Origin of the sequence: Cytobacillus firmus, assembly GCF_023657595.1 — a bacterium.
Classification (GTDB): domain Bacteria; phylum Bacillota; class Bacilli; order Bacillales; family Cytobacillaceae; genus Cytobacillus; species Cytobacillus firmus_B.
In genome coordinates this window covers 107,501-338,186 of record NZ_CP098323.1, presented here as the reverse complement: position 1 = coordinate 338,186, position 230,686 = coordinate 107,501, and the positions used below count along the sequence as shown (strand labels likewise).

The 230,686-nt window shown below is 43.8% G+C and carries 214 protein-coding genes, 23 tRNA genes, 12 rRNA genes, 2 pseudogenes, 4 riboswitches and 3 other annotated features (2 of these 258 cut by a window edge); of the genes and pseudogenes, 26 read left to right on the top strand and 225 right to left on the bottom strand.

Annotation, left to right across the window (positions count from 1 at the left end):
- The 31 genes from purK to NAF01_RS01640 all read right to left on the bottom strand — a co-directional run.
- On the bottom strand, positions 1 to 141 hold the 5' portion of the coding sequence (gene purK / locus NAF01_RS01790) for a 5-(carboxyamino)imidazole ribonucleotide synthase (RefSeq protein ID WP_252220634.1). 1,014 nt of this gene lie to the left of the window's left edge; the window shows 141 of its 1,155 coding nt (coding positions 1-141); it begins with the start codon at positions 139 to 141; its stop codon lies beyond the left edge, outside the window.
- Positions 128 to 616 (bottom strand): 5-(carboxyamino)imidazole ribonucleotide mutase, encoded by a 489-nt coding sequence (purE, locus tag NAF01_RS01785; RefSeq protein ID WP_250801608.1) that lies wholly within the window; start codon positions 614 to 616, stop codon positions 128 to 130. Before purE ends, purK begins: the two co-directional genes overlap by 14 nt.
- A 139-nt stretch (positions 617 to 755) precedes the next feature.
- A riboswitch (purine riboswitch) is annotated at positions 756 to 857 on the bottom strand.
- Between the two features lie 88 nt (positions 858 to 945).
- Complete coding sequence (locus NAF01_RS01780) at positions 946 to 1,152, bottom strand: NETI motif-containing protein (RefSeq protein WP_250801607.1); 207 nt, start codon at positions 1,150 to 1,152, stop codon at positions 946 to 948.
- Entirely contained in the window at positions 1,149 to 1,691 is a 543-nt protein-coding gene (locus NAF01_RS01775; RefSeq protein WP_035333237.1) for a DUF2179 domain-containing protein, read from the bottom strand. Before NAF01_RS01775 ends, NAF01_RS01780 begins: the two co-directional genes overlap by 4 nt.
- Positions 1,692 to 2,198: 507 nt before the next feature.
- Positions 2,199 to 2,315, bottom strand: a 5S ribosomal RNA gene (rrf, locus tag NAF01_RS01770).
- 78 nt (positions 2,316 to 2,393) lie between these two features.
- Positions 2,394 to 5,329: ribosomal RNA gene (locus NAF01_RS01765) — 23S ribosomal RNA — on the bottom strand.
- A gap of 207 nt (positions 5,330 to 5,536) precedes the next feature.
- Positions 5,537 to 7,086 (bottom strand): 16S ribosomal RNA (locus NAF01_RS01760).
- Together the 16S, 23S and 5S rRNA genes form the textbook arrangement of a ribosomal RNA operon.
- A gap of 320 nt (positions 7,087 to 7,406) precedes the next feature.
- Positions 7,407 to 9,467 carry a glucose-specific PTS transporter subunit IIBC gene (gene ptsG, locus NAF01_RS01755; protein WP_163141768.1) on the bottom strand — a complete coding sequence of 687 codons (2,061 nt, stop codon included), beginning with the start codon at positions 9,465 to 9,467 and terminating at the stop codon, positions 7,407 to 7,409.
- Positions 9,468 to 9,683: 216 nt separating this feature from the next.
- Positions 9,684 to 10,526 carry a glucose PTS transporter transcription antiterminator GlcT gene (glcT, locus tag NAF01_RS01750; protein WP_250801606.1) on the bottom strand — a complete coding sequence of 281 codons (843 nt, stop codon included), beginning with the start codon at positions 10,524 to 10,526 and terminating at the stop codon, positions 9,684 to 9,686.
- A 347-nt stretch (positions 10,527 to 10,873) separates the two neighbouring features.
- Entirely contained in the window at positions 10,874 to 12,202 is a 1,329-nt protein-coding gene (locus tag NAF01_RS01745; protein WP_048010861.1) for an NCS2 family permease, read from the bottom strand.
- Positions 12,203 to 12,328: 126 nt separating this feature from the next.
- Positions 12,329 to 12,430, bottom strand: a riboswitch (purine riboswitch).
- A gap of 85 nt (positions 12,431 to 12,515) precedes the next feature.
- Positions 12,516 to 14,036 (bottom strand): glutamine-hydrolyzing GMP synthase, encoded by a 1,521-nt coding sequence (gene guaA, locus NAF01_RS01740; RefSeq protein ID WP_163141780.1) that lies wholly within the window; start codon positions 14,034 to 14,036, stop codon positions 12,516 to 12,518.
- Positions 14,037 to 14,252: 216 nt separating this feature from the next.
- Positions 14,253 to 14,354, bottom strand: a riboswitch (purine riboswitch).
- A 70-nt stretch (positions 14,355 to 14,424) separates the two neighbouring features.
- Positions 14,425 to 16,629: a transglutaminase TgpA family protein gene (locus NAF01_RS01735; RefSeq protein ID WP_250801605.1), complete on the bottom strand. Its 2,205-nt coding sequence runs from the start codon at positions 16,627 to 16,629 to the stop codon at positions 14,425 to 14,427.
- The gene (locus NAF01_RS01730; RefSeq protein WP_197245281.1) at positions 16,629 to 17,843 is read right to left on the bottom strand and encodes a DUF58 domain-containing protein; all 1,215 of its coding nucleotides are present in this window, start codon (positions 17,841 to 17,843) and stop codon (positions 16,629 to 16,631) included. The genes NAF01_RS01735 and NAF01_RS01730 overlap by 1 nt, the downstream gene beginning before the upstream one ends.
- Position 17,844: 1 nt before the next feature.
- The gene (locus NAF01_RS01725; protein ID WP_197245280.1) at positions 17,845 to 18,801 is read right to left on the bottom strand and encodes an AAA family ATPase; all 957 of its coding nucleotides are present in this window, start codon (positions 18,799 to 18,801) and stop codon (positions 17,845 to 17,847) included.
- Between the two features lie 183 nt (positions 18,802 to 18,984).
- Positions 18,985 to 20,442 carry an esterase/lipase family protein gene (locus NAF01_RS01720; RefSeq protein WP_250801604.1) on the bottom strand — a complete coding sequence of 486 codons (1,458 nt, stop codon included), beginning with the start codon at positions 20,440 to 20,442 and terminating at the stop codon, positions 18,985 to 18,987.
- 153 nt (positions 20,443 to 20,595) lie between these two features.
- On the bottom strand, positions 20,596 to 22,290 hold the full coding sequence (locus NAF01_RS01715) for a transglutaminase domain-containing protein (RefSeq protein WP_250801603.1): 1,695 nt from the start codon (positions 22,288 to 22,290) through the stop codon (positions 20,596 to 20,598).
- Between the two features lie 174 nt (positions 22,291 to 22,464).
- Positions 22,465 to 23,016: a DUF5381 family protein gene (locus tag NAF01_RS01710; RefSeq protein ID WP_250802409.1), complete on the bottom strand. Its 552-nt coding sequence runs from the start codon at positions 23,014 to 23,016 to the stop codon at positions 22,465 to 22,467.
- 58 nt (positions 23,017 to 23,074) lie between these two features.
- Positions 23,075 to 23,632 carry a DUF5381 family protein gene (locus tag NAF01_RS01705; RefSeq protein ID WP_250801602.1) on the bottom strand — a complete coding sequence of 186 codons (558 nt, stop codon included), beginning with the start codon at positions 23,630 to 23,632 and terminating at the stop codon, positions 23,075 to 23,077.
- 115 nt (positions 23,633 to 23,747) lie between these two features.
- Positions 23,748 to 24,767 carry a hypothetical protein gene (locus tag NAF01_RS01700; RefSeq protein ID WP_197245272.1) on the bottom strand — a complete coding sequence of 340 codons (1,020 nt, stop codon included), beginning with the start codon at positions 24,765 to 24,767 and terminating at the stop codon, positions 23,748 to 23,750.
- Between the two features lie 43 nt (positions 24,768 to 24,810).
- Positions 24,811 to 25,197, bottom strand: a complete 387-nt coding sequence (locus NAF01_RS01695; RefSeq protein ID WP_250801601.1) for a hypothetical protein — start codon at positions 25,195 to 25,197, stop codon at positions 24,811 to 24,813.
- 6 nt (positions 25,198 to 25,203) lie between these two features.
- Complete coding sequence (locus tag NAF01_RS01690; protein ID WP_250801600.1) at positions 25,204 to 25,995, bottom strand: hypothetical protein; 792 nt, start codon at positions 25,993 to 25,995, stop codon at positions 25,204 to 25,206.
- A gap of 25 nt (positions 25,996 to 26,020) precedes the next feature.
- Positions 26,021 to 27,592 carry an LXG domain-containing protein gene (locus NAF01_RS01685; protein ID WP_250801599.1) on the bottom strand — a complete coding sequence of 524 codons (1,572 nt, stop codon included), beginning with the start codon at positions 27,590 to 27,592 and terminating at the stop codon, positions 26,021 to 26,023.
- Between the two features lie 13 nt (positions 27,593 to 27,605).
- Positions 27,606 to 27,875 carry a DUF5344 family protein gene (locus tag NAF01_RS01680; protein WP_197245268.1) on the bottom strand — a complete coding sequence of 90 codons (270 nt, stop codon included), beginning with the start codon at positions 27,873 to 27,875 and terminating at the stop codon, positions 27,606 to 27,608.
- Between the two features lie 26 nt (positions 27,876 to 27,901).
- Positions 27,902 to 28,285, bottom strand: a complete 384-nt coding sequence (locus tag NAF01_RS01675) for a YwqH-like family protein (protein WP_197245267.1) — start codon at positions 28,283 to 28,285, stop codon at positions 27,902 to 27,904.
- 154 nt (positions 28,286 to 28,439) lie between these two features.
- The gene (gene essA / locus NAF01_RS01670; protein WP_250801598.1) at positions 28,440 to 28,919 is read right to left on the bottom strand and encodes a type VII secretion protein EssA; all 480 of its coding nucleotides are present in this window, start codon (positions 28,917 to 28,919) and stop codon (positions 28,440 to 28,442) included.
- A complete protein-coding gene (gene esaA / locus NAF01_RS01665; protein WP_250801597.1) occupies positions 28,909 to 31,743 on the bottom strand; it encodes a type VII secretion protein EsaA in 2,835 nt (944 codons plus the stop codon). The genes essA and esaA overlap by 11 nt, the downstream gene beginning before the upstream one ends.
- Positions 31,740 to 36,212: a type VII secretion protein EssC gene (gene essC, locus NAF01_RS01660; RefSeq protein WP_226620336.1), complete on the bottom strand. Its 4,473-nt coding sequence runs from the start codon at positions 36,210 to 36,212 to the stop codon at positions 31,740 to 31,742. The genes esaA and essC overlap by 4 nt, the downstream gene beginning before the upstream one ends.
- Before the next feature lie 20 nt (positions 36,213 to 36,232).
- Positions 36,233 to 37,576 carry a type VII secretion protein EssB gene (gene essB / locus NAF01_RS01655; RefSeq protein WP_250801596.1) on the bottom strand — a complete coding sequence of 448 codons (1,344 nt, stop codon included), beginning with the start codon at positions 37,574 to 37,576 and terminating at the stop codon, positions 36,233 to 36,235.
- A gap of 14 nt (positions 37,577 to 37,590) precedes the next feature.
- The gene (locus tag NAF01_RS01650; RefSeq protein WP_197245261.1) at positions 37,591 to 37,830 is read right to left on the bottom strand and encodes an ESX secretion system protein YukD; all 240 of its coding nucleotides are present in this window, start codon (positions 37,828 to 37,830) and stop codon (positions 37,591 to 37,593) included.
- 79 nt (positions 37,831 to 37,909) lie between these two features.
- Positions 37,910 to 38,203 (bottom strand): WXG100 family type VII secretion target, encoded by a 294-nt coding sequence (locus NAF01_RS01645; RefSeq protein WP_009336200.1) that lies wholly within the window; start codon positions 38,201 to 38,203, stop codon positions 37,910 to 37,912.
- Positions 38,204 to 38,692: 489 nt separating this feature from the next.
- Entirely contained in the window at positions 38,693 to 39,691 is a 999-nt protein-coding gene (locus NAF01_RS01640; protein ID WP_048010875.1) for an ABC transporter substrate-binding protein, read from the bottom strand.
- A 179-nt stretch (positions 39,692 to 39,870) separates the two neighbouring features.
- Between NAF01_RS01640 and NAF01_RS01635 the strand changes: the two genes are divergently transcribed.
- Positions 39,871 to 40,494: a DUF421 domain-containing protein gene (locus NAF01_RS01635; RefSeq protein WP_048010876.1), complete on the top strand. Its 624-nt coding sequence runs from the start codon at positions 39,871 to 39,873 to the stop codon at positions 40,492 to 40,494.
- Positions 40,495 to 40,536: 42 nt separating this feature from the next.
- On the opposite strand, the gene NAF01_RS01630 is transcribed toward NAF01_RS01635, so the two are convergent.
- The 4 genes from NAF01_RS01630 to NAF01_RS01615 all read right to left on the bottom strand — a co-directional run bounded on the left by NAF01_RS01630 (position 40,537) and on the right by NAF01_RS01615 (position 44,556).
- A complete protein-coding gene (locus NAF01_RS01630) occupies positions 40,537 to 41,727 on the bottom strand; it encodes a M14 family zinc carboxypeptidase (protein WP_197245259.1) in 1,191 nt (396 codons plus the stop codon).
- A gap of 291 nt (positions 41,728 to 42,018) precedes the next feature.
- Positions 42,019 to 42,219: a hypothetical protein gene (locus NAF01_RS01625; protein ID WP_076262170.1), complete on the bottom strand. Its 201-nt coding sequence runs from the start codon at positions 42,217 to 42,219 to the stop codon at positions 42,019 to 42,021.
- Between the two features lie 175 nt (positions 42,220 to 42,394).
- Positions 42,395 to 42,832 carry an SMI1/KNR4 family protein gene (locus NAF01_RS01620; protein ID WP_226620340.1) on the bottom strand — a complete coding sequence of 146 codons (438 nt, stop codon included), beginning with the start codon at positions 42,830 to 42,832 and terminating at the stop codon, positions 42,395 to 42,397.
- Between the two features lie 8 nt (positions 42,833 to 42,840).
- Positions 42,841 to 44,556 carry a ribonuclease YeeF family protein gene (locus NAF01_RS01615; RefSeq protein ID WP_284709492.1) on the bottom strand — a complete coding sequence of 572 codons (1,716 nt, stop codon included), beginning with the start codon at positions 44,554 to 44,556 and terminating at the stop codon, positions 42,841 to 42,843.
- 257 nt (positions 44,557 to 44,813) lie between these two features.
- Here NAF01_RS01615 and NAF01_RS01610 point away from each other — a divergent pair, with 257 nt between their 5' ends.
- The 3 genes from NAF01_RS01610 to NAF01_RS01600 all read left to right on the top strand — a co-directional run bounded on the left by NAF01_RS01610 (position 44,814) and on the right by NAF01_RS01600 (position 46,911).
- Positions 44,814 to 45,173 (top strand): YwqH-like family protein, encoded by a 360-nt coding sequence (locus tag NAF01_RS01610; RefSeq protein WP_250801594.1) that lies wholly within the window; start codon positions 44,814 to 44,816, stop codon positions 45,171 to 45,173.
- A 13-nt stretch (positions 45,174 to 45,186) separates the two neighbouring features.
- Positions 45,187 to 45,474 (top strand): YwqI/YxiC family protein, encoded by a 288-nt coding sequence (locus NAF01_RS01605; RefSeq protein ID WP_226620343.1) that lies wholly within the window; start codon positions 45,187 to 45,189, stop codon positions 45,472 to 45,474.
- A gap of 252 nt (positions 45,475 to 45,726) precedes the next feature.
- Complete coding sequence (locus tag NAF01_RS01600) at positions 45,727 to 46,911, top strand: DUF4317 domain-containing protein (protein WP_250801593.1); 1,185 nt, start codon at positions 45,727 to 45,729, stop codon at positions 46,909 to 46,911.
- A 156-nt stretch (positions 46,912 to 47,067) separates the two neighbouring features.
- Here the strand turns inward: NAF01_RS01600 and NAF01_RS01595 are convergent, their stop codons facing one another.
- Positions 47,068 to 47,415 carry a VOC family protein gene (locus NAF01_RS01595; RefSeq protein WP_250801592.1) on the bottom strand — a complete coding sequence of 116 codons (348 nt, stop codon included), beginning with the start codon at positions 47,413 to 47,415 and terminating at the stop codon, positions 47,068 to 47,070.
- A 632-nt stretch (positions 47,416 to 48,047) separates the two neighbouring features.
- Between NAF01_RS01595 and NAF01_RS01590 the strand changes: the two are divergent.
- Both NAF01_RS01590 and NAF01_RS01585 read left to right on the top strand, forming a co-directional pair.
- Positions 48,048 to 48,951, top strand: a pseudogene (locus NAF01_RS01590) (S8 family peptidase).
- Between the two features lie 265 nt (positions 48,952 to 49,216).
- The gene (locus NAF01_RS01585; RefSeq protein WP_250801591.1) at positions 49,217 to 51,565 is read left to right on the top strand and encodes a DUF8189 domain-containing protein; all 2,349 of its coding nucleotides are present in this window, start codon (positions 49,217 to 49,219) and stop codon (positions 51,563 to 51,565) included.
- A 549-nt stretch (positions 51,566 to 52,114) separates the two neighbouring features.
- On the opposite strand, the gene NAF01_RS01580 is transcribed toward NAF01_RS01585, so the two are convergent.
- The 5 genes from NAF01_RS01580 to groES all read right to left on the bottom strand — a co-directional run bounded on the left by NAF01_RS01580 (position 52,115) and on the right by groES (position 57,499).
- Entirely contained in the window at positions 52,115 to 52,699 is a 585-nt protein-coding gene (locus NAF01_RS01580; RefSeq protein WP_250801590.1) for a hypothetical protein, read from the bottom strand.
- Positions 52,689 to 53,960 (bottom strand): hypothetical protein, encoded by a 1,272-nt coding sequence (locus NAF01_RS01575; protein WP_250801589.1) that lies wholly within the window; start codon positions 53,958 to 53,960, stop codon positions 52,689 to 52,691. Before NAF01_RS01575 ends, NAF01_RS01580 begins: the two co-directional genes overlap by 11 nt.
- A gap of 1 nt (position 53,961) precedes the next feature.
- Entirely contained in the window at positions 53,962 to 54,768 is an 807-nt protein-coding gene (locus NAF01_RS01570) for a hypothetical protein (RefSeq protein ID WP_250801588.1), read from the bottom strand.
- Between the two features lie 754 nt (positions 54,769 to 55,522).
- Positions 55,523 to 57,154, bottom strand: a complete 1,632-nt coding sequence (groL, locus tag NAF01_RS01565) for a chaperonin GroEL (RefSeq protein ID WP_048010891.1) — start codon at positions 57,152 to 57,154, stop codon at positions 55,523 to 55,525.
- A 60-nt stretch (positions 57,155 to 57,214) separates the two neighbouring features.
- Complete coding sequence (groES, locus tag NAF01_RS01560) at positions 57,215 to 57,499, bottom strand: co-chaperone GroES (RefSeq protein ID WP_009336289.1); 285 nt, start codon at positions 57,497 to 57,499, stop codon at positions 57,215 to 57,217.
- A gap of 315 nt (positions 57,500 to 57,814) precedes the next feature.
- Here groES and NAF01_RS01555 point away from each other — a divergent pair, with 315 nt between their 5' ends.
- The gene (locus NAF01_RS01555) at positions 57,815 to 58,540 is read left to right on the top strand and encodes a CPBP family intramembrane glutamic endopeptidase (RefSeq protein WP_250801587.1); all 726 of its coding nucleotides are present in this window, start codon (positions 57,815 to 57,817) and stop codon (positions 58,538 to 58,540) included.
- Between the two features lie 43 nt (positions 58,541 to 58,583).
- Entirely contained in the window at positions 58,584 to 58,775 is a 192-nt protein-coding gene (locus NAF01_RS01550) for a YdiK family protein (protein WP_048010893.1), read from the top strand.
- A gap of 23 nt (positions 58,776 to 58,798) precedes the next feature.
- Here NAF01_RS01550 and NAF01_RS01545 read toward each other — a convergent pair whose 3' ends face one another.
- Positions 58,799 to 59,443, bottom strand: coding sequence for a redox-sensing transcriptional repressor Rex (locus NAF01_RS01545; RefSeq protein ID WP_048010894.1), 645 nt, complete (start codon positions 59,441 to 59,443; stop codon positions 58,799 to 58,801).
- Between the two features lie 27 nt (positions 59,444 to 59,470).
- A complete protein-coding gene (moaC, locus tag NAF01_RS01540) occupies positions 59,471 to 59,953 on the bottom strand; it encodes a cyclic pyranopterin monophosphate synthase MoaC (RefSeq protein WP_163141685.1) in 483 nt (160 codons plus the stop codon).
- Positions 59,954 to 60,144: 191 nt separating this feature from the next.
- Between moaC and NAF01_RS01535 the strand changes: the two genes are divergently transcribed.
- Entirely contained in the window at positions 60,145 to 62,070 is a 1,926-nt protein-coding gene (locus NAF01_RS01535) for an ABC transporter ATP-binding protein (RefSeq protein ID WP_250801586.1), read from the top strand.
- A 224-nt stretch (positions 62,071 to 62,294) separates the two neighbouring features.
- On the opposite strand, the gene tsaD is transcribed toward NAF01_RS01535, so the two are convergent.
- The 24 genes from tsaD to NAF01_RS01415 all read right to left on the bottom strand — a co-directional run bounded on the left by tsaD (position 62,295) and on the right by NAF01_RS01415 (position 77,289).
- Positions 62,295 to 63,323, bottom strand: coding sequence for a tRNA (adenosine(37)-N6)-threonylcarbamoyltransferase complex transferase subunit TsaD (gene tsaD, locus NAF01_RS01530; protein ID WP_163141679.1), 1,029 nt, complete (start codon positions 63,321 to 63,323; stop codon positions 62,295 to 62,297).
- A complete protein-coding gene (gene rimI, locus NAF01_RS01525) occupies positions 63,323 to 63,772 on the bottom strand; it encodes a ribosomal protein S18-alanine N-acetyltransferase (RefSeq protein WP_048010898.1) in 450 nt (149 codons plus the stop codon). Before rimI ends, tsaD begins: the two co-directional genes overlap by 1 nt.
- Before the next feature lie 16 nt (positions 63,773 to 63,788).
- Positions 63,789 to 64,493 carry a tRNA (adenosine(37)-N6)-threonylcarbamoyltransferase complex dimerization subunit type 1 TsaB gene (tsaB, locus tag NAF01_RS01520; protein ID WP_250801585.1) on the bottom strand — a complete coding sequence of 235 codons (705 nt, stop codon included), beginning with the start codon at positions 64,491 to 64,493 and terminating at the stop codon, positions 63,789 to 63,791.
- Entirely contained in the window at positions 64,490 to 64,945 is a 456-nt protein-coding gene (tsaE, locus tag NAF01_RS01515; protein ID WP_163141673.1) for a tRNA (adenosine(37)-N6)-threonylcarbamoyltransferase complex ATPase subunit type 1 TsaE, read from the bottom strand. The genes tsaB and tsaE overlap by 4 nt, the downstream gene beginning before the upstream one ends.
- Before the next feature lie 307 nt (positions 64,946 to 65,252).
- A tRNA-Asp gene (locus tag NAF01_RS01510) sits at positions 65,253 to 65,329 on the bottom strand.
- Positions 65,330 to 65,332: 3 nt separating this feature from the next.
- A tRNA-Met gene (locus NAF01_RS01505) sits at positions 65,333 to 65,406 on the bottom strand.
- A 40-nt stretch (positions 65,407 to 65,446) separates the two neighbouring features.
- Positions 65,447 to 65,563 (bottom strand): 5S ribosomal RNA (gene rrf, locus NAF01_RS01500).
- A 78-nt stretch (positions 65,564 to 65,641) separates the two neighbouring features.
- A 23S ribosomal RNA gene (locus NAF01_RS01495) occupies positions 65,642 to 68,577 on the bottom strand.
- A gap of 207 nt (positions 68,578 to 68,784) precedes the next feature.
- Positions 68,785 to 70,334 (bottom strand): 16S ribosomal RNA (locus NAF01_RS01490).
- Positions 70,335 to 70,588: 254 nt separating this feature from the next.
- Positions 70,589 to 70,705, bottom strand: a 5S ribosomal RNA gene (rrf, locus tag NAF01_RS01485).
- Positions 70,706 to 70,783: 78 nt separating this feature from the next.
- A 23S ribosomal RNA gene (locus NAF01_RS01480) occupies positions 70,784 to 73,719 on the bottom strand.
- A 207-nt stretch (positions 73,720 to 73,926) separates the two neighbouring features.
- Positions 73,927 to 75,476 (bottom strand): 16S ribosomal RNA (locus tag NAF01_RS01475).
- Between the two features lie 96 nt (positions 75,477 to 75,572).
- A tRNA-Gly gene (locus NAF01_RS01470) sits at positions 75,573 to 75,646 on the bottom strand.
- A 23-nt stretch (positions 75,647 to 75,669) separates the two neighbouring features.
- Positions 75,670 to 75,746, bottom strand: a tRNA-Pro gene (locus NAF01_RS01465).
- A gap of 5 nt (positions 75,747 to 75,751) precedes the next feature.
- Positions 75,752 to 75,828, bottom strand: a tRNA-Arg gene (locus tag NAF01_RS01460).
- Positions 75,829 to 75,887: 59 nt separating this feature from the next.
- Positions 75,888 to 75,973: transfer RNA gene (locus tag NAF01_RS01455), tRNA-Leu, on the bottom strand.
- Between the two features lie 59 nt (positions 75,974 to 76,032).
- Positions 76,033 to 76,117 (bottom strand) — tRNA-Leu (locus tag NAF01_RS01450).
- A 15-nt stretch (positions 76,118 to 76,132) separates the two neighbouring features.
- Positions 76,133 to 76,208 (bottom strand) — tRNA-Lys (locus NAF01_RS01445).
- A gap of 8 nt (positions 76,209 to 76,216) precedes the next feature.
- Positions 76,217 to 76,291 (bottom strand) — tRNA-Gln (locus tag NAF01_RS01440).
- 8 nt (positions 76,292 to 76,299) lie between these two features.
- Positions 76,300 to 76,375: transfer RNA gene (locus NAF01_RS01435), tRNA-Asp, on the bottom strand.
- Between the two features lie 30 nt (positions 76,376 to 76,405).
- Positions 76,406 to 76,477 (bottom strand) — tRNA-Glu (locus tag NAF01_RS01430).
- Between the two features lie 15 nt (positions 76,478 to 76,492).
- A tRNA-Ser gene (locus tag NAF01_RS01425) sits at positions 76,493 to 76,583 on the bottom strand.
- Positions 76,584 to 76,588: 5 nt separating this feature from the next.
- Positions 76,589 to 76,663 (bottom strand) — tRNA-Asn (locus tag NAF01_RS01420).
- A gap of 152 nt (positions 76,664 to 76,815) precedes the next feature.
- Positions 76,816 to 77,289: a SprT family protein gene (locus NAF01_RS01415; RefSeq protein ID WP_197212817.1), complete on the bottom strand. Its 474-nt coding sequence runs from the start codon at positions 77,287 to 77,289 to the stop codon at positions 76,816 to 76,818.
- Positions 77,290 to 77,422: 133 nt separating this feature from the next.
- On the opposite strand from NAF01_RS01415, the gene cmpA reads away from it, so the two are divergent.
- A complete protein-coding gene (gene cmpA, locus NAF01_RS01410) occupies positions 77,423 to 77,536 on the top strand; it encodes a cortex morphogenetic protein CmpA (protein ID WP_009336300.1) in 114 nt (37 codons plus the stop codon).
- A gap of 165 nt (positions 77,537 to 77,701) precedes the next feature.
- Here cmpA and NAF01_RS01405 read toward each other — a convergent pair whose 3' ends face one another.
- From NAF01_RS01405 to acpS, 14 genes are all read right to left on the bottom strand, one after another.
- On the bottom strand, positions 77,702 to 79,885 hold the full coding sequence (locus tag NAF01_RS01405; RefSeq protein WP_204260553.1) for a Tex family protein: 2,184 nt from the start codon (positions 79,883 to 79,885) through the stop codon (positions 77,702 to 77,704).
- Between the two features lie 62 nt (positions 79,886 to 79,947).
- Positions 79,948 to 80,544, bottom strand: a complete 597-nt coding sequence (locus tag NAF01_RS01400) for a PP2C family serine/threonine-protein phosphatase (protein ID WP_250801584.1) — start codon at positions 80,542 to 80,544, stop codon at positions 79,948 to 79,950.
- Entirely contained in the window at positions 80,541 to 81,335 is a 795-nt protein-coding gene (gene sigB / locus NAF01_RS01395; protein ID WP_048008774.1) for an RNA polymerase sigma factor SigB, read from the bottom strand. The genes NAF01_RS01400 and sigB overlap by 4 nt, the downstream gene beginning before the upstream one ends.
- Positions 81,313 to 81,786, bottom strand: a complete 474-nt coding sequence (rsbW, locus tag NAF01_RS01390) for an anti-sigma B factor RsbW (RefSeq protein ID WP_009336304.1) — start codon at positions 81,784 to 81,786, stop codon at positions 81,313 to 81,315. The genes sigB and rsbW overlap by 23 nt, the downstream gene beginning before the upstream one ends.
- On the bottom strand, positions 81,783 to 82,115 hold the full coding sequence (locus NAF01_RS01385; protein ID WP_035331808.1) for an anti-sigma factor antagonist: 333 nt from the start codon (positions 82,113 to 82,115) through the stop codon (positions 81,783 to 81,785). The genes rsbW and NAF01_RS01385 overlap by 4 nt, the downstream gene beginning before the upstream one ends.
- Positions 82,116 to 82,175: 60 nt before the next feature.
- Complete coding sequence (locus NAF01_RS01380) at positions 82,176 to 83,186, bottom strand: PP2C family protein-serine/threonine phosphatase (protein ID WP_048008773.1); 1,011 nt, start codon at positions 83,184 to 83,186, stop codon at positions 82,176 to 82,178.
- A gap of 11 nt (positions 83,187 to 83,197) precedes the next feature.
- Positions 83,198 to 83,599 (bottom strand): anti-sigma regulatory factor, encoded by a 402-nt coding sequence (locus NAF01_RS01375; protein WP_048008772.1) that lies wholly within the window; start codon positions 83,597 to 83,599, stop codon positions 83,198 to 83,200.
- 4 nt (positions 83,600 to 83,603) lie between these two features.
- Entirely contained in the window at positions 83,604 to 83,966 is a 363-nt protein-coding gene (locus tag NAF01_RS01370; protein ID WP_009336309.1) for an STAS domain-containing protein, read from the bottom strand.
- Positions 83,963 to 84,796: an RsbT co-antagonist protein RsbRA gene (locus NAF01_RS01365; protein WP_163144748.1), complete on the bottom strand. Its 834-nt coding sequence runs from the start codon at positions 84,794 to 84,796 to the stop codon at positions 83,963 to 83,965. Before NAF01_RS01365 ends, NAF01_RS01370 begins: the two co-directional genes overlap by 4 nt.
- Before the next feature lie 374 nt (positions 84,797 to 85,170).
- The gene (gene ndoA, locus NAF01_RS01360) at positions 85,171 to 85,521 is read right to left on the bottom strand and encodes a type II toxin-antitoxin system endoribonuclease NdoA (protein ID WP_009336311.1); all 351 of its coding nucleotides are present in this window, start codon (positions 85,519 to 85,521) and stop codon (positions 85,171 to 85,173) included.
- A gap of 4 nt (positions 85,522 to 85,525) precedes the next feature.
- Positions 85,526 to 85,807 (bottom strand): CopG family ribbon-helix-helix protein, encoded by a 282-nt coding sequence (locus NAF01_RS01355; RefSeq protein WP_035331931.1) that lies wholly within the window; start codon positions 85,805 to 85,807, stop codon positions 85,526 to 85,528.
- A 344-nt stretch (positions 85,808 to 86,151) separates the two neighbouring features.
- A complete protein-coding gene (gene alr / locus NAF01_RS01350; protein WP_226620280.1) occupies positions 86,152 to 87,306 on the bottom strand; it encodes an alanine racemase in 1,155 nt (384 codons plus the stop codon).
- A 537-nt stretch (positions 87,307 to 87,843) separates the two neighbouring features.
- Positions 87,844 to 88,857 (bottom strand): LolA family protein, encoded by a 1,014-nt coding sequence (locus NAF01_RS01345; RefSeq protein ID WP_197212719.1) that lies wholly within the window; start codon positions 88,855 to 88,857, stop codon positions 87,844 to 87,846.
- A gap of 144 nt (positions 88,858 to 89,001) precedes the next feature.
- On the bottom strand, positions 89,002 to 89,355 hold the full coding sequence (acpS, locus tag NAF01_RS01340; RefSeq protein ID WP_048008767.1) for a holo-ACP synthase: 354 nt from the start codon (positions 89,353 to 89,355) through the stop codon (positions 89,002 to 89,004).
- Between the two features lie 155 nt (positions 89,356 to 89,510).
- Here acpS and NAF01_RS01335 point away from each other — a divergent pair, with 155 nt between their 5' ends.
- Positions 89,511 to 90,236, top strand: a complete 726-nt coding sequence (locus tag NAF01_RS01335) for a rhomboid family intramembrane serine protease (RefSeq protein ID WP_250801583.1) — start codon at positions 89,511 to 89,513, stop codon at positions 90,234 to 90,236.
- 35 nt (positions 90,237 to 90,271) lie between these two features.
- On the opposite strand, the gene NAF01_RS01330 is transcribed toward NAF01_RS01335, so the two are convergent.
- The 7 genes from NAF01_RS01330 to NAF01_RS01300 all read right to left on the bottom strand — a co-directional run bounded on the left by NAF01_RS01330 (position 90,272) and on the right by NAF01_RS01300 (position 99,519).
- Positions 90,272 to 91,726, bottom strand: a complete 1,455-nt coding sequence (locus tag NAF01_RS01330) for a PH domain-containing protein (RefSeq protein WP_350457423.1) — start codon at positions 91,724 to 91,726, stop codon at positions 90,272 to 90,274.
- Positions 91,716 to 92,195: a PH domain-containing protein gene (locus tag NAF01_RS01325; RefSeq protein WP_048008765.1), complete on the bottom strand. Its 480-nt coding sequence runs from the start codon at positions 92,193 to 92,195 to the stop codon at positions 91,716 to 91,718. The genes NAF01_RS01330 and NAF01_RS01325 overlap by 11 nt, the downstream gene beginning before the upstream one ends.
- 119 nt (positions 92,196 to 92,314) lie before the next feature.
- Positions 92,315 to 93,277 (bottom strand): UV DNA damage repair endonuclease UvsE, encoded by a 963-nt coding sequence (uvsE, locus tag NAF01_RS01320; protein ID WP_250801582.1) that lies wholly within the window; start codon positions 93,275 to 93,277, stop codon positions 92,315 to 92,317.
- 385 nt (positions 93,278 to 93,662) lie between these two features.
- Complete coding sequence (locus NAF01_RS01315; RefSeq protein WP_048008763.1) at positions 93,663 to 95,141, bottom strand: degradosome RNA helicase CshA; 1,479 nt, start codon at positions 95,139 to 95,141, stop codon at positions 93,663 to 93,665.
- 483 nt (positions 95,142 to 95,624) lie between these two features.
- Positions 95,625 to 96,320: an alpha/beta hydrolase gene (locus tag NAF01_RS01310; protein WP_163144737.1), complete on the bottom strand. Its 696-nt coding sequence runs from the start codon at positions 96,318 to 96,320 to the stop codon at positions 95,625 to 95,627.
- A 631-nt stretch (positions 96,321 to 96,951) separates the two neighbouring features.
- Positions 96,952 to 98,325, bottom strand: coding sequence for a UDP-N-acetylmuramoyl-tripeptide--D-alanyl-D-alanine ligase (locus NAF01_RS01305; protein ID WP_250801581.1), 1,374 nt, complete (start codon positions 98,323 to 98,325; stop codon positions 96,952 to 96,954).
- A gap of 117 nt (positions 98,326 to 98,442) precedes the next feature.
- Positions 98,443 to 99,519: a D-alanine--D-alanine ligase gene (locus NAF01_RS01300; protein ID WP_250801580.1), complete on the bottom strand. Its 1,077-nt coding sequence runs from the start codon at positions 99,517 to 99,519 to the stop codon at positions 98,443 to 98,445.
- A gap of 417 nt (positions 99,520 to 99,936) precedes the next feature.
- Between NAF01_RS01300 and NAF01_RS01295 the strand changes: the two genes are divergently transcribed.
- On the top strand, positions 99,937 to 101,127 hold the full coding sequence (locus tag NAF01_RS01295) for a dicarboxylate/amino acid:cation symporter (protein ID WP_048008759.1): 1,191 nt from the start codon (positions 99,937 to 99,939) through the stop codon (positions 101,125 to 101,127).
- Positions 101,128 to 101,225: 98 nt separating this feature from the next.
- Here the strand turns inward: NAF01_RS01295 and NAF01_RS01290 are convergent, their stop codons facing one another.
- From NAF01_RS01290 to NAF01_RS01280, 3 genes are all read right to left on the bottom strand, one after another.
- Complete coding sequence (locus tag NAF01_RS01290) at positions 101,226 to 101,645, bottom strand: universal stress protein (RefSeq protein WP_197212724.1); 420 nt, start codon at positions 101,643 to 101,645, stop codon at positions 101,226 to 101,228.
- Between the two features lie 76 nt (positions 101,646 to 101,721).
- Positions 101,722 to 103,188 carry a SulP family inorganic anion transporter gene (locus NAF01_RS01285; RefSeq protein ID WP_250801579.1) on the bottom strand — a complete coding sequence of 489 codons (1,467 nt, stop codon included), beginning with the start codon at positions 103,186 to 103,188 and terminating at the stop codon, positions 101,722 to 101,724.
- Between the two features lie 210 nt (positions 103,189 to 103,398).
- Positions 103,399 to 103,782 carry a VOC family protein gene (locus tag NAF01_RS01280; RefSeq protein ID WP_250801578.1) on the bottom strand — a complete coding sequence of 128 codons (384 nt, stop codon included), beginning with the start codon at positions 103,780 to 103,782 and terminating at the stop codon, positions 103,399 to 103,401.
- A gap of 112 nt (positions 103,783 to 103,894) precedes the next feature.
- On the opposite strand from NAF01_RS01280, the gene NAF01_RS01275 reads away from it, so the two are divergent.
- Positions 103,895 to 104,386 carry an 8-oxo-dGTP diphosphatase gene (locus NAF01_RS01275; RefSeq protein WP_222501749.1) on the top strand — a complete coding sequence of 164 codons (492 nt, stop codon included), beginning with the start codon at positions 103,895 to 103,897 and terminating at the stop codon, positions 104,384 to 104,386.
- Positions 104,387 to 104,446: 60 nt separating this feature from the next.
- Here the strand turns inward: NAF01_RS01275 and NAF01_RS01270 are convergent, their stop codons facing one another.
- From NAF01_RS01270 to NAF01_RS01205, 14 genes are all read right to left on the bottom strand, one after another.
- Positions 104,447 to 105,166 (bottom strand): ATP-binding protein, encoded by a 720-nt coding sequence (locus NAF01_RS01270; RefSeq protein ID WP_250801577.1) that lies wholly within the window; start codon positions 105,164 to 105,166, stop codon positions 104,447 to 104,449.
- Positions 105,163 to 105,657 (bottom strand): ECF transporter S component, encoded by a 495-nt coding sequence (locus NAF01_RS01265; RefSeq protein WP_250801576.1) that lies wholly within the window; start codon positions 105,655 to 105,657, stop codon positions 105,163 to 105,165. Before NAF01_RS01265 ends, NAF01_RS01270 begins: the two co-directional genes overlap by 4 nt.
- Positions 105,657 to 106,241, bottom strand: coding sequence for a cob(I)yrinic acid a,c-diamide adenosyltransferase (locus tag NAF01_RS01260; protein ID WP_250801575.1), 585 nt, complete (start codon positions 106,239 to 106,241; stop codon positions 105,657 to 105,659). Before NAF01_RS01260 ends, NAF01_RS01265 begins: the two co-directional genes overlap by 1 nt.
- Before the next feature lie 15 nt (positions 106,242 to 106,256).
- Positions 106,257 to 106,682 (bottom strand): bifunctional adenosylcobinamide kinase/adenosylcobinamide-phosphate guanylyltransferase, encoded by a 426-nt coding sequence (locus tag NAF01_RS01255; protein WP_250801574.1) that lies wholly within the window; start codon positions 106,680 to 106,682, stop codon positions 106,257 to 106,259.
- Positions 106,634 to 107,251: a histidine phosphatase family protein gene (locus NAF01_RS01250; protein ID WP_250801573.1), complete on the bottom strand. Its 618-nt coding sequence runs from the start codon at positions 107,249 to 107,251 to the stop codon at positions 106,634 to 106,636. The genes NAF01_RS01255 and NAF01_RS01250 overlap by 49 nt, the downstream gene beginning before the upstream one ends.
- On the bottom strand, positions 107,209 to 108,000 hold the full coding sequence (cobS, locus tag NAF01_RS01245; RefSeq protein ID WP_250801572.1) for an adenosylcobinamide-GDP ribazoletransferase: 792 nt from the start codon (positions 107,998 to 108,000) through the stop codon (positions 107,209 to 107,211). The genes NAF01_RS01250 and cobS overlap by 43 nt, the downstream gene beginning before the upstream one ends.
- The gene (locus NAF01_RS01240; RefSeq protein WP_250801571.1) at positions 107,987 to 109,510 is read right to left on the bottom strand and encodes a cobyric acid synthase; all 1,524 of its coding nucleotides are present in this window, start codon (positions 109,508 to 109,510) and stop codon (positions 107,987 to 107,989) included. The genes cobS and NAF01_RS01240 overlap by 14 nt, the downstream gene beginning before the upstream one ends.
- Positions 109,507 to 110,082 carry a bifunctional adenosylcobinamide kinase/adenosylcobinamide-phosphate guanylyltransferase gene (locus NAF01_RS01235; protein ID WP_250801570.1) on the bottom strand — a complete coding sequence of 192 codons (576 nt, stop codon included), beginning with the start codon at positions 110,080 to 110,082 and terminating at the stop codon, positions 109,507 to 109,509. Before NAF01_RS01235 ends, NAF01_RS01240 begins: the two co-directional genes overlap by 4 nt.
- Complete coding sequence (gene cobD / locus NAF01_RS01230) at positions 110,064 to 111,140, bottom strand: threonine-phosphate decarboxylase CobD (RefSeq protein WP_250801569.1); 1,077 nt, start codon at positions 111,138 to 111,140, stop codon at positions 110,064 to 110,066. The genes NAF01_RS01235 and cobD overlap by 19 nt, the downstream gene beginning before the upstream one ends.
- Complete coding sequence (gene cbiB, locus NAF01_RS01225; protein ID WP_250801568.1) at positions 111,115 to 112,080, bottom strand: adenosylcobinamide-phosphate synthase CbiB; 966 nt, start codon at positions 112,078 to 112,080, stop codon at positions 111,115 to 111,117. The genes cobD and cbiB overlap by 26 nt, the downstream gene beginning before the upstream one ends.
- On the bottom strand, positions 112,077 to 113,549 hold the full coding sequence (locus tag NAF01_RS01220) for an adenosylcobinamide amidohydrolase (protein ID WP_250801567.1): 1,473 nt from the start codon (positions 113,547 to 113,549) through the stop codon (positions 112,077 to 112,079). Before NAF01_RS01220 ends, cbiB begins: the two co-directional genes overlap by 4 nt.
- A 48-nt stretch (positions 113,550 to 113,597) precedes the next feature.
- On the bottom strand, positions 113,598 to 114,650 hold the full coding sequence (locus NAF01_RS01215) for a FecCD family ABC transporter permease (RefSeq protein WP_250801566.1): 1,053 nt from the start codon (positions 114,648 to 114,650) through the stop codon (positions 113,598 to 113,600).
- The gene (locus tag NAF01_RS01210) at positions 114,616 to 115,575 is read right to left on the bottom strand and encodes an ABC transporter substrate-binding protein (protein WP_061792745.1); all 960 of its coding nucleotides are present in this window, start codon (positions 115,573 to 115,575) and stop codon (positions 114,616 to 114,618) included. The genes NAF01_RS01215 and NAF01_RS01210 overlap by 35 nt, the downstream gene beginning before the upstream one ends.
- Before the next feature lie 166 nt (positions 115,576 to 115,741).
- Positions 115,742 to 115,946: riboswitch (cobalamin riboswitch) on the bottom strand.
- An 81-nt stretch (positions 115,947 to 116,027) separates the two neighbouring features.
- Positions 116,028 to 116,804: a hypothetical protein gene (locus tag NAF01_RS01205; protein ID WP_250801565.1), complete on the bottom strand. Its 777-nt coding sequence runs from the start codon at positions 116,802 to 116,804 to the stop codon at positions 116,028 to 116,030.
- A gap of 276 nt (positions 116,805 to 117,080) precedes the next feature.
- Here NAF01_RS01205 and NAF01_RS01200 point away from each other — a divergent pair, with 276 nt between their 5' ends.
- Positions 117,081 to 118,265, top strand: a complete 1,185-nt coding sequence (locus tag NAF01_RS01200; protein ID WP_250801564.1) for an FtsW/RodA/SpoVE family cell cycle protein — start codon at positions 117,081 to 117,083, stop codon at positions 118,263 to 118,265.
- Between the two features lie 30 nt (positions 118,266 to 118,295).
- Positions 118,296 to 118,552, top strand: a binding site (T-box leader).
- A gap of 51 nt (positions 118,553 to 118,603) precedes the next feature.
- Positions 118,604 to 120,289, top strand: a complete 1,686-nt coding sequence (argS, locus tag NAF01_RS01195) for an arginine--tRNA ligase (protein WP_250802407.1) — start codon at positions 118,604 to 118,606, stop codon at positions 120,287 to 120,289.
- Between the two features lie 12 nt (positions 120,290 to 120,301).
- On the opposite strand, the gene NAF01_RS01190 is transcribed toward argS, so the two are convergent.
- On the bottom strand, positions 120,302 to 121,183 hold the full coding sequence (locus tag NAF01_RS01190; protein WP_250801563.1) for a sulfite exporter TauE/SafE family protein: 882 nt from the start codon (positions 121,181 to 121,183) through the stop codon (positions 120,302 to 120,304).
- Between the two features lie 166 nt (positions 121,184 to 121,349).
- On the opposite strand from NAF01_RS01190, the gene NAF01_RS01185 reads away from it, so the two are divergent.
- The 4 genes from NAF01_RS01185 to NAF01_RS01170 all read left to right on the top strand — a co-directional run bounded on the left by NAF01_RS01185 (position 121,350) and on the right by NAF01_RS01170 (position 125,241).
- Positions 121,350 to 121,787, top strand: a complete 438-nt coding sequence (locus NAF01_RS01185) for a Dps family protein (RefSeq protein WP_250802406.1) — start codon at positions 121,350 to 121,352, stop codon at positions 121,785 to 121,787.
- A gap of 139 nt (positions 121,788 to 121,926) precedes the next feature.
- Positions 121,927 to 122,820: an EamA family transporter gene (locus NAF01_RS01180; protein ID WP_250801562.1), complete on the top strand. Its 894-nt coding sequence runs from the start codon at positions 121,927 to 121,929 to the stop codon at positions 122,818 to 122,820.
- 1,169 nt (positions 122,821 to 123,989) lie between these two features.
- The gene (locus NAF01_RS01175; RefSeq protein WP_250801561.1) at positions 123,990 to 124,409 is read left to right on the top strand and encodes a DUF4395 domain-containing protein; all 420 of its coding nucleotides are present in this window, start codon (positions 123,990 to 123,992) and stop codon (positions 124,407 to 124,409) included.
- Positions 124,410 to 124,515: 106 nt separating this feature from the next.
- Positions 124,516 to 125,241, top strand: coding sequence for a YqcI/YcgG family protein (locus NAF01_RS01170; protein WP_048008734.1), 726 nt, complete (start codon positions 124,516 to 124,518; stop codon positions 125,239 to 125,241).
- A 63-nt stretch (positions 125,242 to 125,304) separates the two neighbouring features.
- On the opposite strand, the gene NAF01_RS01165 is transcribed toward NAF01_RS01170, so the two are convergent.
- From NAF01_RS01165 to NAF01_RS01110, 12 genes are all read right to left on the bottom strand, one after another.
- A complete protein-coding gene (locus NAF01_RS01165) occupies positions 125,305 to 126,090 on the bottom strand; it encodes a serine hydrolase (RefSeq protein ID WP_250801560.1) in 786 nt (261 codons plus the stop codon).
- Between the two features lies 1 nt (position 126,091).
- Positions 126,092 to 127,102, bottom strand: a complete 1,011-nt coding sequence (locus tag NAF01_RS01160; RefSeq protein ID WP_061793568.1) for an ABC transporter ATP-binding protein — start codon at positions 127,100 to 127,102, stop codon at positions 126,092 to 126,094.
- Between the two features lie 2 nt (positions 127,103 to 127,104).
- Positions 127,105 to 128,034 (bottom strand): C40 family peptidase, encoded by a 930-nt coding sequence (locus tag NAF01_RS01155; RefSeq protein ID WP_250801559.1) that lies wholly within the window; start codon positions 128,032 to 128,034, stop codon positions 127,105 to 127,107.
- Between the two features lie 25 nt (positions 128,035 to 128,059).
- Entirely contained in the window at positions 128,060 to 129,166 is a 1,107-nt protein-coding gene (locus tag NAF01_RS01150) for a dipeptide epimerase (protein ID WP_035331882.1), read from the bottom strand.
- A 13-nt stretch (positions 129,167 to 129,179) separates the two neighbouring features.
- Positions 129,180 to 130,100, bottom strand: coding sequence for a S66 peptidase family protein (locus tag NAF01_RS01145; RefSeq protein ID WP_250801558.1), 921 nt, complete (start codon positions 130,098 to 130,100; stop codon positions 129,180 to 129,182).
- 363 nt (positions 130,101 to 130,463) lie between these two features.
- Positions 130,464 to 132,092, bottom strand: coding sequence for a peptide ABC transporter substrate-binding protein (locus NAF01_RS01140; protein ID WP_048008729.1), 1,629 nt, complete (start codon positions 132,090 to 132,092; stop codon positions 130,464 to 130,466).
- A gap of 108 nt (positions 132,093 to 132,200) precedes the next feature.
- Complete coding sequence (locus NAF01_RS01135) at positions 132,201 to 133,199, bottom strand: ABC transporter ATP-binding protein (protein WP_250801557.1); 999 nt, start codon at positions 133,197 to 133,199, stop codon at positions 132,201 to 132,203.
- A gap of 4 nt (positions 133,200 to 133,203) precedes the next feature.
- Positions 133,204 to 134,160 carry an ABC transporter permease gene (locus tag NAF01_RS01130; protein WP_048008727.1) on the bottom strand — a complete coding sequence of 319 codons (957 nt, stop codon included), beginning with the start codon at positions 134,158 to 134,160 and terminating at the stop codon, positions 133,204 to 133,206.
- On the bottom strand, positions 134,160 to 135,092 hold the full coding sequence (locus NAF01_RS01125; protein ID WP_197249077.1) for an ABC transporter permease: 933 nt from the start codon (positions 135,090 to 135,092) through the stop codon (positions 134,160 to 134,162). The genes NAF01_RS01130 and NAF01_RS01125 overlap by 1 nt, the downstream gene beginning before the upstream one ends.
- A 13-nt stretch (positions 135,093 to 135,105) precedes the next feature.
- Positions 135,106 to 135,930 (bottom strand): M55 family metallopeptidase, encoded by an 825-nt coding sequence (locus NAF01_RS01120; RefSeq protein ID WP_048008725.1) that lies wholly within the window; start codon positions 135,928 to 135,930, stop codon positions 135,106 to 135,108.
- A gap of 340 nt (positions 135,931 to 136,270) precedes the next feature.
- Positions 136,271 to 136,588, bottom strand: a complete 318-nt coding sequence (locus NAF01_RS01115) for a DUF3870 domain-containing protein (RefSeq protein ID WP_048008723.1) — start codon at positions 136,586 to 136,588, stop codon at positions 136,271 to 136,273.
- Between the two features lie 178 nt (positions 136,589 to 136,766).
- Positions 136,767 to 137,957 (bottom strand): alanyl-tRNA editing protein, encoded by a 1,191-nt coding sequence (locus NAF01_RS01110; RefSeq protein WP_250801556.1) that lies wholly within the window; start codon positions 137,955 to 137,957, stop codon positions 136,767 to 136,769.
- A gap of 179 nt (positions 137,958 to 138,136) precedes the next feature.
- Between NAF01_RS01110 and NAF01_RS25100 the strand changes: the two genes are divergently transcribed.
- The gene (locus NAF01_RS25100) at positions 138,137 to 138,901 is read left to right on the top strand and encodes a general stress protein (RefSeq protein WP_163144686.1); all 765 of its coding nucleotides are present in this window, start codon (positions 138,137 to 138,139) and stop codon (positions 138,899 to 138,901) included.
- Positions 138,902 to 138,943: 42 nt separating this feature from the next.
- On the opposite strand, the gene NAF01_RS01100 is transcribed toward NAF01_RS25100, so the two are convergent.
- Together NAF01_RS01100 and NAF01_RS01095 are read right to left on the bottom strand one after the other, a co-directional pair.
- Positions 138,944 to 139,924 carry a zinc-binding dehydrogenase gene (locus NAF01_RS01100; protein WP_250801555.1) on the bottom strand — a complete coding sequence of 327 codons (981 nt, stop codon included), beginning with the start codon at positions 139,922 to 139,924 and terminating at the stop codon, positions 138,944 to 138,946.
- A 12-nt stretch (positions 139,925 to 139,936) separates the two neighbouring features.
- A complete protein-coding gene (locus NAF01_RS01095) occupies positions 139,937 to 140,434 on the bottom strand; it encodes a lactoylglutathione lyase family protein (RefSeq protein ID WP_197249080.1) in 498 nt (165 codons plus the stop codon).
- A gap of 197 nt (positions 140,435 to 140,631) precedes the next feature.
- Here NAF01_RS01095 and NAF01_RS01090 point away from each other — a divergent pair, with 197 nt between their 5' ends.
- Positions 140,632 to 141,327, top strand: a complete 696-nt coding sequence (locus NAF01_RS01090; protein WP_197249081.1) for a hypothetical protein — start codon at positions 140,632 to 140,634, stop codon at positions 141,325 to 141,327.
- Positions 141,328 to 141,377: 50 nt separating this feature from the next.
- Here the strand turns inward: NAF01_RS01090 and NAF01_RS01085 are convergent, their stop codons facing one another.
- Positions 141,378 to 141,512, bottom strand: coding sequence for a BA3454 family stress response protein (locus NAF01_RS01085; protein WP_115596637.1), 135 nt, complete (start codon positions 141,510 to 141,512; stop codon positions 141,378 to 141,380).
- 65 nt (positions 141,513 to 141,577) lie between these two features.
- Positions 141,578 to 142,141, bottom strand: a complete 564-nt coding sequence (locus tag NAF01_RS01080) for a hypothetical protein (RefSeq protein WP_250801554.1) — start codon at positions 142,139 to 142,141, stop codon at positions 141,578 to 141,580.
- 180 nt (positions 142,142 to 142,321) lie between these two features.
- Here NAF01_RS01080 and NAF01_RS01075 point away from each other — a divergent pair, with 180 nt between their 5' ends.
- A complete protein-coding gene (locus NAF01_RS01075) occupies positions 142,322 to 143,545 on the top strand; it encodes an MFS transporter (protein WP_250801553.1) in 1,224 nt (407 codons plus the stop codon).
- A gap of 252 nt (positions 143,546 to 143,797) precedes the next feature.
- Here NAF01_RS01075 and NAF01_RS01070 read toward each other — a convergent pair whose 3' ends face one another.
- The gene (locus tag NAF01_RS01070; protein WP_250801552.1) at positions 143,798 to 146,884 is read right to left on the bottom strand and encodes an efflux RND transporter permease subunit; all 3,087 of its coding nucleotides are present in this window, start codon (positions 146,882 to 146,884) and stop codon (positions 143,798 to 143,800) included.
- A gap of 94 nt (positions 146,885 to 146,978) precedes the next feature.
- Here NAF01_RS01070 and NAF01_RS01065 point away from each other — a divergent pair, with 94 nt between their 5' ends.
- Complete coding sequence (locus NAF01_RS01065; protein ID WP_248346546.1) at positions 146,979 to 147,815, top strand: TetR/AcrR family transcriptional regulator; 837 nt, start codon at positions 146,979 to 146,981, stop codon at positions 147,813 to 147,815.
- A gap of 53 nt (positions 147,816 to 147,868) precedes the next feature.
- Here the strand turns inward: NAF01_RS01065 and NAF01_RS01060 are convergent, their stop codons facing one another.
- The 14 genes from NAF01_RS01060 to sigW form a co-directional block, all read right to left on the bottom strand.
- On the bottom strand, positions 147,869 to 148,507 hold the full coding sequence (locus NAF01_RS01060) for an O-methyltransferase (RefSeq protein ID WP_250801551.1): 639 nt from the start codon (positions 148,505 to 148,507) through the stop codon (positions 147,869 to 147,871).
- A gap of 381 nt (positions 148,508 to 148,888) precedes the next feature.
- Positions 148,889 to 149,914: a siderophore ABC transporter substrate-binding protein gene (locus tag NAF01_RS01055; RefSeq protein ID WP_197212801.1), complete on the bottom strand. Its 1,026-nt coding sequence runs from the start codon at positions 149,912 to 149,914 to the stop codon at positions 148,889 to 148,891.
- 198 nt (positions 149,915 to 150,112) lie between these two features.
- Complete coding sequence (locus NAF01_RS01050; RefSeq protein WP_048008711.1) at positions 150,113 to 150,880, bottom strand: iron ABC transporter ATP-binding protein; 768 nt, start codon at positions 150,878 to 150,880, stop codon at positions 150,113 to 150,115.
- Entirely contained in the window at positions 150,877 to 151,830 is a 954-nt protein-coding gene (locus tag NAF01_RS01045; RefSeq protein ID WP_250801550.1) for an iron chelate uptake ABC transporter family permease subunit, read from the bottom strand. Before NAF01_RS01045 ends, NAF01_RS01050 begins: the two co-directional genes overlap by 4 nt.
- The gene (locus tag NAF01_RS01040; protein ID WP_095245830.1) at positions 151,820 to 152,773 is read right to left on the bottom strand and encodes an ABC transporter permease; all 954 of its coding nucleotides are present in this window, start codon (positions 152,771 to 152,773) and stop codon (positions 151,820 to 151,822) included. The genes NAF01_RS01045 and NAF01_RS01040 overlap by 11 nt, the downstream gene beginning before the upstream one ends.
- A 273-nt stretch (positions 152,774 to 153,046) precedes the next feature.
- Entirely contained in the window at positions 153,047 to 153,436 is a 390-nt protein-coding gene (locus NAF01_RS01035) for a ribbon-helix-helix protein, CopG family (RefSeq protein WP_048008708.1), read from the bottom strand.
- A 144-nt stretch (positions 153,437 to 153,580) separates the two neighbouring features.
- Positions 153,581 to 154,012, bottom strand: coding sequence for a DUF4275 family protein (locus tag NAF01_RS01030; RefSeq protein WP_434964682.1), 432 nt, complete (start codon positions 154,010 to 154,012; stop codon positions 153,581 to 153,583).
- A 220-nt stretch (positions 154,013 to 154,232) separates the two neighbouring features.
- Positions 154,233 to 156,035 carry a glutamine--fructose-6-phosphate transaminase (isomerizing) gene (gene glmS, locus NAF01_RS01025; protein ID WP_048008707.1) on the bottom strand — a complete coding sequence of 601 codons (1,803 nt, stop codon included), beginning with the start codon at positions 156,033 to 156,035 and terminating at the stop codon, positions 154,233 to 154,235.
- Positions 156,036 to 156,131: 96 nt separating this feature from the next.
- Entirely contained in the window at positions 156,132 to 156,257 is a 126-nt protein-coding gene (locus NAF01_RS24915) for a hypothetical protein (protein ID WP_258752018.1), read from the bottom strand.
- A gap of 258 nt (positions 156,258 to 156,515) precedes the next feature.
- Positions 156,516 to 157,865, bottom strand: a complete 1,350-nt coding sequence (gene glmM, locus NAF01_RS01020) for a phosphoglucosamine mutase (RefSeq protein WP_163144668.1) — start codon at positions 157,863 to 157,865, stop codon at positions 156,516 to 156,518.
- 34 nt (positions 157,866 to 157,899) lie between these two features.
- Positions 157,900 to 159,219 carry a CdaR family protein gene (locus NAF01_RS01015; RefSeq protein WP_197212813.1) on the bottom strand — a complete coding sequence of 440 codons (1,320 nt, stop codon included), beginning with the start codon at positions 159,217 to 159,219 and terminating at the stop codon, positions 157,900 to 157,902.
- Complete coding sequence (gene cdaA, locus NAF01_RS01010; protein WP_250801548.1) at positions 159,212 to 160,039, bottom strand: diadenylate cyclase CdaA; 828 nt, start codon at positions 160,037 to 160,039, stop codon at positions 159,212 to 159,214. The genes NAF01_RS01015 and cdaA overlap by 8 nt, the downstream gene beginning before the upstream one ends.
- Positions 160,040 to 160,225: 186 nt before the next feature.
- Positions 160,226 to 160,861, bottom strand: coding sequence for an anti-sigma factor family protein (locus NAF01_RS01005; RefSeq protein ID WP_197212815.1), 636 nt, complete (start codon positions 160,859 to 160,861; stop codon positions 160,226 to 160,228).
- A gap of 17 nt (positions 160,862 to 160,878) precedes the next feature.
- Entirely contained in the window at positions 160,879 to 161,442 is a 564-nt protein-coding gene (gene sigW, locus NAF01_RS01000; RefSeq protein ID WP_048008702.1) for an RNA polymerase sigma factor SigW, read from the bottom strand.
- A 175-nt stretch (positions 161,443 to 161,617) separates the two neighbouring features.
- On the opposite strand from sigW, the gene NAF01_RS24910 reads away from it, so the two are divergent.
- A complete protein-coding gene (locus NAF01_RS24910) occupies positions 161,618 to 161,776 on the top strand; it encodes an aspartyl-phosphate phosphatase Spo0E family protein (RefSeq protein ID WP_082138940.1) in 159 nt (52 codons plus the stop codon).
- A gap of 41 nt (positions 161,777 to 161,817) precedes the next feature.
- On the opposite strand, the gene rocF is transcribed toward NAF01_RS24910, so the two are convergent.
- The 15 genes from rocF to NAF01_RS00925 form a co-directional block, all read right to left on the bottom strand.
- A complete protein-coding gene (gene rocF, locus NAF01_RS00995) occupies positions 161,818 to 162,723 on the bottom strand; it encodes an arginase (RefSeq protein WP_048008701.1) in 906 nt (301 codons plus the stop codon).
- Between the two features lie 193 nt (positions 162,724 to 162,916).
- Positions 162,917 to 162,992, bottom strand: a tRNA-Ala gene (locus NAF01_RS00990).
- Between the two features lie 3 nt (positions 162,993 to 162,995).
- A tRNA-Gly gene (locus NAF01_RS00985) sits at positions 162,996 to 163,070 on the bottom strand.
- Positions 163,071 to 163,137: 67 nt separating this feature from the next.
- Positions 163,138 to 163,210: transfer RNA gene (locus NAF01_RS00980), tRNA-Lys, on the bottom strand.
- 306 nt (positions 163,211 to 163,516) lie between these two features.
- Positions 163,517 to 163,591 (bottom strand) — tRNA-Gln (locus tag NAF01_RS00975).
- A 64-nt stretch (positions 163,592 to 163,655) separates the two neighbouring features.
- Positions 163,656 to 163,739: transfer RNA gene (locus NAF01_RS00970), tRNA-Tyr, on the bottom strand.
- Between the two features lie 16 nt (positions 163,740 to 163,755).
- Positions 163,756 to 163,831: transfer RNA gene (locus NAF01_RS00965), tRNA-Thr, on the bottom strand.
- A 5-nt stretch (positions 163,832 to 163,836) separates the two neighbouring features.
- Positions 163,837 to 163,912, bottom strand: a tRNA-Val gene (locus NAF01_RS00960).
- Positions 163,913 to 163,916: 4 nt separating this feature from the next.
- Positions 163,917 to 163,991 (bottom strand) — tRNA-Glu (locus tag NAF01_RS00955).
- Positions 163,992 to 164,018: 27 nt separating this feature from the next.
- A tRNA-Thr gene (locus tag NAF01_RS00950) sits at positions 164,019 to 164,091 on the bottom strand.
- 36 nt (positions 164,092 to 164,127) lie between these two features.
- Positions 164,128 to 164,202, bottom strand: a tRNA-Asn gene (locus NAF01_RS00945).
- Between the two features lie 19 nt (positions 164,203 to 164,221).
- Positions 164,222 to 164,338 (bottom strand): 5S ribosomal RNA (rrf, locus tag NAF01_RS00940).
- 128 nt (positions 164,339 to 164,466) lie between these two features.
- Positions 164,467 to 167,402 (bottom strand): 23S ribosomal RNA (locus tag NAF01_RS00935).
- 207 nt (positions 167,403 to 167,609) lie between these two features.
- Positions 167,610 to 169,159, bottom strand: a 16S ribosomal RNA gene (locus NAF01_RS00930).
- A 259-nt stretch (positions 169,160 to 169,418) separates the two neighbouring features.
- Complete coding sequence (locus NAF01_RS00925; protein ID WP_048011491.1) at positions 169,419 to 169,649, bottom strand: hypothetical protein; 231 nt, start codon at positions 169,647 to 169,649, stop codon at positions 169,419 to 169,421.
- A gap of 147 nt (positions 169,650 to 169,796) precedes the next feature.
- Here NAF01_RS00925 and pdaB point away from each other — a divergent pair, with 147 nt between their 5' ends.
- The gene (gene pdaB / locus NAF01_RS00920) at positions 169,797 to 170,549 is read left to right on the top strand and encodes a polysaccharide deacetylase family sporulation protein PdaB (protein WP_197212357.1); all 753 of its coding nucleotides are present in this window, start codon (positions 169,797 to 169,799) and stop codon (positions 170,547 to 170,549) included.
- 15 nt (positions 170,550 to 170,564) lie between these two features.
- On the opposite strand, the gene NAF01_RS00915 is transcribed toward pdaB, so the two are convergent.
- A complete protein-coding gene (locus NAF01_RS00915) occupies positions 170,565 to 171,197 on the bottom strand; it encodes a KinB-signaling pathway activation protein (protein ID WP_250801547.1) in 633 nt (210 codons plus the stop codon).
- Positions 171,198 to 171,344: 147 nt separating this feature from the next.
- Between NAF01_RS00915 and gerD the strand changes: the two genes are divergently transcribed.
- Positions 171,345 to 171,989, top strand: coding sequence for a spore germination lipoprotein GerD (gene gerD / locus NAF01_RS00910; protein ID WP_048011494.1), 645 nt, complete (start codon positions 171,345 to 171,347; stop codon positions 171,987 to 171,989).
- A 47-nt stretch (positions 171,990 to 172,036) separates the two neighbouring features.
- Here the strand turns inward: gerD and NAF01_RS00905 are convergent, their stop codons facing one another.
- The 72 genes and pseudogenes from NAF01_RS00905 to NAF01_RS00550 all read right to left on the bottom strand — a co-directional run.
- A complete protein-coding gene (locus tag NAF01_RS00905; RefSeq protein WP_250801546.1) occupies positions 172,037 to 173,095 on the bottom strand; it encodes an Mrp/NBP35 family ATP-binding protein in 1,059 nt (352 codons plus the stop codon).
- A 122-nt stretch (positions 173,096 to 173,217) separates the two neighbouring features.
- Complete coding sequence (cwlD, locus tag NAF01_RS00900; RefSeq protein ID WP_135147989.1) at positions 173,218 to 173,940, bottom strand: N-acetylmuramoyl-L-alanine amidase CwlD; 723 nt, start codon at positions 173,938 to 173,940, stop codon at positions 173,218 to 173,220.
- 102 nt (positions 173,941 to 174,042) lie between these two features.
- On the bottom strand, positions 174,043 to 174,486 hold the full coding sequence (locus tag NAF01_RS00895; RefSeq protein WP_048011497.1) for a YbaK family protein: 444 nt from the start codon (positions 174,484 to 174,486) through the stop codon (positions 174,043 to 174,045).
- A 454-nt stretch (positions 174,487 to 174,940) separates the two neighbouring features.
- Positions 174,941 to 176,209 (bottom strand): glutamate-5-semialdehyde dehydrogenase, encoded by a 1,269-nt coding sequence (locus tag NAF01_RS00890; protein ID WP_250801545.1) that lies wholly within the window; start codon positions 176,207 to 176,209, stop codon positions 174,941 to 174,943.
- Positions 176,210 to 176,228: 19 nt separating this feature from the next.
- Entirely contained in the window at positions 176,229 to 177,347 is a 1,119-nt protein-coding gene (gene proB, locus NAF01_RS00885) for a glutamate 5-kinase (RefSeq protein ID WP_433997031.1), read from the bottom strand.
- A 35-nt stretch (positions 177,348 to 177,382) separates the two neighbouring features.
- Positions 177,383 to 178,225, bottom strand: a complete 843-nt coding sequence (gene proC / locus NAF01_RS00880; RefSeq protein ID WP_048011501.1) for a pyrroline-5-carboxylate reductase — start codon at positions 178,223 to 178,225, stop codon at positions 177,383 to 177,385.
- A 356-nt stretch (positions 178,226 to 178,581) separates the two neighbouring features.
- On the bottom strand, positions 178,582 to 178,974 hold the full coding sequence (gene rpsI, locus NAF01_RS00875; RefSeq protein WP_048011502.1) for a 30S ribosomal protein S9: 393 nt from the start codon (positions 178,972 to 178,974) through the stop codon (positions 178,582 to 178,584).
- A gap of 20 nt (positions 178,975 to 178,994) precedes the next feature.
- Positions 178,995 to 179,432 carry a 50S ribosomal protein L13 gene (gene rplM / locus NAF01_RS00870; protein WP_048011503.1) on the bottom strand — a complete coding sequence of 146 codons (438 nt, stop codon included), beginning with the start codon at positions 179,430 to 179,432 and terminating at the stop codon, positions 178,995 to 178,997.
- Positions 179,433 to 179,667: 235 nt separating this feature from the next.
- Positions 179,668 to 180,405: a tRNA pseudouridine(38-40) synthase TruA gene (gene truA / locus NAF01_RS00865; protein ID WP_197249117.1), complete on the bottom strand. Its 738-nt coding sequence runs from the start codon at positions 180,403 to 180,405 to the stop codon at positions 179,668 to 179,670.
- A 12-nt stretch (positions 180,406 to 180,417) separates the two neighbouring features.
- Positions 180,418 to 181,215: an energy-coupling factor transporter transmembrane component T family protein gene (locus NAF01_RS00860; protein WP_197249118.1), complete on the bottom strand. Its 798-nt coding sequence runs from the start codon at positions 181,213 to 181,215 to the stop codon at positions 180,418 to 180,420.
- Positions 181,212 to 182,081 (bottom strand): energy-coupling factor ABC transporter ATP-binding protein, encoded by an 870-nt coding sequence (locus NAF01_RS00855; protein ID WP_197204278.1) that lies wholly within the window; start codon positions 182,079 to 182,081, stop codon positions 181,212 to 181,214. The genes NAF01_RS00860 and NAF01_RS00855 overlap by 4 nt, the downstream gene beginning before the upstream one ends.
- Entirely contained in the window at positions 182,057 to 182,896 is an 840-nt protein-coding gene (locus NAF01_RS00850; protein WP_048011507.1) for an energy-coupling factor ABC transporter ATP-binding protein, read from the bottom strand. Before NAF01_RS00850 ends, NAF01_RS00855 begins: the two co-directional genes overlap by 25 nt.
- Positions 182,897 to 183,478: 582 nt before the next feature.
- Positions 183,479 to 183,841 carry a 50S ribosomal protein L17 gene (gene rplQ / locus NAF01_RS00845; RefSeq protein WP_009336608.1) on the bottom strand — a complete coding sequence of 121 codons (363 nt, stop codon included), beginning with the start codon at positions 183,839 to 183,841 and terminating at the stop codon, positions 183,479 to 183,481.
- A 76-nt stretch (positions 183,842 to 183,917) separates the two neighbouring features.
- A complete protein-coding gene (locus NAF01_RS00840; protein ID WP_048011509.1) occupies positions 183,918 to 184,862 on the bottom strand; it encodes a DNA-directed RNA polymerase subunit alpha in 945 nt (314 codons plus the stop codon).
- A 173-nt stretch (positions 184,863 to 185,035) separates the two neighbouring features.
- Positions 185,036 to 185,425 carry a 30S ribosomal protein S11 gene (gene rpsK, locus NAF01_RS00835; protein ID WP_035332274.1) on the bottom strand — a complete coding sequence of 130 codons (390 nt, stop codon included), beginning with the start codon at positions 185,423 to 185,425 and terminating at the stop codon, positions 185,036 to 185,038.
- 22 nt (positions 185,426 to 185,447) lie between these two features.
- A complete protein-coding gene (gene rpsM / locus NAF01_RS00830; protein WP_009336605.1) occupies positions 185,448 to 185,813 on the bottom strand; it encodes a 30S ribosomal protein S13 in 366 nt (121 codons plus the stop codon).
- 23 nt (positions 185,814 to 185,836) lie between these two features.
- Positions 185,837 to 185,950 (bottom strand): 50S ribosomal protein L36, encoded by a 114-nt coding sequence (rpmJ, locus tag NAF01_RS00825; RefSeq protein ID WP_000868344.1) that lies wholly within the window; start codon positions 185,948 to 185,950, stop codon positions 185,837 to 185,839.
- Positions 185,951 to 185,985: 35 nt separating this feature from the next.
- Entirely contained in the window at positions 185,986 to 186,204 is a 219-nt protein-coding gene (infA, locus tag NAF01_RS00820) for a translation initiation factor IF-1 (protein ID WP_009336604.1), read from the bottom strand.
- A pseudogene (locus NAF01_RS00815) lies at positions 186,161 to 186,519 on the bottom strand (KOW domain-containing RNA-binding protein). The gene infA and the pseudogene NAF01_RS00815 overlap by 44 nt, the downstream one beginning before the upstream one ends.
- Before the next feature lie 16 nt (positions 186,520 to 186,535).
- Entirely contained in the window at positions 186,536 to 187,282 is a 747-nt protein-coding gene (gene map / locus NAF01_RS00810; RefSeq protein ID WP_048011512.1) for a type I methionyl aminopeptidase, read from the bottom strand.
- Positions 187,279 to 187,929, bottom strand: a complete 651-nt coding sequence (locus NAF01_RS00805) for an adenylate kinase (RefSeq protein ID WP_048011513.1) — start codon at positions 187,927 to 187,929, stop codon at positions 187,279 to 187,281. Before NAF01_RS00805 ends, map begins: the two co-directional genes overlap by 4 nt.
- Before the next feature lie 58 nt (positions 187,930 to 187,987).
- Positions 187,988 to 189,283, bottom strand: coding sequence for a preprotein translocase subunit SecY (gene secY, locus NAF01_RS00800; RefSeq protein WP_197212336.1), 1,296 nt, complete (start codon positions 189,281 to 189,283; stop codon positions 187,988 to 187,990).
- Positions 189,283 to 189,723 (bottom strand): 50S ribosomal protein L15, encoded by a 441-nt coding sequence (rplO, locus tag NAF01_RS00795; RefSeq protein WP_035332284.1) that lies wholly within the window; start codon positions 189,721 to 189,723, stop codon positions 189,283 to 189,285. Before rplO ends, secY begins: the two co-directional genes overlap by 1 nt.
- Before the next feature lie 32 nt (positions 189,724 to 189,755).
- Positions 189,756 to 189,938, bottom strand: coding sequence for a 50S ribosomal protein L30 (rpmD, locus tag NAF01_RS00790; RefSeq protein WP_009336598.1), 183 nt, complete (start codon positions 189,936 to 189,938; stop codon positions 189,756 to 189,758).
- 13 nt (positions 189,939 to 189,951) lie between these two features.
- Positions 189,952 to 190,452 carry a 30S ribosomal protein S5 gene (gene rpsE / locus NAF01_RS00785; RefSeq protein ID WP_009336597.1) on the bottom strand — a complete coding sequence of 167 codons (501 nt, stop codon included), beginning with the start codon at positions 190,450 to 190,452 and terminating at the stop codon, positions 189,952 to 189,954.
- Positions 190,453 to 190,476: 24 nt separating this feature from the next.
- A complete protein-coding gene (gene rplR / locus NAF01_RS00780; RefSeq protein WP_035332285.1) occupies positions 190,477 to 190,839 on the bottom strand; it encodes a 50S ribosomal protein L18 in 363 nt (120 codons plus the stop codon).
- 32 nt (positions 190,840 to 190,871) lie between these two features.
- A complete protein-coding gene (gene rplF / locus NAF01_RS00775) occupies positions 190,872 to 191,408 on the bottom strand; it encodes a 50S ribosomal protein L6 (RefSeq protein WP_048011515.1) in 537 nt (178 codons plus the stop codon).
- 31 nt (positions 191,409 to 191,439) lie between these two features.
- Positions 191,440 to 191,838, bottom strand: coding sequence for a 30S ribosomal protein S8 (rpsH, locus tag NAF01_RS00770; RefSeq protein WP_035332289.1), 399 nt, complete (start codon positions 191,836 to 191,838; stop codon positions 191,440 to 191,442).
- Positions 191,839 to 191,867: 29 nt separating this feature from the next.
- Positions 191,868 to 192,053, bottom strand: coding sequence for a 30S ribosomal protein S14 (gene rpsN, locus NAF01_RS00765; protein ID WP_009336593.1), 186 nt, complete (start codon positions 192,051 to 192,053; stop codon positions 191,868 to 191,870).
- 25 nt (positions 192,054 to 192,078) lie between these two features.
- On the bottom strand, positions 192,079 to 192,618 hold the full coding sequence (gene rplE, locus NAF01_RS00760) for a 50S ribosomal protein L5 (protein WP_009336592.1): 540 nt from the start codon (positions 192,616 to 192,618) through the stop codon (positions 192,079 to 192,081).
- Positions 192,619 to 192,644: 26 nt separating this feature from the next.
- Complete coding sequence (gene rplX / locus NAF01_RS00755; protein ID WP_035332291.1) at positions 192,645 to 192,956, bottom strand: 50S ribosomal protein L24; 312 nt, start codon at positions 192,954 to 192,956, stop codon at positions 192,645 to 192,647.
- A 37-nt stretch (positions 192,957 to 192,993) separates the two neighbouring features.
- Positions 192,994 to 193,362: a 50S ribosomal protein L14 gene (gene rplN, locus NAF01_RS00750; RefSeq protein ID WP_009336590.1), complete on the bottom strand. Its 369-nt coding sequence runs from the start codon at positions 193,360 to 193,362 to the stop codon at positions 192,994 to 192,996.
- 41 nt (positions 193,363 to 193,403) lie between these two features.
- Positions 193,404 to 193,667: a 30S ribosomal protein S17 gene (gene rpsQ, locus NAF01_RS00745; RefSeq protein ID WP_009336589.1), complete on the bottom strand. Its 264-nt coding sequence runs from the start codon at positions 193,665 to 193,667 to the stop codon at positions 193,404 to 193,406.
- A gap of 21 nt (positions 193,668 to 193,688) precedes the next feature.
- Positions 193,689 to 193,889, bottom strand: coding sequence for a 50S ribosomal protein L29 (gene rpmC / locus NAF01_RS00740; protein WP_009336588.1), 201 nt, complete (start codon positions 193,887 to 193,889; stop codon positions 193,689 to 193,691).
- Positions 193,879 to 194,313 (bottom strand): 50S ribosomal protein L16, encoded by a 435-nt coding sequence (gene rplP / locus NAF01_RS00735; RefSeq protein ID WP_048011516.1) that lies wholly within the window; start codon positions 194,311 to 194,313, stop codon positions 193,879 to 193,881. The genes rpmC and rplP overlap by 11 nt, the downstream gene beginning before the upstream one ends.
- Before the next feature lies 1 nt (position 194,314).
- Positions 194,315 to 194,971 carry a 30S ribosomal protein S3 gene (rpsC, locus tag NAF01_RS00730; RefSeq protein ID WP_035332293.1) on the bottom strand — a complete coding sequence of 219 codons (657 nt, stop codon included), beginning with the start codon at positions 194,969 to 194,971 and terminating at the stop codon, positions 194,315 to 194,317.
- A gap of 3 nt (positions 194,972 to 194,974) precedes the next feature.
- Complete coding sequence (gene rplV / locus NAF01_RS00725; protein WP_009336582.1) at positions 194,975 to 195,316, bottom strand: 50S ribosomal protein L22; 342 nt, start codon at positions 195,314 to 195,316, stop codon at positions 194,975 to 194,977.
- Positions 195,317 to 195,334: 18 nt separating this feature from the next.
- Positions 195,335 to 195,613 carry a 30S ribosomal protein S19 gene (rpsS, locus tag NAF01_RS00720; RefSeq protein WP_009336580.1) on the bottom strand — a complete coding sequence of 93 codons (279 nt, stop codon included), beginning with the start codon at positions 195,611 to 195,613 and terminating at the stop codon, positions 195,335 to 195,337.
- 60 nt (positions 195,614 to 195,673) lie between these two features.
- A complete protein-coding gene (gene rplB / locus NAF01_RS00715) occupies positions 195,674 to 196,504 on the bottom strand; it encodes a 50S ribosomal protein L2 (protein WP_035332294.1) in 831 nt (276 codons plus the stop codon).
- A 31-nt stretch (positions 196,505 to 196,535) separates the two neighbouring features.
- Positions 196,536 to 196,820, bottom strand: coding sequence for a 50S ribosomal protein L23 (gene rplW, locus NAF01_RS00710; RefSeq protein ID WP_035332296.1), 285 nt, complete (start codon positions 196,818 to 196,820; stop codon positions 196,536 to 196,538).
- Positions 196,820 to 197,443 (bottom strand): 50S ribosomal protein L4, encoded by a 624-nt coding sequence (gene rplD / locus NAF01_RS00705; RefSeq protein WP_048011517.1) that lies wholly within the window; start codon positions 197,441 to 197,443, stop codon positions 196,820 to 196,822. Before rplD ends, rplW begins: the two co-directional genes overlap by 1 nt.
- A 28-nt stretch (positions 197,444 to 197,471) precedes the next feature.
- The gene (rplC, locus tag NAF01_RS00700) at positions 197,472 to 198,098 is read right to left on the bottom strand and encodes a 50S ribosomal protein L3 (RefSeq protein WP_035332300.1); all 627 of its coding nucleotides are present in this window, start codon (positions 198,096 to 198,098) and stop codon (positions 197,472 to 197,474) included.
- 40 nt (positions 198,099 to 198,138) lie between these two features.
- Positions 198,139 to 198,447 (bottom strand): 30S ribosomal protein S10, encoded by a 309-nt coding sequence (gene rpsJ / locus NAF01_RS00695; RefSeq protein WP_009336571.1) that lies wholly within the window; start codon positions 198,445 to 198,447, stop codon positions 198,139 to 198,141.
- A gap of 475 nt (positions 198,448 to 198,922) precedes the next feature.
- Entirely contained in the window at positions 198,923 to 200,110 is a 1,188-nt protein-coding gene (gene tuf, locus NAF01_RS00690; RefSeq protein ID WP_076262039.1) for an elongation factor Tu, read from the bottom strand.
- 119 nt (positions 200,111 to 200,229) lie between these two features.
- On the bottom strand, positions 200,230 to 202,308 hold the full coding sequence (gene fusA, locus NAF01_RS00685) for an elongation factor G (RefSeq protein WP_048011519.1): 2,079 nt from the start codon (positions 202,306 to 202,308) through the stop codon (positions 200,230 to 200,232).
- Between the two features lie 51 nt (positions 202,309 to 202,359).
- Positions 202,360 to 202,830, bottom strand: a complete 471-nt coding sequence (gene rpsG / locus NAF01_RS00680) for a 30S ribosomal protein S7 (protein WP_048011520.1) — start codon at positions 202,828 to 202,830, stop codon at positions 202,360 to 202,362.
- Between the two features lie 42 nt (positions 202,831 to 202,872).
- Entirely contained in the window at positions 202,873 to 203,295 is a 423-nt protein-coding gene (rpsL, locus tag NAF01_RS00675) for a 30S ribosomal protein S12 (RefSeq protein WP_009336562.1), read from the bottom strand.
- A 103-nt stretch (positions 203,296 to 203,398) separates the two neighbouring features.
- The gene (locus NAF01_RS00670; protein ID WP_048011521.1) at positions 203,399 to 203,647 is read right to left on the bottom strand and encodes a 50S ribosomal protein L7ae-like protein; all 249 of its coding nucleotides are present in this window, start codon (positions 203,645 to 203,647) and stop codon (positions 203,399 to 203,401) included.
- Between the two features lie 156 nt (positions 203,648 to 203,803).
- A complete protein-coding gene (gene rpoC, locus NAF01_RS00665) occupies positions 203,804 to 207,403 on the bottom strand; it encodes a DNA-directed RNA polymerase subunit beta' (RefSeq protein WP_163144787.1) in 3,600 nt (1,199 codons plus the stop codon).
- 130 nt (positions 207,404 to 207,533) lie between these two features.
- Complete coding sequence (gene rpoB / locus NAF01_RS00660) at positions 207,534 to 211,088, bottom strand: DNA-directed RNA polymerase subunit beta (protein ID WP_048011523.1); 3,555 nt, start codon at positions 211,086 to 211,088, stop codon at positions 207,534 to 207,536.
- 375 nt (positions 211,089 to 211,463) lie between these two features.
- Positions 211,464 to 212,066, bottom strand: a complete 603-nt coding sequence (locus NAF01_RS00655) for a class I SAM-dependent methyltransferase (RefSeq protein WP_227889102.1) — start codon at positions 212,064 to 212,066, stop codon at positions 211,464 to 211,466.
- Between the two features lie 229 nt (positions 212,067 to 212,295).
- Positions 212,296 to 212,661 carry a 50S ribosomal protein L7/L12 gene (rplL, locus tag NAF01_RS00650; protein ID WP_048011525.1) on the bottom strand — a complete coding sequence of 122 codons (366 nt, stop codon included), beginning with the start codon at positions 212,659 to 212,661 and terminating at the stop codon, positions 212,296 to 212,298.
- A 57-nt stretch (positions 212,662 to 212,718) separates the two neighbouring features.
- Positions 212,719 to 213,219 carry a 50S ribosomal protein L10 gene (gene rplJ, locus NAF01_RS00645; protein WP_048011526.1) on the bottom strand — a complete coding sequence of 167 codons (501 nt, stop codon included), beginning with the start codon at positions 213,217 to 213,219 and terminating at the stop codon, positions 212,719 to 212,721.
- A 34-nt stretch (positions 213,220 to 213,253) separates the two neighbouring features.
- Positions 213,254 to 213,393: a sequence feature (ribosomal protein L10 leader region), on the bottom strand.
- Between the two features lie 50 nt (positions 213,394 to 213,443).
- A complete protein-coding gene (rplA, locus tag NAF01_RS00640) occupies positions 213,444 to 214,187 on the bottom strand; it encodes a 50S ribosomal protein L1 (protein WP_319003814.1) in 744 nt (247 codons plus the stop codon).
- A gap of 234 nt (positions 214,188 to 214,421) precedes the next feature.
- Entirely contained in the window at positions 214,422 to 214,847 is a 426-nt protein-coding gene (rplK, locus tag NAF01_RS00635) for a 50S ribosomal protein L11 (protein WP_009336545.1), read from the bottom strand.
- 211 nt (positions 214,848 to 215,058) lie between these two features.
- On the bottom strand, positions 215,059 to 215,592 hold the full coding sequence (gene nusG / locus NAF01_RS00630) for a transcription termination/antitermination protein NusG (RefSeq protein WP_048011527.1): 534 nt from the start codon (positions 215,590 to 215,592) through the stop codon (positions 215,059 to 215,061).
- A gap of 130 nt (positions 215,593 to 215,722) precedes the next feature.
- Positions 215,723 to 215,905 carry a preprotein translocase subunit SecE gene (gene secE / locus NAF01_RS00625; protein ID WP_048011528.1) on the bottom strand — a complete coding sequence of 61 codons (183 nt, stop codon included), beginning with the start codon at positions 215,903 to 215,905 and terminating at the stop codon, positions 215,723 to 215,725.
- Positions 215,906 to 216,022: 117 nt separating this feature from the next.
- Complete coding sequence (gene rpmG / locus NAF01_RS00620; RefSeq protein ID WP_048011529.1) at positions 216,023 to 216,166, bottom strand: 50S ribosomal protein L33; 144 nt, start codon at positions 216,164 to 216,166, stop codon at positions 216,023 to 216,025.
- 99 nt (positions 216,167 to 216,265) lie between these two features.
- Positions 216,266 to 216,922, bottom strand: coding sequence for an RNA polymerase sporulation sigma factor SigH (sigH, locus tag NAF01_RS00615; protein ID WP_048011544.1), 657 nt, complete (start codon positions 216,920 to 216,922; stop codon positions 216,266 to 216,268).
- Between the two features lie 70 nt (positions 216,923 to 216,992).
- The gene (locus NAF01_RS00610; protein ID WP_222501358.1) at positions 216,993 to 217,502 is read right to left on the bottom strand and encodes an NYN domain-containing protein; all 510 of its coding nucleotides are present in this window, start codon (positions 217,500 to 217,502) and stop codon (positions 216,993 to 216,995) included.
- Between the two features lie 2 nt (positions 217,503 to 217,504).
- Positions 217,505 to 218,248 carry a 23S rRNA (guanosine(2251)-2'-O)-methyltransferase RlmB gene (gene rlmB / locus NAF01_RS00605; protein WP_048011531.1) on the bottom strand — a complete coding sequence of 248 codons (744 nt, stop codon included), beginning with the start codon at positions 218,246 to 218,248 and terminating at the stop codon, positions 217,505 to 217,507.
- Positions 218,245 to 218,670: a Mini-ribonuclease 3 gene (locus tag NAF01_RS00600; RefSeq protein ID WP_250801544.1), complete on the bottom strand. Its 426-nt coding sequence runs from the start codon at positions 218,668 to 218,670 to the stop codon at positions 218,245 to 218,247. Before NAF01_RS00600 ends, rlmB begins: the two co-directional genes overlap by 4 nt.
- 3 nt (positions 218,671 to 218,673) lie before the next feature.
- Positions 218,674 to 220,077: a cysteine--tRNA ligase gene (gene cysS / locus NAF01_RS00595; protein ID WP_048011533.1), complete on the bottom strand. Its 1,404-nt coding sequence runs from the start codon at positions 220,075 to 220,077 to the stop codon at positions 218,674 to 218,676.
- Positions 220,058 to 220,726, bottom strand: a complete 669-nt coding sequence (cysE, locus tag NAF01_RS00590; RefSeq protein ID WP_048011534.1) for a serine O-acetyltransferase — start codon at positions 220,724 to 220,726, stop codon at positions 220,058 to 220,060. Before cysE ends, cysS begins: the two co-directional genes overlap by 20 nt.
- Before the next feature lie 106 nt (positions 220,727 to 220,832).
- Positions 220,833 to 221,061: a binding site (T-box leader), on the bottom strand.
- A gap of 46 nt (positions 221,062 to 221,107) precedes the next feature.
- A complete protein-coding gene (gltX, locus tag NAF01_RS00585) occupies positions 221,108 to 222,565 on the bottom strand; it encodes a glutamate--tRNA ligase (protein ID WP_197249127.1) in 1,458 nt (485 codons plus the stop codon).
- 84 nt (positions 222,566 to 222,649) lie between these two features.
- Positions 222,650 to 223,135, bottom strand: coding sequence for a 2-C-methyl-D-erythritol 2,4-cyclodiphosphate synthase (ispF, locus tag NAF01_RS00580; RefSeq protein WP_048011536.1), 486 nt, complete (start codon positions 223,133 to 223,135; stop codon positions 222,650 to 222,652).
- Between the two features lie 14 nt (positions 223,136 to 223,149).
- Positions 223,150 to 223,836: a 2-C-methyl-D-erythritol 4-phosphate cytidylyltransferase gene (gene ispD, locus NAF01_RS00575; RefSeq protein ID WP_197249128.1), complete on the bottom strand. Its 687-nt coding sequence runs from the start codon at positions 223,834 to 223,836 to the stop codon at positions 223,150 to 223,152.
- An 85-nt stretch (positions 223,837 to 223,921) separates the two neighbouring features.
- Positions 223,922 to 225,010 carry a PIN/TRAM domain-containing protein gene (locus NAF01_RS00570; protein ID WP_048011538.1) on the bottom strand — a complete coding sequence of 363 codons (1,089 nt, stop codon included), beginning with the start codon at positions 225,008 to 225,010 and terminating at the stop codon, positions 223,922 to 223,924.
- A gap of 218 nt (positions 225,011 to 225,228) precedes the next feature.
- The gene (gene disA, locus NAF01_RS00565) at positions 225,229 to 226,302 is read right to left on the bottom strand and encodes a DNA integrity scanning diadenylate cyclase DisA (RefSeq protein ID WP_048011539.1); all 1,074 of its coding nucleotides are present in this window, start codon (positions 226,300 to 226,302) and stop codon (positions 225,229 to 225,231) included.
- 2 nt (positions 226,303 to 226,304) lie between these two features.
- Entirely contained in the window at positions 226,305 to 227,684 is a 1,380-nt protein-coding gene (gene radA, locus NAF01_RS00560) for a DNA repair protein RadA (RefSeq protein ID WP_035332338.1), read from the bottom strand.
- A 314-nt stretch (positions 227,685 to 227,998) separates the two neighbouring features.
- Entirely contained in the window at positions 227,999 to 230,449 is a 2,451-nt protein-coding gene (gene clpC / locus NAF01_RS00555; protein ID WP_048011540.1) for an ATP-dependent protease ATP-binding subunit ClpC, read from the bottom strand.
- A gap of 4 nt (positions 230,450 to 230,453) precedes the next feature.
- On the bottom strand, positions 230,454 to 230,686 hold the 3' end of the coding sequence (locus NAF01_RS00550; RefSeq protein WP_048011541.1) for a protein-arginine kinase McsB. 847 nt of this gene lie beyond the right edge of the window; the window shows 233 of its 1,080 coding nt (coding positions 848-1,080); its start codon lies off the right edge, out of view; the stop codon is at positions 230,454 to 230,456.

Genomic DNA, 230,686 nt, shown 5'->3' with positions numbered 1-230,686 from the left:
AGGAGAATCTTCTGCCGGATCCAAAACGGCAATCCTGAAGCCATTTGCCTTAGCTGCCAGGGCCATCATTCTGCCAAGCTGCCCCCCGCCAATAATTCCAATTGTTTGTCCTGGTAAAATGGTTGTATTAGACAAGTTCATCACTGCTTTCCAGTACTTCCTGTTTTGTTTTATCTCTTTTTGACTGAAGACGTTCTGCAATGGCTATATCAAAAGCGCCAAGTATTTGTGCTGCCAGCAAGCCGGCGTTAGTAGCTCCGGCTTTTCCAATCGCAACCGTTGCAACCGGGACACCGCCAGGCATCTGAACAATGGACAGCAATGAATCCAGTCCGTTTAGAGCTTTTGATTGCACTGGTACTCCAATGACAGGAAGTGTCGTCTTCGCTGCTACCATTCCAGGCAAGTGTGCCGCTCCGCCTGCACCCGCAATAATTACCTTGACTCCTTTGTCTCTTGCCTGCTCAGCATATTCAAACATAAGATCTGGAGTCCGATGGGCTGAAACAACCTTTTTTTCATAGGGGATTTCAAGCTCTTCCAGAATTCCGCAAGCGTGCTTCATTGTCTCCCAATCTGATTTGCTTCCCATAATGACTGCTGCTTGTACGCTCATTCTTTCTCCTCCAAATCTTCCAATATAAAAAACCCGCACAGACCCTTCTCTTAATACGAGAGAAAGTAATCTGTCCGGGCTAAAAAGAACCGTAAGGAAGACACCTGCAAACGGCAGGAACCATTCCTTCTACATGCCGGGCATATCAGCTTTCCCTCATAGTCCAGCAATTTACGGTTGCCGGGTAGAAACTTATGGGCCCTATTCCCATTATTATACGAGGGGTTTATTCACGTTTTATTAACTACCACCATATTAACAACATACCTGATACTCTGTCAATTGAAAAATCGAACAATACTAAAAGTCAGACAATTAATGTTCGTGTTTTAATCTTCTACTCGTTTTGCCTCAAAAACAATCTGCCGGCCAGCCGGCTCATAATCGACCTTTCCGCCTGTCTTAACTTCTTTAAAAATAGGCTTCTCAGTCCTTCTAACAGGTATATATCCTGCCTTTTTAATTCTTTCCAGGCACTGGTCAATCGTTTCATTTTCCTGAACTTCGAATGACATTTTGTTCTTGCCTTTGCTCATTGAGATAACTTTCCTCTCTTAACAGATTTCACCCAGAAGCCGCCATGAATTGTTTTTGGCTCATAAGCGATGATGAAGGCCTTAGGATCCAGTTCTTTAATCGTCTGATAAAGCTTCAATTCATATTTTCTCGGTGTCAGGATCTGCAGGGCCATCCGATCGCCTTCAAGTCCATTGGCAGCCCAGTTGGTTACGCCATACCCTTTCTCTCTTAAAGCTTTTGGCAGGTCTCTGTCATATTCCTTTGTAATTACATTTACGGTAATATAGCCAAGAGCCAGTTTCTCTTCAATTTTCATGCCGACAATAACGCCGATTCCATAACCGACTGCATAAGCAATCAGATTTTGTATTTCATTCAGGTTATCCAGAACCAGCCCCAGTCCAATGACATAGATAACAACTTCGATGGTGCTTATAAAAGCTGCTAGGTAACGCTGCCCCTTAAGCGTCAGAATCATCCTGATGGTAAAAAATGATACATATACGATATTAATGATCAGAATAATAGCGACCATAATAAAACTGTTTTCCAGCAATGCAAGTCCTCCTTCATAGGGAATTAAGAGGCAAATGAGTGTCCTCTCCCCATTAAGTCACTATTGTACAAAAGAAATTGGCTTTTGATAACCTTTTTTCAAAAATTGATTCTTTGTGTATAGGTTATCCTTTTTCGAGTGGAATGAAACGGCTTATCTGTTTATGGATCTTATTGAGGCTATATGAAGGAGAGAGGTTCGTAACAGGTTTATCTAGCAGGTTTTGGAGATTATCTAGCATGTATGGACTTTTATCTAACAAGTTTGTAAGTATATCTAACAAGTTTCATTTTTATCTAACATATTATGAAGTTTATCTTACATTTGGGGCAATTTGTCTTTGAAGAGAACAGATTTAACTTTTAAAACAGTCGGCGGAATAAGGAGTGGCGCATATAATTTGAGCCTGACGCAAATATGCATTTTTCAATAAAATGGAGGGTCTAACTGATTCAGATACCTATAATTACACAAAAAAAAGAGCACCCATCAGGTGCTCTTTCATTTGCCCGGCAGCGTCCTACTCTCACAGGGGGACAGCCCCCAACTACCATCGGCGCTGAGAAGCTTAACTTCCGTGTTCGGTATGGGAACGGGTGTGACCTTCTCGCTATCGCCACCGGACTATTTGATTGAAGAAACTTCGTTCCCTCAAAACTAGATAATGTATGAAGAAGCATTTGCCGAGAATCTACCAATGACTTGGTTAAGTCCTCGATCGATTAGTATCAGTCAGCTCCACATGTCGCCACGCTTCCACCTCTGACCTATCAACCTGATCATCTTTCAGGGATCTTACTAGCTTGACGCTATGGGAAATCTCATCTCGAGGGGGGCTTCATGCTTAGATGCTTTCAGCACTTATCCCTTCCGCACATAGCTACCCAGCGATGCCTTTGGCAAGACAACTGGTACACCAGCGGTGCGTCCATCCCGGTCCTCTCGTACTAAGGACAGCTCCTCTCAAATTTCCTGCGCCCACGACGGATAGGGACCGAACTGTCTCACGACGTTCTGAACCCAGCTCGCGTACCGCTTTAATGGGCGAACAGCCCAACCCTTGGGACCGACTACAGCCCCAGGATGCGATGAGCCGACATCGAGGTGCCAAACCTCCCCGTCGATGTGGACTCTTGGGGGAGATAAGCCTGTTATCCCCGGGGTAGCTTTTATCCGTTGAGCGATGGCCCTTCCATGCGGAACCACCGGATCACTAAGCCCGACTTTCGTCCCTGCTCGACTTGTAGGTCTCGCAGTCAAGCTCCCTTGTGCCTTTACACTCTGCGAATGATTTCCAACCATTCTGAGGGAACCTTTGGGCGCCTCCGTTACTTTTTAGGAGGCGACCGCCCCAGTCAAACTGCCCACCTGACACTGTCTCCCGCCCCGATCAGGGGCGCGGGTTAGAATTTCAATACAGCCAGGGTAGTATCCCACCGACGCCTCCACCGAAGCTGGCGCTCCGGCTTCTCAGGCTCCTACCTATCCTGTACAAGCTGTACCAAAATTCAATATCAGGCTACAGTAAAGCTCCACGGGGTCTTTCCGTCCTGTCGCGGGTAACCTGCATCTTCACAGGTACTATAATTTCACCGAGTCTCTCGTTGAGACAGTGCCCAGATCGTTACGCCTTTCGTGCGGGTCGGAACTTACCCGACAAGGAATTTCGCTACCTTAGGACCGTTATAGTTACGGCCGCCGTTTACTGGGGCTTCGATTCAAAGCTTCGCTTGCGCTAACCTCTCCTCTTAACCTTCCAGCACCGGGCAGGCGTCAGCCCCTATACTTCGCCTTGCGGCTTCGCAGAGACCTGTGTTTTTGCTAAACAGTCGCCTGGGCCTATTCACTGCGGCTCATCAGGGCTATTCACCCTAATGAGCACCCCTTCTCCCGAAGTTACGGGGTCATTTTGCCGAGTTCCTTAACGAGAGTTCTCTCGCTCACCTTAGGATTCTCTCCTCGCCTACCTGTGTCGGTTTGCGGTACGGGCACCTTTTCCCTCGCTAGAGGCTTTTCTTGGCAGTGTGGAATCAGGAACTTCGGTACTAAATTTCCCTCGCCGTCACAGCTCAGCCTGTATGGTAACGGGATTTGCCTCGTTACCGGCCTAACTGCTTGGACGCGCTAATCCAGCAGCGCGCTTACCCTATCCTCCTGCGTCCCCCCATTGCTCAAACGGTAAAGAGGTGGTACAGGAATATCAACCTGTTGTCCATCGCCTACGCTTTTCAGCCTCGGCTTAGGTCCCGACTAACCCTGAGCGGACGAGCCTTCCTCAGGAAACCTTAGGCATTCGGTGGATGGGATTCTCACCCATCTTTCGCTACTCATACCGGCATTCTCACTTCTAAGCGCTCCACCAGTCCTTGCGGTCTGGCTTCAACGCCCTTAGAACGCTCTCCTACCACTGACATCGAAAGATGTCAATCCACAGCTTCGGTGATACGTTTAGCCCCGGTACATTTTCGGCGCGGAGTCACTCGACCAGTGAGCTATTACGCACTCTTTAAATGGTGGCTGCTTCTAAGCCAACATCCTGGTTGTCTAAGCAACTCCACATCCTTTTCCACTTAACGTATACTTTGGGACCTTAGCTGGTGGTCTGGGCTGTTTCCCTCTTGACTACGGATCTTATCACTCGCAGTCTGACTCCCATGGATAAGTCTTTGGCATTCGGAGTTTGTCTGAATTCGGTAACCCGATGGGGGCCCCTAGTCCAAACAGTGCTCTACCTCCAAGACTCTTACTACATGAGGCTAGCCCTAAAGCTATTTCGGAGAGAACCAGCTATCTCCAAGTTCGATTGGAATTTCTCCGCTACCCACACCTCATCCCCGCACTTTTCAACGTGCGTGGGTTCGGGCCTCCATCCAGTGTTACCTGGACTTCACCCTGGACATGGGTAGATCACCTGGTTTCGGGTCTACGACCACATACTCATTCGCCCTATTCAGACTCGCTTTCGCTGCGGCTCCGTCTTATCAACTTAACCTCGCATGTAATCGTAACTCGCCGGTTCATTCTACAAAAGGCACGCTATCACCCATTAACGGGCTCTAACTACTTGTAGGCACACGGTTTCAGGATCTCTTTCACTCCCCTTCCGGGGTGCTTTTCACCTTTCCCTCACGGTACTGGTTCACTATCGGTCACTAGGGAGTATTTAGCCTTGGGAGATGGTCCTCCCTGCTTCCGACGGGATTTCTCGTGTCCCGCCGTACTCAGGATCCACTCTGGAGGGAACGAAGTTTCAACTACAGGGCTTTTACCTTCTCTGGCCGGCCTTTCCAGACCTGTTCATTTACCTCGTTCCTTTGTAACTCCGTATAGAGTGTCCTACAACCCCAGGAGGCAAGCCTCCTGGTTTGGGCTAATCCCGTTTCGCTCGCCGCTACTCAGGGAATCGCGTTTGCTTTCTCTTCCTCCGGGTACTTAGATGTTTCAGTTCCCCGGGTCTGCCTTCCATACCCTATGTATTCAGGTAAGGATCCTATCCCATTACGGATAGGGGGTTTCCCCATTCGGAAATCTCCGGATCAAAGCTTACTTACAGCTCCCCGAAGCATATCGGTGTTAGTACCGTCCTTCATCGGCTCCTAGTGCCAAGGCATTCACCGTGCGCCCTTTCTAACTTAACCGTATTTGACTGGTTCATCGAAGATGAACAGTATCAAAGGTTTTTAACTCTATTTAACATAGAGAGAATTCACTAAAATGGCGATTACTCGGTTATTGCTTCTTCATAATCATTATCTAGTTTTCAAAGAACGAATCTTTCATTGAGAGATTGAACTCTCAAAACTGAACGAACAAAGAACGTCACGTTTCTTGTAAATATTCCTTAGAAAGGAGGTGATCCAGCCGCACCTTCCGATACGGCTACCTTGTTACGACTTCACCCCAATCATCTGTCCCACCTTAGGCGGCTGGCTCCAAAAGGTTACCCCACCGACTTCGGGTGTTACAAACTCTCGTGGTGTGACGGGCGGTGTGTACAAGGCCCGGGAACGTATTCACCGCGGCATGCTGATCCGCGATTACTAGCGATTCCGGCTTCATGCAGGCGAGTTGCAGCCTGCAATCCGAACTGAGAATGGTTTTATGGGATTCGCTTAACCTCGCGGTCTTGCAGCCCTTTGTACCATCCATTGTAGCACGTGTGTAGCCCAGGTCATAAGGGGCATGATGATTTGACGTCATCCCCACCTTCCTCCGGTTTGTCACCGGCAGTCACCTTAGAGTGCCCAACTGAATGCTGGCAACTAAGATCAAGGGTTGCGCTCGTTGCGGGACTTAACCCAACATCTCACGACACGAGCTGACGACAACCATGCACCACCTGTCATCCTGTCCCCCGAAGGGGAACGCCCTATCTCTAGGGTTGTCAGGAGATGTCAAGACCTGGTAAGGTTCTTCGCGTTGCTTCGAATTAAACCACATGCTCCACCGCTTGTGCGGGCCCCCGTCAATTCCTTTGAGTTTCAGCCTTGCGGCCGTACTCCCCAGGCGGAGTGCTTAATGCGTTTGCTGCAGCACTAAAGGGCGGAAACCCTCTAACACTTAGCACTCATCGTTTACGGCGTGGACTACCAGGGTATCTAATCCTGTTTGCTCCCCACGCTTTCGCGCCTCAGCGTCAGTTACAGACCAAAGAGTCGCCTTCGCCACTGGTGTTCCTCCACATCTCTACGCATTTCACCGCTACACGTGGAATTCCACTCTTCTCTTCTGCACTCAAGTTCCCCAGTTTCCAATGACCCTCCCCGGTTGAGCCGGGGGCTTTCACATCAGACTTAAGGAACCGCCTGCGCGCGCTTTACGCCCAATAATTCCGGACAACGCTTGCCACCTACGTATTACCGCGGCTGCTGGCACGTAGTTAGCCGTGGCTTTCTGGTCAGGTACCGTCAAGGTACCGGCAGTTACTCCGGTACTTGTTCTTCCCTGACAACAGAGTTTTACGATCCGAAAACCTTCATCACTCACGCGGCGTTGCTCCGTCAGACTTTCGTCCATTGCGGAAGATTCCCTACTGCTGCCTCCCGTAGGAGTCTGGGCCGTGTCTCAGTCCCAGTGTGGCCGATCACCCTCTCAGGTCGGCTACGCATCGTGGCCTTGGTGAGCCGTTACCTCACCAACTAGCTAATGCGCCGCGGGCCCATCTGTAAGTGATAGCCGAAACCATCTTTCAGCTTTTCCTCATGTGAGGAAAAGAGTTATCCGGTATTAGCCCCGGTTTCCCGGAGTTATCCCAGTCTTACAGGCAGGTTGCCCACGTGTTACTCACCCGTCCGCCGCTGACTTCAGGGAGCAAGCTCCCATCTGTCCGCTCGACTTGCATGTATTAGGCACGCCGCCAGCGTTCGTCCTGAGCCAGGATCAAACTCTCCATATAAGAGTTGATTAAGCTCGAGTTGTCTTTTCGAAAAAGACTAATTGATTTAAACGTTGACGTTTTGTTCGTTCAGTTTTCAAAGATCAATCCGCCGCTCAGAAGCGACTTTATTAATATATCATTTCTCAATCGCTTCGTCAACAACTTTTTTTAAAACTTTCAAATGCTGTTAGCGTCTCAAGCGACTGTTTTTCTATAATAACACCTGTTGCCCAAAGGGTCAACAAGTTATTCAAAAAAAAACACAAAAAGTTTATTATCCTATCAAATAAAAAGAAACCAGCTGTTTGAACCGCAGCTGGTTTCTTCTATATTATCTATCATTGTTTTGAGATGACGATGATATCTTTTTCTTTAAGATCAACAGCGCCAGGCTTATTAATTTTAATTGCCTCGCCCTGCTGAAGGTTCGTGAAGACGATCGGTGTAATAATAGAAGTGGCGTTTTCCCCGATATAATCAAGGTCCACTTTCAATAGCGGCTGTCCCGCTTCTACACGGTCATTCTCAGCAATTAACGCTTCAAATCCCTGACCTTTCAGATTAACCGTATCAATACCCACATGAATCAGGATTTCGCGGCCTGAATCAGAAAGGATGCCGATTGCATGCTTTGTCGGGAACATGTTAACAATTTTCCCGTCTACCGGTGAAACTACAGTTCCTTCTGAAGGCACAATCGCAAAACCATCACCCATCATTTTACCTGAGAATACAGCGTCAGGCACTTCTGTAATTGGTTTGATTTCACCTTTTAATGGTGCAATGAATGCATCTTCTTTATGTTCAGTCTGAAGAGCCTCAGGATTTACTTCTTCAATCTGCTGCTCCACTCCGCCTTCTGGAGCTTTTTCAACTGCGCGCGGTCTTTTGCCGCTCATGATATCTTTCATTTGGCCTTTGATTGTTTCAGATCTTGGGCCAAAGATAGCCTGAATGTTGTTTCCAACTTCCAGTACTCCAGATGCGCCAAGTTTTTTCAAGCGTTCTTTGTCTACATTTTTAATATCGTTTACTGATACACGAAGTCGAGTAATACACGCATCAAGATGAGCGATGTTTTCTTGTCCACCCATAGCATCAAGAACTTCATATGGAAGATCTCCACCTTTGCCTGAAGCAGCTGATTCTTCATCTTCTACTTCTTCACGACCCGGAGTCATTAAATTAAATTTGCGGATGGCAAATCTAAAGCCAAAGTAATAGATCACAGCAAATACCAATCCAACCGGAATAACAATCCAGGCATTTGTCTGAGGGTTGATTAATCCGAATAGGATATAGTCAATCAAACCGCCTGAAAAAGTCATGCCGATTTTTACATCCAAGAGATGCATGGTCATAAACGAAAGACCTGCAAACACAGCGTGTACAGCAAACAGGATCGGAGCTACAAACAAGAATGAGAATTCAAGCGGCTCCGTGATACCTGTTAAGAAAGAAGTTAATGCCGCAGACGCCATAAGACCTCCGACTACCACTTTCTTTTCAGGACGTGCTTCATGATAAATGGCTAATGCAGCTGCAGGCAGACCGAACATCATGAACGGGAATTTACCAGTCATAAATGTACCCGCAGTAAGGTTTTGTACATTGTCACTGATTTGCGCCATGAAAATCCGCTGGTCACCGCGGACTGTTTCACCTGCATTCGTTACATACTGTCCAAATTCATACCAGAACGGAGAGTAGAAAATATGATGCAGACCAAAAGGAATCAGCGACCGTTCAATTAAGCCAAAAATGAACGCTGATAAAGTCAGGTTCGCATGAACCATGTTTTGTGAGAAGGCATTTAATCCTTCCTGGATTGGCGGCCAAATAACCAGCATCAGCAAACCAAGGACTACTGATGTTGCCGCCGTAATAATGGGAACGAAACGTTTCCCGGCAAAGAATCCTAAGTATGAAGGAAGTTCGATTTCATAGAATTTGTTGTATAATGCAGCAGCGATAATCCCAACTATAATACCGCCGAATACACCTGTCTGCAGAGTTGGAATACCTAAGATATTCGCATAATTAAGCCCATTTACATCCTCTGCCGTTATTCCGGCAGCCGTACCCATTGTCACGTTCATAATCAAATAACCGATAATGGCAGCAAGTGCAGCTACACCTTCACCGCCTGCTAAACCAACAGCTACACCAACCGCAAATAGCACCGGCAAGTTAGCAAAGACGATATCCCCTGCTTTTTGCATAACCTGGGCAACGATCTCGACCCCGCTGTTATCCAGGAACGGAGCCAGCTCAAGAAGCGCCGGATTCTGCAGAGCCGCACCAAGAGCAAGCAGGATCCCCGCTGCAGGCAGCAATGCTACAGGAAGCATCAAGGCTTTCCCGACTTTTTGCAGGACGCCAAATACTTTTTTAAACATATGTTAACCCCCTAAAATTTTTACTCATTAAGCGTTTTCATTTAATAGCGGCAACCATTAAAAAAATAAAAAAGGCATGAGGAAAAAAGGATAGAATTCAGGTGCATACAAGGGTATCATACCCTATTTACCTAAATTCAATTACCTTTCTTCACTCATGCCTGATCGAATCAGTAACACGTAAAGACTTGCCATTACTGGACAAGATAATCGTAATTAATTTATTTTCTTTTGAAGCCTTTGCAGATGCATAGTCAGATACACAGCTTCTGCGTTATAGACTGGTTTTTTTAATGTTTGCTGCATTACTTTAATGAGCTTCCAAGAGAGATTGTAGCACACCGGATATTCTTCTTTCAAGAGTGAAGTTATTTTTTCCGGTTCTTCTACGACCTCCCCTATGTTAACCCTTTCAATGGTGAAGCGGATGTGGCGGACAAGCCTCATATAATCAATGCTGTCTTTATCAATTTGAATATCCAGCTGTTCTTCAATCATGTTAACGAGATGGGTCACCAGCTGAGAATGCTGATTCACTTCGGATAAATCTCGATTCATTACCGCACTATGCACGTGCAGGGCAATAAATCCAATCTCTCCTTCCGGCAAATAAATACCTGTACGATGCCCTATAAGGTTTACAACTTCCTGGGCAATTTCGAATTCAAATGGGTAAAGTGTCTTCGTTTCGACCAGAAAAGGATTCCTCATTTCCATCCCATTCTTCATGCGTGTTATCGCAAACATCAAGTGATCAGTTAACGCAACGTGGATATGTTCATTAAGCATGGAATTTGCCCTTTGTTTTATCAATTGGATGGAGGAGATAATTGCTTCAAGCAATTGATTATCCACATAGGGCATGAGCTTCAGATAATTCTCCTGCTCTTTTTCATTTTTAAGCACAAAGAGCTTTTCAACCAAACTAGAATCAATTGGCTGGCCCGATTTCCGGTTGAAGCCAATCCCTTTCCCAATCAGGACGACTTCTCCCAATGACTCATGGCTGCCAATAAGGACGTTATTATTCAGTACTTTTTTTACCTTATACTCACCCATTCTCTTCTCCCCGCTCATTAAACAAATGTACTCTCATGGTATAAAAGCATGTCCGGGAAGTCAACGGATCGACTTGAATTAAGAAAAGAGAAAGGTGCTTTAACTTTTTAGACGGATTGAAAGAAATGTTAAGGCGATCCCCCAGGGACGACTATCATAAGACGGTCCCTGTAAAAAGGTGTTTTTTACTTTCGGAAAGGGACGACTTAGACCCGAGAGTCCCTAGGAGCTGAAACTAGACAAGCTTAGGCTTGAGAGCCGATGGCGCTTTGAGCTAGTCAGTTACCGACGTTATACTTTCACTTTATAAAAAGAGACCCGCATCCCAGCGGGTCCCACACATCCTGTTACTTCAAGAAAATGAAATACATAACAAATATGACAAACAGCACATACATAATTGGGTGAATCTCTTTGATTCTTCCTTTTACAATCATGGTGATTGGGTAGAAAATAAATCCGATTGCAATTCCTGTTGCGATGCTGTAAGTCAACGGCATTGCAATAATTGTCAGGAATGCCGGGACAGCAATTTCAAACTTTGTCCAATCAATGTTGCCTAATGATGCAACCATCAATACACCGACAATGATCAGTGCTGGAGCCGTCACCGCAGAAGTAATAACTTCTAATAACGGGAAGAAGAATAATGATAGCAAGAAAAATCCTGCAGTGACAATCGATGCAAACCCTGTTCTTGCACCCGCCGCAACCCCTGATGAAGACTCAATAAAGGAAGTTGTAGTGGATGTTCCAAATATCGCACCAACGACTGTTGCTGTTGAGTCTGCCAGAAGTGCTTTACCTGCGCGAGGCAATTTATTTTCCTTCATTAAACCCGCCTGGTTGGCAACACCCACTAACGTTCCTGCTGTATCAAAGAAGTCGACGAACAGGAATGTCAGGACAACGACCAGCATGCTGGTTGAGAAGAATGAAGGGTCGCTGTATGCCCCGAACGCCGCTCCGAACGTTGGAGCCACACTTGGCACGGAATCAACAACCTTTCCCGGAACATCAATTAAGCCGGCAATCATCCCAGCAACTGTGGTGATTACCATACCTATAAAAATTCCGCCCTTAATTCCTTTTGTCATCAGAATAACCGTTATCACAATGCCGAAAATGGCCAGTAGCACATTTCCATCAGTAAAATCCCCTAATCCAACAAGGACAGCATCATTGTTGACAATCAGCCCTGCACTTTGAGCGCCGACAAATGTAATAAACAAACCGATTCCGGCACTGACCGCATACTTTAATTCAGCAGGAATGGAGTTAATAATTTTTTCACGCAGACCTGAAAGGGATAAAAAGATAAAGATAATCCCTGAAATCAAAACCCCGCCTAATGCATGCTGCCAAGGGATTCCCATCGTTAAAACAACAGTATAAGCAAAAAACGCATTCAATCCCATACCCGGAGCAAGTGCAATCGGATATCTGGCCAGCACCCCCATCAATAGGGATCCAATTGCCGCAGCCACTGCTGTTGCCACAAATACTGCCCCATAGTCCATTCTCATGGCATCCGGCAAATCCGGTATATCCATTAACGATAAAGTAATCGGGTTAACGACTAAAATATAAGCCATTGCTAAAAACGTTGTGAGTCCGCCGATGAATTCACGGCGATAGTTAGTACCAAGTTCTTCAAACTGGAAGTACTTCTTCATTTCTTTTCCCCCTATTGTCTATCCTTATTTTCACAATAAAAAAACTCCGGTATTGAGTACCGGAGCATTGACAACTGGCTCGTGCTTGCCATAGGGAAAAACAAAAAAGAATAAAGGCAAAAACATCCCTATTTGCACTTACCTCGTAGTCAAGCTATTTACGGCAGCTCGGTAGAAACTTTTGGGCCATATCCCCAAGATTATACGACGTAAAACGACATATTTAATTCTTCTTTATCATAGCACCTCAAAAAGTCCTAGTCAATAGAAAAAACGAACATTTTCATGTCCGCTTTTTATTAATGTTCGTATTTTATTCCCACTCAATCGTAGCAGGCGGCTTGCTCGTAATATCGTACACAACCCGGTTGACATGTGATACTTCATTCACGATTCTTGTTGAAATAATCTCCAGTACATCCCAAGGGATACGGGCCCAGTCAGATGTCATGCCATCAATTGAAGTAACGGCACGAATTCCAATAGTATAATCATATGTCCGGGCATCACCCATTACCCCCACACTGCGGATGTCAGGCAGGACAGTGAAATATTGCCAAATATCACGATCCAGACCTGCCTTTTTAATTTCCTCACGCAAAATGGCATCAGACTCGCGTACAATTTCCAGCTTGTCTTCTGAAATCTCCCCCAGAACGCGGATACCTAATCCTGGACCAGGGAATGGCTGTCTCCACACGATTTCATCTGGAATGCCAAGCTCAGTTCCCAATGCACGCACTTCATCTTTAAACAGCGTGTTAAGCGGCTCAATAAGCTTAAATTGCATATCTTCAGGAAGCCCGCCTACATTGTGATGAGATTTAATCGTCTGGGCAGTAGCTGTTCCACTTTCAATAATATCGGTATAAAGTGTTCCTTGCGCAAGGAAATCAATGCCTTGAAGCTTAGCAGCTTCATCATCGAATACATAGATGAATTCATTGCCGATGATTTTACGTTTTTGTTCAGGATCGCTCACACCTCTAAGCTTATTCATAAAGCGCTCCTGGGCATCCACTTTAATGACATTCATATTAAAGCCATCAGCAAATGTCTTCATGACGCCTTCTGCTTCATCTTTTCTCAGCAGGCCGTGATCGACGAAAATACAAGTCAGCTGGTCGCCGATTGCTTTATGAATAAGAACGGCAACAACAGATGAATCAACACCGCCGCTCAATGCGCAAAGAACTTTCTTATCTCCAACTTCCTGGCGGATCTTTTCCATTTCAATTTCAATGAAATTCTCCATTGACCAATCGCCAGTACAGCCGCAAACGCCGAACACAAAGTTTTTCAGCATATCATTTCCATGAACAGAGTGGCGCACCTCAGGGTGGAATTGAACAGCGTATAAACCGCGCTCTTCATTGCTCATAGCCGCAATCGGGCATGACGGATTGGTTCCATCCACTGTAAAACCTGCCGGAGCCTCTACGACAAGATCGCCATGGCTCATCCAGACAGTCTGTTCTCGAGGAAGATCTGTAAACAATTTAGATTCATTTTCAATTTTCATAATTGCCTTCCCGTATTCACGGTGCTTGGCAGGCTCTACTTTTCCATCAAAATGCATGGTCATCAGCTGCATGCCATAGCAGATACCAAAAATCGGCAATCCCAGTTCAAATATTTCTTCATCGCATCTGAAAGCATTTTCGCCATACACGCTGTTAGGTCCGCCAGAGAAAATAATTCCTTTCGGATTCATTTCCTTGATTTCTGCAGCTGTAATCGTATGCGGATGCAGCTCGCTGTACACACCAAACTCACGAATTCTGCGTGTGATTAACTGATTGTACTGGCTTCCAAAGTCCAGCACTACGATCATTTCCTGATTTTGAAGTTCTGTTTTCCCCGTCACACTGTTCACCCCATTAATTTTGTTATATTGCCTTTAGTCTTCTCTCCTGCAGATAAAATATCTAGTAAAAATATAATTTCTCAAGCATTTCATATATTTCAGCGGGAAGCTGGACAATAAAAAAACCGGAACTCTTTCTCCACAAAAAAAGTGAAGGCAGAATTCCGGTTTTCACGTATAGCAAAAAACTTCTTCTGCCTTCATAGTCAGATCATTTACGGCGATCTGGTAGAGACTTTCGAACCATATTATCGAGGATATATGAAGGTGCATGATTTAATTGTGTAAAACGGCAAAACCCGAACAATATGCCGCTGTCTTATTTGCCTATTGTAACAACAGCCACAAATCCCGGTCAAGCTATTGTCCTTTTAATTAAATTTTCCCACAATTCCTTCGTATCATTCCAGCTTCCTTCTTTCAGGACCCCCCTGTAGACAAGCTCTTCGTAGTGTGCTGTCAGCCTGCTCATTTCCCTTGTTGAGAAAAAGCTGTCAACATACTTGGCATAATCCCTTAAGGTTTGTCCGCTTTTCCGTTTTAACCCGTATCGGTCTAATTCTTTTAAAAGAATCAGGTAAGCCTTGGAGAAGTGCTCATCATTTCTTGTTCTTTTAAATCTCCAGATGAAATAATGAGGAAGCCATTTACCCCGTTTTTGAAAAATCACGATAACAAGCAAAGCAGCTGCCGCTGCGGCTGCTCCGATGACTTTCCAATGTTCTTTAAAGAAAGACTCTATATTGCCCCAAAGCTTTTCTAAAGTAAACGCCGATTCTTTCGATGATGTTACTTCAGGCTTGTCCGGCTTGACAGGAGTCTCAGTCTCTTTTGGCTCTTCTGCCTCCGGCTGGCTCGTATTTTGGCCTGCAGCGTCAAAGTTGAACTGAACGTTATTATTGAAACCCTGAGTTGGTTCAAATGGAACCCAGCCCATTTCAGGAAAATAAATTTCTACCCATGAATGGGCATTATTATTGGTTATTTCAAATAAACGGAGACCAGACCCGAGCGATTGCTTTAATTCTCCTTCTGTATAGCCCTTCACCCATCTTGCCGGCAATCCGATTGACCTCGCCATAACCACCATGGAAGAAGAGAAATTGTCGCAATACCCCTGCTTGGTATCAAATAAAAATTGGTCCACATAATCCTCATTCTCAACCGGAACAGCTACGTCTGTCTGGCTGTAGGTATATTCTGCCCTTCGGAAATACCTCTCCAGCTCCCTCGCTTTTTCAAACCAATCCGGCTTATCCTGAGTGATTTCCTGCGCCAGCTCCCTGACTCTTTTTGGTAATTCTTCAGGCAGCTGTGTATATCGGGACAAAAATTCCTCAGGAAGTGATTCCGCTTGTGCTCCCGATGCCTTCATGGCAGTTACACTGTATTCAGGCACCGCAAAACCCAATTTGTAATCTTCCAATGCAAATGGCCTTCCACTATCCAATGTCCGGATCTTTTCTGTGGCCGTTTCCAGCTCATAGGTAATGAAAGGCGAAGCTTTAATACTTTTTAACCCTAATGGATACACCACATGAGGGTAATTCATAAATGTATAAACGGAGCTTACTTCTTCAGTGGTTTCAATTGCATCGTTGTCGATGAACGATGTAACCGGGATTTCCTCTCCCAATCCGAACGGAAGATATTCCCCTTCAGGCTGGGAGGTTACCCATCCCTTGCCTGTATACGTATCTTTCGTTTCCACCTTCCAGTAATGGCGGGACTCCACTTCCGCCCTGAAAACAACAGCGTTATCTCCTATAAAAGGGCCGCCAAGGCGGGAATCGTCTTCACCATAGCCGATTTTCTGAATGCCCGGTCCATCACCCCCGCTGTTTTGCCCATAGGATTTAATAAACGGAACAGGATCAGGCCAAATCGGTTCTGCCTTAGGAGCAGCAAATCCCAATCCGGTGCTTAGCGCGATCAGGGCAGTCAGCGGAATCATCCATTTTCGCGATAGAGAGGCTTCTTTCTTCAGCCCTTCCTGCTCCAGAAGATGGTTAAACGTTAAGATGCCCATAACCGCAAAGCCCGCAATAACTGTCCTGACAATCGCTGCGTCTGCCGTGTAAGGCGTAAAGGTGTCCAGAACTGTTATATAAATGAGTGTCATGAAAAAGAAAATGAAAATCTGCCTGCGATTAATCAGCCAGTACTGAATCAAATAGGTCATCAGCCACAGCAGTATGAAAAACAGCAGGCTTCTGAAAAGATTGGTTATGGCGGGCCAGTCTCTCTCAGCAAGCAAACCAAAGTTGTGCCATATATCCGATGCAAATGCTTCTATCCATGAAAACTGAAAAAAGGAGCCTTCAAAATATAAATAATGCAGCTCATATAAAATATAAAGCACCTTAATAATACTGCTCATTACTGGACTTACACCAAAGAAAGCCAGCAGGAGTGACAATACAAGGAACACAAGGAAAACGATAATATTCGACGTATCTGTCAGCTCTTCAACCGGGCGCAGCCATTCCCATAATAAGAAAAAGCCAAGAACATAAAGAAGAAAGGTGGCAAAATCCTTTTGAACCCGCTGATATCCCATTACATGCCCACCCCCGAAAACACATCTGCAAAATGTCCGTTGTGAACTAATATGACACGTATTCCCCTGGCATTCGCAGAGGCTTTAAGCAGCAGTTCATCACCGGAAGGAGATTCATGCTCATTTTTGATTAAAAATATAGTCATGGCCCCATTTTTGGACTTAAAAAATCCGGCTTTCTCTATAAGTGCTTTTGTTAATTGGGCTGTAACAATCATCAGCTGACTGTTCTGCTGCAGAAGAAAATGCTCTGCTTCAAGAACCCGGTCCACTGATGCTGCCGAATCATCTTTTATTTTTGCCAAATGGTGAAACAGCTGAAGCTGGTGTGCTTCTCCGCCTCTGATCGGAAAAGCTGTCCGGGCAGCTGCAGAGGTCAAAAACCCGACCTGTGCTCCTTTACGGAGAATCGCCCTTACAATGGAGGCAGTAAACGAAACGATGGCCTCAAATCGGCTATCCGCTGAACAGTCCATCATGATATAGACATCATGGGATTGCCTTTGTTCAAATTCCTTGGTCATAATATCATTTCGCTTTGCGGTAGCTTTCCAGTTAATCCAGGAAAATCTGTCTCCCGGCTGATAATCCCTGATGCCGATTGCCATGGAAGTATCCCTTTGCACCCGCTCTTTTGAAGCAGTCATTCCCTGGTCGTAATGATGGGCCATGGGCTTATAGATGATTTCCTCATACGCCGGGTAGACAATCATCCTGTTCTCAGCGGGAGCTTGCCTTTCTTTCTCTACTAAACCAAGCAGATCACCTGTTTTAAAACGGACAGAGGCAAAAAAATGCTCTCCCCTGGGCAGACTGTTAATCTTGTATTGAATGGACATTTCCTTCTGGAACCCCGGAAATAAGAATCTCTTTGCCTCGTTTGACTTCCTGGCATGCAGGAGCTGTTCACTCATTTCATCCTCAATGACGAGGTATAATAAAGGAAAAGCTGATTCCCTGCTTATCTTCAAAGTAATCACAGCCTGCTCACCCGCATTGTATTCTGTTTTCGGCAGGATCCGCTCCACTTTAACGCTGTTTAATGAATAAAACGACAGACCCAGTGCATATAAAGCAAACGGCACAAAGCTGTAAAACAAAAACCAGCTGACAAAGCCGCCCTGGAACATGGCATACGAAAAGGTGAACAAAACAAGCAGAAATAGCACAATCAGCTTCCAGACACCTTTCAGTGTATTTAACAGCTGTTTCATTTTACTTCACTAGCCTTTGTACAGGGACAGACACCCTGGCAATGACGCGTCCCACCACTTCTTCAGCGGTAATGCCCTCAAATTTCGACTCGGACCTTAAGATAATTCTGTGCACAAAAACAGCTGGCGCCAAATACTGAATGTCATCCGGAAGAACATAATCGCGTCCATACATGAATGCATAAGCCTGGGCTGCTTTCATTAAAGCAATCGAACCGCGCGGACTGGCCCCTAAATACACACTGCTGTGGTTACGGGTTCCATTGGCAATCTCAACAATATAGCGTTTAATCGTTTGATCTACATGCACTTCTTTAATTTCTGTCTGCAGTGAGCGCAATTCAGCAAGATCCATTACCGTTTCCAGATCTTCTATCGGCGGAATGCGCTGCGCCCGGTTCAAGACCTCCATCTCATCCGCGATATCCGGATAGCCCATTTTCATTTTTAAAAGGAATCTGTCCAGCTGCGCTTCCGGAAGGGGATAGGTTCCCTCATACTCGATGGGATTTTGCGTTGCCATAACGAAGAAGGGTCTTTCTAGTCGATGCGTCACTCCGTCGATGGTCACACTGCTTTCTTCCATCCCTTCAAGAAGAGCGGATTGGGTCTTGGGAGAGGTTCGGTTGATTTCGTCTGCTAAAATAATATTGCCCATAATGGGACCAGGCCTGAACTGAAACTCCATTTCCTTCGGATTATAGATGGATACACCTGTCACATCCGAAGGCAGCAAATCAGGTGTGAATTGGATGCGTTTAAATGCAGCTCCAACTGACTTAGCCAGCGCACGAACCATCATCGTTTTCCCGACACCCGGAACATCTTCGAGCAGAACATGTCCTTCTGCTAAAAGCGCCACTAGGCTTAACTCTGCGACATCCCGTTTGCCGATCATGACTTTTTCAATATTTCCTAATACCCTCTCAATTGCAGGGTGCATCTGATTTCGATCCATGTGAAATCTCTCCCCTTTATCTATATCTCTAATTCCACTAATTTACAATTTCCTAAATTTAATTCTAACCTATTATATATTCGCTGTCGCGCTGGAAACTCCTGTGTTTTTCTTAGAATGACGCTATCTTCTAAATGGCTTTAGAACATAAACAAAGGCTGCTTGTCAGCAGCCGGAGACCAGTTAGTTATGTCGTTTTCCATTCTGATCTATATAAAAAGATTCGATAAGTGTTCTTTCATATGGCTTTCCATTTTCGGTAAGGCCTTTTATTTCCGTTGTCACATTGTATACACCTTCCTGTGAAAAATCCCTATCGGTCATGAGGCCAGGCTTTTCTCCTTTCGCTTTTTGCTGCAGCTTTTTCCCTGAAGAATCAAACCCGAAGCGGATCCATTTTGTTTTAAAGGCTTTATGACTTTTCGCAGACTTGCCCTGAATTTCATCGTTTAACGGGCTGTTTAGTGTAACGGTGTATAGATACGATGCATTTGCCGGAGCCTTTAACAGCCAGCTTCCTGCTTCAGGATGCTCGATTTCAAACTGGTGAACCCAAGCTCCTTTGAAGAAATCGGATTCTTCTTTATACGATTTTCCCGTTTTATATTCTTTTCCATCCGGACTGATTAATTTTAAAGCAGACAAATTCTTTTCGCTTAAAAAAGAAACGGTTATGGAGTTTACATTATCCTCCACCGAAAACTGCTCACTTATTGCACTGACAGCTTTCCCGCCTTTTACAATGGAATGAATGCGCGGCTTGCCGGCAGCGGCTTCTGAGCCTGAAGCTGAGAGAACTGCAGCAGGCTGAGTAATAGTGGTATAGGGTTTGAACACCTGGAATGTATAGGATCCTTCCCGAATGGTTGTATGATTCCAGCCTCCTTCCTGAACAATGGAAGCTCCAGGCAGCCGGGAATTAACTGCTGTCACAACACCATCGTTTTTTCCGTACGTGCTCAGATATAAACCTCCCCAGTAGGAAGCACTGCCAAATGAACCCCATTTGGTGCCGCCAAGTGTATAATAACGATTTTTTCCAGCATTCTGATGGGAATCTGTAAGGCTTCGAAAGTATTGCATATTGCCTGTCTGCAGGGATTCGGTTGCCTCATTATTGTTTCCGAGAAGAGCAGCAAGCCACCAGGCTGCGCTGCTGTGTGCAAGATCTGCAAGCTGGGTGCCATGATGAGGAGAGGATAGAGAGATGACGTTTGATACATAGGGGTGGGCATTGTAATGCACAAGGGCTGTCTGAATATCCACACCGCCTTTGCTATAGCCAATGACCACCAGCTTTTTTCCGCCGAAATGATGGTACATTTCCTGGAGCTTTTCAGCCAGAATGGCACCATTCGTCCACATATCCCGGTCATGATGAAGATCAATGAAGGCTGTTTCATATCCATTTGCCAAAGCCACTTCATACATATCATTTCCTTCATGCCAGACAGCTGACGAATTATTATAGCCGTGCACAAATACAAGAGGTGATTTGGAAGGGTCAATAGCTTCAGGTGTTTCTCCGGCATACCAATAACCCGGAGTCCCGCTGTCATCACCGCCAAAGCCGCCAGCCTTCACCATACCAGGGAAAATCAGCATCATACAAAAGATCACTCCTGCCATTTTTTTTATCAAGCTATTCCCTCCTTAACGGAGATCCGGACGGAAGTCCAGTCAATTTCACTTTATAATTTTCAGAATATTTGTTAAAGGGTATTTCGAATTAATTTCCATTCCCCTGGCAAATAAAAAAAGCCACAGGACAATGCCCCATGACTTATTAGCAGTTTAGTATGATACACCTGTACGGTTATGAGTTTTTTCAAACTCTGCTTGATTCGGATCAAAGTATTTTTCATTGAAAGCTGCCACGAATTTATCATCCTTAATGTAACCCGCTCCCCATGTAGGATCCATCGTGAGCCAGCTTCCATCCACTTTCACTTCCACCCATGCATGCTTCTGCGGCCAGAATCCGCCGAAAGCAGTTCCTTCAATAAAGCGGGATTCCATGTTGCTGGCCCGAAGCAGCGCAATGGCCAGATACGAATAATCCTGGCAGACGCCCGTTTGGGAATCAAGTGTCTTGAGCGCACTATCATCCCAGCTGAAGTCATCTGTTTCGAGCTTATTTACATCATATGAAACGGTTTTAGCGACATAGTCATAGATGGCCTTCGCCTTTTCCCTTTCACTGCTAATGCCCTCTGTCAGCTCTTGCGCCAGTTCAGTAATCTGCGGCGCATCGGACTGAACGCCTCTTGATGGAAGCAGGTCCCGCTTATCTTCACCGGTGGACTCCACCTCAAATTTGGCAAACCCATAAAAGCGGAAATAATCACTGTTCTCTTCCTTAATTTCCGGCACACTTAGTGTGACTTCATATGTGCCAGGACCAAACCTTAAATAAAAAGAATCATCAAACGTGAAATCTTTTACAGGGATAACATCCAGTGCTTCGTCTTCACCTTTTTTAGTGGTAATGTAAATATGATCTGTTTCAGGACCGAATTCTGCCTGCGGATCAATTTTTCCTTTTACAGAAAAGACACCATCAGACTTCTCACCGCCATACTGCGGGTATTCAAGCGCCACTCCCCGCTCCTCATATGTTTTAGAAAATTCAATTGGGCTCATCGTCCTATCAGACTCGTTGTCTATTAAAATGGTTGTGGCTGTCTGATAGTAATTTTCCCTCTCCTTGTCAGGAACGAGCACCTCAAGCTTGTGCAGACCTTTTCCATAGAATAACGGCACATCATAAGAGAACTTGCCATCTTTAAGCGAAATGACATGCTTCCACATTTCCGATTCCTTATTCAGCTTCAACATGATTGTATCGCCGTCTGTCAGACTTCCTGCTTCCCCTTTTAAATTGAATACTTCATTGCCTTTTATATAGCTCGATTCAATATCCAGCTCCATATCTGCCTCCTGGCCAAACGGAGTAAACGTTACATCGCGCTCTGTATCCTGATTCACATTGTGCACAGTGAACGAGGCAAGATCATAATAATAATTCTCACTATCCGTGCTTGGAAGCTGAACAGTTACCTTATACTCGCCTTCCCCATTAAATAAACGGATATTCTGTTTGAACTTCCCTTCTTTGATGGGTGCGTAGTATTCCAGATCATTCCCTGCCGGTCCCTCCTCTGCGGAACGAACCTTGATCCAGACATAATCTGATTTGAGATCAGAGTACTTCTCAACCTCTCCCTGCACAGCCATCTTGCCATTTGCAGCAAACTCCTTATACTCCGGATTCTTCAGAGCTGCCCCGACTTCCTCACTGTAAGAAGTCAGCTCAAGGGGTTCGAGCTCGAGTTCCTTGTTTTTCTCCTTAACCAGTTTTTCATATTTATCTTCTTCCTTTTTCTCCGCTTTGGCTTCTGAATTGCTTTCAGAGCTGCTGCAGGCTGAGAGGAAGAGGAAGCTGGTTAATAATACGATTAATATGGCGATGGGGCTTTTCTTTGGCATGGGGTCCTCCTTTTTAATCTTTCTTGATTTTATTACGTGCGCAATGCCTTTCGGTTTCAGAAATTACGAAACTCAAAACAAAAGCTCTTTATAGGGTTAGACCTTTAAAGAGCTTCTCTGTAGTACTGTTTAAAAAAATACAATATCGATAGATATAAAGTATTTCTATTAATTTTATTCAATCCTATGGTCCTGCCTGACATAGTTATCTTTTTCTCTTAACTTATCGAGGTCGATTTTCCGATCCCATACTTTCCTGGCATTGTCATTCATATAAGGAAAAATGTATTGATCTGCAATCACCTGAAAATCACCATCATCCAAGAGATTATAGGTGCGAATCTTTATTTTTTGATCATCTAAGGTTTCAATAACAATGTCGTTAATAAGGTTTAATGGATTTCTTATCAAATCAATATTTCGGATGTTCTTTATTAGAACAGGGCTTTTCGGGGCAATAACTGTACCTTTATCCCCCGGGACTATTTTCAGCAAAACCTTTCCTGGCATTAATCCAGGCATGCTCCAAATAGTTAAATAAAGATAGAAGGGAGTTAATACGATTCCTCCGCCAAGATAGAGGAAAGAGTATTTAGAATTAAATTTCAGTCCATGTATAATCAAGAAGATACATGCAAGTAAAAATCCTACTGTAGCTAAAAACACCCATACATACATGAACTTAGAACCTTTTATGATTACCGTGTCACCTTTGTTCTGAATCATTGACAAACTATACTCACCCCTTGGACCCGGCAGAGAAAGAGAGGTTCACACATAAACGTTATTCAGCCTTTGGTTCTTGCCTCTCATAATTAGCCTGCTGCCGAAGATTCTCCAGGTTTATTTTTCGATCCCAAACTTTTTTTGCATTTTCAGTCATATGAGGATATATATATTGGTCAACTATTATCTGATAGCGAAAATCACCAATCAGGTTATACGTGCGAATTTTAAACTTTTTATCATTGAAGGTTTCAATAACAATATCATTAATTAAATTTAATGGATTCCTTACAAGATCAATGTTTCGAATATCCTTAATTGGAATTGTGCCTTTTTTTGATTTAATCACACCATTTTCTCCGGGGATAATGGACAGCAAGGTTTTACCCGGGATTAGACCTGGTAAATTCCAAAGGGTGATATAGAGATAAAAAGGAGTGAAAAGTATTCCACCGCCAAGATAAAATAAAGAATATTTAGAGTCAAACTTCAATCCGTGAACAATTAGAAAGATACAGGCTATTAAAAAACCTGCAGTAGCAAGAGACACCAAAACATACATGATGTTTGAACCCTTTACGATGATTGCATCACTTTTCTTCTGAACAAGTGACAATTAGAATCCCACTCTCCTTAGATTAAGAGACTCTTTCTGTTAAAAAGCAGATTGTCTTTATCTATGTTTTATATCTTCTTCTCGTTATTCATAAGATACGCTGGCATGGACCTCCTTATGAAGCCGACCTAGCCCCTTTTACAGGAAAGGACTCCTCCCTCTCTTTTAAGCACGCAAAAATAGATAATATGATAATCATAGCTTCCCATAAAAGAGCAAATAGCAGAACAACAGGGCCGCCCTCTTCACTCCAGCTGGACTTATTGATATAGAAGAATAAAATGGTTATTAACAGCACCAGATTGCTTTTCCAAAAGAATGAAAATCCTCTTTTAAAAGAAAATTTCTCTCCTTCTTGGTTTGGTTTGCTGGAAGTTTTCTTCGTATGAGAGCTTCCATCTTGTAAGAAATCATCCAAAACTTTCTGTAATACATCAAAATAATGGCTGACACTGTTGCTCATTAAAAAGATTTGGTTATTATCAGCTTCCTCATATTTTATATGCCAAATATAACCTTCACCTGGAACAAAAAACATCGCAAAATCTTCTTGCATGTAATTCTTTTCGTTTTTTCTTTTTTTGAAAACAAGTTTGCAAACCTGCTGATTATTTCTATTAAAATCAAGCAGAAACTGCCGGATTTTCACATCGAATTTTTCGTCGTCGATCATTTTATTCAATTCGGCAGAGTCTATGTTATGGATTTGATCGTATAAACTATTGGATAACTCTATGTTAATCTTCATCGGATCCTCTTGAAGTCTAAAGTCAAGACCGTAAAAATCACAAATAAGCTCATTTAACCCCTGGTGAGAATTATACTTTATTAACTCATAGCGGCCATTATGTATATATTCCAGGATTCCTCCTGTCCTGTGAGCAGGATAAATCAGCAGACACTGAGTTCCATTTTCGATTCTGATCATTTTGCTGGCATCTAAAACTGTGCTTACCATATCTTTTAGTGCATTCGATATGTTTGAATCTGGCTGCGTTTCACTGATCTGGCCGATCTCTTTTTTTGAAAAATTATTTTCCTTGGCAAATTCTCTCGCTCTTTTTACTGATCCTGAGTGAGCAAGAACTGCTATAAGGTCTTGTGCAGAAACACTTATCTTCTGATCTTGTTCCATATCCGTTCTTCCTCCAACTAGCTTAGTAGAATATTAAGTGGCATTAATTAAAAATACTCATCATACTGAATCCTGCCACTATAAGAAAAACAAAAAAAAGTACACTCGCTAACTTATTCACAATAAAAGGGAGACGATTTAACACATTCTGAACATAATAATTTACACCAGAAGTAATGATGGCAATATACTTAAAGAAAAATCCCGGTATGCTCTTAGCTTCTTCAAATACATTTACCTCATACAGAGTGACGACCAGGCGCTGAACAAATATGGAGAAGAAAGCAAAAATCGCATTAGTCGTAATGATCAAAGCAATATAAGAGCTTGGAATTGGAATATCAATTCCTTTCAGAAATAACGCAATAATTGTCCATACTCCCATGGCCAATGCTAAGCCAATAATTTTCATCATAATTTTACCTTTCATAGTAGATTATAATTCCTCAAAGAACAGAGCTATGGCATCGCTTAATCTTTTGCTGTACTCTTCTGCACTGGATGGAACTACAAAAACCTCTTTTTCTTGAATCCTATCATAGTCAAGATGCCAAACAAAATTCACGCTGGGCAGCAGAAAGATGACTTGTTTCATCTCCATATAATCTTTAGCATAATCCATCTCCATCAGCGATACATTAGCAAATTCCTGTTCATTATTCTTGAAATCAGATAAGAACTGCTTTAGAAGGCCCTCTATTTTTTCATCGTTAATCATGGTTTCTAAAACATCGGGCTCCATTTGATGGAGCTGATCATAAATAGCCTCTGAAAGTTGCAATGCCGGCAAATTGTTTACAGCTTGTTCTGATTTTCCCGCTAACTCATAATGGTTCAATAAAATGGGCTCGAATCCCTTTTCCATTGAATAAATCGAGAAAAAATGAGTATTATTTCTTATTTCCTGCAGAAGGGTCCTGGTGTCACCTTTTATAAAATGAATAAATAGAACCCTGTCTTTTTTTATGCATCTGGCTTTCCTCTTTGACTGAACAAGTACATTCAAAAGATCTTCCAGACCTGCGGCAAGGGTTGAACTTCTGCTTTCGTCCAATAGCCCTTTAGATTTTAGAGAGAGCCCGGTATCCTCTATAAAACGGTCAAGCTCTCCTGTTCCTCCATTAAAATCTAAGCTGTTAAGGATTTGACTTGCCATGCTTTCATAACCGCATAATGCAAGCACAGATGCCAACTCGTTAGTAGTTAAAGATATCCCCGTCGCTTCCATTGTTTAACCTCTCCCCATATTGGTATTATTTAAACAAACCTGCCACAAAACTTCCGGCATCCGATATTGCCTCACCAACATTGTCAGCTGCCTCTTTAAGATCTTTGGATTTTTCCTCGGCCCATTTCCCAGCTTTCTCTCCGATATCTTTAATACTGTCTTCAAATTTGATCGATCCTACTATCCCGATTGTTGCCCCTATAGCTCCTCCAATGAGTGTCCCAGGCCCAGGACAAATCATGGTCCCTATAGCAGCTCCGCCAGTAGTAAGCCCCGCAACCCCAATATCCATTCCTATTCCGGCAGCCGCTCTCCCTGTTTTTTCCCAGTTGGATTTATATTTATTTTTATCACTGACAAATTCCCCCGCATTTGTTCCTACAGAAAACAGAATTCCTGCATAAGGAATTTTCTTTGCAATAGCCGTCAAAGCGCGTTTATCTGTCAGCTGCCCCAGTGTAGCCCTAACATCAATCGAAGCTCTTTTATATAATTCAGCCTGTGCTGCATCAAATTTCAAATAAGGATGCTGATGCTCCAATAATTTAAGGTAGCTCTTCACATTTGAACCAGGATTAAGGCCAACAAGGCTTCTTAATAGTCTGCTAGGTGAGTTCTGATATTTAGAAAAGTAATTCTTAATACCATTATAGCTGCTTGCACTTCCTTTTTTTAATATCTTATGGATTGAATCAGCCAGCTTCGAACCATAAACCCCATTCTTTTTTAGCCAATCAGGATGGGCTCTAACCTTGAAATTTCCCGATCCATCTTTCACCAGTACTAATCTTTTGCTTAATAGAATGGTTGCAGCTAAGGTACCTTTTACAGCTTCCATTCCCCCATTAAGTTTACCTATTTTGTCAAGCCAGTCTGCCACATTCCCCATTAAGGTGGAATCGCCTTCTTTTATAGCCAGCTCCATGGCAGAATCGATGAGCTTGCCAATCGTATCATTCTCTGCAAAATACTTTTCAATCTCTCTAATTGTACTTTCACTTAATGCTGCACCATTCGCTGCCCAGGATTCAATTTTATTGATAAAGTCAGAAATCCCCGCAAGATCTTCTGTTGACTCTTTTAAGACTTTTAAACTATTCTCATCCAAATCCTCTAAACCATCTGTGGTTTTCTTAATATGGCGCCTTGCTTTATCAAAATTCTGACTTAAATGCGCTAAGGAAATGGTTGAACCTCCAACAATATCACTAACCTTCAAGAATTCCTGATTAATATCATTAATAGTGTCCTCTGATATTTGTTCGATGTTCTCAATTCCGGACTTCGCCTCATGCTCTACGAAGTCCTGTCTGACTAGCCCACTTTTAATTTCATACTCATTTATTAAATTTTTCACTTGCTTTAGCCTATTAACATATTCACTTATAAATTGATTCAACAACAAGACTGCCGGAATATGCAGAACAGTAAGATGTTCCTTGATTGCTTCTGCTCCTTTTCCTTTTAATGCATCATCCAAATTGATCAAGTTATTGATTGAAGCTCGCACATCCTGCAACTGGTCCTTTTCAGCTTCTTTCTTTTTTATGGATTCATCCAATTCAGGAATGATTTCGGAAACTTTAATCACCTTCATCTGTATCACTCCACTATTTCATTTTTTGAGATAGCTCTTTATCTTTTTGAGCAAGCTGATCTATTAGGGTTCTCATATCTTGTTCTGTTTTAATCAGCAAATTTTGATATTGTTTAAGGGTCGTATAATACTTTTGCTCAATTTTAGTGATTTCAGACAGCAGATCCAAACTGCTTTCTGGGAATGTAATGGAAGGATTAATGACATCAACCCCTTCTGCCTTGCTTTTGAGTTCACTAAGGGCATTTTCCACTTCACTTTGAATTAATTTAATTTCGGTCATTTTTTCACCTCAATAGTCATGCCGTATTAATCGCTTAATTGTGAGATACGATAACGTTTAGAAGAAATTGTGCTTGAAAGAGACTTATTTAATCCTTCGTAATGGGTTATCTTCATTTCAATATTGTTTAACATTCCTTCAATTTCAATGTTTCCAATCCTCATATAGGTATCTTCAATTTCTCCACGTATATCATCAAAATCATTCGCATGTGTTCCAGCCCAAACCGACTGATTTAAATTGGGCTGATGAATATAACGCTTATTAAGCATAAATTCTTCCTGGCCTGATGAGATTTCCTGCTGTGCCCTTCTCAATCGTGCAAGTATCTCATTGTTCTTACTAATTTCACTATTCAAAAAGGAAATATCTCTATACAGCTGGCTTATTAAAATGGAATTATCATCCACAGTGGTCACCCCGCGTTAAATTTAAAATTTGGAAGGCTTCTAAGTTGGAGTATGAATCGGAAGATATTAATTGCATTACGGTTGATAGAAGTTGAAATTAACAGTTTTATATAGTTGCATGCTCAAGTAAACGAACATGCAACTTCTAAATTTTTCAATTATCAGGCTGCTTCGCCATCCTCGGAATGAGGAATCCCATAATCACACCTATGGAAATGACAAGCAGAATAATATAAAGAATCATTAATTTATTATCTTGTTCTGCGGGTACCTGATCCTCCGCTTTGAAAAAGCTTTCCTGTTTCGAATCGGAAAATAGCTGAAGCTGGTCTGCTTTTGCGGTGATGGTATTAGTAGTGGTTTCACCGCCGTCGAAAAGCTTCTCCTTCACTTCCTTCAAAGGATTCAGGTTCTTTTTTGTAAAAGTAAGATCCTTTTGTTCTTCGGGGATCTCTTTCTTATTTTCATAAAGCGATTTTTCATGCAAGTAATCGGTATTCTCTTTGAATTCCTTTTTTTCATAGGTATTCGGCGTTACGTTATTAAAGTCAGGGGTCGCCCCGGCGGATTGGCCAGCCAGCAGCCAAAGTGCCGGGAGCAGAACTATTACTTTAAGGAATCTATTAAGCTTCATATGCCTGGTCCTCATCCCTCTTTGTGCGCAGGTCCTTTATAGACCGGACTGCAAATGGAATGATGGCAAGGAAGGCAATAATGCCAAGCAGTATGAGGATAGCTGGAATAAACAGGGTTTGTGAGTCATACTGAATGGACATATATACCTTGGACATTGGATCTTCATAGTTAATATTCGGTGCTGTAAGAGCTAGGAACGGACTGATGAAGAAGGCGATGAGCCCAACGCTCAGTATCCATCCTGCCAGATTGCCGATCTTGAACCCTGCCAGCACAATGGCTGAGGCTGCCGTTAGCAGCAATATGGTGAAAATCGTCCACTCAATCGCCCGATCCTGTTCCATTGAGTAAATATTAAGGCCAAATATGCTGATTATGAGACCAACAATAAGATTCAGCAGCACAAACATGGAAGCATGGACAAGCATCGGCGCATTTTTGAAATAATGGCTGAAGTATCCAATCATTAAGCTGCTGAGCAGAACAATAGCCAATACGACAACCGGCGGCAGCTTGCTTTCCTCTTTCTTGGCAGCTGTTTCTCCGCTGATTTGAAGCGGGCTGGATAATTGCTCGTATACCGGACCATTCTTTTGGCCATTCACATAGGTGTTTCCAAGAAGATTGTAAATATCATCCCGGAACATCTGAGTTGTCTCTACGTTCGAGCCCCACTTTGAATTCAGTGTATCCGCATCCTGCTGGACACTTTGCACCTTTTGCTCCAGCTCGCTTGTATAGGATACGATATTGCTTTGATTTTCTCCGATGGATCCAACAAGATCATTAATCATCAGCATTCTTTGGCTGATTCCCTCTTGTTTGACCATAACAGAAGTTCCGTCAATGCTATCCACAGGAACTGGAGTATTCGTTGATGATGTTTGAATTTGCTCCCTAACCGAATTTGCATTTTCCTGCAGAGCGGACAAATCTGTCTCGATGGCTGCTTGCTGTTCTTCAATATTCTTATTGTATTCTGTGAAGAATGCCGTAAACTGGTTTTCGAATTCTGTTAGCTGATTCTGAGATGATAACAACGCTGTGTTTAGGTCATCCTTAGCTTTTTGTTCTTCCTCATTTACAGCTACAATAGTGTTTAATTTCTGTACAAGCTCTTCCACTTTTTCAGGGTTTTGACTGTATGAATTTTTTATTAAATCTTCATATTGAATGAGTGAGGCATAATACTCCATCATTTTTACAGGTTTAGTATTAGAAATTTCATCATTAAAAGCAGCTAAGTTAAACCCAAGCTCTATGATTCGCTGTTCTTTCTCCTCTATAAGGTTAATCATAGAAGAGAAACTCATTGAAGCCCCAAGTTGATCTAAGAGGTTATTCTTTTCTTCCTCTAAACTTTTGTAAGCTGCATCCAGGCTGGTAAGGTCTTCAATTAATTTGGCATTTGCGGCTTGAAGTTCCTCAACTACTTTTTGCAGCGGGTTTTCTCCTGAATCCTTCGCTGCCAGTTTTTGCTCAACTGCTATTAAGCGTTGTGATAAAACTGGTAAGACAGTCAAAGCAGAAACAACTTGTTCCGGCTTGGTACCTTCTATAGTCTCTAAAGATGATTTCAAACTCGCAATCTCTTCTTCAACACTTAAAATCTCATTTCTTTCCTCTTCCATACCAGGTAAAGATGGAGCCTCTAAGCTGGCTGCTGTAATGGAATTTGGTTTGGCTCCACCGTTATTCTTGTTAGATGCCGCTCCTGTCCCTGCACCTGGACTCCCCGGTTGTTGTCCGTTTGATAGCTCTCCTTTTAACAAACCGATAGTTTCAGCTGCTTTATTGAAGGAAGCTGCTTCTTGTTCTTGAAAATATGTTTTTAAGGAATTCATTTGCCGGCTTACCTGATCGTTCCGGATAGCCGATAAATCACCAAAAGTTTCACTATTCTCTTCCAGCTGCTTCTCCACACTCGCAATTCCACTATCCAAGTCCTGTTTTCCCTCAGTCAAGTCACCACTAAGAGCATCCATATGAGCTGGCATCTTCTGTCCCGCAACAGCTTGAATATCGACTACATTTTCATCCTGCATTTTTTGAAGGATACCTTGCTGATTATCCTGGTATTCTTTGTACTGATCTACAAACTGCACAAATGAGCCAAGGTTTTCTTCAAATTGGCTGAGGTTATTTTCACCATCAGCAGTGCTCTCCGCAGTAGTCTTCACTGTCGACTGAATGCTCTCCAGCATATTGCGCTGCTGTTCGATTTCCGCTGCCAAGTTCTTTGAGCTGGGCTTATAGAAAGCGAGCATGGCATTCTGGAAGTCTATTTCTTTTTGCAAAATGGTATCAAACTGGGATTTCACATTTTCAAGGTCCTGTGATACATAGGTCCAGTACAAGGTTGAAATCTTTCCATTCACACGGTTGGTGGCTGTCTGGATCTCGCGCAGAACCTTTTCCCGGTTCAGTGAGTTCAGCTGGTTCTGAACGGTATATTCAAAATTTGCTTTTTCAGGCTGCTGGCTTTCATAGGACATGATATTCTTTGAAAAATTGGAAGGAATATAAACAACTGCATCATACTTGGTATTTCTCAAGCCATTTTCTGCAGCACTTCTGCCGATGACAGTCCACTCATATTGTGAGCCGTCTTCGAGGATCGATGTAATTTCCTCTCCAAAATCAAGTGACTTTTCTTCCTTGTCAGCGCCTGTATCTTCATTTACAACAGCTATGGTTCTTGTGGCATTCTCCCTGACCAGCAGAGGATTATCGCCAATGGAGCCAAAAAAGATGGCTGGCGCGGCGATAATCAGAAGCATCACCAAAACCATTTTCACGATATATTTTGTTTTGGCTGTCATGCTAAGACCTTCCTTTCAGTGGCACATAAAGGAATTTGAATTTTTAATTCCTTTCCGTTTATAACGTAATAACCATATCCCGGCTGAATCTCCGCCTCTTTCCGGTCGTATGGAAGGGTAAAGAGCGTCTGCTCTGATTTTTTCATCAGAACGACTGCCTGGCGGATCTGTTTGATTTCTGCCGTTAAGGAATCGTATCCTTTCGTCAGTTCATTATTGCTGCCTGTAACGATGACACTAAAGCCAAGATGGCTTCCATTTTTCATCAGCCTTGCCATTCTTTCCTGCAGGCTGTTATCCAATGTCTGTGCAAAACGGGAGTATCCATCCACAGCCAGCACAATCGGCGAAAACTCTATATCTGTATTTCCATGCTGGATTGCATTAAGATATTCTTTTTCCCTAAGGGATAACTGTTCTTCCGCCTTTGCTGCCCAATCGCTGATCTGTTCCTTTGTCTCGATATAGACTGACTTTTCCTCACTGGCATAGGATGATAATCCTCTGTCAAAGGAATCGAAAATACCGATGGATTCAGCACCCTGAGCCAGCATTTGATTGATCATGAGCTTAAGGACATTTGTCTTTCCTTTTTGGGCCTGCCCAAGGATAATGCAATGCTTCGTTTTATTGAAGTTTGCATACACAGGTTTGACGGATTCTTCATCAAGGCCAATTGGTACAAGTCCTGGCTGGGTCTCTCCCGCAGTGTAACGGGTAAAGTTAATCGTATTAAGCTCCGCCGGAAGCATCGGCACCTCTTCAGGCTGACTGCAGTCCCTGTATTTCTCCTTCAGTTCCTGAATGTCGGCCCGGATCGATTCCATGATCTCGAAATCATCCTTGCCCTCTGCCGGCAGGAATACCTGTGAAAAATAAGCCTCTTCCATTTTAATAATGGCTCTTCCCGGTATAGGCTCAGGTGCGAACGGAACTCTTCCAAGAACGGAGTAGGCCTCGCTGCTGTCCATCAGATAATGGACGACTTTTGTTTTGAGGTTATTCATGAGCGACTGCCGGATTGAATTGATCCGGGTCGCAGCGAAAATCATATAGATGCCGAGTGACTGTCCATCCCTGGCAATCTGATTAATTTGCGTTTCAAGCTCCTGCATTTCCTCTTTTACTAAATCGAAGTTATCAAATGTAATATAGACGAGTGGCAATTTTTCGTTGCTCATCGAATTGTACATCTTAATTCCGCTGACTTCCTGCTGCTGGAATAATAGCTTCCTGCGGGCAATTTCATCCTTGATCAGATTCATGAATTTTTCAATTTTTCGTTCTTCATCCATCAGGAAGAAATCGGCCGTATGCGGCAGCTGCCTTAACGGAAGGAGTGAACCATTGCCAAAATCGAAAATATAATAATGTGCTTCTTCAGGAGACCGCTTTTCGGCAATGCTGAGCAGCAGTGTCATAATCGTATGGGATTTTCCATAACCGGATGAGCCGAACACCCCTACATTTCCATCCTCTATGATTTGATAACTTAATGGATACTGGCTCTGCTTCTCAGGCTCATCCACCATTCCTAAATGAATTTCATTATTCTCCTCAGCGCGATAAAGTTTTCTGCTTAAGCGCCCTTCAAGAGGAGGAAGCCATGGACTTCTAAGTTTCTTAATGCCCATCGAGGACTGTGCTGCTTCAATTTCTTCCACAACTGCTTCAATTTCTGTTTTTCCGCCTTTTTTCTTCCCTTGGCGTGAATTCACATCCGATAATGGCACAAGCCCAAGGTCGGTTACAATGGCAATCTCATCCTCTGTCTCAGAAGAGTCCTCCAAATAAGGGGCCCCGCTCCATGCAGATTGGAACAGTTCATAGACTTCATTATTGCCGACCTGCAGATAGCCGCGGCCTGTTATGGTAATAGCAGCGGCATCGCCGTTTTTAATGATCTCCCGGCTGTCATCTGTGTCCTGAACTTTTAAAGCCACACGGAAACGGGCATTACTCCAGATCTGTTCGTCAATGACACCGCCTGGCTTTTGGGTGGCCAGAATTAAGTGAACTCCCAGGCTTCGGCCGATTCGCGCAGCACTGACAAGCTCTCTGATGAATTCCGGCTCTTCACTCTTAAGTTCCGCAAACTCATCGGAAATTAAAAACAGATGAGGCAGAGGCTCCTTTGCCATATTGTTTTTATAAAGGTCAGTGTAATCGTTGATATGATTTACCTGATATTGATCAAAAAGCCTTTGCCGCCTTTTCAATTCGCTTTTTATAGAGGCAAGCGCTCTTGAACTGAAGTTTTTGCTGCCTTCAATATTCGTAATCGTACCCAAAAGATGCGGCATGTTCTTAAACGGCTGGGCCATGCCTCCGCCTTTGTAGTCAATCAGCAGGAAAGCGACCTCGTGGGGATGGAAGTGAACAGCAAGCGAAAGAATATACGTCTGCAGAAACTCACTCTTACCCGATCCCGTTGTCCCAGCCAGCAAACCGTGCGGGCCATGCGCCTTTTCATGAAGATTCAAAAGCGACAGGTCTTCTTTTCCTTTTAAACCGATTGGAACTGCCAGAGATTTGGAAGACTCTTTCGCAAGCCAGTTCTCTTTAATCGGAAGTTTCCCTACTTCTTTTACTTTCATCATTTCCAGGAAGGAAACGCTATTTGGAATGGAATTGGTCATTCCAACCTGATGATCAAGCGTTCTTAAAAGACGGGAAAATTCCTCATTTCCCTTCTTCTGATGAGCATCAAGCTTAAATGGGACGCTCACGGCTTTTTTGTCCTGAATCAGAATGTCCCCTTCTTCCTGATTGACATATCTGACAAGGGTTTGAATATTATCATGAAGACTTTCCTTTGAGTCTGCTGCAAAGATCACGGAGATTCCCATATTGGAGTGGTCTCCCTCCAAATATTCCAGAATCACATGATCTGCAATCAGCTGCTGATTGGTTATGATGAACACAAGATGAGGTGAATACACCTGCTTCTCTTTATTTTCATCCAAATCCCTTTCACGCAGGATTTCATAAAGGGAAGATAGCAGCTGATCCCTCGTTTGTTCGTTATAAATCAGCCCTTTTGCATGTGCATGCGGCATCTGGAAATGCGGAAGCCATTTGAGCCATTCCCATTTTTTATATTCTTTTTCATTAAAAATAAATACGAACCGCACATCATGATAGCTGTGAAAAAAGGCCAGCTGCCCAATGATCTGGTGTATCTCATTTTTAACAACCTGCTCTTTTCCGATCAGCCCGATTGGCCCCTTTGCCAGATCAGCCACCACAGGCACATTTCTAACTTCCTTATACACTTTCTCCATTTGCTGTGACTGTTCAAGCAGATCATCGATTTCACGGTTTGCCATATCCCCTGAGCTCACCTTAACTTCATAGCTCGCAGGCACATTTCCGGTACCCAGTCTGAATTGAAGGAAGTCAAAGCTCTGCAGAGGCCGCTCCCAAATCCGGTCGGATATATGGCCCGTAAAATATTTCATTTTCTCAAAAGACGGAAAATGGAATTCCAGAACATGCTTCTGCTGATCAGATAATGCCTGCAGCTCTTTTCGCTTCTCTTCCAAATAGGCAGTATAGACCCGATGCCTGCGTTCTTTCCGCTTTTTTTGATTGCTTTTATCCTTAAAGTACTGGACTGTTGATGTCACTAAAGTGGTCATGAACATGACCATGGAAATGATAATAAAAATCCCTCTTGGCTGAATTAAAGCCACGATGCCCATTACAACCAGCATAATCAGCGGCGGCATGATAATCAGCCATAATCCCCTGCCTGAATCATCCGGCTCCTGCGATGGAAAGGACAGGGAGACCTTCTCATCCGGCATCTCATAAATCATCCTTGGCGTTCTCCGGTAGAGCGGATATTTCTTTGCCATCTCTGATTGCGGCCTGATGGTAATCGGGAGCTTTGATTCATAGCTTTCAAAGCTATCAATCTGGAAAAGATCCTCTTCTATTATTCGAATAGACATGAATGGGAAGAACAGCACATCTCCCATTTCAAGGAAGGTCCTCTCTTCAACTCTTTTTCCGTTTATATAAAGCTGTCCTGAACCCGGCTCTGCCATCCAGCCCTTATTTGTTTTTATCAGGTCAAAAGAATGACTCGCATCCATTAAAATGCCGTGCTTTTTATAAATGGATGCTTCCGGGTTATCAGAGGATATCTCTATTTCCCTTTTATAGCCGGAATAGTAGGTCTGACTTTTAATAGCTTCAGAGGTTCCTATTATCGTCAGGGTTTTCCCTTCATCATTTATCTGAAAGGGTTCTCCATCGTTCAGCTTTCCGAGAACCAACTCATTTTGCTTAACTTCATAGAAGCTGTCGTGCTTTTCTATTGACACAATTCCTTTTGTAAAAGGAAACTCCCTTATTGTCACCAGCTGTTCCAGGTCAGGGCCAATAGTGATCCTGCCGCTTTTTTCAATTGGCATAGACAGCTTCTGGCAGTAATCGCTGTAAAACAACCATAACTGTTCCATCTCCCCACCTCCTGTCTATCTTAATTAGGTTTTGTCTTTTCTGCCTCTTCCTTCTTCTCGGCAGATTTTTCAGCAGAGGTTTCAGCTGCCTTTGCATCTGCAGGCTTTTGCTCTTCAGCAGCTTTTTGTTCTGACTCCTGTTTTACTGTCTGTTCATTATCTCCGCTGCTGCTTTGCTCTTCCTGAAGACGCTGCTCCTCTTCCTCCTGAGCTTTCTGTTCCTCTATATACTCATCAATCTCTGCTTGAATTTCGTCGATTTTCTGCTGTTTTTCATCGGATTCAAAACTATCATCTGCTTTGACAACTTCACGGTATTTAAGCAATGCGAACAGAATTAAGTCCCGATCCTCAAGATCCCGGGAGATATCGAGAGCCTCCTTGGCATCTCCCCTCCCAATATGAATCCAGTAATGATAGTATAGGGGATCCGTCTGCAGGGTGATCGTATTTTGGACATTCTCTTTTTGGTCTTCTGTCAATGCTTCATTTATTATGTAAGACTGTGCCAGTTCGTACTGTACGACTCTTGGCATCTGATCAATATCATAATTGGATAACTCGGAAACGACATCGCTATACTGGCTTTTCAGAAAATGCTCCTGACTGTTAATAAAAGCTGCCTGTTTTGGCTGAGTAAAGATAAGGGAATATAGGCTGAAAGCAACGAAAGGCACTAAAGCAATCAGCAGACCCCACGCCGAATACCTGGTTGCTTTCCACTTTTTCTGCGGAACCTTAGCATATTCCTTATCTTTCTTTTCAAGCATTTCTATGTTAGTCCGGATGATGTCTGACAATTCATTTTCATCCTTGGCCTTGATGACACTTGCCGCTGCAGGCGACAGTTCAATGGTTTCATGAAGTTTGAGGTAATCCCGGAAGGAGCGATTTCCATCTACAGCAGCTGCGATGGTCGCTTTCAATTCCATCCAGAGTTTTTCCTGATTGGTTTCATAAGGCGGAAGGCTTTCACTCACACCATAATGAAGCAAATGCGGTGACAGGCTTTCATCCGCCACAATGTTTTCAGGACAAATAACGAGATGCAGCCTGGAATACGGATGACTTTTCACAAGTTTTAGAAGCTGCGAAGAAAAAATCCATCTGCTTCTCTGGTCTTTCTTTTTTAATTTGGAAAAGGTTAAGTAATTTGAGGGAATTTGCAGGACGAGGCGCAGTTCATCCTCTGTTAAATGGATATCCCTTTTTATAGCTGATTCCATTGCCTGGAGCAATTCCAATTCCGCAGCAGCATCAGCTTTAATTTTTTCTCTTTGAAAAAGAATGGTAAGGGATTGATGATCTGTTTCGACAACCGCTTCAAGCTGCTCTTCAAGGTAGGTTTGACTCTTTTCTGACATTTTTAAATGCTCCTTTATAAAATTTCGAAACGGTCCCCAGTGGTAATCCCCTTTTCCGCCAGCTTATCGTTTCCTGACAGAATCATTTGCTTGTTGGGAATTCTGACCCAATAACCTTCCCGGGGCGGCTGAGAAATAGACTTAGCTTGCCAAACAATATCAACTACTTTTTTAACAGAATGATAGTTAGATAGACGGAGATCAAAAGGTTCAGCTTCATAATGTTTTAAATCAATTGTTAATTCTATGTACATATTCAACACCTCATAAAAAAAGAGCGCTTTTCATCCTGTGAATGCAGCGCTCCTTCTCCACTTATTGATTCAGATAAAATTAACCGCGGATTTGGCCAGCGATCTGGTTATCAGCATCTTCAAGAGCTCTTGCAGTATTATTAAGCTGAACAGAAATATCCTCTAATAATTGCTGCATTTGAACAAATGAAGGTCTTAAAGATTGGTATTGTTCAGCAAATGCTCTGCTTGCTTCCCCTTCCCATGCACCTTCCAGTTCACGAATCATATTATCCAAACGGACAATCTGATCCCCAACCTGGCTGCTTTCTCCATTATAACGGTTAGACATGCCTACTAATTCTGCTGGTGTAACGCGAATAACTCCTGACATTCAAATCTCTCCTTTTCAATAGGTTACTATTATTGTAAAAATACACAATGCAAAGGTCAATTACTTACTTGCAAAAAATAACAAAACAGTTATTTATACCCACTAATACCCAATTTGAAGACACTTAAACATTAAATGGTATTTTTTTCATAAACTTTTTCTATTTATTGTTATTCATCAAATCTAGAAATATAAATTTTACACCTATTTATTACTATCATGGCAGTCAAAACTCGTCAAATCGCTTATGCGGACATGTCGAATTATGTCTGTGGTTTTATTCCTATTAATCCACAAACCCCCGATTGTATTTTGTAGGTAAAATTACCCTTTCACATAGATTTTAATTAAGCTTTATTGAGCCCTTAATTTCCCTAAAATCCTCCTTCCACATTATGTAGTTCTTTGGAATCATTTTCCGGAATAAATTTCGGGTCCATTAAGTAAAAAAAAGATACAGCTGAATCGCTGTATCTTTTAACAACCTATTTATTCCCCAACCACCTTAGCATCCTTCAGCATGTCCTCTGTCAAAGCAACTCCCTGTTCCTCAGCTGCTTTCTTGTTAATCACAAGCTCAAGGCTCTCCGGGTAGCCGACAGGAATTTCACTCGGCTTTTTGCCTTCAAGAATATCAACAGCCATTTGGCCTGTAGAGTATCCAAGATCATGATACTCAAAGCCGTAGGAAGCAAATCCGCCCCGTTTAACCGAATCGCTTTCCCCAACAAAAGCTGGAATGTCTTTTTCATTGGCTACGTTAAGCACTGATTCAAGGGCAGATACGACTGTATTGTCCTTAGGGATGTAAAATACATCAGCACGTCCCACTAAGGATTCAGCAGCCTGCTTCACCTCGGAGCTAGTTGAGATAGTCGTTTCAACTGCTTCCAGGCCTGCTGCCTCGATAGCTTCTTTTGCATGCTTAACATTTACTACTGAGTTTGGTTCCCCATCATTGTAGATAATGCCCACCTTTTTGGCATCAGGTACAAATGTTTTGATAGAGTCAATTGTATTTTTGATGGCATCAGGATGTGTATCAGAGGTACCCGTGGCATTCCCGCCCGGCTTTTCCATGCTTTCCACAAGCTCAGCTCCCACAGGATCGGTGATAGCTGTAAAAAGGATAGGAATATCTTTCGTTGATTGCACAACCGATTGGGCACTCGCAGTAGCAATTGCCAGAATTAAATCATTTTTGTCCGCGACCAGGTTCTGGGCGATGGACATATTATTGTTCATATCCCCCTGGGCGTTCTGGAAGTCGATTTTAAGATTTTTTCCTTCTTCATATCCAGCATCTTTCAGTGCGGCAATAAATCCCTCTCTCGCAGAATCTAATGATGGATGCTCAACAATTTGCGTGATCCCGATTTTTACGGTTTTCTTTTCTGACACTTCCCCGCTGGTTTCCTCATTTCCTGATCCGCAGGCAGCCAGCATTAATAATGTGCTGCTTGCTAGGATGGCTAACATCTTCTTCATCACAAATATCCCCCCGACAGTCATGCATTTTTTAAAATTTTTATAATATTTTGATATTAACACGTTTAATAAGTATGTAACAATAGCTAATCCCACTTTTTTGTTAGATAAATTGACATTAACAGTTTTAGAAGGCTCTATTTGCGAAAGACTATAATAGTATATAGGGAGGGATACGAGTGGAATTCGATTGGATTTGGAACTCAATCCTTGTCGTCATCGGGGGCACATTGTTATTAAGGATCGCTGGAAGAAAGTCTATTTCACAGATGACATTAGCTCAGGTAGTAATCATGATTGGCATTGGTTCTCTATTAATTGAACCGGTTTCAGGGGAAAGCATTTGGACTACTCTTGCAGTAGGACTCATCCTTGTCCTTACCTTAGTTATTATGGAATATGCACAAATGAAATCAGACAAATTCGAGAAGTTTATCACTGGTCAATCCAAAATTATCATAGAAGATGGAAAATTGAATGAACAGAATCTGAGGAAACTCCGGTTTACTGTGGACCAGCTTGAAATGAAACTGCGTCAGCATAATGTTGCAGTTATCAGCGATGTAAGATGGGCAACCCTGGAGCCAAACGGACAAGTGGGCTATGAATTAAAAGAAGAAGCCCAGCCTGTAACGAAAAAGGAATTCCTTCAGCTTCAGGCTGATGTCCAGCAGCTGATTCATCTACTGGAACCTGCCTTTGCCAAGGGCTTCTCTGTCCATATGGTTCCCGAAAATGAAGAGGATATTTTTACAGAAGTTGCAGAAGAAACGACTGATAGTGTACCAGATCACCTGCAGTAAGAATGAGGCTGATTCCAAATGGAACCAGCCTCAGCTGCACTATTAACGGATTGACACCCTATTAGGAATTTCATTATATTCTTCAGGATTCAAATCATAAACACTGCCATCTGCAACACCATCAATGATTCCCATAACCCCAGTTTCCACAGTCTTAACCAGCTGACCTTTCATCTTTTGGCCATAGTTCTGTGTCTGCCCCTTTACCTCAAACAGGACTACCCCGCTTCCGTTCAAGGCAAAGGAACCCAATGCAGTCCCAGGCAAGTCTAAATCCTGGTCATATAAAGAAATATTGGTGAACACTGAATTGCCTTTTTCCTGAAGTGCATCATAAAGTGCTACATTTAACTGCCGGGAGAAATCAAATCGGTAATTCTCCGCATATTGATTATATTTTGATCCCTCTGGAGAATTTGGATCCGGAATAAAATCTGCTGAGATGGACATTGTAACGTCTTCATCCGTTCCTTCGATTTTATAGAAATTTTGGTGATGAAGGTCTAAAAAGACTTCTACATTCCCAAACTCCTCTTGCAGACCTTTATATACATCCCGGACTGTCTGGGATTCAGGTGTGATATACCAGCCTGGAGTACTCGAATTGCCCGGAAAGTCCTCCACTTTCGGAACATAGTTCAAGTCGGGGTTAAAGTCACGGTTTACATCAAAGCCCGGAGCAGCTGCATAGTTATCCCCCTGCAAGGTGCGTGTGTAATAATTCCAGGTTGGCAGTGCACTATGTAATTGAGGGAACTTCTCCTGAACTTCTTCCCAGGTCATCACATTACCACGCCTGTCCAATTCGGAACCATCGGCATTCATCATCGGGATCGCTACAATCGTCAGTTCTTCCCTAATTCTTTTCGCAGCTTCTGATTGACTTGAACCTAATTGCTGAAGAATATTTAACAATGCGACAGTACCAGTCTTCTCATTGCCATGAATTTCACTCTGTACCAGTACTACTTTATCCCCATGGCCCACTCGTGCTGTAAAGATATCTCTCCCCTGATTTGTTTTTCCCGCGGACTCAACCTGAACCAGGCCATTCGATGACTTTTCAAGCTGGCTCAGCTTTTTCTTCATTTCTTCATAATCTACAAAGCCACTAATTGATATACTTTCCTCCGTCACAGGCTTTGCCCCTTCAGCAAAGCTAACTTGAGGTACTAGAATCGATGCCGCCAGCGCTGCTGAACTTAGTACTTTCCATAATGATTTTTTCTTCATTTTTAAGCCTCCCCTGATTTTTTAATTCGGTATCCGAATTATTTCTATCATGCCTTTTCAGCAGGAGGATGTAAATCTGCTAAAAGAATTAATATTCTGAATAATAAATATCCTACATTTTCCTTATTTGATAAGACTTTCATCATATACAAATGGGCACGTACATTCATTCTTTATCACATTATCGATCTGATTCCTCTTCGTTTTTCTCAAGAATCGAATGGCCCGATTGGAAAAAAGATCAGCATTAAAAAAGGGAAGCATTTCTTAAAGAGCTCCCCCTGACAGCTATTAATAAGGATATCCAAATCCTGGTCCACAGCAAGGCCGCGGGTAATAATAAGGCGGCGGTGGCGGATACCCATAATATGGACGCGGGTAGAATAAGGCCGTGCCCAATAAACCTCCTGCTAACCCGCCTAAAAAAGGCAGACCAAAGAATCCAAAAAAACGCTGATCCTGCGGCTGATAAGGGCCTCTGTAAGGGTACATTCATACATACCTCCATTTCCTCTGTATATGCCTACATTATTGTATATGCATGTAAATGGGTTTGGCTTGGGCAAATTCACTACATTGGGAGGGGGAATGTTGGTGATATATTAAACGAAGAACCTTGGAAGGCATAGCCAATCCAAGGTCAATTATTTTTTTATACCAATTAAGTCTAATCCTCAATTAAATCTATAAAATATTCATTATTATTGAGAAACTTTTTAAAAAAATCCTCTAACGATTCAGCTATTTGAGTATCGAAATAAAATATTGGATTATTAGCTAATTGCAAATCTATCGAAATATAAACACCCTCGTTTACTTCAAAAAAAATAAGTTTATCTTCATCATCAAAAAGTTCATCTAAATCTGGATCAAATTCAAAAACACCTTCCCTTAATCTAATATCTGCTACAGCCCCTGGTCCCAATATTCTATTAATTGAATTAGCACTTAGACCTTCAATAAAACCATAACCAACTTCTAAATATAACTGTTTTAAATCATTTGGAAGGCTGATGTCCATTCTTTGTTCAGCTTTTAATATATCATCATTAGTTACCTTATAAAGTTTATTTTCTAGTTCATTTATAAATTCAAAATCAGCCATATGCTATTTTACCTCCTTGGAAATAGTTTACCCGATGGAGCTCCCTTTCCATGTATCCCTGCTTGGTGTTCATTAGGATATTTTGCGGGATGAATATTCCACCACTCATGAGGGCCGCCAAAATTGTTCTCTATGATATGATGGGCATCATACGGTTGACCAATACTCCGAGCAACCTCTCCATTCTTATCAAGCACTTCTTCTGTATATCTTGGCCACTTTTGATTAGTTTTTTCTTCCCATTCTGCAATCAATTTATCTTTCAAGCTCGATGTAAATTTGCTTCTATGCTTAGCTGTCTCTCTTGGTGTCAATTTTTCATAGTTTTTGTTTCTCAAGTCTTCTTTTATTAGATCAATTTGCTCTTTATTAACCTTTCGTCCAGTTTTAGCCTCTATATCCCTCAAATAAGCTTTTGCTAAATCCTTATTAAGTTCACCCGTACTCTTACCAGCCTTCTTCCCCGGCAAGACCACATGGCCCTTTTCCTCTTTCAATATCCTGACAAGCGCATCAAAGTCGGCCTTTTTGATACTTTTCCGAATGACCTTGGTTCCTTGCTTTCTGACAACAGCCGCGAGCGACAGGTATTCGAGAATTTCAAGCGGGGTTCCGTCAGCTATGGAGTCCAGTTCCCGCACTCCGCCCACTCGGTCTTCTGGAATGGAGTCGACGAATTCGTAGGCTATTCCTTTTTCTCCATAGAATTCCCGCACAATCCGGCCGTCTTCATATAGGAGAAACTTTCCGCCCTGATTCTCGCTGCCGATGCCATACTCGTCTATGACATCAACAGTCAGGATCTCCCGGCCGCTCAGGGAGGTGAATTCCTCCGGGCTGATTTCGTTGCTGTTTAGCTCGGCTAAAGCTTTCAAAGCTCTTAACTGATAGTGGATGGTCTTTCTTTCATATGTGCTCTGCCAGACAGCCCAAATGGAATAAGCGCCGGGCGGCAGAATCTGACCTAGAGCAGTTACGCCCAGCTCTTTAAAGAATTCCGGAGAACGCATGGAATTTCCTGCTTTATGCCTGATGCCTTGTAAAAGCTCTCCATAGATGGGGCTGGAGTGAAGCTGCTTGACGGAATAGCCGGAAATGCTGAGATTTCCACTTTGAAAGAGGCTGGAAATTTCATCGATGTATGTCTGCATCAGATGAAGATCCTGCTCAATTGGATCAAGTGCCAGTGTTTGCTGGCTGTCAAAGGTCATAAGATCATCTACCGTATTTCTCCGGTGAAGTTCTGCTCTCCTTACATGTGCCGAAAACTCCCCATCCTGCAGGTGAGGGAGACTGACAATATCAGAAACTTTCTGCATCACCGCATTGGTCTCATCTGTTAGGCTATTGGTGATAGATTCTGTTTTTACCAGGCCCTGTGCTGCTTCTCCAACCAAAAAGCTCTGACGGATGAATCCATTGCTTGCCGGCTCGAGCATCTGAAGGGAAGAAGCTATTCCTTTTAAAGTATTTTGATAGTCTGCAAGAAAACCTTCAAAAAATAAGAGAAAAGGAGAATGACATTCCTGGAAGAAAGCCTGAATAGCGGCTGCTCCCTCCCCCCGGAAGGAGTCCTCAAGCGAGGTAATTCCTTCTACATCACGTGCAATGTTTCTTATCTGCTCTTCTAAGGAGTCGAGATTGGAGTGAAGATCCTTCAATCCGCTGTGCAACTCCCTTGCATCTAATACCTTCAGTATAAATCGCCTCCTGCCAATCGACAACTGGAATAGAGGCGCTTCAGAGAGCCCCTCACTAAATTTTCCATAATTTATACTTTACACTAAAAATTAGAGTAATTTTATTACGAATAGGATTATTTTTACACTTTTGTATAAAACAGTAATAATTACCCATCGACAGAATGTCTAAAATAAGAAAAATGTATCATTATTACATTATTTCCCTGTGATATAGTAAAATAGATTCTTTTTACCCGGTTTAATAATATGAAATTGGCAGTATATAGAGGTGAATATTCATGTCTTTAGGATATTACTACAGTTTATTGGCGAAGAAACAAAGTGATCTGCAGAGACTGCTGGCCTGTGAGGGGGAGCTCCAAGGAAAGCAGCAGGAGTTTAACCACTATCGGCATACCGTCACAAAGCCTGATCTTTCCCCTTTTACCTGGCAGGGAAAGCTGGCAGATGAATTTGAGGATATCCGGTTTGAACAAATGCTTACGAGTTACACTGACATTGAGTCAAATCAGTTTCAAGATGTGTTTTCAGCCATAAGCCGGAAGCTGCAGCAGATCCAGCAGGAAATCGATTCTATCAAACAAACAATCGCTTCCCTGGAAGCACAGCTTGCAGAAGAGAGGTCGAAGAAAAAATGAGGAGGTACTGAGAATGGATACTGAGATCAAGCTAAGGATAAGTGAAATAGAACACGCACTCTCAAAACTTCAATCCTCCGCTAACGTGCTCCAGCCATCCCTTCCATCCACTATTGGGGAGAATAATGTCCTTGATTTCATCAATAAATTGAACGCTGTAAATAGACAGCTTCAACAGGTGACAGAAGCCTATAAATCTGTATTGCTCCAAAATGAAGAAACAACGCGGCAATCCGTACAATTCTTAGATGAATCGGATCGGCTGCTTTCAAGGGGGATACATGCGATGCCGAAAAAATAATCCCCTTAGCAAACAACCCTTTTTCATAAAATAAAAGAGGCTTCCGACAATTTTTGGCCAGCTTACGGGAAGCCTCTTTTTATACCCTCAATGCTGGCCGAATACCAGGATTTCGCAGTCACCTCCCCTCTTCCAAATCTCCATTAATGAATCCTTATAATAAAACGAAAATAAATAATAATTTATAGAGCTGATGTATTTTGTTATTCTAGTAGATATGCATATTGGGCAGTTTAGGAGTGGATTTTAACCGTGAACAAAAAAGACATTGCACAGATTCGGAAACAATTTAAATTAAATAATGACCTATTAAAGATCTCGGATATTTTTAATGTTTATATTATGAAGGAATCAAGCGAGATTTATCATTATGAAAGCCAGCCTTTTGAAATGCTGGATCAGGATCAGCAGGAGCTGTTTATGGACAACTTCAAAAAGCTGCTTGGCGGCCAATTGGATGAAAAGCTCTTTGAATTAAAGTTTCAGAGGGATGCGGAAAACAGCAGTCAGCTCATCCTTCATCAAGGGCTGCTGACCAATGATGCTGAAGGATGGACGGAACAAATGCTTCAGATTGTCGGTAAAATGCTGGGAATCCGGCAATATGAAAAGGATATCGTCGTTACGTTCATTCGCGGAGAGTATCTTAAGCCCATGAAGCGACGCAATGCAGAAGCCGAGGAAAGTGAACGGGATGCCGTTTATTCTCATCCCTTTATTCTCTGCAGCATCAATAACACGCAGGAACCGAAGAAAGAACTGCTTTTTGACTATGTCGAACGGGAATTTAAATATCATTTTACCGTTGATCCAATTATCAACCTCAAGTCTCCCATTTCAGGGTTTCTATTTCCTTGCTTCACCGATCACGCGGCTGATGTCAATCATGTCCTGTATTCTGCAGGCAAGGTCCATGAGCCCGACCACCAGTTCATTGAGGACGTTTTAAACGGGGAAGAAACAATGACGGCGCAGGATGATAAAATCGTTTTTGAAGAAATTATTAAAGACGTAACAGGAGATCAGCTTAGCACATCAACACTTTCCAACGTATATGAAGAGATAAACCGGATGATCGTGGAAAACGAAGAGGATGAACCGCCTAAGCTGGATTCAAAAGACGTAGAACATGTTTTAAAGGTGAGCGGTATCGAAGACATTGATTCTGAAAAGGTCCAATCCGCTTATCAAAAAATCATTGATGATGACAAATATGAAATAAAGGCAAGCAGCGTCCTGCCTAAATACAATTCAAAATCAATCAAAATCAGCACAAAAGCAGCCAACATATCCATTTGTCCGCAGGATCTTAGATATGTAAGACAAATTAATTTTGACGGCAAGCGTTACCTGATGATCGAGGTGGAAGAGGATACCGTGATTGAAGGCTTTACGATGATTCCGGAAGCTTTTGGCGGAGGTTCTGATAAAGAATAAAGTAGCGGCGCTGCATTTCTAAAGAAGCAAAAGTTCCGCTTCCTATATTATTTAAAAAAGGAATTCCCAGATAGGAATTCCTTTTTTGACGTATAAGCAGTATAGGGGCCGTTGGGACAAGATGCCTGTCCCTATGTCTCTTGTTTTTTAAATTCGCTATTTCTCCCATAGCTCGACCAGTCGACCTTCAGGATCTTCAACCCAAATAAACTTTCCAAACTCACTAACCTCTCTTTCCTTAACTAGAGGTACACCAATTTGTTCAAGATGCATAATCATCTCATCTAAATTATGCACTTGAAAATTTAACATCACTTGTTGTTCTGCTGGAAAATAACTGTCATTCTCGGTAAAGAAAGAAAAGATCGTCTCATTTCCTAATTGGGGAGTAATCACAGTTCCATTCCAATTATCTATTTCAATCTTCAGCACTTCACTGTACCATTTTTTCACAACATCAAGGTTCTTGGTTCTCCAAAATATCCCGCCGATACCTTTAATCATTGTAATCAGCACCTGTCTTTCTTTTAGTTTTTCAAGTACATTAGATATTCGAGATGTAATGTTTAGTTCCTTCTTCAACTTGAAGAGAGGAATTATGGCGAGAAAACAAAAAACGTCTATCATCACATAACAAACGAAATAAAAAACGAGGCTTCCCACAAGTTTACACAACTAATGAGAAACCTCTAATTTTAGGAGAGAAATGCTAGCATACCATTCCCATCTAACATAAAACCCTTCTATAACAAGGGGTTTGGGCAATGATTACATCATGCCGCCCATTTATCAAGATATATAATAGAAATAAATAGATTTATAGAATCATTGATATTATAAGTTTTTCATCTTTGACTTAATATATTTTAAAACAGAAGAAAAAAAGGCTATGAGCAAAATTATGAGCATGCTCAAAGGGGTAAGGAACTTTTCCTTACCCCTTTGAGCAATTCTTCAACCATATTTATTATGTTCTTTTATTTAAATATTTTATACAAAGATACTAAATCTCTTTATTTAAGATGTTCGTCTCATTTTGTTTTTATGTAGGAACTGATAATTAATTTCACTCCATTTATTACGATATAGATGTTTACATAAAAAAATCCAAAAAGGGGATTTTAAAGATGGTATGAATAAATAAACAAGGAGGGATAATTCCATATGAAATTGAAGAAACCATTGACGATATTAAAGAAGTTCCTGAAGGAGTTAAAATGATTAAAGCCCCTGAAGTTTGGAATGATAGTCGAAAAGGCCAAGGGTTAAAACGATCATTCCGACCTCTAAGGTAGAATTATGGTGGAAAGAATTTCTCAGATGATGGTACTTCTGATGACTTTTCTGATAATAATGGACATGGCACTCATGTAGCGGGAACTATTGCTGCTATCATCAATCAAGATGGGGTGGTCGGAGTAACTCCTGAAGCTAGTCTCCTCATTTTAAAAGTCTTTGATAAAGATGGTTTTGCACGTAATGAAAGTGTGGTCAAAGCTATTGATTATGCCATTTCATATAGGGGCCCGAATGAAGAACGAGTTCGAGTTATAAACATGTCGTTAGGGTCTACCTATGATGATCATCACCTTCATATGGCAGTTCAACGAGCAGTTAATGCAGATATTGTAGTTGTTTGTGCCGCTGATGGAAATGAAGGGGATAATAGAGGAGAAACAATAGAGGTTGGTTACCCTGCTGCCTATCCAGAGAGTGTATGCGTAGGAGCAGTTGACTTGAATAAAAAATTGCTGATTTTACTAATACGAATGATCAAGTAGACTAGGTTGCTCCGGGCGTAGGAATTAAATCAACATGGCCTGGTGAAAACGGTGTTAAATATGCAACACTTAATGGAACCTCTATGGCTACACTACATGTCTCGGGTGCTCTAGCACTCCTTATTAACCAATGTGAGCAAGAGTTGAACGCCCTCTCAATGAAGATGAAATTTATGCTCAACTAATCAAGCGTACCGTATCATTGGGTAATAAAAAGAAAGAGGAAGGTAACGGGTTATTAGTGTTAACAGAAGAATAACTAGCTGAAAGGTGAATACGTTTGATGAGTAGGTAATTGGCTGTTATTAAGAAAGAGGGTATTCAATGTAGAATAGGACAAGTGATACAGCTAAATAACCTGATATTTATTTTAATCACCTCTCTTCTCATGGCTTTACAAAAGTAATTAAATCTATGAAATACCTTCCTCCAAATAAAATTTGCACTTAATTCTTTTTACCTTGATCGATCCTTCTTAGGTGACTTTTTGATACATATGTAAATGATTATAAAGGAGATTTTATATGTCCCGAGAATTGATTGTAATAGCTAAACCAAATGTCAGTTTAACAAATTTAAATGCGAGAACAATTTCTTTCAACAATAGAGAATCAGATTCCTCATTAAGTATATTAGCATCTGAACAAGTTCAGATTCAGCCGCTTTTTGAGGTAGAACAAATACAACCAACTAGCTCTTTAGCTGTCGAAAACTATGTAGAACTACCTGATCTTTCTAAATACTATAAAGTGAATGCTCCTGATGGAAATTTAGAAGAGCTCGTAGAACAAATTCGTAATCATGAATTAGTTGAAGATGCTTATATTAAACCCGCAGCGGAACTTGCCAGATTAGCTGTAGAACCTGTGGCAGATGTTGCCCCTCCAGCTACTCCAGATTTTAGTATTAGACAGGGATATTTAGAGGCTGCTCCAGTTGGAATCGACGCACGATACGCCTGGAATTTTCCTGGTGGAAAAGGCAATGGAATAAATGTAATAGATATTGAAGGAGCGTGGAGATTCTCACATGAGGATTTGCAAGTAAATCAAGGTGGAGTCATTGATGGGATTCCATCTTCAGATATAGGGTGGAGAAATCATGGGACGGCAGTAGTTGGTGTCATTAGTGGAGATGAGAATTCTTTAGGTATCACAGGAATTAGCCCAGATGCAAAAATACATGCAATTTCTATTTTTGGAGAAAATCAAACCACCTCTACAGCAATTTTAAAAGCTGCTAATACTTTAGATCCTGGAGATATTATTCTTATCGAGCTACACAGACCTGGCCCCCGATTTAATTTTCAAGAAAGAGTCGATCAAAAGGGATATATTGCAATTGAATGGTGGCAAGATGATTTTGATGCAATTCGCTTTGCAACTGCCAAGGGAGTTATCGTGGTAGAAGCTGCGGGGAATGGAGCAGAAAATTTAGATGAAGAGATATATGAAAATAAGTTCAATCGTAGCCAAAGAGATTCAGGAGCTATTATAGTTGGAGCTGGAGCACCCCCTCCTGGTACACATGGTAGAGATCATGGTCCTGATCGATCTAGACTCGAGTTTTCTAATTACGGAGCTATTGTTGATGCTCAAGGGTGGGGAAGGGAAGTAACCACCACTGGTTATATTGATTTACAAGGTGGAGTGAACGAAGAAGTTTGGTATACAGACCAATTCAGCGGAACATCTAGTGCTTCACCTATTGTGGTTGGCACACTCACCTGCCTTCAAGGAATTATAAAATCTCGTGGACAAGTACCACTAAAACCTGTGCGTGCAAGGGATTTACTTAGAAATTCTGGTTCTCCACAGCAAGATGCACCAACAAGGCCTAGAACACAACGTATTGGGAATCGGCCAGACTTAAAACAATTAACTGATATGATTCTCAAAGAAGTGTCGATAAACAATGACTGGGAAAGCCTTGGAGGGAACCTTGACTCCGCACCGACTGTCGTAGCCTGGGAGTCAAACCGATTAGACTGTTTCGCCAAAGGCCCTGACAACCATATGTATCATAAATGGTGGGATGGCCATGCCTGGCATGATTGGGAAGATCTTTGGGGGGACCTTGACTCCGCACCGACTGTCGTAGCCTGGGGACCAAACCGATTAGACTGCTTCGCCAAAAGCCCTGACAACCATATGTATCATAAATGGTGGGATAGCCATGCCTGGCATGATTGGGAAGACCTTGGGGGAAACCTTGTCTCTGACCCCACTGTCGTAGCCTGGGAGTCAAACCGATTAGACTGTTTCGCCAAAGGCTCTGACAACCATATGTATCATAAATGGTGGGATGGCCATGCCTGGCATGATTGGGAAGACCTTGGGGGGGACCTTGACTCCGCACCGACTGTCGTAGCCTGGGGACCAAACCGATTAGACTGTTTCGCCAAAGGCCCTGACAACCATATGTATCATAAATGGTGGGATGGCCATGCCTGGCATGATTGGGAAGACCTTGGGGGAAACCTTGTCTCTGACCCCACTGTCATAGCCTGGGAGTCAAACCGATTAGACTGTTTCGCCAAAGGCCCTGACAACCATATGTATCATAAATGGTGGGATGGCCATGCCTGGCATGATTGGGAAGACCTTGGGGGAAACCTTGTCTCCGCACCGACTGTCGCAGCCTGGGGACCAAACAGATTAGACTGTTTCGCCAAAGGCCCTGACAACCATATGTACCATAAATGGTGGGATGGCCATGCCTGGCATGATTGGGAAGACCTTGGGGGACACCTTGTCTCCGCACCGACTGTCGTAGCCTGGGGACCAAACAGATTAGACTGTTTCGCCAAAGGCCCTGACAACCATATGTATCATAAATGGTGGAATGGGTTACGTTGGAGTGGAATGGATTAAATTTAATCGGATCGTGGAAACGGGTATTCTCCCAATTGAAGGCTTCCATTAGCTAACAATGAAGCAGAGCTTTATCATAAAAATATAAGAAAATTACGTTCTTACATGGTAGTTGAACAACAAAATTAACAATAGCATTTAACAGAACTCGGTACAAGAAAGGCTCTCAACAAAATGGTTGAGAGCCTTAAACATATAAAATTAATGTTTTAAGAACTAGGGTGCTCAGTGTTCACCTTTAAGACTATATATTTTACGTTCTTTTATTAAGGCTAATAATATGATGAAACATGAAAAAAAATTTTTGAAACTACGTCTAGCCAACTTTTTATCAAACTAAAAGGAACAGGATAAAAAATTAATAAATATGTTTTGTAGTCAAATAGATTTATTCACCTATAACAACTCATAAATAAATTCAATTAAAAAGTTAAATTTATGGTTTTTATTTATAATTTTATCCTATAAAACCTAAGTTAGGTCCTTCTAGATACGTATAATAGAAAAAACGAAATTTATTTTTTGTCAAATTGCTTTGTTACAATATAGTCAACTGTTATTCGTATCAATTTCTTTTATTAAATCAATTAGTATTCTTAGTCCACCTTCTATTAACCAGTCGGATTCCTTATATAATTGTTCATATTCTTCATTTGAACAACCATGAAATGCCTTATTTCTCGCATCTCTAATTGAATCTAAAAGATTGTAGTATCTTTTATTTAAAAGTGGCCTCTTTAACTTATATGTAAGTGTATCTTTTTTAATCGGTTGTTGATTTAATAGCTTTAGTCGATCATCTTGCTTACTATTCTTCCCGCAAAATATCTCTCTAATTTTCTTAATACTTTTATTACCAGTGTTTAGTTCAAAAGACGATTTTGTTTTTATTAGGGTTTCAAAATATTCCTTTGTACATAATTCTAAAGCCCTTCCTAAGGTTCCTACAGCGGTAACCTTATACTCAATATCTAGAATATCAAGACATTCTCGAACGTCACGGTAATATTTAGTCCCAACTGATTCCTCTAGGGTTTTTCCTTCCATAACCGAATTTAAATTGGAAAGAATCTTTGAGGAATCATATCGATCCTGCGCTTGTTCCTTATTTTCAGTTTGTAAATTACTCGTCATAAGAATAATCCTCGCTTACTAACTCGTATGTTCTAGGCTTGGTTGAAAGTATTCTAATTTTATTATCCTTTTTAAGTTGATTTAACTTGGATACTGGCGGGGATTTAGGATAAATTCCTCTAAGTTTATCACTTCGTTCCAAAATCTCACTCCAAGTAAGTGGATATAAAGAGTTTGAGAGTATTTCAAGAATTATTTCCTCAGGATCATCCTCTTTTACCAGATCTTCTGAAGAGTTCTTACCATTTCTAAGGTTACTTATTACATCTGCCCAAGTTCGCAAACTAGTTTCATCTAAACTATCAATTAAATTTTTAATTATTTCTTGATCATTACTATTTGGTCGATAATTAATCTCTTGAAGTCTTTTAATTATGAAATCAAAGCAATCTTGTTTTGTTTTTGGTACTTTTAAATATGCGTTACGACCAACAAAGCGTCTTTCAAATGCCTTTTGATTGGACAATACATCCCACGCTTCAGGGGTAGCACCCACACAAATTAAACCATTTAAATTTCTAGAATTTAGATGGTCAAACAGAACTCTATATGCTGATAATACTTTTAATCCAACACTTGTATTCAATACGGATTTTGTTTCAGCTGAATATACCTTATCAACTTCGTCAATTAATAAGAGTAAACTTTTTCCGGTAACAACTTGTAGAAATTCTAGTGCATCTCCACAAAATTTCGCAAAATCATTTTCATTGGTTATAAAATTCTTTTTTGCACCAAATTTATTTCTAAGAAATTTAAGTTGATCTGGAAATAATTCGACATTAGAAAAATAATCTAATACAAGATTTGCTTCGTCTTCATTATCACATCTTAATAGATATCTAAAAATCTCATTTCTGTAATATTTATCCTGTATTTCTCTTTCATTTTGTTCTTTATATTTTTGCCATTCTTCATAGAACTTCCTAAGAGGATAATTTCCAGGTCCAGTAAATAAAGATTCATATATAGCATTTAAAGAATTAACTAGTGGACCTCCAATAAACATATTCGGCACATAAATACCAATCATTTTGGAGAGAAAATGACGTCTTATATACCTTAGGAAATGAGTCTTACCATTACCTATTTGTCCTAATATAACTCCACCAAGAAATCCTGATGTTCCAGTAATACTATTTTCAACCCAACTATTAAATTCTGTAAAAGAATCTTCTTCTCCAATAATATATTCTGGATCAGATATTGGAACTGTTCTATCTAACGCTTTCTTTAGGTAATCAAATATTTCTGAACTCATTTTACATTCTCCTTTTAATTATCACGGTCATAATATAATCGCCAACTATGTTTTTAATTTCTCCACTATTTTTAAATAGACTGCTTTTTGACCAAATATAATTACTTGTTTCATAGGTTGAAATACATGATAGTAATTTAGATACAATTTCTGTATCAAAAAATTCCCCTAGATAATGTGTTAAACGGTTTACATTAATTATATTCTCATTAAACTTATTTTCAATTGATTGTATATTTAAAAGATCAAATTCATTAATTAGTTTTGGTTTATTTTTTAAATGAATTGCATTTGTATCCCTTGAAATTAACCCCATCATAATCATTATTGAAAAAATAGCTCTTATATTCCTCCCCACAGATGCTTCAGCACTCTTATCCAGTCTATCTTTTCCAATATATGAGAATATAGTATAAATCGTTTTAACTCTTAAAGTCCCACTAAATAATCTCAGTAATAATAAAATTATTTTTACGTTATTAAATAATTGTTTGTTTATTTTCAAAAGTTGTAAAAAGTACTCATCTACATCAAACTTTTGAATTAGTAACGAATGCGATACATCAGAGAGAAAATACTTTCTATTGTTATAATTAAGTATACCAATCATTGTACTATGATTTATCATTTTTCTAAATGTACTATTACTAATATCAAGTTTTATATTTAAATTTAATTTTGATATTTCACTCCAGGTAAATTCTGATTCACCGAAAGTCTCTAATAAACGTAATAACTTACCTTTATTACTAGGGATATTTGAAATATTTAACGTTTCGAAATCGGTTTTATTTAATCTCCGGTTCACCACCATCACTCCTTAGGATCCAGTGCAGATCTATTTTTATTATACCATCTGGATCCTCAATTTATAACACTTCTTAATTATATAATTATGCCCATTTAAATTATTTCATAAAATTAAAAATATTTAAAATAAATTAATGATTATCTTAGTTATAGTTCATAATAGTCCCCCATTATTCACCATTTTATTTTATGCAACTGCTAAATGGAAGTGATTACTAAATAAGAAGCAGTCTTTGATCATAATCTGGTTGGACCAACTGCCTTAATTGATGTTAGGTATGCCTTAGCTAAAATATAATAGGTTATATAAAAAATCACTCCTTACAATGTAAAGAGTGGTTTTTTAGAGATTATTTGAATTATTTGGCTTATATGACATCCAACTTGTAATTATACACAGTAGAGTCACTTGCAGATTCCCTACAATAACTCATCTTGAAGTATAATGTTCATGGAGAGCTAAAATGGGTCTTGTTTTGGTATTTAAGGTTTCCATGTTACGATGCTGTTAGCTATTATTAAGTCCTCTAACGGGTCTCCTTCGCCTTTAAACTTAATTTCAATTTGCTCATATGATAGCCAATATGGAAGAAAAGGCCTCCCACCAGTTCAGTAAACTGATGAAAGACCTTCTCTGATAAGATGGTTTTTGTGAAAAAAGTGAGCATTTTTTGCTTACTATGAGCAAAAGTATGAGCATTTATCCTTATTCCACTTAAAAACCCCTATATATTAAGGCTTTATGATGTTGATTACATCATGCCGCCCATTCCACCCATGCCGCCCATGTCAGGCATTGCAGGGCCAGCATTTTCTTCCGGCTTGTCAGCAACAACTGCTTCAGTTGTTAAGAACATAGCCGCAACAGATCCAGCGTTTTGAAGAGCTGAACGAGTTACTTTAGTTGGGTCAACGATACCAGCCTCGATCATGTTTACCCACTCGCCAGTAGCAGCGTTGAAGCCTGTTCCAACTGCTTCGCGCTTTAAGCGGTCAACAATAACTGAACCTTCAAGGCCAGCATTGTGAGCAATTGTGCGTACAGGCTCTTCCATTGCACGAAGTACGATGTTGATGCCTGTTGCTTCATCGCCTTCAGCCTGGATAGAAGCCACTTTGTTGTATACGTTTAGAAGGGCAACACCACCACCGGAAACAATTCCTTCTTCTACAGCTGCACGTGTAGAGTTAAGGGCGTCTTCGATGCGAAGCTTGCGCTCTTTCAATTCAGTTTCAGTAGCAGCACCAACTTTAACCACTGCCACACCGCCAGCTAGCTTAGCAAGGCGCTCTTGTAATTTTTCGCGGTCAAATTCAGAAGTAGTTTCTTCCATTTGAGTGCGGATCTGGTTCACACGGCCGCCGATTTGCGCGCTGTCTCCAGCACCTTCAACGATTGTCGTGTTTTCTTTTGAAACAACCACTTTAGAAGCGCGTCCTAAAGAATCGATTGTAGCAGATTTAAGGTCACGGCCTAGCTCTTCAGTGATTACTTCACCGCCAGTCAGGATCGCGATATCTTCAAGCATTGCTTTACGGCGGTCACCGAAGCCAGGAGCTTTAACCGCTACTGCATTGAATGTTCCGCGAAGCTTATTAACTACTAGTGTAGCAAGTGCTTCACCTTCAACATCTTCAGCTACAAGCAATAATGGCTTGCCTTGCTGTACAACCTGCTCAAGTACAGGAAGGATTTCCTGGATGCTTGTGATCTTCTTATCAGTGATTAAGATATAAGGGTTTTCAAGAACCGCTTCCATCTTATCAGAATCTGTAACCATGTATGGAGAAGCATATCCGCGGTCGAATTGCATACCTTCTACCACATCAAGCTCAGTTGTGAATCCTTTAGATTCTTCGATTGTGATAACACCGTCGTTGCCAACGCGCTCCATTGCTTCAGCGATCAGCTGGCCAACTTCATTGTCAGCAGCAGAAATCGCAGCAACTTGTGCGATAGACTCTTTGTTTTCGATAGGTTTTGAAATAGCTTTTAACTCTTCAACAGCAGTAGAAACCGCTTTTTCAATTCCTTTGCGGATGCCCATTGGGTTAGCACCTGCAGTTACGTTCTTAAGGCCTTCACGGATCATTGCCTGAGCAAGAACAGTTGCAGTTGTTGTACCGTCACCGGCAACATCATTTGTTTTGCTTGCTACTTCAGCAACAAGCTTCGCACCCATGTTTTCGAAAGCATCTTCAAGTTCGATTTCCTTCGCAATTGTCACACCATCATTAGTGATTAATGGAGAACCGAATTTCTTCTCAAGAACCACGTTGCGTCCTTTAGGTCCAAGAGTTACTTTTACCGCATTTGCAAGGGAATCTACACCGCGAAGCATCGCGCGGCGGGCTTCTTCACTAAATTTAATCTCTTTAGCCATTGATAAAAACCTCCTCAAAAATTTTAACTTTATCTTTTAATAATCTGTCTGGAACGGCGATTAGCCAATTACAGCAAGAATGTCATTTTCACGTAAAATTAAATATTCTTTGCCTTCGTACTTTACTTCAGTACCAGCGTATTTTGAGAAGATGATACGGTCGCCGTCAGCAACTTCAAGGGCAACACGCTCACCATTTTCAAGAACGCGGCCAGTTCCCACAGCTACAACTTTGCCTTCTTGAGGCTTCTCTTTAGCAGTGTCCGGCAGTACGATGCCGCTTGCAGTTTTTTCTTCAGTTTCAACAAGCTCGATAATGATTCGATCACCTAGTGGCTTTAACAAGTGAAACAACCTCCTCAAATAATATGTAAATATTTTTATTTATTAGCACTCTCTCTGTATGAGTGCTAACACAATTATTATATTAATGAATCTCTTTTCTATTTGCAAGGGTGAAGCTTAAATTTTTTATAAAAAAATTCATTCGCGCCTGCACGCTATTTTTCGACACGGACAACCTCTTAAGTATGCTGCAGAAACACATGTTTTAACCAAAACAGGTCTCTCCTTGGTGCTGATATTTGAAACCCGCTCCATATAAAGAGTACAATGTCTTTAGGACTTGTTTCCAACACTCAGATTAAGGAGTAAACCATTTTGAAGAAGGAATACTGGATTATATTAATCGCCTATATTGCCATGCAGCTTTCAAGCTTATTTGGCGTTCCGCTCGTTTTATTAGCCGCCGATGCCCTGGGACAGAATCCGGAGAATATGCAGATTCTTGCAGTGGCCTACTGGCTCGTAATCAGTTTCACAATCACGCTGATCATTACGCTTCTATTACTAAGGAAAGAAATGAAACGGGGACTGGATAGGGATGCCTCTTCTGTTGCAGGCTCTGTGGGCTGGGCTATTGGAGGCATATTCTTGGCCCTGATTGCTCAAGCTACTGCTGCAAGTATTGAAAACCTGATTGGCATTGAAATGGGATCTGAAAATACACAGCAGATTATCAGGATTATTGAAGCATCGCCAATCGTCATTTTAATCAGTTCGGTCATCGGGCCAATCCTTGAGGAAATCGTCTTTAGAAAGATTATTTTTGGCTCTCTTCACAAGCGCTTCAACTTCTTCCTTTCAGCCCTGATCAGCTCGATCATTTTTGCTCTGGCCCATTTTGAGCCTGAACATGTACTGTTATACTCAGCAATGGGATTCACCTTTGCCTTTTTATATGTCAAGACGAAGCGGATCATCGTGCCGATTTTTGCCCATGTAGCGATGAACACCTTCGTTGCGGTTGTTCAGCTGAATCAGGATAATATACAAAAGTGGTTAAAGGAAATGGAAAACATGCAGAGCTTTATCAGCTTTTTCTAGCTGGAGAAATGTTTCGGAGTTTTAAACGTACTGGGGGATTATCATGAGAAGCACACCTTTGTTTTCAGGCTTTATTTACATCCTTCTCGGATGTCTTTTCACCTTTATAGCCATCCAGAATACCCAGCGGGAAGAAACCTGGGGATTCTTTACGTATTTTCTAATCTTAATTGCCACATTTGATTTTGCCACCGGTCTCCGGATGGTTGGCCAGCATTTTAAAATGAAAAAATGAGCCCGCAAAAGGCTCATTTTTTTTTACACTTCTTCAGGATAATTTTTCAGAAAATAAACCAATGACTGCAATTCCACTGCCAGATCGATATGGTGAATCCGAATCGAGGACGGCACAGTAAGCCTCGCAGGTGTAAAGTTAAGGATTCCTTTTATTTTCGCATTCACCATCCGATCGGTAATTGTCTGGGCAGGCGGTGCAGGCACCGTTAGAATCGCCACCTGAATATTATTTTTAACAATCACTTCTTCAAGGTCATCCATATGATGGACCGCCACTTCGCCGATTTTCGTGCCAACCTTGCTCTTATCCACATCAAATGCCACTTCTATTTTCGTATTATTATTTTTAAGAAAATTATAGTTAAGAAAAGCCGTTCCTAAATTTCCTACCCCGACCAAAGCGACTTTGGTAAGCTCGTCCTGGTCAAGAGTCTTCCGAAAGAAGCCCAGCAGGTAATTCACATTATATCCATAGCCTTTTTTCCCTAACGCACCGAAGTACGAAAAGTCACGGCGAATCGTTGCAGAATCCACTTTAACCGCCTCACTCAATTCTGCTGATGAGACTCTTTGTTTGCCGGAGGAATGAAGGTTTTTTAGGAAGCGGTAATATAAAGGCAGCCGTTTAGCTGTTGCCTGCGGTATCTTAATTGGTTCATTGGCCATTCGTCCATCCCCATTTCTTATGATGAATTAATTTCGTTTAAAATCTCCGTTTTTGCCGCCTGTTTTCTCTATTAAAAAGGTTGGCCCAATTACCATTCCTTTATCTACAGCCTTGCACATATCATAAACGGTCAGCGCACAGACAGAAGCAGCTGTTAACGCTTCCATTTCCACACCCGTATTTCCTTTTGTTTTAACAGAAGCCGTAATGATGAGGTCGTACTCTTCCTCTTCTGCTTTCCATGAAAATGAAATGTCCACACCTTTAAGCGGCAGCGGATGGCACATCGGAATAATGTCCCATGTTTTCTTGCTCGCCATAATGCCTGCCGTTTGTGCAACAGCAAGTACATCCCCTTTTTTCATGGAGTTGGATGTGATCTTCTCGTATATCTCCTGATTCACCGTAATACTTGACTGAGCGATGGCCGTCCTTGCCGTCTCAGGCTTATCGCTGACATCTACCATTTTTGCCCTGCCCTCTTGATTAAAATGAGTAAAATCCGCCATTTAAAAACACCTCTCTTCAAAATCATACACTATTTTTCCGTTACTTTGTATGTGCTTTGTAAGGTTCTTCACATATTTATTTACCTTTTTTTATGATTCAATGCCCTTCAGGTGAGCTTATAGTCCTGTCTCCTTTATTGCCGAACATATATGAATGAGTTACACTTACTCTATACCCGAGGTGAAAGAACATGATACTATTACAAGTCAATCAGCTGGCAAAAAGTTTTGGCGCTGATCCCATTTTAACGAATATAAAGCTTGAAGTACAAACCAGGGACCGGATTGCCCTTGTAGGGCGCAATGGTGCAGGAAAATCCACCCTTCTAAAAATAATTGCCGGACACATGGCTTGTGATTCCGGTGAGATTATAAAGCCAAAGGAAGTAACCATTGGCTACCTTGCACAAAATACCGGCCTGGAATCGGAATTATCCATTTGGGGTGAAATGCTGACTGTTTTCAGTCATTTGCAGAAGCAGGAAAAACAGCTCCGCAGCCTTGAAGAACAAATGGCAGATCCCGATATCCTCAGTAATTCTGATGCCTATGAACGCGTATTGAAAGATTACGACAAACTTCAGGTTGATTTCAAAGAAAATGGCGGCTATCAATATGAAGCAGATATCCGTTCCATTCTCCATGGACTCAATTTCAGCTCATTGGGCTATGATACTAAAATTTCGTCATTGAGCGGCGGACAGCGAACAAGGTTGGCCCTTGGTAAACTTCTGCTCACAAAGCCTGATATTTTAATTCTGGATGAGCCTACCAACCACCTTGATATTGAAACATTATCGTGGCTTGAACAATACCTGCAGGGATACAGCGGTGCTATTCTAATCGTATCACATGACCGGTATTTCCTTGATAAGGTCGTTTCCCAGGTTTACGAGATTTCCCGCCACCAAATAAGAAAGTATCCAGGAAACTACAGTTCCTATTTGGATCAAAAAGCCGCTAATTTTGAAAAAGAAATGAAGCAATTCGAGAAACAGCAGGAAGAAATCGCTAAGCTGCAGGACTTCATTCAGCGAAACCTCGCCCGTGCCTCCACAACCAAAAGGGCACAAAGCCGCAGAAAGCAGCTGGCCAGAATGGACGTGATGGACAGGCCGCTTGGAGACGAGAAATCAGCTTCCTTTGGGTTTGACATCGACCGTCAGTCGGGCAATGAGGTTTTAAATATCCATTCTTTAGCTATAGGCTATGAAGAGAAAGTCAGCGAGAATATTTCAATGCGGCTGGCAAGAGGCGACAGCATTGCACTAGTAGGACCAAATGGAATCGGCAAGTCCACATTGCTTAAAACCATCATCAAAAAAACCCCTTCGTTTTCAGGGGAGATTCAGTACGGTTCCAATGTGACAATTGGCTACTATGACCAGGAACAGGCAGAGCTCACAAGCAACAAAAGAGTCCTGAACGAATTATGGGATGAATACCCGCTGAAACCGGAAAAAGAAATCAGGACCATACTTGGGAACTTTCTCTTCTCCGGTGATGATGTTCTTAAAACCGTTTCAACACTGAGTGGCGGTGAAAAGGCCCGGCTCGCACTTGCAAAGCTTATGATGCAGAAATCCAATTTCTTAATCCTGGACGAGCCTACAAACCACTTGGACCTGGACAGCAAGGAAATTCTTGAAAATGCATTGATCGATTATCCCGGTACCATTCTCTTCGTCTCTCATGACCGCTATTTTATCAACAGAATTACAACAAAAGTAGTTGAACTTTCTGGAAGCGGGGCAACTGAATATCTTGGCGATTATGATTATTATGTAGAAAAAAAGCAGGAGCAGGAGGAATTGCTTGCACTTAATGAGCAAGTTGACACCACCGCATCGCTGCCTGTTAAGCAGGACAAAAATAATTATCAGCTGGATAAAGAAGCTAAAAAGCTCGAACGCCAGCGAAAAAGAAGAATGGAAGAAATTGAAGAACAAATAGAAGCCTTAGAAACAGTAATAGATGCTAATGATCAGCTTCTCTGTGATCCGAATGTTTATCAGAACCATGAAAAGGTGATGGAAATTACGAATGAAACGGATGGAGCAAAAGCAAAGCTGGAAGAATTGATGGAAGAATGGACGCTTTTAGCTGAAGAGGATTAAAATAATATTCATAACTTTTAGACTGGTAGAATAGTCACTGCCAGTCTTTTTTATTATCCACAGAGATAATCACAAGAAAAACGCAGTTATACGTACTCTCCACAGACTTTTCCACATTACCCACAATTCAAGCTGATTTTATCCACATTATCAACATAAATTTCTGAAATTAATGATTTTATCCACAGAAAAAGTCCCCTATGCTGTCGGGGACTTTTACCTAATTATTTATCATTGTGGATAGTAATATCCAAACCGGGATTAGCATTTAAATCTAGGCCGGCGAATTGTCCTTTTTCAAACAGAACACTTCCTGCAGCTGCTATCATTGCTGCATTATCTGTGCATAAAGATAAGGGTGGAATAATGAGCTTTATATCGGCTCTATTTCCAAACTTCTTTTCCAAAGAAGCCCGAAGTCCTTTATTCGCCGCAACCCCGCCTGCGAGCAGCAGCTGCTTCACCTGATACTCTTCAACTGCTCTTTCTGTTTTCGTTACCAGAACGTCAATAACACTATCCTGGAAGCTTGCCGCCAAATCCTCCGGTACTATCTTTTCGCCACGCTGTTCAGCGTTGTGGACAGTGTTGATAACTGCTGATTTTAAGCCGCTGAAGCTAAAATCGTATGAACCTTCTTCCAGCCAGGCTCTTGGGAGCTGAATAGTTGGGTTTCCTCCATGTGCGAGTTTGTCAATGTGAGGACCTCCCGGATATGGCAGATTTAAGGTCCGGGCAACTTTATCATATGCCTCTCCTGCAGCGTCATCCCTTGTCTCGCCAATTACTTCGAAATGTCCATGTTCCTTCATATAGACCAGTTCGGTATGTCCGCCAGAGACTACCAGGGAAAGTAACGGGAATTCCATTTCCTCCACCAGTCTGTTTGCATAAATATGGCCAGCAATATGATGCACGCCTACCAGCGGGATGCCGTGAGCAAACGCTACTGCTTTTGCGGCATTAACCCCAATCAGAAGCGCACCTACAAGGCCAGGTCCTTCGGTCACAGCAATTGCTGAAAGATCAGAATATGTGATGCCTGCCTTATATAATGCTTCTTCCAGTACGATTGTTATCTGTTCAACATGATGACGGGAAGCTATTTCGGGAACTACTCCGCCAAAACGTTTATGGCTTTCAATTTGGGATGCAACGATATTGGCTGCAATTTCGCGCCCATTCTTAATGATGGCTACAGCCGTTTCGTCACAGCTGGTTTCAATCCCCATGATCCATTGATCTTTTTTCATTATAAATTCACCCACATTACTAAAGCATCTTCTTGATTATCAGTGTAGTAGTTCTTCCTGATGGCTCCGTTTTGAAAACCAAGCTTTCGGTATAAGGACTGAGCTGTGAAGTTGGATACTCTTACTTCCAGAGTCATTGTGATGGCTCCCATTTCAGACGCAAGTTCCATTAGCTGCCGCATCAAAGCTTCTCCAAGTTTTCTCCCGCGGTATTCAGGGAGCAGCGCAACATTTGTGATATGAGCCTCATCTGCGACTATCCATGCTCCACAGTATCCTATTACTTTATTTTCTTCTTCTAAAACAACATACAAAGCAAACTGGTTATGTGTTAATTCGTTAAAAAAGGCCTCCCTGCTCCAGGGGGTTGCAAAAGATTTGTGTTCGATCTCCAAAACATCATCAATATCCTCTTCATTCATCAAACGGAAAGTTAAGGATTTATTCATACGTCCGCTTCCTCATCTATAACTTTTTTTCCTTGTTTGCTTTTATCCAATTAGCTTCAGCTTCCGCAATCCTAATGTAATTAGGTACAAAAGAATGGACATCCTCAGCTTCGCGGTCCCTTCCTAATAAAGCAAGTTCGGCCGGCCTGGGATTATGCTCTGCAGGTGAAGCGAACACTGCCCGCTCTTTAAGGAATTCTGCAAATACATCTTGATGTAAGGGCAAATCATTCCCGATGAAAAGAACGTTTTCCTGCTGTTCTGAAATCATGGCTGCCCAATCTTTTGAAAGCAAGAGCTGGTCTTTGATCAGCGAAACTAACTGTCCTTCCCTATATTGATACAGGCCGGTATATATTTGCCCCCTCCTGGCATCAAACAAAGGTGATATGACGCCATTAAAGTATCTGCCCGCCGAGGCCGCATATACTTCAAGGCTTGATACCCCAACCAGCGGTTTATTTAAAGTCCATGCCAATGTTTTTGCAATCGTTACCCCGATACGCACTCCTGTATACGACCCAGGCCCTTTCGCAACAACAATTTTATCTAATTCAGCTGGCTTAATACCGCAATCTTTCATTAAAATATCAATAGCCGGCATAACCCGGACAGAATGATTCTTTTTTACATTTGTAATATACTCACCTATAACCTGATCACCATCCAGAAGAGCTACTCCCAGAGGGTAATTGGATGTATCAATGGCTAAAACCTTCATAGCATTATCTCCTTACACAATTCCTCATATCTTCTGCCCTGGGGTTCCAGCACAAGCCTTCTTGAGTCATGATCATCAAGAAATAAATAAATCGTCAATAACTCTTCGGGCAGCTGTTCTTTAACAAGATGGGCCCATTCTACAACTGTGACCCCATTGCCATCAAAATATTCATCAAACCCCAAATCCTCAAAGGAATCTTCAACTCTATATACATCCATATGATAAAGGGGTAATCTTCCGTGGTATTCTTTAATAATCGTAAAAGTAGGGCTATTTACATTCCGGGTTATATTAAGCCCTTTGGCCAGTCCCTTGGTGAATGTCGTTTTCCCTGCACCCAAATCTCCTTCCAGAGCAAGGACATCCCCCGGCTGAAGCAGGCTGCCAAGCTTTTCCGAAAACCCCATCGTATCCTCTGGCTTCTTTGAGATAAACTCAAACTGACTCATATGTTTCAACACCTTTTATGGTCTAATCTATAAACGAAAAGAAAAAGCACAAACGCTTACCACCCGCGCCGCCTCGAGGCAGCTGGCGATAGGGCAGGACAGTTCTCGAAATTCAACGATCTGAATTCCGAGATTACAAAAAAACCTTAGGATAAATCCTAAGGAGAATAGTCTATATGTAGTTTACCTTATTTTACAGCAATGGGCAAAGTAAGCTATTTTCAATATTAATATCCTATACACTTAGGTTAAAAAGGCATAAAAAAAGACGAAACTAAGTTTCGTTTTACTTTTTAGAACTATAAAATGGCGGTCCGGACGGGACTCGAACCCGCGACCTCCTGCGTGACAGGCAGGCATTCTAACCAACTGAACTACCGGACCAGATTGCGGGGGCAGGATTTGAACCTGCGACCTTCGGGTTATGAGCCCGACGAGCTACCGAACTGCTCCACCCCGCGATAATATTATTCTTGTGATTTTGTATCACAAATTTGTTTCGCCCGGCAGCGTCCTACTCTCACAGGGGGACAGCCCCCAACTACCATCGGCGCTGAGAAGCTTAACTTCCGTGTTCGGTATGGGAACGGGTGTGACCTTCTCGCTATCGCCACCGGACTATTTGGTTGAAGAAACTTCGTTCCCTCAAAACTAGATAATGTATGAAGAAGTGTTTGCCGAGTATTCACCAATGACTTGGTTAAGTCCTCGATCGATTAGTATCAGTCAGCTCCACATGTCGCCACGCTTCCACCTCTGACCTATCAACCTGATCATCTTTCAGGGATCTTACTAGCTTGACGCTATGGGAAATCTCATCTCGAGGGGGGCTTCATGCTTAGATGCTTTCAGCACTTATCCCTTCCGCACATAGCTACCCAGCGATGCCTTTGGCAAGACAACTGGTACACCAGCGGTGCGTCCATCCCGGTCCTCTCGTACTAAGGACAGCTCCTCTCAAATTTCCTGCGCCCACGACGGATAGGGACCGAACTGTCTCACGACGTTCTGAACCCAGCTCGCGTACCGCTTTAATGGGCGAACAGCCCAACCCTTGGGACCGACTACAGCCCCAGGATGCGATGAGCCGACATCGAGGTGCCAAACCTCCCCGTCGATGTGGACTCTTGGGGGAGATAAGCCTGTTATCCCCGGGGTAGCTTTTATCCGTTGAGCGATGGCCCTTCCATGCGGAACCACCGGATCACTAAGCCCGACTTTCGTCCCTGCTCGACTTGTAGGTCTCGCAGTCAAGCTCCCTTGTGCCTTTACACTCTGCGAATGATTTCCAACCATTCTGAGGGAACCTTTGGGCGCCTCCGTTACTTTTTAGGAGGCGACCGCCCCAGTCAAACTGCCCACCTGACACTGTCTCCCGCCCCGATCAGGGGCGCGGGTTAGAATTTCAATACAGCCAGGGTAGTATCCCACCGACGCCTCCACCGAAGCTGGCGCTCCGGCTTCTCAGGCTCCTACCTATCCTGTACAAGCTGTACCAAAATTCAATATCAGGCTACAGTAAAGCTCCACGGGGTCTTTCCGTCCTGTCGCGGGTAACCTGCATCTTCACAGGTACTATAATTTCACCGAGTCTCTCGTTGAGACAGTGCCCAGATCGTTACGCCTTTCGTGCGGGTCGGAACTTACCCGACAAGGAATTTCGCTACCTTAGGACCGTTATAGTTACGGCCGCCGTTTACTGGGGCTTCGATTCAAAGCTTCGCTTGCGCTAACCTCTCCTCTTAACCTTCCAGCACCGGGCAGGCGTCAGCCCCTATACTTCGCCTTGCGGCTTCGCAGAGACCTGTGTTTTTGCTAAACAGTCGCCTGGGCCTATTCACTGCGGCTCATCAGGGCTATTCACCCTAATGAGCACCCCTTCTCCCGAAGTTACGGGGTCATTTTGCCGAGTTCCTTAACGAGAGTTCTCTCGCTCACCTTAGGATTCTCTCCTCGCCTACCTGTGTCGGTTTGCGGTACGGGCACCTTTTCCCTCGCTAGAGGCTTTTCTTGGCAGTGTGGAATCAGGAACTTCGGTACTAAATTTCCCTCGCCGTCACAGCTCAGCCTGTGTGGTAACGGGATTTGCCTCGTTACCGGCCTAACTGCTTGGACGCGCTAATCCAGCAGCGCGCTTACCCTATCCTCCTGCGTCCCCCCATTGCTCAAACGGTAAAGAGGTGGTACAGGAATATCAACCTGTTGTCCATCGCCTACGCTTTTCAGCCTCGGCTTAGGCCCCGACTAACCCTGAGCGGACGAGCCTTCCTCAGGAAACCTTAGGCATTCGGTGGATGGGATTCTCACCCATCTTTCGCTACTCATACCGGCATTCTCACTTCTAAGCGCTCCACCAGTCCTTGCGGTCTGGCTTCAACGCCCTTAGAACGCTCTCCTACCACTGACATCGGAAGATGTCAATCCACAGCTTCGGTGATACGTTTAGCCCCGGTACATTTTCGGCGCGGAGTCACTCGACCAGTGAGCTATTACGCACTCTTTAAATGGTGGCTGCTTCTAAGCCAACATCCTGGTTGTCTAAGCAACTCCACATCCTTTTCCACTTAACGTATACTTTGGGACCTTAGCTGGTGGTCTGGGCTGTTTCCCTCTTGACTACGGATCTTATCACTCGCAGTCTGACTCCCATGGATAAGTCTTTGGCATTCGGAGTTTGTCTGAATTCGGTAACCCGATGGGGGCCCCTAGTCCAAACAGTGCTCTACCTCCAAGACTCTTACTACATGAGGCTAGCCCTAAAGCTATTTCGGAGAGAACCAGCTATCTCCAAGTTCGATTGGAATTTCTCCGCTACCCACACCTCATCCCCGCACTTTTCAACGTGCGTGGGTTCGGGCCTCCATCCAGTGTTACCTGGACTTCACCCTGGACATGGGTAGATCACCTGGTTTCGGGTCTACGACCACATACTCATTCGCCCTATTCAGACTCGCTTTCGCTGCGGCTCCGTCTTATCAACTTAACCTCGCATGTAATCGTAACTCGCCGGTTCATTCTACAAAAGGCACGCTATCACCCATTAACGGGCTCTAACTACTTGTAGGCACACGGTTTCAGGATCTATTTCACTCCCCTTCCGGGGTGCTTTTCACCTTTCCCTCACGGTACTGGTTCACTATCGGTCACTAGGGAGTATTTAGCCTTGGGAGATGGTCCTCCCTGCTTCCGACGGGATTTCTCGTGTCCCGCCGTACTCAGGATCCACTCTGGAGGGAACGAAGTTTCAACTACAGGGCTTTTACCTTCTCTGGCCGGCCTTTCCAGACCTGTTCATTTACCTCGTTCCTTTGTAACTCCGTATAGAGTGTCCTACAACCCCAGGAGGCAAGCCTCCTGGTTTGGGCTAATCCCGTTTCGCTCGCCGCTACTCAGGGAATCGCGTTTGCTTTCTCTTCCTCCGGGTACTTAGATGTTTCAGTTCCCCGGGTCTGCCTTCCATACCCTATGTATTCAGATAAGGATCCTATCCCATTACGGATAGGGGGTTTCCCCATTCGGAAATCTCCGGATCAAAGCTTACTTACAGCTCCCCGAAGCATATCGGTGTTAGTACCGTCCTTCATCGGCTCCTAGTGCCAAGGCATTCACCGTGCGCCCTTTCTAACTTAACCGTATTTGACAGGTTCATCGAAGATGAACAGTATCAAAGGTTTTTAACTCTATTTAACATAGAGAGAATTCACTAAAATGGCGATTACTCGGTTATTGCTTCTTCATAATCATTATCTAGTTTTCAAAGAACGAATCTTTCATTGAGAGATTGAACTCTCAAAACTGAACGAACAAAGAACGTCACGTTTCTTGTAAATATTCCTTAGAAAGGAGGTGATCCAGCCGCACCTTCCGATACGGCTACCTTGTTACGACTTCACCCCAATCATCTGTCCCACCTTAGGCGGCTGGCTCCAAAAGGTTACCCCACCGACTTCGGGTGTTACAAACTCTCGTGGTGTGACGGGCGGTGTGTACAAGGCCCGGGAACGTATTCACCGCGGCATGCTGATCCGCGATTACTAGCGATTCCGGCTTCATGCAGGCGAGTTGCAGCCTGCAATCCGAACTGAGAATGGTTTTATGGGATTCGCTTAACCTCGCGGTCTCGCAGCCCTTTGTACCATCCATTGTAGCACGTGTGTAGCCCAGGTCATAAGGGGCATGATGATTTGACGTCATCCCCACCTTCCTCCGGTTTGTCACCGGCAGTCACCTTAGAGTGCCCAACTGAATGCTGGCAACTAAGATCAAGGGTTGCGCTCGTTGCGGGACTTAACCCAACATCTCACGACACGAGCTGACGACAACCATGCACCACCTGTCATCCTGTCCCCCGAAGGGGAACGCCCTATCTCTAGGGTTGTCAGGAGATGTCAAGACCTGGTAAGGTTCTTCGCGTTGCTTCGAATTAAACCACATGCTCCACCGCTTGTGCGGGCCCCCGTCAATTCCTTTGAGTTTCAGCCTTGCGGCCGTACTCCCCAGGCGGAGTGCTTAATGCGTTTGCTGCAGCACTAAAGGGCGGAAACCCTCTAACACTTAGCACTCATCGTTTACGGCGTGGACTACCAGGGTATCTAATCCTGTTTGCTCCCCACGCTTTCGCGCCTCAGCGTCAGTTACAGACCAAAGAGTCGCCTTCGCCACTGGTGTTCCTCCACATCTCTACGCATTTCACCGCTACACGTGGAATTCCACTCTTCTCTTCTGCACTCAAGTTCCCCAGTTTCCAATGACCCTCCCCGGTTGAGCCGGGGGCTTTCACATCAGACTTAAGGAACCGCCTGCGCGCGCTTTACGCCCAATAATTCCGGACAACGCTTGCCACCTACGTATTACCGCGGCTGCTGGCACGTAGTTAGCCGTGGCTTTCTGGTCAGGTACCGTCAAGGTACCGGCAGTTACTCCGGTACTTGTTCTTCCCTGACAACAGAGTTTTACGATCCGAAAACCTTCATCACTCACGCGGCGTTGCTCCGTCAGACTTTCGTCCATTGCGGAAGATTCCCTACTGCTGCCTCCCGTAGGAGTCTGGGCCGTGTCTCAGTCCCAGTGTGGCCGATCACCCTCTCAGGTCGGCTACGCATCGTGGCCTTGGTGAGCCGTTACCTCACCAACTAGCTAATGCGCCGCGGGCCCATCTGTAAGTGATAGCCGAAACCATCTTTCAGCTTTTCCTCATGTGAGGAAAAGAGTTATCCGGTATTAGCCCCGGTTTCCCGGAGTTATCCCAGTCTTACAGGCAGGTTGCCCACGTGTTACTCACCCGTCCGCCGCTGACTTCAGGGAGCAAGCTCCCATCTGTCCGCTCGACTTGCATGTATTAGGCACGCCGCCAGCGTTCGTCCTGAGCCAGGATCAAACTCTCCATATAAGAGTTGATTAAGCTCGAGTTGTCTTTTCGAAAAAGACTAATGATTTAAACGTTGACGTTTTGTTCGTTCAGTTTTCAAAGATCAATCAAGCAACTATATTAGAATAACATCTTATAAATAATTCGTCAACACTTTTTTAAGGTTTATTGAGAAATTATTTACTGCATGTCTTTCGAATATAAAATTGTACTGGCGTTAAATTATTCCAGTATATGAGGATTAAAAAAGACAAAGAGAAAAACTCTCTGTCTTCGCCCGGCAGCGTCCTACTCTCACAGGGGGACAGCCCCCAACTACCATCGGCGCTGAGAAGCTTAACTTCCGTGTTCGGTATGGGAACGGGTGTGACCTTCTCGCTATCGCCACCGGACTATTTGGTTGAAGAAACTTCGTTCCCTCAAAACTAGATAATGTATGAAGAAGTGTTTGCCGAGTATTCACCAATGACTTGGTTAAGTCCTCGATCGATTAGTATCAGTCAGCTCCACATGTCGCCACGCTTCCACCTCTGACCTATCAACCTGATCATCTTTCAGGGATCTTACTAGCTTGACGCTATGGGAAATCTCATCTCGAGGGGGGCTTCATGCTTAGATGCTTTCAGCACTTATCCCTTCCGCACATAGCTACCCAGCAATGCCTTTGGCAAGACAACTGGTACACCAGCGGTGCGTCCATCCCGGTCCTCTCGTACTAAGGACAGCTCCTCTCAAATTTCCTGCGCCCACGACGGATAGGGACCGAACTGTCTCACGACGTTCTGAACCCAGCTCGCGTACCGCTTTAATGGGCGAACAGCCCAACCCTTGGGACCGACTACAGCCCCAGGATGCGATGAGCCGACATCGAGGTGCCAAACCTCCCCGTCGATGTGGACTCTTGGGGGAGATAAGCCTGTTATCCCCGGGGTAGCTTTTATCCGTTGAGCGATGGCCCTTCCATGCGGAACCACCGGATCACTAAGCCCGACTTTCGTCCCTGCTCGACTTGTAGGTCTCGCAGTCAAGCTCCCTTGTGCCTTTACACTCTGCGAATGATTTCCAACCATTCTGAGGGAACCTTTGGGCGCCTCCGTTACTTTTTAGGAGGCGACCGCCCCAGTCAAACTGCCCACCTGACACTGTCTCCCGCCCCGATCAGGGGCGCGGGTTAGAATTTCAATACAGCCAGGGTAGTATCCCACCGACGCCTCCACCGAAGCTGGCGCTCCGGCTTCTCAGGCTCCTACCTATCCTGTACAAGCTGTACCAAAATTCAATATCAGGCTACAGTAAAGCTCCACGGGGTCTTTCCGTCCTGTCGCGGGTAACCTGCATCTTCACAGGTACTATAATTTCACCGAGTCTCTCGTTGAGACAGTGCCCAGATCGTTACGCCTTTCGTGCGGGTCGGAACTTACCCGACAAGGAATTTCGCTACCTTAGGACCGTTATAGTTACGGCCGCCGTTTACTGGGGCTTCGATTCAAAGCTTCGCTTGCGCTAACCTCTCCTCTTAACCTTCCAGCACCGGGCAGGCGTCAGCCCCTATACTTCGCCTTGCGGCTTCGCAGAGACCTGTGTTTTTGCTAAACAGTCGCCTGGGCCTATTCACTGCGGCTCATCAGGGCTATTCACCCTAATGAGCACCCCTTCTCCCGAAGTTACGGGGTCATTTTGCCGAGTTCCTTAACGAGAGTTCTCTCGCTCACCTTAGGATTCTCTCCTCGCCTACCTGTGTCGGTTTGCGGTACGGGCACCTTTTCCCTCGCTAGAGGCTTTTCTTGGCAGTGTGGAATCAGGAACTTCGGTACTAAATTTCCCTCGCCGTCACAGCTCAGCCTGTGTGGTAACGGGATTTGCCTCGTTACCGGCCTAACTGCTTGGACGCGCTAATCCATCAGCGCGCTTACCCTATCCTCCTGCGTCCCCCCATTGCTCAAACGGTAAAGAGGTGGTACAGGAATATCAACCTGTTGTCCATCGCCTACGCTTTTCAGCCTCGGCTTAGGTCCCGACTAACCCTGAGCGGACGAGCCTTCCTCAGGAAACCTTAGGCATTCGGTGGATGGGATTCTCACCCATCTTTCGCTACTCATACCGGCATTCTCACTTCTAAGCGCTCCACCAGTCCTTGCGGTCTGGCTTCAACGCCCTTAGAACGCTCTCCTACCACTGACATCGGAAGATGTCAATCCACAGCTTCGGTGATACGTTTAGCCCCGGTACATTTTCGGCGCGGAGTCACTCGACCAGTGAGCTATTACGCACTCTTTAAATGGTGGCTGCTTCTAAGCCAACATCCTGGTTGTCTAAGCAACTCCACATCCTTTTCCACTTAACGTATACTTTGGGACCTTAGCTGGTGGTCTGGGCTGTTTCCCTCTTGACTACGGATCTTATCACTCGCAGTCTGACTCCCATGGATAAGTCTTTGGCATTCGGAGTTTGTCTGAATTCGGTAACCCGATGGGGGCCCCTAGTCCAAACAGTGCTCTACCTCCAAGACTCTTACTACATGAGGCTAGCCCTAAAGCTATTTCGGAGAGAACCAGCTATCTCCAAGTTCGATTGGAATTTCTCCGCTACCCACACCTCATCCCCGCACTTTTCAACGTGCGTGGGTTCGGGCCTCCATCCAGTGTTACCTGGACTTCACCCTGGACATGGGTAGATCACCTGGTTTCGGGTCTACGACCACATACTCATTCGCCCTATTCAGACTCGCTTTCGCTGCGGCTCCGTCTTATCAACTTAACCTCGCATGTAATCGTAACTCGCCGGTTCATTCTACAAAAGGCACGCTATCACCCATTAACGGGCTCTAACTACTTGTAGGCACACGGTTTCAGGATCTATTTCACTCCCCTTCCGGGGTGCTTTTCACCTTTCCCTCACGGTACTGGTTCACTATCGGTCACTAGGGAGTATTTAGCCTTGGGAGATGGTCCTCCCTGCTTCCGACGGGATTTCTCGTGTCCCGCCGTACTCAGGATCCACTCTGGAGGGAACGAAGTTTCAACTACAGGGCTTTTACCTTCTCTGGCCGGCCTTTCCAGACCTGTTCATTTACCTCGTTCCTTTGTAACTCCGTATAGAGTGTCCTACAACCCCAGGAGGCAAGCCTCCTGGTTTGGGCTAATCCCGTTTCGCTCGCCGCTACTCAGGGAATCGCGTTTGCTTTCTCTTCCTCCGGGTACTTAGATGTTTCAGTTCCCCGGGTCTGCCTTCCATACCCTATGTATTCAGATAAGGATCCTATCCCATTACGGATAGGGGGTTTCCCCATTCGGAAATCTCCGGATCAAAGCTTACTTACAGCTCCCCGAAGCATATCGGTGTTAGTACCGTCCTTCATCGGCTCCTAGTGCCAAGGCATTCACCGTGCGCCCTTTCTAACTTAACCGTATTTGACAGGTTCATCGAAGATGAACAGTATCAAAGGTTTTTAACTCTATTTAACATAGAGAGAATTCACTAAAATGGCGATTACTCGGTTATTGCTTCTTCATAATCATTATCTAGTTTTCAAAGAACGAATCTTTCATTGAGAGATTGAACTCTCAAAACTGAACGAACAAAGAACGTCACGTTTCTTGTAAATATTCCTTAGAAAGGAGGTGATCCAGCCGCACCTTCCGATACGGCTACCTTGTTACGACTTCACCCCAATCATCTGTCCCACCTTAGGCGGCTGGCTCCAAAAGGTTACCCCACCGACTTCGGGTGTTACAAACTCTCGTGGTGTGACGGGCGGTGTGTACAAGGCCCGGGAACGTATTCACCGCGGCATGCTGATCCGCGATTACTAGCGATTCCGGCTTCATGCAGGCGAGTTGCAGCCTGCAATCCGAACTGAGAATGGTTTTATGGGATTCGCTTAACCTCGCGGTCTCGCAGCCCTTTGTACCATCCATTGTAGCACGTGTGTAGCCCAGGTCATAAGGGGCATGATGATTTGACGTCATCCCCACCTTCCTCCGGTTTGTCACCGGCAGTCACCTTAGAGTGCCCAACTGAATGCTGGCAACTAAGATCAAGGGTTGCGCTCGTTGCGGGACTTAACCCAACATCTCACGACACGAGCTGACGACAACCATGCACCACCTGTCATCCTGTCCCCCGAAGGGGAACGCCCTATCTCTAGGGTTGTCAGGAGATGTCAAGACCTGGTAAGGTTCTTCGCGTTGCTTCGAATTAAACCACATGCTCCACCGCTTGTGCGGGCCCCCGTCAATTCCTTTGAGTTTCAGCCTTGCGGCCGTACTCCCCAGGCGGAGTGCTTAATGCGTTTGCTGCAGCACTAAAGGGCGGAAACCCTCTAACACTTAGCACTCATCGTTTACGGCGTGGACTACCAGGGTATCTAATCCTGTTTGCTCCCCACGCTTTCGCGCCTCAGCGTCAGTTACAGACCAAAGAGTCGCCTTCGCCACTGGTGTTCCTCCACATCTCTACGCATTTCACCGCTACACGTGGAATTCCACTCTTCTCTTCTGCACTCAAGTTCCCCAGTTTCCAATGACCCTCCCCGGTTGAGCCGGGGGCTTTCACATCAGACTTAAGGAACCGCCTGCGCGCGCTTTACGCCCAATAATTCCGGACAACGCTTGCCACCTACGTATTACCGCGGCTGCTGGCACGTAGTTAGCCGTGGCTTTCTGGTCAGGTACCGTCAAGGTACCGGCAGTTACTCCGGTACTTGTTCTTCCCTGACAACAGAGTTTTACGATCCGAAAACCTTCATCACTCACGCGGCGTTGCTCCGTCAGACTTTCGTCCATTGCGGAAGATTCCCTACTGCTGCCTCCCGTAGGAGTCTGGGCCGTGTCTCAGTCCCAGTGTGGCCGATCACCCTCTCAGGTCGGCTACGCATCGTGGCCTTGGTGAGCCGTTACCTCACCAACTAGCTAATGCGCCGCGGGCCCATCTGTAAGTGATAGCCGAAACCATCTTTCAGCTTTTCCTCATGTGAGGAAAAGAGTTATCCGGTATTAGCCCCGGTTTCCCGGAGTTATCCCAGTCTTACAGGCAGGTTGCCCACGTGTTACTCACCCGTCCGCCGCTGACTTCAGGGAGCAAGCTCCCATCTGTCCGCTCGACTTGCATGTATTAGGCACGCCGCCAGCGTTCGTCCTGAGCCAGGATCAAACTCTCCATATAAGAGTTGATTAAGCTCGAGTTGTCTTTTCGAAAAAGACTAATGATTTAAACGTTGACGTTTTGTTCGTTCAGTTTTCAAAGATCAATCAGTAAGTTTGGAGCGGGTGAAGGGAATCGAACCCTCATCATCAGCTTGGAAGGCTGAGGTTTTACCACTAAACTACACCCGCATATAGAATTGTTATTTCCCGAATGGTCGGGAAGACAGGATTCGAACCTGCGACCCCTTGGTCCCAAACCAAGTGCTCTACCAAGCTGAGCTACTCCCCGTATAATGGCGCGCCCGAGAGGAGTCGAACCCCTAACCTTTTGATCCGTAGTCAAACGCTCTATCCAATTGAGCTACGGGCGCATCTTTTAAAGCAACTCTTATATTATAACGATCTTAAATTCAAATGTCAATAACTTTTTTGGTGCGGCCGAGAGGACTTGAACCTCCACGGGGTTGCCCCCACTAGGCCCTCAACCTAGCGCGTCTGCCATTCCGCCACGACCGCTTAATAAAGCGACAAGTAACATCATACCAAAACGAGATACTTAATTCAATGGTAATTAATGGTGCGGGTGAAGGGAGTCGAACCCCCACGCCTTGCGGCGCCAGATCCTAAGTCTGGTGCGTCTGCCAATTCCGCCACACCCGCATATAAAATTTAATATGGTGAGCCATGAAGGACTCGAACCTTCGACCCTCTGATTAAAAGTCAGATGCTCTACCGACTGAGCTAATGGCTCATTAAAAATGGCTGGGCTAGCAGGATTCGAACCTGCGAGTGACGGAGTCAAAGTCCGGTGCCTTACCGCTTGGCTATAGCCCAATAACAAATGGCGGTCCCGACGGGAATCGAACCCGCGATCTCCTGCGTGACAGGCAGGCATGTTAACCGCTACACCACGGGACCATCCATAAAAACCGTCGGAAATAAAAAAAGTGACCCGTACGGGATTCGAACCCGTGTTACCGCCGTGAAAGGGCGGTGTCTTAACCGCTTGACCAACGGGCCATTGTTAGAATTTTCTGGCGGAGAAGGAGGGATTTGAACCCTCGCGCCGCTTACGCGACCTACACCCTTAGCAGGGGCGCCTCTTCAGCCACTTGAGTACTTCCCCAAATATGGCTCCGCAGGCAGGATTCGAACCTGCGACCGTTCGGTTAACAGCCGAATGCTCTACCACTGAGCTACTGCGGAATAATAATAAACTGATCAATAAAACAGCTAACATCTTATCGACTCTTCATATTATAAGGACGCGGACTATAAAAGTCAAGCATCTTTTTAGAAGAATTTATTAGCCGCTTGTCCTGTATTGACCTGCGACAATTATTAAATATAAAGCGTACTTAATCTAATGTCAATTCTTTTTTGAACACTAATTTTCCTTTGCATTTACCGCAGACATATTTCTTCGTATCAACTTTTCTTTTTCTCTGATAAATTTGGCCGCATTCTTTGCACACATAAACAAGAATCTTAACGGATTTTTTTGTTTTAGGGCGATCAGGCAAAGCTGAACAAAATCGGGGTGCTCCCACTTTCTTCATTAAAAGTCTGAAATCCTGATCACGATGTTTATATCCTTTTCCCTCTAAGTGCAAATGATAATGACAGAGCTCGTGCTTAATAATTCCCACTAATTCTTCAGGTCCAAGCTGCTCATAATACTTTTTGTTAATTTCAACATGATGTGAATTCAGCATATATCTTCCGCCAGTCGATTTTAGGCGTGAATTAAAATATGCCTGGTGGCAAAAGGGCTTGCCGAAGCTTTCTAATGATATCTTTTCAACAAGTTTCTGAAGCTCCTGGTCATTCATCTCAATGTTTTCCTCTCTTATCGTAAACATGACAACCTATTATAGCATACATTATATATACCTTTTACAGCTCTGAACTCCTTGCAGAAAGAGGGAGCCATTATCAGATTCCAATTAACGGGAGGTAAATCGTATGCCTGTATGGTTTCAAAATCAAATCCAGCGTGCTTTTTATGAAAAAGACCGCTATCAGATCAAACTGCTGAATCAGTGCTGGTTTTTCTATAGAAAGAAGCATTGCTCATAAAGGCACTAATGCCCGCCGAACAATCCAGTCCCAATGCTGAAAATCCTTAGTCAAGCGAACTCATCATTAGTTATAAAAAGCATAAGCCAAATCACGCCAGAAATAGTGATTTCCGGTGTGATTTAGCTTATGACGACTCGAAAACTGTGAAATTATTAGCTTCTATTAATTAGAATGGCCCAGCATTGTTAAAGCGACTCTTCCCTTGTGTTTATCAACAGAGTCCACCCAGACTGTTACCACATCACCAACGGAAACGACGTCCAGCGGGTGTTTGACAAATTGGCGGCTGAGCTTGGATATATGAACAAGGCCATCCTGTTTGACTCCAATATCGACAAAGGCTCCGAAATCTACAACATTCCGCACTGTCCCTTGCAATTCCATTCCTTCCTGCAGGTCTTCAAGCTTTAGAACTTCTTTTTTCAAAAGAGGCTTCGGCAGCTCATCACGCGGATCTCTTTCAGGTCTCATTAAAGCGTCAATGATATCCTTCAATGTCAGCTCACCGATTTCAAGCTCCCGGGCTGTCCGGCTGATATCTATGCCTTTGAGCGCCTCTCTTAGCGATGGTGAGCCAAGGTCATTTGATTTAAAGTCGAGATTAGCCAGCAATTTATTTACTTCTGCATATGTTTCCGGATGAATTCCCGTCCGGTCCAGAGGCTCTTTTCCATCAATAATCCGCAGGAAGCCTATTGCCTGTTCATAGGTTTTGGCACCAAGTCGGGGGATTTTTTTCAATTGCTTGCGGTCCGTGAACTTCCCTTCGTCTTCCCGTTTTTTAATTATATTTACGGCAACTGTTTTTGACAGGCCGGCTACATGCTGCAGCAATGAAGATGAAGCGGTGTTCACATTTACGCCTACCTGGTTTACTGCTGTCTCTACAACAAAGGAAAGGGATTCGGACAGCTTTTTCTGGGATACGTCATGCTGATATTGACCAACCCCAACTGACTTTGGATCAATCTTAACCAATTCTGCAAGAGGATCCTGGAGGCGTCGGGCGATTGATACAGCACTTCTTTCTTCTACCTGAAAATCAGGAAACTCTTCTCTGGCAAGATCCGAGGCAGAGTAGACGCTCGCCCCCGCTTCATTGACAATCAGGTAGAATATTTCCTCTTTCATGTCCTTTAATATATCTGCGATGAACTGTTCGGTTTCCCTTGAAGCAGTCCCATTTCCGATGGCAACCATTTTTACTTTATAGGTTTTTAGAATTTGAATTACTTTCTCCCGTGCCTGATTCGTTTTGGAAACAGGCGGGTGCGGATATATGACTCCGATATCAAGTACTTTTCCAGTTTCATCTACAACAGCCAGCTTGCAGCCTGTTCTGTAGGCAGGGTCTACCCCAAGTACGATCTTTCCTTTCAACGGGGGCTGAAGCAGCAGTTTTCTTAGATTTTCAGAAAAAATCATAATAGCCTGTTCTTCTGCTTTTTCAGTCAGTTCATTGCGTATTTCGCGTTCAATCGATGGCATGATCAGACGCTTGTAGCCATCATCAATGGCTTCCCTTACAATCGTGCCTGCAGGAGAACGTTCATCCTTTACCCACTTTTTATATAAGTACTTTAAAATAAATTCGGTATTTGGCTTAATGTTAATCTTTAATACTTCCTCTTTTTCACCGCGGTTCAATGCAAGTGTGCGGTGTGGAACAATCTTGCTCACCGGTTCCTCATACTCGTAATACATTTCATAAACGCCTTTTTCGTCATTCTCTTTATTTCTCACAGTGGACTCAATAGTCCCCTTTTTGGCTGTTTCCATACGGATCCATTTTCTGCTCTCCGCTTCATCTGATACCCACTCTGCGATAATATCTTTTGCACCAGCGATTGCTTCTTCCGTTGTGGTTACTTCCTTTTCATCAGATAAGAATTCTTTGGCTTTTGCAGCAGGGGTTTCATTTAGCGAAAAAGTGAGAAGCCACTCAGCAAAGGGCTCAAGCCCTTTTTCTTTTGCCGCAGTTGCTTTTGTCCGGCGCTTTTGCTTATATGGCCGGTATAAGTCTTCTACTTCCTGCAGCTTCACCGCTTTGTTAATTTTGGTTTTTAGCTCTTCGGTCAATTTGCCTTGTTCTTCAATTAAGCGGATTACCTCTTCTTTACGGTGATTAAGGTTTTGTATGTATTGCCAGCGCTCCATAATATCGCGGATTTGAACTTCATCCAGCGCGCCTGTCTGTTCTTTTCTGTATCGGGCAATAAACGGGACTGTGTTTCCTTCTTCCAGTAAGCTGATTGTGTTTTTTACTTGTTTGATGGCTATCGATAGTTCCCCAGCGATTAAATTTAGTGTTTGATCTTGTCTATCCAATGTTTTTTCCAAGTTCATTCCTCCATCATAGAGTCTCAATATTCATTTTATCAAAAGAACAAACAAAAAGCTTACCCTGTCTAGAGTAAGCTTCCAAGTATGAAAGTAGCATCATCTGAAGTAGATGGATATTGCTTCTTTATATCTTCCGAGATAAGTTCAATAGGGAGAAATGCTTTCAGCAAAGATTTAACCCCATGGATATTAAAGCCATCTGAGTATATCAAAAATTTAGACTCCGCTTCATACGTAAACCGCTGGGTATGAAACACCTGCGGCCTTCCTGACAGATATCCTGTTACAGGCAGGGGATAAGTGAGTTTTCCTGCAGATGAATAAAGGAAAAACCGGATATTCCCTACACAGCTGTATACAAATTCCCTGGAAGCAAAGTGTACTTTAAACAGCGCGACTGCTGCTCCTCTTTTTTGCAAAAGAATTTCGTTGCAGAGCTTCATAAGCGTATCTACATCTTTCTCATGATGGTGCTCTACAACGGAAACAACAGCAGAAGAAGCCTCATACGCATATTCCCCGCTTCCAAGGCCATCTGCCAGCACACATACAAAGTATTCATCCGTTGCGGTAAAATAATAGCCATCACCGCAGAATGATTTGCCTTCTTTAGCTGTCTGGTGTGCAATCACTTCGATGTTATCTCTAACCAATTTGGTCATGAAAGGCACTCCGAGTTATTTGTTTCAGAGTGGATTGCTTCCTGAAGCTTTTTGATCGCACGGCGCTGAAGTCTTGATACATGCATCTGGGAAATCCCCAGTTTATCTCCAGCTTCCTTTTGGCTCAAATTCTCAAGATATGTGTATTGAATAATTAATTTCTCTCTCTCTGACAGAACATGCAGGACTTTTTCAAGCACCAGCATTTGGTTTACTTTTTCAAAGCCCTCGTCCACATTTCCAACGATATCCAAAAGGGTGACCGTTCCGCCATCAGAATCAGCTTCGATTGAATGGTCAACAGAAAGAGCCTGATAACTTTTCCCCATTTCCATCGCTTCCAGCACTTCTTCTTCAGAAACCCCAAGCATATCGGCTATTTCGTCTACTCTTGGCGACCTATGAAGCTCTGTTGTAAGCTCTTCAACGGTAGCTTTAATTTTCGGACCCAATTCCTTTATGCGGCGCGGAACATGAACACTCCAGGTTTTATCCCTTAAGAAGCGCTTAATTTCCCCGATAATAGTAGGAACAGCAAAGGCCTCAAATGTTTTGCCGAAAGACTCATCATAGCGGCGGATTGCACCCAATAAGCCGATAATGCCTACCTGGACAATATCCTCATGATAGGATCTCCCTTTTGAGTACTTGCGGGCAATGGCTTCTACTAAATTCTGATATTGAAGGACCAGGGTATTTTGAGCATCTTCATCCTGGTGAAGCTGGTAGGCTTTGATTAAAGCATTTGTTTCTTCTTTGGATTTTTGGTTAGGTTGAGATTGTTTTTGCATCCCTCTCCACCTGCTCTCCTTCTAGGTATTTGGTCATAAAGACCGTAACACCCTCTTTATGATGAATTCTTACTTCATCCATCAATGTTTCAATCAGGTATAGACCCAAGCCTCCTTCACGCAAAAATTCCACAGAATCAGTCTGGTCATATGGCCCAATGCCTTGTCTCGCAGATTGGAAATCAAAGCTTTTTCCGCTGTCTGCGACCATTACCTCAAGGCGGTCCGTGTATAAACCGAACCCGATGACTACTTCCCCTTGCTCATTCTGTTTGTATGCGTGTTGAACTGCATTAGTGCAAGCTTCACTTGTAGCAATCTTAAGATCTTCAATTTCTTCATATGCAAATCCCATTCTGCTGGCAATCCCTGATAATGTCAGGCGGATTACCCCGACAAACTCCGGCTTGGCCGGAATTTTCACCTCTATATAATCAAATGGCTCGTTCATTGTACTCCACCTTCAATCCCGCTGTTAATATCGATAATATCCGCCAGGCCTGTAATTTCGAAAAGTCTCTTTAAACGGTCCGACAAGCCAACAATCTGGAATTTTCCGTTATTGGCACGGACATTTTTAAACACACCAACAAATACGCCTAAGCCGGTACTATCCATATAAGAGACTTCTGATAGGTTGACCACCATTTCTACGCCTTCCTTTTCTGTTAAAGGAAAAAGCTCTTCGCGAAGTTTAGGTGCTGTATACGCATCAATTTCTCCACTTATCATTGCTTCAATCAGCATATCATTTTCTTTTACATCTATAGTAATATTCATAACTGACCCACCTCTTTACATGTCAACTGCTTTTTACTAGTTACCCGCTTTTAAAACCCATTAAACATTTCTTTTTAAAATAATTAAGGTAAAATCATCCCGCAATTGAAAATGCTGAAGTTTTTCAAGTTCTTTATATACGCTATTAACTATTTCCTGTGCATTTAAATGAATGTATTTCTTGATTAATTCCAGCAATGATTCCTTTTCTATAAACCCTTCTTCTGTACGGCATTCAGTAACCCCGTCTGACATTAATATAATCATATCTCCGGGATTTACTCCTTTTTCGTACTGGCGGTATTTAGTTTTTTTATCAATACCAAGAAGCAGGCCCTTCGCAGTCAGCTCAGTAAATTGCCCATTTCCGGCATTATAGAACAGGCCCGGTTCATGTCCTGCAGAACCATAAGAGAACATGTGGCTGTTTGTATCATATATTCCATAAAACATGGTAATGAACATGGTTAAATCTACGTTCTGTTCCACTACCCGATTAAGATTTTCAAGGACCGTTTTAGGGTCATTGCGGTTTTCAGGCACACTGTCCATGGCATATTTAATCATGGACATACAAAGGGCTGCAGGAAGACCTTTACCGATTACATCAGCAATGGCGATGCTGATTGTGCTGTTCTCATCCTGAACAAAATGGAAATAATCACCGTTCATATGTTTGGCAGGAACACTTATTGCGCCGATATCCAGTCCTTCAACAGAAGGAACCTGCGTTCCCAGCAAGGTTTGCTGAACGTTCGCAGCTATTTCCATCTCTGTCCTGAGTTCCTGCTGAATATGTTTTAAGCTCTGATGTTCTCTATAGGCAAAACCATAGCCTATCATGACTTCCAGAAGGATATCAAAAGAATGGTGAACATATTCAGGCAAGTCCGGATAAAGTTCACCCATCAGACTTTTATGAACACTGATAATCTCTTCAGGTGAGATTTTGTGCTCGATCGACTTCCTGCTGAACTTCTGGCCCTGATACAAAGCCTGTTCAGATTGTTCCTTAATATAATTCTCAAGAATATCCCGATACTTTGATTCCATCATTTCTCGGAAATCCATAACGCTTCCCCCTAACGAAGCCACTTAGTTGCTTTTATATCTGTACCGGTCCCGGGATTGGAGTCAATTAAGAACTCATCCATTAACCGCTTCACACCTGGCAGGCCGGCTCCTAATCCTCCTGATGTCGAGTATCCATCTTCCATTACTTGGCGTAAATCACTGATTCCAGGGCCGCTGTCTACCGCAACTATACGCAATCCCGCTTTTCCGCCGTCATATATTTTCTCAATACAGATTTGCCCTTGTCCGGCGTATAAATAAATATTCCGGGCAAGCTCACTAATGGCTGTAGTGATTCTAGCCTGGTCAACTGTACCAAAACCAAGCTCTTTAGCAACATTCCGCCCAAGCTGGCGGGCTGCAACGATGTCCCATTCGTTTATGATTTTAACGCAGGATTGGTTTTCCATACAGTTACTCCCCCAATTCCTGTTGTAATTTCTCCAAACCTTTTTCTAAATCTAATGCAGTAAGGACATCATCTAACCCAATACCTAACTCAATAAGCGTAATTGCTACGGCAGGCTGTATCCCGGTTATGACTACTTTTGCACCCATCAGTTTGGACATATTTATTACGTCGCCTAGAACTTTAGCGATGAATGAATCAATAAAGTCAATGGATGTTAAATCGATCACCACTCCATTTGCGCTCGTCTCATGGATTTTATGGAGCAGATCCTCCTGAAACTGCAGAGCAGTCTGATCATCTAATTCCCACTGGATGGAGACTAATAGGCAATCGTTCAGCTTTAAAATCGGGATTCTCACTCTCATTCCTCTCCCTCCACCTTCACAATTTTGCGGCTGGTTAACTCAAGAGCCGCTTCTACACCCTTTTTTAAGGTGTTTTTTGTGGTGAACTGATTTAAATCAATTCCCAGGTTTACAATCGTCTGAGCAATCTCAGGGCGTATGCCAACAAGCATGCATTTTGCACCGACAAGTCTTACAGCATCTGCTGCCTGTATAATATGATGGGCTACCATTGTATCAACAACCGGCACTCCTGTTATATCTATAAGGACCACTTCTGAACGGTGTTTAACCACTCCATTTAAGAGGTTCTCCATGATCTGCTTTGCACGCTCGGTATCAATTGTACCTACAAGCGGCATGACCGTAATTCCTTCGAAAACAGGGATCAGCGGCGCAGATAGTTCCTGAAGGGCAATTTTTTGCAGGGACACAGTTCTTTCCCAGGTGGCCGAATACATATTTACCACTTCATTAACCATGGGAGTCATCCAGCCATCGAACTCGTAAATGACTTTCATTTGGTTTTCCTGGTTGACAATTCCGGCTTCCTGCATGCCCTCGAACACAATTTTCCCGAATGTTTGAAGCCCTTTTGTCACGAAACTGAGCGGCCAGCCCAATCGAACAATTTTCTCAGAGAAATCACTCAATTTTGAAGTGAATTCTTCATTTGAACTTTTTATATTTGAAATAATCAGGTCAATGAATTCCCGGCTTGTCCCGATAAATACCTGATCGGAAACTACCTTTGTAACCCTTTCATCCGCGTTTTCTTTTGTAGCCTCCAGCCAATGATTGAAAATAGAATCTTTATTATTTTGTATATAATTCAATATTGTCGAATTCATTTGTTCCTCCCTATTTTATCATATAGCTATTATTAGCCTTCCAATTCCCCTTTATTGTAAAGAAGCAAAAAAATCTTCCTGTTTCGTATATACCAATTAAATGATAACAATGAATTCGAGTCAAATGATACCTATAGGGTCTGAAATTAATAATTCCCATCTTTAGGTTAATTCGACAATTTCTTAAGAAAACCCTTTTTCCAGTGCGCTGATTTCCCATCGAACAGGAGGTTACTTCCAGCTGGAAACGGGTATATCTACAAAACCGGACAATTTTATATATTAAATGACTCTCTTTTTTACCCTATCGAAAAGAAACTAAACCTTTTTTGGCTGCAAAAAAAAATAAAAAACGCCCTTCAAAAGAGCGTTTGCTAAAATTCGATGAGGCCTAAGCTGATTTGCACGGCTTCATCCACTTTTTCCATCATTTCGTCATCGAGATGGGTTATTTTATCGGTTAAGCGTTGTTTATCAATTGTACGAATCTGTTCTAATAAGATGACCGAATCCCTTTCAAAACCATAACGCTTCGCATCAATTTCAACGTGAGTAGGCAGCTTTGCTTTTTGAATCTGAGCTGTGATTGCTGCAACAATTACTGTGGGACTAAACCGATTCCCGATGTCGTTTTGGATGACAAGCACTGGACGGACGCCGCCTTGTTCTGAACCAACAACTGGGGATAGGTCTGCAAAATAAACGTCACCACGTTTGACAATCAAAGGATTATCCTCCGCTAACTAGACGTTCAACTGTGTGTTCTGCCTCGTATTCCGCTTGAAATGCTTCAGATGCAATCGTCAAATTTATTTTCGCCATCTCCATGTAACCACGTCTCATGGACTCGCGAATTTGTCTCTTTTTGCGTTCACGCAAATACATTTTGGTTGCTTGATAAATGAATTCGCTCCGGTTAACGTTTTCCTGTTTAGCAAATCCGTCTAACTCGGTTAAAAGATGCTGCGGTAATTTCACCATTATCTCTGTTGTTGTGCTGGACTCAGACACAAACATACACCTCCACCATCACTACACACCATTTTTATATCTACCATTTTCAATATTACCATTAATAAAGCCCAATGCAAAGGGGATTCTTTAATTCTTTTGTATTATCGGCCAAAAAAATAGTATTTTATGCATGATATCAGAAAAGCGGAATTGCCTTGCCCACCCCCGACAAGCACAAGACGAGCCTCCCGGAAAGGCGTTCTTTGCCTTTTTGGGAGGATTGGCTTGTGACCTCGAGGGGGTAGGCGCTGGAGCTAGACAGTTAACTAACTTCAAAATTTATCATTGTTATCTTTTTAGAAAAGCGGAAGCGCTTCTTAACAACAATTAATTTCTTTCGATTATAACAGATAATTAATTCCCCCGATTATTTTACCATCTCTTTTATATATGCGCGGAACCCGGGAAGATACCATGCAGGTAACTTCATAGTTGATGGTTTCAAGCTTTTCCGCGATTTCGTCCACCGAAATTTTTTCTTTCCCCTGCTCGCCGATCAGGGTTACCTTTGTTCCTACGGGCATTTGATGAGGTATCTTAATCATGCATTGATCCATGCATACCCTTCCAACAATTGGAACTCTCGATCCTTCCGCAAGTACCTCCTGTCCCTGAAGCTTTCGGATCCAGCCATCCGCATAGCCAATCGGCAATGTCGCAATCCATTCATCTTCTTGTGCTTCATAAGTCGCCCCATAACTGACTTTCTCGCCTTTATAAAGTTTTTTCACATGAACAATAGTGGTGTGAAGAGAAAAAGCCTCTTTCAGCTCGAATGGAAGTACATGCTTAATTTCCATGGATGGAGCCAGTCCGTACATGCTGACCCCCATTCTGACAGCATTCAAATGCGCTTTTGGAAACCTGAGGCCTGCCGCACTGTTGCTGGTATGGACATACTTCGGCAATACCTCCAGCCAGCCGATCATTTCTTCAAACCTGTTCAGTTGCGTTTCGAAGTAGGCATTGTCTAATGAATCCGCTGTGGCAAAATGCGTAAATACCCCTTCAAGCAGAAAACGCTTGTCCTTTTTGATAACGCTCTCAATTCCCGCAAGCTCATCCCGGCTCCGAATCCCCAGGCGTCCCATCCCGGTATCAAGCTTTAAATGAATATTTAGTGTTCCATCTTCTACATATTCAGCTGCTTTTACCAGCCATTCCTGCTGAAAAACAGTGAGGGAGATATTATTTGATGCTGCCTCGCCTGCGTGCTCCGGACGGCTCGCTCCCATTACTAAAATTGGCGCTTCAATTTTTTTCATTCTCAATGCGATTGCCTCATCCAGGGTCGCAACCGCCAGGGAGGATGCGCCGGCTTCAAGTGCTGCCTTTGCTACAGCTGCATCTCCATGCCCATACCCATTTGCCTTTACAACCGCAATGATTTTTGCCCCTTCTTTTACATGTTTTTTCATAGACTCTACATTATATGAAATATGGTCCAGATTTATTTCTGCCCAAGTGTCCCGATACATTTTTGTCTGTTCATTCATCGATGTATTCACGTCCTTTAGCCATTGCTTTATACAAGTCGATTATCAAACTCGGCAGATGGTTTGTCAAATGGATATTTTTTAGTTTGGGTTTACTTACTTCGCTGTCGGGTCCGAGAGCCTGGGCTTTCTTCGGACTCAGATTGCGGAAAACCATGGTACTGGGTCCGAATCTGGATCTACTTCGGACTTGAATTTCGGAAATTCCGGGAGTTGAGTCCGAACATAGACCTTCTTCGGACTCAGATTGCGGAAATCCCAGGCGTTGAGTCCGAACATAAACCTTCTTCGGACTCAAATTGCAAAAATCCAAGAGGTTGAGTCCGAACCTTGGCCTACTTCGGACTCAGAATTCGTAAACCTGTGGAGCTGAGTCCGAACCCTGATGTACTTCGGACTCAACTTGCGAAAATCCCTCTCCTAGTGTCCGAACCCGAATCCTGCTTCAAACTCACGATGCTTTAAACCCGAGATTGTGAGCCCGAACTTCCAAACACAAAAAACAGGCCCCATATGAGACCTGCTTTAGTCAATAATTTATTTCACCATTTCTCCTTGAACAGAACGGGCAATATCGGACATTTCTTCAGGTGATAAATCGTTGGAGGCGATCATATAATCCACGCCTTGGTAGGTCCAGGAGATAGTGTTGTCAGAAAGTGCACCAATGGTGAAGCCAAGGTCCACCGGCTCGCCTTTAACAGATGTAACAACGGATGATGTCGGCATGACAGCAGCCTTTTCCTGTACAAGCGTGAATGACTTTTCTCCATCATATGTTAATACAACGCGCTTGCCGTCTTCTGTTTTCATGTCCTGTTCATCAACCAGCTTTACATCCGCCATATCCATCTGCGGATATTTAACTGTGAATTCCTGATCCTCCACCTCGGCCATGACCGGCACTTCGAGCTGGGCGCCTGTCATGTTCTTCTGCATGTCAAAGTCTTTCTTATCGAAACTTGCATTGAACTTTACATTTGAAAATTCTACTGTTACAAGTGCATTTTTATCAGGGTCCATAACTTTCACACTGACTGGGGATAAATCGGATTTCTTCAGCTTGATTTCCTGTACAGGAAGCATCTGATTATTTTGATAGCGTGTTTTTGTTTCAAACACATAATGCTCTTTTGTAGCGGAGAACTTAGCTTCTTTATCCTCCATAATGTCCTTGACTAATGATTCATATAAATAAGCCTGGCTGCTGTTCTGCGGCCAATCACTCTGGAAACGGAAGCTTTTGTTCAGTGCAGGAGTGAGGACAAATACACCGTCATTGTTTCGCAGAATCATCTGGCTTTGTTCCTTTTGGGCGTTTTTCAGGTTTACCCGGTAAAAATCCGGATCTTTATGCCACACTTCTATTTCATATGTCTGCGGGTCTGTTCCCATCTGCAGAGTCATTTTTGCCTCTGCCTTGTATCCCTTAACGTCTTCGAGCTTTTTATCAAGATCCTTCACAACATCCTCCTGTGTTTTAGAACCACAGGCAGACAATGCAAGAACAACCAAAAGCCCGGCAAGCAGCATGAACCACTTTTTCTTCATTCCTTCAGCCCCTTTGTCTCATTTCAGTGAGATTGGCCGAACTTCCGGCCTGTCTCTCCTATCGCATTATGAATATATGAGACAACCTTAAGGAATATGCTAGGAGGAATGACAAGCTTTTGAAATTCTTCCCGCAGTAAAAAGTCATTCTTTTTCTATAACTACCTGAGCCACAGCATACTCCCTGCTATGGGAAATCGACAAGTGAACCCCATCTTTAAATGGTTTCGAAATAAACGGCTTACCCTTTTCATCCTTTTCAATTTCAATATCCTGAAAGGAAAGTTCTTCCCCAATTCCGGTTCCCAATGCTTTTGAAAAAGCTTCTTTGGCCGCAAATCTTCCTGCAAGAAACTCTGCGCGCCTTTTTTCCGGCAATTGCTGATAGCCATTCAGCTCTTTTGGGGTCAGAATCCGATCAGGAAACCGCTCCTGCCTGGCAATAATTTTTCCTATCCGCTCCAGGTCTGCAATATCAATCCCAATACCGGAAATCATCTCTCATCTTCCTTCTATTTATATTATTCGCTGCATAAAGAATACAGTAGAAGCAGGATTATGTACACATGATCCGCCAAATAAGTGTTATGGCATGCTGAAAACCCGCTTTTCAGGCTATGATGTAGATAACTATTAAAGCACGGAGGAGAGCCATGTTTACGAGAACGGAAAGCTTTAAGGAATTTATCCGCTATTACCCTGTTGTTACTGCTATCATTTGTATCCATATTATCATCTATCTATTAACCGTCATTCCCCTTTTCCCAAATTCACTTATTTTTGAAAAGCTGGCTGGTGTCAATTTATATATTGTGGAGGGTGAATACTGGCGGCTGCTGAGCCCTATCATCCTGCACAGCGGCTTCTCCCATGTTTTATTTAACAGCTTTTCACTCGTTCTATTCGGTCCTGTCCTGGAAAGGCTCCTCGGTAAAACCAGATTCATTCTGCTTTATATCACCGCGGGGGCAGCCGCCAATATTGCTACCCTCATCCTTGAGCCATTAACGTATATTCACGCCGGAGCCAGCGGTGCGATCTTTGGTCTGTTCGGCTACTTTGCAGCAATTCTGGTCTTTCGAAAAGAACTTTTATCCAGGGAAAACTCACAAATCATCCTGACCATCACGATCATCGGGGTCATTATGACCTTCCTGCAGCCAAACATCAATGTGACGGCACATATATTCGGCCTGTTTGCAGGCTTCCTGATTGGCGCAGCCACTCTGGCCAAAGGCCGCACATCATCTTCATCCGGCAACATAAGGTCAGGCGGACTTTCCGGCATCAGGCCTTCTTTAAAAGGAGTACCTGCATCAAGGCTTGCTGTTTGGGGAGTTATCGTTATTTTAGCCATAGTGGGGTTTTTAGCCAGATAATGGCCCATAGCTGAACAGTTAAACAAAAAAAGCGCTCACGGGCGCTTTTCATTTTGCTTCAGTCCGGTATAAGAATACCATTTATAAATTGCATATACTTCTTTCCTGTCGAGATCACGAACGGTTCCGCCTGTCCCGCCTGCCCCGGACATAGCCGCAGCTTCTATGGTAGCCAAACTGCGTTTTTTCTGAAAATAGCTTTCTTTCATAGATAGGGACTGGATTCGATTTCTTCTCATAAAAACAGTTGTCCTCACTATACCGCGATATCTGAGGGCAAGCTGCTGTGAGCTGATATCCCAGCCTGCATCCCTGTATTTGAGATGCGACCATCCCAGCGCAAGAATCAGCAGCACCAAAGAAAAGTATCCCCACGGCCTGAAAAAGAGGAGCGGCACAGCCACAAAAGGCAGGATCCACAGAAACCCTCTCCACAAATAGCGATTGAGCGCTCTTTTCGGAGCTTTAAAGAAACCCGGCTGCAGTTCATACTGTGGCAGGTGCGGCTTTAACAAACCGGCAATCCTTGTTTTTTTCACGATCGGCAGGATCATTAAGCGGGCGCTTTCATTGTCTTCAATGGAACCTCCCGCACTTTCGATATAGACAGTCGCCAGTCCAAATGGCTGCCTAAGTAGGTTTTCCCTTATCTGAATAGCTTGTATGCGGTTTAGCGGAATCGTCATCTGCCGCTTTTCGAGCAAGCCTCTGGTAACAATCAATTCCTTCTCACTTTTTATTAATGTAAAACCGGCATATTTCAGCATGCTCCCAATAAGAGCAATCAGCCATGCCATTAGAAAAACGATGAATATCAGAATACTTACAAAGATCATTCCATTGGCAATAAATCCTTCGAGCCCGGTAAACACCTTTTCATAGGGAATGATTTCTTCAAATTGAAATACAAAAGCAAAGACAGCTGAAATAACGACGCCTGCCCCGCCTGAAGTTGATGCCAGCAGGAACAATTCGCCAGGCGTAATTTTATAAATCACTTCCCGGTTCTGCTCAGCTGTTTCCGGTTCTGAAGGATTATTTTTGGCAGCTGAAAATGCCTGCTGAATGAAATCTGCATCTTCTTTGGAAATAGCCGTCAATACCGCTTCTGCCTCACCCGCACCGCTTGAGCCCGCTGTCTCCACCTTCATTTTCACAAGTCCAAAGGGTCTTTGAAGCAAGCCTTCCGATAAGTCGAGACTTTGGATTCTTTCAAGCGGAATATATCTTTTCTTCCTTACAAGAACACCATACTCGATTCGAAGCTCGCCTTCCTCCAGTCTATAGGTATATCTCCACCAGGTAAGAATCCCGATTATAAAAACCGCGATTATGACCCCTATAGACAGGACAAGCTGAACAATTTCCCCATTTCCTCCTCTGCTTCCAAAGACGACAAAAATAAGAAAAGGCACCAGCATTTCCTTAAGGTGTTTCAGGAAATTGACTGCCGCGGATATTGGGTGCAGCCGTTTCGGATTAGACATCATTTTCTGCAGCCCTTGCCAGCTGAGAAATGAAAAAGCGCAGTTCCTCAGCTTCATCCACATCCAATGCCGGTATTTCATGAACGGTAGCAGCTGTCGAGATAGTGACAGTAGCCAGGCGATATTTACGCAATATCGGCCCTTGCCTCGTATCCACATGCTGCACCCGAATCATGGGAACAAGCGTCCTTTTTATCACAAACAGTCCATTTTTAAGCTCTATTTCATTTTCCCGGACCTCATACCTCCATCTTTTCCACCTTAAAGCTGGGAAAGTCATAATGACCAGGTAGGCATAGGCGGAAAAAAACATTAAAGAAGCTCCAATAACCCAAATAGGCCAATTAAACAGGATGGCAGCAGCAATAGCGCCACCTGACAACACAAAAGGAAAAACAGAATGGAGCGTGCCGGAGATTCTCCAGGCAAGCAGTCCCCTTGCCGGAATCCTTTTATGCGGCTCTGTAATCATGCAGTACCCCCCGCAATTCCATAAAATTGATAGCTTTAAATCCGCTCTTTCACTTCTATAAGTATACATGACAGAAAAAAGAAGTGTCTCCCTTTTATGAAAAAAATGGGGGGTACCAGTTATATTTCAAAGCTGGATGAATCAATAAAAGTCAGATTAGGGTTCATTTTCAAATCTTCAGCAAGCTTAAACAGGGCGCTGTCCTTCATTTTCGCTTCAATCATGCAATGAATCTCAGGCACTGAACCTTTAATGTTCTGCAGAAACTCCATAAACATATCCGCATCAATATAATCCGCATGCGCTCTGAAGTCTTTGTCTGATTTGGGACTGGAAATATGCATTTTCACAGGCAGTTCAGAATGGTCCCATGTTGCTGCTGCCCTTTCCCATTGCCCTATCCAGTCATCATTCTTGAAATTGGCAAGGTGGTGGTGGTAATCAAAAACCAGCGGAATCCCAAGCTTTTCACAAAGGTAGAGCGTATCCTCAAGTGTAAAAGTGGTATCGTCATTCTCGAGAATAATCATCTGCTGGATTCCGGAAGGCGTAAAGCCCCAATTATGGATAAATTGTTCAAGAGCTTTTTCTTTATCATCATATCCCCCGCCCACATGCAGAACACAGCGGTGAGCAGGATCCAGACGCATGCCTTTCAGCAGGGCCTCATGCATAGCCAGCGTTTTGATGGACATATTCAATGTGTCAACTTTCGGTGTATTAAGAAGCACAAAATGGTCAGGGTGAAAATCCACACGCATGGGATGTTCCTCCAGAAAGTCGCCGATGCCCGACAGAATTTCTTTGAGTGGACGCATATACTTCCAATCAGAAAGTTCCTCATGATTAGCAAGGGGAATCAGCCGTGAGCTGAAGCGGAAAAAATGGATATCATGGGCTGCATTGTGCTTTAGCAGCCTCAGGCAATTCTCCAAATTGGAAACAGCAATTCGCTCCAGTCTTCCAATAGCCGCCTCACGGTCTTTAAGACTTGAGAATTGTTTGAACGTCATCGTTTGTGATGGCGATGCGTTTTTCAGATTCATACTCATCGCAACATACCCAAGGCGTACAATCGTCATGTCGATTCCTCCCGTACAGCTTTTCCCTTAGTATGTACGGCAGCTGCTGAGAAATTGCATGTGTGGACGCACCCTGCATACAGACAAAATAAAGTGAAACTTCAATCAGTGGGGCTTTTCCTTATCCCCCACTGATTGTTAGTCGCGTTCTAGTGTCGCTAAGATCTCCGCTAACGCTTCGATCAATCGACACTACGAACCCGATTGGTTCAACTAAGCCTCTGCCTGCGCGTCGGCAAGTTTCACTGTATCTCACCAATCGGGCCTTTACGGGCAGTTTGACCTCCGCTTATCCTCCTTTGATTCCTCTGAGTCTTGAAGCGGGGGTCTTACCGCCAGTTAGACTGCGATAAAAAGAGAGCAGAATATCTGCTCTCCGAATTTCTTATCTATAGCTGTTGCTGTTTGAACGGTTGTTATTTTGGCTTGGGCGTTTTCCAGTGTGGCCTTGGCGGGATTTGTATGATCCTTTTTGGCCGCCCTGTCTGCCTCTTCCATTGTATCCTCCGCGGCTGCGGTCATTTGGCTTTCTGTCGCGCTTAGATGGCAGCGGCTTTTCCTCTGTTAATTTAACAGGCGTAGTATCCGGTTCCTTTGTCAGCATCTTCAGCACTGCCTGAACAACTGTTGAAGCGTCCTTTTGTGCCAGAAGCTCATCTGCCGCTTCTTTATAGCTTCCAAGATTGTTTTCCTCGATGGTTTGCATGATCTTTTCCATTACAGCTTTTTGCTGGCCTTCAAGCGCCTCATCCAGTGTTGGAGCATCCATGCGTTCCATTTTTTTCTTAGTTGTACGTTCCACCACATGCAAGTACGATTTCTCGCGCGGATTGATGAATGTCATCGCAACACCCGTTTTTCCAGCACGTCCGGTCCGGCCGATGCGGTGAACATAGCTTTCAGGATCCTGAGGGATGTCAAAATTGTAGACATGTGTTACGCCGGAAATATCTAATCCGCGCGCTGCCACATCTGTTGCCACAAGGACGTCGATGCTCCCCTCTTTGAACTTCCTTAGAACAGAAATCCGTTTAGCCTGGCTTAGGTCACCATGGATTCCTTCAGCCATGTATCCGCGAAGATTCAAGGCTTCAGCCAATTCATCAACACGGCGCTTTGTGCGTCCGAAAACGATCGCCAATTCCGGTGATTGAATATCCAGAAGTCTTGTCAGCACATCAAATTTATTTTTTTCATGCACTTCAACATAGAATTGTTCAATAGATGAAACAGTCATTTCCTTAGCTTTTACGCGGACAATCTGAGGGTCCTTCATAAAGCGTTCTGCCATTCTGCGGATTGGCGCAGGCATTGTAGCAGAGAAAAGCAGTGTTTGGCGCTCTTCAGGAATTTGTGCAAGAATCGCTTCGATATCGTCAATGAATCCCATATTAAGCATTTCATCCGCTTCGTCAAGGATGGCCGTATGGACATGGTCCAGACGCAAAGTTTTGCGGTTGATATGGTCCAGAATACGTCCTGGCGTTCCAACGATGATATGCGGTTTGTTCTTTAAAGCGCGGATTTGGCGGTTAATATCCTGGCCGCCGTAAATGGAAAGGACTTTCGTTCTTTTTCCGTACCCGATTTTATACAGTTCTTCCGATACTTGAATCGCCAGCTCACGTGTTGGGGCAATAACAATTCCCTGAATAAACTCTTTCGTGTTATCGATTTTATCGATCATCGGGATTCCGAATGCTGCCGTTTTTCCTGTTCCTGTCTGCGCCTGCCCGATCAGGTCTTTATTCTCCAAACTTAACGGAATGGTCTGTGTCTGAATAGGAGTTGCTTCTTCAAATCCCATTCGTTTCAGTGATTTCATTGTCTCCGGGCTGATGCCCAAGTCTTGAAACTTTGTCAATGTATTCATTCTCCTTCTAATCATAGAAAAATTTTGTAGGCAGGAGTTCTCCTGAAAAATTGGCCTATGAGTCACTCTTCCGGACGATTATAAGAAATGTTATGGCACCCTGTAAGGAGCCTTTTTACCGGCGTACCCGGTATCTAGATGCTGTAACTTCTCATTTTTATAAAAAGTGCGGTTATGTTTCGTTAAGAAGAGTCCCACTCACTATGAAACCCGCTTGAGGAAAGGATGAGGTAAGTTCTATCCAAATTGTTCAAGGACAATCAGGTCTCTTAAGATAAGTGCATTTAAGCACCCATCTATTTATGGCCTTACTGAAGTATGCTTTTTCAGCAATACTTCTGTATTTAATGAAAAAAGACATTCTCCTGCTGGAGTATGTCCGGGTTCTCAAAAGAAGTTCCTGTTGGCACTTTGGTGTTTATATTACCATTTTCAAGTAAGCATTGCAAACGTGAAGGCTGGCTGAAAACCTTATCATTCTGGCTTTTTTTGCAGAAAGCCAAGGATCTCCTGAAAGAGGCGGTCCCCTTCCCCGCAATGGCAGATAAGATGCTTAGAGTCTTTTATAAATATTAACTTTTTGGCTGATGAACCAATATTATTATATAAATATCGGGCGCTTCTCGGAGGCACAACTCCATCACTTTCACCCTGCGCAATTAATGTCGGCACGGTGATCTGATTTAAAATGGGCCTGATAGAAGCCACAAGCCTGCGGAATTGTAGTGTTGCCGTAATCGGTGTCGCACTGATTTTCCGCTTATATCTGACGAACATTTCATTGTCAGCCAGGTTGCCCCTGAAAGCATCTCTTACCATCTCTTTAATATCAAAGAATAGCTGCTTCGGGTTCACGTAATAGGCAGCAGCACTGAGCAGAACCAATTTATCTACAGGGTAATGTACAGTTAAATAGCTGGCAATCAAGCCGCCCATTGAAAAACCGATGACATATACTTTCTCACAGCGGCTGATCAGCCTCTTCAGTTCTTCCTCTGCATGCTCAATCCACTTATTGTAGGCGATTCCTTTCAGCTTTAACTCATCACCATGACCCGGCAATGTCGGCACGGAAATCTCCCAGTCTGTATGCTCTTTTAAATACTCTGCCAAAGGTTCTACTTCAAATGGAGCTCCTGTAAAACCATGTATGCACATGCAGCCAATCATTCACGAGTCACCGCCATTTTTTAAAATTTAAGTTCATTTTATTTTACACTTTTTCCTTTTTGCCATACTAATCAAACCTGTTGGAAGATAAAATTTACAACGAAGGAACTATAAATAGTGAAACTACAATCAGTGGGGGGCTTTTTCCCACTGATTGTTAGTTGAAGCCCACAGGACAAGGAAGGCTTCGTCAGCATGAGCATCGCACGACCAAATGCGACAGCTTTTGGGAGGATGTGGCGTTTTTAGTCTTTGTTCTTCTTTTTGGGCCTTTACATTATAAAAGCGAGGCGACTTGCCCAGAGGTGCCAAGGGACGAGCAGATGACGGGAAGTACTTTCCAATCAGCTGATCGGCTTATGAACTCGAGCCCCTAGGAGCCGCAGCTAGATTGGGCAGTTTGACCCTCGCTTATCCTACTTTGATTCCTCTGAGTCTTGAAGTGGGGGTCCTGCTGCCCGTTAGACTGCGATAAGAATAGTAAAACCCCTGTTCCACGTGAAACAGGGGTTTATTTCCTATAATAACAGTTATATACAGTTATTTATTTTTCAAAATGTTCTTGCTGAAAATCTTTTTGCTGTATTAGTCCTGCACCCCTTCTATTAAAGCTAAAAGGCTGTCAAAGAAACTATTGAAGAGCTGATACAACTTCTTCAAGCTTCATGCCACGGGATGCCTTAACCAGCACAATGGTTTCCTGGTCGACATGTTTCTTCAGTTCTTGAATGAGATTCTGTTTGTCAGTAAAGGCTGCCACCCGTCCATTAGGCAGGACTTCCTTCGCCCCCTTGGCGATAAATTCGCCAAGCTTGCCGAAAGTAAACACATAATCAACCTTTTTTGCATCCACAGATTTTCCAGTGGAGTAATGGAAATCCTCCTCCTGCGGACCAAGCTCCAGCATATCGCCAAGAACGAGAACTTTCTTTTTATAGCCAGGCAGATTGGCGACCAGTTCAATGGCTGCATTCATAGATGTCGGACTGGCATTATAGGCATCATTAATAATTTTTTCACCCATTTTGCCCTCGAGCAGCTCCATTCTCATATTCGTCAGCTTTAAGCTTGCAAAGCCTTCGTTCATCTTTTCGTACGGAACGCCGAAATGGGATGCTGCAATCATCGCTGCCAGGGCATTCAGAACATTATGGGTGCCCAGTACAGGCAGATAAAATTTCTCGCTGGATCCATTGATCCCAAATGTGCTGCCCTTGTCATTCTGCTTGATATCCACCGGATACACATCGTTTTCCCCGGTTCTTCCAAAGGTTCTTAATGCAGCCGAACCATTGTAGGTTTTCAGCTTTTCATCAAGAAGAGGCTCATCACCGTAATAAATAACCAGGCCATTTTCCTGAAGGCCATTTATGATCTCCAGCTTCGCTTCTGCAATTCCTTCTCTGGAACCTAAATCCTGCAGATGGGATTCGCCTATATTGGTAATGATCACGGCGTCCGGACGGGCGATCTTCGTAAGAAAATCGATTTCTCCCCTTCCGCTCATTCCCATTTCCAGTACAGCGATTTCCGTATCTTCCTCAAGTGCCAGAATGGTTAGTGGAAGACCGATATGGTTGTTATAATTGCCTTCCGTTTTTTGAACCTTATAGTTTAGTGACAGAAGGTTTGCGGTCATATCCTTGGTCGTTGTTTTGCCGTTGCTTCCTGTGATTCCTGCGACCTTTACCTTTAATTCATTACGATAGCTTCTCGCCAATTCCTGAAGAGCCGTCAGTGTATCTTCAACAATCAGGATGGGAAGATGCAGTGGAGGATTGGGAACATCCTTTTGCCAAAAGGCTGCAGCTGCCCCCTTTTCAATGGCATCTTCTACAAATCGGTGGCCATCCGAATTTTCCCCTTTGAAAGGAACAAATAAATTGCCCTTCCCGATTTTTCTGGAGTCAATGCTGACGCCCTGTATGGATGTGTCATTAAAAGAAGATACGTCATTATCTACTTTAATCATCTGTGTAATTTCCTGAAGTGTTTTTTTAATCATATGGCGCCTCCTATTGGGCAAAATCAGAAAACTGCAGATAATCCTGATTTTGCCAATTATGTATGAACAAAAGGAACACGACAAAAATGCCGTGTTTCCTTCAACAGTTATGCCCTTTTACATGGTGTGTCTGATGCTTTGTTTCTCAGCATGGCGTTCGATGGCCAAATTGACAAGCTTCTCAATCAGCTGAGGATATTCTACTCCCGTATGCTTCCACAGAAGCGGGAACATGCTGAAAGGTGTAAAGCCCGGCATGGTGTTGACTTCATTAATGTATAGCTTACCCTCTCTTGTTAAGAAGAAATCAGCCCGGACAAGACCTGAACAGTCAAGGGCTTTAAATGCCTTAATGGCCATGTCGCTCAGTTCGCTGTACTCACTCTCGGAGATTTCAGCAGGAATGATTAATGCTGTGTCTCCATCCTCATATTTCGCTTTATAGTCATAGAATTCAACCTTCGGCACAATCTCACCGGCAACAGAGCATTCCGGATTATCATTGCCCAGCACGCCAGCTTCAATTTCTCTTGCAGTGACGCCTTCTTCAATAATGATTTTACGGTCAAATTGGAAAGCTTCTTTAAATGCTCCTTCAAGCTCTGAGCGGTTCATGCATTTGCTGATGCCCACACTGGAACCCAGGTTGGCCGGTTTTACGAAACACGGGTAGCCGAGTTCTTTTTCCACTTTTTCATACGCTGCCTCAGTTCCATTTTCCCACTCACTGCGGATAAACCAGACATACTTCACCTGCGGCAGGCCTGCCTGTGCAAATATATTTTTCATGATGACCTTATCCATACCCGCTGATGAAGCCAATACTCCATTCCCCACATATGGCAGGTTTAAGAGCTCAAGCAGCCCCTGAACTGTGCCGTCTTCTCCGTTCGGACCGTGAAGCAGCGGGAAGATGACATCAAATGGGCCTTTCTCCTGAGCATCCTGGAAAAGGGTCGGTGCCAATGCTGTTGGAGGAAGTGCTTCCCCCTGGGAGAATTCCAGCTCCTTTACATTGGAAACAGGACCTTGCAATTGAGGGCCCTTCACCCATCGGCCTTCTTCAGATATATAAATAGGATGAATTTCAAATTTCTCTAAATCCAATGCTTTAATGACAGCCATTGCAGTCTGCATAGAAACTTTATGCTCTGCAGATTTCCCGCCGTATAAAAGGCCAACCTTTGTTTTCATAAAAAGAACCTCCAATATTCAATCATGGACTAACCGGCTTCTAATGCCGCTTTATTTTTCTTAAGCTGATTTATAAGTTCATTCAAGCTACTCTATATTGTAACACTTTCACATTTAAGATAGGGAGTGATTACATAGTCAATTCTTCAGGAATTTTTTTCTGCACATACGCCCATATTTCTATATGTATGACAGAGCGCTTAAAAAGGAAACTTCAACAAAATAATTTCCTTTTCTGGGATTAATTATTTCAGGAAAACGTTTACCCGCCTTCCATAGAGCATTACCCTTAATCTACTAGTAATAATCAGAGTTTTTTTATTATTAAAACAAAAGTTTTAGCTATTAACTTTTACAGCAAAACAGGATATAATCCTCCTATCAAAAACAATTGTATTCTTTAGGAGGACAAAAAACATGAAGTTCGGTTTGCTTCCCAGAATTATTGCAGCTATTGCATTGGGTATTTTAATAGGTTCTTTTTCCCCCCAATGGCTTATTCAGCTATTTGCTACTTTTAATGGACTGTTCGGAAACTTTCTTGGTTTCGCAATTCCGCTAATTATTATCGGCTTCATCGCGCCGGGAATCGGCAGCATGGGGAAAGGCGCAGGGAAACTGCTTGGGATTACAACCGGTTTTGCTTATGCTTCTACAATTACTGCCGGTTTAATTGCCTATTTTTCTGCGACAGTGTTATATCCTATCCTATTAAAAAACCAAAGCTTCAAAGAGTTTGAGAATCCTGAGGATGCATTACTTTCACCCTTTTTCCAGGTGGACATGCCTCCGGTAATGGGTGTCATGACGGCACTGCTGATTTCATTCACTTTAGGCCTGGGATTGGCCGCAATTAAAGGAAACACTCTGCAAAATGCGATGAATGATTTCCGTGATATTATTGAAAAACTGATTGAAAAGGTCATTATTCCTTTACTTCCTGTCCATATTTTCGGGATCTTTGCCAATATGACGCAAGGCGGACAGGTTGGCGCCATTATTTCTGTATTTGCCAAAGTATTTGTCATGATTATTGCTCTTCATCTTTTATTTTTACTGCTTCAATATTCAGCGGCCGGCAGCCTGATGAAAGCCAATCCGCTTAGACTCATGAAAAATATGATGCCTGCTTACTTTACGGCGCTTGGAACCCAGTCATCCGCCTCCACGATTCCTGTTACGCTTAAACAGGTTAAAAAGCTTGGTGCACGTGAAAAAGTTGCGGATTTCTCTGTACCATTACTGGCAACCATCCATCTTTCCGGAAGCACAATCACCATTGTGAGCTGTGCCATCGCCGTGATGATGCTGCAGGGTCAAACGGCATCATTTGCAGAAATCCTGCCTTTCATTTTAATGCTTGGAATCACAATGATTGCAGCTCCCGGTGTCCCTGGAGGAGCTGTCATGGCCGCATTGGGTCTGCTTGAAAGCATGCTCGGATTCAATGAAACTATGCTTGCGCTAATGATTGCCCTCTACCTTGCCCAGGACAGCTTTGGAACTGCGTGCAATGTAACAGGGGACGGTGCTCTGACGTTGCTGTCTGATAAGGCAAGCGGCAAAGATAAGAAGCTTCAGCCTCAATCTGCTGTGAAAGCCGGCTGATTGAAAAAAAGATGTCCCTGCTGGGGCATCTTTTTTTGCAGTTAGGCGCTGTACCAGCTTTACGCGACCCAGATAGTGAAAAAGTGTACCTTTTCACTTTACTTAACAATCATAACAGGCGCTTTCACACGCTTAGCTATTTTATGGCTGACACTTCCGAGCACCATTTCCTGGAGAGTATTCAAACCCCGGCTGCCAACTACAGCAACATCAAAATCCATCTTGTTGGCAAACTCCACAATGGCTGGTCCAGGCTCTCCCTGCAGTATTTTTATTTCATATGAAATGCCCTTCTCTTTTAATAAGCTTTCTATTGGCTCTAAACGTTTTTTCCTCACCTGGTCCACTATACTCTTATCAAAATGGTGAAGGATATCTTCCTTTGAGGTCTGGCCATCAACGGCATACACTACAGTTATCTCAGAATCACGATTCTGTTCAGCCAGTTGAATGGCTTTAGCGGCTGCCCGAATGGAATGATCAGATCCATCTGCAGCCATCAATATTTTTTTAAACACAGAGCCTCACCCCTAAAATATTCTTATAAAGAAAATACCACAGTCAGAGCTGACTGTGGTATTTATTAAAATATTATTAATGGCCGGATAATTTCGCACCAGGTTTGCGGTGAACGGCCAAACGTTCAATCAAATTTGAGCTTGGCGCGTTTAACCCTGATAGGCGGACCAGCACACCATTGTCCCGAAGCTTTAATACAACCTTATCGATAGCAGCTACACCTGAGTCATCCCAGACATGCGCCTGTTTAAAATCAATTTCAACTTCTTTTAATTCTTCGTTAAAGTCGAATGCTGCTACAAGTTCATCTACAGAAGCAAAGAAAACCTGGCCTGTTACAGCGTATATTTTCTTATCTCCTTCAATTCGTGAAGTAACATGCACTTTCGAAATTTTAGCGACAAAGAAGATCGCACTTAGGATAATCCCCGCGAAAACTCCTTTTGATAAGTCATGAGTGAACACAGTTGTAACAGTCGTTGTCACCATAACAATCGAATCAGTGACAGGCGTCTTAGCAAGTCCTTTAATGGAAGACCAGTCAAAAGTGCCGATCGAAACCATGATCATAACTCCGACTAATGCAGCCATCGGTATTTGAACGACAATATTTCCTAATACTAAAATCAGAAACATAAGGAATGTGCCGGCTACCAAAGCAGATAGTCTGCCTCTTCCGCCTGATTTCACATTTATGACGGACTGTCCAATCATGGCACAGCCTGCCATTCCGCCGAATAAACCGGACACGATATTCGCAATTCCCTGTCCGCGGCTTTCCATATTCTTATCACTGGCCGTATCGGTCATGTCATCAACAATGGATGCAGTCAGCAAAGATTCAAGCAAGCCCACGATCGCAAGGGCAATAGAGTACGGGAAAATAATCTTCAGAGTCTCAAGGTTAAATGGAACATCCGGTATAAAGAATGCCGGAAGGGCTGATGTGATGGCCCCCATATCGCCAACAGTGCGCACATCACTCTTTGTCATGATGGCAATGATCGTAATAACAATAATAGCCACCAGAGGAGATGGCACTGCTTTCGTAAATCTCGGGAAAAGATAAATAATCGCCAGTGCACCGGCAACCATTGCATACATCACCCAAGTAGCATCTACGAATTGCTCCAGCTGAGCCATAAAAATTAAAATCGCCAATGCGTTAACAAACCCAATCATCACCGCCCGCGGAATGAACTTCATAAAACGGGCCAGCTTAAGCACACCGAATAAAATCTGCAGAACTCCCGTCAAAATAGTCGCAGCAAATAAATACTGCAGTCCGTGATCAGCTACTAAAGTAACCATCAATAACGCCATCGCACCGGTTGCAGCAGAAATCATCCCAGGCCTTCCGCCCACTATAGCAATGGTCACAGCTATACAGAATGAAGCATACAATCCAATCATCGGATCGACACCCGCAATAATGGAGAATGCAATTGCCTCAGGAATAAGCGCCAATGCCACTACGATCCCTGCAAGGATATCTCCCTTCACATTACCAAACCATTGTTCTTTTTTTGATAAAACTTTCAAATAAGCACCTCTTTATTAATAGATTTATAGTAATGACTTTGAACTCTCATCAAAGTCGAGCCGACAAAAACATATAGTATCATAACACATTTACTTATATTTACAAGCCCGCATGTAAGCGCAAATAACCCTTATAATCTCAGTTTTTCTTTTGAAATCTCACGATTACTATGTATCCAACAAAAAAATGACCCTGAAACAGAGTCATTTTTAACCGATAGGTGAACAAATTTCAATATAATGCCCATCCGGATCTTCCACATATGCCACTTTCTGTCCCCAGGGCTTTTCAACAGGCTCGAGCAGGATTGGCACACCTGAGGTCTTGAGCTTTTCAACAACGGCTTCCACTTCTTCCGTCACAAAACCAAGCTCGAATGTCTGCTCCTTCCTCACTCCATCCGGTATCGGCAGCCCGGTGACTTCCCGTCCGCCTTCTCTCGTATTGAAGGAAAGAATGGTGCTGCCTGTATCATACTCGATGTAAGTTCCAAATTCATTCCTCAGCTTCAGGCCCAGCAATTCACCATAAAAATGCTTCGTTCTCTCCAGGCTTTCCGCATATAAAATGACATAACCCATCTTCAAGTCCAATTATGTTCACCTCTTCAGAATTTCTATTCATGATATGATTTCAATATAGGAGGTATTTTCTCCTTTTAAAAGAATGTATAAACTTTGAATTATGATTAATAGAGGTGCAGCAATGAACTGGAAAGAAATCGAACATCAAATGTACACGATGTGCATGGTAGCAGATGAAGATCAGGTTCTTCTCATTAAAAGGCCAGACCACAAAGGCTTCCCTGGATATCTTGCTCCGGGCGGAAAGGTTGATTTTCCCGAGAGCATAACGGACGCTGCAAAACGCGAAGTGCTTGAGGAGACGGGTTTGCACGTCAGGAATATTATTTTTAAGGGTTGGGATGAGTACGTCAACCCGCAGACGAATGTCCGCTACATGGTATTTAATTATCTGGCGGACTCTTTTGAAGGCTGCCTGCTTGAAGATCCTCCTGAAGGAGAACTGCATTGGGTTCCAAGAAATGAGGCACTTGCACTTCCTATGCAGTCTTGGTTTAAACGAAAATTTCCGCTGTTTTTTGAAGAAGGGACTTTTGAGATCCATTCAGTTTGGGATGAAGAGCACGACACAGAAGGAGCAAGCAAGACAAGAATATTTACCAAGGAGAAATAATGGAGGGTTAAGTATAATGGCAGAGGATACAGCTCAGGCTCGTTTTTAAACGAGCCTTCTTCATGACTTTCTATTCAATATATGATAATAACGTCCTGCCAGCTTCATGATTTCACCCAACTTTGCTTCGGGACAAACGGCTATAAAGCAAGTGGATGGACCTGCTGATTTTACCAGATCCACTTCTGATTCAAGATCCTTAATCTCAAACCTCCTATTGGAGAATAACCCGTTCAGCTCGGTCAAAACGCCTTTTGAACCTACAGGAAGGGTCATAATATCTTCAATGGAGTTAATTGTTTTAAATAGGTTTAGGGGTGCTGCCTCCTGCTCCCTTTCAATCAGCTCCTGGCCAACCAAAGGAGAACCGATAACAGCTATCCTTGTATCCTCTGTATAGATTAGGGTATCAGCAGGAAGCTCTCCCTTCCTTTTGCCAAGTACAGATAATCCTACCGCAGATTGAAGCAGGTTAAAGTTGCTCTCTGTACTGCCGGTGATTTGCAGTTCCGTAAGTCCTAATTCATCAGAACCCTTTTTAATGCCCCCTATAAGCTGATCCCAGGCATCATCTCCGCAGAAATTCTGAATGGCAGCAGCAAATGGCTGAGCACCAGCAGACATACATTCCATGACAGCGACGCGGAAGGAATAATACGAAACGGTCTCATACGGAACCTGGACAGCATCCTGCTCTTTTTCGCCGATTCCTCCGCTGTTATCACTGGCTACAACAATCATTTCTTCAGAATTAAAAGGGAAGCTTAAGACATCCCTCACTGCTCAGCACCCGCTTTGGAAAGAGCTGGGCCCACAAGCTTCACAAGCCTTGGAATCGCTATATAAGCAATAACAGCATTAATAACGGAACCTATAAAAAGGGAAGGCACAATCGCCAGGTAAAAGGCCTGGCCCATTAAAAAGATAAATGGAAGCGGGGCTGCAAAGGCATTGCCGAGCACAAAAAGAATCCCTGCAAGAAAGCGCCTGCCTCTCTGGTACAATGAGCTGAAAACAAAGACTAGAAATGCCATTTCAATAGCAATCAGGAGATGAAGGGGCCCTAAAGGCAAGCCGCCCAATAATGCTGACAGCAGATGCCCGATGGCAGCAACGGCTGCTCCGCCATAGCCGCCAAGCAGCACGGCTGCGAGCAAGGCAGGAAACGCATCCAGTGCCACGCTTCCGATAACGGCAGGAACTTTTATCGCTGCACCGATTGCTGTCAGTGCAATCAGCATGGCGGCCATGCCCAATCGCATGCTTTTCATCACTTATCCTCCTTGCGCTTTCCTTCACGGAATACATTCGCACTGCGCACATATTCCACATCGTTCTGGTTCAGACGGAAATTAATCACCCTTGCCAGGGCAAAGAAGTAATCCGATAAGCGATTCAGGAATTTCAGTGCCACTGCAGAGGTGTCTGGATCCGCTTTTTTTAGTGAGACCACAAGACGCTCCGCTCTCCGGGTTACTGTCCTGGCAATATGAATGGATGCAGATGCAGGTGCTCCCCCAGGCAGAATAAACCTTTCCAGCTTGGGCGCTTCTTCGATCAATCTATCAATCTTAGTCTCCAAATAATCAACAGAATCCTTCGTCAATTTAAGCTCCCGCTTTTTCGTAACATTTGCAAGGTCGCCGCCACAGTCAAAAAGCTCATGCTGAATCTTCTCCAGATCCTCCAGGACATCCTGAAAAATGGCCGGATCCAGCTGTGTCATGGCCTGCCCGACAAAACAGTTGACTTCATCCACTGTTCCGTATGCTTCAACCCTTACATCATCCTTCTCCACTCTGCCCCCGATAATACTTGTTTTTCCCTCATCACCAGTTCGTGTATAAAGTTTCATCAGCAATTCCCCATTTCACTTTATTTTTTGATTGATGCCATACCAAATCAAATCGACTCTATCTGCAGCAGCAGCGGCATCCTGGAAGGCCCATCCTGAAGCATCCCGCCACTTTCGGTCAAGCGCCTCCATCGGAACAATCCCTTTTGAAATATCAGATCCGATTAAAACAACTTTCCGGTTAACCTCTGCTTTTTCCCATTGGAGCCACTTTTCCAGCATCTCCTGCCACTTTTCCCGAATCTCTTCAAACTCCAGTGCTTGTGACCACTCCCGAATCATTAGCTCAATTCCCTCAAAGACAATCAGGTTTCGATCCAGATCGCCAGCCGACTCACCATGATAAGCTGAAATCCATTTATGGGGAGTATCATCCAATTGATAAAATCCCTTCACCCATTCGGATTTACCGTTAAACCTGCCTCCTGTAATGAAGTGCATCGCACTCCCCTCCTAAACGCTTCCCGTGTCCATCTAAGCTCATAGCCTCTTCCAAACGGAACCTGCCATTCCCAGAATTCTTTTTCCTCCGGTGCATACTTTCCAAGAAGGTACCTTATGACTCCGCCATGTGTAATAACAGCAGCATCACTGTTATTTCCCTGAAGCAATTGATCGGTTAAATTCTGCCATCCTTTATCCACTCTTGCTGTGAAAGCTGCAAAGGATTCTCCTCCAGGAGCCGCTTGTGCAAATGGTTCTTCAAGCCACTTTAGATAATCCGGATTATCTTTCAGCTCTTGATATGTCTTGCCTTCCCACTCGCCAAAATGCATTTCTCTCCATTCGGGACAAGGTTCAATAGAATGATCCGGGAAAAGAATAGCCGCCGTCTTCATGCATCTGCCTAAATCACTTGCAAAAAGTCTTCTGTAGCCTTGAGGGGCCGGGGCAAGCTTATTCTTATGTTCCGGACACAGAGGAGAATCTGTCCACCCCAGATAAGCATGGGACTTATTGGCTTCTGTCAGCCCATGACGAAATAATGCAACAGCCACAGTATCATCCATAAAAGCACCTCCGTCCCTTCCACACTGGCCCCAAGGACATCCCCTGTCATTCCGCCAAACCAGGCAATGACTTTTCTTGATAATAATACGAAAAACAATATTGAAAAAAGAACCATGAAAAGAAATCCAACAATAGCCGGGTAACCAGCCAGCCAGGCAGCTGCCGTTGCGGCCAGAAGGAAAACAGGGTAAATAGACAGGGTGGTTTTAGCAGCAGCCTGCTGAAATAATGAGCCCAGCCCCTCTTTTTTGGCCCCCTTAACTTTTATCAGCAATGTCCCCATTACCATCTTGCTTAAAAATGGAATCATGGCTATTAAAAAATAGGAAGTTGGATTTGATAAAAGCACAATTTCATAGATAAATAGAAATCGGGCACCCAGCAGGACAATAACAGACAGCACCCCGAACGCTCCCACCCGGGGATCACTCATGATTTCAAGCCGCCTCTCCTGATCACGATAGGAGAAGAACGCATCGCTCGCATCCATCCACCCATCGAGATGAATCCCGCCGGTCAGCAAAATGCCGGCCAGCCAGACGGCAAAGGCCGCTGACAATAGAGAAAAAGGAGTCCATTCAAGAAAAGCATAGAGTATAAATGCATATATCCCACCCTGGATGAGGCCGGCTATAGGGAAGGTTCTGATTGCCTTCTCCAGATGAGGCTTATCCATAGGCAGGGATATCGGAATGGGAATGCTTGTGAAAAATTGAAGATTGATCAATAATCCTTTAAGCCATTTCATTTTGTTTTCTCCAGCTAAAGACAATTTCCTTTAATTTTTCCCAATCAAGATGCTGCATCATATTTTCCGCCAGTTCGCTGTATTTCCTATCCTTCAGGGCTTTTATTCGGACAGGCTCCTTACTTGGAATGCCTTTTTGTTTGCGCAGGGAATTAAGCCACGCACCCCTCCATTCATCATTATGGAAGATGTGGTGCATATAAGTCCCTACCAGACGGCCATCATTCCCATAAAATCCATCTTCTTCGCCATTTTGAAGCAGCAGAAGGCGATTGCCATCAAAATCATTTTCAAGAACTGTTTCACCTAAATGGATTTCATATCCATCCAAGATCTCTTTTACGGGAAGGTTCGTGCTTGAATGCAGACTTCCCTTCACTTGCACGGTCTTCTTGCGTTTATGAAAAATGGTGTCTGCCGGTATCAAATTCAAGCCTTTTTCCTTTTCATAAGGAATTCCGGTATCAGAACCTGCCATATCGATTAATCTCCTGCCGAGCATCTGGTATCCTCCACAAATGCCGGCGATAGAACCTCCAGCGGCAGCATAGCGCACAATCCAGTCCGCCAGACCTTTTTCCTTGAAATAGCGCAAGTCTCGAATCGTGCTCTTTGTGCCGGGAATGATCACCGCATCAGGTGAGCCAGCCTCCGATAGATGTGTTACCCACCTAATGTTCACGTCATCTTCATAGTAAAACGGATCGATGTCACTGAAGTTTGAAATAAATGGCGGCCGCAGCACTGCAATATCCAGAATACCCTCTCCAGCTCTTGGAACAGCAGTCTGAATGGATAGGGAATCCTCTGCATCGATCATATGGTCTTCCAAGTAAGGCAGAACGCCAAGGACAGGGACGCCCGTCTTTTCTTCGATCCAGCGGATGCCATCCTCAAACAGCGAGATATCTCCGCGGAATTTATTAATGATAATGCCCGCAACCCGCTGTCTTTCCTGTTTGGTGAAAAGCTCCAGAGTTCCAACAATACTGGCAAAAACACCGCCCCTGTCAATATCGGCAACCAGGATGACTGGCACATCCGCCATTTCGGCGACTTTCATATTCACTAGCTCTTTATCTTTTAAATTAATTTCAACAGGGCTGCCAGCTCCTTCTATTACAAGCAGCTCATATTGAGCAGCAAGCAGACTCAGTGCCTCTTTGATGGTTTCAAGCCCTTTTTCATAAAAAGATTCCCGATAGCTTCTTCCTGATAGGGAGTTGACTGCTTTTCCAAGGAGAATGACCTCGGCATTCTGAGCGGATTGAGGCTTAAGGAGGATGGGATTCATCCAGACAGCAGCTTCAGTTCTTGCCGCTTCAGCCTGAATGCCCTGTGCCCTGCCAATTTCATTCCCATCCTTTGTCACGTATGAATTATTGGACATATTCTGGGATTTAAAAGGAGCCGTGCGGAAACCTTCATTGGAGAATGCCCGGCAAAGAGCCGTAGCAATCAGGCTTTTACCGGCATCGGATGAAGTCCCCTGAATCATGATCCCTTTCATGCCGGTTCTCCTTTCATTTGTATGGGGATGCCTGCTTCAACAAGATAGGCTTCATCAGCCATATCTACTATATTCCTATGAAGCGTCCCAAGTATTTTTGAATAGGTAATCACCAGTTCATTTTTGTAAATTGGCTCATTCAAGACCTCGTTGCTGACAACGATCAAGGTCCTGCAATTTTTGCGTATTTCAGTGATGTCCATGAGAATATCAGATGACAGATTTTCCTGATATTCTCTATTCCGCCAAAGGTCTTCCGCTCTAAAAAGTTCATTATTCAAGAGAGTGGTCAAGCAATCGAATAGAATAATATCCTGATGGTTAAAGTTTCCCGAGATCTCTTCAAGTGCGAAAGGCTTCTCCCAGGTTGTCCAGTCCAAGCCGCTCTTATCCCGGTCATCCTGGTGCCTCTGAATCCGTGCTTCCATCTCGGGATCGTATGCTTTTCCTGCAGCAATATAATGAAGCTTTCCTTCCGTTCTCATTGCCAGCATGGCAGCAGTTCTCTCCGCAAAGGAGCTTTTTCCGCTCCGCACTCCACCGGAGATAAAAATCAGCGATCCTTCCGCCATTGCCGCATCGCCTCCATCAGCACATCGTTGTCTTTCGGCCCTTTAATCGCAAAGCGCAGCCATTTCCCTTCCAGGCCAGGGAAATTCATTGTATGTCTCGGAATAATTCCTTTCTCAAGCAAAAATCGAAAAAGAGGCAGCTGCACATCAATGCTTGGATCTCTTAACAAATAGAAATTAACTGAAGAAGGGGAAACCTCAAAATTCAATTGCTGATAAAACTGAACAAGCCTAGCCCTCTCCTGCCGGATCAAATTCTTTGTCAGCCTGACATGCTCTTTACTGTCCAGACACCATTCACCTGCTTTTAACGCAAGAACATTCACGCTCCAGTGCGGTTTCAGCGCCTTTGCTCTTTCAATTAACCCCTCACTTGCCATCATGTATCCAAGGCGCAGGCCTGGTATCGAAAACATCTTTGTCATGGAGCGCAGCACCACAACATTTGAATCCGTTCCTATGATAGGAACGATAGATTGATAGTCGCAGGCAAAGTCATAAAAAGCTTCATCCATAATAAGGAGGCAGCTATGGATATGACACTTCTTAATCAATTCCTCTACAATGGCAGATGGGTAATAAATACCTGTCGGGTTATTTGGGTTGCAGAAGAAAACAACATCAGCGGCTTTTAGTTTTTCAGATAGCGCTTCCAAATTAAGATCCCAGTCGCCGGGCACCAGCTGATGATAGGAGACAGTACAATGATTAACGCGGCAGGCCTCTTCATATTCCGAAAAAGCCGGCTGAATAATCAGCACACTTTTCCCGGCTATCATCCGGCCAATCAGTGTGATTAGCTCGGCGCCTCCATTTCCCACCAGAATCTGTGTTTCTTTTATTCCCTCTGTTGCCGCCAGTTTGCTTTTTAAAAGAGCAGCATGGGGATCCGGATAATCGCTAATATATTGGAATAGGCTTTCCCACCTGTCTTTTAATTCACGGGGAGGGCCAAGGGGATTGATATTGGCACTGAAATCAATCCGCTCCTCAGGCATTTGCTTATCCATCGCTTCATATAAATATTGCGGATTAGATCCGTGTGAAGGCCAAATCAAGGAACATCCCTCCTGTCCATAATAAAAGCAAGAATAAGAAAACCGTCTTGTTCATGATTGAAATACTTTTTATAATATGTTCTTTTTCAAGCTGCACCAGGGGCTTCCCCATCGTGGCACGGTTTGAGATTATTCCCTTATAAAAATTGATTCCTCCCAGCTGAACCCCCAGAAGGGCTGCAACAGCCGCTTCGCCCCAGCCGCTATTCGGGCTCGGATGCTTAGGTGCATCTCTTAAAAGGATTCCCCATGCTTCCTCATATGGAGAATGCTCCGGCTTTTGCGTGAGCATGATGCAAAGTGATGTCAGCCGGCTCGGGATCCAGTTCGCGATATCATCCACTTTGGCAGAAGCCCATCCAAAATCCATATATCGTTCATTCATGTGGCCAACCATCGAATCACATGTATTAATGGCCCGGTAGATAAGGGCCAGCGGTGCACCGCCGATCAGGGCCCAAAATAATGGAGCAGTAATGCCATCACTGGTGTTTTCAGCCACTGTCTCCACGGCAGCCCGGACAATGCCTGGTTCATCCAGCCGATCTGTATCCCTGCCGACAATGTAAGAAAGCTTTACTCTTGCTGCTTCCATATCACCTTTTGCCAGAGGCTCATATACCTCCAGCGCTGCCTCTTTTAAACTCTTTTGAGCAATGGCTGTGAATATAAGAATTCCTTCTGCCAAGATGCCAGCGATCGGATGAATTTCATAGAAGAGCCGGGTAATGAAAAAGGTGATGCCGCCTGCTGCCAGCAGTACGATCAATAGCATGAGGCTCCCTTTTAATTTTCTAAAGCGGCCTTTATTCAGAGCTTGTTCAAGTTTATGTATCAGGGCACCCATCCACCTGACCGGATGCGGCCAGTTTGGCGGATCCCCTATCAGCTTATCCAGTAACCAGGCAAAGGTTAGCGCGAACAGGTGATATAAAATCATCTTTTTATCCTGCTTTGCGATTTTTTTATCGCCTCAACGGTACATTCGTAGACACCCTTGCCAATCACTTTGCCAAGCGGTGTAATGGTACCCGCATACTCCAGGTTTTCTCCCTGCTGTGCGGCGGCAATCAAAATACTGTCAGTTGATGTTCCGGTCGCTAACGTCCCTGTGACGGCATCTATAACTTCCTGATCATATAGTGCTCTGGTCTTGGCCTCGGTTGCGGTCATAATGGATTGGATAAAGGCTTCCTCTGTCAGATGGCCATTAACGAAAATCCAAGTATTGATTGTACCTGGAGTCAGATGATAAGAATGCTCTTCACTTTTCGAAGCATCAACCGCATTGCCGACACCAGCTGTCACGACCACAAACACAGAGAATGTATCTTCTTCATAAAATTGGCTGCTGTAATCCTCAATATATACAGCGGTCATCATCCCCACAGTTTCCCCGGGTTCAAAGCCGATTTCCCGGACAAATTCCGCCATCTCTGCCCGATGATCACTGCAGTCATAATTCTTGCTCACATGCCGGTTAAGAAAAATCCGATTCCAGCCAGTCCCCGATCCGGTTACACCTGAAGACATGGTTTTAAGCGGAAATGGCGAGCGCAGGACCAGCAAGTCTTCCTTTACCTCCAGGCTGGCTGGAACAATTCGCTTCTCTAATTGGCTTTCTGCCTGTGAGCGCTCAGGCACCAGCACCATCTGAGGGGCCGCCACTCTTGGATGCGGCAGCTTCTCGATCTTCGTTCTGTAAACCTCCCGTATCCGCCCTTCTTTTAAAACTTCGTTAGGAACATGGTTAATATTCACTTCGCCATTTTCCAGCAGCAATAGGCGGTCACAGTACAGGCCGGCCAGATTTAAATCATGGAAGATAGAAATAACCGTCAGCCCGCAGTCCTTTGACCATACAGAAAGGAGATCAAGCAGCTCTTTTTGATAGGATAAATCAAGATGGTTCGTCGGCTCATCCAGCAATAATATTTCCGGCTCCTGGGCAAGGGCCTGAGCTAAAAACACCCTTTGTCTTTCACCACCGGATAATTGCTGAATATCATCATCCTGAAATCGGGAGATGCCCGTCTGCTCCATGACCCGATTGACCGCTTCTTCATCTTTGCCGGACCAGCTCTGGAACCAGCCCTTTTGATGAGCATACCGGCCAAGGGAAACGGTTTCCTTTACAGTATATGAAAAGGCCTGAGAGGAATGCTGAGGCAGAACAGCAATGATTTTCGCCAGCTCTTTCGGTGTATATTCTGAAAGGTTCTTACCTTTGATCACTATATCACCTGATGTATGGGGCAAAATGCCGCTCAACATCTTCAGAATAGTCGTCTTCCCGCTTCCATTCGGCCCCAGTATCCCGAAAAGCTCCCCTTTTTCCACTTCAAAGCTGATATTTTTTACAACCGGCGCACCGGCATACCCGCCAGTGACTTGCTGGACTCTTAGCATGATTAATCACTTCTTTCTGACCAGAAAAGTGCAAGCGCCTTTATGCGCTTAAAGTTTATTCTTTCTTTTCATTAAAATAACCCCAAAAGCAGGTGCACCGATTAAAGCTGTAATCACACCGATTGGAAGCTCGGCAGGGGCAATGATCGTCCGTGAAACCAGATCGGCAATAATAAGAAAACCTGAACCCATAAGAATCGATAGCGGCAATAGGTGCCTATGATCCGGCCCCCATAACATCCTGGTCAGATGTGGGATCACAAGCCCGACAAATCCTATCGTTCCAGACACAGCTACAGCTGCACCCGTTAAGATGGAGCCAGCTACCAGGACCATCATTTTTCTCTTCTGAACGTCCACCCCGATATGCTGGGCCTTTTCTTCTCCGAAGCTCATAGCATTCAGCTCTTTACTGTTCACTAACAGAAGGATGGCACCTATTATAAAAAATGGAAGGATAATGTTAATATACGCCCAGCCTCTCATGGATACACTGCCAAGAAGCCAGCCAATAATCTGTCTAAGTTCCTCTCCAGTCAGGGCAATCATCAGAGAAATTAGAGCGCCAAGAAAAGAACTGAAGATAATGCCCGTTAAAATAATCGTTTCCACTTTCATGGATCTTTCAATATTTCTCGCAAATAGCAGAACGGCAAAAATGGTTAAAAAGGAAAATAAGATGCTGAATAAAGGCAGTGTAAACATTCCTGCAAAGGGAATGGATAAGCCAAAGAACAAGGTTAAAACTGCACCGAGTGAAGCCCCGGAAGAAACTCCAATGGTATATGGATCTGCCAGCGGGTTTCTTAATAAACCTTGAAAGGCGGCTCCCGCGATTGCAAGAGACGCCCCTACCAAGCCAGCCAGCAAAACGCGCGGCAGGCGTATGTTCATAATGATATTTGCATGCATAGCATCCGTGTTTCCCAATGAAATAAAAGGAAAAATCTCAGCGCTTATTACTCTGATGATCGTCATGGGATGAATGGACACTGTTCCAATTGAAATCCCCATCAGCATGGCACAAAACAGAAAAGCTGCTGCTGTTACATAAGCAAGTAATTTATTATTTAAATACGTCCGGATATACTGCTTTTGCAAGTTCCTCGACTCCTTCAATAATACGAGGGCCAGAGCGGGTTACCATATCGGAATCAACATCGTTAACCTGCTTATTTTTCACTGCGGTAATATCCTGCCAGCCATCCCGGCTTAAGACATTGCCGACAGCATCTTCAGTGTAATAGCCATGTGTTGTGATGATTACATCCGGATTCCGTTCGATAATCGCTTCCGGATCCATCTTCGGCCATCCTTCTTCCGTGATGATATTTTCTGCGCTGATGGCACTTAGCATTTCGTCCATAAATGTCTCAGTGCCTGCTGCATAGATTTCCGGAGCAGGTGAAACTTCAACCATTACCGATTTGCGGTCCTCTTCTTTTATCCCCTTAGCTTTTGTTTTGATTTCCTCAAGCTGGCTCTTCATGTCTGAAACGAGCTGTTCTGCTTTTTCTTTCGCTCCCGCTGCAGTCCCAACCATTTCAATGGATTCAAATACCTGATCAAAGCTCTTCGCGTCATTGACAACAAGTACGGTCACTCCCGCATCCTTTAATTGCTGAAGACCTGCTTCCGAACTTTGTGCGCTTGAAGCGTGGGCAAGGACAAGGTCGGGATTTAAAGAGATCACTTTTTCTACATTAAATTCCAAGCCGCCAATCTTTTCCTTTTCTGCGGCTTCTTGCGGGTAGTTATCAAAATCGGAAACCCCGACCACTTCTTCTCCAAGCCCCAATTCGAATGCTATTTCGGTGTTGCTTGGAATCACGGAAACGATTCTTTCAGGCTTGGTTTCAATGACCACTTCATTATCCAGCGCGTCTTTTATCGTTACAGGAAAAGCAGCATTCTGCCCTTCCTCAACCTTTTTCTCTTCTTTTGGCTGTTCAGCACTCTCGCCGCAGCCTGCAAGCACTCCTGCAGCAAGCAGCATAGTTAATAAAAATGCATAAAACTTCTTCATACTCAGCAATCCTCCATTATTTTCGACAAAATTCGAGTGGTGCCTGTCACCACCGTTTAAAATAAAAAAACATCCCCTCGAACGGCAAGGAGATGTTGGTATGGTCATTTACAAAAAATGCAGAATAGATGGCCGGACCAGACACCTCCCTATCCTCGTAGGTTTATGGGTGCTTAAGAATCAGGCAGGTCTCCTGGCTCATGGTCAATGCGTTCTGCTCCTTCCCATACTTGTGTGTACAGTGGATTTGCAGACAGCTACCATTTACAGTGGCGGGACCGCGCTGGAATTTCACCAGCTTCCCTATTAAGTCTTCAAAAGAGCTTGCTTTAAAGCCCTTTTGAAAAGACACCTGTTCTATTGCGGATATAAAATTTTCTATTTCCGATTATACACCATCCCGCAGAAAAAGTAATAGAAAATTGCTGAATGTTGTAAAAAAGTTCAGAATTCTAACGCGAGTATATTTTCCATTCCCTTGTCTTCTTATCGAACACAATCTTCGCCTCACATGGCTCTTTCACTATGGCTTCATACTCATCATACATATCATCCATATTCGCAAAATCGCCAATAATCCAAATTGGAATCTCGATCCTGACCCGATTCTGTTCAATATCCTTAATGGAAAGGACCGCTCCTTCTTTCATAAGGGGCTTTAATGAAAGCAGGACATCTCTGGTGATTGGAGGGTACGTCTTTTTCTTTTTAATGCCAAGGAGCGTTTTTTCTACCTTCATCTGTCCCATTTTCCCGGGGATCACTTCCCCAAGCATCCGGTAAAAATCGTTCAGATCGCGGTAATATGTGCGGTTAAACCAGCCATCATCATGGGCAAGGTATACATACCGGTTGCTCAGATAATTGTAAAAAGGCAGCTTAAGATGCTCTTTAATATGACCGAGATAAAGAAGCTCCGCAATTGTCTGGCCGGGAAGCTCATTCACTGCTTCCTCTTCCTCGAAGTCGATCCAGCAAAAATCGCCATAGCCATATACATCATCCTTAACCAGCCTGCCCAGCTTGTCCCTTGACACATAATCGAACATCGTGTGGCTATTAAAGTCCCCATGTTCATAACGGTGCTTTAAGAGCAGCAAATTATTAATAGAATCTGAAAGAGTCTGGGCAAACTCTGCAAACTCAATTCCATAAGTCATCACATATTGATCCTGCTCATTAAGATGGATGTAGATGAGATCACGAATAGTTTGATTCCTTCTTTTCAATGACGAAACCTCCGAACCGTAGCCAAATTGATAAAAAGACAGCTTCTTATGAAACTGCCTGCCAAACTTCCAGTATTTTATCCTCTTATTGTAGCAAAAATATCTGAAAATATCTTTCCAGATGAGAAAAAATTTAAAATCCGTTTTTTTTGAAAATACAGGAAACCATCATTGTAATTTATTCGTCTAACTAATGAAATCTCTTTCTCCATTGTAAGGTTAATTTTTCTCTGATAGGATAAAAATGTAAAAAGGTAAAGAAACCAGGTGTATATAATGAAACAGAATAATAGATTCTCAGACCGATTCGATTGGACATTATGCTTTCTTCTGCTGCTGTTTTTTCTCATCAGCTGCATTGCGATTTACAGCGGACAATCCTCCAATCAATATGAAGGGAATTTTGTCATCTCACAAATTAAAAATTATATTGTTGGAGCCGTCATTGTTGGGATTGTCATGTATTTTGACAGCGAGCAAATCCGGAGACTCACATGGCTTCTGTACGGTTTAGGCATTCTATTGCTTGTCGGGCTATTCATTGCACCGGAAAGCATCGCACCAGAGCGCAAAGGGGCTACATTGTGGTATATCATTCCCGGACTCGGTTCGGTGCAGCCTTCAGAATTCGTAAAGGTGTTCCTTATTATCGCCCTCAGCAAAATCATCGCTGACCACCATCTGAAATATCAGGCTAAGACAGCCGGCACGGACTTTTTTCTCCTAATCAAACTAGGGGCTGCCACATTGCCTCCATTAGGATTGATTATTATCGAAGACCTGGGTACCGCTCTTGTCATCATCGCGATATTAGCAGGAGTCATCCTGGTATCCGGAATCACCTGGAAAATCCTTGTACCGATTTATGGAACCCTCGGTGCTTTAGCAGGAACAGTTCTATACCTGGTGATCATAGCACCGGAGATTTTAGAGAAATACCTTGGGATCGATCCCTATCAGTTCAGCAGAATTTATTCCTGGCTTGATCCGGTCAATCATAAGCAGGGGGCCGGTATGCAGCTGTATAATTCCATGCTCGCTATCGGCTCGGGATTAATTTCAGGTAAAGGCTTTACCGACAGGCAGGTATATGTGCCAGATGCCCACACTGATTTTATCTTTAGCGTCATTGGCGAGGAATATGGCTTCTTCGGAGCCAGTGTAGTAATCAGCCTTTTCTTTCTGCTTATCTATCACTTAACGAAGACCGGCCTTGAGACGACTGATCCTTTTAATACCTATATTTGCGTCGGGGTCATCAGCATGATCACCTTCCATGTATTCCAAAATATTGGAATGACGATTCAGGTCCTGCCAATCACCGGCATTCCGCTTCCGTTTATCAGCTATGGCGGAAGCTCACTTATGGGAAACATGATGGCAATGGGACTGATATTCAGCATTCGCTACCATCACAAAAACTATATGTTTTCAACCGACTCAAATTATGTTGCAAAATAATTCCAACCGCGTATAATAACAGTAATATATTTAGTGTCTATGATGAAGAGAGTAGCAAAGGGCTCTTTCCTAAAAGCGAGACAGGGCCGGTGCAAGCCTGTCGGAAACCCTATTTGTGAATCGCACTTCGGAGATGCATAGCTGAAAGAAAAGTAGGCTGTGCCGGGTTGGGAATCCCGTTACCAAACCCCTAAAGGAATGTGTTCAAATAAAATGAAACGTCCTTTCGCAAGAGGTCCTTTGGACAATCAGAGTGGTACCGCGGGCAGATTCAGCTCGTCTCTATATTTATATAGAGGCGGGCTTTTTTATTTTTCAGGAGGTGTGTGTTTAAAATGATCGATTTCAAAGCAATATTCACAGCTCAGCTGGCATCTGTGCTGAATGGGCAGCTTTCTGAGGAAGCCATTTCAGACTTAATTGAGACACCAAAGAATCCGGCACATGGTGATCTTGCTTTTCCATGTTTTACACTGGCAAAAGCATTCAGAAAATCACCTGCCTCTATTGCTGAAGAGGCTGCTTTCCTGATAAAAGGACCGTACATTGAAAAAGCGAAAGCTGCCGGGCCCTATATTAATATCTTTTTTTCCAAAGGAGCTGCTGGTGCTGACATACTGGAAGTAATTTTGAAAAAAGGAAAAGAATATGGGCTGCTGAAGGATGGTGCAGGAAAAACAGCCGTGCTTGATTTCTCTTCGCCCAATATCGCAAAGCCTTTTTCCATGGGTCATCTGCGATCAACCGTCATTGGAAATGCCCTTGGAAACCTCGCCGAAAAATGCGGTTATACAGCGGTCAGAATCAACCACTTAGGCGATTGGGGCACTCAATTCGGCAAACTGATCACCGCTTATAAAAAGTGGGGCAATCCGGATAAAGTGAAGGAACATCCGATCAGGGAGCTGCTCAGCCTTTATATACGGTTCCATGTAGAAGCAGAGGCAGATCCATCCCTTGAAGATGAGGCACGTTCCTGGTTCAAAGAGCTTGAAAACGGAAATAAAGAAGCACAAGCCCTCTGGAATTGGTTTAGAGATGAATCATTGAAGGAATTTCAGCAGGTTTATGATAGGCTTGGCATCCATTTCAACTCATACAATGGGGAAGCTTTTTATAACGATAAAATGAAACCCGTCATAAAGGAGCTGATGGCAAAAGATCTGCTGGCTGAGTCTGATGGTGCAGAGGTCGTTCAGCTGCCCGACGAAGACCTGCCTCCATGTCTGATCAAAAAATCCGACGGAGCAACTCTTTATGCAACACGGGATCTGGCTGCAGCTTTTTATAGAAGGGAAAACTATCAATTTGATCACTCCTTATATATTGTCGGCCAGGAACAAAGCATCCATTTCAGGCAGGTCAAAAGCGTGATCAAAAAGATGGGGTATGAGTGGGCAGACAGTATGAAACATGTCCCGTTCGGCCTCTACTTAAAAGATGGAAAAAAGATGTCTACCAGAAAAGGCAGAGTCATCCTTCTGGAGGAGGTTCTGGATGAAGCAGTTCTTCTCGCAAAGAACAGCATTGAGGCTAAAAATCCCGGCCTCGAAAATAAAGATGAAGTCGCTGAAGCAGTCGGCATCGGAGCCATTTTGTTCCATGACCTGAAAAATGACCGCATGAACAATATTGAATTTTCCCTTGAAGATATGCTGACATTTGAAGGAGAAACAGGTCCCTATCTGCAATATACCAATGCCCGAGCCTATTCCCTGCTCCGCAAGGCAGACGATTTACCATCTGCTGCAAATGGGCTATCCGAGCCTTACAGCTGGGAAATTATTAAGCTGCTCTATCAATATCCTGAGAAACTCAGACAATCTTATAGGCAGCTTTCCCCTTCCGTTCTCGCTAAATTTCTGATTGATGTGGCCCAGAACTTCAATAAATATTACGGGCAGGTAAGAATACTGGAGAAGGATGCCGGCATCCAGGCAAGACTTGCCCTCGTCAAAGCAGTCACCATTGTTCTTACAGATGGAATGCAGACACTCGGCATGAAGGTGCCCCGCCAAATGTAAAAGGAGAAGCCATTATGGCCTCTCCCTTTTTGCCTTTATTCGGGCTTTTGCTTTCTGCATTTTCACAAGACTTCTTACTAGAAATCCGCCTACAAAAATGGCCATCAGCACTAAACCGGCATAATTCAAATGTATTAATTTCAGAATCACACTAGCGACTGTCGCCATATATAAGGCTCCGAGCATATAGGTGATCTCTTCGTTCTCAAAATAGGAGGTAAGTTTTGCACCAAACTGTGAGCCAATGAGCCCTCCTCCTACGAGTGAAAGGCCAATCCAATAATCAATGCTGACAGTGGAAACGTAGGACAGGAAACCTGCGGATACGATTAACATGACAGCAAACAAGCTGGTTCCTACCGCATTTTTCGGCATCAATCCTAAATAGGCGACCGATAAAGGCACCATAATAAAACCGCCGCCCACCCCTAATGTCGTAGAAACAAATCCTGCAAAAAAACCAATCAGCACCATCTTTAAAATGGAAGGCGAATGTTCAGAAGAGTGAACAGCATTGGCTGACTTTTCCCTTCTTTTCAGCATGCTCAAAGCAAAATATGACAGCAATATGATATAAAAAACAGGCACGGCCCATGTGTCCCAGCCTTTATTCTCAAGAAACAGAACAAATGGGTGGGCGGCCTGAGTAGCTGCCATTCCGCTTAATCCGAGTATCAGCCCCTGCTTAAGCTTTATATTCTTCAGCCTGATATGAGCGAAGATGCCTGAAAGAGCCGTTCCAATCGAAAACAGCAAACTCGTGGTGATCGCTTCTACTGGAGAAAAACCAAAAAGCATAAGCGTTGGAGTAAGAATGAATCCTCCGCCTACCCCAAAAAAACCCGAGAGCACACTGATAAGCGCTCCGAGAATAATAAAAAAAACATATTCCATTTATATTCCTCACTAACTGTCTCTGCTATTAATCCGTACTATATCACTTTACCATAATTGGCAACGGTTATACTGACGTTTATTATTTATAATAATTATAAATAAGTATTGATTATAATTTAATATTTGTTATAATGAGTATATAAATCACTTAGGAGGAATTATGATGGAAAAATTACATGAGGCATTAAACGTACAAATTGCTAACTGGAGTGTCCTATATACGAAATTGCACCGCTACCACTGGTTTGTAAAAGGCCCTCTTTTCTTTACCCTTCATGAAAAGTTCGAAGAATTATATAACGAAGCAGCAGAAGTTGTCGATGAGGCAGCGGAACGCCTGCTTGCAATCGGCGGTTCACCTGGAGCAAGCTTAAAGGAATTCCTAAGCATTACGACTCTTGAAGAATCTAATGGGGAAAAGAAAGCAGAAGACATGGTTGCTGCTCTTGCTTCGGATTATAAACATATTAAGGAACAATTAATCTCTTTAGCCCAGCTTGCCGAGGAACAGGAAGATCAAGTGACAGCCGACTTCGCCATCGGGTTAATGGAAAAATTGGATACGCATATTTGGATGCTGCAAGCCTACTTAGGAGAATAATCGATTTTGGCAAGAGAGTCAGTGAGAATGATCACTGGCTCTTATTTTTGTGCCGAAAAAATTTTTGCCCTTTGGACACTCTAAGGTGTTATGATTGACCTGATTGCTTCATTTCTATTTTCGGAAAGGAGTCTCCATAATGGCAAACTTAAAATATTCATTCTTTATTTTTCTGGGCGCATGCAGTTACGGCATTCTGGCATCCATTGTTAAACTGGGACTTCATGCCGGCCACAATGTTCCCGAACTGACCGGAAGCCAATATTTAATTGGGCTCCTTTTGTTATTGCTTTCTTTCCCATTTATCAAAAGAACGAAAATCACCCTTAAACAAGCGGCAGCTTTGTTATTGACCGGTGCCTCCTTAAGCTTAACGGGCATTCTGTATGGAATGAGCCTTGATCGGAACCCTGCCTCCATTGCTGTTGTTCTTTTATTTCAGTTCACCTGGATTGGAATTCTTTTTGAAGCATTATATGAAAGAAAGATGCCCAGCAAAGCAAAAATCATTTCTTCGATCCTGCTTATTATAGGAACAGTATTTGCTAGCAACCTGATTAATTCCGGGTCACATGCTATTCAAGCGGATGGCCTGATTTATGGCTTATTATCTGCGGTTACATTTGCCGTGTTCATTTTTGCAAGCGGCAAGGCAGGCAAAGGAATTCCAACCATCCAGAGGAGCATCTTCATCACATTTGGCGGACTTCTTCTGGTTGCAGCTGTTTCAGGTCCCGTCTTAATAAGCGGCGGCATTCAGCTTGGTGGCCTATGGAAATTCGGACTGCTGATGGCATTGTTCGGCGCAATTTTCCCTATTGTCTTCTTTGCAATCGGATCACCCCACTTAGATTCAGGGCTTGCCACGATTGTAGGCTCTGCCGAACTTCCGGCAGCTGTTGCTGCCGCTATGCTGATCCTTGGGGAAAGGATAACAGAAGCACAGACTTTCGGGATTGTGCTGATCCTGATTGGTATCAGCATACCGCAGTTTTCATTTAAAAAAGCGGCAAAAAAGCGATTAAGCACATAGGATTTTTTATGGCGGGATTCGCTGGGTACCGCCTGGGCCGGCGATCCGCTTGACGAAAGGAGGCTTTGGATGTCATTCCAGGGCCTTTTTTCTTTGTCTGCTGGTGTTTTGCGTGGCGTTTATTGCAAGTGCAGCTGGGTTCGGACTTTGGATCGGTCTTTTCGGCTTTCTGTGTCTGAAGTTGGCGCGGGTTCTGACTCTGGCCTGCTCTTTTCTCCTTTCTGTGTCTGAAGTTGGCCCGGGGTCTGACTCTAACTGGCTCTTTTCTCCACTCTGTGTCCGAAGTTGGACCAGGTTCCGACTCTGTCGCCCCTTTTTCTCCTTTCTGTGTCCGAAGTTGGCCAGGGTTCCGACTCTAACTGGCTCTCTTCTCCTTTCTGTGTCCGAAGTTGACCCTAGTTCCGACTCTAACTGGCTCTTTTCTCCTTTCTGTGTCCGAAGTTGACCCTAGTTCTGACTCTGGCCTGTTCTTTTCTCCTTTCTGTGTCCGAAGTTGGCGCGGGTTCTGACTCTGATGCTCCTCTTTCTGCTTTCTGTGTCCGAAGTTGGACCAGGTTCCGACTCTAACTGGCTCTTTTCTCCTTTCTGTGTCCGAAGTTAACCCGAGTTCCGACTCTGTCCTGCTCTTTTCTCCTTTCTGTGTCCGAAGTTGGCCAGGGTTCCGACTCTAACTGGCTCTCTTCTCCTTTCTGTGTCCGAAGTTGGCCAGGGTTCTGACTCTGATGCTCCTCTTTCTGCTTTCTGTGTCTGAAGTTGGACCAGGTTCCGACTCTAACTGGCTCTTTTCTCCTTTCTGTGTCCGAAGTTAACCCGAGTTCCGACTCTGTCCTGCTCTTTTCTCCTTTCTGTGTCCGAAGTTGGCCAGGGTTCCGACTCTAACTGGCTCTTTTCTCCTTTCTGTGTCCGAAGTTAACCCGAGTTCCGACTCTGTCCTGCTCTTTTCTCCTTTCTGTGTCCGAAGTTGGCCAGGGTTCCGACTCTAACTGGCTCTCTTCTCCTTTCTGTGTCCGAAGTTGGCCAGGGTTCTGACTCTGATGCTCCTCTTTCTCCTTTCTGTGTCCGAAGTTGAATCGTACTTCTTATTTTCCAGGCTTTTTCTCTTCACAAAATCAAACAACTTCAGTAAACTATTAATACCAATAAAACCAATGAGAAAGGTCGGAAAATAAATGGCAAATACACCAGTTTCGATTCCCCGTCCGCTCGTAAGAACCAATCAATGGTCAATCGTATTAAGTGTTTTAGCTTCGTGGTTTACCGGAGAAGCCTGGATTCTCGCCATTCCCCTGCTCGCAGGTGCAATGGGCCTATTATTCGGCTACAATCCGATTATGCGTACAGCAAGGCATTTTCTAAAAAAGAGTCCTTCTGAGTATATTCCCGAAGACTGGGAGCAGCAGCAATTTAATCAGGTGATTGCCGTTGCCTGCCTGGCGCTTGGGCTGCTCAGCTTTCTGCTGGGCTGGACAGCTGCAGGATATGTTTTTACAGCTATGGTCGCTCTTTCAGCATTTATTGCCATTTTGGGATTTTGCATCGGCTGTTTTATCCGCTTTCAGCTTAACCAGTATAAATACCGAAAATCGTAAGGCAGCCATCTCGGCTGTCTTTTTCGTTTCCTTTTTCACCCAGCTAGTTTCAAAGGACTTTTTAAGGGGTACATATTTCATAAGTAAATCATTCTGAGGTGAAAAAATGAAAACTGCCAGTAAGTTTCTTTTAACAAAAGAAGATATGACTAACCCCGATATTGTGCCTGAGTGGGTTATTCAAGAATATAAAACATTTCATGATACAGTTACAGATAAAACCTTCCCGTGCTATTTTGGAATGACTGCCGAAATGCGCGGTGAATTGAGATATGCCTATATTACAAAGGAAGACTGGTCTAATCTTCCGGAAGCTCTTGAATCTTTCATAGAGCTCTTTGACGCACCAAAACTTATTCGCCATGGCCTGTTTGTATTTGTGGAGCCGGAAAAAGATGAAAAGCCGCTTGAACATTACAGAGAAAATTTCTGGAATATCCTTCAGTATTTGCATAAGGTTGATACAAAGCCTTGGCCGAAGGACTATCCGACAGATCCGGACCATCATTTATGGGCGTTTTCTTTTGCTGAGGAGCCATTCTTTGTGTTTGGCAATGCGCCTGCATACAAGCAGAGAAAGACGAGGGATCTAGGTAATAGTCTTGTGCTTGGATTCCAGCCGCGCCGCATTTTTGAAGGTCTCGAAGGCACCACGAAAGGCGGCGTTATGTCCAGGGAAAAAGTAAGAGAACGTGTTGAGAAATGGGATGGCCTCCCTACCCATCCAAACATCAGCCACTATGGCGATCCCGAACACCGTGAGTGGAAACAATACTTTATCGGTGATGACGTTAAGCCAATTGAAGGGAAATGCCCTTTTCATCATAAATAATCTGGCAGTCTCGGTGCAAAAACTGCACAAATAAACAAGGAACCGTTCTAAGTGAGCGGTTCCTTACTTGTGTGTAATATATTGATTAATACGGCTGCCGATTGCGGACAGTACTTCTTTGCCGGCTGCCTGAAGTTGGAGCCCATCCACTAGTACTGCAGCGCAGACTGTTTTTCCTTTATGGGTAAATATGGCGCAATCATGCTCTATGCCGGGAAGTTCGCCTGTTTTATTGGCAACCATGACTTTTTCCTCGTCTATCGTGTTGGCAAGTTTATTTTTAAACTGCTGGTTTTCCAATATATACAGTGCTTTTTCAGTATACTTCCCTGATAAAAGCTTTTGCTCTGCCAATGCCTTTATGCCATACACCATATCCCGGGCAGTCGTGGTGTTGTCAATGCCGTTTTTCAGTGCTTCAAAATCCATCATCTTTCTGTTCAATGATGTATTATTAAACCCCAAATCTTTGAAAAGCTGATTGATTTTCTCTATACCAAGCAGCTCAATGATAAGATTAGTCGCTGTATTATCAGACACAATGATCATTAGTGTCATTATGTCTGTCACCTTGATCTTCAAATCTCTGGCCATAGCTTGCAATACACCCGATCCGCCAACCCGGGCTGAAGCAGCAACTTCCACTTCCTCCTCAAGCTGAAGCAGCCCTTTCTCCGCCTGTAAAAGTCCCGCAAGTAAAATCGGCACCTTTATTAAGCTGGCTGAAGAGAAAATGGCATCGGCATCTTTTTCGATGAAACCATCCTCGGTATGGATATATACAGCAACGCGGCCTTCGCAGCAGCTGGCCAATGTAAGAATTTCCGCTTTAAGAGTATGAAAGTCCATTTTATTTCGCAGCCGCTACTTGAGGCCGGTTATGGTCGCCCGTTACTTTTTCATTATATAAATGGCAGGCCACAAAGTGATCCTTCTCAATCTCCTGCCACTCAGGCTTAATGGAAGCACAAGCCTCCATCGCATAAGGGCAGCGCGTGCGGAATACACAGCCGCTTGGCGGATTCATTGGACTTGGAAGCTCCCCTTCCAAAATGATTCTTTCCCGGTTATCCTCGACATCAGGGTCAGGGATGGGAATCGCCGACAGCAGGGCCTGTGTATAAGGGTGAAGCGGATTTTTATATAAGTTTTCGCTTGTGGTCAATTCCACTAGATGCCCTAAGTACATAACGCCGATTCTGTCGCTGATATGCTTAACCATTGAGAGATCATGGGCGATAAATAAGTAGGTCAGCCCTTTTTTCTTCTGGAGCCCCTTAAGCAGGTTCACCACCTGGGCTTGTACCGATACATCGAGTGCTGAGATTGGCTCGTCAGCAATAATGAATTCCGGATCCAGAGCCAAAGCACGGGCAATTCCAATTCTTTGCCTCTGTCCGCCGCTGAATTCATGCGGATAACGGTTGGCATGATCGCGGTTAAGACCTACATCTTCCAGGAGCTGATAGACCCGCTCGAGGCGCTCCCTCTTATTCGGATATAACCCATGAACCTCCATGGGCTCGGAAATAATCTCCTGTACGGTAGAACGCGGATTCAAGGAAGCATACGGATCCTGAAAAATCATCTGCATCTTCCTGTGAAAAGCAAACCTCTCTTTTTCAGTCATATTATGGACATTTTTCCCGTCATAAAGGACTTCACCTTCTGTACGGTTATATAAACCAATGATGGTACGCCCTGCAGTTGATTTCCCGCATCCGGATTCACCGACAATCCCGAATGTTTCTCCCTGTTTGATATGGAAGGAGACATCATCAACAGCCTTCAGGGTTTGTCCTTTTCCCATTGAAAAATGCTTTTTGAGATTGTTGACCTGTAAAAGTGCTTCTTTTGCCATGTTTATTCCCCCGTCTCTTGCCAGTAACGTCTAGCTGCACATAGTTCCTTTTCATAGATGGTATCTTTCAAGTCGATAACTTCGATGCTTTTACCGGTATTTGGAGAATGAAGCAGCTTTCCATCACCATAATAAATACCTACATGATGGAGTTTGCCTTTCCCTTCTTCATAAGCAAAGAATAATAGGTCCCCTGGTTCAATGGAATCCAGTTCGACCGGCTTCCCTGCTTCCGCCTGATCATGGGCATCACGGGGAATGATCACTCCATTTGCTTTGCACATGGAATAGCTGAACCCTGAACAGTCATATCCATAGCTGCTCATGCCGCCCCATAGATAGGGAAGGCCTATAAATTGTTCTCCCGCAGCAATGATGTCTCTGCCGCTGCCTTTCCGTATAGCCTCAATTGATTCAAAGACCTTTACGTCAGCAGATTTTAAGAATCCTTCTCCTCCAGGTGTCTGAACCTGGATCCACTCGGCTCCTTCTGTTAAGACCGGAAGTACAGTTTGATAACTTAGAATTAATTCCGGCTCTCTGTCAGTCGAATAGAGAGTTGCTTTTTTGTTCTGGATGACAGCGGCCTTTTCACTATCAAGCTTCCAATCTTCATTCTGAGTCAGCTGGGCCTTCGGCAACCAGCCGGGATACCCTTTCCCGTCCTTTGAAGAAGGCTGGCTCGGGACAACAACATGTACCCATCCATCTCTCTCCTCCAATACAATCACTTCTTCTCCGTACAGAACTTGTGATTGCACAAGATTCCCGTCGCAAAGCTCCAGCCGGGGCTCATAGGTGAGCTTTTCAAGCCAGGCATCCAAATTAACTGGGTTAGTGATGGCTTCAAAGTCAATTTCTCTTGATGAATCGCTCGCTGTCCACAAGGTAGCAGCAGGAACCGAAACCAGCCATTTCTGCTTAATTGTCAAACCGAATTCCTCCTTTTTAAAATTGTCAGGATGTCAATTCCTGCTTGTTCACTGCCAATGATACATTCCTGATGCCCAGGCCAGGTTCAGATGGCAGGGTAATTTTGCGGCCGGAATAGCGGATTCCGCCTTCCACAATTTCTTTTGCCATCATCAATGGGGCATCAAAATCAAAGCGGGTTATATTCTTTTTGCTGGCTGCAAAATGGGCTGCGGCCGTAATGCCAATCTTGGTTTCAATCATGCTGCCTACCATGCATTCCATCCCGCATACTTCAGCGAGCTGATTAATGATCTGCGCCTGATAAATGCCGCCTGACTTCATCAGCTTGATATTAATCAAGTCAGCACTTCGCGTTTTAATGACTTCAAATGCCTGCTTCGGGGTAAAGACACTCTCATCTGCCATAATCGGTGTATCAACCGCATCTGTAACCTGCTTAAGCCCCTCTATATCCCAAGCCTTTACCGGCTGTTCGACAAGCTCAATGTTCAAGTCCAGTGCTTCCATTTTCCGGATGGCATAAATAGCATCCTTTGGTTTCCAGCCCTGATTGGCATCCAGGCGGATTTTAATTTTCGATCCTACCCGGGTGCGGATTTCCCGTATTCTCTCTATATCTGTTAAAATATCATCCTTGCCGACCTTTACCTTAAGGACATCGAAGCCTTGCTGAACATAGGAAACCGCATCTTCTCCCATTTCTTCCGGACCATTGACGCTTACTGTATAATCCGTTTCCACTTCATTTTTATGTCCTCCTAAAAATTGGTAAAGAGGCAGTTTGCATTGCTGTGCAAGACAATCGTATAAGGCCATATCCACCGCTGCCTTTGCACTCGAATTTCCTATTAAAGCGGACTGAATCCCCTGGAATATCTCCTCATAGTTTAGAAGACTCTTATTGATCAGCATTGGCTTCAATACATGATGAATGGCTGACTCTATGCTTGAAAGACTGTCTCCAGTAATCACCACAGTGGGAGGTGCTTCTCCCCACCCGGCTATCCCGTTATCGCAAGTTACTTTTACAACAAGCGTTTCAGCTGTCTCAACTGTTCTCAAAGCTGTTTTAAATGGTTTTTTCAGTGGTACCGCAGCTCTAAATGTTTCGATCGTGTTTATTTTCATCTATACCACCCTTTTACTTAACTCCGCTTTCGATTGTCAGCTTTTTACCGGCTGCATCCAATTCTGCCCTTACACCTAATGGCACAGAAATATGCGGAGAGCAATGGCCGATATGAAAGCCTTTAACTGCAGGCTTATTCACCCTTTTGATATACGTATCCAGAACTTCATCCAGTTCCAGGGAAAGTTCTCTTTCCGGAACACAATTATTAAAGTCCCCAATGATAAAGCCGGCCGCATCCGAAAGCTTCCCTGCCATATGCAGCTGGTTTAGCATGCGGTCGACCGCACGAGGCTCTTCGTTAATGTCTTCAATAAGCACAAGTTTATCTTTTGTATCAATTTCAAATGGTGTTCCGACTGTACTGGCCATAAGAGACAGATTCCCCCCCGTTAAGACACCCGCGGCACTTCCGTTCACCATCGTCTCCAATTCTGAAATTCCTTCTGGATAGTCAAGCGTGACCGGTTCAAATAACTGGTTAAAATATTGCTTGGATAGCGGATCCGCATCCTCTTTGCCAATATCAGAGGCGAGCATCGGCCCATGGAAGGTGACCATTCCTGTCTCCTGGCGGATGGCTGTGTGCAGGAATGTTATATCACTGTATCCCCAGAAAATTTTTGGGTTTTCTTTTATCAGACTGTAGTCGATTTGGGACGCAATTCTCCCGGTTCCATATCCCCCGCCTGCACAAATGATGGCTTTGACTTCCTTATCCGCAAACATGTTATGTAAATCAGCCAGACGGTCTTCATCCTTCCCGGCCAGGTAACCATATTGATCTGTCACATGTTCGCCCATCTTTACCTTTACACCAAGCTCTTCCAAAAAAGACAGGGATCGTTTCAGGTTCTCCTGATTGGGCGGGCTTGCCGGTGCTATAATTCCAATCGCATCACCTTTTTTCAGGCGCTGAGGTTTGATTGCCATGCTGTCACATCCTTTTCGTTTTATAGCATTATATGCTCCTGCAGCAAAAGCATTATTTGGGAAATGAAATAATTGTCGAGGATATAAGCTAAATTTCGGGAAAATGTATTATTTTTCGGGAAATAAACTAGAAAAGCGCAGAGCGCCCGCTTATCGGCGACAAGCTTAAGACAAGCGCTGGCAGAAGGCGTTTTTTGCCTTCAGAAGTGATTGGCTTAAGACCTCGAGCCGATGGCGCTCGGAGCTAGACAGTTATCAAAGTTCAAAGATCCTAATTCTTCAAAAAAAATATACTTCTGAAAAAAAGGGATGTTCACACGAACACCCCTTTTCCTGTCACTTTCACATTAAGCCGAAGAAGTATTACTTCTTATCTGCCCATTTAAGCTCCAGGTATCCAACCGGATGGCGGACAATTCCTGAAACAGCATCATTATAGAGATATACCTGGTTGTAGAAATGGATAGGGATAATCGGCATTTCTTCGAATAAGATTTTTTCCGCTTCATACATCAGCTCAAAGCGCTTTGCTTCGTCTGCTTCATTCTTCGCATCCTTGATCAGCTGATCGTACTTCTCATTGCTCCAGCCAGTGCGGTTCATGGAATGTCCTGTCTGGAAGTTTTCAAGGAAGTTAATTGGGTCAGCATAGTCAGCAAGGAATGAGCTTCGGGATAATTGGAATTTAAGCGCTTTTTGTTCTTCAGCGAATACATTCCATTCCATGTTGGCAAGCTTCACTTCAACGCCCAGGTTTTCCTTGAACATTTGCTGAAGAGCTTCTGCGATCTTTTTGTGAGAATCACTTGTGCTGTACGTTAATGTAACTTCAGGAAGTGTCTCATAGCCTTCCTCTTCCATTCCTTTTTTAAGAAGGGATTTCGCTTCTTCCAGATTCGTTTGAATAAGATCTCCTGCTGTTTCACGGAAGTCCTTTCCATCAGCATCCTTAAACCCATAGGATACAAATCCGTATGCAGGCTTTTCTCCATTCTTTGTTACAAAGTCAACGATTTGCTTCTGGTCCACTGCCATTGCGAAAGCTTTACGGATATTTTCATTCTGGAATGGCTCCATATTTACGTTAAAACGGTAGAAATAATCACCAGCCTGGTCTTCAACCTTTGCTTCACCTAATAGCTTTTCACTCAGCTCAGATGGAACAGCCGATACATCAAGCTCTCCGGTTTGGTACATTTGGTATTCAGTATTGGTATCATCAATGATCGCCCAATTAATTTTTTCCAGTTTTACATTATCAGCATCCCAGTATTGATCGTTTTTCTCCATTACAAAGTGGCTGTCATGCTCCCACTCTGTCAGGTTGAAAGGACCATTGCCCACAAAAGATTCTGCTTCAGCAAACCACTGAGGATTCTCTGTTGCCACTTTTTCATTGATCGGGAAAAATGCAGGGTTGGTGATTACACTTAAGAAATAAGCCTGCGGACTGACTAAAGTCACTTCAAATGTTTTGTCATCAACTGCTTTTACTTTTACATCATCAGCTGATCCTTCACCGTTGTTATAAGCCTCTCCGCCTTCAATGAAGTAGCCGAGGAAAGCGGCTGAAGAACCTGTATCAGGATTTAATAGACGCTTCCAGGCAAATTCAAAATCACCGGCTGTTACAGGATCGCCATTTGACCATTTTGCACCTTCGCGGATATGGAATGTATAAGTCTTTCCATCTTCAGATACATCCCACTTTTCGGCAATGGCTGCTTCTGGCTCATGATTTTGTCCCAGACGTGTCAAACCTTCCATTAAGTTGTTCAGCGCACTCCAGGAAACAGAGTCAAAGCCGATTGGAGGGTCAAACGAAGTCGGCTCCTGGCCATTGTTCAAATAAAGCACTTTTTCAGCACTTTCTTCTTCTTTCTTGCCATCATCCTTGCTGTCTGTTTCTTTGCCTGCATCTTCATTTGCCGTACAGGCTGCCATAACAAATAGCAACACACCTGCAAGCAGCAGCGATAAAAACTTTTTCATTCCTTTTCCCCCTCTTAAAATATATTTCTTTATCTACCAGATGCCTGTCTGACAGCTGATAGAATCATAACTTTCGCCGTACCGGGCCGGCACTGCGAAAGGAAGTACCTACTTTACCCCTGCAAGCATTTTCTGTGCCCGCTCATCCTGGAGCCAGCAGTCCACATGATGATCCCGGCTTAAATGCGTTTTATAAGGATAGACCCGGTCACATACCTCCATTGCGTATTCGCAGCGGGCAGCAAATGGGCAGCCAGCCGGCGGAGCAAATAAATCCGGCGGGGATCCGCCTATAGGAATAAGATCAGCTCCATCCAGGTCAAGGCGCGGAACAGAATTCAGCAGGCCCTTTGTATAGGGATGCTGGGGATTATAGAAGATTTCCCTTCGTTCTCCGGCCTCCACTATTTTTCCTGCATACATGACAGCGATGCGGTCTGCTACTTGAGCGACAACCCCCAGGTCATGGGTAATGATTATGATGGATACTCCAGTTTTCTTCTGGATATCTTTAAATAAATCCAATATTTGCGCTTGGATCGTTACATCCAGTGCTGTAGTGGGTTCATCGGCAATCAGCACTTCCGGCTCACAGACAAGGGCCATGGCAATCACAATCCGCTGCCTCATCCCGCCGCTGAATTGGTGCGGATAATGCTTTAATCTTTCGGATGGATTTGGTATTCCAACTAAATTCAGCATTTCCAGCGCCTTTTTACGGGCATCCGGCCGTGAAATGGTTTCATGCTGCATAATTCCTTCTATAATTTGCTCTCCAATGGTAATCGTAGGGTTTAAAGCCGTCATAGGATCCTGAAAGATCATCGAAATGTCTGCGCCGCGGATATCCCGCATTTCGGATTCCTTTAGCTTTGTCAGGTCCTTCCCTTTAAAGAGGACAGTGCCATCTGCTATTCTCCCTGGAGGGGATGGAATCAGCCGCATGATGCTCTGGGACGTTACACTCTTTCCGCAGCCGGATTCACCGACAATCGCCAGGGTTTCCCCCTTGAAGAGATCAAATGATACACCCCTTACAGCCTGGACTTCCCCGCCATAAGTGGTAAATGTGACATGCAGGTCTTTTACTTCCAGTACTTTCTCCATGCTGCTACCTCCTTAACTTCGGATCGAGGGCATCCTGCAATCCGTCTCCAAGCACATTAAATGAAAACATGGTCAGGGAGATGAAAAAAGCAGGGAAGAACAGGCGCCACCAGTGACCTGATAGAATCGTAGACAGCCCATCATTAGCCATGGAGCCCCAGCTGGCAAAAGGCGGCTGAATGCCTAATCCCAGAAAGCTCAGGAACGCCTCTGCAAAGATGGCCGATGGCACTGTTAATGTCATCTGTACAATGATAGGGCCCATCGTGTTCGGCAGCAGGTTCTTCTTTATAATCCTCGATGTTTTTGTTCCGAAAGTCTTTGATGCCAGTACAAATTCATAGTTCTTGATCTGCAGAACCTGTCCGCGGACAATCCGGGCCATCCCGACCCACCCCGTTACGGAAAGGGCGAATATAATGGTGAACAAACCAGGTCCCATTACAACACTGATTAAAATAACAACGAGCAAATATGGGAGTCCATACAGAATTTCCACTACCCTCATCATGGCATTATCTGTTCTGCCGCCTTTATAGCCGGCAATACCGCCGTAAATGACTCCGATTGCAAAATCAATCATGGCTGCCACGATTCCAACGAATAAGGAGATCCTTGCTCCGTACCATGTTCTTGCGAAAACATCCCGGCCTAATTCATCTGTTCCGAACCAATATTTTGAAGACGGCGGAAGGTTCTGATTAGCCAATGACTGCTGGGATACATCATGCGGGGAAATCATCGGGCCGAATATGGCCATAAAGGCTAAAGCAATAAGAAAGAATAGCCCTGCCATTGCCAATTTGTTTTTCAAAAGCCGGCGCCATGCATCCTGCCAATAAGAAAGGCTTGGCCTTACAACTGCTTCCGCTGCATCCTCGTCTTTGGCCTTTGGGACAAACCAATCATCCGGAATATCAGGTGCCAGGTTGCGGTTATCATGCTGTTTGCGCAGTTCCATTAGCTCGCCTCCTTTTTGTGAAGCTTAATTCTCGGGTCAAGAACTCCGTATGCAATGTCCACCAGGAACAGCATCATAATCAAAATGGAGCTGTAAAAAACGGTGGTTCCCATTATGACGGGATAATCACGTGTATTGATGCTTTCTACGAAATACTTTCCCATTCCGGGAATGGCAAATATTTTTTCAATTACAAAGGTTCCTGTCAAAATGCTTGCAGCAAGCGACCCCAATACGGTTACAACAGGCAGAAGGGCATTTCTCAATGCATGTTTAAAAACAATTTTCACCGGTGACAGGCCTTTAGCCTTGGCCGTCTTGATGTAATCCTGTGTCAGAACTTCCAGCATGCTTGAACGTGTCAGACGGGCGATGATCGCCATGGGTCCTGTCGCAAGCGCCAGAGTCGGCAGAATCATATGCTTTGGGCTTGACCAGGTAGCCACCGGGAGGATTGCCAGATTGACAGCAAGCTGCTGAATTAATAGTGTGGCAAGCACAAAGTTCGGCACTGATATTCCCAGAACTGCAATGGTCATCGCTAAATAATCAATAAAGCCATTGTGCCGGAGAGCTGCTATGATTCCGAGGGCAATCCCTGAGAAAACAGCCACAATCAAAGTGACGATTCCCAGTTCAAACGACACCGGGAACCCCCGTCCCAGCATTTCATTAACCGTCTGGGAGGACTTTTTAATAGACGGTCCAAAGTCAAATGTTGCAACTGATTTCAAGTACATCCCATATTGGACATACAGCGGTTCGTCCAAATGATAGAATTTCTCCATATTCCGCTGGACCGCTTCGCTGGTGTTTCTTTCTTCATTAAAAGGCGACCCGGGTATGGAGTGCATTAAGAAAAACGTCAGAGTGATAATGAACCAAAGTGTGACGACCATTGCGATGAGGCGTTTTATTATGTATCCAGTCATTCATTAACACTTCCTAACAGAATGTAGTTCTCATGGCCAGCTCAGTCATCACGAGCATAGCCTGGTATGCTTCAAGAATATCCTTAGCCTGATAGCGGACAATGGTTGTATTTTCTTCTATCTCTGCACCAGGCATCAAAGCAGCCCACTCAGCCTGGCCATAGTTGGCAAATTCAATTTTCAATACAGGATTTTCCGGCGGCACAAGCGGCTTGACAAGCTCCTTTTTGCTAAGCGCCTCTGCCGCTTTTTCTCTTAAAAGCTGGCCGGCTTTCGCGGGAGTAAGCGATTTCACAGCAGATCGTGATATCGTCTCTTTTACAACAGCTGTTGTCACATTCGGGATTAATTTCTCTGCTTCCAATGCAGCCTGGTCATCTCCGGCCACCATTAGAATCGGCACGCCATGATAGCCAGCCACATAAGCATTGAATCCCATTTCTCCAATGGCATGATCATTGATGTACATATGTCTTACACCGAAAATCATAGAGTGGGACATAACACCTTTCATGGAAGCACGTGCATGATATCCAACAAAAATGGCACCGCTAAAGCTTGAATCCAGGCCCTGAACCATTGAATATGGCTTAACATCCCCCGTAATCAGCTGTGTCTCAGGGTGCATTCTTTCAATAAGCAGGTTGTTCATTTTGGAGTGGCTATCATTGACAATCACCTCACTGCATCCTTCTTCAAAGGCAGCTGTCACCACATGGTTTGCCTCATCAGTCATAATCACCCTGCTTCGTTCATAATTGTGCTTAGATGATCCAACATGAGTATGATCAGCCAGACCCGTAATTCCCTCCATATCAACTGATAAATAAAGCTTCATTTAAAATCCCCCAAAATATTATATTATTATAGTTTTCTATATTGTATATTATTTTGATATTTTCTGTAAATTCAATCAGCAATTTATTTTCCTTTAAAATTGTTATTAGCCTTTCAATGTTGCCCGTTGATTTCCGCTCCAGGATGCTCAGCGAACCGCGGGACTTTGAATAAGCTTCCTTGAGTAAACACCGCACGAAGACAATGCGAATGCATTTTCGAGGAACTCGCACCTTCCGTTGCAATCAACTCAGTATTTAAATGCTAAATGCAAAAAATCCAGCTATCGGAGATGTTCTCTGATAGCTGGATTTCATCTGCGGAAAACAGAAAAAGCAGCTTTATTTATTCATAATTTGTGTATATTTTATATGGGCGTTTTTAAAGGCAACGATCAGGGCCTTTTGCGAGGAGCCGAAATAGCGGCTTTCGATTTCTTCCATTACCTTGTCTGCTTCCAGTATGGATTTGCCGACAAATATCGATTTAATAAATAATGAGGTTAAATTAATGGTAGATGAACATTCGGCATCTACAATTTCATCTGTTTCCCTGTCGATCACAAGACCGATGAAGAAGCCATTATATTTTTGCATAATCGGATTGTTCAGTGATGTTTTGCTGTCTCCGATGATATAGACGGTATTTTGTCTGTACATGAACTTGCCTCCTGCAGACCGGATATTATATGAGGCGTTTATGAGGTTATCATAAACATTCATTATAATGCATGGCCCGTACCAAAATTGTAATACAACAGAAGCTGTATTACAATCATTTTTCAATACTTTTCTAAATATTTTATCAATTGAATCTGTCCATTACATACGGATTCAATTACTTGTGGCCTGCAAGTCTCATTGCATATTCCAGCAGGTCCTCCCCGCTCATGAGCTTGTCTCCCCCACCCTGTGCAAATTGAGGATTCCCGCCGCCTTTGCCGTTAATCTTCTGCAGAAGTTCTGCTGAAAGGCTCTTCATATCAGATTCAGAATCTGTTCCCCTGGCACAGACAAATTGAAGTTTATCGGCTGTTTCATTGATTAGGATAACATCGGCATTTCCAGTTTGGGAGGCGATTAAGCGTGCCAGTTTCTGCAGCTCCTGGATGGATCGACCCTCAAAGACCTTGCTGATGCACTTCTCCTTTCCGGCTGTGAACATTTCTTTAGCTTCATAAGCTAACAGGGCTTCCTTTGCTGCTTCCAGCTGCTTCTCCAGGTCCTTTCCATTTTCAATCAGGCGGCTGGCCGCTGAAGGGAGGTCCTGCTCTGGTGCATTTAGAAGCTGACTCAGATTCCCGGTAATTTCATGTTTCGTCTGAAGCTGCGTGAGAATCCGGCTGCCACAGATAAATTGTACGCGGATTTTCTTTTTTTGGCGCTCCCAGTCCAATATTTTTACACCGGCAACCTGGCCGGTTGATGTTGGGTGTGTTCCGCCGCATCCGTTATAATCAAACTTCGGAATGATCACAAGCCGGATATCTTCGCTGACAGACAGCGGCTTACGGAGCGGGAATTGGGAAGCTTCCTCTGCACTCACCCACCTGGCTTCAATCGGACGATTTTCAAGAATGATGGCATTAGCCAGCCTCTCCGCTTCCTCTGCATGCCCGACAGGCAGTTCACTAATTTCCAAGTCAATAGTTAATATTTCTTTGCCTAAATGAAAGCTGACTGTTTTATAGCCGTAAAGCTCTTCAAATGCAGCCGATAATATATGCTGGCCTGCATGCTGCTGCATATGGTCAAACCGTCTGTTCCAATCGATTTTTCCTGATATTCCGGTATTAGAAGGCTCCAAGTCTCTTTCTAAATAATGACGGATTTCACCTTCCGCTTCTTCGACATCCACCACTTTTATGCCATTGAGTGTCCCCTCATCATGAGGCTGTCCTCCGCCAGTCGGATAAAAGGCCGTTTCTTTCAGGACGGCATATACCCTTTCCTTGTCGTCTGCCGCCTGATATACAAGTTCTGTTTCAAATGTTTTGATATATGGGTTTTCATAATAAAGTTTTTTCATAGAGATCAACCTTCCTTGTGCCTGTTCTATTTTAAAACTACCGATTATGCAGTTACAGGTCAAGCCAGCTATCAGTCAAGGGAAAATTATTAGTAATTTTATCCACTCGGTTTATGAGCTTAATGAAAAAGGTATGTACACCAATAGATAAACAAAAATTATTAAGGAGGATGATGAACATGGCAACAAACAAGCATGTTGTAGGTGCATACGATACAGAGCAGGAAGCTATTCAAGCGGTTGAAAAACTAAGAGCGGAAGGATACCGCCCTGAAGATATTTCCGTAATCAGCAAAAACAAAGACGATGTGGATGCCGTTACAGAAGAAACAGGCACAAAAACAGAAGAGGGATTAGCTGCCGGAGCGGCTACTGGCGGTGTTCTGGGAGGATTAACTGGTCTTCTGGCAGGTGTAGGTGCATTGGCGATTCCTGGAATCGGGCCAATTGTGGCAGCCGGACCAATTGCTGCTACATTAACAGGAGCCGCTGTTGGTGCTGGTGCGGGCGGTATTGCCGGAGCACTTATCGGCATGGGCATTCCAGAGGAAGAAGCACATCGCTATGAAGCAGATGTGAAATCAGGAAAAATCCTTGTGTTAGTCGATCCTGATACGAGGTCTGCAGACTTTACTGATGACTATACAAATACGGACCGTTCCGTTTTAGATGGAGATCGGACGACGTACACAAGCACTGATCCTTTAAACCCTGGCGAGCTTGATCGCGGAACGAATGCTTTTAAGGATAACACCAGAAACAGCAGCGGTGTTTGGACTGATGAGAATCTGGATGTAAACCGTCCGCTGAGCGGAAACCCTGAAGATCTGAGCACAAATGACCGCACGGTTTCGGCCTATAACGATGATGTCGACACCCGCAATCGAGATGCGTATGATTTTAACAATGTCAGGGAAAACCGTAATAACCCTTATAAAGGGTAATGGAAAAAAGAGCTATTCCCATGTGGGAGTAGCTCTTTTCAGTCAAATTAACTTGGCCACAATTTTCCCCTTAACAGCCCGCTCAGATAAGCGCTTCAGAGCAGAAGGAACTTCCTCGAGAGCAATTACTTCTTCAAGTAGCGGACTTATCTTCTTTTCTTGGATTAATTTCAGCATCTCATCCCCCGTCACCGAGAGATCTGTCTGTTCAGCCAGGTTATTGGATTGATGAGCACTCCCAAGAGCAACCATATGAAAAGATAATGGATGAGCAAAGGAAACGGCCTGTGAAAAATCAGGCTGTCCTGCTATAAAAGCCAGCTGGCCATTAAATGCTAAACCTTTCAATGACTTAGTGGCATTGTCTCTGCCTACCGTATCCAGGACGGAATGAACACCTATTCCTCCCGTGATTTCCAGGGTTTTTTCAACAAAGTCATCTTTTTTATAATCTATTGGATAATCAGCACCAAGACTCCTCACATATTCATGATTTTGGGATGATGCCGTTGTAATAACGGTTAAACCTGCAAGTTTGGCCAGCTGAACAGCAAATCCGCCTACACCGCCTGCACCGGCATGGATTAATATGGTTTGTCCTTTTTGAATGTGGAGCTTGCGAAAAAGCGATTGATAAGCTGTATATCCGGCACACGGCAAAGCGGCTGCCTCTTCAAAAGTTATGGAGTCAGGAATGCGCGAAACGGTATGTGCGGTCGTTACTGCATATTCTGCAAAGTTTCCCTTTTTGGTTAAATCGCTATGGTAAACAACTTTGTCTCCCGGCTTCCATCCTTGTACGCCTTCGCCGATTTCTTCGATAATACCTGCCGCGTCCAGCCCCAGAATATGAGGATATAGCCAATTTGGATTGCCGCCAGTCGCTGTTTTATAATCCACAGGATTCAAACCAGCCGCATGTACACTAACCAGAATTTCTCCTTTTTGAGGCTTTGGTTTTTCTGCTTCCCCGATTTTCATCTCTTCCCATAAGCCTTTTCCTTCTAATAATAAAGCTTTCACGTTGCTCCTCCTTTAATAAGCGCCCTGTGAATAGGTGAGCTCATAACTGTGCGAATAGATTTCCAGCAGGTTTCCAAACGGATCTTCACAGTACACCATTCGATACGGCTTTTCTCCAGGGTAGTATTCCCGAATTGGCATTCTCTGTTTTCCGCCATGCTCCACAATTTTCTCCACAAGCCCTTCGACATCCGGATCTTGCACACAAAAATGAAAAATGCCTGTCTTCCAGAACTCGAAGTTATTTTCAGGATCCTCATTATTCGGAAATTCAAATAGTTCAATTCCCACTTTATCAGAAGTAGACAGGTGGGCAATTTTAAAGCTTCCCCAGCCTGGACCAAACACGTCTGTGCACATCTGCCCGATTGGGCTGTTATCTTCAATTACCTCAGAAGGCTCCATGATGACATACCAGCCGAGCACCTCCTGATAAAATTGGACAGCTTTAGTGATATCCGGCACGGAAAGTCCTATATGCGAAAACGAACGAGGATATGGATTCTTCATTTTTTCATCTCCTTATAAAGAATAGTAATTAGTATAGTATCCCTGCTTATGGTTTGTTAAGCAGGCACTTTTAAGTAACCGCGTCTTACTTCCTATTCACCTTTCATAAATTCCATATTTTTCATCTTTTTCCTCCTGATTTTCAAAGTTATACTTAATTGTAATGGAATGGAAAAATAGTAATCTAGCGGGGGGAAATGATAGTGAGAAGAGTGTTGCCGGCACAAATTATTTCTCATAGTCAATTTGGTTATAGGAAGCTGCCATCAAGTGTCCAGTGCGAGTGCCCAAAATGCAGCAAACCGAGCCATTTTACGATTAAAGCAAATTATAATCATACAAGCAAGTCCAGCATTCTTTCCCATGGGAATTGTTCTGCCTGTAAAAAAGAATCGGTATTTATCATGATTCTTAATCAAGCTGACCAATCCAGTGACGAGACGATTCTCTACATCTATGATCCTAATTCAGCAAAGGAGCTCCTGACTCAGCTGGAGAAAATAAAGGAAGTGCCGGGAGACCTCACCCGAGCCTACAAATCAGCGTTAAATGTCAGCTATTCCAGAGATACGGTGGCAACAGCTGTGATGTCCAAGAGGGTTCTTGAAAGCATTTTAAAAAACTTTCTCGGTGAAGAGGTCAAGGGGCAAAACCTGTCAAAGCAGTTTGAACAGCTGCCCAAGCATGTTGATTTAGCAAAGCCTCTCCAGTCATTAAGCCAGCTGGCGCAGCCTGGCAGTCCCTTTTACGAGATGCTTGATCTTGAAAAGGATATTGATCAGGAAATGGCCGCTCTGCTGATGGAGCTCTTGGAGAGTTTAATAGAGTACTTATTTGTCCTGCCAAATAAAATAGAAATGCTTCAGCAAAAACTAAATCAAAAACTCCGCTGAACCCATAGTTAACCCCCTTATCTTTTCAGGTTAAGGGGGTTCATTTTCACTTAGTTATTCAGCTGTTTCCTGATCTGATCTTCTGCCTGCTTTATTATTTCCTCTTCGCCGGCTTCTTTATTGGTAATAATATTCGTTTGATATTTTAAGCCTTCATAGTCAACAGTTACTGTAATTTCTTTCATTTCTCTTAATCCTTTCCTGATGTTTTATTATATAAATACCAACAAAAGGACGTTTTAAAACTTCTCTATGTCGTTTTCGCCTTCTCTTCCAACACACGAACCAGCTTTTCCTTCATTTCCTGTTCCGTTACAACCAGACTATGGCTGGACATTTTTGTTTTAAGGATAAGTTCATAGCCCTCGTTTACTTCCGAAGAAAACCCATAGTATTTGTGATTTAGGTCTATTTTTTTGAAATGAAAGGATTTTAGGCTTTTCCATGGAACAAACCTGCTTCCGCTTATAAAGCCGTCATCATAGACTGCAAATACATTCAGGAGATCTTTGGCATTGATTAAAGGGATGAACAGAAGATAGAGATAGGTCCAGCTGAACTTCATATTATATTTACCGAATATAAACATAGCGATTAGAAATACAAGCATGACAGCATACATAGTCAGCCCCAGTTTGTTCTTGGAGATAATAGGGCTATCCGAAGCTTTTTGCGGGAATTTCCTTACTGCACTCAGATCAATCTTACCTGAAGGAATAAGGGCAGTTTTCTTCATTTTGGTTATGAGGATAATGTAGTGATAGCTGAAATAGATAACAATGAAAAGAAATACGGCCTCGAATATTAATTTCATCGCACCCGCCTCCTTTATCATCTTTACGAGTCGAAACAGGATAAAGTTTCATCATCGAAAAATTTATGATTGTGCAAACAAGCTAATTTGAATATAATCTAATTAGATGTATATCTAATCAATTACCTCTCCCGGCAAATTAGATAATTATCGAATCACTTTTCACTGAGGTGCGTTAACATGACAAATTGGACTGTATGGAAACAGGAGAAGAATTATCAAAAGCTCTTTTGGGCTGGTGTCATTAATGGAATTGGAAATCGGTTTACACAGGTTGCGCTGCTCGCACTGCTCTACCGCGTAACCGGCTCTGGTGTCGCAATCGGACTTTTATTCGCTATCCGCATGGCACCTTTTTTCTTCATTGCTCCAATAGGAGGCATGCTCGCAGACCGTTTTTCCAAGAAGGCCATTCTGGTGACAGTGGACTTATTGAGAGTGCCGGCGGTCCTCTGCCTTCTTTTCGTAAGAGAACCCGGGGATCTATGGATTGTATATACGAGTGCATTCCTGATCTCAATGGGCGACGCCATCTATTCACCAGCCAGAATGTCTGCAATACCTGCCCTTGTAAAATCAGATAGGCTTATATATGTGAATGCGATAGAACAAATTATGATTGGTGCCGTCCTCATTATTGGATCAAGCACCGGCGGGATCCTCGCCTACTTTCTCGGAAACCAGGCTGCTTTCATGATTAACGGCCTTACCTTTCTGTTATCAGCATATTTCATCTCCAGGATGGTTTTCCCCTCAGTTTCCGAGGAAACTAGAATGAAGTCGAGGACATCTGCAGCCATTTCACCAGGGAAACTCATTCTTGGCTCTTCTGTCATGATTGCCTTTTTTATCATGATGCTGACCATGCCGCTCGCCAATGGTATAGACAATATCCTTGTCAGCATATATGGACTGGAAGTTTTTGATATGGGTGAATTGGGTGTTGGTTTTATGTATGGCGCATTGGGGATTGGTCTTATTCTAAGCTCCTTTTTTTCTCATATGTTGAAGCGCGGCCTCCTGGCACTTGCGATCATCTTCATCGCTTTAGAAGGCACCGGTCATATTTTACTAAGTCTCGCGCCAAGCTTTTACGCAGCTCTTTTCACTGTCCTGCTGATCACCTTTGCGGGCGGAATCGGCAACATCTGCCTGGATACCGTTATGATGAAGTTCATCCCCCGGTCCAGGCAGGGAACTTTTTTTGGTTTAATGCAGATGGTTTCAAACCTTTCACTGGCTATCTCCATGGGCACAGCAGGATTCCTGCTGGCGATTTTTGCTCCGAGGACTCTTAGCCTGATTATTGGCTTATCGTATCTTATTTTTACTATTATGTATGCACTTCTGTTTGCAAGAGTGGATCTTGTGAAAGAAAAGAGGGAGTTCATTAGGGGTATTTAAGATTTTGTTAAGAGTCTGAGTAATGTTTGCACTATGATCTGGCTGGAAAGCTGATGTAGCGAAGTGACCGATATAGTAGGAATCTGACCGATAAATATAGTGAGGTGACCGATAAAATAAAAAACTGACCGATATCCGCGCACTGACTCTGAAAATATTAAATATTGGCCATGAAAGACACCGCAAATCCCATGAAAAATATAATTCTGACGAAAAAGCCCTGCAGACTATTATATCCTGCAGGGCTTCCTTTTAATTTTCTTCGATTTCTCTGCGGTTTTTCTTAAACATCTTCGATAATACTTCGTACACAATCGGCACAATGATCAGGGTCAATAGTGTCGAGCTTGCCAGACCGCCGATAACGGTAATCGCAAGGCCTTTGGAGATAAGCCCTCCACCGCCGCCGGATCCGATGGCCAGTGGAATTAATGCGCCAATTGTTGCAATGGCTGTCATCAGGATAGGGCGAAGGCGGGTTGCTCCCGCTTCCAGCACGGCTTCCCTCATGACCAGGCCGTCACGTTCCATATGGATGATCCGGTCCACCAGAACGATGGCATTGGTTACGACGATACCAATTAGCATTAGCATTCCCATCATGACCGATACCGAAATGGTTTCACCGGCAATTAATAAGCCAACAAACGAACCAATCACAGCAAATGGAAGGGAGAAGAGGATCGCAAATGGCGCCACTCCTTCACGGAATGTGACAACCAGAATAAAGTACACAATCGCGATCGCAGCAAGCATCGCAGCGCCCAGCTGTGTGAATGTCTCATTCATATCCGCCTGAACGCCGGCTACACCGACTGTTACACCTTTCGGCAGATCCAATTTATCAATCGCTTCATCTGCTGCAGAAGTAGCCTTTGAGATGTCATCGCCTTTTACCTTGCCTGATACGGTTGCGTAGTACTCGCCTTTACTGCGGGCAAGCGTGTTATGTGTTGTACCCTCTTCCACTGTGACCAGCTCGGAAAGAGGCATCGTTGTACCCATTGCTGTCGGCACTTGAGTCTCCAGGATATCATCAATGGATTTTGGCTGTTCCGCCTGCTCCTGCTGGACGATGACTTCAAGCGTCTCACCATCTTTTTCAATCGTTGTCAGAACATCCTTGGTGTTTGAAGGATTCAGCATCATGACAATTTGACCTGCTGTCAGACCGTACTGCAGCAGTTCATCCTGCTCCACATTGAAGGTATATTCAACAAAGGCATCTTCTGCACTTGATGAAACATCCTCCAACTCTTTATTTTCCTTCATCACGTCTTCGACCATTTTGACAGCGTCATTCAGTTTATCTAAATCTTCACTGTAGAATGTGTAGCTGACGTCATTGGTTGAACCGGACATAGATGTGAAGCTCTGGCTTTTCCACTCACCAGATTGTCCGATATTAAACACATAATCTTCTATTTCTTCCCGGACTTCAGGGAAGTTATCCATCTCAGGGTCAAAAATCAGGTACATTAAGGCACCGCCTGCACCTCCGCCCATCATGGCAGCCATTTGGTCCGCTTCTTCGGTTACAGATATTTGAACGATGTCAATATCATCGCGTTTAAGCATTTTTTCTTCTACTGCTTCAACGTTCTTTAATGTTTCTTCTTTCAGTTCTCCAGCTTCAGGTGTGTACGTTAAGTACATCACTTTTTCTTCTTCACTTCCCATAAAGCTGAATCCAATCATTGGTGTCAGTGCTAAGCTTCCTGCCAGCAGGACAACGGCAATGATGGAAGTAATAATCTTATGATTAAGAGACTTCTCAAGTATGCCTTTATACCATTTTGATAGCTTTCCAGCTTCTTTGTGGCTGCCTTCCGTTTTTTCACTATATAATTTCTTTTTGAACAAGAAATGAGATAGTGCCGGAACAATGGTAATCGCTACAAGAAGTGAAGCACCAAGCGCGAAAGTCATGGTCAAAGCGAATGGCGTAAACAGCTCGCCAACCATTCCTCCGACAAAAATGAGCGGCGCGAATACAGCAACGGTTACCAATGTCGAGGAGAGGATTGGCTTGAACATTTCAATCGTAGCTTCTCGAATAAGTGCGCGCCCTGTCAGTTTTTCTTCCTTCAGATGAAGGCGGCGGTAAATATTTTCAACGACTACAATTGAGTCATCAATAACACGGCCAATGGCAACCGTAACGGCTCCCAATGTCATGATGTTCAGCGTAATATCCATCCAGTGAAGCAATAGGAGCGCCATAAAAATCGAAACTGGAATCGATACGATCGAGATGATCGTTGATTTAAAATCACGCAGGAACAGCAAAATAATCAAGACTGCGATCAGCCCGCCGAACACAGCCTTTTCAATCATAGTTGAAACGGATTCTTCAATCGGCTTACCCTGGTCAAGTGAAAGATCTATGACAAGGCCATCAATCTTTTCCTTTTCTTCCTTGATTAATTCTTTGACATTGTTGACCACTTCAACAGTGTTAGCCTGCTGTTCTTTGACGATTTGAATGGCAATGGCATCATCACCATTGGTACGGGATACAGATTGCACTCTGCCGACCGTATCAATCTCGGCAATGTCACTCAGCTTTACAAAAGGTGACTGGTTTTGTGCGGTTGGTGTTACCGGGATGAGCATGTTCTTTAATTCATCCTCGGTCATGAACTTGCCGTCCACTGCGACAGCCTGTTCACCTTCTTCAAATTCGTAAAGTCCCAATGATACAGCCATGTTGCTTGCCTGAATCATTTCCTTTACTTTATCTTCGGTGAGCTCAAGCTCAGCCAATTTTTCTTCGTTGTATGTGAGCTGCACTTCTTCCACATGCTGGCCCGTGATGGTCGCTGATGCTACACCATCGATTTTTTCAAGTTTTGGCAGTATGATATCTTCTACCGTTGAAGTTAACTCAACGATATCCTCTGATTTGCTGCTTACACTCAGCGCAGCAACCGGCATCATGTTCATGCTGATGGCCGTAATGGTCGGTTCCTGTGCTCCTTCCGGCAGCTCCACTGCATCCAGAGCCGATTGAAGAGCACGCTTGGCTTCGTCCATATCAATACCATATTCATATTCCACTTGGATATTCGACATGTTAGAATATGAATTTGAGTAAACAGATTTAACGTCTTCAAGACCTTCGACGTCCTTTTCGATTGGGATGGACACATCATCCATCACTTTTTCAGGAGTTGCCCCCGGATATACGTCCATTACCATTAAGTAAGGAATTGAGACATCCGGAATAGTCTCCATATTCATCCGTGTACCTGAATAAATGCCAGATACCGTGATAATAATTGTTAACAGCCAGACCGCAAGTTTATTCTGCAGGACAAAATTCACTAACCCTTTCACTTGTGCACCTACCCTAAATTGACTTATTAGACTCAATTACATATAATAATGACCAGGTGGTCATTTGTCAATCATAAAGGAGTGACATTCTTACATGAGCAAGAAGCAATTAATTATGGAAAGCGCTTTAGAACTCTTTGCCAAGCAAGGGTTTGAAGCTACCTCTGTTCAGCAGATCACCGAGCACTCCGGTATTTCCAAAGGAGCTTTCTACTTATCATTTAAATCAAAAGATGAATTGATCATGGCTTTGATCGATCAGTTTATGGAGCAGTTTGTCTCAGATATTGACCGAATAGTCAAGGACCCGAATAACACAGGCGGAGAGCTTTTAAGGAAGTTTTTTTACACCACCTTCCACTCCTTTCAAAAGCATTCTGATTTCGCCAAGATTTTTATAAAGGAACAAGCGCATACGTTTAATGAAGAACTTATATCAAAAGGCCGCCACTTTGATCAATTAATCGATGATATCACCCTATCGATGATTGATCAGCTATATGGTGAGGCTGTCCAGCATACAAAATATGATTTAATTTATTGCATTAAAGGCTTCATGCATGTTTACTCTCATTTATTTTTATTTTTTAATGTACCTTTGGATTTGGACATTCTGTGCCGGTCACTTGCGGAAAAAACGGACCTGCTGGCAAAGCACTCGGAAATCCCGTTTATAACAGACGAGCTCTATGACACGTTCAGGAAGGCCGGACATGAAGAGATGACAGACGGGCAAATGATTGAAATCATGGCGCAGAAAATAGAGGAACTAGAAGATTCAATTGAAAAGGAATCACTCATCCTCCTAAAGAAGGATGTACAGGAGCGCAGCCTGAGTCCCGCTATCGTACAGGGGCTGATTACAAATATCAGAAACGGCCCTCAAAGCAAATGGATTGCTTCTCTGCTCTTAAATTACTACGAACTTTAGTAAATAAAAGGCAGAATGCTATAGCATCCTGCCTTTTGTGTATTGTAAAACATTTATTTTACTACTTTCGAGATCGTCAGCCCATCACCAATCGGAATAAGCACAGATTCCAATTGAGGATGGTCAGCCACTATTTTATTAAATTTTTTCATGAATTCAGTATGACGTCCAGGTTCAGCACTCCCATCTGCTACACTGCCTTTGGCCAATACATTATCACAAACAATTAAAGCCCCATTTTCCGCCAGTCTGATGCAATAATTCAGATAGTTTTCGTAATTTTCTTTATCTGCATCGATAAAGAAGAAATCAAATTGCCGATGATCGCTGACAAGCTGTTCGAGGCTTTGCAAAGCGGGTCCGGTCAAATAGGATACTTGATCTCCAAACCCGGCTTTTCCCAGATTATTGTGTGCTAATTCTGCGTAGCTCTCTACGAGCTCAAGGGATGTTAAATTTCCTGCCTGATTGAATCCCCTCGCTAAACAAATGCCGCTATATGCCCCAAGCGCCCCAATCTCAAGGACATTTTTTGCTCCTGACACAGATACCAGCATCGTAAGAAACTTACCAGTAGCAGGAGAAACGGATATGGGTCGCATACCATTCTCTTTTATAGAAGCAAGAACTTCCTCTAGAATATCATCTTGGCTATAAAAAACTGAATCTATATATCTGTTAATTTGCTTCATATTTTCCACCCCTTATTAAAATGGATTATTCTTATTAAAAGGATTTTTTTCAAAGATTGTTGTTTTTGTTTATGAATTCTGCCCGTTGATTTCCACTCCAGGCACGCAGCGAACCCGCGGGGAGGAATGCGAGCCTCCTCGGCTTCGCCTGCGGGGTCTCACACTTCCCTCTCCTCCCGCAGGACATTGAATAGGCTTCCTCGATTGAACACCGCACGAAGGAAATGCGTCAGCATTTTCGAGGATCAAGTGCCCACAGCGAAGATCAACTCAGAAAATTAAACTAAATTATGAAAAAGCACAAACTTTATGAAAACATCCTATTAAAAAGGGCCGCCAGAGAGTCAATTCAGATTCTCCAGACAGCCCCTAACACATAGATTATTTCAGCTCAGCTAAGACTTCTTCAATTTTAGCAAGCTCTGATTGTAAACCGCCTCCGCTCAGGTACCAAAGTGGTCCATCCAAGTAAACGATTTTTTTATTTTTATAAGCATCCGTTTTCTTAACGATTTCATTTTCCATATCAGCTTTAATATTAGAGTCGCCGCCAACCGCTGCTGTACGGTCAATTACGAATAACACTTGCGGATTAAATTCCAGGATCGCTTCAAAGCCGAAGTTAGAACCATGAGAAGAAGATTCGATATCTTCTGTTACCGGCTTGAATCCATATATGTCATAGATGTAGCCAAAGCGGGAATTAGTTGAGAAACCCGATAATTTGCCTTCATTGTACATAGTTACTAAAGTGCTTTCATAGTTTCCGGCTAAAGCTTTGATATCTTCTAAAGCTGCTTCATATTTCGCTGTGTATTCTTCAGCTTCTGCTTCTTTATCAAACATTTTCGCTGCCAGGTCTACAGAAGATTGGAAGGTGTTCCAGTAGTCAGCGTCAGAAGTACCAACAAATACGACAGGGGCAATTTCTTTTAATTCTTCATAGAATGCTGACTGGCGCCCCGAGATAAAGATTACATCCGGATCCATTTCAGCAATATCTTCAAGTAATGGTTCTTTTAATCCGCCAACACTTTCATACTCATCTGAAGCATACTTTTCAAGGTGTGCAGGCAGAGTAGAATCCTTCGCAACACCGACAATTCCTTTAACCCCAAGAGCATCTAATGTATCTAAGAAACCATAATCAAATACAGCAATTCTTTCAGGCATCTTTTCAAATTCTACATCTTCAAAATTAGTTGTACCGCCCTCATTGCCTTCTACTGAAGCAACTGTCGGGGAAACAGTCATGGGATATGCAGAGCTTCCTTCTTCAGTTCCAGATCCATTTGTTTCTGCTGCAGCTTTATCAGCTGATTCTTCTTTTGAAGCTTCTTCGGCAGATCCACATGCGGCAAGCAATAATACCATTGCTGCTAACAGTGCATAAAATATTTTTTTCATTTTTTTACTCTCCCTTTTTATATTTATTGATATTGATTATCATTATCAACTATGATGATAATTATTATTGATTAATCTTTATTAGTCAATAACTTTCCGTGAATTTTATTAAATTATTTTCCAGTAATACAAAAACTTGACACACAAGATAAGCTGATCCCTGGAGAAATATAATAGATTTCTCCAGGAATATGCTGCTTATGTATGCGAGTTAAAATAGACACAAATCCTGCATCCATCCTGTTCTTGAATGGGAATATCCATATCATAAATTTCACGAAGCACATCAGAATTAATGATTTCACTGGTCGGCCCATTTTTCATCAGCCGGCCATTCTTTAAGGCTACGATACGATCAGAATAAACAGATGCAAAATTTATGTCATGCAAAACAATGACAACTGTCTTTCCAAGTTCATCAACCAGCTTGCGCAAAATTTTCATAATCTGAACAGAATGCTTCATATCCAGATTATTTAAAGGCTCATCCAGCAGGATATAATCCGTATCCTGAGCAATGACCATGGCAATAAATGCCCTCTGCTTCTGACCGCCTGATAATTCATCTAAATACTTAGTTTCCATATCAGCTAAATTCATATATTCAATGGCTTGATCAACAAACTTTTCGTCTGCAGCGGACAAACGTCCTTTTGAATAGGGGTAGCGCCCAAAAGACACCAGCTCACGAACTGTTAATCTCACATTAAGGTAGTTGGCCTGTTTCAAAATGGATACTCTTTTTGCAAAATCCGAAGACTTCCACTTTTTCACATTATTTTGATCGAGCAATACCTCACCTGTATCTGCTTCTAATAAACGGCTTACCATAGAAAGAAGCGTTGATTTACCAGCGCCATTCGGTCCAATAAAAGAGGTGATGGTCCCTGGCTCGATTGTGACTGTAACATCCTCTACAACAGGCTTTTTACCAAATTGTTTTGTTAATCCTATGATTTCAATCATCCTGCTGCCCTGCTTTCCTTAAGTAATAGATAAATAAAGTAAATTCCGCAAACAAAATTAATAATGACACTTAATGTGGTGCGCAGTTCAAATATATGCTCAACAAGGAAATTACCGCCGACCAATGCAATGATACTGATTAAGCTTGCCCCTACAATATGGATGGAGTGTTTATATGTCACCAGATATTGATAGGAGAGATTGGCCACAATCAGTCCAAAAAAGGTAATGGGACCAACCAGCGCAGTTGATGTAGCGATTAAAACTGACGATAAGATTAAAATTCTCATCACCATACCGTCATAGTTAATGCCTAGATTCATCGCATTTTCACGGCCAAGCGACATCACGTCCAGTTTTCCCATAATAAGGTAGCCATAAAGAAATGCCAGAGCAAGGATGCCAATTGAAATAAATAATAACTCCGCTTTTACATTTGTAAAGGTCGCAAACAGCCGGCTTTGAAGACTTAAATATTCGACTGGATCTATCAATACCTGCAGGAATGTGACAAAGCTCCCCAGGAGTGTTCCTATAATCATCCCTATTAAGAGAAGAAAATAAATGGGATGCTTATCAGCCCTGAACAAAACCCGGTATAAAATCAGGGCAAAGATGACCATGGCTAAAATGGCTGCGCCAAAGTTCAAGTATTTATTTAACACCCACACTGACATCGACCCTGCAAAAAAGTAGATTAATGTCTGTACCACTTGATACATGGAATCAAGGCCCATAACAGATGGTGTTAAAATGCGGTTATGTGTAATGGTCTGGAACACAACTGTGGAATAAGCAATGGCGATTCCTGTAATGATCATCGCTGTGACCCGGAGCATACGCTTTGGAAAAGCATAATCAAAGCCGCCTTTAATATCATAAAAGCCATATAACAAAATAAACACAATGGCCATAGCTGCTAAAATCATCAATTTTGTACTATTTCGCATATGCTCTCCCCCTTAGCAGCATCGTTAAGAAGATAGCACTGCCTATCACTGCCACGGTTACATTAACCGGAATTTCATAAGGATGAATGATGATGCGCCCCAAAATGTCACATATTAATAGGAAGACAATTCCCAGCACCGCTGTATGCGGAATTGTTTTGCGCAGGTTGTCACCTAAATATAAGGAGACAATATTGGGAACGATTAGTCCTAAAAATGGAATAACTCCGACAGTAAGAACCACCGTTGTTGAGATAACCGCAACAAGGACCAGGCCAATATTCAGTACCAGCTTATAGCTTAAGCCAAGATTTCTTGCAAAATCCTCACCCATTCCGGCAACCGTAAATTTATTCGCATAAAGATACGCCAGAATAATAGCGGGAATACTAACATATAAAAGCTCATAACGGCCGGCAATAATCAAAGTAAAACTTCCCATAAGCCAGGAAGATAGATTTTGCAGCAGATCAGCTTCATATCCAAGAAACGTTGTAATCGAAGATAGTATATTTCCATACATAATTCCGATTAACGGAACGAAAATAACATCTTTAAATTTTATACGATCTAAAATCTGCATGAAGAGAAATGTACCTGCCAAAGCAAAGGCAAAGCTAAAAATAACCTGCTGTGTATAAGTGACATTCGTAAAAAACAGCATGGAAATTAAAATACCCAGTTTTGCTGCATCCAAAGTTCCGGCTGTTGTTGGTGATACAAACTTATTGCGGCTTAAAGACTGCATAATTAAACCGGCAATACTCATTCCTGCCCCCGCTAAAATAATCGCCAATAGACGTGGAATGCGGCTGATAAGGAAGATATGTGTTTCATCTGATTCCCAATTAAGCAGATCCTTAGGCGTTATATCTATTGCACCGATAAACAGCGAGATAAAAGACAGAACAATGGCTGCAATTCCTAACATCCATAATCTCATTAATAACCCTCATTACTTGTTTAATATCTATAAAACTACTTTAAAAGAATGATAATCATTATCATTAAATAGCAAAAAAAAGAACCTTTATATGTATAAAACACTATTGAAAATGATTATCAATCTCTAACACATTTAATGTATCACAAAAAATACTAAAAGAAAAGAGGCAGATAGCAAATTACGGAAATTGCCTCAAATTATTCTCATTTCAGTAAAGCATCTAAACGAAAAGGAGATCCAAACTCAAAAGTTGAATCTCCCATCTTTCCTCTATAGTGTTTTAATTAGACACCGAATAGCTTCAGATACGTCGATCTGATTCTCCTGGCAGTGATTCGTCAGCTGTCTATACGTTTCCTCATCTAGCCTGACGTGAACGGTATGTACGTATTTTTCAGAATCCAGTTTTTTTGGTCGTCCTCTTGTCACTTTTCTTTTGCCGCTGCCATCTTTCCAAACGTTTATGATGACATACCCGTGTTTTTCCAGCCAAAGATCACAATCATACTCTTTCCACATGGTTTTGGCTCTTTGCAGAAATTCAAGCTTGAACTTTACCAGTTCATCTCCTTGAAGTCCCTTCATGACCGCTTTTTCCATCGCTTTATGTTCATTAAATTGGAGAAATTGGTCGTAAGATTTGAATGTTAATTCTTTCATTATTCCGCTCCCATAATCAATTATCCATCTATAAAAATCATACCCTTAAAAAAAACGATTGTAAATCCTGACTGAATTTGTAACTCGCTGAGAATAGGTTCTCTTGCCTCTGCCTTCTCTTCTTAAAATGTAAAAGATTTAAGATCACTTCCGGCTAAAATATGGACCGCACCAGCCTGTTTCATGGGTCACTATATAAGTCCAACTAAACTCTTTATCTACTACGTAAATATCCTCTTCATTTACAAAGTCCATGGCTGTTAAAGATGAAGCATTTTCAAGGATAAGAGCATCATCAGAATGCTGATAAAAAACGTAACAAGACTCCTTCATTTCTTTATTAAACGCTATATCAGCATGTTCCTCCTTTAAGCACTTCCTTCTCTCATAACTAAATAAGTGCCATAAGTAGCCACAAAAGCCATCTTCATCGTCATAAAAATAAATGGACTTCTTTTCTTTATCACTGAGATGGTTAGCAAAACTTTCTTCCCTTTGCTTTCTCAGATATGCTCCCCATTTAGGTATTTCTTTTACTTTCACTTTTTTACTTGTTATCGATTCTGCCAAGTCTATTATATAATCCAATCTAACACCCACTTGTTATTATGATAACTTCATTTTATTTAACTAAACTCGCGGATTCCACTGGCGTTTATTAATTGGTTGTTCCCTAATTTGCTTCTTTATTCTCCTGTCTTTTGTCAGAATCCTGCTTCCCCGCTTTTGGACAAAAAAAACGAGGAAAACTGGAGGCAATCCTCCAATTTTCACTCGTTTCAGGGGGAATATTTTCTTACTCCACAGTAACTGACTTAGCCAGGTTACGCGGCTTATCTACGTCACACTCGCGATGCAGCGCAGCATAGTAAGAGATTAATTGTAATGGTATTACAGAGATAAGAGGTGTTAATAGCTCGTTCACTTCCGGAATGATAAAGCTGTCTTCTTCTGTTTCCAGCCCTTTCATGGAAATGATGCAAGGGTTTGCACCGCGGGCAACAACCTCTTTGACGTTGCCGCGAATGCCTAAGTTAACACTTTCTTGAGTTGCCAGGGCAATGATTGGCGTACCGTTCTCGATTAAAGCAATGGTTCCGTGCTTTAATTCTCCGCCTGCAAAGCCTTCAGCTTGAATATATGAGATTTCTTTCAATTTAAGTGCACCTTCAAGGCCGACATAGAAGTCGATTCCACGGCCAATGAAAAACGCATTGCGAGTAGTGGAAAGGAATTTGCGTGCAATGTCTTCGAACTCTTCCTTCGCATCACAAAGAACTTCCATGGCATTCGCAACGATGCCGAGCTCCTGTACAAGGTTGAAGTCCAGCTCCAATCCCCGGCTCTTCCCAGTGACTTCTGCAAGAATGGATAATACAGCAATCTGGGCTGTATATGCCTTTGTAGAAGCAACAGCAATTTCAGGGCCAGCATGAAGCAATAATGTGTAATCCGCTTCACGGGATAGAGTTGAACCTGGAACGTTTGTAATCGTTAACGCCTTATGGCCCATTTCCTTAATATTCACAAGCACGGCACGGCTGTCTGCTGTTTCACCGCTCTGAGAGATAAAGATAAATAACGGCTTCTCTGAAAGCAATGGCATATTGTAGCCAAACTCACTTGAAATGTGAACTTCAACTGGAATTTTTGCGATTTTTTCAATAAACTGCTTTCCAACAAGTCCTGCATGATAAGAAGTACCTGCAGCAATGATATAAATGCGGTCAGCATCGTTCATCGCGTCAACGATTTCCTGATCGATCGTCAGCTCGTCTTGATCATTTTGATACTTCTGGATGATTTTGCGCATCACTAAAGGCTGCTCATCGATTTCCTTCAGCATGTAGTGAGGGTATGTTCCCTTTTCAATGTCGCTTGCATCCAATTCAGCTGTATATGGATCGCGGCTGATTGCCTCACCATTCAGAGTCTGAATCTGAACAGCATCTTTTGTGACAATAACAATTTCTTTGTCCATCAGTTCAACATACTGATCAGTAACCTGCAGCATCGCCATTGCGTCAGAAGCGACTACATTGAAAGTTTCACCTAGTCCAACTAGAAGCGGGCTCTTGTTTTTTGCAACAAAAATCGTTTCATTGTTTTCAGCATCCAAAAGAGCAATTGCATAAGAGCCTTTTAAAAGTGTCAGCGTTTTACGGAACGCTTCTTCAGTGCTTAATCCCTCGCTCACGAATAAGTCAATCAGCTGAACGATGATTTCTGTATCTGTATCACTTTGAAGAGCTACTCCCTGCAAGTATTCGCGCTTTAAAATGTCATAGTTCTCAATAACGCCATTATGAACAAGCGTAAAACGGCTGGAATTGCTTTGATGAGGGTGGGCATTGACTGTGCTTGGAACACCGTGAGTCGCCCAGCGGGTGTGTCCAATTCCTGTGTTTGCCATCACATCTTCATCAACAATATTGCGAAGGTCCGCAATACGGCCTTTTTCCTTGAAAACCTGAACGCCATTATCGTTCATAACTGCGATTCCAGCAGAATCATATCCTCTATATTCAAGCTTTTCCAAGCCTTTTAATAAAATTTCCTTTGAATCTAAGCTTCCGATATATCCAACGATTCCACACATACTTCTTTTCCTCCTAATAATGAAGGGGCAAGAAGCCTTTTCGGGGCAGTCCTGCCCCTTATCTCTGTTTTTTTTATATACGCCGCTCTGGGGGCATTACAGCCTCTTAGAAGAGCGTTTCTTAATTTTAGCATTCCCTTCTCTTTGTCCATTCAGTTGCCTGAATGTTTTAAAGAAGAAATCATCGGTTGTGCTTTCAACCGGGAGGCATCCGCCGAACATTCGATAAACCTCCTCCTCGTCAACTAATCCTTACGTCCAGGATTAGTTCAGGCGCTTTAAATTACTATTCTCTCTCACTATCCACCTTTCTCTTCTTGAATAAAGATGTCCTGTATTCTTAAATACAAAAACAGGACTATCATACATCAAAGTCAGACTTCCGTCAACAAATATCCATATAGAAAAATGGAAGCTGCCATATATAAAAATATGCATAAGGGAGCTTAGGAGTTCCCTTATGCATATGAATTGTGCTTTTTACTCTTTTAATCCCATTTCACTCTCAACAACAGCAGCAATGCGCTCTACATATGAAGCACATAGTTCACCTGTTGGCGCTTCTGCCATGACGCGGACCAGCGGTTCTGTTCCGGAAGGACGGACAAGAATGCGGCCGTTTCCGTTCATTTCTTCTTCAACCTGTGCAATGACTTCTTTCACTTTTTCATTGTCTGTCACATGGTGCTTGTCTGTTACACGGATATTCACAAGCTTTTGCGGGAATTTCTTCATTTCGTTTGCAAGCTCAGATAATGGCTTTTTAGTTACCTTCATAATGTTCACAAGCTGAAGCCCTGTTAAAAGTCCATCTCCCGTTGTGATGTAGTCCAGGAAAATAATATGACCTGACTGTTCTCCGCCAAGGTTGTAGCCATTCTTCTTCATTTCTTCTACAACATAGCGGTCGCCTACAGCTGTCTGCACACTTTCGACTCCGTTGGCTTCCAGCCCTTTATAGAAGCCAAGATTGCTCATGACAGTAGAAACGACTGTGTTCTGCTTAAGTCTCCCCTGTTCTTTCATGTACTTTCCGCAAATATACATGATTTGGTCGCCATCCACAATATCGCCATTTTCATCAATGGCAATCAAACGGTCTCCGTCTCCATCAAATGCCAAACCGACATCTGCTTCTCTTTCCTTTACGAAGGCAGATAGGGCCTCAGGATGAGTTGATCCAACTCCTGCATTGATATTTAAACCATTAGGAGATGCTCCCATCATGGATAGATCTGCATCAAGGTCAGCGAATAAGTGCGTTGCAAGCGGCGAAGTAGCTCCATGTGCACAATCAAGTGCAATGTGAATGCCGGAGAAATCTTCATCAACTGTCTGCTTTAAGTATTGAAGATATTTCTGGCCGCCTTCAAAGTAATCATTTACCTGCCCCAGGCTTCCTCCGACCGGTCTTGGAAGCTGATCTTCTGCCATATCCATTAATCCCTCAATCTCCGCTTCCTGATCATCGGACAGCTTGAACCCATCCGGGCCAAAGAACTTGATTCCGTTATCTTCAACCGGATTATGAGAAGCAGAAATCATGACTCCAGCCTCTGCCCCCAATGCTTTTGTTAAATACGCAACACCAGGCGTTGAAATGACTCCAAGGCGCATAACTTCTGCTCCAATTGATAATAGCCCTGCTACAAGTGCGCCTTCCAGCATATGGCCTGAAATACGGGTATCCCGGCCGATTAATACTTTCGGACGATCATGGTCTTTCGTTAATACATAACCTCCAAAACGGCCCAGCTTAAAGGCCAGCTCCGGTGTCAATTCACTATTTGCAACTCCGCGTACTCCATCTGTACCGAAATATTTACCCATTTTATAATCGCTCCTTCTAACTTTAAAAACTGTATTAAGCTTCTTCTTTTTGTGTAATCGTTATCGTCGCTTTACCTGCAGCAGGCTTTATATCCACACCTGAAGGGCCGTCTACATTGATTGGCACCTCATGGTCACCTTCTCCAAGGTCTGCCAGGCTCAAATACAGATTAAAATCGTCCGCTTTGAGATCCTGAACTGTGCTGCTATTCCCGGTAACCGTAATACTTGTCCTTCCGGAAGCAGGATTTTTAAGGACCGCTTCATATTCTTCGGATAAGCCTTCTAAGTTAATGGCAAGGCTTGAAAAGGTCTTGGTTACCTCTTGATCCTGTGCCTGTGTTTCTTCGGCAGGCTCCTCTGTACTTTCCTCTTCTTCTTCTTTGCCTGCACTCTCTTCAGTGCTGACATCAACTGACGCCTTCACTGTTTTAGGATCTACTGCTGAAATGCCATCCGGGATAATAACCGGCAGGGTAAGCACAGTATCTTTCTCAATCTTGCTGACATCTACCTCTACCCTGACGCTTTCAGTCTCATTCAATATATCTTCCCGGCCCGTTATAGAAGCCTCATTAACATCAAGCTTAATCGAATTAATGGTTACCCCATCTTGCGGTTCCCCGTTCCGGACAATCGTAACAGGCACCGTCTTGCTTAACTGCTTAACGGGAACTGTTACCCGAATTACCTGAGGCTCCACAATGACATCAAGCTTATTCATCTCACGATCCAATACCCTGACTGTTGCATCATTAGCGATTGTCTCGGTTATAGGACCCTTGACATCAAGAGTTGCTTTAACAAAACTAATCCGCTCGATTACTTCTTTGGCTCCCGTGATTTTAACCGTCTTTGGTTCTGCAGATGCAGCTTCAGCCGTATAGCCCTCACCAAGAAGGCTATTATTAAATTCTGCATCCACTTTAAATTCCTGGGTGACTTTTTCATGGACGGTCACATCTGCATATTGAGGATTAATGGTCACATCCAGTTTATCTGAGATATCACGAATCTTAATTTCTACTCTTTGCGAGCCAATTTCTGCATTCGTCAAATCTATATATACTTCAAAGTTCTGCTGTTTTTTCGCTGACTCAAGATGGCTTTTTGGGCCCTCCAGACTCAAGTCAACTGTGTCCGGCGTACCGGTTACGACCAGGTTTTCCGTATCATAATAGCTTTTCACCGGGACATCTTCAATAATGGCTGAATCCTGCTGGCCAGGAACATTTATTTCCTTTAATTCCTTATCTGCATCATACACAGAGTCAAAAAGAAAAAGGGCAAGAATCAAGGCAACAATTTTCATAAACCAGCGGGTGTCTACCATTTTATCAATTAACTTATCCATTCTTTTTCCCCCTCCAGTTCCAAAGACCTGAAGAAGTCTGCTTTATTTTCTGCTGAGCAAGCAATTCAATTGAAAGCATATCTTTAAAAGCCTCAGCTTTTAAGTCACGGTGCAGCTCCCCGTTTTTGGTTAAGGAAACACTTCCTGTTTCCTCTGAAACGATAATGGTTATGCTGTCAGTTACTTCACTAATGCCTAAAGCTGCCCTATGTCTGGTGCCGAGTTCTTTTGAGATGAAAGGACTTTCTGACAGAGGCAGATAACAGGCAGCTGCCGCCACACAATTTTTTTGAATAATAACGGCTCCATCATGCAGCGGTGTATTTGGTATAAATATATTAATCAGGAGCTCAGATGAAATTTTGGAATCCAGCCCAATACCGGTTTCAATATAATCGTTCAAACCTGTTTCCCGCTCAACTGAAATAAGCGCGCCAATGCGCCGTTTAGCCATATAATCTACGGCCTTCGCAATAGATTCGACCAGTTTCTCCTGATTTTCTTCCTCCTGATTAGCCGTCCTTGAGAAGAATCTTCCTCTTCCCAATTGCTCCAGTGCTCTTCGCAGCTCCGGCTGGAAAATGATTATGATGGCCAGAAATCCCCATAAAAGCACTTGCTCCATCATCCACCCTAATGTTTGCAGATGGAACTTGTCGCTTGCTACTTTAACCAGGATAATGACAAAAATCCCCTTCAGCAATTGGACAGCCTTTGTTCCTTTAACAATCATTATGAGTTTATAGATGACGTACCAGACAAGGAGAATGTCTATTGTATTAGCCAACAATTTCAAAATTGAGAAATCCGCAAACGACATTATCCTTCCTCCAAATATATATTTCAAAAGCAAAAATGCCTAAAGTTCCTATATGTAACTTTCATATTATATCATATTCATCGCTAATTCCAATTTTGAAACAGCATATGCCATCTGGAAAATTCAGCATTGTCATTTGCATACTAAGAATCCCTGCTTTATAGCAGGGATTCTCTATACTATTGACTACTTTTCTTTATCTGTTTCTCCTGTTCCAAAGACATTTACAGCATCCTTAGCAGCCGTTTTGATGTGATACCACAGCCATTCGAATATGGCATCAACCTCTTCGATTTCTCCAGTGACCTTGCCTGCGGAAGCCATATACTGCTGGCCATTGATGACTGTAACATTCCCCTCGACCTCGCCCTTAATTTCCAAGTCGCCGTTCTTAACCACTACATCGCCTTTTACCACTTCACCTTCAGGTACAATCACCTTATCGTTTTGCACCACAAGGTTCGGCTGCTTAGAAACGGATAATTGGTGATCCTGACCCCACGAAGATGCGACGCTTCCCACCATCAGAACAAGAAAGAGTGACGCCGCAGTTAAAAGCGGATGATGCCTGAACCAGCGCTGAACCCCTACCTTCCGCTTTTCTTTTGGCAATTTCGCCATAACATTTGCCGTGAAATTTTCAGGTGCCTGTATATGTGAAGTGCTTTGGACCAAAGCGATCGTTTTCTTTAGTTCATGGAAATGAGTTTGACACTCCCCGCAGTTTTGCAGATGTGCCCTTAATTCCTTCTCATGTTCGGCTGAGATCTCTTCATCTAGGTACTCGTGCATATAAACAACCATTTCTGCTGGACATTTCAAAGTTCTCACCCTCTTTATTAAACATATCTTAATTGATTTCTAAGAGCTTCCCGACCCCGGTGAATCCGGGTCTTTACGGTTCCCAATGGAAGATCGAGCGTTTCACTGATCTCGTTCAGCGATAATTCTTCAATATATTTTAAAACAATAACCGAACGATATTTCTCAGGAAGCTTCGATATTTCTCTTTGGATTGTTTCCTGCAGTTCCAGGCTTTCTACATCTTCCTCCGGCAGTCTCGCATCTGAAGCGATTTGAGAATACATGTTCAGTCCATCCGTTCCGGCGACCTCTGCATCCAGATAATAATCAGGCTTCTTTTTTCTGATTCTGTCTATACAAAGGTTAGTGGCAATCCGATAGAGCCATGTGGAAAACTTCAAGTCAATATTAAAGCTGGCAATATTTACATAAGCTCTTAAGAAGGCCTCTTGAGCGATATCCTCCGCCTCATGCCTGTTTCCCAGCATTCTGTAGCAAATCTGAAAAACTTTATCTTTGTATATTTCAACAACTTCAGCATAAGCATCCTGGTCGCCTTTTAATACTTGCTTTATCCTCTTCTTTACGATTGTCTCCATTTTTTTACCTCCGCTCCAGTGCGGCTAATCGATAATACGAATCGATAGCGGAAAAGGTTTCGTTTTAATTAAAAAAACATTCAATTTCTATATTAACAAATTTTTACTTATTCTGGTTTAATTTTTTTCTTTTAGGGTATAAAAGTACTAAATTTATCGAAAAGGGTTGGTTACGGTGTGTGTTAAGGAATTATTGAGAGATATTGAGGATTGCCGGACAAGAATGATTCAATTAGCAGCTTCCGGATCTTTTACAGATCACATGGTAGTTGATACCAGCATAAAACTCGATGAACTTCTAAATAAATATTATACACTCACAGCAAAAAAATGAGCAGAACTTGTCTATGTTCTGCTCATTTTTATTTTCCTTTATTATAGAAGCTTTTCGCCAAATAGTGAACCCATAAGTGCGACTGCGACAGTAGCTGTTTTGTTCTTGTCATCCAAAATGGGATTAACCTCTACAAATTCAGCTGATGTAATGATTTGTGCTTCTGCAAGCATCTCCATGGCCAAGTGGCTTTCACGGTAGCTGATGCCGCCAATTACCGGAGTTCCGACACCCGGTGCATCATGCGGATCCAGCCCATCCAAATCAAGAGACAGATGAACACCATCTGTATTTCTTTCTTTTAAATATGTAATAGATTCTTCCATAACCTTTGTCATTCCAAGACGGTCAATTTCATGCATGGTATACACTTTAATGCCTTTTTCCTTAATAAGCTCCCGTTCTCCTTCATCCAATGACCTTGCCCCAATAATGACAATATTCTCCGGCTTTACCTTTGGACCATATCCCCCTACATTGGTTAAAAGCGGATGGCCCATACCCAGGCTTACAGCAAGCGGCATGCCATGTATGTTTCCTGAAGGTGATGTCTCAGCTGTATTTAAATCCCCATGGGCATCATACCAGATTACCCCAAGATTCGAATAGTGCTTCGATACCCCTGCCAAGGTTCCAATCGCGATGCTATGGTCGCCGCCGAGCACTAATGGAAAAGAACCGCCTTTTATTGCGTGATCAACTTTTTCTGCAAGCATTTCCGTTTTTTCAGCAATAAGGTGCAAGTTTCGAAGATTTGAATTTGGATCGATTTGGACCTCCGGGCGGCCGATAGCAATATCGCCCTGATCATGGATTTCTTCAAATAAACATTTTAAACGTTCATTCACTCCGGCATAACGAATCGCACTTGGCCCCATATCCACACCGCGTCTCATCTGGCCAAGATCCATCGGCATCCCAATTATCGATAATTTCTGTCTATTCATAATACAAGTCCTCCCTTTCCCTTCATATCTATATTTTAACCGCTTTCAAACACATGACTCAACTCGACAAAATCGTGTATATATATGCGGGTTTAGGGGAAGGAAGTCCTAATTTTTCAGATGCTGATCTGATATTTATGAAACAAAAAATCCTTAAACCAGTGCGGTTTAAGGATTGACGTATTATGTATATTGGTGGAGCCTAGCGGGATCGAACCGCTGACCTCCTGCGTGCAAAGCAGGCGCTCTCCCAGCTGAGCTAAGGCCCCATTTGGAGCGGAAGACGGGATTCGAACCCGCGACCCCCACCTTGGCAAGGTGATGTTCTACCACTGAACTACTTCCGCAGCATATTTGTATTTACAAGTAAGACCTTCAGGACTCGATTCCCAAGGTCTGCGTTTTTCTATAAAGTGAGCCATGAAGGACTCGAACCTTCGACCCTCTGATTAAAAGTCAGATGCTCTACCGACTGAGCTAATGGCTCGTAATGAGTTATGTTTCCTAAAGTTTGAATCTGCTGAGTCAGATGTTCCAAAACACTGCGTGTTTTGTCACAGATTGCTATTCGGGTGAAGTGACTCACTGATGCTGCAATCTGCTCTACCGACTGAGCTAATGGCTCGTAATATGATTCTGTTGCCTAAACTTCAATTGCAGATGTGCTTCAAAGCCCTTTGGTCTTTGTCGCAGATTTTAAAAGTTTGCCATTCAGGGATGTAATGCTTCGATGCTGCAATCTTTTAAAATCCTCTACCGACTGAGCTAATGGCTCATACTATAAAAGCAAAAATGGCTGGGCTAGCAGGATTCGAACCTGCGAGTGACGGAGTCAAAGTCCGGTGCCTTACCGCTTGGCTATAGCCCAATAATTACAAAATAAAAAGGACATTCATAGCTTGTCCAGTTTTTGTGTTTTTATTAAGTATAAGTGGTGGAGGGGGGCAGATTCGAACTGCCGAACCCGAAGGAGCGGATTTACAGTCCGCCGCGTTTAGCCACTTCGCTACCCCTCCATCTACGAAAAACAGATGGTGCCGGCGAGAGGACTTGAACCCCCAACCTACTGATTACAAGTCAGTTGCTCTACCAATTGAGCTACACCGGCAAATATGGTGGAGGATGACGGGATCGAACCGCCGACCCTCTGCTTGTAAGGCAGATGCTCTCCCAGCTGAGCTAATCCTCCATTATGGTGACCCCTACGGGATTCGAACCCGTGTTACCGCCGTGAAAGGGCGGTGTCTTAACCGCTTGACCAAGGGGCCTAGTATTCTAGTTGTCTACATTAAGAGAGCTTCCAACCGGGCTCGAACCGGTGACCTCTTCCTTACCATGGAAGTGCTCTACCTGCTGAGCTATGGAAGCAGCAGATCATAATTCCCATAAGGGGCTTTATGAAAATGGCTCCGCAGGCAGGATTCGAACCTGCGACCGTTCGGTTAACAGCCGAATGCTCTACCACTGAGCTACTGCGGAAAAGTGGTATTATAAAACAGCCTGGCAACGTCCTACTCTCACAAGGGGACAGCCCCTAACTACCATCGGCGCTGAGAAGCTTAACTTCCGTGTTCGGTATGGGAACGGGTGTGACCTTCTCGCTATCGCCACCAGACTATTTTCAAAAGACAAGTATGATTATACTTTCTTTTGAAGTTTTTTTCAAGAGGAAATTTCATTTTCGTTCCCTCAAAACTAGATAATGTATGAAGAAGAATTTGCCGAGTAATAACCATATTTGACTTGGTTAAGTCCTCGATCGATTAGTATCAGTCAGCTCCACATGTCGCCACGCTTCCACCTCTGACCTATCAACCTGATCATCTTTCAGGGATCTTACTAGCTTGACGCTATGGGAAATCTCATCTCGAGGGGGGCTTCATGCTTAGATGCTTTCAGCACTTATCCCTTCCGCACATAGCTACCCAGCGATGCCTTTGGCAAGACAACTGGTACACCAGCGGTGCGTCCATCCCGGTCCTCTCGTACTAAGGACAGCTCCTCTCAAATTTCCTGCGCCCACGACGGATAGGGACCGAACTGTCTCACGACGTTCTGAACCCAGCTCGCGTACCGCTTTAATGGGCGAACAGCCCAACCCTTGGGACCGACTACAGCCCCAGGATGCGATGAGCCGACATCGAGGTGCCAAACCTCCCCGTCGATGTGGACTCTTGGGGGAGATAAGCCTGTTATCCCCGGGGTAGCTTTTATCCGTTGAGCGATGGCCCTTCCATGCGGAACCACCGGATCACTAAGCCCGACTTTCGTCCCTGCTCGACTTGTAGGTCTCGCAGTCAAGCTCCCTTGTGCCTTTACACTCTGCGAATGATTTCCAACCATTCTGAGGGAACCTTTGGGCGCCTCCGTTACTTTTTAGGAGGCGACCGCCCCAGTCAAACTGCCCACCTGACACTGTCTCCCGCCCCGATCAGGGGCGCGGGTTAGAATTTCAATACAGCCAGGGTAGTATCCCACCGACGCCTCCACCGAAGCTGGCGCTCCGGCTTCTCAGGCTCCTACCTATCCTGTACAAGCTGTACCAAAATTCAATATCAGGCTACAGTAAAGCTCCACGGGGTCTTTCCGTCCTGTCGCGGGTAACCTGCATCTTCACAGGTACTATAATTTCACCGAGTCTCTCGTTGAGACAGTGCCCAGATCGTTACGCCTTTCGTGCGGGTCGGAACTTACCCGACAAGGAATTTCGCTACCTTAGGACCGTTATAGTTACGGCCGCCGTTTACTGGGGCTTCGATTCAAAGCTTCGCTTGCGCTAACCTCTCCTCTTAACCTTCCAGCACCGGGCAGGCGTCAGCCCCTATACTTCGCCTTGCGGCTTCGCAGAGACCTGTGTTTTTGCTAAACAGTCGCCTGGGCCTATTCACTGCGGCTCATCAGGGCTATTCACCCTAATGAGCACCCCTTCTCCCGAAGTTACGGGGTCATTTTGCCGAGTTCCTTAACGAGAGTTCTCTCGCTCACCTTAGGATTCTCTCCTCGCCTACCTGTGTCGGTTTGCGGTACGGGCACCTTTTCCCTCGCTAGAGGCTTTTCTTGGCAGTGTGGAATCAGGAACTTCGGTACTAAATTTCCCTCGCCGTCACAGCTCAGCCTGTATGGTAACGGGATTTGCCTCGTTACCGGCCTAACTGCTTGGACGCGCTAATCCAGCAGCGCGCTTACCCTATCCTCCTGCGTCCCCCCATTGCTCAAACGGTAAAGAGGTGGTACAGGAATATCAACCTGTTGTCCATCGCCTACGCTTTTCAGCCTCGGCTTAGGTCCCGACTAACCCTGAGCGGACGAGCCTTCCTCAGGAAACCTTAGGCATTCGGTGGATGGGATTCTCACCCATCTTTCGCTACTCATACCGGCATTCTCACTTCTAAGCGCTCCACCAGTCCTTGCGGTCTGGCTTCAACGCCCTTAGAACGCTCTCCTACCACTGACATCGGAAGATGTCAATCCACAGCTTCGGTGATACGTTTAGCCCCGGTACATTTTCGGCGCGGAGTCACTCGACCAGTGAGCTATTACGCACTCTTTAAATGGTGGCTGCTTCTAAGCCAACATCCTGGTTGTCTAAGCAACTCCACATCCTTTTCCACTTAACGTATACTTTGGGACCTTAGCTGGTGGTCTGGGCTGTTTCCCTCTTGACTACGGATCTTATCACTCGCAGTCTGACTCCCATGGATAAGTCTTTGGCATTCGGAGTTTGTCTGAATTCGGTAACCCGATGGGGGCCCCTAGTCCAAACAGTGCTCTACCTCCAAGACTCTTACTACATGAGGCTAGCCCTAAAGCTATTTCGGAGAGAACCAGCTATCTCCAAGTTCGATTGGAATTTCTCCGCTACCCACACCTCATCCCCGCACTTTTCAACGTGCGTGGGTTCGGGCCTCCATCCAGTGTTACCTGGACTTCACCCTGGACATGGGTAGATCACCTGGTTTCGGGTCTACGACCACATACTCATTCGCCCTGTTCAGACTCGCTTTCGCTGCGGCTCCGTCTTATCAACTTAACCTCGCATGTAATCGTAACTCGCCGGTTCATTCTACAAAAGGCACGCTATCACCCATTAACGGGCTCTAACTACTTGTAGGCACACGGTTTCAGGATCTCTTTCACTCCCCTTCCGGGGTGCTTTTCACCTTTCCCTCACGGTACTGGTTCACTATCGGTCACTAGGGAGTATTTAGCCTTGGGAGATGGTCCTCCCTGCTTCCGACGGGATTTCTCGTGTCCCGCCGTACTCAGGATCCACTCTGGAGGGAACGAAGTTTCAACTACAGGGCTTTTACCTTCTCTGGCCGGCCTTTCCAGACCTGTTCATTTACCTCGTTCCTTTGTAACTCCGTATAGAGTGTCCTACAACCCCAGGAGGCAAGCCTCCTGGTTTGGGCTAATCCCGTTTCGCTCGCCGCTACTCAGGGAATCGCGTTTGCTTTCTCTTCCTCCGGGTACTTAGATGTTTCAGTTCCCCGGGTCTGCCTTCCATATCCTATGTATTCAGATAAGGATCCTATCCCATTACGGATAGGGGGTTTCCCCATTCGGAAATCTCCGGATCAAAGCTTACTTACAGCTCCCCGAAGCATATCGGTGTTAGTACCGTCCTTCATCGGCTCCTAGTGCCAAGGCATTCACCGTGCGCCCTTTCTAACTTAACCGTATTTGACAGGTTCATCGAAGATGAACAAGATCAAAGGTTTTTAACTCTATTTAACATAGAGAGAATTCACTAAAATGGCGATTACTCGGTTATTGCTTCTTCATAATCATTATCTAGTTTTCAAAGAACGAATCTTTCATTGAGAGATTGAACTCTCAAAACTGAACGAACAAAGAACGTCACGTTTCTTGTAAATATTCCTTAGAAAGGAGGTGATCCAGCCGCACCTTCCGATACGGCTACCTTGTTACGACTTCACCCCAATCATCTGTCCCACCTTAGGCGGCTGGCTCCAAAAGGTTACCCCACCGACTTCGGGTGTTACAAACTCTCGTGGTGTGACGGGCGGTGTGTACAAGGCCCGGGAACGTATTCACCGCGGCATGCTGATCCGCGATTACTAGCGATTCCGGCTTCATGCAGGCGAGTTGCAGCCTGCAATCCGAACTGAGAATGGTTTTATGGGATTCGCTTAACCTCGCGGTCTTGCAGCCCTTTGTACCATCCATTGTAGCACGTGTGTAGCCCAGGTCATAAGGGGCATGATGATTTGACGTCATCCCCACCTTCCTCCGGTTTGTCACCGGCAGTCACCTTAGAGTGCCCAACTGAATGCTGGCAACTAAGATCAAGGGTTGCGCTCGTTGCGGGACTTAACCCAACATCTCACGACACGAGCTGACGACAACCATGCACCACCTGTCATCCTGTCCCCCGAAGGGGAACGCCCTATCTCTAGGGTTGTCAGGAGATGTCAAGACCTGGTAAGGTTCTTCGCGTTGCTTCGAATTAAACCACATGCTCCACCGCTTGTGCGGGCCCCCGTCAATTCCTTTGAGTTTCAGCCTTGCGGCCGTACTCCCCAGGCGGAGTGCTTAATGCGTTTGCTGCAGCACTAAAGGGCGGAAACCCTCTAACACTTAGCACTCATCGTTTACGGCGTGGACTACCAGGGTATCTAATCCTGTTTGCTCCCCACGCTTTCGCGCCTCAGCGTCAGTTACAGACCAAAGAGTCGCCTTCGCCACTGGTGTTCCTCCACATCTCTACGCATTTCACCGCTACACGTGGAATTCCACTCTTCTCTTCTGCACTCAAGTTCCCCAGTTTCCAATGACCCTCCCCGGTTGAGCCGGGGGCTTTCACATCAGACTTAAGGAACCGCCTGCGCGCGCTTTACGCCCAATAATTCCGGACAACGCTTGCCACCTACGTATTACCGCGGCTGCTGGCACGTAGTTAGCCGTGGCTTTCTGGTCAGGTACCGTCAAGGTACCGGCAGTTACTCCGGTACTTGTTCTTCCCTGACAACAGAGTTTTACGATCCGAAAACCTTCATCACTCACGCGGCGTTGCTCCGTCAGACTTTCGTCCATTGCGGAAGATTCCCTACTGCTGCCTCCCGTAGGAGTCTGGGCCGTGTCTCAGTCCCAGTGTGGCCGATCACCCTCTCAGGTCGGCTACGCATCGTGGCCTTGGTGAGCCGTTACCTCACCAACTAGCTAATGCGCCGCGGGCCCATCTGTAAGTGATAGCCGAAACCATCTTTCAGCTTTTCCTCATGTGAGGAAAAGAGTTATCCGGTATTAGCCCCGGTTTCCCGGAGTTATCCCAGTCTTACAGGCAGGTTGCCCACGTGTTACTCACCCGTCCGCCGCTGACTTCAGGGAGCAAGCTCCCATCCGTCCGCTCGACTTGCATGTATTAGGCACGCCGCCAGCGTTCGTCCTGAGCCAGGATCAAACTCTCCATATAAGAGTTGATTAGCTCGTTTGTCTTTTCGAAAAAGACTAATGATTTAAACGTTGACGTTTTGTTCGTTCAGTTTTCAAAGATCAATCCGCCGCTCAGAAGCGACTTTCTTAATATATCACATGCCAACTTCGACGTCAACAACTTTTTTTAAGTTGTTTTTATTGATGCTTTCCGTCATCAGCGACGTTTATTAATATACCAAGATACCAATAAGAAGTCAACAACCTTTCTGAGTTTTTTCTTCACACCCCAAAAAAAATCACCCCTTCTTTTCATGATGCTGGCGGGAACGCATGTATTTCAGGCAATCTGCTGGCGTAGCCATACGCTGAAATAAGGAAAATAAAATTTTGTATCGTTCCTCCATCGCTCTTTTGACAATGTGGTCGATTCTGTCATCTTTTAAATCAAATAATATTTCGTCCATTTCCCGCTTGATCAGATACTCCATTTCTTTTAGCTCTTTTTGGCTTAAAAGCATTCCCATCATTTTGATTGCCTCCAATACATTTTTCAATTTGTTTTTTTGTAGTATTTTTCCAATTAAGTTTTTTTATGAATAAATTTTTTTATACATGGAAGAGACAAGTTCAGCATAGGTATGAGACTAGGAAGGTATCGGACGAGGTGAACGATAATGAACTTTTTTTACGTATTGAATGGTAAGTCTTTAAAACAAATTTCACTGGTTGTCATTGCAGCATTTTTCACAGCATGGTTCCTCTTCATGCAGAGTTTTGTCCACTTGCCTGCTTTTTCAGCCAAAGACGGGCCTAAGGCGATATACAAAGGGGAAAAGGATATTGCCCTCACCTTTAATATAGGATGGGGGGATGTTAAAGCAGAGCCCATATTGGATATCCTTAAAAAAGAGAATGTTAAATCTGCGACCTTTTTCCTGGCCGGTTCCTGGGCGGAGCGCCATCCGGATTTAGTTTCAAGGATTGTGAAAGAAGGCTATGAAATCGGAATTCTGGGCTATGGCTATGAAGATTATACAGAGCTTGAAGAGGATAAAATCAGAAGGGACCTTGCAAAGGCGCAGGAGGCATTTAGAAAACTGAATGTTAAAGACATTAAGCTTGTACGCGCCCCAACAGGGCATTTTGATCAGAAAACCTTAAAGGTTGCTGACCGGATGGGTTATACCGTTGTCCATTGGAGCGTCGATTCAAAGGATTGGACGAATCCGGGTGTTGAAAGGATTGCAGAGAACGTATCAAAAGCCAAAAAAGGAGATATTGTACTATTGCATGCATCTGATTCTGCCAAGCAAACAGCCAAGGCTCTTCCGCTCATTTTAAATGATGTAGAGTCCAAGGGGCTCAGCTTTGTTTCCGTCTCAGAAATGATTGCGAATGCCGAGACAAAGACAAATGAAATTAAATAAAACAAAAGCCATCCGTTATTTGGATGGCTTTTTAGCTATATGGCTTCTTTGCTTTTGAGAATCTTCATTCAGCTTATGAAGAATAAGCAGCTGATAGGTGTTGCAGACTAATAACGGGATCAGCATTAGATATAGCCAGCTTTCTTCGTTTACCCTTAGTACCGGCACCCACTCGATGGCGGTTACGACCACCATGAAGAAGACTGCAGGAATAAAGGCATGCTGGTTGGTCTGTTTGGTTTTAATTGCTGCGACCACAAGAGCGACTATAAGAAGGACTGCTGCAACGCCAACATAAGGAAGCATGCTGTCTCCCGCACCGGCAAAAGCCTTATAGCGGAAATAAACCAAGTCAAATAAAGCAAATAAAATAAGGACAATTTGAATAGGATTCCATAATCCTTTGAAAATCCCCAATCCAAAGCGGTGTACTGTCAAATAAGCAAAAAAGCCCATTTGGCTAATAATACTGAAGATTAATCCTACACCGATAAGCCAGAACAATACTGACAGAATCTCCAGGAAATCGAAGTCAGTAAAAATAGGTGCAAATTCATCCCAGCGCACAATAAACCCGACAACTCCCGTCGTTATTCCTCCGACTAAAAGAGTTGTTATAAAAAGCTTTACCCAATTACGGCTAGTCAATTTATTTTTCCCCCATAATAAATAAATTCATTCTTATTGATTGTACCAACCAAAGTTTGAAAAATCTAGGCATTGTAATTCCAGCGCATAATATTTGCTGAAAATCTTCATTCTAAAGGTAAGGACACCTCTGAAAGGAGCTTCACCATGAAAAAAACATTCCGTTTGCTCCTTCCATTAGCGCTAGTGTTTTTCGTATCAGGCTGCGGCCAAGGGGAATCTGGCGCCGGCCAAATGGATTATGAGCAAACTAAAAAAATGGTTGTAGATATATTAAAGACAGATGAAGGAAAAAAAGCACTCGAAGAATTGATGGCTGATGAAAAAATGCAGCAAAAGATGGTCATGGACCAAAAGGTTGTAAGTGAGACCATTGAAAAGACCTTAACTTCCGATAAAGGCACAGAGTTTTGGAAGAAGTCCTTTGACGATCCAAAGTTTGCCGAAAGCATGGCAAAAAGTATGCAAAAGGAAAATGAGCAGCTTTTAAAAGACCTTATGAAAGACCCTGAATACCGGGGAATGATGATAGAAGTACTTAAAGATCCCGAGCTTGAAAAAGAAGTTACAGATGTCCTTAAAAGCAAGGAATATCGGGAGCACATTCAGAAAGTAATGACTGAGACATTTGAAAGCCCGCTCTTTAAAGCAAAAATTCAGGACATCCTTCTGAAAGCAGCAGCGGAAACGAAAAGCGGCGGTGAGCAGGGCGGACAAGAAAGCGGGGGTGAAGGCGGCGGCCAGGGTGAAGACCAAGGCGGCGGCGGTGGCGGCCAGGGCGGCGGAGCATAACCCCTATAAGAAGAAAACCTCTTCCATTTTGGAAGAGGCTTTTTTCATTATTTGCTTTCAATTGTTTGGATAACTTTACGGGCAATATCCGTATAGATTTGACCAAGCTTATGGTCTTCATCATAAATGGACGGAGCAAAATCTTCCTCATTCCAGTCAGGCTGCTGTAGAGGAAGCTGGCCCAGCACTTCTGTCCGCAGTTCATCAGCTAGCTTTTCACCGCCGCCTTGGCCAAATACGTGCTCTCTTTCTCCAGTCAATTGACTTTCGAAGTAGGCCATGTTCTCGATAACACCCAAGATTTCATGCTCTGTGCGAAGTGCCATTGCACCAGCTCTGGCAGCAACAAATGCGGCGGTAGGATGTGGAGTTGTCACAACAATTTCCTTGCAGGAAGGAAGCATAGTGTGCACATCCAGGGCAACATCTCCTGTTCCCGGAGGCAAATCAAGAAGAAGGTAGTCTAATTCACCCCACTCAACTTCATTGAAGAAGCTGTTCAGCATTTTGCCAAGCATTGGCCCTCTCCAGATAATCGGCGCATTATCTTCCACAAAGAATCCCATTGAAATCACTTTAACGCCAAAACGTTCAACCGGCAGAATTCGTTCTCCCCTGACCACAGGGCGCTTTGTAATGCCCATCATATCCGGAACGCTGAATCCATAAATGTCAGCATCGATCAGTCCAACTTTTTTGCCCAGCCTTGCCAGGGATACAGCCAGGTTGACCGAAACAGTGGATTTGCCGACTCCGCCTTTTCCGCTGGCAATGGCAATGAATTCCGTCTTATTACCAGGAGAAAGCAGGCCTTTGTCCTCTTCCGCCGCTGCCTCTCTATATTGTGAAAGCACTTCATCCGGAAGCTCGCTGAAGCGGATGCCGACGGTCGCCGCCCCTGCTTCTTTTAAAAGATTGACGACTTCCGTCTGAAGCTGAAGCTGTTCAGCTGTACCTGTCTTGGCAACTTGAATCTTAACGCTGACATGATTCTTTTCTTCCTTGATTTTAATTTCTTCAATGGCGTTAAGTTCGCCCAATGTTCTATGTATAAATGGTTCCTTCAAGCCGCTCAAAGCTTCTCTGACTTTCTGTTCAGTTAACATACATTGCACCCGCCTTTTGAATTCGTTTCCATTTCAGTATAACATATTGAAAATTCTTTACAGTTAATTGTATCACACCGGAAAAATATTCAAAAAAGAAAAGGCACTTTCTCAGCACCTTTTCATTCCCATGTTTCAGTCAATTCTTTTTCATTGGTATAGTAGCGCATAATTCCATTATAGATGGAGGCAGCGATTTTATCCTGATATTCATCCGTTTTCAGGTTTGCCCGTTCCCCCGGGTTTGATAAGAATCCCACTTCTACTAAGACACCCGGCTTTTTGGCGTATTTTAAGATGAATACATTGTTTAAAGGCTTGGAATTTCGCTTCGTATTTTCCAGGTTGCGGCGGAGTTCATCCTGTATGAATTTCGCAGCTTTGGCATTTTCCTTTATCCCGGGCGCATAGAAAGTCTGCGCACCGCTCCATCGGGGAGAGGGAATCGAATTTAAGTGGATGCTGACATAAAAATCAGAATTAGACGTATTTATCATTTCAAGCCGTTTCTTCAGGTCTTCTACTTTTCTCCGGCTGTATCCCCTCGTTCCCTCTGGTGCGAGGTCCCTGTCGTCCTCCCTCGTCATGAGCACAAGCGCTCCCTGCTCCTGGAGGTAATCCCTTACTTTTAAAGATACTTCCAGCGCAATATCTTTCTCGAGTGCCCCTTCGTCACCTGCCCCGCCATCCGGGCCGCCATGTCCGGGATCAAGCAAGATGATCTTACCTGTTAAAGGCAGATTCCACGATTCCCAGGAATCATCATCCGTAAAGTCATATTGCAAAATAAGAAAAAGGACGATAAGCCCGATCGCAAACCCGCCTATTTTTAATTTCTTCTTCATACGCCCTAATCAGTCCCCTCCTGCTTATCCTCATTTCAATATATGGGACAAGGCGGAGATCTAGAACTTCGATAAGGACAGCAGTCTGATCAAAATCACTTTTCAGTGGAGACGCAATTTATGCCTTCTCTCCCCTTTATTGAATCCTTCCGACCACCAGCTGTTTACGTATTGCTCGCACATATAATAAAGGGATTCACTCATAACAGCTTCCGAACCATGACCCCAATAAAGGAAAAAGTTATATAGTGTATCCACTAAATGCTTATACTCTTTTTCACATCTATAACGGACCTGATCCAGCGATTCGCCATATCGCCCAAAACGGCTGTAGTTTGCCCCCAGCAAATAGGCTTCAATCGCTACATCATAGCAGGCCTCCTCAATTCCGGCATTCATCATCAGACCGGAGACAAATCTGGAAGAACCAAAAAATTGCTGTACTTTTTCTTTTAATGCTTTTATCGAAATTTCCCGAAGGACTGATTTTTCATATTTGATCTGTTTTTCTCTTTTTTTCTCTTTGAACGTCGTTATGACAGTCACGTTTCTCACCCCTTGTAGATAGTCTTTATCTGCAGCGGGAGAGAAATGCAAAAAGCAGCCGCAATTGGGCTGCCAATTTTTTATCAGAAAAGCCGAAGGCGCCCGCTTATAAAGGAACACAGACTAATACCGCCACGTCCTCCCAAAAGCTGCCGCGTTTGGTCGTGCGATGTTTATACTAACGAAGCCTTCCTTGTCCTGCGGGCCTCAAGCATAAGACAAGCCGGCTGAAAGGTTGTTCTTTACCTTTTAGACGGATTGAACGAAATGTGGAGGCGACTGCCCAGGGACGACTAGCATAAGACGGTCCCTGTAAGATGGTGTTCTTTCCTTCTGGAAGGGAACGCCTTAGACCCGAGAGCCAATGGCGCCTGGAGCTAGACAGTTATCTAACTTCAGGATTAATTTATTTTTTAGAAAAGCACCAGCCGGAGCTGATGCTTTGTAAAAAAACTTATCGAATCTGCCCATTTCCGGACATGAGATATTTGCGTGTTGTTAATGCAGGCAGACCCATCGGTCCTCTCGCATGGAATTTTTGTGTGGAAATGCCGATTTCCGCTCCAAAGCCAAGAGCGCCTCCATCCGTGAATCTCGTGGACGCATTATGATACAGCGCCGCAGCATCTGTCAGCTGCATGAACTTTTTGGCTGTTACCCCATTTTCGGTAATAATAGCCTCAGAATGCTTGGTGCCGTATTGATCAATATGATCGATGGCCTGTTCAAGACTATTCACTATTTTCACAGCTAAGTCCAGGCTTAAATATTCATTCGCCCAATCACTCTCTCCGGCTGGCATAACATCAGGCAATACAGCTGCTGCAGCCTCATCACCATGTACAGTAATCCCGTGCTTCTTCAGAGCTTCTGCAAGCAATTCTTTATGCTGATCCAGCCATGCTTCATGAACAATCAGCGTTTCTGCTGCATTACAGACTGCGGGACGGTCAGTTTTGGCATTAATGAGGATATTGATCGCTCTTTCCGGATCTGCTTCTTTATCAACATAGATATGGCAGTTTCCAACTCCTGTTTCGAGTACAGGCACTGTCGCATTCTCAACTACAGCATTTATGAGGGATGCGCCGCCTCTCGGAATTAAGACATCAATATGCTCTTTCATGGTGAACAGCTGCTTTGTCGCTTCTCTGTCTGCAGTGGCAATGAATTGGACAGCATCTTTAGGTATCTTTGTTTTTTCAAGAGCTTCATGTATAATCTCGACGATAGTCTGATTCGAATTCAGTGCTGATGACCCGCCTTTTAAGACAATGGCATTTCCTGATTTCAGCGCAAGACCAGCCGCATCGGCAGTTACATTAGGTCTTGCTTCATAAATCATGCCGATGACACCAAGCGGAACACGGACCTCTTCCACCTTCAGCCCATTATCCAAAGTCCAGCCCGACATAACATCTCCAATCGGGTCGGGAAGTTCAGCTACCTGGCGAAGGCCGTCTGCAAATTCATAAACCCGCTCCTTCGATAATGACAGGCGATCCATATATGCCTCTTCGAATCCTTTCTCCCTGCCATTTTCAAGATCGGCCCTATTAGCTGCAAGTATCGATTCATATCCGGTTTCCAATGCCTCTGCAACTATATAGAGTGCTTCGTTCTTTTCTTCCGTTGTTAAAACACTTAACGTTTTGGCAGCCCTTTTTGCCTTTATTGCCTGTTCTTCTACATTATTTATCTTTACTGCTGATGCAGTAGTCATTGAATCCCTCCTAAAAAGTTTAAACAAGTGCCGGCAGCTTAAAGTCGCGTGAGCATACAAACGTTTCCTGAGCTATGGCCGGTTCAAGCTCTTCATCTGCTGTATGGGCGCTTAACTGATCGTTTGAATAGTTAATGCGGCCGAGGCCGATTTCTTTTCCCTCTTCATCCAAAATGCGGACGACCGCTCCATCCTTAAACCGCCCTTTGACTTCCTGAATATCAGAGCGGTAAAGATTTTCCTGATGATCCACAATGGCTTCTATCCCATGGGAATTAATGGTCACCTTTCCTTCAGGACCTGAGTGGAACGCAATCCACTGCTTTTCATTATCCAGATTAAATGCATCCGGCTCCGGCGTGAAGTAGGTGCCTCTCGCTCTGTTTTCCACAGCTTCCATTAAAATATTTTCCGTTCCTGCTTTTCCTAAAAAGGAGTCAATCCCTGCAGCCATTGCAATTTTTACTGCCTGGATTTTTGACTTCATGCCCCCTGTTCCTACAGCACTGCCAGATCCTCCTGCAGCCGCTTCGATTTCAGGTGTAATGCTGTGAACCCTCTCCAGATGAGTCGCATGAGGATTATCATTCGGGTTGCTGTCATAGAGGCCGTCAATGTCAGATAAAATAATCAGTAAATCTGCATCAATCAGACCAGCCACTTTTGCAGCCAGAGTATCATTGTCTCCGAAGCGCAGGCGATCGACTGTAACCGTGTCATTTTCATTTATGATCGGGATGATGCCTCGCTCCAGCAGCACATTCATGGTGTTATGCATATTGCCATAGCGATTTTCATCAGAGAAATCGCTTCTGGTAATCAAGATTTGTGAAGCTACGTAGCCATGAGATAAAAAGAGTTCTGAGTAAGATTCCATTAATAGCCCCTGGCCTATTGAAGCTGCAGCCTGTTTTTCCGGAAGGGAAGAAGGCCGGTCAAGACAGCCAAGCTTCCTATATCCTGCTGCAACAGCACCTGATGACACAACTGCTGTTTCATAGCCGGCATCCTTCAGCTCGACAATTTGCTCAGCAAATTTTTCAAGCTTTCTGCGGCTGATTTCCCCGTGCATGCTTGTTAATGAGCTGCTTCCAATCTTAATAACAACTCTTTTTATCTGCTTTCCTTTCATCAACATCCAATACCTCCTGTGAACTTGTAAATCCATTTCCCTTAGGAAGTGACAAGAGCACCTTCCAACTCTTCACTGATCTCCTTCGAACGTTTGGCGGCATGCTCAACTGCCTGTGTGATGGCTTCGCCCCCGTTGTATCTCCTTAATGCTTCCAGTCCTGAGGCGGTCGTGCCATTAGGAGAAGTCACTTTCTCTCTTAGAGAAGTTGGCGTTTCTTCCTTTTCAAGCACCATCTTAGCTGCTCCAAATATCGTCTGGGCAACAATTTTGCGGACAGTCTCTTCATCCATTCCTTTTTGCACCCCTACCCGCTCCATATTTTCCATCAGATAATAGAAGTAAGCAGGACCGCTTCCGGCTAATCCTGTAAAAACATCCATCTGGTCTTCATCGATGGTATACACTTCACCCATGCATTCCAGCAATTCCTTTACCATTTCCACATTGGCCATGCTCGTATTCTTTCCTGCCACGACAGCCGTCGCAGATTCCTGAATCATGCTAGAAGTATTCGGCATCACACGCACTACCTGCTGCCCCGGATTTAAATGCTCTTCCATGAACTCTGTTGTAATTCCTGCCAACACGGAAAGAATCACCTGGCCAGGATATAATTTGTCTTTAATGGAACGAAGAGCTTCTTCTGCTCCTTTTGGCTTCATGGCTAAAATAAATAAATCAATTTCCTCAAATGGAAGTTCGTTTTGCGGTATGGCACATACACCATACTGATCTTGAATCTCTTCCAGTCTGTCTGCATTGCTCCTGTTCGTTACAAAAACTCGATCAGGTGACATTTTTTCAGCTGTAATGACTCCTGAGATCATAGATTCCGCCATTGACCCTGCCCCTAAAAATGCGATTGTTTTATTGGCTAACATGGACATCCTCCTTTAGATGAAAAACTGTTCGTATATCCGTTCGTATTTTATCAACGTTATCTATCGTAACATGCTCAAATACAGATTCAAGGGTATTAGGGAAAGACGGGAGGATAAGGGCGAGATAGTGAATGAAAACGCTAACATATACGGTCTAAGCTCCGCTGAGGCTCTCTCATCGTAAATAATCCTCTCTCAGCCCGATATTTGCAATAATATAATTTCCAATTTTTCAACGCTGCCGAAATAAAGCCTCAGCTTGCTGGGTGGGCTGCAGGGAATAAAGGGAGCAGAGGTTAAACAAAATAAGAAAAAAGCTCCCAGCCAAAATGGCTGAGAGCTTTGGTAAGCAATAATTAACGCTTTGAGAACTGAGGAGCACGACGAGCACCTTTAAGACCGTATTTCTTACGCTCTTTCATACGTGCGTCACGAGTTAATAGTCCTGCGCGCTTTAATGTTGGACGGAATTCAGGATCAGCTTGAAGCAATGCACGAGCGATGCCGTGGCGGATTGCGCCAGCTTGACCAGTGTATCCACCGCCGTTTACATTTACAAGAATGTCGTAGCTGTTTACTGTTTCAGTAGCTACAAGCGGCTGTTTTACAACTTCACGTAAAGCTGCAAAAGGAATGTATTCTGTGATTTCACGACCATTGATGATGATTTTACCGTCGCCTGGAACTAAACGAACACGTGCAACGGAGCTCTTACGACGACCAGTACCAATATATTGAACCTGTGCCAAGTTAATAACCTCCCTAAAAATTATCCACGAAGTTCGTAAACTTCAGGTTGTTGTGCTTGGTGCTTATGTTCGCTACCAGCATATACGTGTAATTTCTTGAACATTTGACGGCCTAGAGAGTTCTTTGGAAGCATGCCTTTGATAGCAAGCTCAAGCATTCTCTCAGGGTAGTTTGTACGCATTTCAAGAGCAGTTCTTGTTTTTAAACCGCCTGGGTGCATGCTGTGACGGTAGTAGATCTTGTCAGTAAGCTTTTTCCCAGTAAGTTCGATTTTTGAAGCGTTGATAAGAATTACATGATCACCAGTATCAACATGTGGTGTATAAGTTGGTTTATGTTTACCACGTAGGATTGACGCTACTTCACTAGCAAGACGACCAAGAGTTTTGCCTTCAGCATCAATCACGTACCATTTACGTTCGATATTGTTTGCATTCGCCATAAACGTTGTACGCATCAGTTTCCCTCCTAATAATTCCATTCATAATCAATTTTTTGGTTTATCTATTCGACACAATAAGTTCCGGGGCTTATCGTGGTTTTAATAATAATACCATATGCTATAATATAACTTTGACAGTCTATTGTCAAGCGAATGTTACACCTGGTTTAGTTGTTTTAAAATCTTTTTTTTATTTGCGTTTGGCTTTACAACGCGCCCTCGCGGTTCCTCAGTTGTTTTTTCCAAAATTTTAATAAAAAACTTTCCACAAATATAAACCTTGGGCAGGCGCTGTTTTTCCTGCAGCTGATCTGTTTTTTTCCTTAAGGACTGCTGGCATGGATTCGGGGTCTCTTTCCCCTGAGCCGACTTCCAGAAGGGTGCCGGTCAGGATCCGGACCATATTATATAAAAATCCAGTTCCTCTAAAGCGGAAGATGAGCATATCCCCTTCTTCCTGCACATCTATCTCCTGAAGTTCCCTGACCTTATCCTCCACTTCCGTCTTGGCGGAGCAGAAGCTTGTGAAATCATGTGTCCCTATTAAACCCGCTGCCGCCTGTCTGATCGCATCCTTATTTATTGGGTACGGGTACTGATAGGCATATTGGCGTTTAAACGGGTCCCTCCTGGAGGATCGGTGCACGAAGTACCGATATTCCTTCCCTTTTGCATCAAAACGGACATGAAAGTCATCTGACACTGTCTCCGTCCCGATGATTGCCACATCATCCGGCAGCAGGGAATTAAGGGCGATTTCCCATTTTTCAATCGGAATATTCAAAGGGGAATCGAAATGAATCACCTGGCCCCTTGCATGGACACCTGCATCGGTTCTGCCTGAGGCAGTCACCCTGATGTCTTTTCCTTTATGAATCTTCTTTAAGGCCCGTTCCAGCTCTCCCTGCACAGTCCGCTTGCCAGGCTGCACCTGATAGCCTGCAAAAAGGGTGCCGTCATACGTCACAATACATTTAAATCTTTGCATAAGGTCACCCCATTACGTTCTCAGCAGGATTAACAACAGAGCCAGGGCTGCAAGCATGGCGAGCATTGCCGTATCCTTCAGGCCCCAGCTAAGCTGCCTGTATTTCGTTCTGCCTTCCCCGCCTCTATAGCCGCGTGACTCCATCGCCACAGCAAGCTCTTCAGCCCGCTTGAACGAGCTGACAAACAAAGGAATTAAAAGAGGTATAATGGCTTTAACACGTTCTTTTATCGGCCCGCTTGTAAAATCGGCTCCCCTGGCTGTCTGGGCCTTCATGATTTTATCGGTTTCCTGCATGAGTGTCGGAATGAAGCGGAGAGAAATCGACATCATCAAAGCCAGTTCGTGCACTGGAAACTTCACTTTATTTAATGGATTGAGCAGACTTTCCAGACCATCCGTAATTTCAATCGGAGTTGTGGTTAAAGTCAGAATAGAAGTCATCAGAATGAGCAGGAAGAAGCGCAATGAGATGAAAATCCCCTGTCTCAAACCTTCCTCATAGATTGTAATCCATCCAAACCGGAAGAGAACTTCACCCTCTTTTGTCAAAAACAAATGGAGGAATAAAGTGAAAATAACAAGCAGAAGGACCGGCTTCAATCCTGTATAGATAAACCGTATCGGCACCTTCGACAAAGCAATCATAAAAAAGGTATAAACCGTCAGAAGACCGTATGTCAGCAAATTATTTGCCAGAAAGACGATGCACACGAATAAGAAGATAAGGACAAGCTTTGAACGGGGATCCATCCTATGGATGACAGACTCGGCCGGAACATAGCGCCCAAAAATCATTTTGTCCATCATGTAGCTGTCCCCCTTTTCATCACTGCAGCAATCTCATCCGTCAGCTCATCCATTGTCAGACACGTCCTAGAAAGACGGACGTTAAGTGATTTTTCCATTTTCAGCTGAAAGCGGACAACCTCCGGAACATCGAGTCCAAGCTTAAGCAAGCCTTCCGGAGATGAAAAAATTTCTTCCGGTGTTCCCTTTTTGTATACTTCGCCGTTGTGCATGATGACAATCTGATCAGCATAGCGGGAAGCATCCTCCATGCTATGTGTCACAAGCACCGTCGAGAGCCCCCTTGTCCCATGCAGGCTGTAGAACATATCCATGATTTCCTTTCGGCCCCGCGGATCAAGTCCTGCAGTAGGCTCATCCAGGACAATGACATCAGGTTCCATTGCCAGCACTCCGGCTATGGCTACCCGTCTCATTTGGCCGCCTGACAGGTCAAATGGGGACTTACTTAAAATTTCTTCCGGCAGACCCACCTGGCCTATAGCTGCTCGCGCTCTTTTTTTGGCTTCCTCTTCTGTTACTCCGAAGTTCATTGGACCAAAGCAAATATCTTTCTCGACCGTTTCCTCAAACAGCTGATGCTCAGGAAATTGAAATACGATTCCGACCCTTTGCCGGATTTCTTTCAGGTTTTTTTGTTTCTTTTCCGGGTTGATCATCCGCTCTCCAATCACCACCTGGCCTTCTGTCGGCTTAAGCAGGGCATTTAAATGCTGGAGGACAGTCGACTTGCCTGATCCGGTATGACCGATGATCGCTAGAAACGTGCCAGATGGAATATCGATGGAGACATCCTTTATTGCAAGACGTTCAAATGGCGTATTAATCTGATAACGGTATTCTACATTTTGGAGTGAGATGTCCATAATTCTTCCACCAACTCTTCTTCAGATAGATAATGTCTAGATAACGGCAATCCTTTTTCTCTTAATACCTTGCTAAGCTTCACAGGAAAAGGAATATCTAACCCCAGCTTTACAAGCTCCTCATCCATTTGAAAAATTTCCTCAGGCGTGCCTTCCCGATATAGCTGGCCTTTGTTCATGACTATGATGCGGTCAGCCTTTGCTGCCTCCTCCAGGTCATGAGTGATGGAGATGACGGTCATCTGATAATCCCGCTTGAGCTCTCTGACAGTTTCAAGTACCTCTTCACGCCCTCTTGGGTCCAGCATGGATGTTGACTCATCGAGAATAATAATATCCGGCCTTAAGGCAATGACACCGGCAATGGCCACCCTTTGTTTCTGTCCTCCGGAAAGATGGTGCGGCTCTTGATTAAGAAATGATGTCATTTTGACCTTCTCCAGTGATTCTGTAACACGCTGAACCATGTCATTTCTTTCAATACCATGGTTTTCTAAACCAAAAGCCACATCATCCCGTACGGTCGTTCCAACAAACTGGTTATCCGGATTTTGAAAAACCATGCCAATCTTCTTTCTTACTTCCCATACCGTCTCTTCACTCAATGAAATTCCGCCTACTGTAATGCTGCCTTCCAGAGGAAAGTGCAGGCCATTAAGCAATTTGGCAAGTGTAGATTTTCCGGAACCATTATGCCCGACTATTGCGAGCCATTCTCCTTTATATATATTAAAAGAGACATTGTCCAGAGCATATGCAGCTTCTGCATCGTACTTAAACGAAACATTTTTTAATTCTACCAGCGGCTCGGTCATTTGAAGTCCTCCTCTCAGCTCTGCTTCTCTATTTCAGCTCTGCTCTAATAATGAAAAAACCCGCCATTGTTGGCGAGCTTTAAATAGTTCGATAATAGGTTATGTTACCGGATAGCAAGCGTTGAATGATACCATTCTCCCACACTTGTAATACACAAGAAATCTGGATTTCTGCTATCTAAGCTTATTGGATGCCTATTATGCCTCCCTATTAAAAGCTCATACTGACGCAGTATGGTGGTTGGTTCTTGCTATTGTATAAATGTTCAGAGACACTCGATTTCCTTATGGTTTATGAACATACTGAATTTAAAAAAGCCTGCACCTCTTTCCGTCAGGCAGTAAACTGCCGGGCGCATTTCTTCTTTCCGGAAGAGGTGCATGAGCTAGACGAGTCAATGTACCAGGCAATGGGGAATCTATTGTTCATCCATTCCTGTTTACTAGCTGTACATGCTCATCGTAACGCTCGTTTTTGGCCTGATTTCGGCGTTCCTTACAAATTAAGGAAACAGCCATTTTTATAGAAAAAGGGCAAAGAACAAGTTCTATGAAACCGTCCCGCGCCCTTTCCTTAAAAAATTATACTAACTCGATGATTACCATTGGCGCACCGTCTCCACGACGAGGTCCAAGTTTCATAATACGAGTGTATCCGCCTTGGCGCTCTTCATAACGAGTTGCGATGTCGCTGAATAATTTTTGAACTGCATCCTGGTCAGTTTCAGCGTTAGCTACCTCGTTGCGAACAAATGCAGCTGCTTGACGGCGTGCATGCAAGTCGCCGCGCTTTCCAAGAGTGATCATTTTCTCAACAACTGAACGAAGTTCTTTCGCACGAGCTTCAGTTGTTTCGATGCGCTCATTGATGATTAGATCTGTTGCTAAGTCACGCAGCATAGCTTTACGTTGTGAGCTAGTGCGTCCTAACTTTCTGTATCCCATGAAAGTTTCCCTCCTTTGTTGAAGTCATTCAATCTGCTGAAAGCAAACATGCAGATAATCAATTAATCTTCATTAATCAATCGTCTTTGCGTAAGCCCAGTCCAAGATCTTCTAATTTATGTTTTACTTCCTCAAGTGACTTTCTGCCAAGGTTACGGACCTTCATCATATCCTCTTCAGTCTTATTGGCTAATTCCTGAACAGTATTGATGCCAGCGCGCTTTAAGCAGTTGTAAGAACGGACAGACAAGTCGAGTTCTTCAATTGTCATCTCAAGTACTTTCTCTTTTTGGTCTTCTTCTTTTTCAACCATGATTTCGGCATTTTGAGCTTCGTCAGTTAAACCGACAAAGATATTCAAATGCTCAGTTAAGATCTTCGCTCCAAGTGCAACCGCATCTTGAGGACCTGTACTGCCGTCAGTCCAAACATCGAATGTTAACTTATCAAAGTTAGTCATTTGACCCACACGTGTATTCTCTACCTGGTAAGAAATACGAGATACTGGAGTGTAGATGGAATCAATCGGAATCACACCGATTGGCTGATCTTCTCTCTTGTTTTGGTCAGCTGGTGTATAGCCTCGTCCGCGTCTTGCAGTTAAACGCATGCGCAGGTGGGCATTCGAACCAAGAGTAGCAATATGAAGATCCGGATTTAGGATTTCAACATCGCTGTCATGTGTTACGTCAGCTGCCTTCACTACACCCTCACCCTGAACATCGATTTCCAATGTTTTTTCTTCATCAGAGTAGATTTTAAGTGCTAGTTTTTTAATGTTTAAAATGATAGATGTTACATCTTCTACGACGCCTTCAATTGTTGAGAACTCATGAAGTACCCCATCAATTTGGATCGATGTGACAGCGGCACCTGGGAGTGAGGATAAAAGGATACGACGTAAGGAGTTACCCAAAGTTGTACCATACCCACGCTCAAGTGGCTCGACGACGAACTTGCCGTACTTGGCATCATCGTTGATCTCAACCGTTTCGATTTTTGGTTTTTCTATTTCGATCATCAAAATATACCCTCCTTCAAAACGTCGAAACCCCGGCTAGCAATCTCTAACCGAAATTCCCCCATGTATACGTTCCCGTTTTGTGCACAACAACTGGAATAATTATTCTGTATAACTAAAAAATTAGTATCATATCCCATTATAGACAAGGATACAAATTCTATACAGAAAAATTATACACGGCGGCGTTTAGGCGGACGACATCCGTTATGAGGAACTGGAGTTACGTCTCTGATAGCAGTAACTTCTAGACCAGCAGCTTGAAGAGCACGGATTGCAGCTTCACGTCCTGCACCAGGTCCTTTAACAGTTACTTCAAGGGATTTCATACCGTGTTCCTGAGAAGTTTTAGCTGCAGTTTCAGCTGCCATTTGTGCTGCGAATGGAGTAGATTTACGAGAACCTTTGAATCCAAGAGCTCCAGCACTTGACCATGAAATAGCATTTCCATGAACATCAGTGATAGTTACGATTGTGTTGTTGAAAGTAGAACGGATATGTGCAATACCCTGTTCAATATTCTTTTTCACACGACGCTTACGTGTATTAGTTTTACGAGCCATTTAAAGTTACCTCCTTTACCGATTATTTCTTCTTGTTCGCTACAGTCTTACGAGGACCTTTGCGTGTACGAGCGTTGTTTTTAGTGTTTTGTCCGCGAACCGGTAAACCACGGCGATGACGTAGACCGCGATAGCTTCCGATCTCCATTAGACGTTTGATGTTTAGTGAAACCTCACGGCGAAGGTCACCTTCAACTTTCAATTTGTCGATGATGTCACGGATTTTGTTAAGTTCATCTTCTGTAAGATCACGAACACGAGTGTCTTCAGAAACACCAGCTTCAGCCAAAACCTTCTGAGCTGTAGATTTACCAATACCAAAGATATAAGTTAATGAGATTACTACACGTTTTTCACGTGGAACATCTACACCAGCAATACGTGCCATTGTATAAGCGCACCTCCTTCGAATTAACCTTGTTTTTGTTTATGTTTAGGGTTTTCACAGATAACCATTACTTTTCCACGTCTGCGGATAACTTTACACTTTTCGCAGATTGGTTTAACTGATGGTCTTACTTTCATTATCCTAACCTCCTTAATAGTACGGAGTGCAATGATTATTTAAAACGATATGTGATTCTACCGCGTGTTAAATCATATGGAGATAGCTCAACTGTTACTTTATCTCCAGGTAAAATGCGGATGAAGTGCATGCGGATCTTACCGGATACATGAGCTAGCACTGTATGACCATTTTCTAATTCTACCTTAAACATTGCATTTGGCAAAGTATCAACAACTGTGCCTTCTATTTCGATTACATCGTCTTTCGCCATTGAACTTTATTCTCCCTTCTTCATGTCATATACGAATTCATTTACATACTTTGCAAGCGCAAAGCGCAACTTTCCGTTTGTTACACGGCCGGTCTCCTGGAGACTGGTCTGAACTTCTGGAGAGATATAATTAAGCAATTGCAGATGCTGAACGTTCTTTTTCTTCGGGCGGTCGAATTTCTTCCTGCCGCCGTCAGCAAGCATAACATACCTTTCATCCAACAACCTTATAATTATAGCATATTGACCAGCATCGCTTCCACTTTTGATCAAAACAATTTGACCATGCTGCGGATTCGCATCAGAACCAACCAATGGAATCACCTGCACCTTAGGCTTTTGTCAGTATTTCATAACCGGATTCAGTGATCGCTATTGTATGCTCATAATGTGCACACCTTTTACCGTCAACCGTTACAACTGTCCAGTTATCGGTTAAGGTTTTAACATAACGACTTCCTGCATTCACCATAGGTTCAATAGCAAGTACCATTCCCGGCTTTAAGCGCGGCCCTCTGTTAGGGGGTCCATAATGAGGAATTTGAGGATCCTCATGTAAGTCTTGCCCTACACCATGGCCGACATACTCGCGTACAATGGAAAAGCCATTAGATTCCGCATACGTTTGGATAGCATGGGAGATGTTCGACAAGCGCTCACCCGGTTTTGCTTCTTCAAGGCCCTTATATAATGATTCCTCTGTCACATCCATCAGACGCCCGGATTCCTCATCAATTTGGCCAACAGCATAAGTCCAGGCTGAGTCACCATGATAACCGTTATATTTAGCACCGATATCAATGCTGATTATATCACCGTCATTTAAAACTCGACCACCAGGAATGCCATGAACAAGTTCATCGTTAACTGAAGCACAGATGCTGCCGCGGAAACCATTGTACCCTTTGAATGATGGAATTGCATCGTGTTTACGGATAAACCGGTCAGCAATAACATCCAGTTCGCGGGTTGTGATTCCGGGTGCAATATGTTTTTTCAGTTCCTGATGTGTAAGTGCTACGATTCTGCCGGCCTCACGCATTATTTCAAGCTCACGCGGGGTTTTGCAAATGATCATTGTAAGCCCCCGAGCAATGCATCAAGATCAGAAAATACTTTATTAATATCCTGCTGACCATCAATATTGCGCAGATAACCTTTCGTTTCGTAGAAATCAAGCAACGGTTTGGTTTGTTTAATATTAACGTCAAGTCTATTCTGAACAGTCGCTTCGTTATCATCAGCACGCTGATACAGCTCACCGCCGCAGCGATCACACACTCCGTCTTTCGCTGGCGGATTGAATACTAAATGATAAGTTGCTCCGCAGTCTTTACAGATGCGGCGTCCTGTAAGACGTTCCATTAGAATACTCTGATCAACATCAATATTAACAACATAATTAATTTTCTTGTTCAAATCAGAAAGGATGTTTTCAAGGGCATCTGCTTGGGCAACCGTTCTTGGGAAGCCATCCAGCAAAAAGCCTTTTTCGCAATCATCCTTGCTTAATCGTTCACGTACAATGCCGATTGTTACCTCATCAGGAACAAGCTCGCCTTTATCCATGAATGATTTTGCTTTAAGGCCTAGGTCCGTTTCGTCTTTAATAGCCGCACGGAACATATCTCCGGTAGAAATATGAGGGATGCCGTATTTTTGGACGATCTTCTCGGCTTGTGTACCTTTACCGGCACCAGGGAGCCCCATTAAAACTAAATTCACGTCAATTTCCCCCTAGTCACTAAATGGTATAAGGGAACATGCGTCCCCTACAACCAAATTATTTAATGAAACCTTTATAATGACGTTTAACAAGCTGTGCTTCAAGCTGCTTCATCGTTTCCAGTGCAACACCGACAACGATCAGCAGGCTTGTGCCTCCAATTTGCGCAGATTCAGGCAATCCGGCGATATTGATGAAGAATACCGGCAGGATTGAAATCACTGTCAGGAATAGCGCACCAACAAAAGTTAAACGGTATAAGACGCGAGTCAGATATTCCTGCGTGTTATTTCCTGGACGAATGCCCGGGATATAACCGCCCTGCTTCTTCAGGTTTTCCGCAACTTGTTCCGGGTTCACCTGAATGAAAGCATAGAAATAAGTAAAAGCAATGATTAATGCACTATAGATGACCATTCCGATTGGAGACGTATAGTCAAATATTCTTTGAATCCATAGAGTAACATCATTCTGCTCAAAGAAACCGGCAATGGTTCTTGGCGTGATGATGAAAGAAATTGCAAAGATTACTGGTATAACACCAGCTGCATTAACTTTTAACGGAAGATGAGTTGATTGTCCGCCAGCAGAATTTTGTCCTGCTGTTACACGCTTAGCATATTGAATAGGAATTTTTCTTAATGCCTGTTGGATGAAGATCGTTCCTACAACAATAGCAATGACTGCGATTAGGATAAGCACAACTGTCACAATGCGAAGGAATAGCTGCTCTCCAGCATTTTCAAACTGCTGAGCGTAAATCTGGTTAACCGTTGAAGGAATCCCAGCTGCGATACCAGCAAAGATAATGATGGAAATACCATTTCCTACACCTTTTGAAGTAATCTGCTCACCAAGCCACATTAAAAATGCAGTTCCGGCAGTCAATACCACAGCAATCAATAGATAAGAGGTAATTCCCGGATTCTCAATCAGCATTCCGCCTGCTAGGTTATTAAACCCATAAGACATACCGAGAGCCTGGATAAAACCAAGCACGATAGTAAAGTAACGGGTAAACTGAGCTAACTTACGGCGTCCAACATCTCCCTGCTTTGACCATTCCGTAAACTTAGGAACAACATCCATCTGCAGAAGCTGCACAATGATGGATGCCGTAATGTACGGCATGATACCCATTGCAAGGATGGAGAAGTTTAGGAGCGCCCCGCCGCCAAATGTATTCAGAACACCGAATACATTAAGTTCATCCTGGGCTTTTAATAGCTCTGCATTTACGCCCGGTACAGGGATAAATGTACCGATGCGAAATACAATCAGCATTAAAAGGGTGAAAATAATCTTTCGTCTTATATCACCCACACGCATAAAATTGGAGATTGTCTGAAACATTAAATCACCTCAGTTTGACCGCCGGCAGCTTCAATAGCTTCCTTTGCAGCAGAGGAGAATTTATGAGCTTTTACTGTAAGCTTTTTCTCAACTTTGCCTTTTGCAAGAATCTTGATTCCTGCTTTTTCGTTGCTTACTACACCAGTTTCGATAAGAAGCGCTGGAGTTACTTCAGCTCCATCTTCGAAACGGTTTAAAGCATCAAGGTTCACAATCGCGTACTCTTTACGGTTGATGTTAGTGAAACCGCGTTTAGGCAAGCGTTGGAATAAAGGTGTTTGACCACCCTCGAATCCAGGACGCACACCGCCGCCAGAACGAGCGTTTTGACCTTTATGACCCTTACCAGCAGTTTTACCATTACCGGAACCGATACCACGGCCTTTGCGTTTGCGTTCCCCACGAGAACCTTCTGCAGGCTTTAATTCATGAAGTTTCATGTTGGCACCTCCTTATTTGTAGAAGAATAGATTTATTTTTCTTTTACCACAACAAGGTGAGCAACTTTGTTGATCATTCCGCGGATAGCAGGATTATCTTGATGCTCAACTGTTTGGTGCATTTTGCGTAAGCCAAGAGCCTTAACTGTTTCGCGCTGGTCTTGCGGGCGACCAATCACGCTGCGAGTGAGGGTTACTTCTAGTTTATTCGCCATTTGATATCCCTCCTTATCCTAACAGTTCTTCTACTGATTTACCACGTAATTTCGCTACGTCCTCAGCACGTTTTAATTGAGTTAAACCGTTCAAAGTGGCGCGAACCATGTTGATTGGTGTGTTAGTACCTAAAGATTTAGATAAGATATCACCAACACCAGCTAATTCTAGAACCGCACGAACTGGACCTCCGGCGATTACTCCAGTACCTTCAGAAGCAGGCTTAAGAAGGATTTCTCCAGCACCGAAGTGACCGATTACCTGGTGAGGAATTGTAGTTCCAACCATAGGTACTTCGACTAAGTTTTTCTTAGCATCTTCAATAGCTTTGCGGATCGCTTCAGGTACTTCCTGTGCTTTACCTGTACCAAAGCCAACGTGACCGTTTTTGTCACCTACTACTACAAGAGCAGAGAAACGAAAACGACGTCCACCTTTAACAACCTTTGCTACACGATTAACCGTAACTACGCGTTCTTCAAGTTCAAGTTTGTTTGGATCAATACGACGCATCTTTTTGTGTCCCTCCTTTGTCTATTAAAATTCTAAACCATTTTCACGTGCTGCATCAGCTAAAGCCTGAACACGTCCATGATATAGATAGCCACCACGATCGAAAACGACAGCTTTAACGCCTTTTTCGACTGCGCGCTTTGCAACTAATTCTCCGACCTTAACTGCTGCATCAACGTTGCCAGTTGCATCAAGGTTCACTTCTTTATCTTGTGTAGAAGCACTTGCTACAGTAACTCCGTTTACATCATCAATAAGTTGAGCATAAATGTGCTTGTTTGAACGATACACATTTAAACGAGGACGAGCCGCAGTTCCAGAAAGTTTCGCACGCACACGAGCATGTCTTTTCTTACGAACTGCATTTTTATCAGCCTTCGTAATCATTTCGGTCACTCCTTTCGTTTACCTAAGCGGCATTACTTACCAGTTTTACCTTCTTTACGACGAACATATTCGCCTTCATAGCGGATACCTTTACCTTTGTAAGGCTCTGGAGGACGAACATCACGGATGTTGGCAGCCAATGCACCAACACGCTCTTTGTTAGTACCTTTAACAATGATCTTTGTGTTAGATGGTACTTCAACTTCAATACCTTCTTCAGGTTCGATTTCAACAGGATGAGAGTAACCAACGTTTAAAACAAGCTTTTTGCCTTGTTTTTGAGCACGGTAACCGACACCGATAAGCTCCAGTCCTCTTTCGAATCCTTTTGACACACCCTCAACCATGTTAGCTAGAAGTGCGCGAGTTGTTCCGTGCAATGCGCGGTGTTCTTTCGCATCAGATGGACGGGAAACGTTGATTACGTTGTCCTCCACCTTGATTTCGATATCCTGGTTGAATGAACGAGTTAGTTCACCTTTAGGACCCTTCACAGTAACAGTGTTATTGTCATTAGTAACAGTAACACCAGTTGGAATTTCGATTGGTTTTTTACCTATACGAGACATTTAATTGCACCTCCATTCATGAAAAACTCTATTACCAAACGTATGCTAATACTTCTCCGCCGACTTGTTTAGCGCGGGCTTCTTTATCAGTGATAACTCCTTGAGAAGTAGAAACTAGTGCGATTCCAAGACCGTTAAGTACGCGAGGTACTTCATCAGCCTTTGCGTATACACGAAGACCAGGCTTACTGATACGCTTAAGACCAGTGATAACGCGTTCGTTGTTTGAACCGTATTTTAGGAAAATGCGGATGATGCCTTGCTTGTTATCCTCGATAAGCTCAACATCACGTACAAAACCTTCACGCTTTAAGATCTCTGCAATTTCTTTCTTGATGTTAGAAGCAGGAACTTCTAATTTTTCGTGACGAACCATGTTCGCATTACGGATGCGAGTTAGCAAGTCTGCAATTGGATCTGTCATGACCATTGTTTTTACCTCCTTCCCATGCTTGGGGTTTACCAGCTAGCTTTTTTCACGCCAGGAATTTGTCCTTTATATGCTAATTCACGGAAACAAATACGACAAAGCTTAAATTTACGGTATACAGAATGTGGACGTCCGCAGCGTTCGCAGCGAGTGTACTCCTGTACCTTGTGTTTAGGCGTGCGTTTTTGTTTCGCAATCATTGACTTTTTAGCCACGTTTTCGCCTCCCTCTATTTAGCGATTACTTTTGGAATGGCATTCCAAATTGAGTTAAAAGTTCACGAGCTTCTTCATCAGTGTTAGCTGTAGTTACGATAACGATATCCATACCACGAACTTTGCTTACTTTATCGTAATCAATCTCAGGGAAGATCAACTGTTCTTTGACACCTAGAGTATAGTTACCACGGCCGTCAAATGACTTCTTAGAGATACCGCGGAAGTCACGTACACGTGGAAGAGATACAGATACTAACTTATCAAAGAACTCATACATGCGCTCTCCACGAAGAGTAACCTTCGCACCGATTGGCATACCTTCACGAAGACGGAAGCCAGCGATTGATTTCTTAGCGCGAGTGATAACCGGCTTTTGACCAGTGATCAAAGTTAATTCCTCAACAGCTTTATCTAGTGCTTTCGCGTTTTGAACAGCGTCACCAACACCCATGTTGATAACGATTTTTTCAAGCTTAGGTGCTTGCATAACTGATTTATAGTTAAACTTGCTCATTAGAGCAGGAGTAATTTCTTTTGAATGCTTTTCTTTTAGGCGGTTCATTCATTGTACCTCCCTTCTTCTTTAAACTATTTATCTAGAACTTCACCGGATTTTGTTGCAACACGTACTTTTTTGCCATCAACCGTTTTATAGCCTACACGAGTTGGTTCACCAGATTTAGGATCGACAGGCATAACGTTTGATACATGAACAGGTGCCTCTTGGCTGATGATTCCGCCTTGCGGGTTCATCTGAGAAGGCTTAGAGTGTTTCTTTACAATGTTAACTCCTTCAACAAGCACTCGGCTTTGTTTAGGGAACGCTGCAAGAATAACGCCCGTTTTGCCTTTATCCTTACCAGAGATGACCATAACTTTGTCACCTTTTTTCACATGCATCTGTGCGCACCTCCTTAAAGGCAATTTGATTTGTTATTTATAATACTTCTGGAGCTAAAGATACAATTTTCATGAAGTTGTTTTCACGTAGTTCACGGGCAACCGGTCCGAAGATACGAGTTCCGCGTGGTCCTTTGTCATCACGAATAATTACACATGCGTTTTCATCGAAACGAATGTAAGTACCGTCATTACGGCGTACACCGCTCTTAGTACGAACAACTACCGCTTTAACAACATCACCTTTTTTAACAACGCCACCTGGTGTTGCTTGTTTCACTGTACAAACGATAACATCACCGATGTTAGCAGTTTTGCGGCCAGAGCCACCAAGAACTTTGATTGTAAGTACTTCACGAGCACCAGAGTTGTCAGCAACTTTTAAACGTGATTCTTGTTGAATCATGTGTGTAACCTCCCTTCGGGATAAATCTCCCAACCGAACAATTAGATAATAACTGCTTTTTCAACTACTTCTACAAGACGGAAGCGTTTAGTCGCAGATAGTGGACGAGTTTCCATAATACGAACGATATCGCCAGTTTTTGCTTGGTTTTGCTCATCATGAGCCTTGAACTTTTTAGAGTACTTAACGCGTTTACCGTAAAGTGGATGCTTTTTGTAAGTTTCGACAAGAACCGTTACTGTCTTATCCATTTTGTCAGAAACGACGCGTCCAGTGTAAACTTTGCGTTGGTTGCGTTCACTCATTGTGCGAACCTCCTCTCAATATCACTTGCTAAAGCCGATTTCTCTTTCACGAATAACAGTTTTCATGCGGGCAATCGCTTTGCGTACTTCACGAATGCGAGCTGTGTTTTCAAGTTGTCCAGTCGCCAATTGAAAGCGAAGGTTGAAAAGCTCTTCTTTTAATGATTTTACTTTTTGTTCAATTTCGGCAGTGGTAAGGTCACGAATTTCATTAGCTTTCATTTGATTCACCACCAATTTCTTCTCGTTTTACAAACTTGCACTTAACTGGAAGTTTGTGTGCTGCAAGACGTAATGCTTCACGAGCGATCTCTTCAGATACACCAGCGATTTCGAACATTACTTTACCAGGCTTAACAACTGCTACCCATCCTTCAGGAGCACCTTTACCGGAACCCATGCGGACTTCAAGAGGCTTTGCAGTGTATGGTTTGTGAGGGAAAATTTGAATCCAAACTTTACCGCCACGTTTCATGTAACGAGTCATTGCAATACGTGCAGATTCAATTTGACGGTTAGTGATCCAAGAAGCTTCTAGAGCTTGAAGGCCATATTCACCGAAGTTTACTTCAGTTCCGCCTTTTGATTGACCACGCATTTTTCCGCGGTGTACACGACGATATTTTACGCGTTTTGGCAATAACATATTATTTGCCTCCTTCCCCAGTTTTCTTCTTCGTAGGAAGGACCTCTCCACGATAGATCCATACTTTTACGCCCAATTTACCGTAAGTTGTATCAGCTTCAGCTGTAGCATAATCGATATCAGCACGAAGAGTATGAAGTGGAACTGTTCCTTCGCTGTATGATTCTGAACGAGCGATATCAGCACCGCCTAAACGACCAGATACCATTGTTTTGATACCTTTAGCGCCAGCGCGCATTGCACGTTGAATAGTTTGTTTTTGAGCACGACGGAAAGATACGCGGTTTTCTAATTGACGAGCAATGTTTTCCGCAACCAATTTCGCATCGATATCTGCTCTTTTAATTTCAAGAATGTTGATGTGAACACGCTTGCCAGTTAATGAGTTAAGTGACTTGCGAAGTGCTTCAACCTCAGTACCACCTTTACCGATAACCATTCCTGGTTTCGCAGTGTGGATAGTGATGTTCAGGCGATTAGCAGCACGTTCGATTTCTACTTTAGAAACAGAAGCATCGCTTAAGCGCTTTGTGATGTACTCACGAACCTTAAGGTCTTCGTGTAAAAGATCAGCATAGTCTTTGCCTGCGTACCACTTTGACTCCCAATCACGGATGACACCGATACGCAAACCGACTGGATTTACTTTTTGACCCACTGATTATCCCTCCTTCTTTTCTGATAAAACGATAGTAATATGGCTAGTGCGCTTGTTAATTTGGCTTGCACGGCCCATAGCGCGAGGACGGAAACGTTTTAAAGTTGGTCCTTCGTCTACGAATGCTTGAGCAACTACCAGGTTGTTAACGTCCATTTCGTAGTTGTGCTCAGCGTTAGCTAGTGCAGATTTTAAAACTTTCTCTACGATTGGAGAAGCAGCTTTAGGTGTAAGGTTTAAAATCGCTACTGCTTCGCCTACTTGCTTTCCTCGAATTAAATCTACGACTAAACGAGCTTTACGAGGAGCAATACGAACTGTTCTTGCAACAGCTTTAGCTTGCATTAGAATGCCCTCCTCTCATTAACGTCTTGTTTTCTTATCATCATTGCCATGGCCTTTATACGCACGAGTTGGAGCGAATTCTCCAAGCTTGTGGCCTACCATGTCTTCAGTGATGTATACAGGCACATGTTTACGACCATCATAAACTGCGATTGTGTGTCCGATGAATTGTGGGAAGATCGTAGAACGGCGAGACCAAGTTTTAGTAACTTGCTTGCTTTCTGTTTCATTAAGCTTTTCGATCTTTGTCATTAAATGTTCATCAACAAAAGGTCCTTTTTTTAAGCTGCGACCCATGATTGAACCTCCCTTCGTGATTGCTCTACGGTTCTTAATTGGAACCGTAGTACAATCCCGTTATTTTTTACGACGACGTACGATAAATTTGTCTGATTTGTTGTTCTTCTTGCGAGTCTTGTAACCAAGTGTTGGTTTGCCCCAAGGAGTCATTGGAGACTTACGTCCGATTGGCGCACGTCCTTCACCACCACCGTGTGGGTGATCGTTAGGGTTCATTACAGATCCACGTACAGTTGGGCGCTTGCCTAACCAGCGTGAACGACCTGCTTTACCAATATTAATAAGCTCGTGCTGCTCGTTTCCGACTTGACCAACAGTCGCACGGCACTCAGCAAGAATCATGCGAACTTCACCAGAGTTTAAACGAACTAATACGTACTTGCCTTCTTTACCAAGAACTTGTGCAGAAGTACCAGCAGAACGTACTAATTGTCCGCCTTTACCAGGTTTTAATTCGATGTTGTGGATTACTGTACCCACTGGAATGTTAGCTAGTGGAAGTGCATTACCCACTTTGATATCTGCTTCAGGACCAGACATTACTTCCATGCCCACCTGTAAGTTCTTAGGTGCAAGGATGTAACGCTTTTCTCCATCTACATAGTTAATTAGTGCAATATTTGCAGAGCGGTTTGGATCATACTCGATTGTGGCAACGCGTCCTGGAATGCCATCTTTGGTACGTTTAAAATCGATGATACGATATTGACGTTTATGACCGCCGCCTTGATGACGAACTGTCAACTTACCTTGGTTGTTACGGCCGCCTTTTCTCTTTAAAGGAGCAAGTAAAGACTTTTCTGGTTGGTTAGTCGTGATTTCTGCGAAATCAGAAACCGTCATGCCGCGACGACCATTAGAGGTAGGTTTATACTTTTTAATCGCCATTTCGTTTCCCTCCTCTTCTAGTTATAGTGAATTAAGCTTCAAATAGCTCGATTTCTTGGCTTTCAGCTGTTAATTTAACGATCGCTTTACGGCGTTTGTTAGTGTATCCGCCGAATTTGCCCATACGCTTGAACTTACCTTTGTAGTTCATGATGTTAACTTTCTCAACTTTAACGCCAAAGATTTGCTCTACAGCGTCTTTAACTTGAGTCTTGTTAGCTCGTACGTCAACTTCGAACGTATATTTTTTATCAGCCATAATGTCAGTAGAACGTTCAGTGATTACGGGGCGCTTAATGATATCGCGTGCATCCATTATGCAAGCACCTCCTCTACTTTTTCAACCGCTGCTTTCGTCATGATAAGCTTATCATGGTTTAAAACATCTAAAACAGTGATTCCAGAAGCAGACACAACTGTTACACCAGGGATGTTACGAGCAGATAGTGCTACGTTCTCATCTAGGTCAGCAGTTACGATAAGTGCTTTTGAATCAACAGAAAGACCAGATAATACACCTTTAAAGTCTTTAGTTTTAGGAGCTTCGAAAGCAAGGCCTTCTAATACTAGGATGTTTTCTTCTAAAACTTTAGAAGATAACGCAGATTTGATTGCCAGACGGCGAACCTTTTTAGGCAGTTTGTAGCTGTAGCTGCGTGGTACAGGACCAAATACAGTACCGCCTCCGCGCCATTGTGGTGAACGGATAGAACCTTGACGTGCACGGCCTGTGCCTTTTTGGCGCCATGGCTTACGTCCTCCGCCCGCTACTTCAGAACGAATTTTAGTTTTATGAGTCCCTTGACGTAATGAAGCTCTTTGCATAACAACAGCTTCGAAAAGTACGTGCTGGTTGGGCTCGATACCAAAGATCGCATCATTAAGTTCGATATCACCAACTTTAGATCCGCTTTGGTTAAACAATGCTACTTTCGGCATTCTGTTTTCCTCCTTTCCGGTTTAATTATTATGCTTTTACCGCACTTTTGATTTTTACTAATGCTTTTCTGGCACCAGGTACATTACCTTTGATCAAAAGAAGGTTGCGTTCAACATCAACTTTAACGATTTCAAGGTTTTGTACAGTCACTTGCTCTCCGCCCATGCGACCAGGTAATAATTTACCTTTGAATACACGGTTTGGAGCTACAGGACCCATTGAACCAGGGCGACGGTGGTAACGAGAACCGTGAGCCATAGGCCCGCGAGATTGTCCGTGGCGCTTGATGGCACCCTGGAAACCTTTACCTTTTGAAATTCCTGTTACATCAACAGTATCGCCTTCTGCGAAAATATCAACTTTGACTTCTTGACCAACTTCATATTGTCCTAAATCAGCTCCGCGGAATTCGCGTACGAAGCGCTTAGGAGCAGTGTTTGCTTTAGCAACATGCCCTTTTTCAGGTTTGTTGGACAACTTGTCGCGCTTGTCTTCAAATCCAATCTGGATTGCTTCATATCCATCAGTTTCAACTGATTTCTTTTGAAGAACAACGTTAGCAGCTGCCTCAACTACTGTTACCGGGATAAGATCACCGTTTTCAGCAAATACTTGAGTCATACCAATCTTTCTTCCTAAGATTCCTTTGGTCATTTCAGTCACACCTCCTAAGTTTCTTATGATTATTTATTGATTAAAGTTTGATTTCGATATCTACACCAGACGGTAAGTCTAAACGCATTAGAGAATCAACCGTTTGTGGTGTTGGGTTAACGATGTCGATTAGACGTTTGTGCGTACGCATTTCGAACTGTTCACGAGAGTCTTTGTACTTGTGAACCGCACGTAGGATTGTGTAAATAGACTTTTCAGTTGGTAATGGAATCGGACCAGAAACAGCCGCACCAGAACGTTTTGCAGTCTCAACAATCTTTTCTGCTGATTGATCAAGAATTCTGTGATCATACGCTTTTAAACGAATACGAATTTTTTGTTTTGCCATTATTTTCCCTCCTTTTCGCCTATTTTAATATAGACATTCTCCGTGAAAATTTCCCACACACTCGCCATGGCAAAGCGGCCGGGTGTGTCAGCAACCTTTCACATCATCGCAGTCAAAGACCAACATTGTCTATTATACAGAAACAATAAATGAAATGCAACATGTATATGTTATTTCTTTTTGTTCCGCACACTTTTACTATTATAACTGCTGTGTATTTAGTTTTCAATAGTATAGGAAGAAGTCTAACTATTTGCACTGTAAGTAATTGAATAGAAAAATATAGTGGTGATAATATATAGAAGAAAAGCGGTTTTATTCGCGAGTTTTAAAGGAGGAAGGATCTCTTTCCGTGAATTGCAACCAGGACGGCAAGAAAGATTATTGAAATTGAAACGAACTCTTTTATTCCATTCATCTTTTTACATATAAAAAAACAGATGGGTCGTCACCCATCTGTTTTTATTAGTTGAGATTACTCTGTGATTGTAGCAACTACGCCAGCGCCAACAGTACGTCCACCCTCACGGATAGAGAACTTAGTACCTTCTTCGATAGCGATTGGAGCGATTAGTTCTACAGTCATTTCGATGTTATCTCCAGGCATAACCATTTCTACGCCTTCAGGAAGATTACAGATACCAGTTACATCAGTTGTACGGAAGTAGAACTGAGGACGGTAGTTAGTGAAGAATGGAGTATGACGTCCACCTTCTTCTTTTGAAAGAACGTATACTTCAGCTTTGAACTTAGTGTGTGGAGTGATTGAACCTGGCTTAGCAAGTACTTGTCCACGTTGGATATCTTCACGTGCAACACCACGAAGAAGGGCACCAATGTTGTCTCCAGCTTCAGCATAGTCAAGAAGCTTACGGAACATTTCTACACCAGTTACAGTAGTTGATTTTGGCTCTTCAGCAAGACCGATGATTTCGATAACGTCACCGACTTTAACTTGTCCACGCTCAACACGTCCTGTAGCAACAGTACCACGGCCAGTGATTGAGAATACATCCTCAACAGGCATCATGAATGGCTTGTCAGTGTCACGAGTTGGAGTTGGGATGTACTCGTCAACAGCTGCCATAAGTTCTTCGATTTTAGCTTCCCACTCAGCTTCTCCTTCAAGAGCTTTAAGAGCAGAACCTTTGATTACAGGAATGTCATCACCAGGGAATTCGTACTCAGAAAGAAGGTCACGAACTTCCATTTCAACTAATTCAAGTAGTTCTTCATCGTCAACCATGTCACACTTGTTCATGAATACAACAAGGAAAGGAACACCAACCTGACGAGAAAGAAGGATGTGCTCACGAGTTTGTGGCATTGGGCCGTCAGCAGCAGAAACAACTAGGATTCCGCCGTCCATTTGCGCAGCACCAGTGATCATGTTTTTAACATAGTCAGCGTGACCTGGGCAGTCAACGTGTGCATAGTGACGGTTTTCAGTTTCGTACTCAACGTGTGCAGTTGAGATTGTGATTCCACGCTCGCGCTCTTCTGGAGCCGCGTCGATTTGATCGTATCCGCGTGCCTCACCGCCGCCCTTTTTAGAAAGAACAGTTGTGATAGCTGCAGTTAAAGTAGTTTTACCATGGTCAACGTGTCCGATAGTACCGATGTTAACATGGGGTTTTGAACGGTCAAATTTAGCTTTTGCCATTTGAAAAATCCTCCTTCAGATAATAAAAGTTAAGTATTTGATGCTGTGGAGAGGTTTCCCTTTCCACAGCGCTTATAGCCTACAATAGTAGTTATACTTTATTGAAAAGGTAAAATCAATTATTCACCTTTATTTTTTTTGATGATTTCTTCAGAAATTGATTTTGGTACTTCTTCATAGTGGTCGAAGTGCATTGAGAATGTACCGCGTCCCTGCGTGTTAGAACGCAATGAAGTTGCATATCCAAACATTTCTGATAGTGGAACCATCGCACGAACTACTTGTGCGTTACCGCGAGCTTCCATACCTTCAACGCGTCCACGGCGTGAAGTTACATCACCCATGATGTCTCCCATGTATTCTTCAGGGATTACAACTTCAACCTTCATAACCGGCTCAAGAATTACAGGGTTACATTTAGACGCAGCGTTTTTAAGTGCCATAGATGCAGCAATCTTAAACGCCATTTCAGAGGAGTCAACATCATGGTAAGAACCGTCAAATAAACGGGCTTTGATGTCAACCATCGGGAATCCGGCAAGTACTCCTCTTTCCAGCGAATCTTCAAGACCCGCTTGAACAGCTGGGATGTATTCACGAGGAACGACACCACCAACGATTCCGTTTTCGAATTCGAAGCCTTTACCTTCTTCATTAGGACTGAATTCGATCCAAACGTGACCGAATTGTCCGCGTCCACCGGATTGACGTGCGAATTTACCTTCAACCTGAGCTGAACCACGGAAAGTTTCACGGTATGCAACCTGAGGAGCACCTACGTTAGCTTCCACTTTAAATTCACGTCTCATACGGTCAACAAGGATATCAAGGTGAAGCTCACCCATACCCGCGATGATAACCTGTCCAGTTTCCTGGTCAGTATGAGCGCGGAATGTAGGATCTTCTTCTTGAAGTTTTTGAAGAGCAGTTGTCATCTTATCTTGGTCAGCCTTTGATTTAGGCTCGATAGATAATGAGATAACCGGCTCTGGGAATTCCATAGACTCAAGAATAACAAGACTCTTTTCATCACATAGAGTATCCCCTGTAGTAGTGTCTTTAAGACCTACAGCAGCTGCGATATCTCCAGCGTGTACTACTGAGATCTCTTCACGGGAATTCGCATGCATTTGCAGGATACGTCCTACACGCTCACGCTTTCCTTTAGTAGAGTTCTGCACATATGAACCGGAGTTTAATGTACCGGAATACACACGGAAGAATGTAAGTTTACCAACGTAAGGGTCGGTCATAACTTTAAATGCAAGTGCTGAGAATGGTGCATCATCGCTTGATGGACGAGTAACCTCTTCTTCTGTATCCGGTAGTGTACCTTTAATAGAAGGTACATCAAGAGGAGATGGAAGGTAGTCGATTACTGCATCAAGCATTTTTTGAACACCTTTGTTTTTGAACGCAGAACCACAGATAACTGGGTAGAATTCAACGTTTACTGTACCTTTACGAATAGCAGCTTTTAGCTCTTCGTTAGTGATTTCTTCACCGCCAAGGTATTTCTCCATTAATTCTTCATCAAGCTCAGCTACCGCTTCAATTAGCTTTTCACGGTATTCTTCTGCTTGATCCATGTATTCAGCTGGAATTTCACGGTCTTCGATATCAGTACCCAAGTCGTTTCCGTAGAATGTAGCTTTCATTTCAATTAAGTCGATGATGCCTTCGAATTGATCTTCAGCACCAATCGGTAATTGAATTGCAGCTGCATTCGCTTGAAGACGATCATGAAGAGTCTTCAATGAGTACAAGAAGTCTGCACCGATTTTATCCATTTTGTTTACGAATACCACACGTGGTACCCCGTAAGTAGTAGCCTGACGCCAAACTGTTTCAGTTTGCGGCTCAACACCTGACTGTGCGTCAAGTACAGCTACCGCACCATCAAGAACACGAAGTGAACGTTCAACTTCAACTGTGAAGTCTACGTGTCCAGGAGTGTCAATGATGTTAACTCGGTGGCCTTTCCACTGAGCAGTTGTCGCAGCAGAAGTGATTGTGATACCACGCTCTTGCTCCTGCTCCATCCAGTCCATCTGTGAAGCACCTTCGTGTGTTTCACCGATTTTGTGGATACGGCCCGTGTAGTAAAGTACACGCTCAGTAGTTGTTGTTTTACCGGCATCGATGTGAGCCATGATACCGATATTACGAGTATTTTCTAAGGAGAACTCTCTAGCCATTGGGTCTTTCTCCTTCCTAGTATGAGTGTTATTTTAATTAAGCAGTATATCTTACCAGCGGTAGTGAGCAAACGCTTTGTTTGCTTCTGCCATTTTGTGTGTATCTTCACGTTTCTTAACAGATGCACCAGTGTTGTTAGCTGCATCAAGGATTTCGTTAGCTAAACGCTCTTCCATAGTCTTTTCACCGCGAAGACGCGCATAGTTTACTAACCAGCGAAGACCAAGAGTAGTACGGCGGTCAGGACGCACCTCAACTGGCACCTGATAGTTTGCACCACCTACACGGCGTGCTCTAACTTCAAGTACAGGCATGATGTTTTTAAGCGCCTGATCGAAAACTTCCATTGGTTCTTTGCCAGTGCGCTCGCTGATAATATCGAACGCAGAGTAAAGAATTGCTTGTGATTTACCTCTCTTACCATCAGTCATCATTTTGTTGATCAGACGGCTAACTAGCTTTGAATTGTAAATCGGATCCGGCAATACGTCTCTTTTTGCTACAGGACCTTTACGTGGCATGGATTGTTCCTCCTTTCAAAGATGGTTGTCTATTAATTAGAATTATTTTTTAGCTGCTTTTGGACGCTTAGCACCGTATTTAGAACGGCCTTGCATACGGTTGTTAACACCAGCAGTATCTAAAGCGCCGCGCACGATGTGGTAACGCACACCCGGTAAGTCTTTTACACGTCCTCCACGGATAAGAACAACACTGTGCTCTTGAAGGTTGTGCCCGATACCAGGGATGTAAGCATTAACCTCGATACCATTTGTTAAACGAACACGAGCATATTTACGTAATGCAGAGTTCGGTTTCTTTGGAGTCATTGTACCAACACGAGTACAAACACCACGCTTTTGAGGTGAAGCTACATTTGTTTGAGCTTTCTTGAAGCTGTTGTAGCCTTTGTTAAGAGCAGGTGAGTTTGACTTCTCAGACTTAGTTTGACGAGGCTTGCGCACTAATTGATTAATAGTAGGCATTTGATTTTTCCTCCCTTCGAATTTGTTTAAGCCCACACATCCAGGTGGTTCATTTTGTTGCAAAAACAAAGTTCTTGCAGATACCAATCTACAAAAACAGTTTTTAAATAGATATGGCAACAGCTGCTGCCCCAACTTCGATTCCACATGCCTTTCCGAGTTTTTTCATCGAATCGACATACACAATCGGAACGTTCATCTCTTTCGCTGTACTAACCACTTTTGCTGTAACCCTAGGATCAGCATCACTGGCGACTACGACTTCATCGATTGTTCCCAGTTTAAGAGCTTTGACTGTTTGCTTTGTTCCTACAATAATACTTTTTGCCTGCAATACTTTATCATAAGACATTTACGACATCCTCCAAAGTATCCGGTGAATAGGAGCACCTTTGCTATAGTAACACCTTCATATTTCAATGTCAACAAGCAAAATGATTTTTATTTCTTTTATTCACTATAAAATGCGGTACTTGCTATCAAATAAGCAAGCACCGCAATGATTACTTTATTCTACAGTAACAGTATCTTCAGCAGCTTCCTCATTTGTATAAGGCTCTGCTCTTCTGTATCTCTGCATACCTGTTCCGGCAGGGACAAGCTTACCAATAATTACATTCTCTTTCAGGCCAAGAAGCTCATCGCGCTTGCCTTTGATCGCTGCATCGGTAAGAACTCTTGTTGTCTCCTGGAAGGAGGCTGCTGATAAGAATGAATCTGTTTCAAGAGATGCTTTTGTAATACCCAGCAGAACCGGACGTCCTGTAGCAGGCATTTTACCAGCAAGAAGGGCTTTTTCATTGGCATCTGTAAATTGATGGATATCAAGCAGTGTACCTGGAAGCACATCTGTCTCTGCCGCATCGATTACACGCACTTTGCGAAGCATCTGGCGGACCATTACCTCGATGTGCTTATCGCCGATTTCAACACCCTGCATGCGGTATACCTTCTGAACTTCACGCAGCAAGTATTCCTGAACAGCTGTTACATCTTTAACTTTAATTAACTCTTTAGGGTCAATAGAACCTTCAGTCAGTTCCTGTCCACGTACTACTTGGTCGTTTACAGCTACTTTTAAGCGGGCTGTATACGGTGCAGTATAGGTCTTGGACTCAACTTCACCCTGAACAACAATCTCCTGCTGGCGGTCACGGCCTTCGTTGAGGCCGACTACTACACCATCGATCTCTGAAATAACCGCCTGACCTTTAGGGTTACGGGCTTCGAAAATTTCCTGGATACGCGGTAAACCTTGAGTGATATCGTCTCCTGCTACCCCGCCGGTATGGAAGGTACGCATCGTTAACTGTGTACCTGGTTCACCGATGGATTGGGCAGCGATAATACCTACTGCTTCACCAACTTCAACCTCTTGGCCGGTAGCTAAGTTGCGTCCGTAGCACTTCTTACAAACACCATGGCGGGTGTTACAAGTGAATGCTGAACGGATCCATACCTTTTCAATGCCGGCTGAAACAATTTCGACTGCAATATCTTCAGTGATCAATCCATTTTCAGGCACGATCACTTCATTTGTCTCAGGATGCTTGATATTTCTTCTTGCATAACGGCCAATCAGACGCTCTTCAAGCGCTTCAATGACTTCAGTGCCATCCTTAAGGGATGCGATAAGCAAGCCGCGGTCAGTTCCGCAATCGTCGTCGCGAACGATGACATCCTGCGCAACATCAACAAGACGGCGAGTAAGGTAACCTGAGTCAGCTGTTTTAAGAGCCGTATCGGCAAGACCTTTACGGGCACCGTGTGTGGAAATAAAGTACTCGAGTACTGTTAAGCCTTCACGGAAACTCGATTTGATCGGTAATTCAATGATACGTCCAGCCGGGTTGGCCATCAGTCCGCGCATTCCGGCTAACTGAGTAAAGTTGGACGCGTTACCACGGGCACCGGAGTCACTCATCATGAAGATCGGGTTGGATTTATCCAATGACTTCATTAATTTTGCCTGGATATTATCTTTCGCTGCACTCCAGATTGAAATAACACGATCATAACGCTCGTCTTCAGTAATAAGACCGCGTCTGAACTGTTTCAATACATTATCAACCTTGCTCTGTGCTTCCTGGATAATTTCCTGCTTCTCCCTTAATACTACGATATCAGCAACACCGACTGTGATACCGGCTTTTGTGGAGTGCCTGAATCCAAGGTTCTTCATGCGGTCAAGCATTTTAGACGTTTCCGTAATTTTGAAGCGTTTAAAGACTTCCGCAATGATGTTTCCAAGGATCTTTTTCTTAAACGGATCTACCAGAGGCATTTCCTTGATAACGGCAGCTACATCAGTAGCAGGCTCTACAAAGTATTTCACAGGAGTTTCAATCTCAAGGTTTTCTTTTGTAGGCTCGTTAATGTAAGGGAATGTTTCAGGCAGAATTTCGTTGAAAATAAGCTTACCAACCGTAGTTAATAAAAGCTTTTTATTTTGTTCTTCAGTGAAAGTCTGATTATTTAAGGATCCAGCATGGACAGCTACTCTTGTATGCAAGTGCACATATCCATTTTGATAAGCAAGCAGAGCTTCGCTTGTATCTTTAAAAATCATACCTTCGCCAACGGCACCGGCTCTTTCTAGTGTCAGGTAATAGTTACCTAGTACCATATCCTGAGAAGGAGTAACAACTGGCTTACCGTCTTTCGGATTCAGGATGTTCTGTGCTGCCAGCATCAGCAAGCGGGCTTCCGCCTGTGCTTCAGCTGAAAGCGGCACGTGAACAGCCATTTGGTCACCGTCAAAGTCTGCGTTGTAAGCAGTACATACAAGCGGGTGAAGACGAATAGCGCGTCCTTCCACCAATGTCGGTTCGAATGCCTGAATGCCGAGTCTGTGAAGAGTTGGAGCACGGTTAAGCAATACAGGGTGCTCTTTAATAACACTTTCAAGAACATCCCAAACTTCCGGCTGTACTCTTTCAATTTTGCGTTTTGCAGATTTGATGTTGTGAGCTAAGCCCTTCTCCACCAATTCCTTCATAACGAATGGCTTGAATAATTCCAATGCCATTTCTTTTGGAAGTCCGCACTGGTACATTTTTAAGTTTGGTCCTACGACGATAACCGAACGTCCGGAATAGTCAACACGCTTACCAAGCAAGTTCTGGCGGAAGCGTCCTTGTTTCCCTTTAAGCATATGCGATAGGGATTTCAACGGGCGGTTTCCTGGTCCAGTTACCGGTCTTCCGCGGCGGCCGTTATCAATTAGCGCATCTACAGCTTCCTGAAGCATGCGTTTTTCGTTCTGAACGATAATGCTTGGAGCACCAAGGTCCAATAAACGCTTCAAACGGTTGTTGCGGTTGATTACACGGCGGTATAGATCATTCAGGTCGGAAGTGGCAAAGCGTCCGCCATCCAGCTGTACCATCGGACGAAGCTCCGGAGGAATAACCGGAAGAACGTCGAGAATCATCCAGGACGGTTCATTTCCAGAACCACGGAAAGCTTCAAGTACTTCCAAGCGCTTGATTGCACGAGTGCGTCGCTGGCCCTGGGCAGTTTTCAGTTCCTCTTTAAGGGTATCTACTTCTTTGTTGAGATCTATGTCAGAAAGAAGCTTCTTAATGGATTCAGCACCCATGGATGCCTGGAACTTGTTTCCGTATTTTTCACGGTATGCACGGTACTCTTTTTCAGAAAGCAGCTGCTTCTTTTCAAGAGCCGTATCGCCAGGATCCGTTACAACATAAGAAGCGAAGTAAATAACTTCCTCAAGTGCACGCGGGGACATGTCCAGCACAAGACCCATACGGCTTGGGATGCCCTTGAAATACCAAATGTGGGATACAGGGGCTGCAAGTTCAATATGGCCCATTCTTTCACGGCGGACTTTCGCACGTGTTACTTCAACGCCGCATCGGTCACAGACCACGCCTTTGTATCGAACACGCTTATACTTTCCACAGTGACATTCCCAGTCTTTCGTCGGTCCGAAAATGCGCTCGCAGAATAGACCGTCTTTTTCTGGTTTTAATGTACGATAGTTGATCGTTTCAGGCTTCTTAACTTCACCATGTGACCAAGAACGTATCTTATCCGGTGAAGCAAGACCTATTTTCATATACTCGAAATTGTTTACATCTAGCAAGGGGCCTACCTCCCTTTTGATCTCCGGGTTTTACCCTTATTGCTCAAACAGCAGCAAAGTGCCAATAATATCCCCAGCGGCATCCGCCATGTAAGGCGGAGCGCCAAGGGATGAAGGAATTTATATGAAATTATTCTTTCGTAACTGCTTGCTCTTCGTTTTGCGTTTCCGGAGCGATTGTCAATGATTCAGCCTGCTGAACTTCATCTTCATCTTCCATGTCGCGCATTTCAATTTCTTCTTCATCGCCGGATAGGATCTTAACATCCATACCTAAACTTTGAAGCTCTTTGATCAGTACCTTGAATGATTCCGGTACACCTGGTTCAGGAACATTCTCGCCTTTGACGATTGATTCATAAGTCTTAACACGTCCAACCACGTCATCGGACTTAACTGTTAAGATTTCCTGAAGTGTATAGGCAGCACCATATGCTTCAAGTGCCCATACCTCCATCTCACCGAAACGCTGTCCGCCAAACTGAGCTTTACCGCCCAATGGCTGCTGCGTAACAAGAGAGTAAGGACCTGTTGAACGGGCATGAAGCTTATCGTCAACCATGTGTGCCAGTTTGATCATATACATGACACCGACAGATACACGGTTGTCGAACGGCTCGCCTGAACGTCCATCATAAAGGACAGTCTTCGCATCACGCGCCATGCCTGCTTCTTCGATCGTTGACCATACATCTTCCTCACGTGCACCATCGAATACAGGAGATGCAACATGGATGCCAAGTGCTCTGGCAGCCATACCAAGGTGAAGCTCAAGCACCTGTCCGATGTTCATACGCGATGGAACCCCAAGTGGGTTTAACATGATGTCTACTGGAGTGCCATCCGGCAGGTAAGGCATATCTTCTTCCGGTAAAATACGGGAGATAACACCTTTGTTACCGTGGCGTCCGGCCATCTTGTCACCTTCAGAGATTTTACGCTTCTGAACGATATATACACGTACAAGCTGGTTAACACCTGGAGGAAGTTCGTCTCCGTCCTCTCTGTTAAACACTTTAACATCCAGTACAATACCGCCTCCGCCATGTGGCACACGAAGGGATGTATCACGGACTTCACGTGCTTTTTCACCAAAGATTGCGTGCAATAGCCTTTCTTCAGCTGTCAGTTCCGTTACCCCTTTAGGAGTTACTTTACCAACTAGAAGATCGCCATCTTTTACTTCTGCACCTGTACGGATAATTCCGCGTTCGTCCAGGTTGCGCAGTGCATCTTCCCCAACATTAGGGATATCTCTTGTGATCTCTTCAGGTCCAAGCTTTGTATCGCGTGATTCTGATTCATATTCTTCAATATGGATGGATGTATAAACATCATCTTTTACAAGGCGCTCACTCATGATGATCGCATCCTCGTAGTTATAGCCATCCCAAGTCATGAACGCTACAAGAACGTTGCGTCCAAGAGCTAATTCACCAAGTTCCATGGAAGGACCGTCAGCAAGGATTTCTCCTTTTGTTACACGGTTGCCAACAGCGACGATAGGACGCTGGTTGTAGCAGGTTCCCTGGTTGGATCGGATGAATTTAAGCATTCTGTATTTATCAAGATCGCCTTTAACTTCCTGGCCATCTACATTTTGAATACGGCGAACCCAAACTTCGCGGGCTTCTACATGCTCAACAATTCCTTCATGCTTACAGATGACTGCAGCACCTGAGTCTTTACCTGATACATATTCCATACCAGTTCCGACTCTTGGGGCCTCCGGCTGCATCAATGGCACAGCCTGACGCTGCATGTTCGCTCCCATCAGGGCACGGTTGGAGTCATCGTTTTCAAGGAACGGGATACATGCTGTCGCAGCAGATACTACCTGTTTCGGCGATACATCCATGTAGTCAACACGGTCGCGTTTGACAACTGTGTTCTCACCTTTGAAACGGGCAACTACTTCTTCGTCCAGGAATGAACCATCGTCACCAAGAAGTGCATTTGCCTGTGCCACTACATAGTTATCCTCTTCATCGGCTGTCAGATAGTCGATACGGGATGTAACTTTTCCGGTCTCAGGGTCGATTCGGCGATATGGTGTTTCGATAAAGCCGAAGCGGTTTACCTTCGCAAATGAAGATAAGGAGTTAATCAGACCGATGTTTGGTCCCTCCGGCGTTTCAATCGGACACATACGGCCATAGTGAGAGTAGTGAACGTCACGGACTTCGAAGCCGGCACGTTCACGCGTCAGACCGCCCGGTCCTAACGCAGAAAGACGGCGTTTATGTGTAAGTTCAGCAAGCGGATTTGTCTGGTCCATGAACTGGGACAACTGAGAGCTTCCAAAGAACTCTTTAATTGACGCAATAACAGGACGGATATTAATCAGCTGCTGAGGTGTAATCGTATTTGTATCCTGGATGGACATTCTTTCGCGGACCACACGCTCCATACGGGATAAACCGATGCGGAACTGGTTCTGCAATAGTTCTCCGACTGAACGAAGACGTCTGTTTCCAAGATGGTCAATATCATCTGTATCTCCTACAGAATGCAGAAGGTTAAAGAAATAGCTGATAGATGCAATGATGTCAGAAGGTGAAATGTTTTTCACTGCTTCTTCCACATAGGCATTGCCGATCACATTGATGACCTTTTCGCCATCTTCATTAGGCGCGTAAATCTTAATAGACTGTAGCAACACTTCATCATCTACTACTCCGCCTAACAGGCTTACCGTTTTGAAGCCGATATCCTTCTCAAGGTTAGGAAGAATGCGGTCTAATGTACGGCGGTCAAGTGTAACGCCTTTTTCCGCAATGATTTCGCCAGTTTCAGGATCCACAAGCGTTTCAGCCAGTTTTTGGCCAAACAGACGATTTTTAATATGAAGCTTCTTATTGATCTTATAGCGTCCAACGTTCGCAAGGTCATAACGCTTTGGATCAAAGAATCTTGAGACAAGCAAGCTTTTTGCATTTTCGACCGTTGGCGGCTCGCCAGGACGAAGACGCTCATAGATTTCAAGAAGCGCTTTTTCAGTGCTTTCAGTATTGTCTTTCTCAAGCGTATTGCGAATGTACTCGTTGTCTCCAACCAAATCGATGATCTCTTGATCAGAGCCGAACCCAAGTGCACGCAAAAGAACCGTAACGGGCAGTTTCCGAGTACGATCTATTCTGACGTATACGACGTCTTTGGCATCTGTTTCATACTCAAGCCATGCGCCGCGGTTCGGGATTACGGTTGCTGTATAGCCTTTTTTCCCGTTTTTATCAAGCTTTCCACTGAAGTATACGCTCGGAGAACGCACTAACTGGGATACAATGACACGTTCCGCTCCATTAATAACGAACGTACCTGTCTCTGTCATAAGCGGGAAGTCACCCATAAAGACATCCTGGTCTTTAACTTCGCCTGTTTCTTTGTTTACAAGACGCACTTTCACACGTAAAGGTGCAGAATATGTAACATCTCGTTCTTTCGATTCCTCAACGGAATATTTTGGTTCGCCAAGGCTGTAATCAATAAATTCAAGCGACAAATTACCAGTAAAGTCTTCAATCGGAGAAATATCATGGAACATTTCTCGTAAACCCTCATCAAGAAACCATTGATAAGAAGAGGTTTGGATTTCGATTAGATTTGGTAATTCTAAAACTTCACTGATTCGTGCGTAACTTCTACGTTGGCGGTGTCGTCCATACTGAACTAGTTGACCTGTCAACTGATTCACCCCTCAAATCAAGCGTTATTGTTGCTAATAGCAATTTATATCATCCTATAAGAAAAGCAATGAGCGCCTGCCTATCGGTTCAGGTATTAGCAGCTGGACCGATGGCGCACGAAGCCAGCCAGTAAAACTGGCCCAGAAGCAGGCTTATCCCCCAAAAAAGGACAGGGACATAAAGCCAAGCCTCCATTCTTACAAGACAAAAAGAAAAAGGGTTTTCACTTCAAAAACCACATTTTCACAATACGACTATTATTTTGTTAGCTTTCCCATTAAAACCAAATTTATACAACTATTAGATAAATTTAGTTATAAATAGAAATATAATATGTTGGCATTTTACAATACTATCATAGCAAAAAAGTCAAGTCAATCTTTTTTTGCTCTTAATATAAAATAGCCTTTTTTCTTTTCTGCTGTCTCCACTTCACCGAATAACTCTGTCAGTTTATCGATCGCAGATGGTGCACCCTGCTTTTTCTGGATGACAACCCATAGCTCTCCGCCCGATATCAGAGCCTCAAAGCTTTGTTCAAAAATATCATGCACTATCTTTTTCCCGGCGCGGATTGGCGGGTTTGTCAGGATAGCCGCAAACTTATTGCCTTTCGTACTTTCAAGGCGGTCACTTTCATAGATTTGGACATTTTTTATGCCGTTCAATTCTGCATTTTCCTTCGCCAGGCCAAGCGCCCTCTCATTTACATCAACCATATGAACAGTCCGTTCCGGCATAAGCTTTGCAGCAGTCAGCCCGATAGGTCCATATCCGCAGCCGACATCGAGGATATTCCCATCCGCTTCCGGCAGTTCAAATGTCTCGATTAATAATTTAGACCCAAAATCCACTTCACCCTTTGAAAAAACACCGTTGTCTGTTTTAAAGCGGAAAGGGAATTCCTTTAGTGTATAGTTCCAGGTTTTAGGGCTGCTATCAACTTGCTGTGTTTTGGAATAGTAGTGTTCAGACATGAAATCACCTCCAGGAGTATATATAAGAAGATAAAAGGAGAATCACAAATTATGTGGTTTCGAAGGAATTATATAGGATTGCCCATTAAAAAGCAAAAAGTTATAACAAAACCGTAACTGCTGAAGCCAGACGCAGACAAGTTCATCCACAGTTATAAACATTTCGCTATTTTTTATAATTTCCCAAAACAAAAAGCCCGCTTAAGCAGCGGACTTTTCATAAAGGCTATTACTTAACTTCAACGCCAGCTCCAACTTCTTCAAGCTTAGCTTTAACTTCTTCAGCTTCTTCTTTAGAAACGCCTTCTTTAAGAGCTTTTGGAGTGTTGTCAACAAGTTCTTTCGCTTCTTTAAGTCCAAGACCTGTGATTTCACGTACCACTTTGATAACTTTGATTTTTTGGTCGCCTGCAGAAGCAAGAACAACGTCAAATTCAGTTTGCTCTTCAGCAGCGCCACCAGCAGCAGCTCCGCCCATCATTGCTACAGGAGCAGCAGCAGTTACACCAAATTCTTCTTCAATAGCTTTTACTAAGTCGTTTAGTTCTAAAACAGTCATAGATTTAACTGCTTCAATGATTTGTTCTTTAGTCATGATTATGTTTCCTCCTTATTTTTGGTTTGAATCTATTAGTTTAACGCTAAAATTAACTTACGCGCCTTGTTCTTCTTTTTGATCTGCAACAGCTTTTGCAGCAAGAGCAAGATTGCGGATAGGTGCTTGAAGTACGCTGAGTAGCATAGAAAGCAAGCCTTCGCGTGATGGTAGTTCAGCAAGAGCTTTGACATCTTCTACTGAAGCGATATTTCCTTCGATTACACCTGCTTTAATTTCAAGTGCTTCATGCTTTTTCGCGAAATCATTAAGGATTTTCGCTGGAGCAACTACATCTTCTGTGCTGAACGCGATTGCGTTAGGTCCAGTTAAAGACTCGTTTAAACCGGAAAGTTCAGCAGCTTCAGCAGCACGGCGAGTCATTGAATTCTTGTATACTTTGAATTCCACGCCAGCTTCACGAAGCTGTTTACGAAGTTCAGTAACTTCAGCAACAGTAAGACCACGGTAGTCAACAACAACTGTTGATAAACTTGATTTAAGCTTATCAGCAATTTCGTCTACGATTTGTTTCTTTTGTTCGATAATGCTGCTCATCCTTACACCTCCTGTAGAATTTTCTACATTCATACCGTTCAATAAAAAACCTCCACGACTTTGCAGACATGGAGGAAGTATACAATAGCAAGAAAAAGCAATTCTATCGTAATACCTCGGCAGGAAATTAAGCAATTAAGCACCTGCTGTCTACGGCACAAATGTTATTATATTTTAACAACAAAATACATATTACAGCATGTATTTCAGAATGTCAATTGGTATTATTTAACTGCAACAGATGATGGATCTACTTTTACGCCAGGTCCCATTGTAGAAGTAACAGAAACGTTCTTCATGTAAGTTCCTTTAGCAGCAGCAGGCTTCACTTTCATCATTGTGTCGAAAATCGTGTTGAAGTTTTCAACAAGCTTTTCGTCTTCGAAAGATACTTTACCGATTGGCACGTGGATGTTACCAGCTTTGTCAACACGGTATTCAACTTTACCTGCTTTGATTTCGTTAACTGCTTTTTGAACGTCAAAAGTAACTGTGCCAGTCTTAGGGTTTGGCATTAAGCCTTTAGGTCCTAATACGCGGCCAAGTTTACCAACTTCACCCATCATGTCAGGTGTAGCAACGATTACATCAAAGTCGAACCAGCCTTGGCTGATTTTGTTGATGTATTCAGAATCGCCTACGAAATCTGCTCCAGCAGCTTCTGCTTCTTTCGCTTTTTCGCCTTTAGCGAATACTAGAACTCGCTGAGTTTTACCAGTTCCGTTTGGAAGAACAACCGCTCCACGGATTTGCTGGTCAGCTTTCTTAGGGTCAACTCCAAGGCGGAATGCTACCTCAACAGTTGCATCAAATTTTGCAAAATTAGTTTTCTTCGTAAGTTCAATTGCTTCAGCAATCGGGTAAGCTTTTGAAGAATCAACAAGCTTCACAGCTTCTGCGTACTTCTTACCTTTTTTAGCCATTTTTATTTCCTCCTTGATTGTGGTTTTAGCGGAATAACCTCCCACGTTTAAAAGCGGAGGCGCCTGGGTCAGCCCCGACAAGCATAAGACGAGCCTCCCGGAAAGGTGTTCTTTACCTTTCCGGGAGGATTGGCTTATGACCTCGAGGGGCTAGGCGCCGCAGCTAGACAGTAAAAGCGGAGGCGCCCATTAAGGCGCCCGCTCTTGACAGAACAAAGGTTGCGAGTGAAACCAAATTCACCGTCGCAACCTCATCCCTAAATCTGCTTCATACATGGATTAGTCTTCGATAACGATACCCATGCTGCGTGCAGTACCTTCAACCATACGCATTGCAGCTTCTACGCTTGCAGCGTTTAGATCAGGCATCTTTGTTTCAGCAATCTCGCGTACCTTGTCACGCTTGACTGTTGCTACTTTATTACGGTTTGGTTCACCAGAACCAGACTCGATTCCAGCCGCTTTCTTAAGAAGAACTGCAGCAGGAGGAGTTTTCGTAATAAATGTAAATGAACGGTCTTCAAAAACCGTGATTTCAACAGGAATGATTAAGCCAGCTTGTTCAGCTGTGCGAGCGTTAAATTCCTTACAGAATCCCATGATGTTAACACCTGCTTGACCTAGTGCCGGTCCTACCGGTGGTGCAGGGTTCGCTTTACCTGCAGGGATTTGCAGCTTTACAAGTTTGATTACTTTTTTAGCCACGAGACACACCTCCTTAAAGTCCGTGATGTGGTAATAGGGAAAGTTCCCTCCCACTCAACTTATAGTCTTTATATTAAGATAAAGAACTTTTAACTACTGTCCAGTCTCTTTGTCCGAGACATACTGACCTTTGAAATATTATCACTTTTCAAAGCCAATTTCAAGTTTTTTTACAAAGATATATAAAAGTACTTTCACAGATGACTGATTCTTACAGTTTTTCAATCTGTGAAAAATCAAGTTCAACCGGAGTGTCACGGCCAAACATGTTCACAAGCACTTTAATCTTTGCCTTATCTTTATCAATATCTTCAATCGAGCCTGTGAAGTTCGCAAACGGACCTTCGTTCACCTTAACAGTTTCGCCGATCTCAAAGTTGATATCAAAGCGGGCTTCTTCAACACCCATATGCTTAAGAATATGAGTAACTTCCTCAGGCAATAGCGGAGTCGGCTTTGAGCCTGAACCTGCCGAACCTACGAAGCCGGTTACACCCGGAGTATTTCTTACTACATACCAGGAATCATCTGTCATCACGATTTCTACCAGTACATAACCAGGGAAGACTTTGCGCTTCACTACTTTTTTCTTGCCGTTCTTCAATTCTGTTTCTTCCTCTTCCGGGACTACCACCCGAAAGATCTTATCTTGCATACCCATTGATTCAACACGTTTCTCCAGATTGGCTTTCACTTTATTTTCGTAGCCGGAGTACGTATGAACAACATACCAATTCTTTTCCATTCACGAGGACTTGTTCGTCCTTCCCTCCCTGTATTCCAATTTATTATTTTTCTCCAAATTAAAAAACCCGTTTCCGGGCTTTGCAAATGTTTCCTGTGTTATTCTCCATTATACCATGGAAACTCAGGGGTTATTCAAGAATTATACGAATCAATTCAGAAATTCCCAGGTCAATCACTGCAAAAAACAGAGCGAAGAACGTAACTGTAGCAAGAACGGTAACAGTATAGCTTGTCAGCTCTTTGCGTTTAGGCCAGCTGACCTTTCTCATTTCCCGGCCAACTTCACGGAAAAAATTCACGATGCGCTGCATTTCGTAACCCCCAACTTTCAAAAGATATATCCTTTAACAAGAAGCGAAAGCGGCTTCAAATCTGCATAAAACACTCAGCTTCAGTCTATTAAAAGAACAAACTTCTTATCTATATAATCACTTTGTTTCTTTATGGATCGTATGAGCACTGCATGTGCTGCAGAATTTCTTCAATTCCAGCCGTACAGCATCATTTTTTCCCGCAGTGGAATAGTTCCTGGAACCACATACGGAGCAAGCCAAAATCACTTTTTTTGTCATATTTCCACCTACTAAGTCACATTACGCCCTTAAAACTTTAACACGCACCCTAAAACATGTCAATAACTGCAAAAAAAGCAAGGTGTTGGGAAATTATGTCTAAAGTGAAAATTCACGCACTTCCAAATATCTTTCCAGCTTTCTTTTCACCCGCTGAAGAGCATTGTCAATCGATTTAACATGACGGTTCAGTTCTTCAGAAATTTCCTGATAGGACTGCCCATCCAGATAAAGAGCAAGCACCTTGCGTTCAAGGTCACTCAATAGCTCAGACATTTTCACTTCAATATGATCAAATTCTTCCTGGTTGATAATCAGCTCTTCAGGGTCCATAACCTTCGCCCCGGAGATAACATCCATAAGCGTTCTGTCCGATTCCTCATCATAAATGGGCTTGTCCAGAGACACATATGAGTTCAGCGGAATATGCTTTTGGCGGGTCGCCGTCTTAATGGCGGTTATAATTTGCCTGGTGATGCACAGCTCGGCAAACGCTTTAAATGAAGACAGCTTGTCCTCTTTAAAGTCACGGATCGCCTTGTATAAGCCGATCATTCCCTCTTGTACAATATCTTCTTTATCTGCACCAATCAAAAAATAGGATCTTGCTTTTGCCCGGACAAAGTTGCGGTACTTATGAATAAGATAATCCAGCGCCTCACTCTCGCCCTTATGAACGAGCTCCACTATTTCTTCGTCCTCAAGCTGCATAAAGTCTATAAGATTTTCGTCGATTGTCTTGAAGTCAGCACTCACTAGGATCCCCCCGACCGTACAAGCATGGTTAGAAACATTATACAGCACGGTTTTTTCAAGCGTCAACCGCTCATTGGCCTCCTCTGCGCCATTTTTCAAAAATTTCTGCCACTTCATCACTGAGAGGTATCTTGGAAACTGGCTTTTTCCCCTGAATTTTTTTTACTTTTTTTTCGATGCTGCTTTCAATCAGATTCATTTCATTCAGAAGCTCCCTCGCTGATTTCCTTAACGCGCCCTGGCCAAATATGACCCACTGCTCTGTGAAATCGGAGGTTGCTACATGAACTTGAGTTTTAATATTACTGAGATCGATAGCCAGTTTTTCGATGCGTTCATCGGCCGTTTCATTATTCCGCGTGAAAATAACTTCGATCTTTGAATTCTTAAACTTTTTTTCCGTGCCCTTTACATAGTGGGCATCAAACACGACAATCACTCTGTACCCGGAATATCCCTGGTACTCGGCCATTTTTTCAATCAGTCGGTCTCTGGCAGATGATAAATCCTTGTTTTTGAGCTCCCTGAGTTCCGGCCAAGCACCAATTATGTTGTATCCGTCAACAAGAAGGATGTCCATTTTTATCCCTCAAGCGGGTGACGTTTCCGATAAACCTCATACATGAGCAATGCAGCCGCAACTGATGCGTTAAGGGAAGTAACATGTCCAGCCATCGGCAGGTTAATGAGGAAGTCGCATTTATCACGTATCAGGCGGCCCATTCCTTTACCTTCACTGCCAATCACAAGACCTAAAGGCATCGCTCCATCCATCTGGCGGTAGTCCTGTTTCCCTTTTGCATCCGTACCGGCGATCCAGACGCCTCTTTCTTTTAATTCATCAATTGTTCTGGCCATATTGGTAACACGGACAACCGGAATATACTCGATCGCACCTGTTGAAGCTTTAGCTACCGTTGCTGTCAGCCCGACCGCTCTCCTCTTCGGAATAACAATTCCGTGTGCCCCTACTGCATCTGCCGTTCTCATGATGGACCCAAGATTATGCGGATCTTCTATCTCATCCAGAAGCAAGAAGAACGGTGCTTCGTTTTTCTTTTCTGCAGCAGCAAACAAATCATCAATTTCTGCGTATTGATAGGCAGCAACCTGTGCGATGACGCCTTGATGATTTCCCTCTGCCATCCCATCTATTTTTTTCTTGGGTACAAACTGGACCAGCACCCCGGCGGACTTCGCCAAACCGATTACCTGCTGCATCTGCCCGCTTTGCGAACCTTCAGCAATAAAAATCTTATTAATATCCCTCTCTGACTTCAATGCTTCAATGACGGGATTCTTCCCAATGATAAAATCCTGGCTCATTTTACCGCTCCTCCTTTCCTTTTCTCAACTAAATCTATGGATTCCAAAATCAGCTCTTCCATCCGCTCCTGTCTTTTCGCTAAAAACAGATAGCCGATCAGAGATTCAAAAGCTGTGCTGTATCTGTATGTTTGGACATCTGTATTTTTCGGCACCGAACCGGACTTGGCATTCCGCCCCCTGCGGACGACCGCCAGTTCTTCTTCTGTCAGCCGTTCAGCGTCTATTAATTCATGAATGATCAGGGACTGGGCTTTTGCAGAAACATACCGGGTCGCCTCCTTATGAAGAAAGTGAGGCCGAACCCGTCCATTTTGAAGGAGATGGTGGCGTATATAGGTCTCAAATACTGCATCTCCCATATACGCCAAAGCAAGACTATTCAATTGTTTTTTATCTACTTTTTTATCATAGTGAAGCATTGCTTAGCCTCTTTTCCATCTGATTCCCTGCGGTGTATCTTCAAGGATAATATTCATTTCTTTCAGCTGATCACGGATTTTATCTGCCAGTTCGAAGTTTCGCTCTTTTCTGGCCTGCTGCCTCTCTTCAATCAGCTGCTCGATTTCTTCATCCAGAAGATCTGCATGTGCCTCTTCAAGTGAAAGCCCCAATACATCAAACAGTGTTTCAAATTTTTTCGTGAAAGCATCGATCACTTCCACAGCTGTGTTTTTCTCCATCAGATAATAATTCGCAAGCTTAGACAGTTCGAACAAAATGGATACAGCATTCGCTGTGTTAAAATCATCATCCATATCTTGAATGAATTGCTCATGAAGTGCTGTAATTTTATCCAGCCACTCCTGATTATTATCGGTCAGGTTCACACTTGCTTCTCTGCGGTGCTGCAAATTGTGATAAGACGTTTTAATGCGCTCAAGCCCTGTCCGGGTGTTTTCCAGAAGCTCATCACTGTAGTTGATCGGATGCCTGTAATGAACCGACAGCATGAAAAACCTTAAAACCTGCGGGTCATGCTTTTGGATAATGTCATGAACCAGGACGAAATTCCCCAGTGATTTGGACATTTTTTCGTTGTCGATATTAATATACCCGTTGTGCATCCAGTAGCGGGCGAAGGTTTTTCCTGTCAGTGCTTCCGACTGGGCAATTTCATTTTCATGATGCGGGAAGGCCAGATCCTGACCGCCGGCATGGATGTCAATCATGTCCCCAAGGTATTTCTTCGCCATCGCGGAGCATTCGATATGCCATCCGGGTCTTCCTTGCCCCCAAGGACTCTCCCACGCGATTTCCCCTTCCTTCGCCGCTTTCCAAAGAACAAAGTCAAGGGAGTCCTGTTTCTTCTCGCCGACGGCAATGCGGGCGCCGACTCGCAATTCATCAATGGACTGATGAGAAAGCTTGCCGTACTCATCAAATTTCCGGGTATGGTAATAGACATCTCCCTCTGATTCATACGCAAAGCCTTTATCAATCAATGTCTGGATAAATTCAATAATGATATCGATGCTTTCTGTCACTCTCGGGTGGACATCAGCCCTTCTGCAGCCGAGCGCAGAAACGTCTTCAAAATAGGCATTAATGAACCGTTCTGCAACTGCTGGAACATCCGTTCCTAATTCGTTGGCCACGCGGATCAGCTTATCATCCACATCTGTAAAATTGGAGACATACTGTACATCGAAGCCGCGGAACTCAAGATATCTTCTTACGGTATCAAATACAATCGGCGGGCGGGCATTCCCTATATGGATATAGTTATAAACGGTTGGCCCGCACACATACATTTTCACTTTTCCCTCTTCCAAGGGAATAAAATCCTCTTTTTGACGAGTAAGTGTATTATAGATTTGAATGGCCATGAATCTGGCTCCTTTCTTTCCTCAATGTTTCCACTTCCGTTTTTAATTCCCGCAGCTCCCCTTCCAGTTCCTTAAACCGGTCTGCAATTGGATCGGGAAGATCACAATGATTTAAATCCTTGCTAATTTTCACACCATCCCGGATTTTCACCCTTCCAGGAATCCCGACTACTGTTGAATTAGGCGGAACCTCATGAAGAACAACAGAGCCTGCACCCACCTTAGAATTTTCGCCAATTGTAATAGAGCCCAAAACCTTCGCACCTGTTGCAATCAGCGCATTGTCCTTAATGGTAGGATGGCGCTTGCCTTTTTCCTTCCCGGTTCCTCCCAGTGTCACACCCTGAAAAACTGTTACATTATCACCGATTTCACACGTTTCCCCGATGACAACCCCCATGCCATGGTCGATAAAAAAGCGTCTGCCGATCTTTGCTCCCGGATGAATTTCAATTCCTGTGAAAAAGCGGCTGATCTGGGAAACCACTCTTGCAAGAAAATAAAACTTCCGCTTAAAAAGTGCGTGGGCAATGCGGTGTGACCAGACAGCATGTAATCCTGAGTAGGTTAATATTACTTCCAAATAACTTCTTGCTGCCGGATCCTGTTCAAATACCACTTCGATATCTTCCTTCATTCTTGCAAACATGGTTCATTTCCCCTCCTGGCATAGATCTTCTTTTTAATAAATATTTTTCTCATATACTGATTTCTTGCAGGTTTTGCATATAAAAAAAGCGTCTCTGCCACAATCGGACAGAGACGCTTTACGCGCGGTTCCACTCTGTTTAGGCTTAAACAGCCTCAACTTTAACTTGTTAACGGATAAGTTTCCGCTCAAATCTACTTGGAAGCTTGGCGTCCGTTCGAATTGAGGCTCAGAGGCGCACTTCAGAATAAAGAGAGGCTTAAACCACTTTCAGCCGGTGATGGTTTTCTCTAAAAAGCATCTTTTTTCTTACTTTTCCTCTTCAACACTTTTCAATATAGAATAATTTACTTAATACTATATTACATTTTCTCCAAGATGTTAACCAATAATGCTCATTAATCGAGTTTTTACTTTTTCTTTTCCTAAAAGCTCGATTGCCTGCGGCAGATCCGGTCCATGGGTTTGGCCGGTCGTTGCGGAACGGATAGGCATGAAGAGCTTTTTGCCCTTGTGGCCTGTTGATTTCTGCACAGCCTTCATAGCCGCTTTAATTTCATCTGCTTTGAATTCTGCAAGTGCATCAATTTCCTGCAGGAATGCAGTCAGCACTTCAGGAACCTGCTCTTCAGCCAGAACTTCCTTCGCTTCTTCATCAACGGTCATTTCCTCTGTAAAGAACAGTTCAGAAAGCTCGACAATCTGAGCGCCAAAGCTCATTTTTTCCTGGTAAAGAGTGATCAGGCTATTAACCCACTCTTCGTTTTCCTGCTGCCAGTTTCCGCTGATCTTCCCTGCCTTCACCAGGTGAGGGGCTGAAATGGACACCAATCGCTCCTGATCAAGCTTCTTCATGTACTGGTTATTCATCCATTCAAGCTTCTGCTTATCGAAAAGGGCAGGAGACTTTGAAAGGCGGTTTTCATCAAAGATATCGATGAATTCTTCTTGTGAGAAAATCTCTTCCTCCCCTGCAGGAGACCAGCCAAGTAGTGCAATAAAGTTAAAGAGTGCTTCCGGCAAGTAGCCGAGCTCTTCATATTGTTCAATGAACTGGATGATCGTCTCGTCGCGCTTGCTCAGTTTTTTGCGGCTTTCATTGACAATCAAAGTCATATGTCCAAACACCGGAAGGTCCCAGCCCAATGCTTCATAAATCATCTGCTGTTTAGGCGTATTTGAAATATGGTCATCCCCGCGCAGAACATGGGAAATTTTCATCAGGTGATCATCCACTGCTACGGCAAAATTGTAGGTAGGTGTGCCGTCTTTCTTAACGATGACATAATCGCCAAATCCATCAGACTCGAATGACACTTCCCCTTTTACCATATCATTGAATGTCAGCATCTTGCCTTTTGGCACCAGGAAGCGGATGCTGGGCTTTCTGCCTTCAGCTTCAAGTGCAGCTCTTTCTTCCTCTGTCAGGTGGCGGCATTTTCCTGAGTAAGCAGGAGTATCGCCTTTTGCAGATTGAGCTTCACGCTCTGCTTCAAGCTCCTCTTCCGTACAATAGCATTTATAGGCATGCCCTTTTTCGAGCAATTCCTTATAGTAGGTTTCATAGATATGATTTCTTTCAGATTGGCGGTACGGGCCATATTCGCCTTCCCTGTCAATGCTTTCGTCCCAATCCATGCCGAGCCATTTTAAATAATGAAGCTGGCTTTCCTCGCCGCCTTCAATATTACGTTTTTTATCTGTATCCTCAATGCGGATGATGAACTTTCCGCCTTTGCTTCTAGCAAACAAATAGTTAAAAAGCGCCGTTCTCGCATTTCCGATATGCAAATGCCCAGTCGGACTCGGAGCGTAGCGGACGCGGATTTCATTTGACATACTGACTGCCTCCTTAAAATCTTGAATCTTGAGTTTATCGTAAGCTATATTTTAACACTCAGGTTTTTCTTCTGAAAGGTAATTTTAACGGTTCTCTATCTTTTTCAGCAAAACAGCGGCCTGGGAGGCGATTCCCTCTCCCCGTCCTGTAAAGCCAAGCTTTTCTGTAGTTGTTGCTTTCACATTAATATTTTCTTTTTCGGTTTCCAGAAGCTCTGCAATCCGCTCCTGCATTTTACCGATATGAGGAGCCATCTTCGGCTTCTGGGCAATGATGGTGCAATCTGCATTAACCAGCTCATACCCTTTTTCTTTTACGATTCCCCATACATGCTGCAGCAGCTTTGCCGAATCGGCATCCTTAAATTCAGGATCGGTATCAGGAAAATGCCGTCCAATGTCCCCTTCTCCAATGGCCCCAAGGCAGGCATCTGCCACTGTATGCAGCAGGACATCTGCATCTGAATGCCCTAAAAGCCCTTTCTCATATGGTATTTCAATACCCCCGATAATCAGCGGGCGTCCTTCAGCAAACTGATGAACATCAAAACCTTGTCCAATCCGAAACATGATAACAATCCCCTTTACATATGACTTCTTTTCTTTATAATTGCTTCCGCAAAATAAATATCTTCCGGCGTTGTCAGCTTAATATTATCGTAACTTCCCTCAACAATCACCACTTCATTCCCTAACCGCTCCACGAGGCTCGCATCATCTGTTCCTAAAAAGCCGTCTCCGTCTGCCTTGCGGTGTGCCTCAAGCAGGGAAGAAACACGAAATGCCTGTGGAGTTTGAACAGCCCACAGGCAGGAACGTTCAAGTGTTTCTGTAATTAAATGCCCGTCAGCTTTTTTAACGGTATCCTTCAGCGGCACTGCGAGAACAGCAGCTCCTTTTTCCCAGGCTGCTTTCACCAGAGGCTGCAGTAAATCCCGTGTAATAAAAGGGCGGGCAGCGTCATGAACCAGCACTACTTCCTCACCCGAAGCTGCTTTGGCCGCATTATAGACGCTATGCTGCCTTTCCTTACCGCCTTCAACCATAGCAGCCACCTTCTTTATCTGATGCTGTTTTAAGAGAATGCGCATTTCTTCCTCATCCTGAGGATTAATGGCCAGAACAATGCCCGTGCACTCCGGGTCACTCTCAAAAACTTTTAACGTATGTATGAACACAGGGACATCCCCAATTTCCAGAAGAAGCTTATTCCTTCCGGCTCCCATTCGTTTCCCCTGCCCGGCTGCCGGGAGAATCACTTGATAATTCATATTTTTGACTCCTCTTTTAAAAAAGCAGGCAAAAAGGCAGGGAAATCAATCTCCCTGCACATTCTGTCCTACTTTCCATCATACATTATAAAGCTTTTTCCAGAAGTTTGGGTTTTGCAAAGATCATTCTTCCGGCTGATGTCTGCAGAACACTTGTGACAAGTACATCAATATGTTTGCCAATGTAATTTCTGCCTTCTTCCACCACGATCATCGTGCCGTCGTCCAGATAAGCAATCCCCTGATTCTGTTCCTTGCCGTCTTTTATTACCTGTACCTTCATTTCTTCACCTGGAAGCACAACCGGTTTTACCGCATTAGCCAGGTCATTAATATTAAGGACTGCCACTTTTTGCAGTTCACAAACCTTGTTTAAGTTAAAATCATTGGTCACAACGACGCCATTCGTTAACTTAGCCAGCTTCACAAGCTTGCTGTCCACCTCTTGGATTTCTTCAAAATCGCCTTCATAGATTTCCACATTAATCGAAAGCTCTTTTTGAATCCGGTTTAATATATCCAGACCCCGTCTGCCGCGGTTCCTCTTTAATACATCTGATGAATCAGCAATATGCTGAAGTTCTTCGAGCACAAACTGCGGAATGACAATCGTGCCTTCCAAAAAGCCAGTCTGGCAGATATCAGCAATGCGTCCATCGATAATAACGCTTGTATCAAGAATCTTGAGCGATTTTTTAGGTGCAGCTTCAGGCTCAAGTTCTTCTTCACTGCTCTTCTTTTTCTTGCTGGAAAATAAACTTAGAAGCTCATCCCGCTTTTTAAAACCAACCTGAAATCCCAGGTAGCCGAATATAAGCGTTAGCACAATGGGAGCAACGGTATTCAGTATCGGCACCTCAATCGCATTTAGGGCATATCCGATTAAAAAGGCAATGACTAATCCAAAAACCAGGCCGACACTTCCAAAAATAATATCTGTTATAGGTACTTTTACCAGTGATTCTTCTGCCCATCTCACGAAATTGACGACATGATCAACCGCCCAAAAAGTTAAAAGATAAAAAATAATAGCACCTAAAATGGCGGACACGTATGGATTGTTTAAAAGAGGAATGCCATCTAAACTGATTAATTTTAATAAGTCAGGAATTAAGAATATTCCAAGCGTTACCCCAATAATAAGGAAGCATGCCTGTACAATACGTTTTAACATTCCTTCACCTCCTTTTACTCATTATAAACAAATTCACAAAATTGAAACCCTGAATCCGGGGTATTTTCAATTTTGTTCCTTATAATTATTTCACGATAGTAAAAGACCTGTTTTAATTAATAATTTCATCCACCTTAAGGGTAGCACCATTGGCAATAAACTGTCAAATAATTAACCAACCATTTTAGCATATCCAATTACATAGTTCAATGGTCTCTTTATAGCTGGCGATCCGCAAAAACCTGCTCTTTTATGAGCTTGAGTCCCTCTTTAATTTTTCTTGCCCGCACTTCCCCGATTCCTTCCACCTCATCGAGCTCCTCTACAGTTGCCGTGATGATATTTGGGAATTCTTCAAACCGGTTAATCAGATTTTCAATAATAATTGGCGGCAGGCGCGGAACTTTATTCAGCATGCGGAAGCCGCGGGGGCATTTAAATTCTTCCGTGTGAATATAACCGTTGTACCCGAGAAGCTTTAGAATGACAGAGTCTTCGAGCATTTCCCCTTTTGAAAGGACCTGTAGTTTGACAAGCGCCCCCCTGGAGTCGATGTCTTTTGATTGAGCATAATCTCTAATAATCCATTCTGCTTCCCGTTCAAGCTCCACCAGCAGCTCATTCATCTGGAGCCGGATCAGCCTTCCTTCTGTCCCCAGTTCACTTAAATAGGTGAGCAGCTCATTTTTAATGCGCAGAACCATTTCGATATTATGAAAAACATGCAGGATGTCACTGTAGGTAACAAGCTCCTCAAATTCAAGGATGCTGAGATTGCCGATGCTCTGTTCAAGAACGACCTTATATTTTTCAAGTGTCTGGACGGCTACATTCGCCTTCGTTAAAATAACGCCAATATCCCTCAGCGCATAGCGGGAATGCCCTTTATAAAGGGTAATGACATTGCGTCTCTGAGAAATGGCAATCACTAATGCTCCTGTTTGCCGGGCAACCCGCTCAGCCGTGCGGTGCCGCATGCCCGTTTCTGTAGAGGGTACACCAGGATCAGGAGCAAGCTGGGCATTCGCAATCAGAATCTTGTTCCCCTCTTCATTTAAAATAATAGCCCCATCCATCTTGGCCAGCTCATACAGATAACTTGGCGAAAATGGGCAATTAATTTGAAAACCCCCATCAACAAGGTTGCTCAGCTTTTCTTTTGAGCCCAATACAATCAGCCCGCCTGTATTGGCGCGCAGAACATTATCAATCCCTTCCCTGATAGGCGTACCCGGAGCCATGAACCGAAGGATTTCACTCATTGTTTTTTCGCCCATTTTTTTAGTCTCCATGTTTATCCCCCTAACGCAGCCTTTAGCGCTTCACCAACAGAGCTAACTCCGATCAGTTCGATGCCTCCCGGCGCGCTCCAGCCTCCAAGATTGTTCGCCGGCAGGATGACCCGTTCAAAGCCCAGCTTGGCCGCCTCCTGTACTCTTTGTTCGATCCTAGAGACTCTCCTGACCTCGCCTGTGAGTCCTACTTCTCCAATAATGCAGTCTGTTGCTTTTGTCGGCTTATCCCGAAAGCTAGACGCAATGCTGACCGCTATGGCCAAATCAATTGCCGGTTCATCAAGCTTTACTCCGCCAGCGACTTTTAAGTAGGCATCCTGATTTTGCAGGAGCATTCCGACCCGTTTTTCCAAAACGGCCATCAGGAGCGGGACCCGGTTATGATCGATCCCGGTTGCCATTCGTCTTGGATTTCCAAAGCTTGTCGGGGAAATAAGCGCCTGAATTTCAACAAGAACAGGCCTCGTCCCCTCCATGGAAGCAACAACTGTTGAACCGGCAGCCCCTTGTGACCGCTCTTCAAGGAAAATTTCAGATGGATTGGCTACTTCTTCAAGCCCAAGTTCCTTCATCTCAAAAATGCCCATCTCGTTTGTTGACCCGAATCTGTTTTTTACAGCTCGTAAAATCCGGTATGTATGATGGCGTTCACCTTCAAAGTATAAAACCGTATCCACCATGTGCTCCAGAAGTCTTGGACCCGCAATGGAGCCCTCCTTTGTAACATGCCCTACGATAAAAATGGCAATTCCCTTCGTTTTGCCAATGCGCATCAGTTCAGCGGTACATTCCCGAACCTGGGAAACGCTCCCCGGCGCCGATGTCACTTCCGGATGAAAAATCGTCTGTATGGAGTCGATAATGACAAAGTCAGGGTTGACTGTTTCAATCGTTCTGCTGATTTCTTCAAGGCTGGTTTCCGAATAAACGAGCAGACTGTCTGAAGAAACACCCAAACGGTCAGCCCGCAGCTTCGTCTGCCGCATGGATTCTTCCCCTGATATATAGAGGACTGAATGCTTCCTGTTCGCAAGCTGTGAGGACACTTGAAGAAGAAGCGTTGATTTCCCGATGCCCGGATCTCCACCGATAAGAACAAGGGAACCTCTTACAATCCCGCCCCCGAGGACACGGTTTAATTCTTTTAAATCGGTATGTATGCGGGGTTCGCTGACTGTTTCAATGGATGTAATCGGCGTAGCTTTTGCCGCTATGGCCGTTCCCTGTGAATGTGCAAAAGCGCCTCTTCTCGTTGAAGCTGGCTTCTCTACCTCTTCCACCATCGTATTCCATTGTCCGCACCCCGGACATTTTCCCATCCATTTCGCTGATTCATAGCCGCATTCCTGGCACATGAATTTCGTTTTTCTTTTAGCCATACTTCTTCCCCTCTCTGTACATTCATACCAGCCGCGGTAAAGGAAAATCTTATTATTACCGGCCTTGCGTGGAAGAACCAGTGATGAAAGAAGTGCGTTTACTTCCTATTCCCTTTTCCAACGGGTCTTAAAATGTTTTTGTCCAGATATCTTTTTCTCTCTTAAAATTAACATAAAACGGCTGAATAAGCCTCTTTTAAGGCTGCATTTAAAAATGGCCTGAAAGAGTACAAAAAGGTACACGTATAACAGGGACGTGTACCTTTTTGCTGTGTGTGATCATCTGATGCTTATATTATATGGTCCGTTACACCTTATTTTTGAAGGTTTGCTGTTCTGCTTGGTTCTGCGGTTCTCACCACAAATTCTCCATCCTTCACATCGATTACCACGCTTTGCCCGGTTAGGACTGTTCCTCTTAACAGCTCTTCGGATAAACGGTCTTCAATATGCTTTTGAATGGCCCGGCGGAGCGGACGTGCTCCGTACTCAGGATCATAGCCCTCAACCGAAATTTTTTCTTTGGCTGCGTCTGTCAATTCCAGTGTAATATCCTGTTCCTTCAAACGTTTCGTTAAGGTATCAGACATAAGCGAAACGATTTCCTGAAGATGCTTTTTCTCCAATGCATGGAAAACGATAATTTCATCGATACGGTTCAGGAATTCCGGACGGAAGGACTTCTTCATCTCTTCCATTACCTTTCCTTTCATATCTTTGTAATCCTGTTCTCCATCCTGGATGTTAAAGCCAACGTATTTGTTCCGCTTAAGTGCTTCAGCACCAACATTGGAAGTCATAATCAGAACAGTATTGCGGAAATCGACGGTTCTTCCCTTCGAGTCTGTTAATCTTCCGTCTTCCAATACCTGTAATAGGATATTGAATACATCAGGGTGGGCCTTTTCAATTTCATCGAGAAGCACAACAGAATATGGTTTTCTGCGGACTTTTTCGGTTAATTGGCCTCCTTCTTCATACCCTACATAACCTGGAGGAGAACCTACCAGACGGGATGTGGAGTGCTTCTCCATGTATTCTGACATATCGATGCGGATCATCGCATCCTCGTCACCGAACATAGCTTCTGCTAAGGCACGGGCCAGCTCAGTTTTACCAACTCCAGTCGGGCCAAGGAATACAAATGAGCCAATCGGGCGCTTCGGATCTTTAAGGCCTGCACGGGCACGGCGGACAGCCTTTGAAATGGCCTTAACGGCTTCTTCCTGCCCGATTACGCGGGAATGAAGGATTTCTTCCAGGTTTAGAAGCTTTTCTGTTTCAGTTTGGGCAAGCTTCGAAACAGGGATTCCAGTCCAGCTGGCAACCACATTGGCAATGTCCTCAACCGTCACTTCACTGTTTTCTTTGCCCTGCTTTTCTTTCCATGTTTTCTTCGTTTCTTCCAGCTGTTCACGCAGGCGCTGCTCCGTATCCCTTAAGGAAGCAGCTTTTTCAAATTCCTGGCTTTGAACAGCAGCATCTTTCTCTTTTCTTACATCCTCAAGCTTAACCTCAAGCTCTTTCAGGTTTGGAGGCGTAGTATAAGAGCGCAGTCTTACCTTAGAACCCGCTTCATCAATTAAATCAATCGCCTTATCCGGAAGGAAGCGGTCTGAAATGTAGCGGTCTGACAGCTTTACGGCCGCTTCAATCGCTGCATCTGTAATGGTTACGCGGTGATGGGCTTCGTAACGGTCGCGCAGCCCCTCAAGAATTTGAACAGATTCTTCGGCTGTCGGCTCATCAACCGTAATAGGCTGGAACCTTCTTTCAAGTGCCGCATCTTTTTCAATGTATTTTCTATATTCGTCAAGTGTAGTTGCACCAATGCACTGAAGTTCGCCGCGGGCAAGAGATGGCTTTAGAATGTTGGAAGCATCAATCGCCCCTTCTGCTCCACCTGCACCTATTAATGTATGAAGCTCGTCAATGAATAAAATGATGTTTCCTGCCTGCCTGATTTCATCCATTACCTTCTTCAGGCGGTCTTCAAATTCACCGCGATACTTCGTTCCGGCAACCACTGTACCCATATCAAGCGTCATAACCCTTTTATCGCGAAGAGTCTCCGGTACTTCATTGTTAATAATCTGCTGCGCAAGGCCCTCTGCAATGGCTGTTTTACCTACACCAGGCTCACCAATGAGAACCGGGTTGTTTTTCGTTCTGCGGCTTAATACTTCAATCACACGCTGAATTTCTTTGCTTCGTCCAATAACCGGATCGAGGCTTCCTTCTCTGGCAATAGCAGTCAGGTCACGCGCTAATCCATCCAAGGTCGGCGTGTTCGCATTGGCTGCGGAGCCTCCCTGATGGCTGCCGGACTCATTGCTGCCTAATAGCTGAAGCACCTGCTGGCGCGCTTTATTGAGGCTGACTCCAAGGTTATTCAATACCCTCGCAGCAACTCCTTCGCCTTCACGGATGAGGCCAAGCAGGATATGTTCTGTTCCTACATAGGAATGGCCAAGCTTTCTTGCTTCATCCATGGAAAGTTCGATCACTTTCTTGGCACGCGGTGTATAGTGAATGGTCTGGGAAGCATCCTGCCCCCTGCCAATTAAATTCTCAACCTCTTTTTGGATCTTATCAGAGCCGAGGCCTAAAGCATACAGAGCTTTAGCCGCAATTCCTTCACCTTCGCGTACAAGCCCAAGCAGAATATGCTCTGTTCCGATGTTATTATGTCCTAAACGGATTGCTTCCTCCTGTGCTAACGCCAATACTTTTTGAGCTCTTTCCGTAAATCGTCCGAACATCATAATTTCATCCTCCCAACTCTTGATCTTCCATTTTTAATCTTTCCCTAATTAGTGAAGCCCTGCGGATATCACGTTCATGCGGTCTGAGCGGCCCGCCTGCATATTGCTGCAGGAATCCGGGCTGTGTCAGGATCATCAGCTCATTCAATATATTCTTTGATATGTTTTTGATGTACTGCATATCAATCCCCAGGCGAACATCTGACAAGCATTGTGCTGCTTCCTTTGATTCAATGA

Excerpts from the sequence above, each read along its gene's own strand:
- purE (WP_250801608.1), bottom strand. The coding sequence starts at position 616 with ATGAGCGTACAAGCAGCAGTCATTATGGGAAGCAAATCAGATTGGGAG.
- NAF01_RS01780 (WP_250801607.1), bottom strand. The coding sequence starts at position 1,152 with ATGAGCAAAGGCAAGAACAAAATGTCATTCGAAGTTCAGGAAAATGAA.
- ptsG (WP_163141768.1), bottom strand. The coding sequence starts at position 9,467 with ATGTTTAAAAAAGTATTTGGCGTCCTGCAAAAAGTCGGGAAAGCCTTG.
- glcT (WP_250801606.1), bottom strand. The coding sequence starts at position 10,526 with ATGGGTGAGTATAAGGTAAAAAAAGTACTGAATAATAACGTCCTTATT.
- NAF01_RS01745 (WP_048010861.1), bottom strand. The coding sequence starts at position 12,202 with ATGAAGAAGTACTTCCAGTTTGAAGAACTTGGTACTAACTATCGCCGT.
- guaA (WP_163141780.1), bottom strand. The coding sequence starts at position 14,036 with ATGATCGTAGTGCTGGACTTTGGAAGCCAGTACAATCAGTTAATCACA.
- NAF01_RS01735 (WP_250801605.1), bottom strand. The coding sequence starts at position 16,629 with ATGGGATATCAGCGGGTTCAAAAGGATTTTGCCACCTTTCTTCTTTAT.
- NAF01_RS01730 (WP_197245281.1), bottom strand. The coding sequence starts at position 17,843 with ATGAAACAGCTGTTAAATACACTGAAAGGTGTCTGGAAGCTGATTGTG.
- NAF01_RS01725 (WP_197245280.1), bottom strand. The coding sequence starts at position 18,801 with ATGGATCGAAATCAGATGCACCCTGCAATTGAGAGGGTATTAGGAAAT.
- NAF01_RS01715 (WP_250801603.1), bottom strand. The coding sequence starts at position 22,290 with ATGCCAAAGAAAAGCCCCATCGCCATATTAATCGTATTATTAACCAGC.
- NAF01_RS01710 (WP_250802409.1), bottom strand. The coding sequence starts at position 23,016 with ATGATTCAGAACAAAGGTGACACGGTAATCATAAAAGGTTCTAAGTTC.
- NAF01_RS01700 (WP_197245272.1), bottom strand. The coding sequence starts at position 24,767 with ATGGAACAAGATCAGAAGATAAGTGTTTCTGCACAAGACCTTATAGCA.
- NAF01_RS01695 (WP_250801601.1), bottom strand. The coding sequence starts at position 25,197 with ATGAAAGGTAAAATTATGATGAAAATTATTGGCTTAGCATTGGCCATG.
- NAF01_RS01690 (WP_250801600.1), bottom strand. The coding sequence starts at position 25,995 with ATGGAAGCGACGGGGATATCTTTAACTACTAACGAGTTGGCATCTGTG.
- NAF01_RS01685 (WP_250801599.1), bottom strand. The coding sequence starts at position 27,592 with ATGAAGGTGATTAAAGTTTCCGAAATCATTCCTGAATTGGATGAATCC.
- NAF01_RS01680 (WP_197245268.1), bottom strand. The coding sequence starts at position 27,875 with ATGACCGAAATTAAATTAATTCAAAGTGAAGTGGAAAATGCCCTTAGT.
- essA (WP_250801598.1), bottom strand. The coding sequence starts at position 28,919 with ATGAAGCTTAATAGATTCCTTAAAGTAATAGTTCTGCTCCCGGCACTT.
- esaA (WP_250801597.1), bottom strand. The coding sequence starts at position 31,743 with ATGACAGCCAAAACAAAATATATCGTGAAAATGGTTTTGGTGATGCTT.
- essC (WP_226620336.1), bottom strand. The coding sequence starts at position 36,212 with ATGGAACAGTTATGGTTGTTTTACAGCGATTACTGCCAGAAGCTGTCT.
- essB (WP_250801596.1), bottom strand. The coding sequence starts at position 37,576 with ATGTCAGAAAAGAGTCAAACCTACCTTGAAGAGCAGCTTGAAGCGGTT.
- NAF01_RS01650 (WP_197245261.1), bottom strand. The coding sequence starts at position 37,830 with ATGTACATAGAATTAACAATTGATTTAAAACATTATGAAGCTGAACCT.
- NAF01_RS01645 (WP_009336200.1), bottom strand. The coding sequence starts at position 38,203 with ATGTCAGGAGTTATTCGCGTTACACCAGCAGAATTAGTAGGCATGTCT.
- NAF01_RS01640 (WP_048010875.1), bottom strand. The coding sequence starts at position 39,691 with ATGAAGAAGATGTTAGCCATCCTAGCAAGCAGCACATTATTAATGCTG.
- NAF01_RS01630 (WP_197245259.1), bottom strand. The coding sequence starts at position 41,727 with ATGAAGAAAAAATCATTATGGAAAGTACTAAGTTCAGCAGCGCTGGCG.
- NAF01_RS01625 (WP_076262170.1), bottom strand. The coding sequence starts at position 42,219 with ATGTACCCTTACAGAGGCCCTTATCAGCCGCAGGATCAGCGTTTTTTT.
- NAF01_RS01620 (WP_226620340.1), bottom strand. The coding sequence starts at position 42,832 with ATGGCTGATTTTGAATTTATAAATGAACTAGAAAATAAACTTTATAAG.
- NAF01_RS01610 (WP_250801594.1), top strand. The coding sequence starts at position 44,814 with ATGTCTTTAGGATATTACTACAGTTTATTGGCGAAGAAACAAAGTGAT.
- NAF01_RS01605 (WP_226620343.1), top strand. The coding sequence starts at position 45,187 with ATGGATACTGAGATCAAGCTAAGGATAAGTGAAATAGAACACGCACTC.
- NAF01_RS01595 (WP_250801592.1), bottom strand. The coding sequence starts at position 47,415 with ATGATTAAAGGTATCGGCGGGATATTTTGGAGAACCAAGAACCTTGAT.
- NAF01_RS01585 (WP_250801591.1), top strand. The coding sequence starts at position 49,217 with ATGTCCCGAGAATTGATTGTAATAGCTAAACCAAATGTCAGTTTAACA.
- NAF01_RS01580 (WP_250801590.1), bottom strand. The coding sequence starts at position 52,699 with ATGACGAGTAATTTACAAACTGAAAATAAGGAACAAGCGCAGGATCGA.
- NAF01_RS01575 (WP_250801589.1), bottom strand. The coding sequence starts at position 53,960 with ATGAGTTCAGAAATATTTGATTACCTAAAGAAAGCGTTAGATAGAACA.
- groL (WP_048010891.1), bottom strand. The coding sequence starts at position 57,154 with ATGGCTAAAGAGATTAAATTTAGTGAAGAAGCCCGCCGCGCGATGCTT.
- NAF01_RS01550 (WP_048010893.1), top strand. The coding sequence starts at position 58,584 with ATGAGAAGCACACCTTTGTTTTCAGGCTTTATTTACATCCTTCTCGGA.
- NAF01_RS01545 (WP_048010894.1), bottom strand. The coding sequence starts at position 59,443 with ATGGCCAATGAACCAATTAAGATACCGCAGGCAACAGCTAAACGGCTG.
- moaC (WP_163141685.1), bottom strand. The coding sequence starts at position 59,953 with ATGGCGGATTTTACTCATTTTAATCAAGAGGGCAGGGCAAAAATGGTA.
- NAF01_RS01535 (WP_250801586.1), top strand. The coding sequence starts at position 60,145 with ATGATACTATTACAAGTCAATCAGCTGGCAAAAAGTTTTGGCGCTGAT.
- tsaD (WP_163141679.1), bottom strand. The coding sequence starts at position 63,323 with ATGAAAAAAGATCAATGGATCATGGGGATTGAAACCAGCTGTGACGAA.
- rimI (WP_048010898.1), bottom strand. The coding sequence starts at position 63,772 with ATGAATAAATCCTTAACTTTCCGTTTGATGAATGAAGAGGATATTGAT.
- tsaB (WP_250801585.1), bottom strand. The coding sequence starts at position 64,493 with ATGAAGGTTTTAGCCATTGATACATCCAATTACCCTCTGGGAGTAGCT.
- tsaE (WP_163141673.1), bottom strand. The coding sequence starts at position 64,945 with ATGAGTCAGTTTGAGTTTATCTCAAAGAAGCCAGAGGATACGATGGGG.
- NAF01_RS01415 (WP_197212817.1), bottom strand. The coding sequence starts at position 77,289 with ATGAATGACCAGGAGCTTCAGAAACTTGTTGAAAAGATATCATTAGAA.
- cmpA (WP_009336300.1), top strand. The coding sequence starts at position 77,423 with ATGCCTGTATGGTTTCAAAATCAAATCCAGCGTGCTTTTTATGAAAAA.
- NAF01_RS01405 (WP_204260553.1), bottom strand. The coding sequence starts at position 79,885 with ATGAACTTGGAAAAAACATTGGATAGACAAGATCAAACACTAAATTTA.
- NAF01_RS01400 (WP_250801584.1), bottom strand. The coding sequence starts at position 80,544 with ATGACCAAATTGGTTAGAGATAACATCGAAGTGATTGCACACCAGACA.
- sigB (WP_048008774.1), bottom strand. The coding sequence starts at position 81,335 with ATGCAAAAACAATCTCAACCTAACCAAAAATCCAAAGAAGAAACAAAT.
- rsbW (WP_009336304.1), bottom strand. The coding sequence starts at position 81,786 with ATGAACGAGCCATTTGATTATATAGAGGTGAAAATTCCGGCCAAGCCG.
- NAF01_RS01385 (WP_035331808.1), bottom strand. The coding sequence starts at position 82,115 with ATGAATATTACTATAGATGTAAAAGAAAATGATATGCTGATTGAAGCA.
- NAF01_RS01380 (WP_048008773.1), bottom strand. The coding sequence starts at position 83,186 with ATGGATTTCCGAGAAATGATGGAATCAAAGTATCGGGATATTCTTGAG.
- NAF01_RS01375 (WP_048008772.1), bottom strand. The coding sequence starts at position 83,599 with ATGGAAAACCAATCCTGCGTTAAAATCATAAACGAATGGGACATCGTT.
- NAF01_RS01370 (WP_009336309.1), bottom strand. The coding sequence starts at position 83,966 with ATGAGAGTGAGAATCCCGATTTTAAAGCTGAACGATTGCCTATTAGTC.
- NAF01_RS01365 (WP_163144748.1), bottom strand. The coding sequence starts at position 84,796 with ATGAATTCGACAATATTGAATTATATACAAAATAATAAAGATTCTATT.
- alr (WP_226620280.1), bottom strand. The coding sequence starts at position 87,306 with ATGAATGAACAGACAAAAATGTATCGGGACACTTGGGCAGAAATAAAT.
- NAF01_RS01345 (WP_197212719.1), bottom strand. The coding sequence starts at position 88,857 with ATGAAGAAAAAGTGGTTCATGCTGCTTGCCGGGCTTTTGGTTGTTCTT.
- acpS (WP_048008767.1), bottom strand. The coding sequence starts at position 89,355 with ATGATTTCCGGTATTGGGATTGATATTGCAGACCTGGAGCGGATAGGA.
- NAF01_RS01335 (WP_250801583.1), top strand. The coding sequence starts at position 89,511 with ATGTTTACGAGAACGGAAAGCTTTAAGGAATTTATCCGCTATTACCCT.
- NAF01_RS01330 (WP_350457423.1), bottom strand. The coding sequence starts at position 91,726 with ATGATGTCTAATCCGAAACGGCTGCACCCAATATCCGCGGCAGTCAAT.
- NAF01_RS01325 (WP_048008765.1), bottom strand. The coding sequence starts at position 92,195 with ATGATTACAGAGCCGCATAAAAGGATTCCGGCAAGGGGACTGCTTGCC.
- uvsE (WP_250801582.1), bottom strand. The coding sequence starts at position 93,277 with ATGACGATTGTACGCCTTGGGTATGTTGCGATGAGTATGAATCTGAAA.
- NAF01_RS01310 (WP_163144737.1), bottom strand. The coding sequence starts at position 96,320 with ATGATTGGCTGCATGTGCATACATGGTTTTACAGGAGCTCCATTTGAA.
- NAF01_RS01305 (WP_250801581.1), bottom strand. The coding sequence starts at position 98,325 with ATGATTAAAAAAACACTTCAGGAAATTACACAGATGATTAAAGTAGAT.
- NAF01_RS01300 (WP_250801580.1), bottom strand. The coding sequence starts at position 99,519 with ATGAAAACAAAGGTTGGCCTTTTATACGGCGGGAAATCTGCAGAGCAT.
- NAF01_RS01295 (WP_048008759.1), top strand. The coding sequence starts at position 99,937 with ATGAAGTTCGGTTTGCTTCCCAGAATTATTGCAGCTATTGCATTGGGT.
- NAF01_RS01275 (WP_222501749.1), top strand. The coding sequence starts at position 103,895 with ATGAACTGGAAAGAAATCGAACATCAAATGTACACGATGTGCATGGTA.
- NAF01_RS01265 (WP_250801576.1), bottom strand. The coding sequence starts at position 105,657 with ATGAAAAGCATGCGATTGGGCATGGCCGCCATGCTGATTGCACTGACA.
- NAF01_RS01260 (WP_250801575.1), bottom strand. The coding sequence starts at position 106,241 with ATGAAACTTTATACACGAACTGGTGATGAGGGAAAAACAAGTATTATC.
- NAF01_RS01255 (WP_250801574.1), bottom strand. The coding sequence starts at position 106,682 with ATGCACTTCATTACAGGAGGCAGGTTTAACGGTAAATCCGAATGGGTG.
- NAF01_RS01250 (WP_250801573.1), bottom strand. The coding sequence starts at position 107,251 with ATGGATGATACTGTGGCTGTTGCATTATTTCGTCATGGGCTGACAGAA.
- cobS (WP_250801572.1), bottom strand. The coding sequence starts at position 108,000 with ATGAAATGGCTTAAAGGATTATTGATCAATCTTCAATTTTTCACAAGC.
- NAF01_RS01240 (WP_250801571.1), bottom strand. The coding sequence starts at position 109,510 with ATGAAAGGGATCATGATTCAGGGGACTTCATCCGATGCCGGTAAAAGC.
- NAF01_RS01235 (WP_250801570.1), bottom strand. The coding sequence starts at position 110,082 with ATGGCGGAAGGATCGCTGATTTTTATCTCCGGTGGAGTGCGGAGCGGA.
- cbiB (WP_250801568.1), bottom strand. The coding sequence starts at position 112,080 with ATGATTTTATATCACCTGTTCGCGCTAACCTTTGCCTGGTTACTGGAT.
- NAF01_RS01220 (WP_250801567.1), bottom strand. The coding sequence starts at position 113,549 with ATGCTAAGAGTCCAGCAAGTCACTGGCGGGTATGCCGGTGCGCCGGTT.
- NAF01_RS01210 (WP_061792745.1), bottom strand. The coding sequence starts at position 115,575 with ATGAAGAAGTTTTATGCATTTTTATTAACTATGCTGCTTGCTGCAGGA.
- NAF01_RS01200 (WP_250801564.1), top strand. The coding sequence starts at position 117,081 with ATGAAACAGAATAATAGATTCTCAGACCGATTCGATTGGACATTATGC.
- NAF01_RS01190 (WP_250801563.1), bottom strand. The coding sequence starts at position 121,183 with ATGGAATATGTTTTTTTTATTATTCTCGGAGCGCTTATCAGTGTGCTC.
- NAF01_RS01185 (WP_250802406.1), top strand. The coding sequence starts at position 121,350 with ATGGAAAAATTACATGAGGCATTAAACGTACAAATTGCTAACTGGAGT.
- NAF01_RS01180 (WP_250801562.1), top strand. The coding sequence starts at position 121,927 with ATGGCAAACTTAAAATATTCATTCTTTATTTTTCTGGGCGCATGCAGT.
- NAF01_RS01175 (WP_250801561.1), top strand. The coding sequence starts at position 123,990 with ATGGCAAATACACCAGTTTCGATTCCCCGTCCGCTCGTAAGAACCAAT.
- NAF01_RS01170 (WP_048008734.1), top strand. The coding sequence starts at position 124,516 with ATGAAAACTGCCAGTAAGTTTCTTTTAACAAAAGAAGATATGACTAAC.
- NAF01_RS01165 (WP_250801560.1), bottom strand. The coding sequence starts at position 126,090 with ATGGACTTTCATACTCTTAAAGCGGAAATTCTTACATTGGCCAGCTGC.
- NAF01_RS01160 (WP_061793568.1), bottom strand. The coding sequence starts at position 127,102 with ATGGCAAAAGAAGCACTTTTACAGGTCAACAATCTCAAAAAGCATTTT.
- NAF01_RS01150 (WP_035331882.1), bottom strand. The coding sequence starts at position 129,166 with ATGAAAATAAACACGATCGAAACATTTAGAGCTGCGGTACCACTGAAA.
- NAF01_RS01145 (WP_250801558.1), bottom strand. The coding sequence starts at position 130,100 with ATGGCAATCAAACCTCAGCGCCTGAAAAAAGGTGATGCGATTGGAATT.
- NAF01_RS01140 (WP_048008729.1), bottom strand. The coding sequence starts at position 132,092 with ATGAAAAAGTTTTTATCGCTGCTGCTTGCAGGTGTGTTGCTATTTGTT.
- NAF01_RS01135 (WP_250801557.1), bottom strand. The coding sequence starts at position 133,199 with ATGGAGAAAGTACTGGAAGTAAAAGACCTGCATGTCACATTTACCACT.
- NAF01_RS01130 (WP_048008727.1), bottom strand. The coding sequence starts at position 134,160 with ATGGAACTGCGCAAACAGCATGATAACCGCAACCTGGCACCTGATATT.
- NAF01_RS01125 (WP_197249077.1), bottom strand. The coding sequence starts at position 135,092 with ATGACTGGATACATAATAAAACGCCTCATCGCAATGGTCGTCACACTT.
- NAF01_RS01120 (WP_048008725.1), bottom strand. The coding sequence starts at position 135,930 with ATGAAGCTTTATTTATCAGTTGATATGGAGGGAATTACGGGTCTGGCT.
- NAF01_RS01115 (WP_048008723.1), bottom strand. The coding sequence starts at position 136,588 with ATGTACAGACAAAATACCGTCTATATCATCGGAGACAGCAAAACATCA.
- NAF01_RS01110 (WP_250801556.1), bottom strand. The coding sequence starts at position 137,957 with ATGAAAAAACTTTATTATGAAAACCCATATATCAAAACATTTGAAACA.
- NAF01_RS25100 (WP_163144686.1), top strand. The coding sequence starts at position 138,137 with ATGGCAACAAACAAGCATGTTGTAGGTGCATACGATACAGAGCAGGAA.
- NAF01_RS01095 (WP_197249080.1), bottom strand. The coding sequence starts at position 140,434 with ATGAAGAATCCATATCCTCGTTCGTTTTCGCATATAGGACTTTCCGTG.
- NAF01_RS01090 (WP_197249081.1), top strand. The coding sequence starts at position 140,632 with ATGATAGTGAGAAGAGTGTTGCCGGCACAAATTATTTCTCATAGTCAA.
- NAF01_RS01085 (WP_115596637.1), bottom strand. The coding sequence starts at position 141,512 with ATGAAAGAAATTACAGTAACTGTTGACTATGAAGGCTTAAAATATCAA.
- NAF01_RS01080 (WP_250801554.1), bottom strand. The coding sequence starts at position 142,141 with ATGAAATTAATATTCGAGGCCGTATTTCTTTTCATTGTTATCTATTTC.
- NAF01_RS01075 (WP_250801553.1), top strand. The coding sequence starts at position 142,322 with ATGACAAATTGGACTGTATGGAAACAGGAGAAGAATTATCAAAAGCTC.
- NAF01_RS01065 (WP_248346546.1), top strand. The coding sequence starts at position 146,979 with ATGAGCAAGAAGCAATTAATTATGGAAAGCGCTTTAGAACTCTTTGCC.
- NAF01_RS01060 (WP_250801551.1), bottom strand. The coding sequence starts at position 148,507 with ATGAAGCAAATTAACAGATATATAGATTCAGTTTTTTATAGCCAAGAT.
- NAF01_RS01055 (WP_197212801.1), bottom strand. The coding sequence starts at position 149,914 with ATGAAAAAAATATTTTATGCACTGTTAGCAGCAATGGTATTATTGCTT.
- NAF01_RS01050 (WP_048008711.1), bottom strand. The coding sequence starts at position 150,880 with ATGATTGAAATCATAGGATTAACAAAACAATTTGGTAAAAAGCCTGTT.
- NAF01_RS01045 (WP_250801550.1), bottom strand. The coding sequence starts at position 151,830 with ATGCGAAATAGTACAAAATTGATGATTTTAGCAGCTATGGCCATTGTG.
- NAF01_RS01040 (WP_095245830.1), bottom strand. The coding sequence starts at position 152,773 with ATGAGATTATGGATGTTAGGAATTGCAGCCATTGTTCTGTCTTTTATC.
- NAF01_RS01035 (WP_048008708.1), bottom strand. The coding sequence starts at position 153,436 with ATGAAAGAATTAACATTCAAATCTTACGACCAATTTCTCCAATTTAAT.
- glmS (WP_048008707.1), bottom strand. The coding sequence starts at position 156,035 with ATGTGTGGAATCGTTGGATATATCGGAAGCTTAGATTCAAAGGAAATT.
- NAF01_RS24915 (WP_258752018.1), bottom strand. The coding sequence starts at position 156,257 with ATGTTCGGCGGATGCCTCCCGGTTGAAAGCACAACCGATGATTTCTTC.
- glmM (WP_163144668.1), bottom strand. The coding sequence starts at position 157,865 with ATGGGTAAATATTTCGGTACAGATGGAGTACGCGGAGTTGCAAATAGT.
- NAF01_RS01015 (WP_197212813.1), bottom strand. The coding sequence starts at position 159,219 with ATGGATAAGTTAATTGATAAAATGGTAGACACCCGCTGGTTTATGAAA.
- cdaA (WP_250801548.1), bottom strand. The coding sequence starts at position 160,039 with ATGTCGTTTGCGGATTTCTCAATTTTGAAATTGTTGGCTAATACAATA.
- sigW (WP_048008702.1), bottom strand. The coding sequence starts at position 161,442 with ATGGAGACAATCGTAAAGAAGAGGATAAAGCAAGTATTAAAAGGCGAC.
- rocF (WP_048008701.1), bottom strand. The coding sequence starts at position 162,723 with ATGAATAGACAGAAATTATCGATAATTGGGATGCCGATGGATCTTGGC.
- NAF01_RS00925 (WP_048011491.1), bottom strand. The coding sequence starts at position 169,649 with ATGATGGGAATGCTTTTAAGCCAAAAAGAGCTAAAAGAAATGGAGTAT.
- pdaB (WP_197212357.1), top strand. The coding sequence starts at position 169,797 with ATGAACTTTTTTTACGTATTGAATGGTAAGTCTTTAAAACAAATTTCA.
- gerD (WP_048011494.1), top strand. The coding sequence starts at position 171,345 with ATGAAAAAAACATTCCGTTTGCTCCTTCCATTAGCGCTAGTGTTTTTC.
- NAF01_RS00905 (WP_250801546.1), bottom strand. The coding sequence starts at position 173,095 with ATGTTAACTGAACAGAAAGTCAGAGAAGCTTTGAGCGGCTTGAAGGAA.
- cwlD (WP_135147989.1), bottom strand. The coding sequence starts at position 173,940 with ATGAAGAAGAAATTAAAAATAGGCGGGTTTGCGATCGGGCTTATCGTC.
- NAF01_RS00890 (WP_250801545.1), bottom strand. The coding sequence starts at position 176,209 with ATGACTACTGCATCAGCAGTAAAGATAAATAATGTAGAAGAACAGGCA.
- proB (WP_433997031.1), bottom strand. The coding sequence starts at position 177,347 with ATGTTGATGAAAGGAAAGCAGATAAAAAGAGTTGTTATTAAGATTGGA.
- proC (WP_048011501.1), bottom strand. The coding sequence starts at position 178,225 with ATGTTAGCCAATAAAACAATCGCATTTTTAGGGGCAGGGTCAATGGCG.
- rplM (WP_048011503.1), bottom strand. The coding sequence starts at position 179,432 with ATGCGTACAACGTTTATGGCGAATGCAAACAATATCGAACGTAAATGG.
- truA (WP_197249117.1), bottom strand. The coding sequence starts at position 180,405 with ATGCAAAGATTTAAATGTATTGTGACGTATGACGGCACCCTTTTTGCA.
- NAF01_RS00860 (WP_197249118.1), bottom strand. The coding sequence starts at position 181,215 with ATGATGGACAAAATGATTTTTGGGCGCTATGTTCCGGCCGAGTCTGTC.
- NAF01_RS00855 (WP_197204278.1), bottom strand. The coding sequence starts at position 182,081 with ATGGACATCTCACTCCAAAATGTAGAATACCGTTATCAGATTAATACG.
- NAF01_RS00850 (WP_048011507.1), bottom strand. The coding sequence starts at position 182,896 with ATGACCGAGCCGCTGGTAGAATTAAAAAATGTTTCGTTTAAGTACGAT.
- rplQ (WP_009336608.1), bottom strand. The coding sequence starts at position 183,841 with ATGGGATACAGAAAGTTAGGACGCACTAGCTCACAACGTAAAGCTATG.
- NAF01_RS00840 (WP_048011509.1), bottom strand. The coding sequence starts at position 184,862 with ATGATCGAAATAGAAAAACCAAAAATCGAAACGGTTGAGATCAACGAT.
- rpsK (WP_035332274.1), bottom strand. The coding sequence starts at position 185,425 with ATGGCTCGTAAAACTAATACACGTAAGCGTCGTGTGAAAAAGAATATT.
- rpsM (WP_009336605.1), bottom strand. The coding sequence starts at position 185,813 with ATGGCACGTATTGCTGGTGTAGATGTTCCACGTGAAAAACGTGTAGTA.
- rpmJ (WP_000868344.1), bottom strand. The coding sequence starts at position 185,950 with ATGAAAGTAAGACCATCAGTTAAACCAATCTGCGAAAAGTGTAAAGTT.
- infA (WP_009336604.1), bottom strand. The coding sequence starts at position 186,204 with ATGGCGAAAGACGATGTAATCGAAATAGAAGGCACAGTTGTTGATACT.
- map (WP_048011512.1), bottom strand. The coding sequence starts at position 187,282 with ATGATCATTTGCAAAACCCCGCGTGAGCTTGAAATAATGCGTGAGGCC.
- secY (WP_197212336.1), bottom strand. The coding sequence starts at position 189,283 with ATGTTTCAGACAATCTCCAATTTTATGCGTGTGGGTGATATAAGACGA.
- rplO (WP_035332284.1), bottom strand. The coding sequence starts at position 189,723 with ATGAAACTTCATGAATTAAAGCCTGCAGAAGGTTCTCGTGGGGAACGC.
- rpmD (WP_009336598.1), bottom strand. The coding sequence starts at position 189,938 with ATGGCGAATAAACTAGAAGTAACCCTCACTCGCAGCGTGATTGGTCGC.
- rpsE (WP_009336597.1), bottom strand. The coding sequence starts at position 190,452 with ATGCGTCGTATTGATCCAAACAAACTTGAACTTGAAGAACGCGTAGTT.
- rplR (WP_035332285.1), bottom strand. The coding sequence starts at position 190,839 with ATGATTACGAAGGCTGATAAAAATGCAGTTCGTAAGAAAAGACATGCT.
- rplF (WP_048011515.1), bottom strand. The coding sequence starts at position 191,408 with ATGTCTCGTATAGGTAAAAAACCAATCGAAATTCCAACTGGTGTTACT.
- rpsH (WP_035332289.1), bottom strand. The coding sequence starts at position 191,838 with ATGGTCATGACAGATCCAATTGCAGACTTGCTAACTCGCATCCGTAAT.
- rplE (WP_009336592.1), bottom strand. The coding sequence starts at position 192,618 with ATGAACCGCCTAAAAGAAAAGCATTCAAAAGAAATTACTCCTGCTCTA.
- rplX (WP_035332291.1), bottom strand. The coding sequence starts at position 192,956 with ATGCATGTGAAAAAAGGTGACAAAGTTATGGTCATCTCTGGTAAGGAT.
- rplN (WP_009336590.1), bottom strand. The coding sequence starts at position 193,362 with ATGATTCAACAAGAATCACGTTTAAAAGTTGCTGACAACTCTGGTGCT.
- rpsQ (WP_009336589.1), bottom strand. The coding sequence starts at position 193,667 with ATGAGTGAACGCAACCAACGCAAAGTTTACACTGGACGCGTCGTTTCT.
- rpmC (WP_009336588.1), bottom strand. The coding sequence starts at position 193,889 with ATGAAAGCTAATGAAATTCGTGACCTTACCACTGCCGAAATTGAACAA.
- rplP (WP_048011516.1), bottom strand. The coding sequence starts at position 194,313 with ATGTTATTGCCAAAACGCGTAAAATATCGTCGTGTACACCGCGGAAAA.
- rplV (WP_009336582.1), bottom strand. The coding sequence starts at position 195,316 with ATGCAAGCTAAAGCTGTTGCAAGAACAGTTCGTATTGCTCCTCGTAAA.
- rpsS (WP_009336580.1), bottom strand. The coding sequence starts at position 195,613 with ATGGGTCGCAGCTTAAAAAAAGGACCTTTTGTTGATGAACATTTAATG.
- rplB (WP_035332294.1), bottom strand. The coding sequence starts at position 196,504 with ATGGCGATTAAAAAGTATAAACCTACCTCTAATGGTCGTCGCGGCATG.
- rplW (WP_035332296.1), bottom strand. The coding sequence starts at position 196,820 with ATGGATGCACGCGATATCATTAAGCGCCCCGTAATCACTGAACGTTCT.
- rplD (WP_048011517.1), bottom strand. The coding sequence starts at position 197,443 with ATGCCGAAAGTAGCATTGTTTAACCAAAGCGGATCTAAAGTTGGTGAT.
- rplC (WP_035332300.1), bottom strand. The coding sequence starts at position 198,098 with ATGACCAAAGGAATCTTAGGAAGAAAGATTGGTATGACTCAAGTATTT.
- rpsJ (WP_009336571.1), bottom strand. The coding sequence starts at position 198,447 with ATGGCAAAACAAAAAATTCGTATTCGTTTAAAAGCGTATGATCACAGA.
- tuf (WP_076262039.1), bottom strand. The coding sequence starts at position 200,110 with ATGGCAAAAGCTAAATTTGACCGTTCAAAACCCCATGTTAACATCGGT.
- fusA (WP_048011519.1), bottom strand. The coding sequence starts at position 202,308 with ATGGCTAGAGAGTTCTCCTTAGAAAATACTCGTAATATCGGTATCATG.
- rpsG (WP_048011520.1), bottom strand. The coding sequence starts at position 202,830 with ATGCCACGTAAAGGTCCTGTAGCAAAAAGAGACGTATTGCCGGATCCG.
- rpsL (WP_009336562.1), bottom strand. The coding sequence starts at position 203,295 with ATGCCTACTATTAATCAATTAGTGCGCAAGCCTCGTCAAACTAAGTCT.
- NAF01_RS00670 (WP_048011521.1), bottom strand. The coding sequence starts at position 203,647 with ATGTCTTATGATAAAGTATTGCAGGCAAAAAGTATTATTGTAGGAACA.
- NAF01_RS00655 (WP_227889102.1), bottom strand. The coding sequence starts at position 212,066 with ATGTCTGAACACTACTATTCCAAAACACAGCAAGTTGATAGCAGCCCT.
- rplL (WP_048011525.1), bottom strand. The coding sequence starts at position 212,661 with ATGACTAAAGAACAAATCATTGAAGCAGTTAAATCTATGACTGTTTTA.
- rplJ (WP_048011526.1), bottom strand. The coding sequence starts at position 213,219 with ATGAGCAGCATTATCGAACAAAAGAAACAAATCGTAGACGAAATTGCT.
- nusG (WP_048011527.1), bottom strand. The coding sequence starts at position 215,592 with ATGGAAAAGAATTGGTATGTTGTTCATACGTACTCCGGCTACGAAAAT.
- secE (WP_048011528.1), bottom strand. The coding sequence starts at position 215,905 with ATGCAGCGCATCGTGAATTTTTTCCGTGAAGTTGGCCGGGAAATGAGA.
- rpmG (WP_048011529.1), bottom strand. The coding sequence starts at position 216,166 with ATGACAAAAAAAGTGATTTTGGCTTGCTCCGTATGTGGTTCCAGGAAC.
- NAF01_RS00610 (WP_222501358.1), bottom strand. The coding sequence starts at position 217,502 with ATGGACATCCTTCTTGTTGACGGATACAACATAATTGGTGCTTGGCCG.
- rlmB (WP_048011531.1), bottom strand. The coding sequence starts at position 218,248 with ATGAGCCAGGATTTTATCATTGGGAAGAATCCCGTCATTGAAGCATTG.
- NAF01_RS00600 (WP_250801544.1), bottom strand. The coding sequence starts at position 218,670 with ATGCTTCACTATGATAAAAAAGTAGATAAAAAACAATTGAATAGTCTT.
- cysS (WP_048011533.1), bottom strand. The coding sequence starts at position 220,077 with ATGGCCATTCAAATCTATAATACACTTACTCGTCAAAAAGAGGATTTT.
- cysE (WP_048011534.1), bottom strand. The coding sequence starts at position 220,726 with ATGTTTGCAAGAATGAAGGAAGATATCGAAGTGGTATTTGAACAGGAT.
- gltX (WP_197249127.1), bottom strand. The coding sequence starts at position 222,565 with ATGTCAAATGAAATCCGCGTCCGCTACGCTCCGAGTCCGACTGGGCAT.
- ispF (WP_048011536.1), bottom strand. The coding sequence starts at position 223,135 with ATGTTTCGGATTGGACAAGGTTTTGATGTTCATCAGTTTGCTGAAGGA.
- ispD (WP_197249128.1), bottom strand. The coding sequence starts at position 223,836 with ATGAATTATCAAGTGATTCTCCCGGCAGCCGGGCAGGGGAAACGAATG.
- NAF01_RS00570 (WP_048011538.1), bottom strand. The coding sequence starts at position 225,010 with ATGTTAAAACGTATTGTACAGGCATGCTTCCTTATTATTGGGGTAACG.
- disA (WP_048011539.1), bottom strand. The coding sequence starts at position 226,302 with ATGGAGACTAAAAAAATGGGCGAAAAAACAATGAGTGAAATCCTTCGG.
- radA (WP_035332338.1), bottom strand. The coding sequence starts at position 227,684 with ATGGCTAAAAGAAAAACGAAATTCATGTGCCAGGAATGCGGCTATGAA.
- clpC (WP_048011540.1), bottom strand. The coding sequence starts at position 230,449 with ATGATGTTCGGACGATTTACGGAAAGAGCTCAAAAAGTATTGGCGTTA.